This window comes from Saccharolobus shibatae B12, assembly GCF_019175345.1.
Classification (GTDB): Archaea; Thermoproteota; Thermoprotei_A; order Sulfolobales; family Sulfolobaceae; genus Saccharolobus; species Saccharolobus shibatae.
The window spans coordinates 287,870-518,555 of sequence record NZ_CP077717.1 but is presented as its reverse complement, the minus strand read 5'-3'; the positions used below and the strand labels follow the sequence as shown (position 1 = coordinate 518,555).

The window sequence follows — 230,686 nt, the reverse complement described above, 5'->3', positions numbered from 1 at the left end:
GAAAAAAGTTAACATTTTATATTTAAAAACTTAACTACAAAGGGGACTATCCATCTCCACCTTAAACGGTAGACCCAAAATCATTTTACAAAAATAATTCCGGTAAGGTACTATTAATTTTATAGAAAATAAATGGAATTTATAACTATATTAAGAGTTCAACAAATTGAAGAAAAGCTTAAGGTGAGGAAGACGGTATTATCACGAGGTGAACCAAGGTGATAACACCTTGTCTTCCCCACCAAAATAACATTCAACAAATAGGATATAAATTACTTTCCATGTTAGACTTCCAAGGGAAAAAGGCAGAGAACGTAGAAAAAACGCTAGTCTCCGCGTGTTTATGGAACGACTCCATAGAAAACAAGTCAAGCGCATACAACGTATCACCACAAACCGTGAGGAACTACGCGGAGGAGCAAGGTGTAGAAGTAGTTGAGAAACTCTTGGAACAAGTGAGGAAAATATCCTTGGAGACGCTAAAGGGAGAAAAGGAAATAGACATTTCAATAGACTGGACCACCAAAACCTGGTATGGGAAACCGGTGGAAGGACTCGGAAGCTCGGAAAAGGGAAACTCATGGAACTACACTGTGACGACTAAACATGATGGGAAAGTACTCCTACTGGCTTTCGTCACACAAGTGAACGGGATGACTAAGGATGATATCGTGAAGGTCCTCGTGGAGCAAGTTGTTGCAATGGGATTCAAGATAAGGTTAATAGTTCTTGATGCGGGTTTCTACACAGTTGATGTGCTCAACTTCATTTCGCAGTTCAATTATATAATTGGTGTCCCCGTTGGGGACGTGAAGGTCTATGAGGAGTTTGATGGGGAGTACATGACAAATAGTAAGAGGCATAAGAAGGACGAGCAGGTTAAGTTCAGGCTTCTGGTCTATAGTAGGGAGAAAATGAAGAGGAAAAAGGAGAAGGTTGTTTACTTCGCTAGGGCGACTAATCTTAACCTACCGAAGAAGGAGGTGTTGAAGTTGTATAATAAGGTAAGGAGTCCCATAGAGACCTCTTACAGGAACATCAAGGCTTTCCTTCCCTTCACCAGTTCCACTAAGTTCGTCTTCCGCATGTTGATCTTCGTATTGATGGTTTTTTACTCCTTGTACACCGTATTTAAGAGTGTGGTGGGAAGGGAAGAGTTCAGATCACTACTTGTCCTCTTGTTCCCTGAAGATTTACTAAATTTGGAAAATTCTCTAGTTAATTTGTTAAAAACACTTATTAATACTATAGATTTATTTTTAAGGAGGTGATTTTGGGTCTACCGTTCAGGAGGGAGTAGCTCACAATAAGCAGAATCCCTTTTTAGCTTTTCACGCGAATTAATTCCTTGATGATACTCTCTCACCAGTCAATTAAAAAGCTGTTAGGCAAAGTGATAATGAATTACGTTGAAGAGAATGTAAGGGAGAACGGTTATGATTTAAGAATATGCGGTGAAAAGTATTATGTAGTTGAGGAAGGTGCCCAATTGCCTAGTAAAAAGGCTAAAATTAGGGAGATTGAATTTAGAGAATCTGCTAAATTAGACCCCTTTAAGACTTATTTGTTTGAATCGTGTGAGGAATTTAGCGTTCCTGATGATTTGGCAATACTGATAACGTTAAAGAGCACTCTAGCTAGGAATGGTTTCCTAGCACCTCCAACTGTAATTGATGCAGGTTACAAGGGTAAGGTTGCATTAGCGATTACCCCAGTTTATAACTCATCTATGGCTAAAGGAATTGCAACGCATCACTTAATACTTATGAAACTGGACGAGAAAACTGAAAAACCCTATAACGGCAAGTATCAAGGTGGGGTGGTGATCTGAACATTAGAGTACAATAAACGTCTTTGTTGATATATTGGTGAGAACTTTTGTGGAATCTCAAGCGGAGTCGCTGAGAATACGCAAAACTCACTCAATGGACCCATGGCTAACTGTCTCCTCCATAAATTTCGTGAGAAAGGTTCAATCTCTATATAGAAATCCTCATACTTCATACCACTGGGCTTAGATATCCAATAGGCGTGGCTATAGGAGGGGGAAAGTATATCTCCTTTGATTATTCCATATAGACCTCCTTTTCCGTTTTTAGCCATCCTTGCAATCTTGTCATGAACAGCTTTTATATCTCCTTTTTCCAGTATAGTGTTATTGATTAGATCTAATGTTTTAGAACTCTGCATGAAGTACCAATCTTCATAAACGCCACTTTCAGCCCAAGGGACGTGGTTTACCCTAACTATCAATGAGCCTAAATAACCTTCAACTTTAGCGTTTTTATTGAAGTATTCATGAAACTCAACTAAGTTCCTTTCATATTCCTCTTCATTTGAGGTACCAATTTGATGCCAGAATACATAGGCTAGCATATATATTATATGTAGTCAAAAATTACCTAAAATAATTATCGGGCAAAACAATAGAATTTTGTTTAACCCATAATATCCCAGGGGTAAATTGGTGTCTTCTCGAACTTCATTTTTGTAACCTTTTCTAGAGCAATGAAGACAGCAGGTAGACCACCAGTAGTTCCAGCTTCACCGACTCCCCTACTCTTAGCTGGTAAGGCTGATGGAAATTCAACCTCATCAACTTTAACGTTATAGTTGGCCTCAACTGCAGTTGGAACTCCAGCATCAGCTATTGAAGAGAATAGTGGATTACCGTTATCATCATAAGGTGCATGCTCCAATAATACTTGCGACACTCCTTGCAATACTCCACCAATTATTTGACCCTCTACTTCTTCCTTTAGTAGAGCCCTACCGACATCGTCGACCGCGTAATAATCTAAGATCTTAACGAAACCAGTCTCCTTATCCACATCAACTACTGCCACATGTGCCCCTGGTGAAAATATATCGTCTGATCTGTAGAATACCTCTACCTCAACTCCATTTAACTCTTTTAATGCCTTATCAATTGGCATATTAATCTTATTCAACAACTGTCTACACGCTTCAATCACTGCAGAACCTCCAATAGTACCGCCCCTAGAACCAAAGCTACCAACTCCCTCCTTTAGGCCTTCAGTTGTATTTGTGATGACCTCAATTACATCTTGTGATATTCCCAAAACTTCAGACGCTAATTTAGAGAACGTATCAGAATAGGCTTGACCGTGAGGACCTGTTCCCACAATTATCTTTACCTTACCTTTCTCTATCCTAACCCTAGCACCCTCCCCCGGTGATAATCTCACAATGTCGGTAAACACTACTATTGAAATCCCTTTGTCCTTGTAAATCTCCTTAGCCTTCCTATAGTACTTCTCGGCAGTATCCAAAACCTCATTATAACCGGCAGGATCAATTCTAACGCCGAGAGGTGTAATATAACCATTATCACCGATCAGATTTTTCCTCCTAATCTCAACTGGATCCATTCCCAATTCCTCAGCCAAATCCTCAACAAGGGTCTCATGGATTAGTGCCGCCTCTGGTCTACCAGCACCCCTATAAGGTCCAGTTGGTGGTTGGTTTGTGAAAACTCCTAAAGCTCTAATGGAGGCGAACTTCATCTTATAAGGACCGGTTAATAAACTAGCTATAAAGCTTGGTGTTGTGGGGTTAATTGTGTAATTGTAAGCACCTAAATCTACTGCAACATAACCTTCTATTCCTAATATTTCACCTTGCCTTGTTGCGTATAACTTAATATCTGATAATACTCCCCTACCAATGGTTGGGTTTTTTAAATGCTCATACCTTGTTTCAATCCACTTCACTGGTCTGTTTAACTTCATAGACGCTATTGCGGCTAAGATGTATTCTGGATATGATGGTACCTTATTTCCAAACCCACCTCCAACATTAGGGGCAGAGATAACCTTTATCTTTTCTGGGGAGATATTCAAAGCTTCTCTAAGGTCATTCCTTATTCTAAAGGCAGATTGAAAGGAACCATAAACGTTCAGATATTCACCATCCCAGTGTGCAATAACTCCTTTAGGTTCCATGGGATTTGACACAATCCTATTCTGCTTGATCTTCCTACTTACAACGACATCAGCCCTACTCTTAGCTGATAACTCCCCACCTTCTAACAATAAATCCACTGAAATGTTCTTCTTTACACCGGGATGTATCTCTTCGTTACTGTTCATAGCCTTTTCCACGTCAACTACTGGTTCCAATTCCTCATAATCAATTGAGACCTCTTCAACAACGTCTTCAATCTCATACCTACCATTAACTACAAATGCTAGGACTGGTTGCCCTACAAAGTTAACCCTACCATCAGCTAAGACTGGCATTCTGATAATCTTGGATGATTTAGCGATGTTAGGTGGAACTGGAACCGGCATGTATGTTTTTACATCCTCCCACGTTAAGGATAAGAGGGCACTTTCCGGTCTTGACACGCTCTTTATTATTCCCCTTGCCACCTGTGATCTAACTACGCCAAGGTAAACTAAATTTTTCGGATTTATATCATCAATATAAGTACCTTTGCCCGTTATTTTAGGAAGATCCTCCTTTATCATCGTTATAAATTTTGGTTATCGACTTAATAGTTTTTCTTAAAACTTGTGCGATGAAACATGTTTGATGAAGTATATATTTAGCTTTATTGTGAGTGAAAAGTATGGCGAAATATGTTTCGTTTTATGTGGGAAACGTTAGAAAGCTTGGAGTAGTTGAGGGAGATCACGTATACGAGATAAGGGATTTCGGAAAGGAGGAGCCAAAGGGAAGTGCATATAAGTTAGGTGAGATAGTTTTTGATATACCTATACAGCCTTCAGCAATAATATGCACATTAGTTAACACTCCAAGAGTGGTCGGAGTTAGTACTAAGGAAGAGGCTAGGGAGATGATTAAGAGCCCAAAGTTCTTCTTGAAACTACCCACTGTTGCTATCGCTCATAAACAACCAATACTATCACCAGAGGATGCCATACGTCCAGAGGTCGAAATAGGAATAATAATAAAAACCAAGATGAAAGATGTGCCGAGGAGAAATATAAAGGATTACATTTTGGGTTATACAGTGTTTAACGACATTACTTACCCGCCCGGTACAAAAGAGGATTTCTTCTACGCAATGAGGAGAGATCCAGCTGATGGTGTAATAAAGAAGACGTTGTATAGGGGTACGCACTTTAGGAATAAGGTTAGGGACACTTTCGCACCAATGGGGCCATACATCGTTACAGAGGAAGAAATTGGTGATGTTAATTCCTTGAGGATGAGGAGTTACTATAACAACGAACTAATTCAAGATGGTTATTCTAGCGAATTCATATTCTCTATCGAGGAAATTTTAGAGGAGTTATCAAAAATAGTAACGATTCCACCTTTAAGCGTAGTTTCCACGGGAAGTGTTGGATACACTAAAGCTCAAGATGCATCTGAATTTCACTTAAAGCCAATAGAGAATGCCTTAATGGTTGCTGAAGTTGAGAAGATAGGTAGGTTGGAAAATCCAATAAAAATTTATAAATTTAGTTTGAAATGATTTCTATGCTCCTTTTTTAAAAACCATTATTAGGGGCTAATTCCTATGATTATCTTTAAATCAAAGTCAAGTTTTATCGCAGAAGTGTTCTCACCTCTTACATTCCGCGAGATCTAGACGGAAGCTTTCGTGAGCATTTATTTCTTTCAATTCATATCTTTATTGTTGCATCCTTATTTTATTAGTCCAATATATATATTAACGTTCTTCTTTATTCTTAAAACACATTTTAAAGAGCAGATACGATATTAACTCCTAATGTGTTCTTTTGAAGGAGATTCAGGTTTTCATTGCGAATTCAATTTGTTTCTATAGGATTAGATAAGAATAATTGATTCTACATTTTCGGTAACACTAATAAGAGACGAGCGTGAGGTAATATCATGGAACTCATAACTATCGACGAGAAAGCCCTCTACGGCACTCCACTAAGTGAGGCCGTGAAGGAGCTTGGATCGAACCTCACACTCGTCCCCAATATACTTCCGGAAAACGCATTATTAAACAAATCGGTCAAGGAGATCGAGAAAATGGCCATGGAGAAGGCTGAGAGGACTAGCCCAAAGCACCAAAGAGGTAATGAGATAAGGAGGAAGGGTTACGCGAGATACAAGTTCCTCAAGGGCTTTCATATAGTGATGGTTGGGAGGGAGGTTAAGTACAAGTTGGAGTGGATCTCGGTGAAGCTACTTGTACTTTACGGGGATAAGGGAAGGGTGAAGACTCAGGTGGAGGAAAGGCTGCTTAAGGAGGAGAGTAAGGTCTTCGCGGCTCTGATGTTAGTCTATTCCGTGCTGGGAGGTAAGTTGAACACCAAGCTCTGGATGCCCGAGATCCAACCGAGCGATGATTTCAAGTATGTAATAGTTGACGGGAAGTACGTGAAGCTCAAGGGAGGAAAGGGGAGTCCTTCTCTCGGCGATTGGCGTGACAGAGGAAGGCAAGAGGGCCGTTCTGGACATAATCTTAAGCGTAGAGGAGGACGCCATGGCTTATTGGAGGCTCTTGGTTGAGGTCTGGAAGAAGTCGAGCTTCATTCTTATAGTAGCTGATGGGATCAAGGCCTTGGATAGGGCGATCTCCCTTGCTGAGCTTCATGTGGCGAGGCAGGGCTGTCTGGTCCACCTCAAACGACGCAAGACCAAGGAGGAAAGGGAGGCCTTGAACGCGATCATCTCCTCAGCTGAAAACGGAGAGATCAAACCCGAGTCCTGCCCAACGCTTCTGAGCTACCTCAAAGCCAGCAAGAAGCTCTGGAAGTGGCTCAAGTCTAACAACTTAATCAAGTCCTTCAACTCCCTCTTGGAGAGGAGGCGATTTGGTGCGTTTCATTCTCCTTGGAGGGTGCTCCAGATCACCCGAGCCATAGTGATCTACTATAACCTATTGGCTTGTTTTCTCAATATTGTAATAATATTAAATAGTATCTTAGCTTTTCTCACTTTATCAGAAATATATCCAATAATTTTTTCATTGGATTATTATAATTCATACCAGGATATTTCAATTCGCAATGGAAACCTGAATTGCCCGAATTTCAACATTATCCTTGTTAATCCTAAAGGTACTACTAAATCTGAAGAACATGAGGGGATAATGAAGGAGAAAGGATTTGATAGACACACTGCATCAGCCTATTTAATAGCGTTAAAGAGACTTGGAATGATAAATGATATTAAATAACGTAAACTTTACAACTTATCAAAAACTGTTGGCAAAGGCGGTGAGGATTCAGTTAAAAGCCTCTTAAGTTAGATTTAAATTATTATAAGAGTAATTTAATATGTGAGTTTGGAAGAAGAAATTAAAAAAGTACTGCTTAATAATCCATCGATATTAGTGGACGTTCTAACTGCTAAACCAGAAATAGTTTATCAAGTTTTAGCTAGGATAACTCCGTGGCAAAACTTAGCTACTAAGCAAGATATTGAAAGACTAGATAGGACCATCAATGAAATTAAGAACACAATGGCTACTAAGCAAGATATTGAAAGACTAGATAAGGAGATTGAGGAAACCAAGAAAATAATGGCTACTAAGCAAGAGTTAGAGGAAATTAAGAATGTGATGGCTACAAAAGAAGACTTGAAGGGAATGGCTACTAAGGAGGATCTAAAGACGATGGCTACAAAAGAAGACTTGAAGAGATTAGAAACTATTATTACTGGTCTTGGGGCTAGATGGGGAATTATGAATGAGGATTCCTTTAGGCAAGGGGTTGGTGAGCTTTTGAGTAATAGTGGTTGGAAGGTTTCTAGGGAAGTCCTTTATGATAGGGATGGATATGTTTATGATGAGCCTTCTGATGTTGAATATGATATTGTAATTAAAGACGGTAGTGTTATATTGGTTGAAATCACTTCCTCTTTAAAAAGAGGGGACTTACCAACAATAAAGAGGAAGAAGGAGTTCTATGAAAAAGTTAAGAATATTAAGGTTAATTTAGTTTATGTTATAACACCATTTATTCATGATAGGTATCCTGAAAGAGTTAAGGCAATGGCTAAGGATATGGGGATAGAAATAATATACCCCTCAAGCTGATCAAGTAGTGTAGAGTACGCTCGATTTTCTATAGAAGGGTTTTTCATATCGGATGTTTTGTGGGGGTTTGAGCTTCATAGGATTTCATAATATTTCATATCAATCCTCAGCCCTTGGACTTCACCAAAGTCACGAGGCATTGCCCCGTTCATTCTTCTCTGTCCCTTTAGCGGGATAACCCCAAACCCACACCCATTCAATTTCATGGATGTGGGGAAACCTATATAGGTTTTATTAGCCAAGGAGAGTAATACTCTCCATGGCTGGGGAAACATGGTCGAGAGGGGAACTGAAGCAAAGTCTTCGAGTGCGGGCGTGACGCACCCCTACCGTCGGACTGAACATTGTGATAAAATTCACGCATATAGGTGTGATAAAGAGGTAGGGGTACTAGGAATAGAAATATCAAAAGATCATTTAATCACAAGTAGGGGGAGGGTGAGAAGATACGAGAACAACTTGAAGGGTTACGAAGAAATACTCGAGATGAGGCCTTGCCTAATAGTCCTAGAACCAACCGGGGTATACGCTAGTATTTCCGGAAAGTTCTTAGACCTCAATTTTATCTAACTCTAAGTATATTATTGCATTAAGATCAAATCTATACTTATTTTCTTCAAAGAACTGTTTAATACAGTTTTTAATGTCTTCTATCGTATAAAATATTTTATTGCTCATGTAGTTCTTGAGGGACTTGAAGACCGCCTCAGCCATATTAAGCTCAGGCGAGTAGGGAGGAGTAAACACGGGATGAATACCCTTCCTGCTACAAACCTCAAGCGTACCCTTAGTCTTGTGAGGAGAGTAATTATCCATGACCATGTAAACCCTACCACTACCCACACGCCTCCTAAAGTACCTCAAGAAATACTTAACAGATTCAGAGTTAGGCCTTTTAGCAGGAGAAACTATTACTTCACCGGTCCAAGCGTTTATAGAATAACATAGATTGAGGAAAAACCTATATTGACGCGCATTACGGGCTTACTGCCAACCTTGGCTAAAACCTTCTTAATTGACGTGCTAATTACTGCCCTACACTCGTCTAGAAAGAACAGTGCCTTTCCTTCCAATTTCTTTATTTTTTTAAAGACCTCCCACTTTTCCTTTTCTGCTTGGATGTTGGTAGGTCTGGGTTTTACTAGGTTGTATCCTAGTTCGTGGACTAGTTCGTATAGTCTGGATTTCTTGTAGTCTATTCCTTGTTCTTGTAGTGCTATCTTGAGTGTTTTCATTGTCCAATATTCTTGTTGTATTCCGTATTTTTGGGGCTTATCTTCAAGTATTTGTTTTATCTTTTCTTCTTCTACTTTTCTGGGTCTTCCCGATCTGGGCTTGTCCCTTAGTCCATCAAGACCTTCCTTCTTGTACTTACCAATCCACAATTTTATCGTGGAATAACTCTTGTTAAGCATTTTCGAAACTTCTTTCTCTGATTTACCATCAACTACGTGTAACTTCACTGCAAGAATCCTCTCCTTAATTCTCGCGTTCTTCTCTTCCTTATAAGCTTAAACCAAATCTTGCATAGTTCAATCTGGTAATATTAATCTATAAACTTTTCGGAAACACTAACGCTCTACTTGCCCCCTAGCTAACTTGAGAAAAGACACCACAAAAACTATTACTAGGTATCATATGCTCCGCCTCTCTACACTCTAAATAATTATCCTAACCGTTTAAACCATACTGTTATGTCTCTTAAGGTATCTATTCATCTCTACTATCGAGGCTTTGTCCTTTTATTACTTCTATTGTATGAAAAGGGTTAAACTTATTAGTTTAACTTATGAGTTAGAACTATGGAAGTTAGGGTAAAGGTTAATAAGAAGGGTATTATAATAATTCCTAAAGCCATAAGAGAAGAGGTCAGAATTAATGAGGGTGATATTGTAGAGATGAGAACAGAGGGGGGTAAGATAATTATTGAGAAAATAGATTTATGGAATAAGGTGTGGAAATGTTGTAAGGGGTCTGCTGAAGATGCTGAAAGGGAATTAGATGAGGAGGAAGAGGAATTTTGGAAAAGAGCGTAATAGTTGATACGTATACTATATTGGCAATGGCATATGGTGAGTTAACAAAGAGAGGAGAAGAGGTTATGTCTGGTATAAGGAGTGGTATATATGAGGGAGTAATCCCTTCTACTGTAGTTTTTGAATTTATTGTGCATTGGCTTAGGAGTAAAATTCCCTCCCTTAAGTCCATAGATGAAGCCAGAACATTTCTTTTCACTTATTTTAAGGTTAATGAGTTGACTTCTGACGATTTTATCGAAAGTGCTAAAATTAAGAAGGAGGGTGACGAAATCTTAGCAAAGGAAATGAATGGAAGAAGGTTAAGTATAGTTGACTCCACAATAATTCATTTGGCCAAGAAATTAGGCGTAGGAATAATAACTGGAGATAAAGATCTCACTCTAGTTGCGAGGAAGTTAGGGGTAGAAATTATTTGGTAATTTTTTAAAAGGTCAAGTGATTCTAGTATTCTATATAGGAATTAGACCGAAAGATCTATTACTGAACGCTATTGCTAATCGCATTTGTGAATAGTATAAATATAAAAAGGTGAACAAAACTATTGATAGTGGTTGCATATAGGTATAAATTATTAATTAATGAGTTCTCTATGTAGATTAAAACCTAATTTGGTTTTTCAAATGCCTTATTAAATTCAAGACCAATTTATAACTATAATCCCTTTTTTTCTTCCCACGATTTCACACTTAGGTTTGCTATAGGCGAAGCGTGTAGTGCCTAGTAGGAGCAAAAAGAGTATAACTTTTATACAAAATACATCCAATTGATTTCCTTTAAGCTCATCATCCGCAATATCGCTTAGATTAAACTTAGCCTTTTTTTCCCAACTATTATGAAAAATATTATAATCTAGGAACCTTAGCTCTCATTCTTTTCCATAAATAATGGTTTCAAAAAAATTATAATTGTTTAAGTATAACTTTTTAATTCGTGTTAGTACTTTGTTGAAAGTTTAAGGACTTAATAGTATATCTAAAGATTAGGACTAGGATTTAAAATATTCATTCCTAATATCATTATCTATTATAAATAACCAGAAATAATGCAAAAATTTTCCGACAATCATCTATGAGAAAGTTTATACATCGTAGATTTTAAAGGACAAGATTTATATTTTATAGGTAATACTAACTTATGCTAAAATCCAGCATACTAGAATTTTACGCAAAATACTATCCTATAATTGCACTCATTAACGCTTTCATTGCTTCATAGATTGCTTAAATTTTCATCAATTCTAATGTTGAATTTGCTTTCAATTAATGCTTGAATTTAAGGAAAATTTATTGGCCTAATATTTAAGAAAATTAAAGGATTCAACAAGGTATATAGGGGGCTATTCCTCATGGGAGAAGAGACTTTAGTTCTCTTAATCCTCATTAAGATAAAATTTTCCATATCCTAGAATTTTCCGTTAGGTGCTAATCATAAATTATAATTTGCGATGAAAGCTTGAATCATCTTAAGATTATATGAGCTTTAATTTATAACCTCGTCTCACTTCAATTCACTTATGGAAGAGTTAATAAAAAAGGCTAGAGAGAAAGGCATTGACGTAGAAGATCTACTGATTAGAGAAATATCTAAGGATGACCCACAAGAAGGAATTAGATTGAGGTTAGAAATTGCCGAAAAATATATGGCAGAAGCGTACGACTACCTAAAGAAAGGTGATCCCATTCAAGCTTCAGAAAAAGCTTACAAGGTCGCAGAAGAAATCGTGAAAGCTTTGGCTGAGAAATTTAAAACAGAAGAATATAGACAAGCTATTGTTGAAGGCAGATGGTATACGTATCTGCTTGCAAGCACCACTAATGACTTGTCAAAGAGAGTAGGTGATTGGATTTCCGATGGATGGAATGCAGGTTATGTCTTACATGTTTGGGGATTCCATGAAGGTAAATTGAGCGTTGATAAGATTATTGTAAACATCGAGAAAATTAAAAAAATGTTAGAAAATGCAAAGAATATATTAATGTCTTGATCTTTACGGAGGTTAGATCAATCTTTTAATAATAATATATATAGGTAGTTGCATACATCGCGCGGCTTCAAGTATAAAAACCTTTTTCATAAAAAAGGCTTTACTGAATCCTTCGATTTTCTTAGATGTTAAACTATACTAGAATTAATTTTCTCCAGATTCAATACTGATTTCATAATATCCTTAACGTTGTGCAGTGTATTTTTGTCCTAAATATTAATTCTATCTCTGCAGTCGCAACGCTGAATAGGATTAATCCCCATAATTGTGGGAACAGCAATCATAGATATACTCTTTTTCTTTAGTAAGTGCAATGTTACAATTTGATTAAACCAATGTTAAGATCTTTAGCAAACCTTATGTGATAGGATGTATCGCAACTCCTACGGTTGCAAACCCAAGTCTGTCAGAGGCGGAGCATGTGTTGCAACTATTATGAAAAGGACTCTAGGACATTATTCTTCTTTTAAGGAACTATTAACTTTATCACTACATTTTTCCTAAAGACATAGTTTTGATGGTATGCCATACTCATAGATATCGAATAAGGTGACTGCAAGAGAACACCCCTAGTAATAATATCAGAGATTGTTAAGTCAAGTGTATAAATGACAAGCTACCATGTGGTCGTTATCAATAGTTCTTAACTGTGGCTCTTTTACTTTACATATGTCTTTCGCAAATGGACATCTGGAAAAGTAAATACAACCTTTTGATTGGTTCTTCGAATCATCTGCCTCTGAAATTTCGAATTCCCTTATTTTAGCTTTATATCCGTTTGATGGTACTGCTTCAATAAGCTTTGTGGTGTATGGGTGGAGCGATTTCATAATCACACTTTTGCTTTTCCCTATTTCAACTAGTTTTCCGTGATATAGTATTGCTATTCTATCAGCCATATATTTAGCTACGGATATGTTGTGTGTGATAAATAGATAAGTTAGATTTTTCTGTATTTGCAAATCTAGTAATAGGTTTAAGATTTGTGCTTGTATTGATACATCTAAGTTGGACGTTGGCTCATCTAATACTATAAATTCTGGGTTGCTAATTAACGCCCTAGCTATTAGTACTCTTTGTCTTTGTCCTCCAGATAACTCATGTGGATATCTCTCCGTAATTGATGGATCTAATCCTACTTGTTCTAGGCTATTGCGGATTTTATTTATTACATTATCCGGATTAGTCAGTAAGGGTTCCCCAACTATATCCTTTATTCTCAATTTTGGGTTCATGCTAGAGTAAGGATCTTGGGGTACCAATTGCATTAGCTTCCTTATTTCCCTCATTTCCTTTTCCTTTAAGCTGGTTATGTCATTTCCCTTAAAGTAAATCTTCCCCTTATCAACTTTAACTAATTTAAGTATGGCTAATCCTAGTGTGGTTTTTCCACTTCCAGACTCACCTAATACTGCCAGAGTCTCTCCTTTACTAATACTCAATGTTACGTTATCTATTGCAATCTTCTTCCCTTCTTTTACCTTATAACTGACTCTTAGGTTTTCTATTTCAACTATAGAGGTGGCATGCGACACTGTGAGACTCACCTATGCTTTTCAATTTAGGTAATTGAGATTTACAAACTGACATTGCCAAATTACACCTCGGGTTAAATGGACAACCTTGAGGTAGTTCAAATATATTTGGAGGAAAGCCTGGTATTGAAGATATTTTACCCTCCCCTTTGAAGTAATTGGGTATTGATGCAACTAGTCCCTTAGTATATGGATTAAGGGGATTCTTAAGTATTTCCTCGGAACTAGCTTCCTCCATGACAATTCCTCCATACATAACAATTACCTTATCACTGATTTGGCTCACTAATGTAATGTCATGGCTTATAAAGATAATCGCCGTTTTATATTCTTCCTTTAGTTCTAATAGCATTTTCAATACTTGTGCTTGAGTTATTACATCTAAGGCTGTAGTAGGCTCATCAGCTATGAGTAGTTTAGGTTTTAATAGATAAGCCATCGCTATCATTATTCTCTGTCTTTCCCCTCCAGAAAGCTGGTACGGATACTTATCTAGAATCTCATTAGGGTTCCTAAAACCAACTTTCTTTAGGGATTCTATTAGTTGCTTCTCATCTCTAACTATCTCGCTTTTATTTACTTTACCGATAAACCAGTGGCTTAAGGTATCTACACTATTTTCATTGGACCTGTTCTTTATTATTTCTACCAATTGCTCCTTAACTTTTATTGTAGGATTTAAGCTTGTCATGGGGTCTTGAAATATCATAAAGATCCCCCTTTTGCCTCTGAATTTATAGAAATCACTTTTGTTTATCCTAGCTAGATCCATCTCTTCGAAAATGATTTTACCTTTTTCAACCCTCGCATTATTAGGCAGCAAACCTATTATGGAGTGGCCTAAGGTTGATTTTCCAGAACCGCTTTCACCAACAATGCCTACGACTTGATTGTAATTGACCTCTAAACTCACTCCTCTCACTGCATATGCAGATTTATTCCCCTTGTAGTAAGTTATCCACAAATTCTCCAATGATAGTAGTTTATTAGACATTTGTCCTCTCACCTAATCTTGGATCCAATATATCTCTTAACCCATCTCCTGCTAATGAGTAGCCTAAGGCCATTAGCGTTATGATTATTGCGGGAAATATTGATGACCACCAGTTTTGTGGAAGTGCTGAGAGGCCATCATAGACCATTCTGCCTAGTTCCGGAGTGGGCGGTGGAGCTCCTAATCCGAAGAACGCTAAAATGGAGTAATTTAATATTATTGTACCCACATCCAACGTAGTATAGACTAATAATAGAGAGACTAGGTGTGGAATTATATGCTTTTTTATTATCTGAAAATTATTTAGCCCGGCTACCTTAGCTAAGGTTATATACGGCATGTTCTTTACTTGCAAGATTTGTGCTCTTACTAACCTAGCGTAAATCGGCCAATTTACAATAGCCAAGGCCAACGCACTTAAATAAAGTCTTAGTGATAGATGGGTACTCCCTAGGATCTCACTTATTGCCAAGGCCAATAATATCCCTGGGAACGCTAAGAATATATCTGTAATTCTCATTAGAGCCTCATCCAATAGTCCACCGAAGAACCCGCTTAAAATCCCTATTATAGTACCTATGACCATGGAGATACCTACGATTAGGAAAGGTATTGAGAAGTCTATACGTAAAGCCGCCAAAGATCTAGTAAAAACATCTCTACCTTCTTGGTCCGTACCGAAGATGTGATTGGAAGAGGGAGGTAAGTTGGCTTGACTGAAATTGAGTTGATTCGGATTATATGGTGTTAGTATGTGCAAATCAGCTGTAGAAATTATTGTTAGGACTAAGAAGGAGAGAATTATAATCAGTCCTACGGTTAAGTTCATATTTTTGGTTATATCCTTTAGGTTCACAGCGCTTCCCTTATCCTAGGATCTAATAATGCATAGGAAATGTCTGCGACGAGATTCGATATTACAACTACAATTGTTATCACAACTGTAGCTGCTATTAACGTTGGTGTATCTAAGTTTAGTAAGCTTTCAGCTACTAAATAACCAATTCCGTAGTAGTTGAAGATGGTCTCCACTACTAGGCTTCCCTGCATTAGACCAGCAAAAATTACACTTATAAGTGTTATAGAGGGTAATAACGCATTCCTTAACGCATGTTTCGTTATTACTATTCTCTCTTTTAGACCTTTAGCTCTAGCAGTCTTTATATAGTCCGTATTTAAGACTTCAAGCATTGAGTTTCTGGTGAGCCTAACTATCCCTCCAAAGCCGAATAGTGTGAGGGCTAAGGCTGGTAATATGGAATGATCTAACGCAGATACGAAAGCTGGAATATCACCTACAAGTAATGAATTCAAAATTGGCATGTTATCTATGAACCAGAAATAATATTTATGCCCTCCTATTTGGATGTAAAACTTACTCTCATGTAAGGCTAGGATCGGATTCAAGTAATATGAAGATGGGAATACGTGAAAGTAATAGGAAAGGGTAAGGAGTAGTAATAATGCTACTATAAATGGGGGTGCACTTCTTGTTATAGTATATACTACTCTTATAGAATTATCTAATAGACCATTAGGACTCAAAGCAGATAAGATTCCTAGTAATATTTCAAGAATTATCTTTAGGATTAAGGCGATAATTGCTAGTTCTATTGTAACCGGTAAGTACTCCTCTATCAATGATATAACTGGGGTTTGATATAATGGTGATATTCCCCAATTTCCAGTAAAGAAATTGCCTAAATAATAGTAAAGCTGGATATACCAGGGTTGATTTAAATGATAAAGCTCAGTTACAATTTGGATTTGTTCTGGTGAGGCTTCCGGGCCCGCCCAAACTGATGCTGGATTAGGAGCTGCGATATTTGCTAAATAAAAAACTATAATAAGTTCAGCCATTATTACTAAGAAAGCCTCAATAACTCTCTTGATTAAGAATTTATAAAAAATCATGTTAAAATTTACACCCCACTATCCTTTCAGTATAAGTCAGCATAGAATAAACCATCTAATCCGGGGCTATACCAGAATCCATGAATACTTGACGATGCTACCGTATAGGCTAAAAAGTCATCTAACCATACGTACTGCGCTTGTGCTAAGGTTAGTAAAGTTATTTCATTATATATATGCTGTAATTGCTGGGGGTTACTGGTTCTTACAGCCTCTACGATTAATTGATTAATTGTACTATTATCTACGAAAGCCGGATTTCCGTGGTGTAATCTAGCTTGAGAGAGTAAGTATATTACTGGGTCTATTGGGCTGAGCACTGGAGGGAAGTTACCGGCTAATTGGAAGGCAGGATATGCTGATGAATTGGGCGGATTTAGATACGATTCTACTATTGTTACTGCGGATTCGGGATTTAGCTGAACTGTTATTCCTATTTGAGCTAGCTGTTGTTGAATCAGTAATGCTTCATCTTGTAGGGCTGTACTACCAGTTTGATAGGTTAAGGTAATTGTTGGGAAAGGTTTTCCATTTGGATTTACTATAGTCCCATTGGGTAGTGTCAATTTGAATCCTGCCTCTTCTAGTAGTTGTATTGAAAGGGAGGGATTGTACGTGTAGCCTATTATTGATGAGTTATAGTATGGTAATGACGGGTCTAAAGGTCCCACATAGTTTATTGCAAAGCCCTTATAGACCTGTTGTTGAATTTGTACAGGATTTATTGCATGTGCTATGGCTAATCTTACTGCTGTTATGTTAAATGGGTATTGATATGCATCTATTGCCAAGAAGTCTATTTGTGCAGAAGGCCCCCAAATATAAATTGTCACATTACCACTGGTATAGGTTGATGGAAACGTCTTTCCATTAATTAGATTCTGAAGTTGTTGCGCAGCAGAGCTACCTATTAGCTCTTGTAAGTTTATCACGTCAATCTGAGAAATTTGCGCTTTCCCTTGCTGTAAGTCTAATATTCTTACTGCCTCGTTAGTTTGATAATCTATAATTATCGTCTTAATCTTAGGTGTCTCCAACATCGGATTTAGATCTTTTGTAGGGACTTTACTTGCCCAATAGTTAGGACTAGCATTTAGCACTACGTAAGATCCTCCTATTGGAGTTTCCAGAACATATGGTCCAGAGCCTAAAGCATGAGTGGAAAGATAAGTGTTAGAAGTGTCAATTTGAACTCCGCCATTTTCGTCAACAAAAACTGGATCTACTATAGCCCCAGTACTTGTGGAAAGTGCAGCTAGAAATGCTGAATATGGGTAATCTAAATTAAACTCTACGGTATATGGATCGATAACTACTACTGCCTGATGAGGATATGACATTACCTTTTGAATTGTGGCATTGCTTACATTAAAATGGGATAAAATATATGCCAAATCATATGCAGCCTGTTCCATAGCGATAGTTTTATTCGATGAAAAATTATATCCAGCGTACTCTAATGCCTGTAGTACACCGTTAGGTAGCATTATTGTACCGTATTTCCCGTTAGGTAGTTTTCCTACAAAACCGAGACCATTATTAACAGCTAAAGCTTGACTAGTATAAATTGATATACCTAAATTAATAAGCATCGTCCTATATATTGAAAACCATACGTCTGTAGCGTTAAGAGGATTACCATTACTGAAAGTAATAAAGGGCCATAGATGGAAGATGTAAGTAGTACCATTGTTCTCTACAGTCCAATTTTCTGCCAAAACCCCAATAAAGGAAGATGTATTAGTCCCATTATAAAATACTAAAGTTTGATAAACATTCTGAATAATTTCCCCACCCGCTATATCATAACTACTTGCCGGATCCACACTTACTGGTGCTGCAGCTTCTTCCACGGTAATACCAGAAGGTGTTGAAACGCTAGTGAGAGGAGATGTTGAGGAAGATGTTGATGATGAGGTGGTTGTAGAGAGAATACTAGAAGAAGTTGTAGTAGTGCTTATGTTATTACTAGATGGGTGATTAGCTAATAATATTCCAACAGCTATTCCAATTACAACAATTACAACAACTATTATTGCAATTAAGGTTCTACTTAAGCCTGTGAATATCTTATGAGACCTCATAAGAGGTGTATCCCCAAAAGTAATAAAAAAACCTTATTTAGATCTTCTTAAAAAACTTTTTAATTATAAAGGACATTAATTAAATTATTTAAAATACTATTGTCGGAAACTTTCTATGTTCTTTCATAAATGTTCATCATGAATTTATATAGAGAAGAGTAAAACTCCTATAATAACAAACATAAGAAAGCCCAATTAGAGATGAAAACTCTTTAATTACTTTTAAGGTAGTACCAAAAGCTAAACAAACTTCTTAACACAATATTCAATGAAGTTAAATGGATAGAATTGCCGAGTAGATTGATAATAAAGGATTAAATTTAAAATATTTTACCGTTATGCTATCTTGTTTGAGGGAAAAAACAGCAGTACTAAATTAGGTATTATAAGGATATCCATTTCTAATATAACTACTCCTATTATTGACGAGTGTCATCACAATATTTAGTTCGATGGTAGTGGCTTACCACACCTTTATCAGAAGAATTCAAACCTAGTCGTCATTTGCTCCAAACAAAGAACGAAAATCCGTTCTCCTCTCCATACCAATCTAATTTGAACTTATGTTCCAAATCCTTCTTTATTTTGCCTTTAAATACTAAAGTATCGATAACTACAAACTTTCCTTTCTCTTTTAACACTCTATAAACCTCATCACTTATCTTAACTCTACCGTCTTTACCAATATTTGATAGAAACATTACACTATATACAGAGTCAAAATAAGTATCTTGATATGATAAAGTGAGTTGATCTTTAAACTCTCCTAACGTTATCCTAGCTTTATCAATCTCAATATTTCTAATTAAATCATTTCTAGAGACCTTTTTCCAATCATCGACTGCGTGAAATTCTGCATCACTCATCAACCTTGATAAGATCACTGTAATTAGACCATTTCCACAGGCTAAATCTAAAATCCTTTTTCCATCTCTTATTAATGGATACAATCTCCTTGCAAGGTAAATCATCTCGTCAATGGATATCCCCATTCTCATTAATGGCTTATATCTAGTGTCAACATTTTCTATTGTAATTCCAATTCTCATGAATTCTGGATGGGTATTGTTAAACATGCTCATTGGATAACTTCTTTCCGGGTATAAAATAAAGATGACTACTAATGATTTAGGAAAAAATTTTTTAGACATGCGTTAGTATTATCATTAATGAATAGAAGAAACTTAATTACAGCAATAATAGGAATTATTGTAATAATAACTGGGGTTATTGTATATGCTACTCATTTTGTAGTGTCTGCTCAACCAATTCCTGCTGGGAAGTTCATTAAGATAAGTAATGTTGACTTAGCCCCAAAGGGTAAGGTGATAATAGTGGAGCAATCTTGGTATGGCTGTCCGGTAGGTGCTGCGGCATCTTGGGCAATATATGATGTTTTGCAACATTATGGTAATTTAAGCTATAAACTATGGTACTCTGACCCATACCGTACCCCAGCTAATATTCCAGGGTTGTTATTCACTAATTTTACGAGTAATTCTATAGTAGATTTTTATATAGCATATGTTTATAATGAATATTTAAATGCCTCATATAATGGAACGCCAATACCTCAAAACGAATTAGTTCCGGTTGGTGAACAGATAATTAAAGAGGAATATACGCAAATGGGTCTACCATCTCAAGTAGCTCAGTACATTATCCAGTACGAAACGCAAGTACCAATACAGCAGTATGGAGAGCCTTCAGCGTTTTATGGTAAACCATCACACTTGAATTTTGCAATATTAATCTCTGGTCCAAATGGTACTTACATTGTGACTACACCAATAGTTAACCCCACAGTTCTTGAAGGATATACGCCGAGTTACGTTCTCAATAATTTAGATCAGTTTCCACAAATCATTCAAGCATCTCAAATGATACAAAATACCATACTAGAAGCTGCGGGACCATTGGCTGGAGAATGCCCAACAATTTAAAAAAGAACTTTTTATATTTAATTAGAAAAATTATTTTTAGTTGATTACCAGTTTTTCCCTTAAATTTCTTTTCTAAGTGCAAGTATACTATTTAATATTCTTCTGGTCTCTGTTTGCTCTTCGATTGACATTTTATCTATGTTTTCAACTACGTAATCTATTAATTCCTCCACTCTATCACAAGCTTCACAGTCTATACATCTTTTACATTCCTCTGAAAGAGATAAAATTTGAGAATATATTTTCTTCAAGTCAACAAGATTCATCAAATATATAATATTCTCTCGGTAGTAAATAAACTTTTAATTTCTCCTAAGGAGTTTGTTGTTTGATGGATTATGGATTATTGAGCTTAATGTTACTTTTTACCTTACTATTTGCATTCATCTTAACTAGGTTAAAGGTCTCACCAGTTATTGCTTACCTTTTAGGTGGGCTAATTGCTTTCAATTATTTTCATTTTGATTTTAACTCCTCGTATTTTGAAATACTGAACTTTCTAGCCTTAAACTTATTGGCATTTGAGATCGGTACGTCCTTCGATATTTCAAGAGCTAAGGAGCTATTTAGAAGGGCTATAGGAATTGCATTAACCGAGTTAATACTCATCTTGCTAATCTCTTATTTCATTGGCCTTTATTTACTCCATCTAGATCCCTTTGGTTCACTATTTCTCGTAATGGCCTCAATAGATACTAGTACTTCCATTCTATACAAGATAGCTGGAAATAAACTTGCCAAGAATGATAGGGATTTGTTAATAGCAGTTGCCTCAGTAGAGGATGTTGAAGTTTTCTTCTTATATTCTATTGCAATAGCCATTAACGGTTCCTTTAACTTTTTCAGAACATTTTTTGTAGTCCTAGAAGTTTTCATAGCTTCCCTAATTATTTACGCGTTTGCGAAGTATTTTCTAACCGGATTATCGATATTTAAACTCACTAGTTTGGAAGATGAGAGCATTTTGATATTATTGCCAATCGTTCTAGTATTTGTATTCGAGTACATTTCACAAGTTACTCAAGTTCCAACTACCTTAACCATGATCCTAGCTGGTATAGCTTTTTCATCAGTTAGTGGTAGTGAGAAGATAATAAAATATACTGCACCCATAAGGGAATTTGCTTTGATTTTCTTTTTCCTTTCAGTGGGGAGTTATTTGAAAATTACTACGGCCATAACTACGTTTATTCTAATATCCTTCATAATTCTTGTAATAAAGTATTTTTCATTCAGTACGGCATCTTGGGTTACAGGGACTACTTTCGTTAAGGCGTTTACTAATGGTCTATACATGTTGCCATTAAGCGAATTCGGAATAATAGTATCGTTACAAGCTATACAACAAGGTGTGGATATTGCCATAGTCTACTACATCTCGGTAGTAGTAGTATTAGTGTCCTCAATCATTGCATCAATTTTAGCTGTAAGAGTAAACGTTCTTCAAAGAGTTGTTGGTCTAGTTTATTCCCGTTCATACTTTTTAAGACAGCTTGATTCCACAATAGTATGGCTTAACAAGACGCTTAACTCAAGTCTCTCACCAATATTGAGATCAGTGGTGTTTAGGGGATTTGTGAAGATGTTTCTATATTTAATTCTACCTTATGTACTATTTCCTATCATAAACAGTCTAGTAACGAGTATAATAGATCCCATAAATAATTTAATTCTACAATATGTGCTTTACGCAGGAGAAATAGCCATTGCTCTTTTCCTTCTATATTTGTTTCTATCAGAGGGCTCACGATTATATTCTACAATCAATAATCAAATTTTAGTTAAAATAGCCAAGATAAGGAGCAGACTATTTAGGGAGTTCTGGTTTGGACTAACTTCATTCTCTTCAACCTTCTATAGTGTAATACTTACCATTGTCTATATTACTTTCGAAATAATTCCTCTACTATACAACTTCCCCATAAGACTTATGTTCATCCCTCTCCTAGTAAGCTTATACTTCATATATAGATATAGGGTTCCTCCCATAACCTTTACGCGTATAAGTAATAAAAATGGAGAGAAATTAGTAAAGCTTAGTGTGAAAGTTATCAAAAGAATGAGAAAAAAGAGGAGGCCCAAGGAAATATCAAGAATAATACATAGTTAATCTGACATAGGAAATTTTCATGATATTAGTGCAATCATAATAGATTAATGATTAATTACTATCAAGTAATCTCACACTATAACTTTCTTATTATTTAGTTATTCTCCCTGAAATATTAAATTGCTTTAAACCGCCATTGAGTTTATGGAGTGAGCTTGATAGATGTTTTAGGAATATTACTGTTATAATTGGAAGGGATACGTAAGCTATAAACACCGCTTGCCATGCCGATGTTGTTAAGAATACCAGATTGCTTACTTCTATAGACTCAGCTAGCAAGACTGGTATTGACACACAACAAGATGCTCCAGCTATAATACCAATTAGTGGAATGAAGGCAAGGTACCCTAATTTTTTATTTAAAGAGATAAGTGTAACTAAACTAGATGTTACTAAAATAGCTATATAGAGACCCATTGATATACTATATAGAGAAAGGTCAATAACTATGTTAGGCGGTATGAAGGCGGTTATGGTTGGGTTAAAAATCAATGATAAACCTAAGTTGGTTAAACTAGGTGAACTGCCAAAGGGAGTACTAAATAGGGAGACAAAGGCTGTTTGAGGATAGGACAGTGTGGGTTTGTAAATATAAGTTAGCAACTCGACTATAGCTATACTATAAACTATGTAATGAGTTATTAGATAAGAGAAGAAAATCCCCCATTTTGTACCTTTCCTTTTATATAATCTCATAACTTGAAGTTCTCCTCTTAATATTGTATTAAAGAGTAGATATGTTAAAAATGTCCAGAAAGTAACTATTGGGATTAGTTCATTAAATGGGAACATATAAGTTAATACTAGGCTCATGACTATTGGGATTATTGAAAGAAAATATAACTTCATAAATAAAAATAAGTGAGAAGGGATTAAAATTATTTTATCAAACTCAACAATTGACTTATGGATGGCATTGAAGTAGAGGCAGTTGCTACATAGCTGATATAATATACCTTACCTCCATTAAGGATATAAAGAGATTCCGAAAGTCCGTGAGAGTAATATGATATTATATTGCTCCCATATTGTTCAATATTTCCTAGAGAGTTAGCGTAAAAGAAGTTCTGTGCTAGAGAAGATGATGGGAAGGAGTATTGGGTGATAACCAATACATCTCCTTGAGAATCTATTAAAATTTCGGTCATTGTATTATTCCCAGTGTAATAATTCTGGACGCTCCAACTTCCACCTAGAGCCTTACTTACTGCACTAGTTGATATGAAGGGATTCCGTCCAGTGAGAACACCAGATGAGAACACTAATAACACTATCACTGCTATTATTGTTATTGGTACTATAATTTTACCTTTTTTCATTACTCTCTCCTAATACTATACTATCTAAAAGCTATTTAATAAACTTTTCTCCTTAATCATAAAAATTAGTATAACTTCCTTAATTATTAATGTTTATCGATTTTGAGAGAACATAAATGGAGTGGATCTAACTTGATAATTCATATTTATTAAAATAATTATATTAAATAGAAATAAAAAAGTGATTAACTTTAGTTTATTCTTGATAATACAATTTATAAACAAGGTAGATAATTGACGCGAAAAGTAACAAATCAGCTGAAGCTAGTACACCAGTTATAAATTGATAGGTTGACATGATAAACATTTCATATGTTACTATAATTGCAAATAATAAATCCAAAATTAATGCAACGTAGTAATAGTTTATTGTGTTTACTGCCCTTCTAGTAGTTTGAACTCCCGATGTAGCTCTAAATTTAACTGATAAGAACACTATACTCCCCATGAAAACTGCAAAAACACCACCGGCCGCTATATAAGTTACACTCCATAATGTTTGCACATATGTTGTTATTGGACTTTGTGTAAGATACGATAAATTTCCGAAATCTCCTATCCATAAAAAGAAAAAGAAGAATGCCAATATCGTAACAATCCACAGCGCATAATCTTTAGGAGTAAGTGTCTTATTAGAACTCATATTAGCCCACCACTATCAAGGTTCCTTTCATTAAGTAATGCCCGGGACCGCAAAATTCCGCACACCATATATCATACACTCCAGGCTTATTGACTACTATATAGAAATCATATACATATCCCGGTATTGCTTCAAACTTAAACCCTAATTGTGGTATATAAAATGCGTGAATTACATCCTTAGAAGTGATTTCGAGTAAGTAGGTCTGATTAGCCTTTAATACCAATTCATCGGTTGTAGTAGTACCATTAGGATATACGAACTCCCAGGCATATTGCATACCTATTACTTTAATTGGAATAGCATCTTGTCTTTGAGTAGTTGATAGATAAGCTCCAGTATTAATTGAATTTAGATAGATATCTGAAAAAACACCTAGGACTGTTAAAATTACAATTGCAAACACTATGGTTGATAATTCAAATATTCTGGCTTTTTCCAATCCCCATCACCATATTTATGAAAATCGAGATTGAAAACAAAACTAAAGAAACACCTAAAAATTGACCTATTAAAAATTGGTTAATTATTGGATTATTTGAGAGTACTGACACCTCATATAGAGAGTATATTAGCCCACCTAGTATCGAGGTATTTATTAACAGTACTGCTAGCCCACTTAATATCCTCCTCTCCTTATACTCAATTACTATACCTCCATCAGTTAATGGAGAACTCTGCCACCTAGCCAACACTCTAGGTTGAGCAACATATCTTAATAATGGCCAAATCACTGCAAAACAAACTAGGAAAATAATACCGTCAACCTCAGCTCCTATCGGTCCAATATCTCTTCCAGGTGTTAAAGCCGCCCAAACACTATTAACTATAAAGCTCACAATAAAACCACTACCTATTGCAATAGACGCTGGCCTTAATGCTGGGTGTGGAGCCTTATGCCTAAATATGTATTCCTCAATAAATGGAAATAGCACAGTAACTATAACCCAGCCTAGGAATATTAGAGAGGCATTAGTTGGACTTACTGCCTTGTAGAAGAAGTAAATGAATAGGAAGTACCAATCAGGGACTGGTGGAGTTTGCGCAGCTTCCACTGGGTTAAATGCAGGCATTATATATTTAGGAGTACCACCGGTAATAGCAATGTTAAATGGTATCGCTCCGGCTATCAGAAATATCGCACCAAAGGTTAGTAGGAATATCATTATCACCATCCCTATAGACCTCATTAATGGTTGAAGTTCCCATTTGGGATCAGACCTTATCTTATCCTGGTATTCGTCTATCAGCTCGGGGTAGCCGGGCTTAACTTGAGATACTGGTGGAGTTATGCCATGTTTTTCAAATATGTAAAGATGTAGTCCTATAAGCGCTAGTATTAATCCACCTACTATCCAGTGAAACACGAAGAATCTTTGCACTAGAGGATCCACACCAGACATTATACCGGGTTGATCGGGATTTACTACAGTAAATAGCGAAATTAGATAACCTAAGTTAAGTGGCATGTATGAGAATAAGTTCAGCCCAGTAGTTGTTGCAACCCATGAAATCAAGTTGTAAGGTAGTGAATATCCTAAATAAGCCTCAGTTAATGTTAAGCCAGCTAATCCAGCTCCAACCACCCACATTATTTCTCTTGGTTGTCTATAAGCTCCTACAAAGAAGTTTCTGGTCATGTGAACTAACAATAAGAAGACCATGGCGTAAGCTCCCCAGCTATGAAGACTAAATAATAAGGCACCGTAAGGTACTTTACTTATTAAATAAGTGGTTGACGTGTATGGATCGCTTGGCGTATAGTAAAGTGCAACTAAAGCACCAGTTATTACTTCGAGTATGAACGCTGATAATACCAGCCCTCCCAGCCAATAATCTATCGAGTAAGCATATCTAGGCGCAGGTCTTAAAGTATGCCCATAAATTCCTAACCTATCATCTAACCATTTCATAAATCTATCGAATAAACCAGCCTTTTGCTCATCTACCATGCTAACCACCCTTGCTGCAAGACGGATTAGAGGGTACGCTATAGTCATATCTAGGATCGTAAAGCAAGTTATCAGATGGGGTAGTTCTGGGTATTGATGCACTAAAATAAGGAGCATTAGTGCCTACTGCGTATATGTCACCAGAACTCTGATCATATTCTAATAGTATTATAGGGAGAGGCCTTGGAGCTGGTCCCCCAATAACTACACCACCCTTGGCTAGCAAGTACAAGGAACCGTGGCATGGGCAATGAAGGACTGAATTTTGAATATCCAAACCTGGATTATTTTCAGAAGTTACTAGAACTTGTGCAGGGAGTTGGCAACCCAGATGCACACAAACATCAGAGAACGCGTAAATGGAGTTATTTGGACCTACACCATTTATGGTCTTTATTTGCCCTAGTGGACCCGCATATTGCCCATAGTATGGATTTGGTATTTCTGGAACTGATTGACCTAAAAGCACTTGCAAGTCAACTAGGAAACAAGGTTCATTGGTTAATGGATAAGCGAAGAAGTAGACTGGACATCCAGAACTTAACTGTTGCTGTATATCTTTAATATTAGCTATCTTATATTTTGGAAATCCAGCTAATCCATCAGTATTATTTGCCACTAAGTATTGCTTTGACATGGTACCTAATTCATTGTAGAAGTATCCTACGTAATCCGCTAATGGCTTTATTAAAGGGGCTATTGCAACTGCAGCTCCTACTATTAAATATAGTCTCAAGAATGTCCTTCTGTTCATCACTCTAATATACCTTAATAAGGTATTTAAGTTTTATCATATAACATTATTAACTTATGTTTACATTCTTTAATATAGAATATGATTATGATACTCTACATAAGGTAATAAATTTATAAATCTTAGTTACAAGAATTTAGCATATGAAAGCACAGTCCTCTATTCTGCCCGTAATCGTTGGAATCCTAGTTGCAATAATAGCAGTAGGAGTTTCAGTGTATGCCTATTATGAATATCAAATACTCTCAGCGCCTACTCCTACAGCTACTAGTACCTCCACTTCAACTTCAAGCCAAATTCCACTAAAATATGACTCTACAAATAAAACAGTATTTTTAACAATTGCCGTTTTAACGAGTGGACCAACTTTCAATTTTAATGGTACTAGCAATGGACAACTGAAAATTTATATCCCTGCAGGATGGTCAGTTTACGTGAATTATATAAACGAACAATCTCTACCTCATAACCTGGCACTTTTACAAAACACTACCGCAACACCTAACAACGCGGATGTTGAGCAGTTCGGCAAAATATTATATATCGTTGGCGCCACTATCAGCAATTACGAAACTGCCGGAATTTCAAGTGGGCAAAAGGTTAGTGGATTGTGGGGACCATTAAATGCCGGCATGTACATGTTGGTTTGTGGTATCTTAGGACACGCTGAAAGTGGAATGTGGGCGGTAGTTATTGTTTCATCAAACGTGACTACTCCTTATGCTACAACAAGTTAGGTAGATAAGAAACATATGTTTTTTATTTAATAATCTAAGTAACTCTATATTGATTAGGTTAGTTGGCTTTTAATAGAAAGATTTAAAAAATAAAATTTTAACACTTATTATGATGAACATAAAAAGAGTTTTAAAAGTAGCATTATACACAACAAGTGCAAGTGATATTGGACAAATGTATATAACACTGGGTATAATTGCACTATTAGCAGGTGCGGTAAACGCAGCACTTATCAGATATCAACTAACTTATCAAACCTTAAGTGCTGTAGATTATTATAACGCTGTATCACTACATGGTATCTTCATGATATTCTTCATGGTAATGCCCATTTCAGTGGGATTCGCAAATTACCTAATACCTAGGATGATTGGCGCTCATGATTTATACTGGCCTAGAATTAATGCGCTATCCTTTTGGATTTTAGTTCCCGCAGTTTTCTTAGCGCTCATAGCCCCTTGGTTCGGGCCTGTCAATACAGGTTGGTATATGTACGCTCCTCTTTCTGTTGAGACATCAGTGAATTATGGGTTAGGTGTAACGTTAGTCGAGATTGCCCTTATATTATCAGGTATTTCATCAACGCTAACAGGAGTTAATTTCCTTATGACTATTATAAAACTGAAGAAAATACCGTACTTTAAGATGTCCTTATTTACGTGGTCATTCTTCGCCACTGCGATATTATTAGTGGTCGCAATGCCTCCATTAACTGCAGGATTAGTTTTCGCCTATCTGGAAAGATTGTGGAATTTACCGTTCTTTGATCAGGCTTTAGGTGGAAGTCCAGTATTATGGCAAAACTTGTTCTGGTTCTTTGGACATCCCGAGGTGTACATATTAATGTTACCTGCAATGGGGCTAGTTGGTGAGATCTTGCCTAGAATGGTCGGTAGGCAAATTTACGGTTACAAAGCATTGGCACTATCGTCAATGGCCATAGCATTTCTAAGCGTACTAGGAGTATGGATGCACCACATGTTCACAGCTATTGATAATACAGTAGCACAAATAGTGTCATCTGCAACAACAATGGCAATTGCAGTGCCTTCTGGAGTAAAGGTATTCAACTGGACTGCGACTTTATATGGTGGAGAGATAAAATATAAGGCACCCGCAATTTTAGTAATATCATTTATAGCCATATTTTTGGTTGGAGGAATCACTGGAGTGTTCTTTCCATTAGTACCACTAGATTATGCATTTAATGGTACCTATTTAGTAGTAGGACATTTCCATTATATGGTATTTGCAATACTATTTGCGTTATTAGCTGGTTTGATTTATTATTTCCCTTACTTTACTGGTAAGTGGTACCACGAGGATATAGTGAAAAGCGGAACTATAATGATAGTAGCTGGTGCATTCCTAATAGCTACTGGCATGGTTATTGATGGGGTCCTAGGAATGCCTAGAAGATACGCTGCAGTTCCATCACCAATATACATTCCATTTCAGCAAATGATTGATGTTGGAGGAGTGTTAATGGGGATAGGGTTAATAATGGCATTTGGGGATTTGTTATACTCATGGATAAAGGGTAAGGTTGTAGAGACAATAGATCCTTGGAACGCCGTACAGATAGGTTTACCAGATTTCTACATTAAACCAGTAAAATTACCATTAAGTTTTGGTAAGTCATTAGATGGTAGTTTTGATGAGGAATATCACGGGATTAGTTTCCCCTACTATAGTATTCTGGGAATTATGCTATCGTTTATACCTTTGGGTTTCATGTTTATGTTCATCAACTTAATACCAATTGGTATACTATTAGTACTAATATTTATGAGCACTGGAATATATTGGGCATATGATCAATGGTTTAAACAAATACCTCCATCAATGCAACTTGACGGAGGTTCACCAGTATCCGCTGGTAGTGTAAATAATGGAATCGCTTTAACACCATCATTAGGAACTATCATAATGAGGGATGCTAGGTCTGCAGTATTATGGTTTATATTAGCTGAGATATGCCTATTCGGATCCTTTATAGGAGGATATATGTTTGTGGCGAGTCCAATTACTAATCCGATAGCATACGCAAATGTACCGCCATTAAGAGTTGAGTACTTCCCGTTGCCAGTAATAATGACAGTTATACTGCTTTCAAGTTCCATACCAGCACATTTAGCATATGAAGAATTTAAGAAAGGAAATATGAAGATGTTTAAGGCTCTAGGGATACTAACTGCGGTAATGGGATTCACGTTCTTAATGGGACAAGTTTACGAGTTTACGCATGTAATACACTTTACCCCACAACAATCAGCGTTTACAGCGTTTTTCTTTAGCACAGTAAGTTTACACGGATTCCACGTAATCATGGGATTGGTAGTATGGGCATTTGTGCTATTAAGGGCTTATAAGGGAGTGACACCCTATGGTGGTTCAGTCGCGGCAACGTACTATTGGCACTTTGTAGATGCCATATGGGTCGTAGTATTCAGTACGTTCTACCTTCATCTCTTCGTATAAGGTGAAAAAGTGAATAATTATTTTTTTATAGCAGTTCTTATTTTCTGTACCTTTCTTATCGTGGTTTCTGTTAATCCATTTACAGAGGAGTACATGTTTGTTAATCCGATACCCTATATGTTAGCTCATTATTCACTTTTTGGGGCTGGTATTCTTCTTTCATATTTTATCATAAGGAGGAAAATTGTGGATAAAAGTATAGCTGTTACAGTTGGGGCTTCGACAGCTTTCCTATGGCATTATCCATATTTCTTTAATTTAGGAACTGAAATCTTATCCATACGAGTGATTGAGGAGATATCCTTATTAATTGGAGGTCTAATGATAGGTTCTTCTCTAAAGGAACTTAGCAGAAACTTTAAGGTTCTTCTTTTAGCCCTATGGATGATAGGAGATAGTATACTTTCATTAATATTAATGATAAGTCCATCGCTTTATACTGCTGTATATACTCCTCAAGAACTAGAGTATGTAGGTATAATAATGTTCCTAATGATGAACCTAATTGCAGTGTATATATTGTTAACCTACATAAATAATTTATTAAGAGATGAGAAGGATGTTGTTAATGAAGACTATCAGAGAAATACCTATCCCAAGAATGAGCACTAAATCGAGTTTAGCATATTTATAAAGAACGTATATTAAACCTAAAACACTAACCTTTATTAGAAGGAATACCACAATGAAAATCGGAAATGGTAGTGATGAATATAACGCGTTTATTATTGGATTACTTTCCATAAGTCCCCTAGATAATCCCAGTGCTGTAGTTATAACGTCAAGCATCATAAAAGTTGTTAGCGGTACTAAAAGGGTTTTCATAAGATAATATTTTAATTTTTACTTAAAAAGACTATATGTATTTTTATGTACTGTTATGTGCAACTGTGTGCAATTGTATTTTGAGAAATTATTTTTAATAAGGGGGAGTATGATATTATAGTATGAGCTTAGAAGATCAAGTACTAAAATTCCTTACTGATATTTCAAGAAAGGAGGAGGAGATTGAATATTTAATAGTTAATATGTTTAAACCGCAATTGGAGAGGAATGGCGTTAAATTAGCTAAAATAAAGAGAGAGTTTTTGATAGACGATGAGGGCATTTTAAGAATAGGATTCTCGTTACCAATCATGTATTATGAGGAGGGAGATGAGATTTACTTATTTTTAGCCAAAAACTATGCAGACTACTCCACTATAGAGCAGTTGTTAATTAGAGAAAAAATCCTAAAAAATAAATTTTCTAAAAAAGTGAGAAGTTTCTTGATAGCGTTTGCTATCCCTAAAAAATACTATGATCTAGCCTTAAAGTTGGGAATAGAGGTGATAAGTGAAAAAATTATTAGTTAGATAGAATTCAAATACCTTGTCAACTGAGATAAATACTCCTTAAATATTTGGAAATCATTTAGCCTATTTTCAATCCTAATTTTGAATGCTTCGTTATAGATATCGTACAGTTGAGGATTTCCAACCTTGTACGCAACTGATTTTATCACATTATCTTGATCCTCCTTTGTCAACGTAGGCATTCCCAATTTGTTCCCAACTGCAGTAATTAAGTAGAAAATAGCCTCCCAATAATATCTCATAGCCTCAGCTAAGTTACCTTGAGTTTCGTAATAGCTTGCAGTGTTCCAACTCTGGTTGTATCTAGTTATATAATCGGCGTATGTTGGTTGCTGAATTTGAATTACATTCTGTTGTTGAGTTACTGGTGTCTTCACTTTAATGTATCTATCAGCTCTTTTTTGTAAGAATTCATAAAGGAAGTACAAGAATACAAAGGCTGGTATTGAGTAAAGCCATAATATATACGGATTGCTTACGTAAAACTCACCTGATTCAACCAACGCAGCTAAGAATAACTCTATTGGGACAATTATAAGGGTTAGTAGTCCTCTCACCCACTCCCTTGGTCTAATTACAATGTATAACCCACTGGATGCAGCTACGGCATAAGAGGGCAGTTCAAGCCATGAGTGTGGTAATGTCATTAAGCCTAAGGCAGATAAAATTCCAGGGACATTGAGACTAGATGAAAACGCACTTAAAACTGCCCCAGTTGAGTATATACTTACGGCCAATATGACCATTCCAACAGCAGGTATGAAATCCAAGAACGCGACCCTCACGTTGTTACCAAAGATCATTAATACCTTACCGAAATAAGATTGGTTTAATACTTGATTTTCCGTACTGTTAAACGCTGATACTAATGAGGGGTTATTCTGAGGTATGCCTGAGGCTATTAAGAATAACACTACCTCAAATACGAAAACTATCAAGATAATCTTTGTTAAAACTCTCATTAAGGTAAATTCTGACTTGATATTTAAATTACTTTTCCTAAGAGTTACCTTTCAACGATTTTTCTAATATTCTCATGGAATGGAGGATATATTATTCCCTTTTCAGTTATAATACCAGTAATATATTTAGGCGGAGTAACATCAAATACTGGATTATACACATTTACGTTCTCTGGAGCTATTGGTATCCCCCTAATTGTCCTTACTTCATTGGGATCCCTCTCCTCAATCTTAATGTCGTTAACGTTACTCTTTAAGTCGAAACTGGAAGTTGGCGCTAGTGCGTAAAATGGTATACCCAATTCATGGGCTATAACCGCTTCCTTAAATGTCCCTATTTTATTGAAGACGTGCCCATCTCTCAATATCCTGTCAGCACCAACCATTACGTTATTCACCATGCCTCGATACATTACTAAACCAACTGCAGTATCTGTTATTAACGTGACCTTTATTCCTTCCTCCATTAATTCGTAAACGGTTAACCTACTTCCTTGTAACCAAGGCCTTGTCTCTGGAGCAATTACTGAAACGTTCATCCCTAAGGCCTTAGCCAATTTCACTGGAGCCAATGCAGTTCCTAACCCAGTACCAGTAGCCAAACCACCAGCATTGCACTGCGTTAGTACTGTATCACCATCGTTTAATTTCTCTAAACCGTAAAGCCCCATTTGTATTTCAGCATCATACTCCTCATCGAAAATCTTCTTAGCCTCAACTTTCATTAGTTCTATTAGTTCATTTACAGCCTTGGCGTTACCACTTTCCACTGCATTTTTAGCTAAAGTTAGCATTCTTGAGGTCGCCCAAACTAAATTAACAGCTGTAGGTCTAGCTGACTCTAATAGGGTCTTAGCCCTAGTTAATTCCCTAATAGCATCATCTAATGTCTTTACATTCTTGTTGTTGATCAACGCTAGTACCATTCCGTATCCGGCAGTGATTCCTATTGCTGGAGCACCTCTAACTTGCATATTCTTTATGGCTAACGCTGTGTTTTCAACATCCTTTAAATCCACGTAAACTTTTTGAAAAGGCAATAAGGATTGATCTAGGATTGTCAAGGTATTACTTTCATCTTTCCAAATTATTGGTAATAATTTTGGTTTAAAAAGCTCCTTAACTTCCTTTACTGTAAGCTTCATATGATATAATGGATAAAGGAAGATTTAAAGCTTAGGGAAGGAAAATGGATACGTGAACTTAACTATTATTGAATTTGAAAGTAATGTCTTGAGAGATAATCCCTTGAAAGACCCAAATAAGAGAAGAGTGGGATTAATTTACCCTGAAGAATATGAGGGAAGACCAATATTGATCTACCTTAGTGGCTACCTCTCTTCTTCTCTAACCCAAATCAATTACAATCCATTGGGAGAGGATATGAAGAGCAAGGTTGAGAGATTGAGTAATGAGGGGAAAATGAAAGGTTCAGTAATAGTCCTTCCAGATATGTTCACTAAGGTTGGTGGAAATCAGTATATAAATTCTTCAGCGGTGGGAATGTATGAGGACTTTCTCATAAAGGAATTAATACCTTTCTTAAAGGACAAGTTCAAGAGCGATAAGATAGGAATATTTGGACACTCGTCTGGAGGATATGGTGCACTTGTATTGGGAATGAAATATTCTAATGTTATCAAAGCCATAGCTGACCACGCTGGCGATGCCTATTTCGAATACGTCTACTTACCTACATTTCCTAAAGCAATTGAGCAGTTAAGGAGATTTAAGACTCCCGAGGAATGGTTAGAAAACTATTGGAAGAAGGAGAATAAACAACATAAGGAAGATTTGAATACGTTAAACGTAATTGGTATGGCAGCATTTTATTCTCCTAAGGATGAAAAAATAGAGTTACCATTCGATTTGGAGACTGGTGAAATACTGGAGGAGGTTTGGAGAAAATGGCTAGAGAAAGACCCGGTCAGGATGGTTGATAAATATGCTGATAGTTTGAAAATGCTTAAGTTCATATTTATAGATGTGGGTAAAAAGGACGAGTTCAACATACAGTATGGAAGTAGGACTTTACATAAGAAGTTGCAAAAATATGGGATAAATCACTATTACGAGGAGTTTAATGATGGCCATCTTCACACAACTTATAGATATGATATATCACTAAGCCTTCTTGAAAAGGCACTAATGTCCGAATAATCTTTCCTTAATTGCTAAGAAGCTAGAGTAGGTAACTTCCCACTTACTTACTGCGCGAAGGTTTTCTGTGTACATACTATCTCCAATATTTCCTACCAACATTTTGATATTAGCTTTATTTAAAATTGAATAGGATGGATAGCAAAGAGAACCATGCGCAGCAATTACCATTTCTGCCCTTAACCTTACACACTCCTTAGCAACTAATGGCCTTTTCGTTGAGGAGTTTAGGGCTGGATTCTCCTCTTTAAATAGAATCTCCCTATTTTTATTGTCAAATAATACTACGAATTTCCCTCTGGAGAATAAGTCCAATCTATTTGAATCATCTACAACAGTGCATATTATCATAAGAATTTTAATAACTTGCATAATAAAAAGGTTAATCCTAAACGCTCATATAATCTTATAGTATCTTGCCATTTCCTTAAACGTCTCAACCCTTACGTCCTCTGGGATGTAATCCAATTCCCTTTCGGCCTTCTTATAGGAATACACTAACTCCCTAGAAAGAACATCATAGGCCATTTTCAACATCTCATGTGAAGACTTGAAAGGCTCTATGAGTTTTACGCTAAATGGGAACCAAGACTTTATTTCTCCATTTATGGCCTTTGCTGCATCAGAGAAAAGACTTGTTAAGTTAGCTGGTTCCTTATCAGTTATGTAAAAATAATCGTTCTTCTTATATTTACAAGCTAATTCTATTGCCTTAGACGTATTTCTAGTTGAAACTACGCTAAATATACTATCGTTTTTTATACCAATACCATGAGAAGTTAACCACATGAAAATCCTCCACATGAGGATTCTGCTATAGGGGCCGTAAATTATTGGAAACCGAAGTATTACGTAATTGGGGAATTTCGATATACTCTTTTCCCCTTCAAGTTTTGTAATTCCGTGAAGTGTATTTGGCTTTAAGCCTTCTCCATGTGGACTTTCCTCAAGGATAGGTCTTTCTTTACTTTCGATATTTTCAGACACTCCTATACTGCTTATATATACGAACTTACCTGAGTTAACTTGAAAGAACTTGCTTCCTATTTCAGTAGGGAATTTTACTTGTAAGTATTCAAATTCTTTAGGATCTTTAGTCCACATCGCGCCTATAAAATAGACTAAACAATCAACGTCTTTCAAATGATCGTCATAAGAGAAAATTATATTTGCACCAACGTTTTGTAAGGTTTTTGCGTACTCGTTCATACTCCTTGCGTAAACTAGAACCTCGTGTCCCTTACTCAATGCGTATCTTACGAAATTGGTACCTACGAATCCAGTACCGCCAAATGTTAAAATTTTCATATTAACATTTTTGCAAAAAAGCATAAAAAGATGTCATTCGGCACTTTTGCTTAAAAAGTATCCTAATAAACTAACATGTTGTGAACTATTCAAAATTTTGGACAAGGTTTAAGGAATGGGCTTTAACAACAAATGATGAAGATATCTTACCTTATAAGTTAAGAAAAATAATTGAAATAATCAGACAAAATCCAGATATAACCTTGGTCAGACTAGCTGGTTATTTAGATACTGACGCCCTATACTTGGCTAGGTATTTGCGTAATAGTTATAAGAGTCTAGTTGAAACCTAATCTATAAGCTTTAGGTTTTTTAATTCAGTACTCGATTTTAGCTATATGAAGAAGAGTGAAATTAAGGAGATTGAACCATGGGGTGTTAACATTCCTTTTATATTCTTGGCAATAGCATATTGGGCTTTGGGTTCGTTATCACTTCCCCTCAATTGGTCATATCATCCCTATTTCATGATGTTGGGAGCTTACGCGTTATACTTTGGTATGATACAGCGACTATTCTTTCCAGCCAAAAATTACCTAGCATTACATATAGCCTCTCTAATCTTTTTGGTAATTCCAATACATTATTTTCAAATCATTGCATCAGTTGCACTAGCAATTACTGAAGTCAAGGCTTTAGTGGATCTGAGAAGTTATGGTTATAATGCTAGAAAATTACCAATTAACGCTTTGGTGCTTTCATCTCCATTTGCATCTATAATTGCATGGCTACTCTATCCAAATTATTGGCTTCTCATCACTCCTTTACTCTTATATATATTGGGAGTTAACATGGGAGTGTTCTCCGTTAATTTAAGAACGAGGCCAGTATTCGGATTATATCAGCTACCAATATTTCTAATTATAATATTGTCATACTTCTTCCCCATTCTATTTCCATTTATCGGAGTGGCGTATTTTCTAACAATATATAGAAAAACATTTACGTTTAAGAACACTAGTGCATTCTCATCTTTACTATCTCTCATAGTGATCCCCCTTTTATCACTCTATTTTGGAGATTTCGTCCACGCATTCACCTTAGGTATTATGTCGACCTTATTCTTCTCCTGCATTACGTACTCAACTAGTAGATATAATTATGACAAGATCGTAATCTCAGTAATTCTCTCAGATTTGGCTTATATATTGCGATTCTTTTACTTCGAAATCTCTGGGATTTTCTGGGTCATTGCAGTACTCTATTTCCTCTATTTAATTAGAGATAATTTCTATTTAACTTCCATAAAATTAGGATTATCAATGAGGTTTATAAGAATGCAGAAAGAAAATCGTGAGTCTCCTTAGCTACGTTTGCCCATGATGAGTGTAATTCTAAAAACTTCTTCACGTTCTCATCTTCATGCTCGCCTTCATATTCCTCATCTTTCATACTCAATATATTGTTTGCAATTCTTGCCATTTCCTTCACATCATACTCTCCCACTGTTCTAACTGGTTTTAAATTGGAAAACACGAACCTAATTGCTGGTATGTCATATGCTACAACAGAAGTACCTAAAGCTAAGGTATCTAAAACAACTAGGGAAAAACCATCTTGATGGGAAGGATATATTAAAACTTTGGCCTTAGCCACTGTACTATACACCTCTTCTATTGGCCTATAACCCATATATTCAATTTTAGGATGCGACATTAGAATCGCCCTATCGCTCTCGTTGAAAATTTTTCCAAATACAACTATTTTACTATTTAGCAAATCAGCAATTCTAGGCAATTCCCTAATACCCTTCTGTGGGACTAATCTAGCAAAGAACACCGCATAGTCTTCCTTATCCTTAGTCTTCCTATACTTATAAATAATATCCCTATTGAAAGCGTTGCCGACCTCATAAACCTTTAATCTCACGTCACGTGCAATCTCTTCAATCCCAGATAGGTAAAATGGTGCCTTTGACACACCAGCTATTCCCCTTAATACTCCATCATTTATTGAACGTAAAAACGCTCTCTTGTCAAATTTGTAGAACATCCACATTAAGATATCATAGGCTAAACCCTTGATTCCTAGAAATTTCCTGTATCCCCTTCCGAAAGAATTTCTAAATGGCTCATCATGTAGAAGTTTAACTAATGGCTTATGCAATTTTTTTGCAATATGATAAGATAATCGCAACGTTATTGAGTCCTCGTGCATATCATATATCACGTCAGGTTTAATTTCCTTTAGTTCATCAATGTATTTTCTATCCTCTCCCAAATCATTCCATCTCAAATAGACGGTATGAGATTTTATGAAATAGGGTAATGTGCCCACTTCTTCAGCTTCTTTAACTTCATACACGGAATGATGAACGTTAACATGTGCACTCTCTAAATCCTTTAGCACCTCATAGTTTCTTCTAACTAGAAATGATGGAACGTATAACGTCACTTCGTCTCCCATCTTTACTAGTTCTTTTAAGACGTTTTTTATGTGAACTGATACTCCAGACGGGTTAAACACGTTACCAATTGCTAGCACTCTCATTTCTCTCACTTTAGTTTAACACTATGAGTATGATAGTTTAAAGAAAGAAATTAATGGTTTTTCCTATCTGGAAGTTATAAAAGGTGATATAATCTCTACCTTAACAGTTTTCTGCTTTTAGTCTTACCTTAAAAATTCTAGATATAGTCTTGAATATGTAAGTAATTTATAATCCTCTTCATTAATTATCTTGCAAGGAATTACTACTATTTTTTGTCGCGAGTAGCAATTAGTTATATTACTGTAGTTATTTAAGGTGTAAACGTGGATCCTATAATCCTATCATTATTACTAGGTCTTTCCCATGGAATTGAGCCCGATCACGTAGCTACCGCCAGACTCTTAAGGAGTAGATGGAAAATTATCCAATTCGCTTTATCTCATTCAGTAGGGTTCATTATAATAGCAATACCACTTGTAATTCTTATAGGTGATAATAAATTTCTGGAAATAATCGCAGATATAGTAGGTATTATATTTTCAATTCTACTGTTGGTCCAAGCAATATTCGATAAGGAAATAGATATAGGGGCGAATAAGGCAGGATTACTACAAGGAGCTTTCGTTATAACTCCAACTAAAGTATTAGTTATAGTTATTGCTTCAACTGGTTATACTATTCTCTATTCCATAGAGATAGTTTCGTCGTTTATAATAGCCTCTGCAGCTTCAATAATATCCCTTTCGCTGTTCAATCTTATACCTAAGAGGATATATAAAATAGTAGATATGGGAATAGGTCTTCTAACTATGGCTTACTTGATCTTCCTTCTTGTTAGCTGATAGTTCTTTTCTTACCTCATATATTATAGTAGTTAGTTCTAACTCAATCTTTCTCATTTTTCTAAAATGTTCTAGAACCCTTCTCCCTTTTTCAGTTAATTTGTATTCACCATCAACCTCTTGAATAAGCCCGTTATCAGTTAGCATTGACAGATATTTTTTTGCTAGTGATGCGCTAAGATTAACATTTTTCATAATACTAGATATCCTATTAATGTTACTATCAATCGCCTCTAAGATATCACCTATTATATCATCTCTACTCCTTCTCATACATTTACTACTACTCTTTAATCATTTATATTTTTTATCGTGAAGTTCCTCAGTAGCGAATGGGACGGAAAGCCTTAAAAGTGAGAACGACAAATTTGAAACTAAATACAAGTTAAAATTATTTTCTTACATCTTCTCGAATATCAGATGTAGTTCTAAGTTTATGAGAAAGCTTCAAGATGGAAAAACTCTAACGTTGATTCTCAGTTCCTCCCTTTATTTTCTGTAATGTATTTTTAATTTCCTCAGCGTCTTTTTCTCCCCTATATTTACTTACCAAAGAGATAAACGTATTTATTTCATCCTCAGTCATGGATTCTTGTATCAGTGGAGATAGTTTTGACAAAAACTCCTTGTATAGATTTTCCAGAACCTCCATGTATTCTGGCAATGTTAGAGCTGGTAACTCATCTAGCAATGATACTATTGAAGATGAAATGGAGGAAAGTAGATCTTTTAGTATACCCTTGAAAGCTATAGCTTGTTGTTGTTTCTCCATTTTGCTAATATCCTCTACTTTTTTCTTCAATTCGGTTAGATTTTTAGCTAGTCTATACTTATGAAATTCCAAATTAATAATGGCATTTCTCACATTTTTTGACGCAATGTATCTTATCTCGTCTCCATCTTTCAGAACGTTAATATAACCTTGCAAGTAAAGGTTCTCAATGGTTTCTTGTATCGTGTTTTTTGACAAGATGTAACCTAATGCTGAAAGTTGAGAATAAGTGGTCCCACCTGGTCCCGATTGGGCTATCGCAACTAATACTAGCCTTTCCCTTTTACTTAGGAATTCCATTTGCCAAAGAATTGTAGTTAAAGATTAAAAAGCTAATAAGGAATATGGAATGTGATAAGGGTTAGCGCTCCTGGAAAAATACTTTGGATAGGAAGTTATAGCGTAGTATTTGGAGGTATATCACACGTAATTGCAGTTAATAAGAGAGTGAGTTGTAGGTTAAGAGAAATTCAAGAGAGGAGTTTGATTTTCCACACTAGTTATGGCGATTTTAAAAATTCAGGTAATGAGTTAATTAATTCAGTCCTAGATACTTTTAGAGAAAGATTTACCCAACTTCCTCAAGGCTATGAAATTGAACTTTATAACGATAAGGAATTCATATTAGATGGTAAAAAAACGGGATTAGGCAGTTCTTCAGCTGCTACAGTTTCCCTTACCGCCTGCCTATATTACGCTATCAATGGTAAATTGGATTTATTTGAAATACATAAATTGGCGCAAATTGCCAATTTCAAGAGACAAAAGGGAATTGGCAGTGGGTTTGATATAGCTTCAGGTGTTTTTGGAAGTATAGTTTACAAGAGATTTACTGATTTGGAGAAAATGGACTTCTATTACGAGAAGTTAAACTTGGGTAATTATGATATGGTACTTGGCTTTACGGGAAAGAGTTCTGAAACTGTGGGTTTAGTCAAGAAATTTGTAGAGAAGAGCAATTTGGAGGATTTTCGGGAAATTATGAGGCTTATAGATGAGGAGAATAATATGGCAATTAAACTCGTAAAATTAAATAAAATCGACGAAGCTGCAGAGCATGTAAGGTTAGGGAGGAAGTATCTAAACTATATAGCTGAACGTATAGTCGGTGTTAAACTAGTAAGTAAAGAAGAGGAGGAGTTGATAAAGATAGCTGAGGAAGAGGGTGCACTAATAGCCTTGTCTCCTGGAGCTGGTGGTGGGGATTCAATTTTCGCCTTGGGCAATGATTTGAGTAAGGTAAGGGAGATGTGGAAAAGAAGAGGTATTAAAACTATTGACGTGAAGGAGGACGAGGGCTTAAAGCTAGATTCTAATTAAAAGAATTTTGTTATTCTCTATTCAATATCTTAGGTCCATCTCCAACTTTAGACATTATTATTCTCTTTATTTCTAGAGATTTTAAGAATTCTAAGATGTCTTGTACATATCTTTCTGTAGTGAAAATGTGAGGATTTGGTCCAGCATCGAATGTGTAACCGGCCTTACCATACTCTTGTATCCATTCCATTATCCTTATTGAAGTATCGTTTAAGTAGAAGAATGACGGCCAACTATCCAATATTATTGCATGCATACTGTTGCTATGTCTCATGACGAGATAGTAGAATTTCCTCTCATCCCTATTCCTTATAGCCTCAACGACTTCATTAAAGGTCTTCTCAATGAATTTGAGCCTACACTCCATTAATTCTGAAGTCTCAGCTGATCTTATCATACCCTTTCTAGAAGATATTTTCTTTTCTTTCTCGCTTAATATCGGAATTATATCGACTAGTTCACTCCAATGTCCACGTTGGAAGATTTGATAGCAATAGGAATCCTCACCATCTTCTCTTCGACCCTTATTCCATACAACAAATCCTCCAAACATACTCCTACAAGCGCTCCCAGATCCTAGTCTGGCTATTTTGGAAAGCTCTTCAAGTTTAAGTTCTAATTCTAATAGTTCATTCAAGCCAAAGGTTAATGCAGCAATTCCTGCCGCAGATGACGCTAATCCCGCGTTAACGGGGAATTTTGCCTTTGACTCGACCTTAACGTGAAACTCCTTGCCAACGATTTTCTTAAAGGCTTCCAAGACTCTTCCAGCATATTCTTTCATTTCATCCTCTGGTAAGATCCTATCGTTAACTATTACAATGTTCTTATCGCTCAAGGTAACTTTGGTAATTACCGATAACTGGTCATCTAAGGTAATCGACAATGAGTTATTAAGTGGTAAATTTAATCTTTCATCTCCTCTTTTTCCCCAATACTTCACTACGGCTATATTTGAAGGTGCTGAAACTGTTACAGACTTTAGCACGATTCTAAGAATATGTTATTACTTATTAACTTTAACTAACTCATATAATTCCTTTTTAGATACTTCCTTGTCCTTTTTTAATATCCCATTCTCTCCAATTAAAATATCTCCAATTATAATCTCATTATCCTCAATTCTCAAATCTAAATCAATTAATTTCTCAATCAATTCTAAATCCCTTACTCCATAGTATTTAAGGAGAAGCAAGGCTCTCATATCCTTAACCTTTTTAATTCTACCCGCATTGAAGGGTTTTAAATTAACCTTATCGAAAATTAGGCTTAAATAGTATGTTGCCTCTAAATTCGTTTCATCAATGAATGTGAACCCATTTACTGTCCTTATCTTAACCTTATCCTTAAATACGTCAACCTTAGAGTAAGGAAGCTCAGTGGATTCTAGCTTATCTAGAATCTCCCTCTTAGAGGGTATATTATGGAATTCTATGTCAAATCTGGTAGTGTATAATTCCTCTGATTCTTTTAGAATATCTTCCAATTCCTTTATATATAGATTTGACAAGTTTAAAACAGCATTTCCTCTTATTATTCTAACACTAACCTTGTCACGTAGAAATTCAACCTTGTAATTATACGCTCTTACGTTGTATTTTCTTAGTGTCTGTACTAGATCATTTAGGATATTATCATCATTACAATCAGTACGAATGACGTATTTGTCAATGATAACCTTATTCATAATTGTTCTTAGACGATATTAATATATATTATTATAAGGCCACTTAATAGATATAATTACCTAGAACATAATATTTATTTACTCTATAGCATATTATAGTACAAGAATAATGAAAGAATAGGTGAAAATTTATGATTCCTAACATATTGTTTTTAGAGATTATATTAACGTCAGCATTCTTATTGATTATTTCGACTGGATTGCAGTTTTACCTCGAATCTAGATTACCGAGTTTATCTAAAGACTTGGATAAAATAACATTTTTAGCTAAACTGGAGGCATTACTATCCCTTGTTCAGCTTCTATCATCGGACAAGGTTTCAGATATGCTCGAAGGTACGATAATTGCTAGTCCACTTAACGTCAAAATTGAAGAATTAGAAAAATATGTCTCAGCCAACTGGGATAACCTTAAAGGTTTTATTGATATAGTGAACGAGAAGATTAAGAACGTAGATAGAATAATTTTTTTATCCGAGGAATTAAATGCAACAATATCACACATAATTAATGAGAACAAAATTTCACTGGTTCTCCTTATTTTGTCGTCGTTATTCTTATTGTTAAATTTTATGAGTGTTGCCTTTGTATTTTCTGGTTTAGCCTTTGGGATCTTAGTCATAGCAATTACATCTAGTTTAAATTGTGTAAAATACGCTAACGAGTTGAAGTCCTTTCACTCTAAATACACATTGCATCTTTGATAAAACGAACGACAAACCTCGTCTTTTTAAGGCGGAGTAAAGCTTTTTAACCAACTTAACAAACGCTCCCCTATGGCACCTCCTTCCGGTCAACTTACTGAGGATGAGGAGCGGGAGCCGACCATTACTCCCGCAATACCAGAAGGAGGTGTCTACGAAGTTAAGTTCGAGAATAGGAGGACAAACATAGTTCGTCTCCTACCAAACACTCACCAACACAAAAAACTACTAAAGTTAGCAAATGTTTCTGCCAAGTTGTTCAACGAGATAAACTACGAGAGGAGGCAACAATTCTTCAATGAAGGAAAAGTAGACTTCAAAGGAACTTGGGGCAAGTACTATGAGAACTATAAGAATACACTGGGTGTTAACACTCAAGCAGTAATGCAGAAGAACAACGAGGCGTGGTCCTCCTTCTTCTCCCTATTGAAGCTGAAGAAGGATGGAAAACTACCACCCCACATGGATCATGTCTCTCCTCCACGTTATTGGAAGGACAGGAAAAACAAGAAGAGAAAAAGGATTCTCATGGTTAGACAAGACCGTTATGAAGTAGATGAAGAAAGGAAGAAACTCATCCTCAAGGATTTTGACATGGAGATAGATTTTGAAGGTAGGCTTAAGTGGCACGGTAAGCAAGGTAGACTTGAAATCATTTACGATGAGGATATGAACAAGTGGTACGCTCACATACCAGTTGATGTTGGTGTTGAGACTACTAAGAGAGGTAAGCAATCTAAACACATAGTTCGTGGTGAAAGAAAATCAATTCAAGCAGCTTTACCACAGGGTAACAAGGTAGCTTCTATTGACCTAGGTATTAACGTTTTGGCAAGTGTTGTAGTTAGTGATGGCACCTGGTTACTGTACAAGGGAGTTAGGGCAAAGGAGGACTATTTTTACTTTGAGAAGAGGATTGCTAAAGTTCAATCACTTGCAGATAAATCGAAGAATATAGATGAGTACGAGGCTTATAAGGAGTTAACGAGAGAGAAGAGGAGGCTATTCGGGAAGTTACAAAGGAGGTTTCTTCACTTATACAGAACTCTAGCAAGTGGTCTTATTGAGGAACTTCATAAGCTGGGCGTATCCACAATCTACATCGGTTATACTTATAACATCTCTCAAAATAGGGGTAACAAATATACGGTGAACGGTTGGTCATACCGCAAGTTAATTTATGCTATTGAACTTAAAGCACAAGAATACGGTATGAAAGTGTATGAGGTAGTTGAGTATAACACGTCTAGGTTCTGTGCTTATCATAATGTGGAAGTTAAGAGAAAACCGAGGGGGGTAGTTTATTATCCTCTAGGTCATAAGCTGCATAGTGACTTGAACGGTGCATTGAACATTCTGAGGAAGGCTATTGGAAAGGTCGTCAATAGGGTGAAGAAACCTCTTTCCTTTATTGTGGGGCATAATCGAATAGCTCCCGTAAAGGGGAGTAACCCTTGAGACCTCGGGAACCATCGCCCTTTAGGGCTGTGAGTAGGTCAGAATTAGTATTTTAATATTTGATTATACTTTACTTTAAATGTGGTATATAGACAGTGTATAAGATGGAAAAAAGGGATAGTGAATACACAGTGTGAGATAGAGGCTCAAATTAGCGATGATGATGAAGTTTACATTATAAGAAACGGCATAGTTAAAAGAGTTAAGGGTGAAAACGATATCATACCATATATAAACGCAATATCTCCCGCATTTAGAGCATTAGTACTAAGTAAATTGCCCAATACGATGTCAGATAACCTTTACAGGTTAGTATACAAGACACAGCCATTTAACGAAATAAGGAAAGTCTCGGAGAGAACATTCTCCATATGGAGTGGATCTTATCCCAGCTTTATCACTTTCCTCAATTTACCCTCAGAAGTTATAAAATATTTACCGCCTTCTAGAATGATTGAGATAGATCCACAATATTATGTCCACATAGAACCTCTGTATAAATCTATTGAAAAACACTCTGAGTGGGCAAACGATACAGTATACTTCTATGGTCAACAGGTCTGTATGGCGTTGAGAGGTTGCACTTACTTCGGAGACGAAGCTTATAGCGTAAAGGACATAGATCAAAGTTTAAACGTTATAAAATTATGGTTATTTCACATTATATTAGGTTCTGGTACTGTTGTGGTTGATGGTAACGTAAAAAATCTAGAAAAGTTCTTAATGCTAAGATATGACAAAGGCTTTGAATTCTTGGAGAGTAAGGAGGAAGCTGGAAAATTGGAAATAGAGGTTAATGATAGGAAAATAAGGATGACATTGAACGATAATGAATTATTAAGTCTAGATTACACTTCCGCTCGCTATATTAAGTTTAGTTATCCATTAAGCTGGAAGAGTAGATATTCAATTTCAGATTTCGTATCCTCCTTAAAAATGTGGAAAGGAACCTAAATTATTGCAAGTATCCCACCAGTGAGTATCGTTGCAACGGTAATCCAATAAATGATTATCCTAGTTCTTCCATATGTGTAATTCATCATTAAGTTCTTATCGTTTATTAAAACTCCAATCAATGCCGCGGGGATTACAACTATAAATGGTGCTATTGACATTAAAGTTAGGGCGAAGTTCACCACATTATCGTAATTGTTGGTGAAAAGTAATGCGATCACGAGTGCAGGGATAGACTCGGAAATATATAATAGTAGAAAGTTGGTAAAAGTATTTTTGCCTAAAGCCTCTAGAGTTCCCCACGCACTACCTAAAGACTCCACAATCAATGCAAGAAAAGCTGCACTAATTAAGCCAATTCCAAATATATATGGTGAAATAGGACTTGAAAGTAAGGATAGTGAATACGACATTTCCTTATAATTTAAAGGATCTACTGATGGTGAAATTCCAGTAGTTGCCATTTCTATAGCCACCATTATAAGTTCTGACACTATTGCCCCAATAAACGTCTCTATGGACGACCACTTAACCTTAGTTTCAATTGTCGAATCCACATCTTGGTATTTATACGCAGTTGCCGAGGTTTGGTAAAATATCATAAATGGCATGACTACTGCGCCTATGTTAGCAGCAACTAGGAATGTAAAGGATTTGGAAAACGAGAAGTAAAATATGCTTTCTCCAGGTACTATACCCCTTAACATGGCTTGAAGAACAAATGCAATGACCAAGAGTAAAGATATTGGCATTAGAAATTTCTCTATCTTATCGTATTTTCTAGTTGATATTATAGTTAAATGGAATATGAAGAAAATTGGGAGGGTTATAAAAGGTGGAATTCCTAATACTAGTCCCCCGACCGCTATTCCAACGTATTCAACTACGTACGTGAACACGTCAACCATGAACATAGAAAGAGAGGCTAGTAGCGATATTTTAACTGAGTATCTCTCCCTAATAATCTCCCCAAGACCTTTACCATTATTTACTGCACCTAATCTTCCGGCAGCTTCTTGGATAACATATAAGGGAAAGGCTAAGAGTAGCAACAGCCAGATCAGTCTATATCCGTACTCTTGCCCATTGGCTACGCCAGTTAATACGCTTGCTGCGTCAACATCCGCCATCATTACTATCCATGCTGGACCGAAAAGTCTTACTATCTCTCTAATGCTCACATTATGATACACAATGTTCAGTATATATATGCTTTACGCCTAATCGTAAATGTATATATTTATTAATTATGGAATAAAGCTTCACTTTAAATTCTTAAAATTATTATATATCACTCATGACTATAAAAAAGATAGGTGTGGTTGGAGCGGGTACCATGGGTCATGGAATTGCTGAGGTTTCTGCACTTGCCAACTACAAGGTCAGCGTAGTGGATATATCTTGGGATTTCCTAAATAGGGCCAAGGAGAGAATAATCGAGTCATTAAACAGATTTTACGAAAAAGGGCAAATAAAGGAAAGACCAGAGGACGTAATGAAAAGAATAGAATTCTCGACGTCTTATGATGTAATGCGAGATGCTGATTTCGTTATAGAGGCAGTGCCAGAGATTATAGAGCTTAAAAGAAAGGTGTTTGAGACTTTAGATAATATAACTCCTTCCCACGCGTTTCTAGCCTCAAATACTTCATCAATCCCGATATCTACTATAGCTGAAGTCACTAAGAGGAAGGAGAAGGTTATCGGAATGCATTTCTTTAATCCCCCACCAATTATGAAGCTAGTAGAGGTAGTTCCTAGTAAGTACACCTCAGATGAGACCATTAACGTTACAATAGATTTGGCGAAGAAAATGAACAAAATCCCAGTTAGACTTAAGGTTGAAGTTCCCGGTTTTGTTAGCAATAGGATATTTTTGAGGCTAATGCAAGAGGCTTGTAGGGAAGTTGAGAGTGGTGAAGCGAGTATTGAGGAAGTTGACAGCACTGCTAGGAATAAGCTTAAATTACCAATGGGCATTTTCGAGCTATCGGATTATGTGGGATTGGATGTTGCAGTTGATTTATGGAATGTGATAGTAAATAGCGGAACTGCTGAAGATGTTAAGTGTGAGATGTATAAGAGGAAGTTCGAGGCTAAAGAATTGGGCGTTAAGACTGGAAAAGGATTCTATAATTATCCTACAGCTGGTAAGTATAAAAAAGTTGATTTACCAATTACTAGTAAGGTTGATCCGGCTAGATTAATATCTTTAGCAGTAAATGAGGGTGCATGGCTCATACAAAATGGTATAGTAAGTGCTAAGGATATTGATAGTGTAATGATTTATGGCTTTAATTTCCCCAAGGGTTTAATGCAAATGGCTGATGAACTAGGTATAAAAAACATTTACAACCATCTAGTCGATATCTACTCGAAAGGATATAGGGCGTACAGGCCAAATAGTTTAATAGAGGAATTAGCTAAAAGTAATAGAGGTTTCTACGACTAAAGAAACCCTTTATTCTTTCTTTATATAGAACTTTATCAGTAATTTATAATTACATTTTCAAAAAATAACTTGAAGTTATATCTAGGTTTATGAGTTAGGAAGTTCATACATATTTTATAAATTATAATCAGGCCAGTATTTCCTCATAACCTCATCATCTAAATTAACACCCAATCCTGGATCCTCGGTAAGCTTAATTACACCATCCTCTATAATCCTTCTCTTAGGTTTAACTATCTCATTCCAGAAAGGCACATCATGACCGTGAAATTCCACGAAACCGAAAGTGTTTGCAATCGACCCTACATGAGCGTGAGCCATAGTACCTATTGGTGACGCAATATTATGAGGAGAATATTCTATATCGTACATTGCAGCTAATTCAGCTATTCTTCTTCCCTCAGTTATCCCGCCAGCCTTAACTATATCTGGAGCCCATACTCTTATTCCAGTATTTAGTAAGTCCTTGAACTGATATACTGTATAGAGATTCTCGCCAGTTTCTATTGGAACTGAGCACTGGGATGTCAACAACTTCAATTCGTCGTAATTGGAAACAGCCATTATTGCAGGTGTTGGATCCTCTAGCCATCTTAGCCTATATGGTTCTAATGCCTTGCAAATCCTTATAGCAGTGTTTAAATTATATCTCCAATGCAAATCGAACATTATTTCGACTTCATTGCCAACTGATTCCCTAACAGCCTTAACTATTTCTGCCATGTAGTCGATGTCTTTAAGGGATAAATCCCCATTTCTCACTCTTCTTAAATCTATATAAGGCGTAGGGACGTCTAGGTCAAATTTCATGGCTTTATAACCCTCGTTCTTCATCTTCAAAGCTCTCTTAGCGTAAGCCTCAGGGGAGTAGTCCTCATTCCACTTTTCCATTGACAACCTACCATGAACTGGATTATTGGTTGTGATCAACCTACTTGTCTCCACTTCAGCTTCCTTTATCCAAGGTAAGTTAACTGGTAAGTGCAAAGCGTTAATTGCCTCTAATCCTTTCCCTCCATGAGCGTCAACATATACTGGTATTTCCGTCTTATCCCCTCCTAGTAATTTGTATATTGGTACATTTAGGAATTTTCCAATAAGATCGTATAATGCTATATTAATGGCTGAGATCAGATGATACACAGTAGTCCCGGAGTATAGTGCGGCATATCTCAGTTTCTCAGCTATCCTATTAATTTTAAACGCATCTTCACCAATTAGTAATTGTCTAAACTCGCTTTCCATTCCTTTTAAACCAGGTGCTGGACCAGCCTCACCAGTACCATACAAGTCCCTGGAGTAGATTCTCACGAAAGCCCATTCGAAATTGGCCTGAGCTACGAAAACTTTGAAATCAGTGATTTTTAGTTCCATAAAGTAATAAAGAAAACCTAAATAAAATAATCATATCTTAACCTTTTAACCTAAGTATGGATTTGGCTGTTGTGGTTGAGGTTGTTGCTTTGCAGGAGCTGCTGCTATCATGTCGTCGATCTTTAAAATCGCAGTAGCGGCTTCTGTGGCGCTCTTTAAAACTTGTTCCTTAACCTTTAGAGAATCGATTACTTTAAGCTCAAGCATGTTATCGTAAATTCTAGCCTTAACTATGTCAATCCCAGCATTCTTTAACCCGTTTGCATGTTTATGTCTTATTTCGGTTAACGCACTTATGGGATCCATGCCAGCAGTTTCTGATAGTATTGAAACGTACTCCTCCAAAGCATCCGCAAATGCATTAAATGCCAATTGCTCCTTTCCGGGAACTTTTCCAGCGTTCTCCCTTAACCTCTTAGCCAACTCCTCCTCTACAGCACCACCACCAGCCACAATATAGGGTTCTAGTAACAAGTTTCTTATGGAGTTAAAGGCGTCATTTAAACTCCTTTCTGCTTCATCAGTTACCATGTTATTCGAGCCCTTTATGATTACAGTCACCGCTTTAGCTTTATCAGATTGAATGAAGAGGTATTTGTTCTTTCCTAAATTTCTAACCTCCACTAATTTAGCTTCCCCTAAATCACTCTCATTAGCGTCTTTCATGCTACTTGCAATTTTCGCACCAGTAGCTCTACTCAGTAACTCTATGTCACTCCTCTTTACGTTCTTTAACGCTATTATCCCACTTTTTCCCATTAAATATGAAGCGACTTCATCAATGTCCTTTTGTGTAATAAACAATTTAACGCCCATAGCCTTTATCTTATCCACCATTTGCTTAACATATGCCGTTTGTTCATCCAAGTATCCCTTTATCTGAGTGGGGTCACTTATTCCCAGCTTCATGCTAATTTCCGTTTTTTCAAGTTTTAATGGGAAGTCAGCTAACATTACCTTAACGTTTTCCGCCCTTTTCGGCATATTCTCATTGGTGGGCTCCTTATCTACAACGATCCCATTTACAAGCTCACTATCATCAAATTCCCCACCATTGACTTTTACAATCTTTATATTCTTAATATCCAGATCATAGGTTCCATCTCTTTTATCCAATACCGCCAATGAAGCTTCAATAACTAGATTTATTATCTTCTCTAGAGTATGCTCTGTTGAGAAGAACTTACTCGATAGAGTAGTATATACTAGATCGTGAACTATCTTCCTATCTTCTGGACTAATCTTATCTGCAATACTTTTTAACAATTCTAATGATGAACTTAGAGCCTTCCTATAACCTTCTATTATGACAGTTGGATGGATCTTCTGATTCAGCAAATCCTCAGCTTTTTCTAATAGTAACCCGGCAAGAACGACTACTGAAGTTGTCCCATCTCCTACCTCGGTATCAACAGTTTTAGCGGTTTCAATGAGTAATTTTGCAGTAGGATGCTGCACTTCCATGTTTTTAACTATTGTCGCACCGTCATTAGTTATTGTAATGTCTTGCCCCTCAACTAACATCTTGTCTAAACCCTTAGGACCTAGGCTTGACTTTAGCATTTCCAGTAATATTTTGGCTACAGCTATGTTGTTTAGTATTACCTCGTTTCCAGTAGATCTCTGTGTTCCTTCTCTTAATAAATAGGCCATGTTTTCTTTCACTCCGACTCTACTATGTTTAGAAAAGTATAAAGTTTGTGTTTTATCTAGGATCTAAACAGTAGAATAAAAATAGTGTAGAGTTAAAATCTCAGCTACGACCAGACCACTTCTTTTGTCTCCATATTGTCATGAGGGCAAATATATCAGCGAAGAACATTAATGGAAATGCCAATAAACCTAAAGCAAATCCCCTTATTCTTCTTGTGTATAGCAGGATAGAAACAATCATTACAATGCTAACTATTGTTGACACTTCACCCACAAATGTGTGAAAAACATAGAAGTAGTGAAATAGAACCATTTCTGTACTCAGTTTATTACCGTAAATTAACATAATCCCACTTGGATTGAGGTGATGCGGGAGAAAATGGTTAAATTTATGGAAAATTGGAGTGGGATCTATATCAAACAAATTATCAATTCTGTATACTATTACATTCTTTATGAACCTAGCAGGGTTTGTTGTTATTGCCCTCGCAATGAAGTCCCAATGCTTAGCTACACGTGATAAAATTATTTCAGTATATAGACTATAACTTAGTAACGTAAGTAAAGGTAATGCGTACCAGTATAATACCGTAAACATGTAAAAGAACCCCTTTTTAAAGATAGTACCATCACCTATTTCCCTAATCAAGAAGAAATTATTTGATCTATACCATCTAACCATTTGCTTTAGTAAACCGCTAATCGTATCTGGAGCTTTAGTCTTGACTACTATATCCTTAGTTACAGTTGCTTTATATCCATTTGAATAGATGTAATTGGTTATCTGCCTATCATCACCCAAAATTGTGGAGAACTTCCATAATTTAACACTATTAAATTCCTCGGATTCAATTAGAGGCCTTATTACGTCAGTTCTTACTAGTACACATTGGCCGTTGAGTGATACTATACTGCCGAATCTACCTAACGCCCTATAACTTATTTCCCTCAACCTTTGCATCATCTCGGAGACATGATAAGCGATTATATTTTTACCTGGCAATACCGAAATCTCTGGGCTAACAGCAACTATATCCCCAGTTAATTTAGAGGATAAGATATCAACTGAATTATCTGGAAGTATCGTATCACTATCTAAAAGTAAGACATATGGGGTTTTAACGTATTTGAATCCTTCTCTTATTGCTCTCCTCTTACCCATATTCTTATCTAGTTTAATGAACAAACCTCCCTTTGTCCTTACTATACTTTTATATGGTTCATCACAGCCATCCCCTACAACAATAAATTTCAAATCTTGCTTTTTAACAGAATCTATAACTTCTTTAAACACATCCACGTCTTCCTTATAAACGGGAATCAATACGGTAATTTCACTTCTTTTTATACTGGCTTGAGATGACTTAGGCCTATACGTAAATGCCAGAGGTAAGGTAAAGGAAATGTACAAAATAGTAAGAATCGATATCAAGGTAGAGACTAAAAGATAAAATGTAATGTCAAGTCTCATATAAGTCCGAGTATAAACTATTAACCCATTAATATAAAAGATTTTCACTAATTTTTCGTTTCTACTCACTATAACTCTCTCTTATGTTATATCTTGCTTGAATATAAATACTGAATTTATATCGAACCAAGAACACCATAAAACTCCAAGATCTGATTCGAGTACTGCCATATTAAATATACCATAAGTGGAACCGATCCATACTTCAAAGTTGTGATATAAAAAACTTAGACTTTTATTGTATTATTCCCATAATATTCTTATCTTAATTTCTCCACGTTCCTTTTCCTTTAGCACCTTAAGTAATTCGTTTTCATCATTTATACTCACAGTCTTAGTGATTAACATTTTAGAAGTCTTAGGATACAAAGTCTTCCAAGATGCTAAATGAACTACAGCTTGCTGAAAATGGGGCTTCTGACCGTTTACCAAACCTATTATCGTCTTATTTGCATGTACTATTTCCTGTAATGTCTTATAGTCAAGTGGAACCGAACCGGAAGTTGAGAATCCAAAGAGACCTAAAACTCCATTCCTTCCTAACAATGGAATAACATTACTTAATATATTTACATCGGCCCCAGTAGCGTCTATAATTACATCGAACTTACCTATAGATTCTTTCAATTTATCGTATCCATTGGCTGAGTTATAGAAGTTAGTCTTGGTTTCCTCTATGACAGTTTGCTCAACTTCAGTTGGTTCTCTTCTATTTGATACCCAGACTTCTAATCCATAAGTTCTGAAAAGCAGTGTAAATAATATGCCAATTGGTCCCGTACCTACAACTAAAACCTTTCTACAATTCAAAGTCCCATCATCACACGTCCATACTGGAACCCTCTTCTGAACTTCCAATATTTCCTCAATGGATTTCTCGATGTCAGCTAATGGTTGAGCTAAAATTCCAATATCTTCTATTGACTTGGGAATTCTAACCAAATACTTAGGATCATCGTACCACCATTCCCTCATAAACCCATCCATTTTGTGTATTCCAGCCTCTCCAAATTCACCTGTTTCGCAAAAGTCTGGTCTTCCTACCAAACAATTTCTACAAATACCGCACCCTCTCCTATTAACTGGCATTACCAGATCTCCTTGAGAAAAGCCATAATAAGACTCTTCTACAACGCCTATTGCCTCATGACCCAACACTAGGAAATCCTTTCCCTTAGGTAGAGTTGATAATGTTAACTTGCCATTAACTATCTCTCTATCAGTACCGCAAATACCGTTATAGATAGTTCTTATCCTTAGTTTCCCGTAACTATCCAATTTCTTTTCATCGACGTCCTTGATCTGCACTCCTGCATTTGGGGGTTTCACTATTATAGCTTTCATTAAAAGCTATGTTAGGGTGGGAAAGATATAAACTTTATGCCCAATATAACTTAAAAATTTTAAACCTACGTAAATTTCTAAGACAGTATATCCCAAAATCATTACCTTTTTCCAGCTAGATAAGGACTCTCTTATTTATCGGAATTGGATTCATAAGAAGTAGAGAGGATTAGAGAACCTATCACGTATGAAGTATTTTTAATGGTCAAGAGAATTTATTTAGCTGTAAGGCATTTAGCCCCATTGTATGTTAAACATAGTTCACAATAGCTTTAAGAGCTCATCTAATTTACTTTTTATATTTTCCTTATTATCTGCTTTTTTAATTTTTTCAATTAATTTTCTAATCTGATATGAGAACTCTACGTCATTAAATAGCATAGTTAAGGAGTCTTGAATAACGTTCTCATCAATATATATCATTTTAACTGTCATCCCTCCATCTATTGTGAAATTCACACCGCTAATCCATGAAGCATCGTTAGACACTAAAAATGCAACTAATGAGGCTACATCTTCAGGCTTTCCAACTCTTTTACTCAGATGTTGTCCATGATCCAAACTAGATAGATATGACTCTCTAGGAGGGACTTGCCAACTACTAGTATCAATCCACCCCGGACTTATGGAAACCACCCTTATATTATACTTGCTTAAACTAACAGCCAAGGAGTGGGTTAATGCAATTATACCACCCTTAGAGGCAGAATAAGGCTCAGTGTTCGGTTCCGATTGGAAAGCCCTAGTTGATGCTACGTTTACGATAACCCCACCAGTATTCTTCATATATTTCACTACGTACTTGGAACAAAGCCAGACTCCGGTTAAATTTGTCTCAATCACTCTCCTCCATTCCTCCAAAGTTTGTTCTTCTATACTCTTTCCACTAAATCCTATACCAGCGTTATTAACAAGGACATCAATCCTCCCATATCTATCATAGACTCTTTCAACCATATTTAAGACGTCCATCTCCGACGAAACATCAGTCTTAATGAAAAAGGAATCTATTCCCTCACTCCTAAAATGGTTCTCCCTATACTTGCCAGCGTTTTCGTCTATGTCAGCAATAGCTACTGCATACCCTTGCTTCCCCAACCTATAACCTATTGCTGCACCTATTCCCTTAGCTCCTCCAGTAACTATACTAACCTTCTTCATTTAACCCCTCACACTTATTGTGAGGATATCCCTATTCTTATATTTTACCTTAATCCTATTACCCTCTGTTCTAATGTCCCTCGAAATCTCATTCAGCTCTAGCAAGTCAAGACTCCTAGCTTCAGTCACATTAAAAGGTAGTTCAACAACAGCTTCTCCTCTGGTATTCTCGTATTCATAAAACCTTAATATAATGCTATTGCTATCGTCCTCAGCAACCTTCACAGCCTCTAAAATCAACTTATCACTAACCCTAATGAAGCTCTCACTTTTAACCTCACTAATTCCCCTAACTACTCTCAATGGTACGTTTAGCTCATAAGCCCTCTTAACCACCTCAGCCCTCTTCCAATCACCAACGTGGGGATATAGCGAATAAACGAAAGTGATTTCCTCTAGATCAGTAGAGGGATCTGGATATATTGGAGTTTTAGTCAAACTCAAACCGACTGAAGAACCTCTTAACGTTGCCCCATACTTTCCGTTATTAAGCAATGCAACGCCATAATCGCTCTCAGAGAAGTCAACAAATTTTTGGATTGGAACTTCAAACCTAGCCTTATCCCAACTAGTATTAGTCCAAGTGAACCTCTCAACAACTCCAAAGGGAATATCGGAAACTGCCCTCTCCACGTTTAGGTCAAAGTTAAACCAACTTTTTATTAATAATTCCCTATCCTTCATCTTCAATGTAGTTATGAAGTCAATCCTTCTACTCTCAGCGTAAACACGGATGATTTGAATAATTTCTGATCTCCTAAATTTATAGGAAAATCTAATTGAAGCTACAATACCATCATTATTGACTATCTCTGATGAAGAGGCCTTAATTTCAAAATGAGTCTCCTCAAATCCCTTCTCAATATCCCACGCGTCTGCCCACCCTGGGATATTCTCATACGCGACTAGTAGGTTACCCCTATCCTTTAAAACCTCCCTATTAGCTTCCCTATCGAATATTGACAGAAGCTGTCCAATTTTACTTATCCTTATCCTATAGTATTTATTCTCAATAAGATAATCGTCTTTGTTTTCACTAACGGTGACTTTATCCCTAACTTCAAGAGGTTCCAACAAAGAGAAGCCTACTGATGGAACCTTAACCTTAACTAATTTGCCATTAACCTCCACGAACTCCTCCCTATCCCATGATAGTGAATTAAACACAAATGTCTTATCTCCATTACCGCCAACTAGCTTCTGCATTGCCTCATATGCAATATTATTAGCCCTATTTATCACATCTTCTAATTCTTGATAAGCTACCTTGTAAACGTCTTTTATAGCTGATCCCGGCAAAACATCATGAAATTGATCCTTTAATACTACCTTCCATAATTTGGTAAATACTTCTTTATCATAAGTCCTAGCCAAAGTGCTCCATAGCTCTGCTTCCCTTAACGCGATTTCTGCCATCCTATTAAGCAATTTCATTTTTGAATGTGATGTTAATACACCCCTGTGGGTTTCTAAATATAATTCCCCTCTCCATTCTTCTACTGGAACTATCCTTTGTATATAATTATTTACACCACTTAGTTCAACCTTAGGTAATATGGGTAAAAGGTTAATTGCCTCGGCTCTAATTAACATATCCTCGTTTGGTCCTCCTCCGCCATCACCGTATCCATAAGAATATAGTATTGGTTGATCCTTTTGAGCCCAGTTATTGTACTGTTCTAGTACGCTTGAAGCTGAAAAGTCCGAATTATATCCTCCCTTTCCATGACCAAAGGTAACTGCAGGTAATCGATCGCCATTTGGTCCTACCCATTGGAAAACATTGAATGGAAATGCGTTAGTATCGTTCCAAAAGACTTTATGAGTTGCGAAAGCCTTTACTCCACCCAATTTAGCTATCTGAGGCAATGATGCTGAAAATCCAAAGGTATCTGGCAACCACAAAATATTGGCAATTCTTCCGAAGTTCTCTAGATAGAACCTCTGAGAGTACAAGAACTGCCTAGCCAACGACTCACTTGAGACCATATTTGCATCCGATTCAACGTATAGTGCTGCTAACTCCCACTTCCCTTCCTTAACCTTTTCCTTTATCCTTTCAAATAGTTCTGGAGAATCTACCTTTATCCACTCATAATATATTGCAGCGCTTTGAATGAAGTGAAAGTCGTACTTGTCTAAGAGTGTTAAAATAGTTGAAAACGTTCTTAAAACTTTCCTTCTAGTCTCATCAAATGGCCACAGCCATGCAGTGTCGATATGGGCATGACCAGTACCCACTAGCTCCCCTCTTTTACCGTACTTATTAACTAATCTCGATAATTCACTCTTCAAAACGTTCAAAGCCCTTTCGTATTTACCCCTATTCTCATCTTCCTTGTATACGTCAAGGGGATCCTCAATCTCTTGAATCATTCTACTTACATCCAATGTCGTTCTTATCAGCTTTGATAGAACGAATAGTTGCTCTTTTGAGATTGACTCAAAATATGCCTCACCCAAAGCCTTACTTAAGGAATTACTCAAATCGTCCTTAACTTCATTGTCATTTATACTTCTTATCAAGTCTAGAATCTGAGATCCGTATATGTAAAGCCTATAGGCGTTAGAGTCTATCTCAGTATAAAACGGAATTCCAGGTGAAATATCTACTTTTTCACCAAAGTCCATGTAGTTGGAAAGTTCTAAACTAATCTTATGACTACCAAAGGGAATAGGTATCAACGTGTGATATCTATCTAACTCGAAATACGGTTTTCCATTTAGTCTAATAAGTCCACTTCCTTTGTGGTCAACTATTACCAAATAGGAATTTCCCTTACCCTCAACCTCTAGGTAAGCCTTATTGTGATTTTCGAGATTCCATCTTAATTGCCTTAAATTTCTAAAGGAGTTACCAAGTATTAAGATCAGTCTCGCTTCAAGCTCGTTAACGCTTCTCATAAATATACTTCTTGCATAGAAGTATATAAATATGAAATTATGATTCTTAAATATGAAAAAGTTCATCTTAGGCTTCAACTATTGGCCTAGAATATCAAATATAAAGATGTGGAGTAGGTTTGAAATTGAAGAAATTAAAAGAGATTTCGAATTAATGAGTGAACTGGGGATAAACACTATTAGGGCATTCGTATTGAATGAGGATTGCGCAGATCAACTAGGTAATCTAAAACATGATTGTAAAGATAAAATTGGGAGATTTCTTGAAGAGGCGGAAAGGCATTCCATAAAGGTTCTATTAACCTTAATTGTAGGTCATATGAGTGGAAAGAACTGGAATATACCATGGGATAGTGATAATACAATTTACGACAAGGTTGAACAAACGAAGAGGTTTGTAGGAGATATTGCGAATAGTTTTAAGCAAAGTAATGCAATAATGGGATGGATACTAACAAACGAGATATCATTAGTGAGAGTGCCACAAAATGACGATGTGTTCTTGGGATGGCTAAAGGAATTGTACAGTTACATTAAGGGAATTGATGATCAACACGTAGTCTCGGTTGGAGATAACGTTTCTCCATTTTCCCACAATTTCTTAAGACCAGAAAACGTTAAGGGAATTGTCGATTATGCCTCTCCACATATTTATTTGTACGATCAAGATCCAGTTAGACATTCATTTCAATACTTCATGACCTTGGAATACGATAAAAGTTCCGGATTGCCGGTAATTCTAGAGGAGTTCGGATTTCCCACTTCATTGTACTCTGAGGAAAGCCACGCTAAGTTTATAGGATTAATACTGAGGGGAGCGTTAGTTTACGGTGCAGATGGTGCATTGATATGGTGTTTTTCTGACTTCCCGAGGGAGGGTGATGAACCATATCTATGGGAACCTCACGAATTAACCTTTGGAGTGATAAGACAAGATGGAAGTGAGAAGATTGCTGCCAAAGTGGTAAACGATTTCAGTAGCAAAATAAAGGATATTGAGCTATCATCTTATAAAGTGCCTAAAAGGGATTCAGCAATACTAGTACCCTCGTGGTTTTATAGGAACTTCCAATTCGTTTACGAGCAAAACAAGAGATGGGATTTCGCTAGGGTGTTGAATCAAGCGTTTACGTTCGCTAGACTATCCAACATTCAAGTTACATTTGCAAGAGAGGAGGATGAAAATTTATCAAGTTATAAATTATTAATAATACCCTCCGTTACTAGACTACTTACAACGACGTGGAGGAAATTATTAAAGGTAGTTGAAAATGGTAGTACTATCTACTTCTCAACCTATACTCTAACGCATCTGTCTGCAACACACTTATGGGAGGAACTTTTTGGAGTAATCCCCAATAATTACGCAGGAAGTAAGGGAGTTAAGGTACCAGAAAGAATAAGATTAGATAATAATATACTCGAATTGGGACAATCTAATTTATACACCTATTCATTTAAAGAAAAGGATGCTAAAGTAATAGGAGTAGATGATAACAACAATGGTGTAATTTTCATCGCTAAAAGAGGAAAGGGCAACGCTATCCTCTCCACAATACCTCTAGAGTTAATATCCTCAAACAACGAGACAATGGATAAACGCCACTTCTTCCTTTATGATCATATTGGAAGAGTAGCCAATATAGAACAGAGCTTTCCAAAACAAGACTTTGGTGTTGAAATACAGTACCTCGAAGGAAAAGGAGAGAGCTTGATAGCGGTTTTAAATCACACATGGGAGGATAAGGAATATGAACTTAACGTGAAAGTTAAAGAGGATATGGACTCATGCCAAGGAGTAGTTAGGGCTAAGTCGGGCTGTCTAATGAGAGTTTAACCTATATATTTTTTAATTATTGTTACAAACTTATTTTATGGCTTTAGGTATCGCGTTTGTAGGAAGTGGGTTTTCAGCTAGGTTTCATCTAAGGGGATTAGTGGGAGTTAGGAATGTAGAAGTTAAGGGAGTTTATTCTAGAAATCTAAACTCTTCTAAAGAATTTGCTGGATTATCTGAACAACTGGGATTAGGGAAACCTAAAGTGTATGACGATATTAGTAAAATGCTATCAGATAAGGAGATTAATGCAGTATGGCTAACTGTCCCCAATGATGCACATTTAGAATACACGAAATTGATTAGCGAAGAGGTCTCGCAAGGGAGATCCAACGTATATGGAATAGCCGTAGAAAAACCCTTGGCTAGAAATGTGAAGGAAGCTAAGGAGATGATTAGATTAGTGGAGAAGGCTGGTCTACTGCACGGATACTTGGAGAATCAGATCTTCATGCCTTCTGTGGTAAGGGCTAAAGAGGCTATCTGGGAGATGGGGGCGAGGAATTCCGGAAGACCATACTTGGCAAGAGCAGCTGAAGAGCACTCTGGCCCTCATAATAGCTGGTTTTGGAAACCAACTATTTCTGGTGGAGGGGCACTAATAGATATGACTTGTCACAGTTTGGAGGCAACTAGATTTTTACTAACTGACCCTTCAAAGGATAAATCCTCACTTAAGCCGAAACACGTGTACGCTGAGATAAAAACGTTGAAGTGGAATAAGGAAGAGTATGCTAGGCATTTAAAAGAAAGGTATAACGTGGACTTCATGAAGGAACCAGCGGAGGATTACGCATTAACTGTTATAACTTATGAGGACGATATAGGAAATTTAATAATTGCTGAGACCAGGACTTCGTGGAACTTCGTTGGAGCTGGGCTTAGATTATCGGTTGAGGTTTTAGGGCCGGAATACAGTGTTAACATTAATACTCTACAATCGGAACTATCAACGTTCTTCAGTAGAAACGTTAAACTTCCACCATCTGAAACTTTTGTCGAAAAGCAAAATGCAGACCAAGGATTAATGCCAATTATACCCGATGAGGCAGTAACTTACGGGTATCAAGGGGAGGATAGACATATGATTGAGTCTTTCCTATCCCGTAAAATGCCTATCGAGAATTGGTATGACGGATTATTAATAGTCCAACTTATGATGCACGCCTACCTTTCAGCTGAGAATGGGAGGAAGATTAGTTTCAATCCACATCAAGTAGAGGATTTCATACCAAAGGTAGCTAGAGGATCATATTCCACCATTTAAAATAATACATTTAATAGTATAACTGATAAGTTTAGAGTTTCTATACTATAATTATAGAATATGTACGTTTTACTTAGCATGATGAAAGTAAAGTTTTTAAGCAGAGATTTTCAATATATAGTCATGGGATAGGGCCAGGGCAAATGGGGTAATAAAGGGGGTTATGGGGATTTAATGGGGAGTTGCCCTGGCCTCCCTTTCAAGAGATAAGGTTTAAACTCTTTTGAATAGGTTAATATAGTTATCCTTTACTTGTTAAGTTTACCAAGCCATGTATTACGAAAAGACTGTTGTAATAAAGTTTTTATTAACAAAGAACATATCTTAAACCATGCCAAGAGAAATAGGAAGACCCGTTAGGAGGATAATAGAAGATCCCTCCTTAATTGCTGGGAAAGGCAGATTTGTATACGACATTGACTTTAAGGGTACACTTTACGCGATATTTATAAGAAGCCAGTATGCACATGCAAAGATAAAGAGTATAAGATGCCCAGAAGGTGCATTATGTTACACTGCTAAAGATTTACCAGATCTCATCGGATTAGCTAAAGAAGAGGCAATTTATCAAGGACAACCATTAGCAGTTGTTTTAGCTGAAGATGAATACAAGGCTAGGGATTTGGCTGAACAAGTAGAAGTGGAATACGAACCATTACCTGCAGTTATTGACGTTGAGGAAGCGTTGAAAAACGTTAAGAAAGCTAAAAGTGATTTGGACTCAAATATTGTGTTAGAGGATAATGTGGAGATAGGAGATGTAAACTTAGCGTTTAAAAACGCTTATAAGGTTGTTGAAGCTGAGGTTGTGAACCAAAGAGTAATCCCATCAGCAATGGAACCTAGAGGTGCTGTAGCTTACTTTGATGGAAGAAGGCTAACGGTATGGAGTAGTACACAGAACGTATTTGGATTAAAGGACACTCTTTTACAATTATTACCAAAGTATGGAGTAAATGATGTTAGGGTAGTCCAGCCCTTTGTTGGAGGAGCATTTGGTAGTAAAATCTACATTTATCCGGAAGAAGTTCTAATATCCTATTTAGCTGTCCTTACTGGGAAGCCTATAAAGTGGTTTAATACTAGGACTGAGGAGTTCATGTCCACAAATCATGGAAGGGACATGAGGTTAAAGTTTAAGGCTGCCTTTGATAAGGAGGGAAAATTGTTGGGAATAGAAGGAACTCTGATCATGGATTTAGGTGCTCCAATAAGGGAGATTTATGAAGATTCCTTTGGAATGGCCACTACGGCAGCTAGATTATTGGTGGGTAGATATAAGGTTAATGCCCTAAAGGTTAAGGTACTAGGCGTTGCTACTAACAAGACGTTTATAGGTCCATATAGGGGTGCTGGTAGACCTGAGGCTACATACTTTATAGAGAGGATCCTCAACCTCGGAGCTAGGGCTTTAGGTATTGATCAATTTGAAATTAGGGAGGTTAATATAATCGATGAGGTAAGTCACTATAACACTCCGACTGGAATGTATTATGACAGTGGGAAATACAGGGAGACGTTAAAAATTGCTAAACCGGCTTATCATGAGCTTTTAAGAAAACGTGACGAGTTAAGGGCTAAGGGCAAGTTGACTGGAGTAGGAGTAGCTATAGTATCAGAGATAGCATCCTTCGGGACTGGTACTGCTAGAGTACAACTTACACCTAATGGTAGGATTCAAGTAGTGAGTGGATTTACTCCGCATGGGCAAGGGGATGCTACTGCATTTGCGCAAATAGCAGCTGAGATATTTGAGATTGATGTAAGTCAAGTTGATGTGCTATGGGGAGATACTGACTTAATATCTCATGGTGGTTTAACGGGTGGCAGTACAACTTTAACAGTTGGAGGTTCCGCAGTATATGAAGCCTCAATAAGATTAAAAGAGAAGTTGCTTAGAGTTGTAGGTGAAAAGTTAGGTGTAAGGCCAGAGGAAATAGAGTATAAGAATGGGAAGTTCCACCATAAAAAGGGCGAAATGAGCTTAGCCGATGCTGCTAGAGAAGCACTGCGTATGGGAGTATACCCAGAGGAGGAATACTCTTACACGATTAGACCCTATACCTCACCCTATGGAATACATATGGCGTTAGTAGAGGTAGATAAAGAGACTGGATCTGTAAAAGTATTAGATTACAAGGCATTTGACGATGTAGGAGTTGTGGTAAATCCGCTCTTAGCTGAGGGACAAGTTCATGGGGGTGCTCTTCAAGGTATATCTCAAGCACTATATGAGGAAACAGTTTACTCACCAGAGGGCTCATTAATAACTTCCAATTTCTCAGATTACGTTATTCCCACTGCTATGGAAGCTGTTAAGATTGAGTGGAAGTCTCTAGCGTTAGCTAAATCGGATACACCATTAGGATCTAAGGGAATAGGAGAACTACCAACCATTGCAGCAACTCCAACAATTCTTCACGCCGTGGAAGACGCTATTGGTAAAAACATTTATACAATGCCAACTAAATCAGAATTAATTTTGAAACTTTTAAATAGCTAATCACTATATGTTTTTTCCAAAAATTTTAAAGGGAATAACTTTAAAAGATTAAACCATTAATCTCCATTATGACCCCTATTGAAGCCATTGAGACTCTACTCACTTCTTAACAATTTGGCTATTAGTCTCGTAAATCCCTTCGTATCGTTCTTTACTGCATCCAATGGAATAACGGGTGCTTTATTGGCAATAGTATCCTCTGCTAATACTGCGTTCCCTGGAATAATCCAATATGTATTAGCAAATTTGTACATAAAAGCCAAAAAGCTAATCGCTATTGGCAGCTTGGTGGGAGGTTTACTGTGGATATTAGTAGGAGTTTACGCAATATACAATGAGTATTTCGTATTGGTTTACTCGATTATAACTGCTTGTCTGGGTGCAGCGAATTTTGGTTGGTTACTCATTTTGGATAAAATTAGTACAAGCCACAGGGGAAGGACGCTAGCGTATTATAATTTTTACGCTTCAATAGGTGGTCTAATAGCTACGTTAATAACTGGATTCATCGTAGGTAATAATTTAGACTTAATGCGGTACTTCTTCATCATCGCTGGGTTAATATACGCTTTTAACGCTTACGTAATCTACCACTCCGATGTTGATGCTGAGTTTGCAAAAGGTAATGGTATAAGACTGTTTTCATCGAATTCTGAGGTTAGAAAATTCATCATGACTAACTTCATCTTCACGTTTGTATGGTCAATGGCGTGGCCAATTTTCCCGTTGGCCCAAGTATATAAGTTCCATATGGACGAATTTCAAGTGGCTGTAATTAACTTTACGGGAGGAGCTTCCACACTAGCATTACAGAGGCTCGTGGGTAGATTAGTTGATAGGCATAGAAAATTCGTTATGTTCTTTGGAAGATTTGCCTTAGCAACTTTCCCACTAGCGTATGCATTTTCCACCGCACCCTATGAGATATACATTGCTAATCTAGTTTCTGGATTTACTAACTCCGCCTCAATCTCTTATACTGCGTTCCTATTTGACCACTCTGACTATTACGAAAAGAGGATTAATATAGCTCTATACAACATGTTTAACGGAATTGCCGCACTTTTAGGTTCAACAATTTCAAGTTTAATGTTCAATGTTATTTCAGATTGGTTCAGTTTAGGAGTTGCCATCAATATCATGCTAATTGGGATAGGAGTAATGAGAATACTAATGTCACTGTTGTATTTAAAAATAAAAGAGGTTTCCTAATCATAACTGGTCTTTGATTATAGAAAATACCGAATTCTCTTTATTCTATTTAGCAGTTGTTGTTCTACTTTAACGTAGCTTAAAGATTTTCAGCAAATTTAGTGCATCAACTAAACACATCTCAACTAACCTGAGGAGTTTATCCTCATATTTTTAATTAACTAAACAGTAAACTAAAAATTTTATCGGTAGTACCGGGAATTTTGTATTAACGAGGAAAATTAGAACAACTGCTATCTATTTATCAAATAACGGGTTTATTTAAGTACTGACTCTCATTAGCTCTGAGGGATAAAGTTCGTCTTAATCTTTCATCATACTAATAATACTAATAATAAGGGTTTTAGCTTTCACGCAACTAGCGTGGCTTTAATTTTGAGGTGAGATGAGATAGCAAGATATGAAAGCAGTCCTTTTTATTTTACATAACGCTTATCAAATAAAGTTTTTAAATCTAATAATTAAATGTTAGATATGAAATTAGGAATTATAGGATTAGGAGGATGGGTAACTACTGGCCATCTTCCAGCACTAACTGACCTAGGAATAAAAGTAGATTACTGTGCGGATATAGATGAAAAAAGGGTAAAAGATCTCTCTCAAAAAACAGGGTGTAAAGGTTATTTAGATTATAAGGAAATGTTAAGGAATGAAAATCCCGACCTCGTTTTAGTAGCAGTACCCCACAGCCTTCACGCAAGTATAGCATTAGATGCCATAAATAATGACGCTAATGTTTACGTGGAAAAACCAATGGCTACTTCATTTCAAGAGGCTTTAACACTGGTAGAAGCTTCGAGGAAAAGAAATAAGGTATTAGTTGTAGGCCATGAAAATAGGTTTAACCCAGCGATGTTAATTGCTAAGAAATTGATAAGAAGTGGTGAAGTAGGTAAAATATACCACATGAGAGGATTTTATATAAGACAGAGAGGAATACCTACCTCACCAACATTTATTAAAAAGGATTTAGCTAAAGGTGGAGCAGTATTTGATATAGGTACACACATCGTAGATTTATTACTTTTCCTCTCAGATTTCCCAATGCCTAAGAGTGTTACGGGTAAAACATATAGTGCTTTCTCTGATGACAAGACTAAGTTCTCCGTTTATCCCTCTCCTAACCTACCTAACTTTAAAGTTGAGGTTGAAGATTTCGGCTCAGCCTTCTTAAATTTAGGAGACGAAATAACAGCGTATATGGAAGTGAGCTGGGCTTCGTATATAAAGGAGAACAAAATGGAAGTAACAATTTTAGGCGATAAGGGTGGAGTACATATAGAAAACGGAATATTGAATTTCATGAGAAATATTGCAGACGAATACTTCATTAGTACCCCCTCAACTCAACCACAAAGAGGAAGCGTATATAGAGAAGTGTGGAGAACTGTGATGGACTCGATTTCTAAAGGATTTCCAGAATATCCGTTATGTTCAGCGGAACAAGGTGCCATAGGAGTAGCCATACTAGAAAGTATATACAAATCGGCTTTAGAAGGGAGAGAGGTGAAAATAGATATCCCTCAATGGCTTCTTAAACAGTCTCAACTAGTATCTTAAAGCTCTTCCTATCTATTTTATCCAGATCAATTTCGTAAAGATTATCGTTTTTATCAATTAAAACTACTTTAGAATCTAGGACAACTACGTTCCTCCTTCCAATCGTGTAGACCTTTATTGAACCTTTATTAGTTTCCACGTCCCATTCTAATTGATCACCCTTTATGTTAATCTCGTTTATTTTCCTCACTTGGAATATTAAATTATTATAAGCTAATGCATTCTCCAATACTTTACGAGATTTTTCGTCCAATTTAGTATATTCATCTATCAAGAATATCTCCTTACCACTCTCGTCATAAAGACCTATAAACGTTGGTTTAGTTATTGGAAATAACATTTTTGGCACTAAAGCCCGATAAACCTTCCCTTGATAAATAACATCCACGGTACTTCTCCTAACAGATTGATCTATCTTCACGTTATCAGCATCAATAAGGTTTACAATGATTTTCTCTTCTTTGCTATCGCGTTTCATTCTGGCGAAGATATTTTCCTCGTTAATCTGTTCCTTAAACATTTTATAGAATTCCCCTTTCTTATTTAGTAACTCAATTGGCTTTCCTTCCTCCACCACTTTACCATTACTTAAGACTATAACCTTATCTGAGTTCATAACCTCATGCACATTATGCGTTATCATTATTACCGTCTTACCCTTAGACACATCCATCATTGTTTCGTAAACCTCTCTTTCACTTGTAACGTCCAAATTGGAAGTTGCCTCATCGAATATTAACACGTCAGGGTTCTTTATGATTGCCCTAGCAATACTTAACCTCTGTCTCTGTCCTCCTGATAGATATGTTCCCCTTTCCCCTAAAATTGTATCATAAGCGAACGGTAATTTAACTATCTCATCGTGGATTTTGGCAATCTTACACGCTCTAATTATGTCAATCTCACTCACATTATCCGTACCATATGCCACGTTATATCCTACCGTAGTATCAAATAATACCACGTCCTGAGGTACATACGCAACTTTTTTTCTTAGATAATTTAAATCTATTTCTCTAATATCTATACCATCAATGAGAATTCTACCCTCATTAACGTCATAGAACCTCAGAAGCAGTTTAGCTATCGTACTCTTCCCTGAACCACTTTTGCCAACAATTGCTACTTTCTCCCCTGGCTTTATTTCAATATTAATATCCTTAACTACGGGGAAGTGCGGATCATAACCGAAGTAAACATGTTCGAAACGTATCTCAGCAGGCATATTAGGTCTTTTAGGGTTTTCCGGATTTGCTATTTGAGGTTTAACTTCTAACACTTCCCTAATCCTCTCTGCAGAAGTTAAGGACTGTTGTATAAATGGCAAAACGTTACTTAAGTTATTGATTGGTCCGTAAAACTGGGAAACGTAAGCTATAAACGCTGTTATCACACCTATTTCTATAATGCCAGAGATCACCTCATGTCCTCCTACCCACCATATTAATACAGTTGAGAGATTAACTATGAATCCCATTAAAGGCCAGTATACTGAGTTCATCTTATTAATCGCAATACTGGATTCGTAAAGCTTATTCAACATTTCCCTTAGCCTTTTGGACTCGTATTCCTCTTTGGAAAAAGATCTAACTACGAGGAAGTTAGGTATTGTATCATTTATTCTAGAGGTAATATCTGCACTTCTCCTCCAATTTCGATGGTAGAGCCTATGGGACTTTCTTCTATATGAGATGATCAAGTATATTATTGCGGGTACTGGGATTAATATGAAAGCTGCTAACGTAGGATTTAATGTAAATAAAATCACTCCTATTCCAATTATTGTAAATAGGTTGGTAACGAGTGTCGGCAATCCCCAAACCAATAGCCAATTTGTATTTCCCGCATCAGTCGTAAGTCTAGAGAGTATCCTACTAGGAGATATTCTCTCTATGAATGAATAATCGTGGTTAATCGCGTGTTTGTACAGTATTTCCCTTAAATCATTTATTATTCTGGAACCTAGATTGTTTAGTGTTCTATTCTGAATAGAAGATAATAAAGCAAGTGCTGAATATGATGCTATTAAATGCACTATAATGTTGATGAAGAGCGTGGAAGGGTGAGAGGGCGATAATAATACGCTATCAATTAGTATTTTAAGTAAGTATGGAGGAACTAGATTAAGGCCAGTTGTTATTAAGGAAAGAGTAGCGCCTAATATCATTGTCTTTCTATATCTAGAAGCAATGTTCCAAAGCCACCTTAGTGTGCCTACACCAACTCTTACACCCTCTTCTCTCTCCTCATCCTTTACTTCTATCTGCTCACCCTTATTAAACGCGTCAATAACCTTCTTGAATAATTCCTCTTTTCTCTTTGTAAAATAAGCAATCTCAATTTCCTTGCCGTCAGAAGTATAGCCTATTAACTTATCCACGCTTATACCTGTCTCCAATGAAAGTTTTACTACATTGTCTACACTGAATACCTCCTTATCGCCGTCAAAAACTGACACCCTATTACCATCAATTTTAACAAACTCTTCTCTCAAATTCAATTCCCTATCCAAATCGGTCTTAACTTCAGCCTTAAACTTCGAAGTCACTATAGATGCTTTCTTCACGAATAGCCTTATTTTTTGATTTAACTTAAAAAGATTTCTATTACCGCACGATAAAAGGTAATGTTTAAATATTTAAAAAACTAAAATATTAGGCTATGAAAATTGCTGTAGTGGGATGTGACGGTTTCGGAAAAGTACATTTAAGAGCCATGAAAAATATAAGCGGAATAGAGTACTACGTTTTCAGCAGAAATGAGGAAAAGGCAAAAGAGTGTGTAAAGGAGTTTAACGCCAAGGGTTATTTTACAAACTACGAAGATGTTATAAAATCAGATGTTGACATTATTGACTTATTAGTGAGTCATGACCAACACTACCCAATGGGCGCAATGGCCATGAAGGCTGGGAAACACTTAATGCTTGAGAAGCCAATAGCGAGGACAATAGAAGAGGCAATGGGACTGATAAATACTGCAAAAGAGACTAAAAGGAAATTCATGGTTTTGGAACAATTCTATTTCGAATCATCAGTTAGAAAGGCGAGGGAGCTTTTATCGAGATTAGGGAACTTATCCCTAATAATTGTGAGATCAACTCACTTATATCAGCCAAAGGGATGGAGAAGAGAAAAGGAGAAAATGGGAGGAGGAGCACTTATAGATGGGGGTGTTCATTTCATAGATACATTACTTAATTTAGGTGGAGAATACGAAAGCGTCAAGGGAATTTGTGGGAGGTACTTCTCGGGTATAGAAGGAGAAGATTTAACTTTAGCGACTTTTAAGTTTAGAAAAGGACATCTAGGGCTATTATTATATAGTTGGGCAACCCCAAATCCACCAAAAGTGCCAGCGTTTGAGGTTTATGGAGAGAAAGGGAGTTTAATAGAAGATTCAAATACGAGAGTTATGGGAAAGCCTTACGGAGATCTGATATTAAACGTTGATGGTAAAGAGGAAAGAATTGAGGTCGAAAAGGTGAATCCAATAGAGGAAGAAATAAGGGGATTTGTAAACGCTGTGAAAAACAATACTGAAGTACCTATGCCACCTGAAATTGCCTTGAGGGATTTAAGAGCAGCTCTTGACGTTTACAAGTCATGCGGATTTTCCTAATATTTCCTCTATTCTTTTCATATACTCATCTCTCAAGTTTACATTTAAGGCAGATAGGTTGTCCTCTAGATGCTCAACTTTACTGGCTCCAATAAGTGGGATTACTGTAACACCGAGCTGTTCACCTCTCTTGAGAAGCCAAGCGATAGCCAATTGTGATAAGGTTATCCCCAGTTCTGATGCAATATCCTTAAGCCCCAATAATATCTTTAAATTAACGTCGGTAAAGTATCTTTTCTTTAAGTCTTCACTTATAGTAGCTCTACTAAGTTCCTCAACCTTCCAACCATTTCTATCCGTATACTTTCCAGTGAGAAACCCTTGAGCTAACGGTGAATAAGCCATAATTGCTAATCCATACCTTTTTGCAATTTCAACCTTATCTTTCTCTATATCCCTTTCCAACATGTTGTATTTCTCTTGCATTACCACGAATTTCTCCAGGTTATACCTCTCACTTAAATGTAGGAATTCCATCACATCAATTGCAGAATGATTACTAACGCCCAAATAATAAACTAAGCCATTGTTCACTAAACTGTTCAACGTTTTTAGGGTTTCCAGCTTGGGAGTATCGGGATCTGGCCAATGGATAAAATAGAGATCTATATATGATGTGCCTAACCTTTTCAAACTTTCCTTAATTTGCCAGTGTATATGTTTCCTAGACAAACCTTCTCCATTAGCGAACTCACCCATCTTACCCCTAACCTTAGTCGAAATTACTACAGATTCCCTATTCACAGTTTTTAGAAATTCTCCAACAATGCGCTCGGCATTACCTACATGTGCCAAATCCACTGGTGCCATAGCACCGTGATATCTATTTGCCGTATCTATGAAGTTAACTCCCTCATCATACGCTCTTTTAAGGATCTTCAATGTAGTCTCTTTATCCACTTTATGGATACCTAGTTCGTCCTTCTCTTGTACTCTAGGAAGAAACCACGTACCTATAGCAACTTGAGATACCTTAACTCCAGAATCACCTAATTTAACATACTTCATATATATAAAACGAGAATACAGCTATTTATAGTTTCAAAAAACCCTATATCCTTTTACCTTTTGCAGATACTTCCAATCGTTTGGATATTCAAGTCTTAAATACTCCTCTGGTAGTTTATCAATTGATATTATTTCTTCTCTCTCCTTATCATCGTCTTTCTTTGGCTCTTCTTCCTTCTTCCTCAACTGTAGTAAAGCCATTTTCTTTCACTATTGTATAAATGTATATTCAAGTTTTTAAAGCTTACTGCCCTATACTTATATCAATCTAGGAATGTATAAATTACGTTTCCAAACGTTGAAAACTACGTTATCATTTAAAAGATTTTATTTAAAATATAAAGAATATGATAATTTTTTACTATTACAAGTCAGACAGCTAAGAATTTTTAACAAACTTAGGGGTAATATATTTCATCTTTTCAACTGTTATTTAAACTTTGCCTATGATAGTTTATAACCTTTTGTAGCATATAATACTTATGAAAATTAGATACGGAGTCATAGGAGTAGGTGGTCACGGAAGAAATAGGCATCTAATTCCATTGACTAAGCTGAACGACAAAGTAGAGATCATAGCTATAGCTGATGTAAACAAAGAAAGATGTGAGGAAGTGTCGTCACAGTTTAAGATTAAATGTTACTTGGACTACATGGAGATGATAGAAAAGGAGTCCCCCGATGCCGTAAGCATTGTAACGCCAACTGGATTACATTCCAAGATAGCTATTGACGTACTAAATAGGGGAATTAACGTTTTAGTTGATAAACCATTGGGGGCTAACCTGGATGAAGTTAAGGAGGTAGTTAATAAGGCTAGAAAGAAGGGATTAAAGTTAATGGTAGGATACTGGAGTAGATTCTCTCCAGCATTGCAATACGGCGAAGAGATCGTAGACAAGGGCTTATTGGGAGAGCCTTACGTAGCCTATGGGTATTTGGTTAGGAGGAGAGGCATACCGGGGATACCTACGTTCATTGATAAAACACTTTCTGGAGGAAGGGGTGCGCTATTAGATATTGGATGCTATTTAATAGATAATTTACTTACCTTGTTAAAGTTTAAGAAGCCAAAAAGCGTTGTGGGTAAGGTATATACGAAATTCGGAAATAAAAAGGAAGAAGTTAAGTTCAATTGGGGATCTTGGGATCCAGAGAATTTCAGTTTGGATGACTACGCTGTTGGATTGGTAAAGCTTGAAGGTGATGTAAGTTTAATAATAGAAGTTGGTTGGGCAGCTAATGTGTCTCATATGGAGGAGAAGAGTTACATAAGGATATTAGGGGATAGGGGAGGAATTGAGGGAACTGGGCATGAGGCGATCACGGATATATCTTTCCACAGCAGAACTGAGAACTTCCTTACCGATACTAAACCCGCACTAAGGAAAGTTGACATATACTTCGAAATGGTAAAGGCTTTTGTGGATAGCATTTTACAAGATAGGGAACCTCCAGTAACTGGTGAGGAGAGTGTAATCCTTCATTCTATTATTGATGGAATATATAGGTCATCAATTGAAGATAAGGATGTAAAAATATCGCTATAAGGGTTTATATAAAGCTCTGGGATTATTGCTAGCCATATCGAACTTTGCTTTTTCACTAATTTTTATAGACAGAAACTCCTTTAGGTTATAGGAGATACCTTTTATACCCGGCCCACCGTAATCACTTCCATAAATCGTCTTATAGCTTATTTCCTCAATTCTAGGCAAATATTCCAACAGTTTCTTGGGAGGAATGGAAGAGATTTCACCGTAGATGTTCTTCCTTATCCTAACCAGTTGGAAAGCTGTAGGGACGTAATTTGGTCTGCCCATGTGAGCTAATACAATCTTTAGCCTTGGAAAATCCACAGCTATGTCATCAACGAATATTGGATCGGCGTACTTATTCCTAGCCTTCAAGAACACACTAGTACCAGTATGAATAATAACTGGTAAGCTGTGATCTTGCGCGAACTCGTAAAGTAACTCAAGTTGTTTCAGTCCACCTTCTTCATCTCTATAAGCATTTGGCTTTACATGAGAGTGGACTGGATGCAACTTAAAGCCGGAAACCCCAGCCTCATATTGCTTTTCTAACCACTCCTTAGCCTCATTGAGGCTCAACTTGTTTGGCTCGATCCCACCAACAATGGAAAACCTATTTGCGTACTCCTTCACAACCCTTATCATGTTGATTGGGAAATCCTCCTTAGTAAGCCATATCTCTCTGCTGGGATATGCTATTATGACTATATAGTCGATATTAACACTGTCCATTTCCTTTATAATATCTTGAACGCTAGGTGGTGTATACTCATAGCCCGAATCGTTAAAGAAGAAATCCTTGGGTAGAGCTTCCTTAAACCAGACGTGTGTGTGAGCATCTACATAACCCATAAATACATTTCAATTTGATACCTTTTAAATTAATCCGTCTATAAATACAAAAATTAATCCTAACAAATTGACAAAATGTAAGAATTACACTACACATTTTAAAGCTTTCTATTATGAATAACCTTGTAGTATTACGTCCAAATTTAGAATTTTTAGGTTTGGTATTCATTCACTATTGTAAGTTAACTTTTAATTTCCTAATGGAAAATTACTAGTGAACCTGATTGAAATATCTAAAAATTTTTGCAATCTTATCAAATCTTGCAAATAATCTGGTAAATCCATTCATATCATTTGTATCGGCGTACTTCGGAATGAGCTCAGAGGAATTAGCCTTAATCACATCAGCAACTAATGCAGTACCTAACATTTCGCAATATTTCCTAAACTTCATTAAATCCAAAGCTAAACTCCTAATATTTATAGGCACATTAGTTAACGGGCTACTATGGGTTATAAGCTCGTTTATACCCTTTAACCTAACATTCCTTATTGTCTATTTTATTATAACGATAAGTATTGGTATTGCAAATTTTGGATGGAATTTGATAATGGATAAAATAAGTAAGAATAGTAGAGGATCCACATTATCCCTATATCTAGTTTACGGAACAACAGGAGCATTGGCAGCTACTTTAATAACGGGTTTAATTACGGGAAGTAACACGGAGCTAATAAGAGAGTTCTTCCTTATCTCTGGGTTGATGCTTGTTGGTTCTGCTTACTTGTCTAGAAAGATAGAGACAGATACGACATTCGAGGAAAGGGGAGTTAAAAGTACATCTTTGTTAAAAAGATTTTTAGCTACTGTGTTCCTCTTTAATCTAGTATTATCATTAGCGTGGCCAATTTTCCCGTTAGCACAAGTATATAAATTCCACATGAACGATGAAAATATAGCGATATTAAGTGTGGAAACTGGAGTTACCACAATTCTGTTTCAAAGGATTGTGGCTAAATTAACCGATACTAAGAGAAGATTAACGCTTTTCCTCGGTAGCGCACTTTTTACCATTTATCCATTATCTTATGCCCTATCTAATTCCATTTACATCATTTATGTTACTAACCTAGCCAGTGGGTTTACTAACGCTGTGGGATCAGTAACTTACATTGCTTATATATTTGATAACTCAGATGATTTCACAATAAGGAAAAATTTGGCAGTTTATAATTTAACAGTAGGCTGTGGAGTAATGACTGGATCAATATTAGGGGGAGTAGCGTATAGTTACGTCTCACAGTTTTATAATCCAATGTACTCAATAGATCTCATGCTTATCATTTCATCCATACTAAGATTCTCTGTATCTCCCCTATTCTTGACAATAAAAGATACTCGCTCAAAGCTTAAATAATACTGAACGTAAGTAAAGTCATGTATTCATTTCCAAAAAACTTTAGGTTCGGTTGGTCGCAAGCTGGATTTCAATCCGAAATGGGTACACCAGGATCAGAAGATCCAAATACGGACTGGTATAAATGGGTGCACGATCCAGAAAATATATCAGCAGGATTAGTAAGCGGAGATCTTCCAGAAAACGGACCAGGATACTGGGGAAACTACAAGACATTCCACGACAATGCACAAAAAATGGGATTAAAAATAGCTAGACTAAATGTTGAATGGTCCAGAATATTTCCAAACCAACTACCAAAACCACAAAACTTTGACGATTCAAAACAAGATGTTACAGAGGTTGAAATAAACCAAAACGAACTAAGAAGACTCGACGAACACGCAAATAAAGATGCATTAAACCACTATAGGGAAATATTCAAGGACTTGAAAAGTAGGGGAATTTATTTCATACTAAACATGTACCATTGGCCCTTGCCCTTGTGGCTACACGACCCAATTAGAGTAAGAAGAGGAGATTTAAGCGGACCAACGGGTTGGCTAAGCACTAGAACAGTTTACGAATTCGCCAGATTCTCAGCCTACATAGCGTGGAAATTTGACGACCTAGTAGACGAGTACTCGACAATGAACGAACCTAATGTAGTTGGAGGTTTAGGATATGTTGGTGTTAAGTCTGGTTTCCCTCCAGGATATCTAAGCTTTGAACTTTCCAGAAAGGCTATGTACAACATTATTCAAGCTCATGCTAGAGCATATGATGGAATAAAGAGCGTTTCTAAGAAGCCAATAGGTATAATTTACGCAAATTCTTCATTCCAACCGTTGACGGAGAAAGATGTGGAGGCTGTTGAAATGGCCGAATACGATAACAGATGGGCGTTCTTTGATGCCATAATAAGGGGTGAGATTATGAGAGGGAGTGAGAAGGTTGTGAGGGATGATTTAAGGGGTAGGTTAGACTGGATTGGTGTTAATTACTACACTAGGACTGTAGTTAAGAAGACTGAGAAGGGATACACTAGTCTAGGTGGTTATGGTCATGGATGTGAGAGGAATTCAGTAAGCTTAGCAGGCTTACCAACAAGTGACTTTGGGTGGGAGTTCTTCCCAGAGGGGTTATATGACGTTTTAACTAAATACTGGAATAGGTATCATCTATACATGTACGTTACAGAAAATGGTATTGCTGATGATGCAGATTATCAAAGACCTTATTATCTGGTCTCTCACGTTTATCAAGTTCATAGGGCAATAAATAGTGGTGCTGATGTTAGAGGATATTTGCACTGGTCCTTAGCCGATAATTACGAATGGGCTTCAGGTTTCTCCATGAGGTTTGGCTTGTTAAAGGTGGATTACGGTACTAAAAGACTGTACTGGAGACCTTCAGCCCTTGTATATAGGGAAATCGCTACAAATGGTGGAATAACTGACGAGATAGAGCACTTAAATACTGTACCACCTATAAGACCATTAAGACACTAGACATTTTCAAGTCTCAACACACCAAAAGAGTTTTCTTTTAACCTCACCCTAACCTCATTTTCATTAGATTGCAATAATTTCATGTCTTCAACACCCTTTATTTTGTACTTTTTAGAATCAACACTTAACGTTAATCTAATTGGGAAGTCATTTAGATTTAACACTGTCACAACTCCATCTCTTTTGACTATTAATGAGAACAAGAAGGGAGAAGTGGAAATAGCCTTTATACTGATATGCTCTCCAACGATATCCCTAATTATTTGTCTCGCAATACTAGGGTAAAACTCTGAAATCAGAAATGGTAAATAGGAAGTAAGGGATATAACGTAAACTTTAGCGTTGGAATAGGTATTCTGGAATACTACTGGATAAAGTTCCGTACCGTCATAGGCGTAAAGAATTGGTGTAGCGCCGTTTAAGGAAAATATAGGCCCAATTGGAAAGTTTCCTTGCCTCTTATAGTATGCCCAATAAAAAGTCTTTCCATCCTTAGTTAACGCATTTGCATTAACACTATCGAAGATTACGTTATTCACGCCAAGGATCTTCAGTGCAGTATCTCCCAGAACTTCGATGAGTTTTTTAGCTGCACTGGCCGTGAACAGTAAGTTAACTCCTCTATTTAGCAAGTCGACAATGTCAAAATGGTAAATATCTGACTCAGTCATGAGGACTATATCGTTTGAATCTACAACGTTAGAAACTTCTAATGGAATTCCTATTATTCCCAAGTGATCTTCTACATATTTATCCACCCTTTGAGGTACAAAATGTTGCACTGGTATTCTCTTCAAACCCATATTGCCGTATTCCTTAATGTCTACTCTCCACTTCTGTACCTTTTCCTTATTTTCCTTAATACTCTCAAATAAGTGCCACCTCTCAGGGTCTAAAATATCCCCAGCCTCAAACAAAGTTAACTCTTCAGTAAGGCCAAATGCACTCAAAATGAATTGCTGTAAATACGTTTTAAGACTACCGTAATCCCCGCCTTCTCCTCCTATGAAGGTGTCAAACCAAACTCCCTTTAACTTATCACCAACTATACCCCTTACGTAGTCCACTATGTAAAGTGAGCCATACCTAGCTGTGAATTCCCTAGCCTCAGTACCTACATAAATGTTATCAAAGATTTCAGCCAACTTATCTAACTTAAGACCTCTATGATAGAAGTCTTCTCTCCACTCAGCGACCTTTAGAGTTATCTTAATTTTGCCGTTTACTCTCTTAGCCGGTTCTACAACGTAATCCCTTGAAACGTTATAGATTAGAGAGGAAGAATACTCACACCATAAACGTGATACGACTGGATCTCTCAACATTTTAACTAGCGTATCTCTAGTGAAGTTTAGCCCATACATCGAGTTAAATAGTTTAACGTCAATCTCAGAGTGGCACCAATTAGCCCAAAAATCGTCAATTATTATCTCGTCAAAAACACTTGCCTGCTCTTCAACAACTCTTCTAACCAATTCCCTATTTCTCTCATCAGCTAAACAAGCAACTTTAAAACCGAAATTCTCCATTTCACCCCAACCTTCACCCCACGTACCAATAGCCATCCCTCCAGCAACTTCAAACTGTTTCCCAAAAACCTCTTTGAACTTAACCATTGTATTCGCATCCAGCGTTAGCCCATCCCTATAATTCTCCAAATAAACCTTAGATACTCCCAGTTCTTTAAGCTTTTCAATAAGATAATTGATCTTTTCTTCATTTAGACTCTTTAGAGTAGGGGCTGTAACGTAAACGGCTAACTTGAATTCCTTCATTGTTAAGACAAAAGAATAATAAAATAAAAATACTAATGTCTTTTAACCGTAATACTTTCCTTACCATCATATTCTACCTCCACGTCTGGCTTCGAGTACTCAATACCCTTACCTTTTTCAACCCAGGTTATCATGATTCTCTTCCTCATCTCTAGGTCTCCTCTTTTCTTCCCTATGGTGAGCTCTTGCTTATTATCATCCCATCTAATAGGTATGATAAAGTACTTTCCCCTTTCGTAATCATATGTAACACCATCGTCATCATATATTTCGAAGTAGCCATCCTTGCCGGGATATATCCTCAAGTGAAGCACATCCCAGTCCTCCATTGCATTACTCACATCTTTTCCCAATAATGGTAGAACAGCGCCACTTCTCACAAATAAGGGTATTGTACCTAATGAAACTTTAACGTTTGTTGTTCTCCCTCCTTCCAACTTCTCACCAGTCCAGAAGTCATACCAATACTCATCAGAGGGTAAGTAAACCTCTTTTTCTTTAATGCTCGGTAATGTTACTGGAGATACCATTATATAAGGACCAAACATGTATTGTTCATCAAGATCGTAAACGTTTTTGTCGTTACGAAAATCCATAACTAGTGGTCTCATAATTGTGTAGCTATTGCTATACGTCATCCATGCCAATGAGTAAATGTAAGGAAGTAATTCGTATCTAAGCCTTATATACTTAAGGATAACGTCTTGATATTCCTTTGGAAATCTCCACGGCTCCTTAGGGAAGTTCGTACCATGAACTCTAAGTATAGGGCAAAAAGTACTCCACTGGAACCACCTAACGAAAATCTCTGCATAGGCCTTAGTTTCCGGATTTCCAGAGAAGAAGCCACCAGTATCAGTAGTCCAGTAGGGTATGCCAGAAATTGAAAAGTTAAGACCAGCGGGGATCTGAGACCTCAATGTAGCCCAATCCCCTAATACATCACCAGACCAACTTATTGCTGAATGCCTCTGTTGACCAGCAAAAGCAGATCTAGTCAATATTGCAACTCTTTTATCACTAATTCTCCTTTGCCCCTCATAAACAGCCTTAGTTTCCATTAACGGGTAAGCGTTCAAATATTCATACCCTTTTCCAATCCCTAAATCCACATCGTGAATTGGGGAGAAGAAGACTAAGCCTAGTCCAGTTTCGGGCTCTGAGGCATCTAACCAATAGGCATCTATTCCTATATCGTAAAACCTCTTTACGTAACTCCAGAAAAGCTCTCTACATTCCTCCTTAAAGGGATTAAATGCTGTAGTCCCTGGAATTATACACCCTTTACTCTCCATATCCTTAAACACTTCAGTCTCCTTCCCAAAAGTGGGCCATATTGATATTGCCAACTTAGCTCCCATTTTATGAATTTCCTCGACCATACCTTTAGGTCTTGGGAAATCTATCTCATCAAATTTGAAAGCGTTCCATCCATATTTTCCCCAATACCTCCAATCTAGCACTATTACATCTAAGGGTATCTTCATTTCTCTAAACTCCTTAACTACGCTTACTAACTCATCTTGTGACTTATACCTTTCCTTACTCTGCCAATACCCATAGGCCCATTTAGGTAAGAGAGGGGCATCTCCAGTCAACTTCCTATAACCCTTTATTACATCGTCTATGGAGTCACCGAAAATTACGTAATAGTCTATCTTTTTACCAGCTTCAAACCAAACCCTCAATTCGTTCCCCTTAAGACTTATTGATCCTAGGGAATAGTTATCCCACAATATTCCATAACCTTTACTAGAAATTATGAATGGAATACCGATATCAGTATTTCTCTGAGACAACGTTACGGAAAGACCATTATAGTCTAACTTGTAGGCTGAGGATTGACCTAAACCATTTCCACCTGCATGTTGTCCCAAGCCATATAATCTCTCACCCTCACTCAATTCAAACACTTGATCAACGTTGTAAGTTGATAACTCCTCGTTAAATTTCAAATCCCTCCTCTTCTCCTTAACAACAATTCCCCCCTTGTTGTCCTTTATTATTAACTCTCCGTTAGAAGTTTTTATATTCACACTGAGAGATTTACTGGCAAAAGAGATTATTGAAGGACTCGTACTTCCCCCTTTAATGCCTAGCTTCTCTAGGTTCGGTAATACAACTAGACTATTATCTACTATGACTTCCCTTCCATAATAGTACAAAACTCTAACAATATTATCTGCGATAAATTCTATTTCCACATTTAAATTCCCTATTCTCATTATAGAGCGTCTTTATTATCTATTATATAAGCTTTGTGTTATTTACTTTCCCCTTCTATTATGAAAGAAGGATATGTTATTATAATACTTAAGGAGATTTGATAGTATGGTCCTAAGATTTTCACCCTTACTTAAAGGACGTAAATTGAATGACGTTTTTTATTGTTGGAGAAGAGTGAAAACTACTGATGGAGAACGCTTTGAGGGATGCAACCCCAATGAGTACTGGGAATTTAGTTGGGATGAGTATGAATATCTAAAATTCAAGAATGCTAAATATGGCAAACTAAAGAGCTTAGTAACAGTATCACTGAGATCAAAAGAAACGTTTACAAAAAATGGGGGTTAAGGGGGCGTAAAGCCTCGCCTCTCCGAGGCGGGGATGGATAGCCCCCTTATAAAGTTTAAATACCTCTTTGGTGGAATTTTTCTTAGCGGCGTTGATGATCCTCCTCTCCAGCTCGATCGAGGGTTTAATGAGACTGAGGGAGGAGCAACTATCATCTCCATTTTCTATTTCACGGGATCCAGACAACGTGAATGATGGACCCCCAATTTCCAAATGGGAGTGGATCTCTGATCCACTCGACTGCCCACCAAATGAGAGATGTAAACCCGAATCAATGGTGGGAACGATGAACCCTCTGGATGGGAACCCTCGTCCCTTCCGGTAGACCCAAAATCACCTCCTTAAAAATAAATCTATAGTATTAATAAGTGTTTTTAACAAATTAAATAGAGAATTTTCCAAATTTAGTAAATCTTCAGGGAACAAGAGGACAAGTAGTGATCTGAACTCTTCCCTTCCCACCACACTCTTAAATACGGTGTACAAGGAGTAAAAGGCCATGGCCAATACGAAGATCAACATGCGGAAGACGAACTTAGCGGAACTAGTGAAGGGAAGGAAAGCCTTGATGTTCCTGTAAGAGGTCTCTATGGGACTCCTTACCTTATTATACAACTTCAACACCTCCTTCTTCGGTAGGTCAAGATTAGTCGCCCTAGCGAAGTAAACAACCTTCTCCTTTTTCCTCTTGATTTTCTCCCTGCGATACACGATCAGCCTGAACTTAACCTGCTCGTCCTTCTTATGCCTCTTACTATTTGTCATGTACTCCCCATCAAACTCCTCATAGACCTTCACGTCCCCAACGGGGACACCAATTATATAATTGAACTGCGAAATGAAGTTGAGCACATCAACTGTGTAGAAACCCGCATCAAGAACTATTAACCTTATCTTGAATCCCATTGCAACAACTTGCTCCACGAGGATCTTCACGATATCATCCTTGGTCATCCCGTTCACATGTGTGACGAAAGCCAGTAGGAGTACTTTCCCATCATGTTTAGTCGTTGCTGTTGCGTAGTTCCACGAGTTTCCCTTTTCCGAGCTTCCGAGTCCTTCCACCGGTTTCCCGTACCAAGTTTTGGTGGTCCAGTCTATTGAAATGTCTATTTCCTTCTCTCCCTTTAGCGTCTCCAAGGATATTTTCCTCACTTGTTCCAAGAGTTTCTCAACTACTTCTACACCTTGCTCCTCCGCGTAATTCCTCACGGTTTGTGGTGATACGTTGTATGCGCTTGACTTGTTTTCTATGGAGTCGTTCCATAAACACGCGGAGACTAGCGTTTTTTCTACGTTCTCTGCCTTTTTCCCTTGGAAGTCTAACATGGAAAGTAATTTATATCCTATTTGTTGAATGTTATTTTGGTGGGGAAGACAAGGTGTTATCACCTTGGTTCACCTCGTGATAATACCGTCTTCCTCACCTTAAGCTTTTCTTCAATTTGTTGAACTCTTAATATAGTTATAAATTCCATTTATTTTCTATAAAATTAATAGTACCTTACCGGAATTATTTTTGTAAAATGATTTTGGGTCTACCGCTTCCAGGGCGGTGAGAAAGTCAGTTATGGCCTCTATCAACTTATAGCCAAATTGCCAGATGGATTTTCGATAAGGATTCACCAATGCTATGGTTTGGATTTGAGGCAGATGATCTGTTCGCTGGAGGAGTATGCCATTTCTCCGTCATAAAGGGTATCCTAAAAGCCAACGTTGGTAGATTTGGAAAAATGGTTGAGATTCCCCTTGATTTCGTTGATCTAAATAAATGCGTAGAGGAAAAACCTTGCGCATTCAGTATAAAATTATATGAAAGTGGAGCTGTATGGTACGTGGATGACATGCCAGTTGCATTTGCCGTATTCACGGATGAGGTAGATATTATTAGTTCTTCAAAACCTTATGCCATAGCTTATTCACCTCAACCATCGATTAACTTACCAGTACTACTAGATATAGATGGAGGAAATGTGGATAAGGAGTGGATTTGGGATGGAGTACATCCATGGGGATTAAGAGTGGAAAGTGGTTCTAAAAACGGAGTTATTGACATTAATTTAAGCTATACTTGGGATGAGAAATCATCATCAATGGAAGTACACCCGATACCGGTACCCAAGAAGACTTACCTATTAATAGAACCAGAGGAAGACGCAACTTTAGAATTATATTACTTGACAAAAGATCGTTCAAGTTTAATAGACGAAGTTAAGCTTAGGGGAAATAAACTTAACGTTGTTCCAATAAGCGTTAAGGGAACAATAATAAGACTAATCATAAGAGACTGTAAGGATGTAAATATCGCAAAAGCTAAGATATCATTTTGATAAGTAAATCTATAAAAATATTTTATCTTTTAAATGACAAGAATTAAAATTTTTAACAAGACAAAAAGGACTATCTGCCTTTAACACCTCTCACTTCGAAATCGTAGTTTCCAGAGCTAGCATCAACTATTATCCAATCAGACTCTTCCTTAATGGAGAGTATTCCGGGAGTTTTCTCACTGATAATAGATCCGCTCTCTAGCACTTCAACTTTCTCACTAATTTTAGGTAAGTGAATTTCAGCAAATGAGGGTATCGTAGCTTTAAGTCTGAATACGTTACTCCTAAGCTCCCATTCAACGGAAACTAATCCTCTAATACTTCTCACAGATGCTGAAGCATGACTAAGCCTCTTGTAAAGCCAGGGCTTTATCAAAACCTTCTTAAATCCTGGTTCTAAAACATCTAAGCCGGCAACATACTTGTAAAGCCAATTATCCACACTTCCAAACATATGATGATTATGAGAATTCATACCACTTCCAGTAAGTTTTTCCCACCTCTCCCAAAGTGTCGTAGCTCCTTCTTTGATCATATAACCGTAACTGGGATAACTTTCCTGTGTTAAAGTGTCATATGCAAGATCAACATATCCATACCTTGCCAATGCCTCTGGAACGTATTTAGCCCCAATTATTCCTACGTTTAGATGCTTATCCCAATCTACCTCAACACTCTTAACAAGGGATTTCACAACTTGTACTAAGGCCTCTTTGGGAACCATATCCTCAACTAGAGGTAATGCGTTACACACCTGAGACCCACCGAATTTCACCTTTGATCCATCTGGTGAAGTGTATGTAGAGTAATAACCCATAGTAGAATAGCGACCCATAGAAACCTCGCTCAAGAAATTCCTGTTAAAAGCATCAAGAATCTGCTTTGCTTTCTCCTCAAACGACTTAGCCTCAGTATCTTTCTTAAGTATCTTAGCTACCCTCGAGAGAAGTTTTGTATCTCTATAATGTATCCAAGTTGAGATAATCTCCGGTGGACAATGTTCAACTGACCTAACTCTTCCAGGAGGAACCCAGTCACCATACTTATTGAAATATAAGATTCCGTCCCTAGTCATCGAATTTAAGTAATTCCACCACTTCTTCATGACGTCATAGCTGTCTTCCAGAATCCTCCTATCGTTATAATATACGTAAAGTATCCAAGGTATGTATATGAGTGCAGTACCCCAGGCTGGATCAGCCGGGTAGATTTCCCAGTATGGAGGTGCAACATCTGATATCGACCCATCTTCTTTTTGGGAGTCAATGATATCCTTTATGAACTTCTCGTAGTACCTAATCATATTGAAGTTAAGTATTGCTGAATCTGAGGATAACCACGCATCTCCAAGCCAACCCATTCTCTCATCCCTCTGTGGACAATCAGTTTCAACTCCATTCACCAAGTTCCCCTTAAGACTCCAAAGTGTTATTCTATGAATGCTATTGAGCAGATTGTTTGAAGAGGCAAAGGAACCTATGGATTCTAGATCTGCGTGAATGACTTCTGCCTCAACATCATCCATTGACGGAGTACCCGGGTATCCAGTAATCTCCACATATCTAAAACCGTGAAATGTAAACCTAGGCTCCAAAATCTCAATCTCCCCACCCCTTAAAATAAATACATCTGTTGACTCAGCACCTCTAAGGTCAAGGGTGTTTAGCGTACCATCAGAGTTCAAAAGTTCTGCATACCTAACTCTTATTTCATTACCCTCAATACCTCCTTTAACCTTAACCCTCACCCATCCCGTAATGTTCTGACCGAAGTCAAAGACGTGAATACCGGTAGCGGGATTTAAGTGTTCTCTAGGTTTCAAAATAGCCATTACTTTCGTTGCTGGTATTGTTGCCGATGATCTAAGTTTACCTATAGGAGGAAGTTTAGAGCAAGACATCCAAGAAGAATCATTGAAGCCCGGTGAGTCCCATCCCTTTGGTTCAAGTCTGGCATCGTACCTATAACCAAGATATATATCATCACCTATTATTGGTCCACTCTGAAGGCACTTCCAGTTTTCATCAGTATCAATTTCCACTACACTTCCATCAATAAGATTAACCCTTAACATGACCGTGGCTCTGGGTTCACCGTAATACTTTACACTTCTAAATCGTTGACCGAACCTTCCCCTTCCCAATATTACACCCATGGCGTTAACTCCTTTCCTAATTAACTTAGTAACGTCATAAACGCTATAATACACTGTCTTAGTGTACTCACTCCATGGTGGGTCTAACGCTTTATCCCCTACTCTATTTCCGTTAATCCTCAACTCGTAGTATCCCAACCCACTTATATATACCCTAGCCTCTTCCACCTCTTTGTCAATGACGAACTCTTTTCTCAGTAATTGCCCTCCTCCTACCCATGTCCAATCCTTTGGCTCAATCACTCCAGTCTCAAACCACGCTATATCACTTGAATATTCCTTACCTTCCTTGTCCCATACCTTGACTTTCCAGTAGTATCTATTGTAGCTCTTTAGTGGAAGTCCTTTATATTCCACGATATTATCGTCAGATTCGACAATTCCAGAATCCCAAATGTCACCGCTATCTTTAGTGATGTTATTTAAACTTCCTACTACAATTCTATATGCCTTTTGTGAATTACCTCTGTTTGTTGGCATGAAGATCCAAGAAAATCTAGGTTTTGGTTCGTCTAGACCAAGGGGATTTATTGTGAACTCAACTCTAAGGTCTATTACTTTTGACATCTAGTAGCTATTCGTAATATTAAATTTAAGTATTATTCCTAGCTCGTACGTATTCATAGCTTAGCTTCAAATGGATGGATATTACAAGTTTAACGCAATAAACGTTTAATTAGAAGCTAATGCATAGGTTCACTATATCCTTAATACTTGTTGAAATCCTTAGGGGTTACGCAATCTCTTTGTAATAATCAGTTCTCTATATCGGGCATATTAAAACTATTTTTCATCACAATAGAGATACTAGTTATAGGATATGTTTTAATACTCTAACGAAAAAGAAGGAAAATCAGAGGTGATTAAAATCAGAATTAAAGACATTAAGGTCAGGAGTATAGCTGTCCCAATAAGGGGAAAATTGCTAAGGGTTGCTGGTGAACACCCTGGAAGAAATGTATTCACTTTAGTGGAAATAATTACCGATGAGGGAGTCACTGGATATGGTGAAACTGGAGGTGGTGGATTCTCATTAGCTCCACTCATTGAAAAGTTGAAAGATCAATTAATAGGTGAGGACGCGTTCAATATAAGGAAGTTAAAGTGGAAAGTTGCTTCTCCAATAACTGCAACCTATTATAATCAACTATTACCCCAAATTTGGTTTCCCATAGAGACTGCACTTCTCGATATAAAAGGGAAAGCTCTAGGAGTATCGATATCAAATCTCTTGGGAGGTCTGCTAAAGGATAGCATAGAGGTTTCAGCTTACATTTTCCCAACAGAGGATACAGAAACAGTGGAAGATCTAGTAACAAATGCCGAAATGATAGTTAGAAGATACGGGTTTACGTCAATAAAATTAAAGGCAGGAGTTTTCAAACCGGAGCACGAGATAGATGTTGTTAAGGCATTGGCAGAGAAATTCCCACAGGCTGTATTTAGAATTGATCCCAATGGTGGGTGGAATCTATCCCAAGCAATAAACGTAGCTAAGAGTTTAAACGGGATAAGGATTGAGTACTTTGAGGACCCGGTCTGGACAATGGAGGGATTAAGAGCGTTCAAACAAGCCACTGGGTATACTGTAGCTACTAATACAGTAGCGACGAGATTTGAGGATGTACCTAACGTTTTCCTCAGAAATGCCGTAGATGTAATATTAGGAGACCCACATTGGTGGTATGGGATATATGGCTATCTTGAGCTTTCAGCCACGCTTTGGAGTTTAGGTTTAGAATTAGGAATGCATAGTCCAAGTGAAACTGGAATAGCTTTAGCGGCAATGCTTCACTCAGCAGCAGTGACTCAAAACCTAGGCTACGCAATAGACACGCATTACATATATTTAGAAGATGATATAATAAAGAGGCCATTTAATATAGAGAATGGGAGAGTAAAGGTACCAACAGAGCCTGGGTTGGGAGTTGAAATCGCCGAATCCAAAGTAGAAAAATACGAGAACTTCTATCGGGAAACCGGAGATTATCCTTACCAAGGGCAAAAAGATATAGTAACAATACCTAAATTGAAGTTTAGAAACTGTAAATGTCACGTTTAACTAGTTACTCGATAACATTTTATAGCGAAGTCAAGTAATATCAAGTTAATGGTTAGTTGTAGGCAATATGACGACGTAGTAGATGAACTAAATGTAACCTTCAACATTCCAGAAAAAAGTGATAAGTTCTTTATTCTATTTCACGGATTTACTGGAAGCAGATTCCAGCCTCCTTACAATGAATTAGCAAACTCATTATGCGAAAAGGGAATAAACGTAATTAGAGTAGAATTTAGAGGACATGATAAAAGTAAATTTCCTTTCGAAAATTTTAGAATAGATCACGCTTACGAAGACGCTGAAAATATAATCAGTTTTGTTGAAAAAGAGTATAATCCTAAACAAATTGGACTAGCAGGCGTAAGTATGGGAGGTCACGTGGCGATTTACGCAGCTGCTAAATTCAGTGGAATAAATGCGTTAATACTCCTCGCTCCCGCAATAGACTTTACGGAAGTCTTTAGAAATCCACCTAAAAAGGTCGATAATTACTACCTTGTGGGGAGATACGGAAACTTAAAGCTTAAAGAAGATGGGTACAAGAGTGTAGCAAGGGCAAACGTGATGAACTTAGCAGAGAAAATTTCTTCTCCAATCTTGATAATTCATTGCAAAGACGATAGTGTTGTTCCTTACACGCAGTCCATTAGGTTCCTTGAAAGAATAAGAGTAGAGAAAAAGAAACTTGTTCTATTAGAGAAGGGAGATCACTTCTTCGAGCCAAATGAGGTAAAGAGTAAAGTAATTGAAGAAGCGAATAACTTTTTATCTATGATTAATTTCTAAAACTAAATATAAATAAATTTTCTTTAAAAAAGAAAATTTATTTGTAATTGTTATTTTTATCTTCTTCTTAGTTCTAGTACTACTCCTATTATTACTATGATTATGACTACTACTGCTATTATGACATATAGTGTAGTATTGGATGATGAACTGGTAACAGTACTAGTTACAGTACTAGTCGTAGTACTCACAGACGTTGAAACACTAGTAGTAGTCGAAACACTCGTAGTAGTAACAGTACTAGTCGTAGTAGTTACAGTACTAGTAGATGTGCTAGTACTTGTCGACGTAGTAGTACTAGTTGTACTAGTACTTGTAGGATACACGAATGGATCATTTGAAGTCAACCAACTGGAAGGAACTGTAATATTAAACTGACTTTCATAATACCACCAAGGCTCTGGAACAGACTGATTAACCAAATGCAAAGCCAAAATAACGGGTAGCGGTGGATTATACCATGGTGCTCCAATCCAATAGTTATTTTGCGGAGTTACCCAACCTGTAATTGTACTATTAATATACTCATAATTAACCCATCCATTTATTAGGACAATTGCCGGCATATATTTTAGCCAGAACATTCCAATCTCATTTAAGAGCTTCTCATATTCAGTTACATTACTAAAATTACCCATCGCTAGTGTTTCCGAAAAGTTTATAGATTAGCATTACCAGATTGAACTATGCAAGATTTGGTTCAAGCTTATAAGGAAGAGAAGAACGCGAGAATTAAGGAGAGGATTCTTGCAGTGAAGCTGCACGTAGTTGATGGTAAATCGGAGAAAGAAGTTTCGAAAATGCTTAACAAGGGCTATTCCACGATAAAATTGTGGATTGGTAAGTACAAGAAGGAAGGTCTTGATGGACTAAGGGACAAGCCCAGATCGGGAAGACCCAGAAAAGTAGAAGAAGAAAAGATAAAACAAATACTTGAAGATAAGCCCCAAAAATACGGAATACAAGAAGAGTACTGGACAATGAGAACATTAAAGATAGCACTACAAGAACAAGGAATAGAGTACAAGAAATCCAGACTATACGAACTAGTCCACGAACTAGGATACAACCTAGTAAAACCCAGACCTACCAACATCCAGGCAGAAAAGGACAAGTGGGAAGACTTTAAAAAAAATAAAGAAATTGGAAGGAAAGGCCTTATTCTTTCTAGACGAGTGTAGGGCAGTAATTAGCACGTCAATTAAGAAGGTTCTAGCTAAGATCGGCAGTAAGCCCGTAATGCGCGTCAATATAGGTTTTTCCTCAATCTATGTTATTCTCGCTATAAACGCTTGGACCGGTGAAGTAATAGTTTCTCTTGCTAAAAGGCCTAACTCTGAATCTGTTAAGTATTTCTTGAGGTACTTTAGGAGGCGTGTGGGTAGTGGTAGGGTTTACATGGTCATGGATAATTACTCTCCTCACAAGACTAAGGGTACGCTTGAGGTTTGTCGTAGGAAGGGTATTCATCCCGTGTTTACTCCTCCCTACTCGCCTGAGCTTAATATGGCTGAGGCGGTCTTCAAGTCCCTCAAGAACTACATGAGCAATAAAATATTTTATACGATAAAAGACGTTAAAAATTGTATTAAACAGTTCTTTGAAGAAAATAAGTATAGATTTGATCTTAATGCAATAACATACTTAGGGTTAGATAAAATTGAGGTCTAAGAACTTTCCGGAAATACTAGCGTATTGGTAAAGTTTTATTATCGGCGGAGAATTGGGAGATAAACGTAAAGATAAGTTTAGCCTTCCTACATTGTATGTTGTACTATTACCTATAGGAGTTATATTACCTGGTGTATTCACTGGATTATAGAGAAAGGCTTGGAAAAACATTATTGGTGTAGGACCAGTTGATAGCAGATATATTCTTTCTATCCAGAAATTCCCAGTCTGTAAATCATTTAACGCAGTGGAAAATGGAGGAGTTATCACTTGAACGTTTAATCCTATCTGTTTAAGTTGTTGAGCAATTATGTTTACTTCAGCATCCCACGTTGTCGAACCTGCAGGTGCTTCAATAGTCATAGTTGGAACTGGAGTACCATTAGGAGCAATCAACTGCCCATTGACAAGTTTATACCCATGAGATTCTAGCAATTGCAACGCTGCAGTAACATTACCTTGAGGTGGAGCTAATTGCTGAGCAAGCTGTGTTACAGTTGAGTTAAAGAATCCGAGCTGACCTACCGAAACTGGTAAATCTATAGCTGGGGTGGTATAGTTATAGTATACTAGGTAAGTTATAGCAGTTCTATTAATTGCCAGGCTAATAGCTTGCCTCAAAACTGGATCAGATAAAGGCCATCTCATATCATTGAGATATAAAACGCCAGGTGATGTAACGTGTTGGAAAAAGTAGTGATTGTATTGTGGATTTTTTGCTACAAAGACAGATTGAATATCTTGAATGGATAATCCTGCCCACTGTATTTTTCCAATGCAAGATCAGTAGTAGCTTGCGTACTGCTTGCATATGCTGGGAATAGTAGGTATTTTATTCTCGGTTCTCCCGGCATCCAATAGTGTGGGTTTGCTACTAATACTACTTGTTGTGGACTAAAACTATACAGCATGTATGGACCAGTACCTATGGGATTCGTAACTTGCCATATATATGGATTACCAGTCTTGTTTAAGGCTACATATGTACCATTTGGCAATTGTTGTACTGGGAATAATTTACCCCACTGTGCAGGATCGACAATAAAATGCCCAAGGATTGTATATAAAATAACTGGAGTAGCTCTTTGGTTAAACACTATTTCCAATTGGTAAGGGTTTATTATTGTCATGTTTGCTATGTCGTTTGCAGTATAGCCGAGTTGTGGGTACGCTTGTTCTAGGGCGAACGTGTACCATACTGCTGTTGCATTGAATGGTGTACCATCTGTGAAGTATACATCATGCCTCAACCACAAGATTAACGCCAACGTTTGAACCTTACTACCATTTGGCAAGTAAATATAACCAGTAGTAAATGTCCAATTAGTGGCTAGCCATGGAATAATCTGCGCTGTACCATAGTCTATTAACGCCAGGGGTTCATATATAAACCACATGCCTGCGTATCCTCCAGTAGGAGAGTTCCATGGGTTGAAGTTGTCTTGCCATGTGCCTACAGTATTTGCTACTACAACTAAACTCCCTTCGGGTTGTACAGATGTTGGCTGTGATGTTGCAACGTTAAATGTTATCCCTAAACTTATGATCATTAAAACAGCTACAATTATTGATATTAATTTTCTTAAGAACTCCATTATATCCTCAGATATTTTAATGCTTTATGCATATTTAATTTTTACAAGTTACTAGTTAGATTATAATTTAAATTATAGATTCTAGACATCTAACGGGTAATAACCTTATAAAAGGCCTTTCACAGATTCCTTTAGTGAACCTAAAGTAACTAAGATCGGGTACTCTTGCTGATATCTGGAAAACCTTAAGTTCGAAGATTTTATGAACCCTTTTATACTGCATTATCGAGAAAAATATGGGTGAATTAAGATCACTTGCAAGCCTATTTCTGGTACTATTGATCTTCAGAATAATGAATGGATTTTCTACATAATGAATAAACCACCCTCCATGAATGAAAGTACTTTATTAATCATGTTTCATGGATTTACGGGAAATCACATAGAGGCTGGAAGACTCTTCTCTGATCTAGCAATTAATTTATGTAATGCGGGGATTACTACTATAAGATTCGATTATAGAGGGCATGGGGATAGTTGCGGACTTTTCGATGAAGCATTCTCAATTAAAAACGCTTTAGAGGACTCAGAATACGTTGTCAATTACGCAATTAAGATGGGATTTAGTAAGATTGGTTTCTTGGGATTTAGTTTAGGAGGAGAAATGGCTTTGTTGACGTTTAAGAAATTCCGTAACGCCATAAAGGCTTTAGTGTTAGTTGCACCAGTGTTATCCGCTGAGGGGCCGCGTAGTAATTGGATACTAAACCAAGATCGATATAGATATTCACCTTTTGGTCCATTTAGGTTAAGGGACAAAATTATTGGTGAAATGAAAGTTAACCTAATGCATATAGCTGATGAAATTAACGTCCCAATACTCATTGCCCATTCGAAAGATGATGAGGTATTAGATTTCAGATTTTCAATGGAGTTTTACAACCAAGTAAAGTTTACTGATAAACAAATATTACTATTTGACAAGGGTGGACATATATTTTACGATTATGAAGTTAGACAGAGATTGTATAAAGAAGTAACTGAGTGGTTAATTAAGAGATTAAAATAAGACTTTCTTTTAACAATGGTATCAACTTGTTACCTCCCTTAATATTTTAATTAAGCCATTGAAGGACTCCTTAGTACTTGCCTCCGGGTCATTTGCGGCATTTCTATAATGAGTTTCTAAAGATATTACATATGGCTTACCCTTTAATGCTCTAAATTGACCCTTATAGTCTATCATCCCTTTTCCCACAGGCATCCAAATGAAGTGCCCATCTTTAACCATAGCGTCTTTGATGTGCAAGTGCATGATGTCATCTTTTATTAATTCGTATGCGTCTGGATATGGTGTTTCCCTAGCGAAAAATGCGTTACCAGGATCCCACAATACCTTAATCCATTTTGACTTTATTTTGTCTAAAAACGTTCTAAGTTCTTTACTAGTTCCCACGAGACAGCTGTACTCATTCTCTATCACTAATGTTACCCCTTCACTTTCAGCTATATCAATGGCACTGTTAAACCTTTCAGCTAGCTTATCAATATAATATTTTAATTCCCCCTCGTACCAAAAGGTGAATATTCTAGTATAGTTTATGTCCAATTTCTTACTTAACTCTATTACCTTCCTCAAGATTTGTAAGTGCTCTTTATAACCCTTCTCGTCATTAATGTATATTTTAAAGGTAAAGGAATCTAAATTCGAAATAGTTAACCCGTATTTTTCAACAATGTTCCTCATTTCTGAAAATTCGGAGTCTGATACTTGTGTTATATTCTTATTCCATAAATTTCTCACTTCAACGTGACTTGCACCTAGCTCTTTTATCACTTTTACTGCGTGCTCGAAATCGAGAGAGATCTCGTCTGATATGATTCCTACATTCCAATTCATGTAGTATAAGACTTTTTCTGAGCTTAAATTTTTTGACAATAGAAAATCTGGCTAAATAAACTCATATATATACTTTAGATAAGCCTAACGTACCTAAATTTATCAAAATAAGGATCAAAGCTTAGGTACATAATACAGTATAAACGTACATTTTTTAACTTGTTACCTATAAATATTAAATAATCAAGCGGCTAAATATGAATGAGGTAAGCAAGAAGTGTTAAGAAAGATAATTCCAACCATATTTTCTATTTTAATGTTGATGAGCATAGGTGTTTTTGTTATGCCAATATTAGCGCAGTCAACATCAGTTCAACCAGAAGGAAGTATGACAATTGTTGCTGCCAATGGGCCATGGCAAGATAATTTTAACCCGTGGAATGATCCAAATGGCCAAGCGGGTACTGGCTTATGGTATATTTACGAACCTTTAGCACTAGTAAATTATTTAAATGGCGAAACCATTCCATGGTTGGCTACTAATTGGACATTTACAAATGCTACTGCATATGTCAATGGTAAACCAGTACCGACATTTGGAATAGTCTTGTGGTTGAGGCATGATGTATACTTCACAGATGGTACACCATTCAATGCAACAGCAGTATGGTACACGTTCGCCCTAGAACAAGCGTACCCACAACTCGGCTATACTGCAAACGACATAGCAAACATGACAATAATAAACCCATATGAAATAGAACTAATATTTTATCCATGGGTTACACATTTTATAATATATACTGTTTTGGAGCAATGGATTGTTGATCCTGCACAGTGGGGTAAATTATTCCCAGTACAACAATTGCCAAATGGTACATATGTAGCCTTAAACAAGACTGGTAATCCATTCACTTATACCAATCCAAATCCCATAGGTACTGGTCCATACATGCTGTATAGTTTTAGTCCACAACAAGTAGTATTAGTAGCAAACCCACACTATTGGATGCCGGGAGAACCGAGAATAAAATACCTACTATTCCCAGCATATGCTGGTAATGTTCAAGAGAACGCAGCGTTGAATAATGGTCAGATAACATGGGCTGGGGCATTCGAACCCGGTATACAACAGAATTTCGTAGCTAAGGATCCAGCCCATCGTTATTACTATTTTGCACCAGGTTATCCACAAATGATTCTATTTAATAACATGAGATGGCCACTGACTGATCCAGTTTTGAGACAAGCAATATACATGGCTATAAACAGAACATCGTTGTATTATTTAGCTGAATATGGATATGAGCCAGCAACCTTAACACCTCTTCCACTTCCAGAGCAAATGTTGAATGTTTTGAATTCTAGTGTTTTGCAGATGGCTGAGTCTATGGCTCCACCCCAAGGTAATGTTACTGCAGCGTTACAATTGCTAGAATCTCATGGGTATAAACTTGTTAATGGGCAGTTGATTGCTCCTAATGGTACTCCAGTTCCAACCATGACCATTATGGCTCCAGCAGGTTGGACTGATTGGGATGCAGATTTAGCCCTAATTGCTCAAGACTTAAAACAAATAGGAATAACCGTAGAAGTACAAACACCACCATTCTCCACATGGTACAACTACATGCAAACAGGGAATTACTGGATGGGAATGATATGGAACTTAATCCAAGGCCCTGCTCCAATATTCTACTTTGAAGGATATTTATATAACTATTGGAATTCTCCTGGTAATGTCACGCCAATAGGTAATAGCACGTATTATAACATGGAGAGACTCAATCTATCATTAAGACTAACACCAAACTCACCACCAGTAAACCAGATGGTGTTCTATGCTTGGAACAATATTTCCAATCCACAAGTTGAGAATCAGCTTATAAATGATTTAGCACTCTTTTGGTTAAAATATATGCCAGCAGCAGGAGTTGTGTATAATGCACTGTGGTATGAATATGTTAATACTACCGTGGTTGGCTGGCCTACTGCACAAAACTATTATTGGCTAGCTCCACCATGGGTTAGTACTGGAACCACCACTTTACCCGTTATTTTGGCTTTGCATTTGGTTAATCAGTCTGTTCCAGAGCCTTGGTGGTATTATACTTCGCAAGTTCCTTCAAGTTGGTATACTTCCAATGACCCATTCGTGTACCAAACAACTTCAACGAGTACTACAACAACTAGCACTACCATAAGTACATCAACAACAACTACAACAACCACATCCACTACCACAAGCACTACCACTACAACTAGCGTTTCAACTACTACTAGTATATCTACTACAACTACCACGGTTACTTCTACTGTTACTTCATCTTCAAATAGCACATTATATATGATAATAGCAGTTATAGTGATCATATTAGTGATAATTGGAGTGGTTCTTGCGCTAAGAAGAAGATAAAGTAGATAAATAAAAAGATGAAAAATTTTTTTGAGATTTTCTCATAATTTTTTATATTATTAGAGCTGCGTCGAATGTGGCGAGGTGTTGTCAATAGGGTATGGCTACTGGTTGACATCTATAGTAGTTTTCATTTGAGTTAAAACGTAGACTTAGAATTAATTATTTTTTAATAGCTTAATTGAATAGCAGCATTGCAGTAGATATGAAATTATATTTGTTATTTAAAGTCTTTTATGTGAATTATAAAATGCAATTCTTTTACTTTTCTAAGTAGTTTTTCATCAGCAGTATATACTTTGTCCCCTAAAACCTTACCCAATGCTATATATGCAGCATCATATATCGTTATGCCATACTTAGAAGATAGGGGAATAATCTCGCTTAACATATCCTCGAATCCGTAAAGTGTTATTTGAAAATCTGTTAAAATTTTACCTACTTCTTCTAACTCCTTCTCTCCTAGATTATAAGTATACTTTAATCCGTTCAAAACTTCAAAGGGAAGAATACAAGGTGCAGATAAATCCTCTAAGCCTTTTACATATGCTTCCTTAAGAATTAGTGATTCTCTGCTATAATTTTCATTAGCGAACCACTTTATTACGACTGATGCATCTACGACTGCCAATTTTTTTCACGCCATTCCCTTATAACTTCTTCGGAATTCTTACCGCCGTAATTTAAGAAGAATTCATAAGATCTCACCGAGGCTAAGGAGATTCTCCTATAGTCCTTTCTTTCTTTTTTCCTTTTCCTCTCTTCCTCTTCAATTACTTCCTCTATCTTTCTCCTTATTACTTCACTCCAATTTATATAACTTAATTCATCCATTTTCTTCTTTAACCTGTCGTCAATTCTTATGCTAATCACTGGCATATATAAAAGTAGAATTCGTATATTATAAGATTTACGCTTACGTAATAAATGTATTTACATTATTACTTGTATTAGATGACTTTCACAAGACACATTTTCCCTTGTTTCTGATATGACTATAATCCACGTTGTCCAACATGGGAGTTAGGGCTATAGGGCTATTCTGGGAGCCATTGTGAATTGTAATTTGTAAATAGTATAAATATAAAAGTGTTAACACGATTAAGCATATATTCCCTTTATAAACCGTTTTCACCCAATTAAATTCGTCATAGTTTTTGAAATATAGTGAATTTGCAATGTAAACATGAGTGCCCATTTTGCTATAATATATAATGGAAATTTAGATAAAAAGATAATTTTTATCAAATGGAATTTTTGTAAAAACTTTCATGATGTTATCGGTATGCTTATATTACTAGACATTAATGCATACGCTATTACGAAAAGGGAAGTAGTTTCTCCATTCATTGAAGAAATGTTATAGCCATATTCTATTTTTCCGTTAACATACTTATAGCCAGTCCAAACTCCACCTTGAGAACTTTGTAGTAGAGACATCATGCTGGAAACTTCTCTAGCCATATTTACGTATTTAATTGCTAATAAGCAAGTATGAGGATTTAATTCTAAGGCTCTCCAGACTATCAAGAAAAGTGCGAGTTTGTATGACTGGTAAGTATCATTATAATAAGCTGAGTCATTAAACCCGATTCCGTTCCACATTTTCACTAGACTAATGAAGTTCTCCTCAGCCCCACTATAATTTCCCAGATGCAACCATAATAACACTCTATAAGCTAAAAGATCAGCATAGTCATAATAATTACTGATAGTGAGATTGAAAAGTGTTGCGTTCAATGTGTAATTATCAATATTACCAATAGTAATAGTTACTCCGCTTTGAGGAGTTATGGTACTGGGATATATTCCGAAAATTTCGAAAACTGAATTATAATATTTATATAAACCCCCGTAAGGCTTTATCGCAAACAATATCTGTTCAGCTAACGTTTTTGCAGTAACGTTATGAGTTATATTATAAATTAACATTAAAGCGTTGTAATCTAAGGCTTGATCATCTGCGAGCCATATTGTATGGGATCCGGGATATTCTCTTAAAAGCCCCAAGCTAGTATTTAATGACTCGTAAAAGTTTAAAGCCTTCTCCAAATTAAAACTGAAATATACCTTTTGTTGTTCACAAGTTTCTTGATGGTTCTCTACCCTATAATATAGGAAAGCAATTACACCAACCAATAGAACTATGAGAACTATTAAAACCTTATATCTTCCCGTCATAAGAATGTTTCTTTCGAAACATAATATAAGATTTATGATGAAGTATTATTATCTTAATCTATAAGGAAATTTATATGTTAAAATGATAGTAAAATAGCAAGATATTAGCTATTATATTTGTTGTATTTATCATTTAAAAAATCCATAAAGTACATCTAGCTTCTACTCTACTTTGGGCTCTGAGAAGAATACCCTTCTATCATATATAGGCCTCATACTTCCAGTCACTCTAAAACTATCTTTTAGAACCATATCTTCAGAAGATTTTCCTATTAATACCTCATATTCTCCAGGATCTATTATTAATCGCATGTACTGATCATAAAATGCTAGTGCCTCTAATGGTAAGCTAAATGTTATCTTTCTTTTCTCATTAGGCTTAAGATATACTTTAGCAAAGCCTTTTAGCTCTTTGATTGGTCTGCTTACGCCTGAATATTGTTTTGAAATGTACAATTGTACTGTTTCTTCCCCTTCTCTCTTTCCTACATTTTCCACTTCTAATGATACTTTAATTTTTCCTGAGGAATTTACTTCTTTTGGTGTAACTTCAAGATTTGAATATTTAAATTCAGTATAACTTAGTCCATATCCAAATGGAAATAGCGGTTTTGATTTCATCATGACATAAGGCCTTAATGATGACGGTTTCCTATTATAATATATTGGGATCTGACCGGTATCAATTGGGAATGATATGGGTAGTCTCCCACTGGGATTATAATCCCCAAATATTACATCAGCTATGGCATTTCCTCCTTTTTCTCCTGGGAACCATGCCTCAATTATGGCATTAACCTCATTGAAGATAGATGAGAGTGCTAATGGCCTTCCGTTAACTAGAACTAGTATTATAGGCTTTCCAATTTTATGTAACTCCTTTAATAGTTCTTCTTGTACACCCGGTAATCTTAAGCTAGTTCTATCATTACCTTCTCCCGTAACTGCTTGATACTTTTCGAACTCATCCTTGCCCGGTACGTCAGTCCATGATAACGGCAATCCAGATTTCTCCCCCATAACAGCTATTATTATATCAGCCTTTTTTGCAATTTCGATAGCCTCACTAAATCCTTCTTTTGATTCAGTTGCAATATCACAGCCTTTAGCATAAAGTACCTTAGTGGTATTGGATACCTTTCTCATTATCCCCTCTAATACCGTTACTACTTCTATACCTCCATCTGCGTTTAAGTGACCAGTATAAGTATAATCTCCTAATAAGTTTCTAGGCTCATTTGCATTGGGACCTATAACTGCTATGGTTCCTATATTTTTACTTAAGGGTAATATACTATCGTTCTTGAGGAGAACTATAGACTTTCTTGCTGCATCTAATGCTAGTTCCCTTGATTTCGAATTATCTAATTTTTCTGGTACGTTATTCTCATTAATGTAGGGGTTATTAAATAGTCCTAATTTTTCTTTGATTCTCAATACTCTTTCAACAGCCCTATCTATGATTGACTCTGAAATTAAGCCTTCTTTAACTGCTTCTAGTAATGGTTCCCCAAAACAGTCTATGTTGGGAAATTCCGTATCGACTCCCGCCTCTAAAGCTAGAATTGCAGCCTCTTTTTTATTCAACGACACTTTATGTATTGCCTCTAACTGCCTTATAGCATCGTAATCTGAAACTACTATTCCTTCAAAGCCCCACTCTTGTCTGAGGATTTTAGTTAGCAATTCGGCGTTACTGTGACATGGTACTCCGTCAATTTCATGATATGCAGGCATAACAGACATTGCTTTCCCTAATTTAATTGCAACTTCGAATGGGAACAAGAATACCTCTCTTAATTCCCTATTGCCTACATGAACTGGAGCAATATTTCTTCCACCTTCTGGAAAACCATGTGCTGCGAAATGTTTAACCGTAGCTATGAGTTCATTTTCTCCTTGTAAACCTTTAATATACGCTAATCCAATTGAAGCTACTAAATACTGATCTTCACCGTAAGTTTCCTCACATCTCCCCCATCTGGGATCTCTACATACATCTAGAACTGGTGACAAGCATTGATTTGTTCCAATTAACTTAGCTTGATATCTAATTGTAGATGATACTTCTCTGATTAAATCTGGATCCCATGTACTAGCTAAACCGATAGCTTGAGGAAAAGCGGTTGCAGTCTTAACCATTAACCCAGTTAGACACTCTTCATGTACTATCGCAGGTATTTTTAATCTAGTATTCTCCATGAGAAACTTCTGTATTTTATTTGTCAATCTAGCTACTTCTTTAGGTGATAATCCAAGTCTGGTTCCACCAACTCTAGTAATTTGCCCAATACCGTTCCTTAGTAACTTTTTAGCTTTATCTTCAGAAAATTCCTTTCCTTCAAGTAAATTCTCAACTGAAGTAGCTTGCAATTGAGCAATCTTTTCCTCTAAACTCATTTGGGTTAGGATTTTCTTTATATCTGACACATTATTATAAAATCCCTCACCTATTTAAGAATTGATGCTTACAAGTTACTTCTCCGAAATACCAAGAACCGATAATTAACTAAGATGAAGTTTAAACTTTTGAAAAGATTACCTATTTAATTTTTAGAGAGTATATTTCTGATAGATATTCGAATTACTATTAAAGCTAAATTTTAAACAAAACACTATCCACTCGAACGAAATTCCTCCGAAAATCGGAAAAGATAGAATCCCTTGTTATCTACTTATAATTTCGGTAATTGTGATAGGAAGCGTTCAAAATAATCACTTTTAGAGTCAGAATTTAAGAGAAATCAATGAGATTAGCATTCGAGGAAATTGAAGCATTCAGCAAGCATATCAAATTCAAATCACGATGAATAAATGCAAACATAAGATAATTATGAAATTAATAATAAAGTTCTATAGTTGGTAGCCTATTTGTTATATAGTACTCTTATACTTAGTAATTTAAGTTCAAAAAACTTTTTCTTTTATAATAATTGGTGAACATATATATGTTATCCGGTTTCAATCCTAAGTATTCTGTTCTCAATTATCTCTATCATCTTCCTTTTTATATTATCATTTACTATATCATCTAGATTTGATAATGGGGGTCTTGTAGCATAACTCGAGATCAATCCCCTTAACCAAGCACCTAACTTGGATAAATGCGACATAGTTAGCGGGAATTTTATGAAGGATCTATACTCTAATAGCAGATCATATAGTTTTGTAGCATTCTCGATATCATGTTTCTTATAATTTTCAAAAATTTTAAGAGGTAACACTGAAAAGGATCCCATCGACGTAGTGAAACCCTTAGCTCCTAATATAAGTCCTAATAACGCCCTTTCCTCTAATCCGTCTATAACGTCGACTCTATCTCCTATCAATCTATCAACTTCCTTAAATTCGACTACATTATATCTAGCCTCTTTCAAAGCCTTGAAATTAGATATTGATTCACTTAATGTCTTCAATAACTGCGGTGAAAGGTCTATTCCAACAGTTGAGGGGTTATTGTAGATCACTATTGTATCAAAGTCACAGAGTTGGCTTACCTTTATAAAATAGTCTAAGAGACCCTTTTCGCTTCCTTTAAGATAATAGGGTGGGGTTATCATTATCGTATTGATTCCTATTTCTTTATATTTTTTACAAAGTTCTCCAGTTTCTAAAAACGATGTGGACGAAGCTCCTGCTATTATTTCACCTTTATTTAGTGTTTTTCTTACAGTATCAACTACTAATACTTTCTCTTGAAAGGTAAGTGAAGAGAATTCTCCAGCTGTACCTAAAGGGACTATGTATTTATAGCCTACGCCTTCCGCAAATTGAATAATTTTTCTTAATCCATCCACATCTAGGTCTAAAGTTTTAGTAAAAGGAGTTATATTAGTTAGGAAAACTCCTTCCATGACATAAACTAAACAGCAAACAATTTTAAAGATTTGAGTAAACTTGTAAATATGAAAATATTTAGTAGTCTTGCTTATCTGGAGTTAAGTTTAAGAGAGGTAGTGAAAAGAGTAGATAGATTCGGGTTTAATGGCTTAGAGCTGAGAGTTTCCGATGACGGAAAGCATTTAAAGCCGGAACTACCTATAAGCAGAGAAGCTCTTGAAACTCTCTTATCGGTCAAGATTTCTGATTTAGCTGGCTATACAGGATTTTCCTCAGCCGACGAGAATGAAAGAAGAAATGAAAAATTATTGGAAATTCTGATAAAAATGGCCAATGCCTTAAACGCTTTAGGTGTAAGAGTGTATGGCGGGGAATCTACAGACAATAATGCAATATCTAGAATAGCTGAGTCCTTAAATAGAATGAGTAAGCTAGCTGAGGATTATTATGTTAAGGTATTAATAGAAACTCATGATAGTTTAGCTAAAAAGGATAATCTGATTAAGCTCATAAATCAACTTGACGAAAATGTAGGTTTCGTTTATGATACTGCAAATATTATCTTCGCCGGCAATTCACATGAGGAAGTTTATCCATTAATTTCAAAGAGGATACTGCAAGTCCATGTCAAGGATTTCATTAACAGAGATAATAAGAGAGAATTTGTAGAGCCCGGTAAAGGTATTGTTCCATTAGAGAAAATCATAGGAGATCTGAAAAACGACAATTACAGATATTATACTTAGGGAGAGAATTCAAGAGAAAACGAAAACTCCCGTAATCCCTATCACCGGTAGTGAAGAAGGGTGTACCATCAGCTAGTGCATTCCAAATTCAAATATCCTCCCTCTTGGGACCGTGTCTAACCCTAAGGTAGGTCCAACTCTCGTCAATCACCGTGGATTTTTTGCGGTAAAACTCCTTAGTTGTTCTTGTAATACTAATAGATTAACGTATGCCTCTATTCCTTTCCTCTTTATTAGACTATAAACTGTGGTTAGCTGTTTTCCTTCCACTTTAGCTATTCCCCTCATGCTCATCCTGTTCAAGTACTCTTTCAGGATTCTTTCTTTTTGTTCTTTACTCATCCTATGGCTTGTAACGTCGTAGAATGTTCTTTTACAAGCATTACACTTGTACTTTGTCTTTCCTCTTGATGAACCGTTTCTGACTATGCGGTCTGAGTTGCAGGAAGGGCATTAGGTCTGGTCTCCTTCTTCCTCTTTATCCCGAGTTTTTTGGTGTAGTAGTAGAGTGTTGATGGTGGTATCCCGAGTTTGGTAACTTGTACTCCCATTAAGTATGCTGATATTGCATAGGCAAGGTCTTCTGGCTTGTGTTTTCTCGGCTTAAAGTTTAAATTTCTTAGAATCAGAAGTTGTGCGAGGGTTACGAGGTCCATCTAGATGACCTCCACGATAATCTCGCAATCCTCGCACATAAACCTTTTTAAAATGTCTTACACGTTCTAGTTTCCATTTAATAAATCTATAACTTTGATATAATTTTACTAATAGATATCGAATAAGATGACTGCATTAGAACAACCCCCTTGTTCCAATCTCTCTTGTACTTAGTCTTTCCCATAGGTAATACTTAATAAATAATCTATAAACTTTTTGTATAATTCTGAAGATAACCCATAAAAGCAAATGTTGATGAAAAGCTTAAATGTTAGATCTCAAAATTAAAGCTATGTATAGCCTACCCAAGAATTTCAAATTCGGTTGGTCGCAAGCTGGATTTCAATCCGAAATGGGTACACCAGGATCAGAAGATCCAAATACGGACTGGTATAAATGGGTGCACGATCCAGAAATTATATCAGCAGGATTAGTAAGCGGAGATCTTCCAGAAAACGGACCAGGTTATTGGGGGAATTATAAAACGTTTCATATTAATGCGGAAAAAATGGGATTAAAGGTAGCTAGAATAAACGTGGAATGGAGTAGAATATTTCCAAAACCATTGCCTAAACCAGATAGTCTTGATGAGAGTAAGGAAGACGTAAATTACGTTGAAATTAATGAAAATACTTTAAGAAAGTTAGATGAGTACGCTAATAAAGATGCCTTGAATCATTATAGGGAAATGTTTAGAGATCTAAAAGATAGAGGAATGTACTTCGTTCTGAATATGTATCACTGGCCCTTACCTCTTTGGATTCATGATCCAATAAGAGTAAGAAGAGGGGACCTTTCCGGCCCAATAGGATGGCTCAGTACAAGGGCGGTTTACGAGTTTGCTAGATTTTCAGCATATATAGCATGGAAATTCGATGATTTAGCAGATGAGTATTCAACCATGAATGAACCGAACGTGGTTTGGGGAGCAGGATATGTAGGAGTAAAATCTGGTTTCCCTCCAGGATATCTAAGCTTTGAACTTTCCAGAAAGGCTATGTACAACATTATTCAAGCTCATGCTAGAGCATATGATGGAATAAAGAGCGTTTCTAAGAAGCCAATAGGTATAATTTACGCAAATTCTTCATTCCAACCGTTGACGGAGAAAGATGTGGAGGCTGTTGAAATGGCCGAATACGATAACAGATGGGCGTTCTTTGATGCCATAATAAGGGGTGAGATTATGAGAGGGAGTGAGAAGGTTGTGAGGGATGATTTAAGGGGTAGGTTAGACTGGATTGGTGTTAATTACTACACTAGGACTGTAGTTAAGAAGACTGAGAAGGGATACACTAGTCTAGGTGGTTATGGTCATGGATGTGAGAGGAATTCAGTAAGCTTAGCAGGCTTACCAACAAGCGACTTTGGGTGGGAGTTCTTCCCAGAGGGGTTATATGACGTTTTAACTAAATACTGGAATAGGTATCATCTATACATGTACGTTACAGAAAATGGTATTGCTGATGATGCAGATTATCAAAGACCTTATTATCTGGTCTCTCACGTTTATCAAGTTCATAGGGCAATAAATAGTGGTGCTGATGTTAGAGGATATTTGCACTGGTCCTTAGCCGATAATTACGAATGGGCTTCAGGTTTCTCCATGAGGTTTGGCTTGTTAAAGGTGGATTACGGTACTAAAAGACTGTACTGGAGACCTTCAGCCCTTGTATATAGGGAAATCGCTACAAATGGTGGAATAACTGACGAGATAGAGCACTTAAATACTGTACCACCTATAAGACCATTAAGACACTAGACATTTTCAAGTCTCAACACACCAAAAGAGTTTTCTTTTAACCTCACCCTAACCTCATTTTCATTAGATTGCAATAATTTCATGTCTTCAAGAGACTGTCTCGAGTGCAAATAATTCAATAAATCTATGTACAAGTTTATGGAAAATTATTCAAAAGAAAAGATAAACAACTGTGAAATTTTGAATTTTCACTTCACGTTAAAAGTGGAGTAACACTTAAAGGGAATCGGGACGATGTAGTACCGATGTTTATGGAACCTTGGATCGAGTACTACAACGGCCCGGTTCCCTATGAAGAATTATCTTCAAGGCATAAAACTCTTGTGAAAATGCACTACGTGCTGACCACGTCCCAAGTATTGTCATGTATAGACGACCTCTTCATATTGAGGGCTTTAATAGTCATGGTCGTGTGGACGTGTTCCTACAGAGACGTTTGGAGCTACTACAGGACCGACGTGGTGGTCAGATGGTTCTTGGGGGAATGCAAGTCTAAATCCGAAATCCACAGAAGGGCAAAGAAGTTTAGAGGAAAAATCAAGAAAGTATTCAAGGAGTTCACCAAGGAGCTGGAGCAGAAGCTTAGCGAACTCTCGGACTACTTACCAAGTAGTGCATTGTTCGGCAAAGTCGGGAAGCTCTAGGGCTGACTCCTTTCTGATCGAAGTCCCCTTCGGGAAGAGAAACAAGGAGGCTTCACATGCTTCGCCTCTAACACTCCTGGGGGAACCGTGAATCTGTATGTGTCAACCATGTATCCTCTATATAAATCTTGTGATTGTAATACATCGTTTTTCTTGCATAACACCAACTACCTTCAGCCCCTAGAAAAATTTACTTGCACACTCCTACACGGGGTTTTGTCCCCTCTTGTTAGATCGTTCTAGGGGCTTCACAGCCAGCCTATATGATGGGGTTTAATCCCCTTAGACCTTGTGGGCTTATGTTGTTTTTCTCCTTCCTTGCTTATTTCTTTTTCTCTTGTAATACTTGTTTTTACTCGTTCTCTAGTTTTGCGTGAATTCCCCGTAGGAGACCTTGTGGAAGAAGTTCCAACTGAGCCTAAGGCAGGGAAAGTACAAGGCAGCCAAACTACTCTACCAATATATTAACTGCAAGGTTAGGAGAAGGTTCAAGGGAGAGTTCACCAAGAAGAGGAATAGGAGTTACTTCGCTTCAAGGTCTTCAATCTAATGTCACCCACCATGATAATTCACGAAATTTAAGTGAAACTTGCCAATTTCCCCGACAACAAGGTCGGCTTCTCCCACAGCGGTTATAAGGTAGTTGACAAGGGTTTCGTGGGGAAAGCTTCAACATGGTTTTCCAAGTTTTAGGAGGTGCGTTGAGTTCTTTGGGGTCTTCATGAGGAGGTATTGGAGACCTTACGCGACTGAAAAGGATATGGTGGAGCTCTTCGTCTACGTTATTGCGTTGATCTACAACTCCTCGATCTACACCTCAGTCTTATCGCGTGTTCCCGAGAGTCAGTTAGCCCACTAACTTTGTACAGTGCGAGTTGATCGAGGTAGTGTGGGCTATGTGGAAAATTCTGTTTTTCCCTACTACTGGTTATTTTCTCCTACAGTATAAGTTTAATTTCACGTTATACTGAAAGATATAATTGTATTTCATTTCTTATGGTTCGTAATACAATATTTCTCTTTCTATATTTTTATTCAATTATTTGCGTTCGGGACAGTCTCTTGAAATACGTTTAGGGAATACACTAGGTTTGATGAAAATCTTTAGGCTACGTTAAAGTAGAACAACTGCTAACCTTCATATGAGTATAAAGTACAATGAAACATAAAAACGCCTTATTTTAAGGTAAAATATTAATACTAAAATCATGTTAATTTATTCCGCACTAAAAAACCAGATCACTTATATACCAGTTTGTACGTTCTTTTTTCTAAAACTTATATTCTCTTATACGGATCTGGTACAGCTTCTATCAGTTCTTGAGTGTATTGATGTTTAGGATCCTTAATAACACTCCTTACATCTCCTTTTTCGACAATTTTCCCATTATATATCACCATAATTTCTTCAGCAATATAAGCGACAGTTGCAATATCGTGAGTTATATATAGTATACTCATTCCTAATCGTTTTAACCCCTTTAATAAGTTTAAGATACCAGCTCTAAGCGAGGCATCTAGCATAGACACAGGCTCATCAGCTAAAAGTACGTCAGGCTCAACACTTATAGCTCTTGCTATTGCCACTCTCTGTCTTTCACCGCCTGAAAGTTCATGAGGATACTTACTCATATACTTCTCCGGTGGTTTAAGTCCTACCATTTTTAGTATTTGGGCTGTTTTCTCATTTAACTCCTTTTTGTCTTTAACTTTCTTATGTATTGTTAGAGATCTTTCAACATGCCAACGCACAGTATGCCTAGGATCTAAAGATGAATATGGGTCTTGAAATACCATTTGAACTTTAGATCTATAGTATAAACTTCTTCTCTTTGCCACAGATGAATAATCTTGACCTTCTAAGATTATCTTTCCACTAGTTTGATCCTCAATACCAGCTAAAATCCTCGCGATTGTAGACTTACCATGGCCACTCCCTCCAACTAGAGCCGTTATTACTCCTCTTTTAAGTTCAAATGAAACACCGTTAACTGCATACAATGGCTCTTTTGCTATTAATCCTTTACTAACATAGAATACCTTAACTAGGTTCTCAACCTTTAGAACTACATCACTATTAGTATTTGTACTTTTTGAAATTAACTCTTCCTCCTCAGCATAATAATCTTTTGGAACTGGCAAATTATTTAAGTCAGCTTTATTGTCTTGCTGCGGTATAAAGCATCTAACATAATGGCCTCCATTTACGTTAAGTAATTTAGGTTTCTCCATTTTGCATGTATCCATTCGGAATGGACATCTATCATAGAATACGCATATGTTAGGTGACTTATTTAGTAATACTGGTGGACTCCCAGGTATTGTTAATAGTTTTTCCCTTAAGTTTATCAGTGATGGAACACTTTTTAATAGTAGTAAAGAGTAAGGATGTTTAGGAGAATATAACACCGAATCTCTAGATCCCAATTCAACTAGTTCACCACCGTATAATATTCCTACCCTATCAGCTATCATCATCATTAGAGGTAGATCATGAGATATTATCATAACTGAAATTCCCAACTTACGTTGTATTTCTTTTATGTCCTTCAGAATTTTATATTGAACTATTACATCCAATCCAGTGGTCGGCTCATCCAATATTACCAACTTTGGATCTAATAATAAAGAAGTAGCAATAACGACTCTTTGTCTCATTCCTCCAGAAAGTTCATGAGGATACATATTCAAAACTTTTTCAGGAAGTCTAACAAGTTGAAGCTTTTCTTTTATCCTTTTTTCCGCTTCACTCCCACCTATTCCATGTTCTTCTAAAGCTCTCTTCATGAAATCTCCTATCTTTATTACTGGATTTAAAGCATCCATAGCATATTGCGGAACCATCGATATTTCTTTCATTCTTATATTTCTAAGTTCATCATAATCTATTTTCAGTAGATCTTTTCCGTTATACACAACTTCTCCGTGAAATACTTTACCAGGATATTTAAATATACCGTAAATTGCCGATGCTAAAGTACTTTTACCTGAACCAGATTCTCCCACTATAGCTAAGATCTCATCTTTATAGATATCAAAAGACACGCCAACTACTCCTAAGACCACTCCAGTAGACGTATAATAACCTGCAATTAAATTCTTGATTGAAAGAAGAGGAGTAGTACTATCACCCATTGCTTTCACCTACTACTTCTTGTTTCCTAACTACTATAGTTATGATCTTTTCATCAGTTTGTATAGGTATTTCTATCCTATCTATGGAGGGCTTTATCTTTCTTAATCGTGGATCTGCTATCTCATCAAATCCTACCATCATAAATCCAATCCCAATGGCTAATATAATTATAGGCAATACTGCTCCCAAGATCCACCACCAATTTCCGGAAAGATAGGCAGCTGACGATGTAATTAACGAAAGCATTGTACCTAAGTTTTCCGTAGTCACTGGAATTGCCCCGAAAAACTCCGCCGTAGCCAATGATAATATACCATATAACGTACCAAAAAGAAATTGCGATATAAATAGAGGTATAATAGGAGGCATAATCTGGGTAAACATTATCCTCCAAGATTTCTCTCCTACAAGCTTTGAAGCTATAATGTAATCCTTATTTGATAATGACATAACTTGTGGCCTAATATTCCTAGCACCCCACGCCCAACCCGTTAGTGTCAATGTAAGTATTATAGTAAAGTAACCCACTTTCAGGTTTGCAGATTCAAAATAAGCGCCAATGATTATTAATAACACTATTCCAGGGATAGATAAAACCACAATTAACAGAATATCTAATATTGTTCCAAAAACCTTAGAGGCATAATAACCCGCTAACAAACTTACTATCGCCGCAATTATCGTGGTAATAACTCCTATTGCATATCCTACCAAGAGTGTAGGTAGGGTAAATCTCAGCATCTGCGAAAAAACATCATAGCCATAAACGTCCGTACCTAATAAATGTTGAAGAGATGGAGGTAAACTAGGACTAAACGTAGCAAAGGGTGGATAAGGAGTCCAAAATTGACCAACTATTCCAAGTGCGGTAACAGCTAAAATAATAAAAAATCCAGCAGCAATTAGTTTATTGTATAGAATATATTTTTTTATGGATCCTATATTCAACTTTGGTCACCTCTTACTCTGGGATCTAATATACCGTAAGCTATCTCTACTACTGCAAGAGAAATTATAAGCATTATAACTATAATAAGAAATATTCCTTCAAGAAGAGGAAGATCTCTACTAGTTATGGCGTTTCCAAAATAGTAACCCGTGCCCGGTATAGCCAACAATCCTTCTATCGTTAATGCACTACTTATACCTAATCCTAAGGTAATAGCAAAATTAGTAATATTAGGCAACATTGAATTCCTATATACCATTTTCCTTATATTGTTTCTTCTAAAACCTAAAATTTCTGCATATGAAGCATAGTTATCTCTCAAAGTATGAATCATCGTATTTCTCATTCCAAACATAAAGCCTGGAATTAGAGAAACTATAAAACTTGCCATAGGTACTGCATAGAAGTTCAAAAGTCTGAGTAATGTACCCCAACTTAAGGCAGAAATACCCGGGAACGAAATCATAACTAACTTAAAATCTACAGAGAAGATTAATTCTAAATACATTATAAGGACAAATGTAGGAATTGTTATGAAGATTGCAAAAATAGTTGAAAGTATAATATCTGACTTATGACCTCTTCTCATAGCTGCTACTGAACCTATCCATGAACCTAAGAAATAAGCAATAACAGAGGCAACTATAATCTCCCCTAACGTGAGACCAATTGAGGAACTAATAATCTTAGTAACGGATAAGGGGTAATACTCAATAGAAACCCCTAATCGAAGTGTAAATATACCTAAGATATAATGGTAATACTCAATATACCAAGGTTGAGGTAAAAGACCAAACTCAGCTTGTAGATAATGTATGTTCTGCGCTATTAAGGCACCATTTCCTCCAGCTGCCGTAACTGACGCTATTCCTCCCGTCGCACCAGTGAGTGCAGCTATTAAGGTGCTTAATGCACTACCTGGCATGAGTCGTGGTATGAAAAAATTTATGGTAATAGCTATAAAAAATGCTACAAAATACGTAACTATTTTATAGACAACATACTTTACAGTTTTAAGATTCAATATAAATCAACCTCCCAATACATAAAAATTTTCCATTTTATTTTATTAAAAAACCATAACTTTTACCTTCTCCTTAGTGCTAATACTACTGCTAGAATCACTATTATTATTACTACAACTGCTATAACCACATATAATGTTATATTCGATGATGTAGAAGTAATAGAAGTAGAACTTGTACTACTACTAATAGTAGAAGTTGTACTACTAGTAGAAGTAGAACTTGTACTACTACTAATAGTAGAAGTTGTACTACTAGTAGAAGTAGAACTTGTACTACTACTAATAGTAGAAGTTGTACTACTAGTAGAAGTTTGTAGCATAGCTAGTAAGGAAGGTGGAGTCGCAGTGGGTAGAGTACCGTTTAAGAATGCTAGTAAACTATTCCATGCTTGGCTAGTAAATGCCACTTCTTGTTGGCTCGTCATTCCTGGTGGTCTAGGCGCAATATTTAGAAGTATAGGTAAGCTAGGTCCTCCAGCATTGCCTACATATACGTTATACCAATAGAAGTATTGTGGAGTTGAAAATCCTATATAGTATTGATCTTCCCATTCTTCGAAAGGCCATTCAAGATTAGCATATGGAACTGTAGGTAAATATTTAGCTAATATTAATGCCATCTCGCTATATATATGTGTTAATAGTGTTACGTTTGTTGTCTCACCAGCTTCTACATATAAGTTTATGAACTGTTGAGGTGGAACCCATCTTCCTTGATCGGTTAGTAGCAGATTACTATAATATATTGCGGTCAGATTAGCAACATATAATATAGTAGCGTTCCCTAGATTAGGAGTATAATTAAGCACGTATTGCTTTAATGCTGTTGCATTAGCTATAAGAGTTCCATTAGGAAGTCTAAATTCTGAGTTGAATTGTCCAGATGAATTAAACAAGATATTGTAATTCGCAGCATACTTCCCATCAGAAAGCTGATATATAGAAATTAGTGGAGGTATAAATACTGCGCCATACATTTGATACGGTGATGTATATGAAGCTGTTGTGGCATACCAATACATTATTTGATAATTCCCTGACTCAAGATAGGAAACTATAGTTGTCGGGGTAACTGAATCGAGGCTAGCTTGAATACCAAGAGCTTTCAGTGTTTGTACTAAATCATAATTTGCTGCCCATGTATCGCTCCAATCTGTATATCCGTACAAAGTTACTGAAGGAAGTGGAGTACCATTAGGATATGACAGCTCACCATTAATTAATTTTAGCCCATGGGATTCAAGAATCTGTAATGCTAGACTTATATTTCCAGAGCCTAAAGTTGTATTATAAATCATAGAATAAACTGATGAATTTAACCATGACTTAGCCATTATTAATGGTAAGTACGCTAAATTAGGATGCCCGGCACCACTTTCGTTAAGTGGTAATTCTCCAGTCATATCTAAGCTTGTTTTTGTATAATTTATTGCTATTGCGATAGCTAATCTAAACCATGTTTCATTCCATGGATAATAGTTCATTTTATTCCAGTTTATCCACAGATACCAGTTGTTTCCTCCCATTCCATTCGGTAATCCCATCATCGCATGATAATACGTTGGGTTCCTATTTATAAATAGTGAGTACATTGAAGTAGGACCATTACTCCCAGAAGAAGCCCATTGAAGTTGACCTTCAGCTAACATCGCATAAACTTGTGGATTATATAGTCCATAAAACCTTACTATGGGTAGGAAAGGCCTTCCCACTATCCAATATATTGGATTCCTATAAAGAACTACTAGATTTGTACTCTGACTTGCCATATAGTATGGACCTGTACCTATAGGTACTGATATAGGGACACTAGCAGGATTCGATGAGTTAAGCAATGGTGCATATTGCTCCCATGGAACAATTTCTTGTGGAAGTAAATTATATAATGCGTAGTAAATAGCAGGTGTTGTAAAATTTAAAACAACTTCATATGGATTAACCTCTTTAACACTAACTCCGTAAGGGTTACCGTAAACTTTTAAGTACAATTCATACGTAACTACAACATCTTTTGCTGTGAAAGGCCATTCTATAACTTGTTGTGTACCATTATATGTTCCATTATAATAGAAATATATACCATGTCTTAAATATATGATAAGTGTATGATAATTGTTCTCAAAAGTCCAGTTAGTTGCTAACCAAGGTATAACCTTACCGGTATATTGCTCGACCATCCCCAAAGGTTCTAATATAAAAGATAGTACATGGACATTATCACCAAGAGTTGGATTAAATGCGTTCCAATTATTAGGAGTAAAAGGACCAGCACCGTTAGCAACACTAAATATCGGATAATTAGCGGTATATGGGAAATTATATGCTATAGCTGGATTTTGTTGTGGTGATTGTGCTGAGACTATATAAATAGATATTGCTGATATTACCATCATGGATATAAGACCGAATAAGACTAGAGATTTTATATATTTTTCCAATTTTTTATCCATTTTTACGCTTGTCCACATACTTATCTGATACTATCTTTAACTTATAGTATATAAACTTTTCCCATATTTCGAGTCTGGGACAAATTAGTCTAATGGGTTCTAAATTTATATAGCATTTCAAGATTTTTAATCTAACGCTTTAGACCACAGTAGGTCGTGAATCGCGACCCTCGCTAAGACCGTCAAGTGAATCCTCTCTTCCCTAACCTTATTTATGATCCACCCTGTCCTCGTTTTAATAGAGGAGATCAGAGACTCCACCCTCTCACGCTTAAAACACTCCAGCGGGTTCCTCATGAACCTCAATACCATCTCCCTCCACCTCTTCCCTCCCTTAATCGTGGCATTAGACTTAGGTATCAAGTAAACCTCGGAATCAGGGAAGTCATCCAGCGTAGACTTACCGTAGTACTTATCAGCCCTCAAGGAGTCCACTTGCACACCAAGATCCTTCAGAACCTCGAGGGCCATCTCATAAGCCTCCCTCTCACTCTTAAGCGAATAACCGTAAGCCACAATCAAGTTACTGCCCAAGTCAAAGATGAAGAAGGAGTACACGAAATCCTTCCCCTCCTTCACCCCTTCCCCAGACTTCTCCCTTTCACTCCTATAATGCTTGGTCACTACTAGGGAATAGCCCGTCCATGACCGCGTCCACCTTAAGGCCACCAACGGTCTTTGAGAGCAGGTTGTAGAGGATGACGAAGACGTGAGGGTGGGAGTATAGTCTCTCTACGGTCTTGTAGCTTATCTCTTCCTTCGTTAGGTTCAGTAGTGATGCAAGTTCTGCGGTTTCCCTGTTGGATAATCCTAGGTATTCCTTGATTATCAGTATGTACGCCTTCTCTTGTGGGGTTAGCTTGCTCTTCCTCCCTTGTTCTTCCTTGATTTTCACGAACTTCGCTGCTTCATCTATGTCCTTTCTTAACTCTTGACCGAACCTCCTTAATCTAACCTCTCCTCTTCGCTCTCCTCAGCGTTCTCCATCTTACTGAGCCTACTTTCCTTGTAAAACTTGATCAAGTCCTCTATTGACTCCTTGAAATCGTCGAAGTCTTTCTGAGTTAACTTCTTATTCACGTGTTCATAATACAAAATAAGCGGTATCTAAGGTTTTTGTCCCAGAGTTTCATATTTCGCTCAAGTTCTGGGCTTATGCGTGGATTGTTAACTTAGTTAATTCCGTAGTCGGTAGGGCTCCAAGTATTAGAGTAAGCATAAGAAGAACGTTGAAATAAATATTAATTACTAAAAAATTCTTCTTGTATCATATCATGATTACGAAATAAATTGAGCAAATCAACAAAGCACTCGTTACACAAAAATAAATAGGTTAATGAATGTACTTTCTTCACACTAGCTGTTGGCTACGGCAATTTACTTTTAAATAATTCCTCAACTACTTTAGCTGCTAATTTAGGCTGTCTATCTCTAGTAAATATTCCTTTCCTATTGAGTATCGTTCTTCCTGGATTTTGAGGGGTTCTAAAGTCAGCAAAGTTCCAAACGTGAAAGCCTACTATGTAACTGTTCTTCCTTAAGGTTTCTATATACTTTCTTATCATTTCACTTTGATATTCCTCTGACCACATTTGGGGAGGATCACTATGAAGGCCATATATAGCATCGGCACCAAATTCGGTAATGATTATTGGCTTCTCTGGAAACTTCTTATGAATTTCCTCTAACTCCATTGCAACAATCTTTACACCGCTATCAATATCTCCCCACTCAGTATACCACCCATGATAATAGTTTAAGGAGATTATGTCAACGTATTCTAACGCTAGGTCTCGTACTGATCTATGAGAGGCGAAAGTTACTGGCCTAGAAGAATCCAAAGTCTTCAAGAATTCAATTTCCTTCTTTATAAATTCTGCAACTTCACGCATATCGCTAGGGGGTTCATTCATAACGCTATACGCTATTACTGAAGGTCTGTTCTTATGTTGTTTAATCATTTCCTTTATTGTATCCTTTACCTTTTCGAAGTACTTTATATCACTGAACATCCTAGCAATCTCCTCTTGGCTCATTACCCTACTAATATTGGAGTAACATAAAGGTGGTTCTAATATGACCAAAAATCCCATTTCATCAGCTAAGTCTAAATGTTCATTCGAATAAGGGTAGTGGGAAGTTCTAAACGAGTTAGCTCCAATTTTTCTCATAAGATAAAAATCCCTAACTAATACTGCCCCGTACATAAACTTGCCTAGTATTGGAAAATCCTCATGTCTTCCAAAGCCCTTCAAGAATATGGGCCTCCCGTTCAAGTATAGTCTGCCATTCATCACCTCTACATCTCTAAAACCTATACGTTCATAAACCGAGTCCTTCAGATTTTTATCAACGTATATTTCAACTATGAGAGTGTATAAGTAAGGATTGTCTGGAGACCACGGCGTAACATTACCTACATCTTTTTCGTATATTTCGTTACTACTCTCCTCATCTAATACCACTCTTCCCTCCTTATCAACCAATTTAAATCTTAGGCTGAACTTTTGGTTACATTCTGGCAGAATCTCTACCTTTAGATGTCCATTGGATTTAGTATATACTGTTATGTCTTCTAAATGACATTCATCTACAAACTCTATGTAAACTGGTCTCTGTATCCCCCCATAGTTGAAGAAGTCAAACGCTGCAATGTTTAGATCTTTAGCTGGGGGTAAGTTGTAGGGTGATGGTGTGTTATCTATCTTTACTACTATTTTATTAAATTCATTAATATTAAGTTTAATTGGAAATTTGAATTGTGTAAATGACCCCTCATGAGTTCCTACATATTCTCCATTAATCCAAAGTTTTGTGGTGTATCCTGCTCCCTCAAATACTATCCAAGCCTTCTTACTTTCATAACTACTAACAAACAAGTCCTTCTGATACCACGCTATACTAGAAAACTGATCCCATTGTGGGTTTTGCTCATTCCAAGAAGCAGGCACGTAAATAATATCTTCAGATTCTAAACCTTTACCCCACTCATTCTTTTCCCCAACATTCTCACTATCTATCTTGAATTTCCAGAAGCCTTGAAGATCTATTTTTGGCCTATAAAACGATCTCATATAGTATCTACAAACGAGAGAGTGTAATTAAAGCTTTATTAACATATTAGAAACTTGTAAATAGTAACGCTAAAGAATTAAATAGGCAATCTCATACTCCTATTTGGGGTAAATATTGGATAAGCCAAAGCTAGTCTTAAAAGAGTTTGTTCAACATAATGAAGTAGCGTTAGGTCATCATCAGTTTAGATCTCTATATATAGGTTTTCATCCGATTTCTAGAAACATGATAGTTCATGATGGACATGCAGCTAAAGTTTATTCTAACGGAGAAGTTATATACAGATATGAAAAGTTAGGCAGACCACCTAGAGTAGCAGGTGATACACATGCTGCATTAGCTTGGTCTAAAGATTTATTATTCATAGGTGGATGGCTTAAGGCGCCTCCAGGAATGATAGAGGTATCACAATATGAGAGGATTTTGAAATATCAAGATATGAGGATGAAGTATAGCCATATACATATGATATATGACGATGATAAAGTGGAAATCCTATGGAGTAGGAAGTGGGACGACAAAATCCCTCCAAACAATTGGTATGGTGAGGTAACCGACTTACTTTACGACGAGCATGAGGATGCAGTCTACTTCAGTAGAGCCGATGGACATGCTGAATTAGGCCTGTGGAAAGTAGGTGTATCTACTAGAGATGCAGAATTTCTGGTGAAGAATCGTACTGTATATAAGATGGAAATGAAAGACGATAAAATCTACGCCACAATATTTAATCCTATTCATACTGATGTTTCATCGATAATGGTATATAATACGCTTAATGGTGAATACAAGTTCGTAGAGTCATTTGACTTTCCATTAGAAAACAATAAGAAGATACAGATAAGACGTGTTGGAGGGCAAATAGTGCAAATCCAGAACAAGCTAATTGCGTTCTATGGTGGAGCACTCATACATATTGATCCACAAAAGGATGTATATAGGTTATATCCATTTCTAGATGTTCGCAACCCAGAATCGGAAAGGCCTACCTATATTCCAGGGTTTAGAGCTCAAAAAGCTTACATAATGGGTATACCTGTTATATCAGCAAATCCTGCAGAGGACTTAAGGGATATGTCATCAAAGACCACATTTGGTTTACTCTTAAGGATTGACCCTGTAGTACCTCAGATAATTACAGAAAGTGGAGCAATATTCGGCATGGCACATGATGGTGAATACTTATATGTTGGCACTTCATATGCAAATCACACTGGAGTATACACTTATAGGGCCGGTGATGGTGGAATATTCGCAATACCGGTAAGTGAACTGTTTAAGAAACCGTGGAACCCGATAAGGATATGGATTCATGATGGCTCATATACCCCAACCGCAGGAATAGATGGTTGGTTTGGTGGTATTCCATTGAAAGGGTTCACCGAAAAGAAGCTAAGAGTTTACACTACAAAGACAACTAAAATGAGGATTGCCGAGTACTCACTATTCTCAAAGGTTAGAGATGATACCGTTACACTAAATACTGGATGGAATATGATAGACTTGAACAACTATTACGATATAATTGCGTTTAAATTAGACGAGAGTATAGACCTGCTTCAAGCAGAGATAATTTTAGAATAAAAACTTTTTATATTTCTATCTCTTCGTTCTCTCTTAAGGTAACAAGAGTTCCATTTATTTTACCTTTAAACTCTCCATGAGAAATCTTTATCCTCATCTTTCCGTTATTAACTGTTAACAAGCCCCATGCTGTAGGAAGCAATAGTATCCACTTCAAATCCTTACTTTTGCCTATAATAACCTCTTTGTTTAACATATTAACCTTCATACCTTCAATAGCGTAAATCATGCTTAAAGCCACTAATGGTCTCATATATCTCGCGCCCCACTCAATATGGTTCCAGAAATTACCTGCAATCTCATACCTCTCATAAACATTCCTCAAAATCTTCTTTGCATATTCATCGAATCCACTGTAGAACATATGCGATGCTAGATAATACTCTACGCCACTCCAAGGAGCTTTTGATTGTATTGAAAGTTTAACTCCTAACGGTGTAATATCATCATTTGACGAGCCATTTCTAACTCCTTCTTCTTCAGTGTAGTTATACTTCATTATTGAGGAGAACACGGATTTCCTTCTCTCATGGTCTAAAAATTCTGGAAGGTCCAACATTTGAACATACCAATCACCAGTTATTTGGGATGCGTTTGAGGAATTATCTCTTAAATTTGAAATCGGGTCATACCAGTCTATGTAATACTCCCCATTCCACAAGTACTTATTAACTTTTTCTATTAGGTCTTTTACCTCGTAGTGCTCATGATTATTAAGTATTTTCGACGCTTCGTTTAGTGCTTCTAGTGCCGATATCCATAGGAACGATACGTATGGAGAAAAGCCTAACCATGACCAATCGTCTAATGTTTGCATTGATAACGCCAAAGAGTGATAGCCTAAAATCTTGTGAGCATCGTTAGCTCTTAGCATGTTATTTACATATCTTATCCACTCTATGCCAGATGGTAAAGTAAGGTATGGTAAACCATCCATAGTCTGTGTTCTCATAATACTCTCGATCGCGTTTCTTGCTACTTCATAGACACTCTTTAGTAACTCTCTATCGCCCGTATACTTTGCTATTAAATAATAGAGTAGCACAAATTCTGGGTTAATGTCTATTCTCTCATAAGTATCTACTGTTAATGAGTGGCGAATATAATGAGGCATTCTACCCTTGGGATCCTTACCAGTCTCCTTAACAATTCTCTTTATAGTTTCATATAATTTTTTGAGATCAGTACTTATAGTTGGATCCTTCTTAACCTCTTCCTTATACTTCATTAAATTCTCTGGGAACGCTAGTGAAAATATAACGTATTCTGGGGTATCCTCCTTTAATGCTCTATTGGAAAGATCCTTTATAATATTCTTTGCTAAATCCGGAAATAGTAGCATTACTCCCGGTAGTGCATATAAAAGTACGTCTATGGTGTTTAATGCAGTGTTTTCCGGCCCACCTGTATAGGGATACTTCCCAACTTTCCTCTGATCTGAGGTATCGAAATATCCCTCCCAGATTCCAAAGAATCCATCCTTAGTTAGCCAAGTAGTTTTCACAAGTGTAGCTATCTGTGCTCCAATTAAATCAACAATCCATGGTTCGACGCCTTTAGCGTTGTAAAATAAATCGTGGAATTGTGTAGTCTTTTCCTCTAGGTAGTTTAGGTTTTTCACAACGTAATCCATTACTTCTTCGCAGTTGTTGAAGAAGTTCTCGTAATAGTGCCCAACTCTTCTACCATCTTTAAGTACAAAATTAGGGAAGAACCAAGTAATTATGAAAGTTACATTGCTTCCTTTACTACTTATAATTGCTAGATTATCCCCTTTCTTCTTGACTAGATTTTTAGATCTATAATCGTCCCAGAAGTCAAAAATTTGATTATAAGCTACAGAGAAAGGTTCATCTCCAATTACCTTAACGCATAGGTTTCCTTGATATCTAGGATCATCTGAAGATGTTTCCCCTTTAAATATTATCATATCGTCTTTAACTTCTATTTTGCCTTTTTCAAAAGAATTGTTAATTGCGAAGAAGAACCTTGTATTCTTCTCACTATTGAATTGAAATATTGATACCGGTAGGGAAGAGTTCTTCACGTCTAGGGGGATAAATGGTGAAAAAGCCTTTAGTTTTATTTTATTATCGTAATTTAGATAAGCAATTGGCGGTTCTCCTATAAACTCAATTTCCCTTATTGGCCTTATCCAAGGTAGTGTGTATGGATTCGCTCCAAAGTAATAGTCAAATGCCTGGAGAATTCTTATAGTCTTTTCATCTTCATATGCGAAGAAGGAGTCGAACTCCGTTAAGAAATATTTATACCTATCCTCATTTTTTTCTGCGATTCCCCCATTGTTAAATATGGTCCACGAATATAATCTACCGTCTGCCCTTATTTCCACAGATCCAGCCCCTATCCCACCTAGAGGAATTCCAGAATCTAAGGCGTAGGAGTATTTGTATTTCATACACTTTCGTTTATTTTGTCTAGTAAATAAGCTTTCGTATCACATCAATCAAAGTAATTTTCTTTATATCTCTGAACTAATTCGTGATATAATCTAAATTTAAGGACGAGAATGTAGTGACATAGTAGTAATTAAACAACTTTATTACTATAAATTGCTAGATGCTTTATCGTCTTAGGATTCATTATTCCATGAAATGTCTAGTAATAAGTTTTAATTTTTGACCTTACCTAATGAGTGTAGAGATGAGATGACAATAGAATTAAAAACTTTTGGAAACTACAAAGCGGTTTTAGGGGAAAGCCCAGTTTACGATAGGGAGAAAAACAAACTATTCTGGGTTGATATAGATGGAAAGAAGATAATAGTAAATAATCTGGATACACATGAGGAGAATTATTATAATACTCCGGATGTAGTAACTTCCCTATGCCTAATTGATAATATTAGGATTATAGTAACTTTACGTCATGGTTTCCATATCTTAGACTTAACTACCGGAAAGATACTACCATTTTTAGAATTACAGAATGATAACGAGAATAGATTTAATGATGGAAAGTGCGATGTGATGGGTAGGTATTGGGCTGGTACAATGAATTTAGACATCGAGAACCCAAAACCCACTGCTAGTTTATATAAATTGGAAGGTAAGAAATTAACTAAGGTCTTGGAAAGACTTTACAGATCTAATGGACTCGGCTGGGATCCAGATGATGAATTATTTTACCTAATAGATACCCCACTAAGGAAAGTTTTCGAATTCGACTTCGATAAAAATAAGGGAGATATCTATAACAAAAGGGTTGTTATAGATTTTAAGGATGAACCAGGCAGACCAGACGGGATGACAGTCGACGAAGAGGGCCATTTATGGATAGCCCATTCTGCAGGCGGTAAGGTTAGTAGGTGGAATCCGAAGAACGGAGAGAAAGTATTTCAAATAAAACTTCCAGTACTTTATGTTTCATCAGTTACTTTTGGTAGTCCGGAAATGAATCGAATATTTATAACTACTATGAGTAGAGGAGGCGAGCCTCTTGCTGGAAGATTATTTACCACCAAGGTAAATATCAGAGGACTACAGAGCTACAAATTCTTAATTTAAACAGTTTATCCAAAAAGGTTATATACTCACTAAGAAAGGGAAAGTGCGAAATGAGGGCAATAGTTGTAAAACCTCCAAAACCAGGAGTTGAGATTAAAGATGTGAAAATTGATGAAGATAAATTAAGTACCATCGGGCTAGTTAAGGTAAAGGTTCTGGAAAACGGGATATGTGGTACTGATAGGGAAATAGTAAGTGGCAAGAGAACTAGTGTGAAACCTCCGGCTGGTAAAGACGAACTTATCTTAGGGCATGAAGCTATCGGTGTAATAGAAGTAGGTGGTTATGGCCTGAAAGAAGGTGAACTAGTAATGCCTATAAATAAGAGAGGATGTGGGAAATGCCTTAACTGTTTAGTAGGCAGACCAGATTTCTGTGAGACTGGAGAAGGTCTAGTGGCTGGCACTAAGGGATTAGATGGATTTATGAGGGAATATCTTTATGATGATCCCAAATATCTAGTGAAAATCCCTCCAGAAATTAAGGATATCGCTATTTTGGCCCAACCCTTAGCTGACATAGAGAAATCCATTGAGGCAATTCTTATAACACAAAAGAGAGTACCAATATGGACTTGCGATGATAGCACCTTTAACTGCAGAAAAGCGTTAGTAGTTGGTACAGGACCTACGGGAATCTTATTTTCACTAGTTTTAAGAACATATGGATTTCAAGTATGGATAGCAAATCGTAGAGAGTTATTGGAGAACGAGGTAGAAATACTTGAAGAGCCAGGAATTATTTTCTATAATTCAGCCGGCGGATATGAGAATTTAGTCAAAAATGTGGGTAAATTTGATTTAATAATTGATACGACCGGTGCTTCAGCGTCAATAATACAACATTTGGTTCCCCTACTCCAAATTAATGGAGTATTAGGTCTTTTTGGCTTTCCAAGATATGACGCCTTCTCTCTGGACTATAAAACCGTACAAGATTTCGTGATAAACAATAGGATAATTATAGGACTCGATAATGGTCAAAAGCCACATTTTCAACAAGCACTTATTCACCTAGCTTCATGGAAGTCATTATGGCCGAAGACTACTAGTAAGATGATAACGAAAATTATAAGTATAAATAATGAGAGGGAAGTTATAAGTAGTCTTAGGGAAAAACTTCCGGGAGAAATAAAAGTAAAAATAAAATGGGAATAAACAGATATATTTAAAAAAATTATTTTTTTAATTTTATCTTCTTCTTAGGCCTAGTACTATTGCTATTATTATGATTATGACTACTACTGCTATTATGGCGTATAGCGTGGTGTTGGATGATGAGCTTACGGTACTGGTTACGGTAGCTGTAGTGGTACTTACTGATGTGGAGACACTAGTAGTAGTTGAAACGCTAGTTGTAGTGGCAGTGCTTGTGGTAGTGGATGTGGTTGTTGTAGTAGTAGTTGATATACTTGTGGTAGTGCTAGTTGTTGTAGTACTCGTTGAAGTTGTTTGATACACGAATGGATCATTAGAAGTATACCAACTTGAAGGAACTTGCGAAGTGTAATACCACCAAGGCTCCGGAACGGATTGATTAACCAAATGTAAAGCTAAAACAACAGGTAAAGGAGTTGAGGGAAGACTGGTCCATGGGGGAGCCGGCCAATAATAGTTTTGTTGAGTTGGCCAACCAGTAACAGTATTATTAACATACTCATACCACTCTGCGCCGTATACTAGAGCAATGGAAGGCATATATTTTATCCATAGAGCAGCTAGCTCATTTACTATACTATAATAGGCATTATCGTTTATGCTGAAGTTACCATTTGCCCAATTCACAAGTTGTTCGAACGTTGGATGGATAATTGATAAATTAAACCTTTCTATGTTAAAATATGTACTATTTCCTATTGGTGTTATGTTGCCAGGAGAGTTCCAATAACCATACAAATACCCAGAAAGTGGTTGTATAGGTGTAGGACCGCTAATTAAATCCCACATTAGTCCCATCCAGTAATTGCCAGTTTGCATATAATTATACCACGTTGTAAACGGTGGTGTTTGTACTTCCACAGTTATGCCTATTTGCTTCAAATCCTGCGCAATTATAGTTAAATCAGCATCCCAATCAGTCCATCCGGCTACCGTAATTATGGTCATTGTTGGTACTGCAGTACCATTTGGCGCAATTAGTTGGCCATTAACTAATTTATAGCCATGGGATTCAAGTAACTGTAATGCAGCAGTAACATTACCTTGAGATGGAGCAAATTGCTCAGCAAGCTGCAACACCGAAGAATTTAGATATTGCATCTGTTGTGGAGGTAATGGAAGAGGCGTAGTTGCTGGCGGTTCGTATCCATATTCGCCCAAATAGTATATCGCTGTTCTATTGATCGCAAGGCTTATTGCTTGTCTTAAAACTGGATCGGATAAAGGCCATTTTAGGTTATTGAGTGTTAACATTGTTGGAAATCCCGGAGCAAAATAGTAATGATAGTGTAGAGGATCTTTTGCCACAAATTGCTGTTGTATATTTGGTTCGAATAGTCCACCCCAGGTTACTTGCCCATTATTCAATGCAGTATCTGCTTGAACATTACTAGGATATGATGGATAGAGTAAGTATTTTATTCTGGGTTCTCCTGGCATCCAATAGTGTGGGTTTGCTACTAATACTATTTCTTGCGGGCTGAAGCTATACAGCATATAGGGTCCAGTACCTATTGGATTTGTATTGGGGTATGTGAATGGATTACCAGTCTTGTTTAGTCCTACATATGTTCCATTTGGTAATTGCTCTACTGGGAATATTTTACCCCATTGTGCTGGGTCCACAGGCCATTGCTCCAAAATAGTATACAATACCATCGGCGTTACTCCAGGTTTAAATACCATTTCTAGCTCATATGGGTTTATTATTGTCATGTTAACTATTTGATTAGCTGAATATCCTAGTTGTGGGTATGCTTGCTCTAACGCTAATGTGTACCATACTGCAGTAGCGTTAAATGGTGTACCATCAGTGAAGTATACATCATGCCTTAAGTATAATATTAATGCCAATGTTTGTACCTTAGTACCATTTGGCAAGTAAACATAACCAGTAGTAAATGTCCAATTGGTGGCTAACCATGGAATAATTTGACCACTTAGCGAATTAACTAGGGCGAGTGGTTCGTAAATAAGCCAAATTAGACCACCAGGTAAAGCTGGAGCGTTCCATGGATTGAAATTATCTTGCCATACTATACCCGGAGAAGGCATAACTACCATACTTCCTTCTGGTTGTACTGATGTTGGCTGTGATAGTATTGGCATTGCAAATATTCCTATGCTTATTACCATTAATACTGTGATTATTGTAGAAATTATCTTGTACCTTTTCATATCTATCTACCACTTATCTATTCATCATATCATATTAAGCTATATTTAAACTTTTCTCAGAAATTAAAATCACAATTTCCTTGCAACCTAATTAGTGATACAATCTCTTAATAGATTTTCAAACAAACATCAATAAAAATTAAGAATATAAAAAATGTTATTCAATTCTTTTATATGGATCTGGTACCGCTTCTATTAATAGTCTGGTATACTCGTGTGTTGGATGTGAAATAATAGTTACCACATCACCCTCCTCCACTATCCTACCATTCTTCACGACATATACCCTATCAGCCACATATCCGATTGTAGCAATATCGTGAGTAATGTACATAATTGATATCCCTTTCTCATCTCTTAACCTCTTAAATAAGTCTAATAGTGATACCCTTATTGAGGCATCAACGTTTGATACTGGCTCATCAGCTATTAGCACCTTAGGATTTAGTGCCAACACTCTAGCCAAGTAGACTCTCTGTCTTTGTCCTCCAGAAAGTTGGAAAGGATACTTATTGAGAAAGTCTTCTGGAGGAGTTAATGCAACTTCTCTTAGTAACTCTTTTATTCTCTCTTCAATATCACCTTCGTATTTGTATATCTTTAGTGGCCTTTCTATATGCCATTTAACTGTATGAGCTGGGTCTAGTGAGGAATAGGGGTCTTGGAAAACTAATTGAACATCAGCTCTATACTGTTTTAGCTGTTTCTTATTTGCTTTGGTAACATCTAAACCCATGGGAGTATAAATTATTGAACCTTTTGTTGGTTTCAATAACCCTACTATCATCCATGCTATTACTGTTTTACCGCCTCCACTTCCTCCCACCATACCCACAATCTCATTCTTCCTTATATCCATATTCACATCCCATATCCCCGGTCTATGCTCTTTTCCAAAAACACCTTTTCTAACTATGAAGTCTTTATACACATGTATTAGCTCAATGAGCTTATCACTCATAAGCTTTCTTCACCTCATTTCTCCATTCTGGATACCTAATGCACTTATAAAATCCAAACTTATCATATACCACGGTTTGAGGTGGGGCTTCTTTACATGTGCTCGTAACAAAGGGACATCGTGAAGAAAAGATACAGCCTTTAGGATATCTTATAAAACCTTCAAAGTCACCAGGAATTCTTGGTAGTTTCTTCCCTCTTGTTCTAACGGTAGGTACACTACTAAGTAGAAGATAAGTGTAAGGATGGTAAGCTTCTTCTAGTAATGTATTATATTTACCATACTCTATTACTTGCCCACCGTACATTACAGCTATGTAATCTGATATTTGCAACAGCATTGCTATATCATGGCTAATGATTACTAACGTTAAATCTTTCTCTTTCTGAATTTTTTTCAACAACTTCAGTATTTCATATTGAACTACAACATCTAGCCCAGTAGTGGGTTCATCCATGACTAATATTTTTGGACTTAGAAGTAAGGAAATTGCTATTACTACTCTTTGTTTCATACCTCCAGAAAGTTGAAAGGGATACATATCTAATACTTGCCTATCAGTTAAACCAACATCTTCTAATGCCCTATGCACAATATCGGTATTAGCATAATAGTCCATTCCTTTTGACTTTAAAATATCAATAAAAGTTTCCCTGACTTTTCTAATAGGGTTCAAGGAATTTTGGGCAGCTTGAGGCACATAGGAGATTACTTTACCTCTAATCTTATTTAATTCATCTTTAGACATAGATAGAATATCATACTTACCATCTACTATCACAGTACCATCTTCCACAAACATCGGTGGATTTACAAATCCCATAACCGTGGTGGCTAATGTGGATTTTCCAGAGCCAGATTCTCCAGCGATTCCAGTTATTTTACTTTCCGGGATATCTATACTCACATTTCTTAATACCTTGATTATGCCATAATCTGATAAGTAACCTACGTTTAGATTTTTTACAACTATTGCAGCATCATCCATTTGTTACAACCTCCTTCTTCTCCTTGGCTTTTTGTAATTGTTTTTTATACTTCTTAATATCCCATACTCTTAGTCTAGGATTAGCAACTCTGTCAATCCCTATATTTATTAACGCGAACGAAAAGGCTACTAATCCTATCATAAAACCTGGGGGAATATACCACCACCATAATCCTCTCAGATAAGCCTCTCCTCCTAAAGACCAATAAAGCATAGTTCCCCAATTAACTTGGGTTAGACTACCCAATCCAAAATAATAAATGAATGTAAAGCCAGCGATACCATAAATTGCAGTAAAGAAGAAGTTTGACGCTATGAACGGTAAGTTATTAGGTATTATTTGATTAAAGATTATACTCAATTTAGACTCACCAATAAGATCGGAAGATAATATATACTCCCTTCTCCTTAACGATAATACTAAAGATCTCAAAACCCTAGCACCCCATGCCCAACCAGTTAATGAAAGGGTAAACAAAATTGTTATATACCCTAATTTAAACTGTAGTGCCCCTAGATAGGCTCCTATTAACTCGATAATCAAAATACCGGGTATTATTAAGAAAATCTGAGTTATTGCACTTAATACTCTATCAATCATTGTCTCTGCGTATAATCCTGCAGTTACTCCTATGAGGATAGCTATTAGCGTACCTATTAATCCTACAGCAAAACCTACTCCAATTACTGGAAATCCACCTACTAAAAGTTGAGAAAAAATATCATGGCCATAGTCATCCGTGCCTAATAGGTGTTGAGGTGATGGTGGTAGATCCCTAGGAAAGTTAGTTGCGCTTGGATTATATGGAGTATAAAATACGCCTATTAAGGAAAATACTATTATCCCTAGTAGTATATAGAACCCAACCCTTGATACTCTTTGTTCCCACACACCTCTTATTAGATTATAAATCGGACCGTACTTGTCTATTTTTAAATTAAAAGTATATAACTTTCTGCTAGCCATCTTATACACCCTCCGTCTCCTCTTGACTTGTCCTAGGATCTATAATTGTGTAAATTATATCAGCGACGAAATTACTTAATACCATCGCAGTGACTAGCATGAAAAATATTCCGCTTAGTAACGGGTAATCCAAACCGGTAATGGCTTGATTAAAGAAGTAGCCTAAACCTGCATAGTTAAATAAATACTCTATCGCAACAGCACCCAATACAGAGTATCCTAAGGAAATGGAGAAACTGGTAAAGTTAGGTAATAATGCTAGCCTATAGGCCTTACTTGCAACCATTTTTTCTGATACCCCCATTAACCTATAATAATTCATGTAATCCTCTTGCAAAATGGGTATCATATTATTCCTCATTCCCATTATCCAACCTGCTAGGGAAAAGAGAATTAATGTTAGTGTGGGTAATATTGCATGATATATTACGGACCAAATAAAGGGCAAACTCATAGTAGGTTTGAGAAATTGAAAGGTATTATATTGTCCACCTGTAGGGAATATGTGAAGATCAATTGCTAGTACTTCTATCAGAATCTCTCCGGTAACAAAAACCGGGAACGTGTATAAAAACATTATGACACCCAATATGGCGTAGTCACTTATTTTACCTCTTGACAAAGCAGCCACTCTACCAAGCAAATTACCTATGAAGAAAGAGGCGACAATAGCTGGTATTACTATACCAAAAGTCCAAGGAGCAGCTTCAGTTATTATTGTACTTACGGATACTGGAAATTCGGTAAGTGAAACACCGAAATTCAGTGTAACTATTTCTTTTAAATAATTAAAATACTGAATATAAAGAGGTTGTTGATACTGAGCTAAACCTAATTGCTGAACAAGAATTTGAATCTCTTGTTGAACATTTTGCCCATAATTGGCTCCAGCACCGCCAATTCTACTATAAATTATACTGGCCAAGGCACTACCAGGTATTAGCCTAGGAAGGACAAAATCTATTGTAATTCCAACAAACCAAACTATGATATAATATATACCCCTTTTGATCAAGAAATCTCGTCTCACTAGAGACCCACATTAGAATCTTTCATATGGAGGTATATAAATATTATCATGTAAAAGCTTAAACTACTAAAACAGTTCAAGATCTTTAAGTGCATTACTCCACGAGTGTGTAGGGATAAAAGAAGTGTTAGAACATTTTTAAAATTTAAAATAAGCCTTATATACTTAACTACGTTATAACTCTTTTTCTCAGCACATAACAAAATAACAACTCTTTACTCGATAAGACCTCTCCTCATCGTGCATTCGTCTTAGGTTTGTTGATTTTTATTGCTCTTTAGATCATTTTTACTGCATGAAATAGCTCCTTCCTAAGCGTGAAAACTATTTTTTATTTTTCATATCTGACTCTTAATACATGCCAAAGAGATTTGGCGTAGCCGTAGTAGGCCTAGGCTCAATAGGCAAAACTCACGTCAAAGCATTAAAGGAGTTAGAAAAGGAAACAGAATTCGTGAGATTGATTGCAGTGGTGGATCAGGTTAAGGCAGTAGCAGAGAAAGCAGGAAGCGAAAATGGCGTGTCATATTATACTACTATAGATGAGGCATTAAGAAATCCCGAGGTTAACGTCATTACTGTAGCAACTCCTTCCTATTTGCACGCACCTCAAGCTATTTTAGCAATGGAATATGGAAAACACGTAATAGTTGAAAAGCCAATGGCTACTACTCTAGCTGGAGCTAGAGAGATGGTAAGTAGGGCTGAGAGAAACGGGGTTAAACTAGGAGTAATATTCCAAGAGAGATATGCTCCAGACATTAAAAGGCTAAAGAACGACATCTTGAAGGAGCTTGGTAGGGTATACTTAGTAGAGTCAGAATTAAAGTGGTATCGCGATATAAAGGGGTATTACAAAAGGGATGAGATAGCTAAGAGTTGGAGAGGAATGTGGAATACTGAAGGAGGAGGAGTCCTGACAAATCAAGGGATACATACTATCGATTTAATGGTATGGTTAAATGGAGATGTGACAGAAGTATCTGGATTTATTGGCAATATAACTCATGATGGTATAGAGGTAGAAGATACTGCTGTTGCTACAATCAAATATAGAAATGGTGCATTGGGAACAATTTCTCAGACTGTATCAATGAAACCAACAAATTTTCAGTACAGAAAAATTAGAGTCCATGGAAGTGACGGCTTCGTAGAGGTAACTGATGATAAAATAACAACAGTAGCGATTGAAGGTAAAGAAGAACTAAAAAACGTGGCAAACTATAAAGAAGAGACTATTACTCAATGGGGAGATTCACATAAAGCGCTGTTCAAGGATTTTCTAAAATCTCTATTACAGGGTAACGATTTCCCAATTAATGGAAAAGAGGGTATGAAGAGCCTTGAATTAATAAAGGCTATTTATCTATCATCCTATAGTAGTCAAATAATAAAGCTTCCATTGGATGTTAATATCATAGTCTAAAATAAAATATAAAGTAATTTCCATTCCATCCGTTAATATTGTGAATTTGGAAATAAAAACGTTTAATACTATGATTTTCGTATACATAAGTCTTTTTTCCCTTACATTCAAATGTAGTAGAAAATCATAAGCAGTATGCACTACTCTAATAAAGTTTCTGTTAACTTGTTAACAGTAAAATATAAATATAGGCTAGGAATGTGCTTTGTGGGTTACTCTAGCATTATACGAAAATTTATAACTAATTATGGTATGGTAAGTATTACTTATGGGAAACAAGGAGTACAAGAGGGAATTGGAACAAGTACGACGAGAACGTCATAACTAGGTACAAGTTGATGTTCATCTTCTACGTATTTGACCATTAGCGGGATTTACTTGCCGAGGAGAATAGATATAACAAGACTAAGTATAAGGCACCGAAGGAGTTCAACTACTTCCTCCTACGGTTACAAGCTCCGGTCTGTTAGAGACAAAGCATGTAGTGCCTAGCATTCTTACACCTCTTCCTACCTTATAGAGCCATAGAAGGAGTATTGAGGGCTCTAGAACAATTGGAGATCATCCCGACCAGCCTCGATTATTCTACAATATGGGAGAGGGCGAGGAACATGAACATAACTTTTCCCGAAGCAAGTGACGAACTTGAAGTAATTGCAGATACAAGTATTAGTACAAATACGAGAGGACAATACATTGTTACAAAGTAGGGAAAACTAGGGATTCTAAATTCCTCAAGATCAAGATTGTAATGGATGTTCAACGTCGTTAACGGTGAGGTTACTAGTAACGAGTTGATACTGCAGTAAAAACAGCTAAGGATCTTCAAGATAAGGGTAAGAAGTTTTTATGGAGATAAGGCATATAACGCCAACGAGGTTTACAAGACTGGAGTTGAGGTTGTTGTCCCACCTAGGAAGAACGCCTCTACTAAGCGTGGTCATCCTTCTAGGCGGAAGGCTGTGCGGGAGTTCAAGAAGTTGGGTTATGATCGTTGGAGGGAGGATATGGCGTTAGGTGGTTGGTTGAGTCCTTGTTCCCTACTGTAAAGCATACTTTTGGGGAGTCTGTTAGGGCTATTAGCTTTGCCGGACAAGTAATTAAGGCTAAGCTTTAGGCTATGCGTGGAGGGTTCATTTAGATGATTCTGTAGTTGGTTGGGCTCCAGTTATTAGGGTGTGAGCTTGAGAAGTATGTTGAGATAAATACCAATTACTGAAAAATTCTCATTGTATTGTATTATCTTTATGAAATAAATTGAACAAGTCGACAAAACAGATAGTCCCATAACTTTTAAATATTTAAAGTATATAAATGAAGAGCAAGAATAAGATGATAAAAATCCTTGAAATTAAAGCTAGATTAAAGCATTATGATTGTTGGAGTAGCCTTTGTGAAGTGTATCCATGCAAAGGGAAAATTCATTATGCAGTTAAAATTAATAATAGTGAGATAATGGAATTTACTACACTTAAATTTGATAATATTAAGTTCTTTTCCGATTTTATGAATATTCCCAGAAAAAAGAATATTCTTAATGTATTATATTCGAAAAGGAAATCTAGTAATAGTGTAGATATAGCGTATATCCTAGATTATAATTTCACTATTAGAAAGATATTGGAAATATTAAACCCTTTTTTTGAAGACGTAACTACAGAAAATGGGATTGAATATTGGAAAATATATTCCCTAACGAGGATAAAGACCGGCTTATCGTCGATATTGAATACCTTGAAATATTCCCTAGAAGCTGAAAATAGTAAGATTCTTGATATAAATTTGAATTTATATAAATTTAATGATATTGTACCATATTTTATGCCCCCGTCGCTTACTGATCGTGAGAGTGAAATATTACTTAAGGCTTATAAGGAAGGCTATTTTGAAAGTCCTAGGAATGTCAGCTTAGCTAAGTTAGCTGATGAGACTGGAATAAGTAAAGTTGCACTCTTAAAAATTCTAAGAACTAGTATTAAAAAACTTATAATGAATTATTTGAATAACAAGGGACCTATGTAATTCTTCCTTCTTTTTTCTTATATATAAACGATTCTATTTTTTTCTTTACATCATGATTAAACAAGTTGATTGCCAACTCTATCTCAAATGATAATGAAGTTGAAATTGGACTTTCTATCCCTTCATTAATAGCCCTTTTAGCCTTATATATAGCGTTATATGAAAATTTACATATATCGCTAGCTAGTTTCTTAGCTTCCTCCAATAGTGCTTCATTATTTACAATTTTATTGACTATATTCAACATTTCAGCCTCTTCTGCTGTAATAAATCTACCACTAAGAATAATCTCTTTAGCCTTATTCCTTCCTACAATTCTCGTAAGTCTTTGAGTTCCACCACTGCCCGGTATTAATCCTAGTCTAATTTCTGGGAATCCAAATAAAGCATCTTTAGTAGCGATTATAAAATCGCCTGCTAATGCTAGCTCAAATCCTCCACCTAAACAATAACCATTTACTGCACTTATTACCAATTTATTCATGTTTTCTATGAAATCATATACCATTCTCGCAATTTTCAAGAATTCTGCAAACTTTTGCTGATCCATATTATAAAACTCATAAATATCAGCTCCAGCACTAAAGGCTTTTCCTCTTCCGGTAATAATTATTGCACAAACTTCTTTATTATTTTCAAGTTGACGTAGTATGTCATATAACTCAAGATATAGGTTAGTATTTAATGCATTCAATTTCTGCTCCCTATTCAAGATTATAGCTGCAATTGGCACTTCTACGTTTACTTCAACCATTGATATTTGGTCCATATGGCATCACCATGTAAACTTTCTAAACTGCCCGTTTAGCGTAAATTTCTTCCAAGATACGATGGCGTGTTTCTGGAACAGCAAATGATAAGGCAAGTGTGATCAGAGCTACTGCTATGCCTGTTATATATACTCCAGTTAACCCATAATTGTATGCTATAACAACTCCTATATATGGCGCCAGGGCGGCTCCTGCTCTTGCTGCAGCGTAATTAATACCAGTAGCCGTTGCTCTGATTTCATTATTGTATGTCTCTGGTCCCCATTGATGTACAACATCCGCCCAAATAGTGACCATTCCACTTATAATTGCTCCTGCAATAATTAGAACAAAATTTGTTGGAAATAATATATATGCCGCTGCAGAAACTATCATTATAATTATACTGTATATCATTGTTCCTCTTCTACCTATTTTCGTATCTATGGTAAAAACAGGTGGTAAAGCTAAAGCGGCAGCTCCTATACCTGAAGCTAAACCGAAGTATAATGAGTGTATTATTGTAAAGCCTCTAGCTACTAAAATCGATGGTAAAGCTGTTATAAAGAAATACCATCCAAAAAAGGATAAGAAATAAATGGGCAACCAGAAAGCAGTTAATCTACCATTTCTCCCCTTAAATACTTCGCTTACGTTTGATCGTGATATGTAGGGTTTAACGGTAACAGTGGGTGGAGGAGACAATTTTTTACCTATATTTGCTTCCACATGTTTCTCAATATTATTCATAACTCGTTTAGCGTCTTCAGTTTTTCCTTTTACTGCAAGCCATCTAGGTGATTCTGGTAAGATGGTCCTAGCAAGCCATAGAGGAATAGCAGTTATCCCGCCTATAATGAACATATATCTCCAAGCTTCAGGAGATAAGGGTATTATAATTAGACCTAAGGCAAATATTACTGGAACGTACCATTCGAATATAGCGAAAACTACTTGAAAATATTTTCCCCTCATCTTACTAGGCAAAATCTCATTTAGGTATGAGTCTAATGTAGGTATCTCTATACCTAGAAACAGTCCCGTTAAGAATCGAAGTATGAACATAATTACATAGTTAGGTGAAGCAGCTGTAATCAATGATAGAGATCCCCATCCTATTAATGTTATCATGAACATCCTTTTTCTACCATACTTATCTGCTAAATATCCTCCTATAGCAGCACCAACAAGCATACCTAATAACGTTATAGTTATTAATAATGCACCTTCAGCAGTAGACACTCTAAATGTTTTTGCAGCAGCTGGGGCAACTGCTCCCATCATAGATACCTCGAAAAAGTCGAAGAAATAACCAAATGCAGCTATTAAAAATGTTGCCCATATGTATCTAGTAATCGGTAATCTTTCAATTCTGGCTATTATTTCTTGTAATATTTCTTCCTTTTCACTCATATTTCTCACGTTGAATATCTCTCTTTTTTATGAACAGATAAAATGTTATGTTAACTTATTCGACTAAATCTCCCATTAAATAATAATCATTTTTTTCGAATTTTAGGACTTTTCTGGTTAATCTGTAAACCCATGTATTAATAATCTTATATTTAACACCTTTTTTCGGTAATAGAAATGAAGTTCTACGAGGATATAAGTTTAAATGAGAGGTTTGTAACTCCAGGTAGGACGATAACAGAGGCTGATGTGGTGTTATTTGCAGGTCTAACTGGTGATTATAACTCTATCCATACAGATGAAGTTTATAGTAAAAAATCGAGTATATATGGAAGGAGAGTTGTACATGGCTTGTTTACGTTTTCAATTGCAGAGGGACTTTTTCAACGATTAGGATGGTTTGAAGGAGTACCGGCGGTTTCAATAGGCTACGAAGATGTAAGGTTTATCAAACCAGTGTTTATTGGCGATACAATATATTTTATAGGCGAGGTAGTTGATAAAAGAATTAGTACGAAAAAAGAAACATGGGGTATAGTAAGAATAAGAATGGAAGGGAAAAAGGCAGATGATGAAAGTACAGTAATCTCTTTTATTCATGCTTATTTAGTTCCCTTAAAAAATGGGAAGGTGAGTACTAATGAAAAAGCTTAGATCAGACGCGGAACTATTTCTTAAATCAGTTTATGGAGAGAAGGAAGTAGAATATCTAGCAATAATAAATGGCATGATAAATTATGTTAGTGAAAAAATATTAAACAAGAGAAACGAATTAGATAAGAATGCAAGTATTTCAAGAGATTTTTTAAATGATGTTTTTAAATTTGGGTTTCAAACAATTCCCTATAGCAAAGAATATGGAGGATATGAATTGCCATATTTATTGTACATAATAGGTATGGAGGTTTTGGCTTATGGTTCACCTTCAGTAGCTAATGTAGTTTGGGCCTCAAATTCAGTAATAGATGGATTACATAATTTTGGATCGAATTTTCAGAAGGAACTATATCTTAAGCCACTATTAAAAGGCGATAAAATAGCGGCCATAGCCATGACAGAACCTAGTGGCGGTTCTTTAATAGAATATATTAAAACTAGAGCCGAAAGGAAAGGAAATCGATATATTTTAAATGGTAGCAAAATATTTATCACAAATGCTCCAATTGCTGATATATTTTTAGTTTTTGCGAATACAGATAAAGGAATATCAGCATTCATATTAGATAATAATACTGAAGGACTAAAAATAGGCAAGTCAATGCATAAATTAGGATTGCGGGGTGCGGTATTTTCAGAAGTTACCTTTGATAATTGCATAGTTCCAGAGGAAAACATATTGGGTGAAGAAGGAGATGGGCTTAATATAGCTAAACATATTTTTATAGGGGGAAGAGTCATTGCATCAGCACTAGCATTGGGCATAGGCGATGCGGTATTAGATCAAATATCTCAATACGTTACTTCTAGAGAACTAGGCAAATATAAATTAATTGACTTCCAGTTAATCAAGGGGAAAATTGCAGAAATGGAAACAATCTTGCAAGTAGGAAAAATTTATACATATTATACAGCGTTTCTGATGGATAAGATACCTAGACAAGAATTAAGTGAATCAGCTTCTATAAGTAAATTATTTACTACTGAGAGTGCACTTAAAATGGCAAATGATGCAATCTCCATATTTGGGGGATATGGATATACCGATGATCTGAATATACATATGTTCTGGAGAGATGCAAGAGGATTAACTATTGTAGAGGGTACTTCAGATATACAACGACTTATAATTCAACATGAACTTAAGAAGAGGATGCAGTAAAATGAAATTCAGAACCGCTCTAGAAGAGTTAAAATCAAATATTGTTAATTTAGCCTATGAGTACAGAGAGAAGAATGAGTTTCCTATATATACAGATGAGAAAAAAGGATCTTGGATTACATCGAATGGACAACATTGGATGGAAGGATTTTTAGTCGGTAGCTTATGGAACTTGTACAGCTTTTTTAGAGATGAAGAAATAAAAAAATTAGCGTTAGAATATAATTCAAAGTTGCTTGCGATAGAAGCACCTCTCTCACATGATATTGGATTTAGGGAATATTACTCTGCAGTAAAAAGCTGGGAAAATACATATTCAAATCAATTAAAGAAAAAAATAATAAATTATGCGGATAAGTTGGTATCATTGTTTAGAGAAGATCTTGGGTTTATCCCTGTAGGTGAAGAGTTTGTAACATATTTTCCAGGGGAAAGTAAAGAAATTGCAAAAAGTGAATTAATAATCGATACCATGATGGCCTCTTTACCTTTTTTAAGTTGGGTTTCAGCAAATTTTGATATAAATTATAAAAATATCATAATCATGCATGCCCACAAAACCTTCGATTTATTAGTTAGAAATGACGGAAGTACATATCAGGCTGCATTTATAGATGACAATCTAGAAATATTTAAGCATACTCACCAAGGATACAGTAATGAAAGTTGTTGGTCAAGAGGTCAAACATGGGGAATTTATGGTTATACTTTGATTTATTCGTATTTGAAAAAAGAAATTTTCTTGAGGATTGCCAGAAAACTAGCGTCATTCTTAGTGAAAAATATACCGGAAGATAGAATCATGTACTACGATTTTCAAGATACTACGGAGAAGGATTCATCATCAAATGTAATAGGCGCTTCTGCGCTAATTAATTTGTATAGAGAAACATATGAAATTGAATATTTAAAAAATGGACTTGAGCTTATAAGAGCAATTATTAACAATAAAGAATATTTCAGAGAAGGAGGACTAAAACACACTAGATATAGAAAAGATCAAGGAAGAGATTCCGAAACAATATTTGGAGATTATTATCTAAGTGAGGCATTGATTAACTTAGTAAAAATGGGGGTAGAAGAATGAGTGGAGTGTTAGAAGGAATAAGAATATTAGAGCTAACATTTGCGTTAAACGGACCCCTTGCTGGAAGGATCTTAGCTGAATTAGGTGCAGAAGTAATAAAGATTGAACCACCTTGGGGATCAGCAAGAGACTTTGCACCTGTAGTGAATGGGGAGTCAGCTAATTTCACTTTTATAAATGCAAATAAAAAATTTATTACGTTAAATCTTAAGACAGAGAAAGGTATAGAAATATTTAAGAGGCTAGTAAAAATTAGTGACGTGATTCTAACTAATTACAGACCAGGCGTACTAGACAAATTAGGTATTGGTTATGAAGATGTTAAAAAGATAAAGAATGATATAATCTTTGTAAGTAGTTCAGGTTTTGGATATAATAATCCATATTCTAGCCTTCCTGCCTATGATTACATAATTCAAGCAATGGTAGGGATGTATGGTGTTACTGGTCTAGAAGATCTTCCAATTAAGACTGGACCCGCAATTTTAGATGTGTTATCAGGAACATTTGCAGCGTTAGCTACTATAGCAGCATTATATTATAAATTATTAACTAGAAAGGGCCAATTCGTGGATATTGCCATGTTTGACGTCGGACTTTACGCAATGATAGAAAACATAGCAGGCGTTATGTTCGAGGGTAAAGGTTCAAGGTTTGACAAAAGATTAGGAAATAGACATCCCGTTACCGCTCCTTATGCACTATATAATGCAAAGGATGGATATGTGTTTATCGCTACGGCCAGTGATGAGCAATTTAATAAATTGTGTAAAGCAATGAATATGGAGTGGCTAGTTAATGATAGAAGATTTATAACTAATGAAGATAGAGTTAAACACGTAGAAGAATTAGACGCTATCATTAACGAATGGACATCTAGTAAATCAAGTAAAGAAGTAGTCGATATTCTAAGAAAATATGATATTGCAGTAGCAGAAGTTAAGCAACCATCCGATGCACTTAAAGAACCTTTAGTAGCTTTAAGAAATATGCTTGTTCAGGTAAAACATCCTAAATTAGGTAATATAAAAATTCTAGGAAGTCCGCTAAAACTGAGTGAAACACCAGGTATAGTTAAAGAGGCTGGTTATCCCATAGGTTATCACAATATTGAAATATATAAAGGACTTTTAAATATGCCCGAAAAGGAAATAGAGGAATTAAAGCTTAATAGGATTATTTAATTCTATCTCTTAGAACTCTTTTGTTGACCTTTCCAGTACTACGTAACGGTAAATCTTCTACTTCCGTTATCTCATCTGGTATACTCCATTTTGGTAACAAACCTTTATCTGCACTATCTTTAAGATGATTAATTATACTTCTCTCCAATTTGATCCCTTACCTTTAACTAGAGCTACAGATCTCTCTCCATTTTTCACCCTTCTAATATGAAAGTATATTATCTCTGGCAACATATGGATCTTGATAATAACTTTTTATAATTGGAAATAGGAACAATTCTTTATGAGATTGGGTATTCAAAGCTATTCGCTAAGGAAAATGAGCTATAAAAATGTATTAGAAACCATAAAACAGTTAGGGATATTTTACGTTGAAGCATATCCTAAACATTTTCCGCCTAACGATAGCATTAAGGAAGTTTTGAAGCTACATAAAGATCTAGGAATTAAGATAGTTGCTCATGGTGTGAATCACATGAAAAATAACGAGAAAGAACTAAGGAATCTTTTTGATTTTGCCAGCAACGCTGAACTCGAGGTACTAACTGCCGACCCAGATGAGGACGCTTTAAATTTAATTAATGATCTAGCTAAGGAATATAACGTTAAAGTTGCTATTCATAACCATGGTCCTAACCATAGGTGGGGATCCTTTAAGAGAATTAATGAGTTCGTAAATAAACTAGACTATAGAGTGGGAATGTGCCTTGATTTGGCTCATTTAGTCAGATACGGAGAAAATCCTATAGAGGCTATAGAGGCGCTTTCAAATAGAATTCATGATGTTCACTTAAAGGATGTTGATAAAAACGGGAATGACGTAATATTGGGAACTGGAGTAGTTGACGTGAAAGGTGTTTTGAGTAAAATTAAGCAAATGAAAATAGATATACCGATAATGATAGAATACGAACCAGATCCGGATAATCCAATACCTGGAATTAAAAAGTCACTTGAGTATCTTAAAAAACTGGGAATTAATGAGCCTTAAGTTAGTATTTTTATCTTACCTCTTATAGTGCCATTAACATTAACCCTATAGGTATTAGGTTTAACTTTTTCCACATCTAATTCCTTATTATTTACGAGCACTTTGTTTATTGTTTTTTCCGAAATTAAGGTGAGCGATGACACATAAACCTCACTAGAGAAACCTATTCCATCCTCTGAAGATATGATTTCTGTGCCATCATAACTCCTAAATGAGCCTTTTCCATATACTATGAATTCATTATTATCTAATGGAATTATCGAGTCTTCCCTTATGTAAATGGGCAAATCATTTGAGGACTTTATTACAGTCTTACCTTTGTAAATGTCTCCGCTCCAGTAGTCATACCATTTAGACTTAGGCAAGATTACCGTTCTGTTTTCGTCCTTAGTAATCACTGGCGTGTAGAGTAAATATTTCCCAACTATATACTCATCTTCAATCCTATACATATCATCATCTTCCATGAATTCATAAAATAAAGGCCTAACTATTGGATGCCCTTTTTCACTAGCTTCTACTGCTAAAGAGTAAAGATAAGGCAAAAACTTATATCTAAGATTGATAATATTCTTTACTTTCTCCTTATAATATTCTGGTAAAAATATGGGTTCAGTGTCTATACCATCAGTTGCTTTATGTGATCTGTAGAACGGGAAAAATAAGGCTAACGCATAATATCTAACCAATAGCTCTAGAGAGTTATCAATTTCTGAGAAACTCCTGCCTTGAAATCCGCCGATATCACAACCCACATAGGGAATACCAGATATTGATAAACCCAATACTAATTGTAGTTGAAGCCTTAGATCATCCCATGACGGAGTATTATCACCAGTCCAAATAAATGCATACTTCTGAATTCCAGCATACCCACTTCTACTTAGTATAAATATTTCGTTCTTACCACTTTTCCTAAAGCCCTCAAAGGTTGCCATTGCCTCATAAAATGGATAAGCGTTCCTAACTTTCTCGTGCTTAACTTTTCTTCCCTTTAAGCTATGAACCACGTTATCCGGAAAGGTTAAGAGAAACCTATCATCTCTAAACTCCACTGGTAATTTAGATAGTACATCTCTAATCTGAAAGACCCTAGTGAAATCGGTTGGTTCATTCATATCTAACCATACCCCATCAACACCTTGAGATAACCATTCTGAGATTAGCCCTGCCCACCATTCTCTAGTATCCTCCCTAAAGAAGTCTGGATAAACAGTGGTACCTGGCCACATTTTACCTACGAATAATTCACCGCTTTCAATCTCACAGAACTTTCCCATCCCGGAAAGAAATGGTGAATAGTTCTGGTCAACCCTTATTCCGTGGTCAACTATTGTAATTAACTTAACGTTCCTCTTGTGTAACTCATCTATCATCTTTTTAGGTTCTGGGAACCTCTTAGGATGCCACGTAAATAGTTTGTAAGAATCCATGTAGTGTATATCTAGGAATACTCCAGCTACTCTAAAACCCTCCTTTTGCATTATATCTACTAACTCAACAACCTTATCTTGAGGATAGTAAGAGTAGCGTGATATCATGTAACCGAAAGCCCACATTGGAGGTAGGAAAGGTCTTCCGGTTAATTCCGTGTATCTCTCTAGAACGTCCTCAATTCTCGGCCCTTCAATCACGTAAAACTCTAATGAGTCATCTGGAATTGTTACAATTACTTTATCATATTCCTCAAGTCCTATATCGAAAATCACTTTAGAAGCCGAGTTGAAGAGATAACCAGTTGCCATACCGTCTTTCACTGATATAAAGAAGGGTATACTGACGTAAAGTGGATCCTGATATTTCTTATAGGCACCAGCGTCAACGTTATACATTATATACCTTTTCCTTTTTCTATCCAATTCAAATGCCTTCTCTCCTAATCCTATAATGTGCTCTTTCAAATCCAACGATTTTTCCACAATGATCTTATTACCTTGTTGAATTATTGTTAAACCTAACTCTGATAAAGATTTATTCGATGATATCTTTTGCTCAAGTGGGAATTCTATGGGGGGAAATGGTTCTCCTATAACTACTTTGTAAATGCCTTTGTTCTCGTATATTTTTATTGTCTGCATCCCTTATCACCGTATACAATTCTCTTCGAAATATAAAGCTTTCTTTAACTAGCTTATCTAACAACTATATTGTTATCCTATTTTCGGATTACGACAATAACTAACTACATAACGTTAAGTTTAAACCAATAACATGCATCCGAGATACACTTTTAACTAACTACGCTAATCCTTAATTAAAGGAGGTTTTAGCAAAATAGATTTATATACTAACCCTATATCATACCATAAATGATCTATCTTGCGGTTAAGTAATGGAGACGTTATAGTGTTTGCTGGAGATAGTATAACCGATAGTGGGAAGACAAACAACGCTCCTTTAGGGTATGGGTATGTCAATCTCTTTTATAATCTTATGTTGGCTAAACATCCAGAGACGAAAATTACTGTTATAAATTCTGGTATAAGTGGAAATACTGTAATCGACCTCATAGATAGATGGGACGATGATGTGCTAAGTTATAAACCTAATTGGATATCGATTTTAATTGGTATAAATGACCTCCATAAGTTTCTAGGTGGCTTAACGACATTTAACCCTGAAAACTACTATGAAAACTTGAGACGTCTACTAACATATACTAGAAAGGTGCTTGACAACGTGAATTTTATTTTAATGACCCCATTTTATATCAGTAGGAATAAACTTGAGGGTAGATTTAGGGCTAAGGTACTGGAACTATTACCTCAATATATAGAGAAAGTTAGATTACTATCTAACGAGTTCTCTGTAGCTTATATTGACCTTCATGACACTTTTAAAAAACTGGTTAATATAAGGGAACCTAACGTCTACGCACCAGAACCAGTTCATCCAAATTTCACAGGACACATGGTAATTGCCTTAAAGCTGCTTGAGGTATTGGAAATATGATTCATTTATAATTACAAATCATTTAAGGTGATTCCAGAAAAGATTGTTATACTTGAGGAACAGGAAATAACAGAAGTATCAATGTTAGGAAATTATAAGAATAGAAAATGATTCTAAGTATTAAGAAGATATATTCAGATTTTTGCTATTTTTAAAAACTTTTACTAACCTCCTATACATTAAAACAAGTTAGATATTTTAGATATATTTAATACTAACAATTAAGAACATAGATAAAAGGAATCGCATAAAGATATGTGATACTCATAATTCATGATACTAAGAAGTATATAATTAAAATTAAAAAGGGAAACTTATCGATATGAAATAACTGAATTTTAACTTAAATTAAATTTAACTATATAAAGTACTCTGTCATGTTTAAATTTTACTAGATATTTTTATAGGTTAATACCGCTATTTAAACCCGAAAAATCAAATGAATAAATATTTTTAATCTCAAGCCCGTAACTATTAACAATAATGTATTTTCGTGTGATGATATGCTAATTCTTTTTCATAAGGAAGGGTATTCTTGTAGACTATTTTTACAAACATTATTCAACTTCTCTACGAATTCACTTAACACGATACAATTTGAATACATACTTTTAAAGTTCTCGCTATACCATGAATAGTTCTCTCTGGCAAAAAGATTTGAAGCCTATTAAATACTAAGCAATAGTAAATTGTAACCCAATAATATACTACTGAATAGAGCTACCTAATCTATAATCTAGGATAACCCTTATAACAAGAGGAGCCCTTGTAACTTCCTCTATTTTTATCTTTAAACCTTCATCACTTAAACCCCACTCTAGCTTACCTTTCCCATCCAGTCTGCTTACATCTACTATTACACCTTCTTCTGTTAGCTTTAGATTTTTCATAAACGACCTTAACGTAATTTCCTTAGGCTTTCCGAAGATAATAGCGTAAATATGCCTCTGTCGCGGATAATAGTCTTTCACAATGTATCTCACATCTTGATCACCTAAAACAATTTTCCTCTCTGTAAAGAATCCCCCGTCATTAATTTCCGAAGGGCCTTCTCCGTAAACTCTCCACGGTTTTGATCCGAAAATCGCCTCGCCATTTACATTTAGCCAATCCCCAACGTCTAGTAGAATTCTCTTAGCCTCTTCTGGTATCGTACCGTCAGCTTTAGGTCCTATATTCAAGAGAAAAACTCCATTTTTACTAGCAACATCACCTAAATGGGATAATATAAAACTAGGTGACTTGTATTCAGCATCCTTGATGTAACCCCAGGATTTGTAGTCTATAGAAGTGTCAGCTAGCCATGTGGAAGGATATACATTCTTTATTGTTCCCCTTTCAGCTAAATCCGGTATGGCTGTACCTTCCTCAAATGCACCTTGCTTGAAAATTATTACGGGTTCTATTCCCCATTTATATGACCTATTATAGTAATAAGACGCAAAAGCTTTCAAGTATGGTTGGAAAGAGGGATTGGCAATCCACCAATCGAAATAGACTAGCCATGGCCTATACTTCTCAACAGCCTCAATAATTCTAAGCAACCAATCCATTAGAAACTCATCATCTGGTGGTGCATTATCCTTTGATGGTGGATCTCTAGGATTTAGGGAAGCAGGCTGAGCCGGGCCGTATAAATCGAAATATTTTGGGTCCCTTACGTCAGACTCTATTTTCATCCCTTGATCGAAAAACCACCAGTGCTCAGCCCTATGATATGAAATGCCAAATATTAGTCCTTGACCTTCAACAGCTTCCCTAAGTTCTCTAACAATGTCCCTTTTAGGTCCAATCTTGGTTGCACACCACCTAGTGTAATTTGATTCCCACAGTGCAAATCCATCGTGATGTTCCGCGACGAGGACTACGAACTTAGCCCCACTTTTCTTAAAGAGCTTAGCCCACTCATATGGATCCCAATTCTCTGCAGAAAACATTGGTATGAAATCCTTATATCCGAAATCAGTTACTGGGCCGAAGTTTTTTAGGTGGTATTGGTGTTCTGACCTATCTGGCATGTACATATATCTGGGGTACCATTCGTTAGCATATGCTGGTACTGAGTACACTCCCCAATGGATGAAAATACCGAATTTAGAGTTAGCAAACCATGTTGGAATTCTATACTTTTTTAATGAACTCCAAGTAGGTTTAAAAGGACCTTTAGATGGTACTGGAAGTGATTTCAGAATTTCGTAAGAATTTCGTGGCATTTAACTGACCTACCTATTGATTAAAGGAGGTATACTTAAACTTTTCTTAAGTTGATTACCGTTTAGCTGATAATGTCTTTTATGGAAAAGCAGTTTTGGGAAAATGCTTTCACTAAGGTATAATTGGAAAGCTTTTAAACTTTTAAAAAAGTATGAACTTGTGAGCCATAAGTACATTAACGTGGTGGTTTCGCACCATGGGTGCTGGTCGGAGCTCACAAGTGGAAATTACATTGATACGTTGATTAACATTGAGTACTCCAGTTTTGATATACTTAAGGCAAGTAGGATAGCTATAATTAGAGGAAGTAAAGAAAATATTAAAGGGCAGATTAAGAACATTATGATTAAGGATAGGAGTATTATAGACTTTGATATATCAGAGATTGTCAGTGATAATAATAAGTATTCAATCTATTTAATATCGATGTTACAAGAGGCTGAGAATACGATAATAAGTAAACTGAGAGCTAAGGGTACTTCTATAATTGGGACTAGCATACGAGATGGTAAGGAGATCTACGACGTTATAGTACCAAGAGACGTTAAGACTTTAGTTGTAGACGCCATAATGAAGGATGACAGGGTAAAAATTATCAACTTTGTGGAGAAGGACGTTAATGAGGAAATAATATTCAAAGTAATAAGTAGGAACTCGTTGGAAATGCTTCTAACTGAAAAGGAGAGAATGCTATTGAGAAAGGCAAGGGAGTTAGGTTATTTTAAAGTGCCTAGAGATAGGAACTCTCAAGAGCTAGCAGATCAATTGGGAGTTAGTAAGATGAGTGTGTCCCTTTCTTTGAGAAATATACTCAAAAAGATTTCTGATTTGATATAAGTAATCAACTTAGGGCGTGTAGGAGCATCTTCATGAATTTATCGTAATGAATTTCATATACAATCGTCGCATTTGGCTTATTACTTCCTATGATATGCCCTGCTTCAGCATAATCTATAATTAGTAGGTGTTTCCCTCGACTAACCCCAATGAGTTAAGGGTGACTGTATATGATCCCCTAAGAGGAGTGCCGGTGGAATTAGAAGCAATTAAAGGTAAGCATAAGTTAAGCCACGGGTAAACACGCACTCGCCATCGCCCAGAAAATGAAGATTTTCGAGGGAGTCATATATCTGGCACTTTTGGGTATTGGCCTAACTCCTATTATTTCAAAACCGATACCCTTCATGTACACATCTTCTTCTCCTCTCTTACTCATAAGTAAAATTACATACTAAGAATTCTATAAACAGAATGCTTTACTTATAATAGTTAGATTTATCTTGGAAATTATGCATTATCTATGATTATTGTATACAGATAAAGGGGAAACTTAATTACCATAAGCTAATAAAAAACACTTAATGATAGCAAGTGGAGAAAAGAAAAGTTGGGAGCCAAAGACACAAGTTGAAGTATTAGAGGAGAGCGTAAATGAGTTTAAGGATAAGGTTGCCATTGATTATTTTGGCACTAAAGTAACGTTTGAACAACTGGGAATTATGGTCAACTCTGTAGCCTCTCAATTATCCGAATACGTTAAGAAAGGAGATGTGGTAATACTTTCAACACAAAACGTTCCTCAGTTCATCATAGTTGAATACGCCATTTGGAAATTAGGAGGAATAGTATTGCCGATAAATCCTTCTTATACTGAAAACGAACTAAGGTACCTAATATCTGATTCAAATACTAAGATTGCAATAGCCTCATGCGAGTCAAAGTTAAAGAACCTAATTCAAACTATAACCACTAACCCAAATACTTTTCACGAAATACCTTCAGAATATAGGGAAAAGTGGAGGATTATTGACGATTGTGAGGAGGAATTGAACTTAAAGAGTAGTAAAAGAATATATAGTGACGCTAGCCCTGGCGTTAACGATCTAGCCCTTTTAGTTTACACTTCTGGAACCACTGGAAGACCCAAGGGAGTTCCCATAACCCATTCCAACATATACGCATCCTCGTACATCTATAGAGAGTGGTTCAGATTTAATGAGAATGATAGGGTTTTAGGAATAGCCCCATTTTTCCATATAACGGGGCAAATATTCCACATTACCACTTCAATCCTCTCTGGTTCATCAATTCACACGTCATTTAGGTTTGATTCAGATCTTTCGCTTGGAACCGTTGAGGAGAGTAAAACAACTTTGACAATGGCTGTCGCAACTGCATATATGGCTATGCTTAACGCGTTAGATAAGCAAGATTTGTCAAGTATGAGACTGTGGTCATCTGGAGGAATGGCAATGCCAAAGGCTATAGAGGAAGAGTGGAGAAAGAGAGTTGGGGATTGGATTTATATGGCCTGGGGTTTAACGGAAACTACTTCCCCTGCTACATTATGGCCATATCCCTATGATGGTAATTTACCAGTTGAGCAAGAATACGGTATTGTGAGTTCTGGAGTTCCAGTGTATAATACTGAGGTGATGATAGGGGAGGATGGGGAGATATTAGTCAGGGGACCACAAGTAGTTAAGGGGTATTGGAAGATAGGGGAATTTAAGGATGGATGGTTACCAACTGGGGATATAGGGAAGATAGTAAATGGATGGGTTTACATCATCGATAGGAAGAAGGATATAATAAACGCCTCTGGCTTTAAAGTAATGCCTAGGGAGGTTGAGGAAGTGTTATATCAACATTACGCTGTGGATGAGGCAGTAGTAGTTGGAGTACCAGATGAGTATAGGGGAGAAAACGTTGTTGCTTACGTGAAGTTGAAGAGAGAATACTCACCTTCAGAAGCCTTGGCTGAGGATATAATAAAGTATTGTAGATTACATTTAGCCTCATATAAGGTTCCCAGACAGATTAGGTTTGTAAATGATATTCCTAAAACTCCCTCTGGGAAGATTATGAGAAGAGCGTTTAGAGGTGAAATGTAGATTCTGGAACAATCTAAATTTGACCTTTTTATAAATGCTAAACAAGTTAGGCATGGTATTTATAAAATACTTAAGGATCACAAAGATATTAGAGAGTATGTCAAAGCGTAAAATATATAAGGCAATCTCCAGAACTGCAATAATAATAATTGTAGTAGTTATTGTAATTGCTGCGATTGCTGGAGGTTTGGCTGCATACTACAGTTCTAGTAAGCCCACACCTACTAGTACCACTACAAGCTCACTAACTTCAGTGACAACTCCTTCTACAACCTCTACTTTATCTTCCTCTTCTACAACAACTACTGCTTTGTCAAATGTGGTAGACTTTATAAATCCATGGGGTGCTGAAGACCCTGTAGGACTAAAATGGATTGGAGGAAACTTCTCAATTTACTACCCTGGTTATTCAGTGCAATTCACATCATTACCGGGAGCTAGTGGTGTAGAGGAGAGATATGTTGTAATTAACGATATTGAAGCTGGTAAATTACAAGGTATATTTTGGGCTCATGGAGGTCCTGAAGTACTTTCATATGTGGAGCTACTACCTAATCCTCACGATTTATATAATATGACACCACTGTTGGCCCAAGAAGGACTATTCCAGAAGGGTGTTACGGAAGCGCTTATGGCTATATCCTATAATGGTACAATATTCGGCTCTCCAACCAACGTGCACAGAGCAGAGGAATTGTACTTCAATCCTCAAATCCTTAAGAAGTACAACTTACCAATACCCACCAATTTAAGTTTACTAATTTACGATACTCAACAATTAGAAGCACACGGAATTAATCCATGGGCAATGTCTGGTGCTGAAGGTGGATACGAACAATTACATTTGTGGTTTGCAATATTCCTATCTGTAGCTGCGCAATACTACGGAGCTGCTGGGGCTGCTAAATTATCAAATGAGTTGATGTATGGAGTGCTTAACTTGAATAACGTAACAGTCCAAAAGATCATTAATGAAACTGATAATGTATTCCTACAGTTTGTAGGTCAAAACGCTGTGATTCCAAGTTGGCAAAGTCAATCTATATGGTCTGCTTTAGCATTAGTAATAAAGGGACAGACTGTATTCGAGGCTGGTGGTAATTGGCTTGCTGAATATGCAGCCATATGGTACAATACTACTACTTATCCTGCAACACAGCCCTATCTAAACTGGTCCAATATTACATTAATGGCAATGCCATTCCCTGGTACACAAGGTATTTACGTTATAGATATGGACTCTGTTGCAATACCTACTGTTAATAATCCACAGGAACAAGCTGCTATAAACTTCGCAAAATTCTGGACTTCGTATGAAGGACAGAAAATATGGACATACTATAAGGGTGTATCAGTATGGGCTAATGCAACCGATTATTATTCTACTCCAATGCAGTGGTATGATTATCAGGCCTTGTTAAATACCCCTGCTCAGAACTTTACATGGGCATTTGCTGATGGGACACTATTTGATGATGTATTCTACTTCCTCATAGCACAAGAATTGAACTTACAAGAGCAAGGCTCATCATATGTTCCTACCTTTAACGCAGCACTCTTCAAAGCTGAAAATATGACGTTCCACGAATGGCAAATAGCTGCGAAAGACGGTTTCGGCTTTGTGGGACAAAGAGGAAATCCATTTGGTAATTATTTACCACCATGGGTTAATCCAAATACTTATGCATATAACTCAAGCTATACTCCATCATTCTTGCTGACACCACCTCACTACCTACTACCATACTTAAAGAAACTTGGGCAACAGCAAACTATCAACAGGGCTAGTAATGTAAACTATTACATTATCAACGGCATAAATTTGCTACCTTACCCATTGCTAGTTTTACTAATGATTTATCTAGATCAAACTAGATATAAACCTCTTGTAAATTCGTTTATAAATAAGATAAACTTTTTTTCCAATATATTTTTATCTAAATTTTTAACCTTGAATTCTGATTTATACTTAGGTGTGTGAATTATGAGAAAAGGAGCTATCCTAATGTCTATACCAGGCCTTATATTTGCCGCTTTTTTGATATACTTATTAGCTCTCAATGTTTACTTCTCACTTTTGAACTGGTCATTATTTAATTTACGTCCTACTTTTGCAGGGTTAAGTACTTATCAAACTTTGTTTTCAGAATATTTTTTTAATTTAGCCGTTACTCATACAATTGTATACACTATAGCAGCTGTTGCAATAGGTAATATATTAGGAATATTGGGAGCTGGAATTTTGTATTTTATAAAGAGTAATACAAGAAGGGCTATTTACTTATCTGTATTTCTATATCCCTTAGCAGTCCCTTCCTCTACTTATGCGATCGCTTGGCAGTGGTTATTTAATCCACAAACAGGCATTAACTTGATCTTAAAAGTATTTCATTTTCCAAATATAATTTGGCTAACTACCCAACCCACTATTTACGCTGGAATGATAATTATAGAGACGTGGGCATACACTGGTTTAGCGGTCCTATTCTTCCTTGCTTCGTTTATGAGCGTGGATAAATCAATTATAGAGGCAGCCAAAATTGATGGCGCAAATAACCTTTATTTATTATTTAGGATCATATTACCAAACTCAATGAACGGGTTTATAGTATCTACAGCCCTACTATTTTTATTTTCCTTTAGAATATTTACCGTACCGTTTACTATAGGAGGGCCCACAAACCCGAATATGATGAGTCTCGTAGAGTACATTTATATTTTGTTTAGTACTGAGTATTTCTCTTTATCCTCAGCATTATCTTCCCTAGTGGCATTAATTGCAGCAATAGTGATTATTCCCTACGCAATACTCGGATTGAAGAAATGGGTGTTTAGGAGGTGAGGTAAGATGGAAAGATCCGTGAGTAGGGGAAATTATATAATAAATTCAATTAAATATGCATTATTGGAAATAGTTGCTGGAATACTCGTTATCATGTGGTTAGTTCCGTTGTACGCTATGATTTTAGGAGGATTGAAGTCTAATTTGGAAGCGGCTAGTACTCCAATACTCCTTCCACCTTCTAAACCATCGCTCGACGCTTATGCATTTGCCTGGTTTGGATATGCAACTATTCCTGGACTGGAACCAACAATGTTGAGATACTTGCTTGTAGCCATACCATCCGTGCTACTATCAGTGATAATAGGGACAATGACTGCTTATTTCTTCTTCATACTTAGTGAGAAACACGAAATATTAAGCAATAGCTTATTTTCCATTATAGCTTTAGCGACATTCTTGCCTATAGAAACAGTTACATTTCCACTGATTGAGTTAGAGACCTCACTAAATGTTTACAATACTTACATAGGGTTAATATTCGCTATGCTAATATTCTATGTACCGACATCTGCACTATTAATGTCAATATTTATTCCAGTAGTTCCCAAGTACTTAATAGAATCCGCTAGGATGGATGGAGCCGGAGATTGGACAATCTTGTGGAGAGTAGTTTTTCCACTAATATTCCCTGGGTTTCTATCAACTCTAATATTCGTTTTCCTACAGATTTGGAATGAGTTCTTCATACCTTTAATACTTACAAATACGCCAAACATGTTAATGTTACCAGTAGCTGCCAGATTCTATACTGCGGCATACGCATTAATTTACAATAGGTCGTTTGCAGCTGGAGTTATTTCTTCCTTAATACCGTTGATAATATTTATATTTCTTGGAAGATATTTTATACGTGGATTAGCAGCATTAGGTGGAGGAGCTAAAGGGGTGTAAAGAAAATGACCACAATTAGAGTAGAAAATTTAACAAAAATATTTAAAAAAGGTAAAACAGAGGTAAAAGCAGTTGACAATATCTCAATACAAATAGAGTCAGGTATGTCTTTTGGCGTTTTAGGACCAAGCGGTCATGGAAAGACTACGTTTCTAAGGTTGATAGCAGGGTTAGAGGAACCGACCAGCGGTTATATATATTTTGATAATGATGTAGTATCGTCTCCACGTAGGGTCGTCATGAGCCCAGAGAAAAGAGGTATTGCAATGGTTTTTCAGAATTGGGCTCTGTACCCCAATATGACTGTTTTCGATAATATAGCATTTCCTTTAAAGCTAGCTAAGGTTCCTAAAGATAAGATAGAAAGCAAGGTTAAGGAAGTTGCTGAGGAATTAGGTTTATCTGGTGTTTTGAATAGGTACCCGAAGGAACTCTCTGGAGGTCAAATGCAGAGAACTGCAATAGCTAGAGCTTTAGTAAAAGACCCTAAGGTTCTTCTATTAGATGAGCCATTCAGCAATCTCGATGCACAGATTAGGGAAAGTGCTAGAGCTCTAGTGAGGAAGATACAAAGAGAAAGGAAGTTAACTACGTTAATAGTATCTCATGATCCAGCAGACATATTTGCAATAGCGAATAAGGCTGGAGTCATTGTTCATGGAAAATTCGCTCAAATAGGTAGTCCAACTGAGATATATGAATATCCTGCAACTGATCTAATAGCTAGACTAACCGGTGAAATTAACTTGCTACAAGCTAAGGTGATAGAAAATACTGCAATATTAGGTAACCTAAAAATACCTCTAAATAATGTGGAACTAAAAGGAATGAGCAATTTAGTTATAGGAATAAGACCAGATGATTTAACGCTTTCCGACACTTTACTAGATAAATATGTAGACGCTGGTATTGTAAAAGTAAAGTTGGTAAGCTACGGTGCGGGTATATTTAAGATAGTGGTATCTCCTGCCGCTGACGAAAACATAGATATAATAGTTGATGCGGAAGAACCATTGGAAACTGGAATTGAAACTCATCTATTAATTAAAGTAGGGAAAATGAAAATATTCGATCAAAATGGAAATAATCTGCTTACCAGTAAGACACAAATCATAAAGTGATTTTTCCTTTCATTTGTATATGATCCCTATTTGAATTATTATGTTCCCTTATAGTTTCTGTTAACAGATTAGCGAAAACGTTATTATAGTAATGGCTTACTTTCCAAATATGATTAAGGAGTTATTCGATCAAATGCTAAAGGGCGAGTTATTAGTAATAGATATGACTTACGACATGTTTAACGGGATGCAGACGTATATTGGGGATCCGCCATTTAAACACGAGTACTTTAGGAAAGGTAATAAATATGGTGAAGTTACACTTTCAACAGTCTACATGGGCCTACATTCTGGAACTCACATAGACCTTCCCTTACATTTCGTACCCAACGGGGATAGCATTGAAAAATTCGACTTGATTAAATTCACAGGATATGGTACTGTACTAGATTTAAGATATAAGAAGCTAGGAGAACCAATAACTAGCAATGATCTAAAGAAGTTTGACGAAAAGATAAAGGAGAATTTCGTTGTAATGCTTTACACTGGTTTCTCTTCAACGAGAGGTAAAGAGGATTTCTTATATAATTGGCCTTATCTGGATTCAAGTGGTGCTGATTACTTAGTGAGTAAGAAGATAAGGGCTGTGGGGATAGAAAGTATGAGCATTGCTGGTTGGGCTGGGAAGGAATATCCTCCTAGAACAAACTGGGATGAAGTAGTTTACGTACATCACAAGTTGCTTAGTAATGGAATAATAATAATGGAAAGCGTAAACAATATGAGGAAAGTGTTAGAAGAGTGTAAAAATGGTGAAGCGTTATTCTTCTATGCACCCCTAAAAATAGATGGTGCCGAGGGAGGACCAACTAGGTTATTTGCTATTTGTGAGAAAAAGTGAGAGGTCTTTTATTCTCTCCCGTATTTTGCTCTCTTCTTCACATATTGTTAAAGGTGGCCTTACTACGTTTTTTATCGGCATATTTAGTACTTTAAGTAGTAGTTTTATAGACGCAGTATACGAGTTGCAGTAGTCGTAGATGTCAGTTAGATTTAGTACATCAATCCAATATTTATTAGCGTCTGAGAGATTACCATTTTTCCAGCTTTCGTACACTCTCGAATGGAGCTTTGGTATGGCATTGGCTAGTCCCATCACTCCACCATTACCACCCATGTATAGAAGTGGTAACAAGTACTCATCAAACCCTGTAAGTATTGAAAAGTCCTTTCTAATTTCTCTTACTTCACTGATCAACCTCTTGAAGAAAATTAGGCTGTCTAGGGTTACTTTAGTTCCAATTATATTGGAGTGTTGAGATACTAACGTCTTGTACACTGAGATCGGTATGTCGATTCCGGTAAAGAGGGGTATATTGTATATAATGATAGGAAGATCAACTTTCTCAGCTATCATGGAAAAGTGGTTTAACAACTCTTTTTCTCTTACCTTAAAGAAATATGGGGCCATTACTACTATGGCGTCAACGCCCATATCCTTAAAATCCTTAGCCAACTTTATGGTTTCTTCAGTGAAGTTCGTAGAAGCTCCAGCGAAAATTAGGGTACTGTCACTTTTTCTAGAATCCAATACTATCTTTGCCACGAGTTTCATTTCGTCTATAGTTAAGCTTGCGAACTCACCTACACTTGAATTTACAAATATTCCATTAACTCCATTTTCACTTAAGTAAGATACTAACCATTTAAGACCTTCCTTATCTATTGAATAGTCCTCTAAAAAGGGTGTAATTAATGGAACTACTACACCTTCTAATCTCATAAATAAATACACGCTACATGGCTTTAATATTTTGATTAGAAAGTCGCTCCTCCTAATATGTCCAACAACACCTCAAGTCCGTAAGTGGTCGCTATACCTATGAATAACCAAGTCCAGAACCTAGCCTTAAATCCACCTAGTAGTGATGATGCGTTTATGTTAATCCTAATCATAACAAATACTAGGGAAGCGGAGGCAATTACGTTAAGAAATGCTAAGAATATTTCGTTTGAAATTCCAAGATAGTATATTGAGGCTCCTAATGTAGTAGGTAAACCAGCAAGTAGAGATAGTGGTATTAGAACCTTCAGCCCCATTACTCTTTTCGACATTACTGCTGGTGATGATATGGCAAATCCCTCAGTCGCGTTGTGAACAGCGAATCCTATCGTAAAAGCCCACGCTGCAGCTACTGATCCCGATAATAACGCTGCGGCTATGGCAAATCCTTCACCTATGTTGTGAAATCCTAGAGCGCTAGCCACAACAACCGGCAATCCTTCACCACTTGGGTTTTTCTCTAGAAGGCTTAAGAGCAACCATGTTCCTAGAAGTCCTACTGAAGTTAAGATTAACGCAATAGTGAAAGCTGAGTAATCTTTTGCCGATAAGAAATTGGTAACTATTTCTTCAGCTTCCGAACCAGTATCCAATGCTAAGTATGAAAGTATTCCTCCAGTAAACGCTCCTAGATATCCAATTGTCGTTTTGCTGAATTTCCCTTTGGATATTATTATTGCCCCTATGGCGACTGTACCTCCTGCTATTAGTCCTAGAAGGATTGGGAAGTAATTCATTTCTTTTCGCCATGTCGTAATTGGATAAAGAAACTTATAAGCTTATCTATCATATCAATTATATAGATTAAATAGACTATCAATCTCTGTATTTATCTTATAAAGAATTTAACATTCCAATAATATCTTAAATTATCTGACAAAAATCACTCTATAATCTTCTTAAACCTAATTGATGCTAAGAAGTACATTGATACATTAAATATTAAAATGGCTATAAGATCGCCTAATATGCTGTCCGTGTTACCAGTTATCATTAGCCTCCTACAAATATCTATAATATAAGTTAATGGATTACCTAAGGCAATATATTGGAGTATATTCGGCATTAGTTCTACGGGATACAGTCCATTACTAGCAAAGAATAAGGGCATAGTAATTGCTTGCCCTATTCCCATAAATCTCTCCCTGGTTTTCATGAAAGAGGCTATTACAACTGATAGCGAAGCAAAGCCACTGGACACGAAAAATATAATCAGTGAGGCTATAATGAAGTAAAACACGTTGTAGAATTTGACACCAAGAAGTAGTGCTATTATTGTTATGATTAGTATCTGGAATAGACTTCTTACCCCAGACGCGAAAGATCTGCCTATGACTATGGAATACCTAGGCAATGGAGTAGTTATTAGCTTTTTCAGTATTCCAGATTCCCTCTCCCAAACCAAGGTTAAACCATAAAATATTGAAATGAAGGTTGAAGACTGTATGATTATTGCAGGAGTTATGTAATCAATATAAGGTATTCCACCAGTTGGTATTGCCCTAATTCTGCTTATTACCGTACCATAAAGTGCTAACCACAGCATTGGTTGTATTGCTCTAGTATATAGCTCCATTCTATCGTTCTTTAATTTCCTTAATTCTAGCTCAAGCATTGTAGCCATATAACTTATTACGTTAACCAACTTTAAGCACCCCTAATTCTACTTCTCGTTTGTCTCACTTCGCTAGTTCTCCCTCTTACTTCTATGCTGCTCCCCACGTACTTTATGAAGACGTCATCTAGAGTTATCTCTCTTATCTCTATCCTCTTATACTTTACACCATTAGTTCTAATGAAATCTATCAGATTTGGCAAAACTGTATCGATATCCTTAACGATAACGCTAACCTGGTTATTTTTAACTATAACATCTTCAATGCTTGGTATGTATCTTATTTTGTTCAAAATTTCCGAGTTCGTATCCTCAACTTCAAACGAGATAATGACATTACCTATACTTCTCTTAAGTTCTTCAGAAGTCCCAATCTTAACTACCTTTCCCTTATCAATTAACGCTATCTTATCCGAATATATATCAGCTTCATCCATATAATGTGTGGTAAAAAATATTGTCATATCGTGTTCCTCCTTAAACTTCCTCAACTCCTCCCATACGGTTTTCCTAGCGACAGGATCTAACCCTATCGTAGGTTCATCTAGAAATAAAATCTTGGGCATAGTTAAAAGGGCACAAGCTATTTCCAACCTTCTTATCATCCCTCCAGAAAAGGTTTTTACTAGATCTTTTCTGACCTCGTATAATCCTAGCCTATCTAGAATGTATTCTATTTTTTCCTTCCTTTCAGAGGATGGTATACCGTAAATTTTACTGTAAATTAGTAAATTATCGTATGCAGTGAGATCGGTCCAAACACTTATCTCTTGAGGGACGTATCCTATTATTTTTCTAACTTTATTTGCATCATCAGTTACATTATATCCACCAACATAAGCCGAACCTCCACTTGGTGGTATTTGAGTTGTTAATATCCTGATTAAGGTTGTTTTTCCTGCGCCGTTAGGACCTAGAAGGGCAAACGCAGTGCCCCATTCAACCTCTAAGTCAATTCCATTAAGTGCCTTTACTTTGCCATTATATGTCTTAATCATGTCTTTTACGTAAACAGCAAAGTTATTAAAAAACACAAGATATCGTAATCGAAAGGAACTTTAAAGTTAACTGAAAGATTAAAGAAGATTCACCATCTTTATTTGAGAGAGTCAACTAGCTGGTAATAATTTACCATCCCTAACTGTTAAATATACTTGCTTATAGTCTAAAGGGCAACCACATTTCTAAAATTACACAAAAACCTTTCCTCATATTAGGGAGAAAGTCAAGCCCTTTAAAGTCTCAGGAAGTATAATGTTTTTCTAATCAAGAAGTTACTTAGAGCTTCCGTACGTACATAAGCTTCGTTTAAGAACTCACTCCCATTCACTTTTACTATAATAACTAATTTTAATAACCTTTTCCTCCTTTTATTTTTCCTCAACATTGTTCTTCAGCCTTTCAACACATTCATTGTTTTCCAAAAATAGTTTACCTATAGTCTTCCCGCTACAAGTATACTTAAATATCCTACTGATTATTTTTCACAATATGAGGGATAAAATAATTTTATTTTTAGGAGGTATAGCCTTTGGAACTGCGGCTATTTTCGTTAAGTTCTGTACAATAACTCCACCTCTCATCACTTTTATGAGGTTTTCAATAGCTGCTTTAGTTCTCTTACCATTTTCTCATAAAAGAAAAAGAAGGCTTAATATAAGATACTTCATTATACCTTCACTGTTCCTATCACTTCACATGTTATTTTTTGTTACTAGTGTATTTTATACGACAATAGCTGCCTCAACTATTCTAGTCTCAACAAGCTCAATTTTCGCAATGATATTAAGAAGGAGGATAGACCTATTTATACTTATCGCGATACTTGGTATAGTTGTAATGAACGTCAGCACTTCCTTTGGATATCTATTAGGGAATATTCTCGCTTTATTATCTGCAGTTTCCTTTGCCCTATACACCTTTTTTCTCTCTCGAATAGAGTACGATTTCATCTCGATAGTTCCCTATATTTATCTGTTATCTTCGTTATTCATGGTACCAATCTTACCATTTTATGGAATAGGTGACTTAAATTTAATTTCAATACTTTCAATCTTAGGCTTAGTCTTTATTCCCACATTGATTGGTCACGGTTCTGTTATATATACTGCCAACAAGTTACCGATAAGTTTAGTGACTTCAGCCGAGTTGATTGAGCCGGTTGTTGCAACGTTACTAGCAATACCAATCTTCCATCAAATACCTAATTTTCAAGAGATAATAGGCGGTGCAATAACCCTTATAGCAATTTATTTCGCATTTAGAAAATAAAAAACTTCCAATGGACTATTTTGTTACATTAAAAACTTATTAACTATTATTACCAAAAATTAACATATGAGTTATCGTTCTCTAATTGAAACATCTAGAAGTAAAAGATATGTTAGACTACTTCCTATTCTCTTTTTCTTATATATCGTGAACTTTCTCGATAGGGTGAATATTTCCTATGCAATAGATGCCGGAATGTTCCAATATCTCGGGGTTTCTGGTAAGGAAGTTGGTATAATTGCTTCCCTAGCTTCATCATTATTCTTTGTAGGTTATTTCATTCCCCAAATCTTCTCAAATCTCGGTATTAATAGATATGGCGTTAGGAAAATATTTCTTATAGCATTTGTAGTGTGGGGTATAATAACTATTGCAACTGGTTTCGTCACATCGGTTTCACAAATTTATGTATTAAGATTTCTACTTGGAATAGCTGAAGGTCCATTCTTTGCAGGGGTAATGTTTTATCTAAGTTTGTGGTTCTTGAAACCAGAGAGGGCCACTGCCAATAGTTTCTTCACTGCTGCAATTCCGATATCTGGAATATTTGGTAGTCTAATTGCTGGAGCAATATTTGCAACTTATGGTGACTATCCCGGATGGCGATATTTGTTCTGGTATGAAGGAATATTAGCGATATTTGGCGGGTTACTTGCATATTTTATTTTAACAGACTTTCCAAGAGATGCCAGGTGGTTAAGCAATGATGAAAAGAGTGCATTAGAACAAGCTTTTAAGGAAGAGGAGGTGGAGAAGATTAAGGTTAGTTGGACTAAGGCATTAGCGGACTTAAATGTGATATTGCTTGCCATAGTTTACTTTTTAGGAGTTACAAGTCTTTACGGCTATTCTATTTGGTTACCATCAATTATTAGCTTTATTGGTAAAGTTAACGCTACAATTGCCAGTTTTCTGTCAGTAATACCATATGTTATTGCCTCAATATCATTAATTCTAATAGCACGTTATGCTGATAAAAGACAAAATCACAAATTTGTAACCTTTGGAGTATTTATAGTGGCTGGAATTGGTTTATCACTAAGCGCAGCAACTCAGAGCATATTCGTCTTATCATTCATACTTTTCGCATTAGCCGCAATAGGGATTTATAGTTTTATCGCAACGTTTTGGGCTATACCTCAAGGGTATTTATCTGGTGACGCCGCTGCTGCTGCTATAGGTTTGATAAACGCTGTTGGAAATCTTGGAGGAATTTCTGGCCCTATAGTAGTAGGATTTCTAAAATCATATACTGGATCATTTGTAGATGGAGTTTATGCCATGGCAATATTCTCAATTTTAGCTGGTTTAGTAACGTTGATTGTGAAAAGAAGATGACTTATTCCTTGTTTTCTGCTTAGTTTTCGTCAAGACCATCTTTTTTTAGTTGAAAATTACCCAATTAAGAAATAAATAGAAACAAAAAGACATTTAACTACAGATTTAGAAGAGTATAATGTGATAAGAAGTTATAACGTGCTCTTATCCCATGACGACTGGACTTTGCAAACTGATAAGTACGAGGAAGATGAGTTAAAAGTATTAATGAAAATTCGTACACCATCATTTGAAAAGATGGAAGAGAATATAATAGCTGAAGCTTATGTCAGAGACCCTATGGTACTAAATGAACTAATTAACATAATTAAATCCAACAACAGGGTTATCAAACTAAAGATTATTGAGACTGTCAGAACTAAGAACGAATTAAGGGCTTTAATGTTATTATCAGCTAAATTGAAGGGGGGAATTAGTGAACTCTTAATGAATAAGGGAGCTTACTATATTTCAGAGCGAATATCAAACGGGTTAGAAAGATGGTCTCTAGTAATAGATGACAAGGTATTTAAGGAAATCATCTTGCCTGACTTGAAGGAATATACCTATAATTTAAAGGTTACCGAGAAAGATGATAGAAATTTACTATCTGTGAAGAATTTGCTTACAAGTAAGGAGTTTGAAATCATATATAAGGCGTATAGGATGGGGTATTTCGATTGGCCTAAAAAAGTGGATTTGAAGGAATTATCTGAGGAATTAGGGATTAGTAAGGCAGCAACTCTGCAAGCGTTAAGGAGGGCAATGGGTAAGTTAATTAGGAACTATGTAGATAATCTGACCTAAAAAAATTGTTGATCTCCTCTTCTCTTGAGTTTGAGTATCTCTACTACAACTCCAACTATTATGAGGAAAATTCCAACTACAATATAGGATTGATTGTAAAAAATCTTATACCCCTCTAGTAGTATACTGGCATTGCCAAGTCCATATAGTATTGAGGCTGGTTTAATAGTGATACTCCCTTTTACTAACAATATGTACGTGTAGTTACGATAAACTATGAGAAAACTTCCACTATTCACACTTACTTTCGCTCTTTCGTACCATGGGGGAATTACATACATACTGCTGTTGTTCACGTGTATTGTGGTGTTTAAAGGGAACGTAATCTCTCCTAGTACTAGTATTAAAATACCTAAGGATATCAAATATATGCCTACTCTCACTATATCTGCACCTTCCTAAAGGCGTAGTATGCTAGGTAACCCAAAATTAGATCTAGTGGTAAAAGGTAATTAAATATGGATATATTTCCAGTTACTTCTATCCCTAGAACTAGGAAGATTAAGCTTATACTTACGAAGAAGCTTCTAAAGGGTCTTTTAATTAGTATTGCAATCAAATAGGAGGAATTACAGAGGAGTAAATATTCGGACATGAAGACGTTTATCCATATTATGGGTGGAGTAAATGATGAGAGAAGAAATATCAATTCTGCAATCAAGAGAAATATTCCACCTATTAGCAGAACATCAATGAAATATGATAGAAGAAATACTGTCCTCCTATCCCTCATTTGCAAAAACGATATTATCGTCCCATCATAGAGATCTTGACCCATCCCTAGACTTATGTTCCTTATAACTAGTGTAGATAATATTATACCTATTGTAAACATAATTATATTGAATAGGAGTTGATCAACACTTGCATTTCTAGTTTGTGGATGAAAGAAATTAAATGACGCCACTACACTAACGCTTAAAGCTGCTTCTAAGTCAATATACGAAAGTAACCCATATTCACCATATCGATGCCTGATTAGAAAACTGACTACTCCCATCCCGTCTCCCCTTTGATACTTTTATCTATTATAGAATTTCTAACGTAAAATATCCTTACACCAGCAGTGGAAAGGATTTTCGAAATTTCAGCTAAGTTTCCAGAGATCCTTATCTGGTTACCTATAACTTCTATCTTCCTATCCTTTAACGCTTCTAGAGCCTTACCTATATTATCAACCACTATATAAAACTCTTCAAGAAAATTATTTCTTAATAGCTTATCTACTTTGCCGAAGAACTTCATAATCCCATTGTTTATTGCCAAGACGTGAGTTGAGAACGCTAAAATTTCAGCTGGTATATGGGATGATATGAGTACAGTTAAGCCCATTTTTTCTCTTAACACTGCAAAAGTATTGTAGACCTCATATCGTGATGTTATGTCCAAGTTGGCTGTAGGCTCATCTGCTATAATTATTTCTGGATTTTTTATCAAGGAAAAGACTATTTGTAATTTCTGTTTAGTACCAGCTGAAAGTTCCCTAACTTTATTTTTCAGAAAATGTAATAAATTAAAGTCTTCTAATAACCTTTTAGCGTCACTAAGAGGATAGTTAAATTCGCTGGAAACTTCCTTCACTATGTCAATTACAGTGAGGTATGGTGGTAAAAATGGCTTGTCCAATATTATCCCAACTTTTCTTGGTATTTTATTGCTATTCCAAGGATCCTCTCCTAAAACACTTATGTAGCCTGAGGTTCTGTTTATTAGCCCACCAATTATTTTAAGTAGTGTCGACTTCCCAGCACCATTAGGACCCATAACTAAGGTTATACTCCTATCCTCTATGGAGAATGTAAGGCCATGGAGTACTTCAATATCACCATACCTCTTTGTTAAATTGATAGCATCAATCACGCTCATATTACGAAATACGTTATTGACACTAAAAAACTTTTTAAAAGATTAATGTGGCTTTAGCCTCGGAACTCTTTAATGCGAATTCCGAAACACCGCTTACCTTAACCTTATCCAATAACCTTTCATGATCAACGTTTTTAACTTTCATTCCAAATTCACATGCTGTAAGTTCTATATCATCACCTCCTAATTCTATCAGATTTTCATAGTAATAGGATAATGGCTTTACGTTAGGAAGTTGTATTTTCTCTATTTCCTTTGTTACTCCCCTTAACCCATCCATGGTGAAGAACATGTACACTTTATTTCCAGAAGAGGCGTAGCCTATGGCAGTTATATAGGCCATATAGAGTTTTTCATCTTCTCCAGATATTACCATTATTGCATATAAATCACTCATTGTTTATTCGCCCCCTCAAATTCTCTAACCGTCTTAACTAGATTATACCAGAAGAATATGAGTCCCAAATAAACTACTATATAACAAATGTATCTGGTTGCCTCTATATATCCTTGCAATTGTGATGGGGATATATAAGCTGAAAATACGCCATTTTCTAATGCAACATTATTGTTGGGAACTATATATTGTACTGAGAATTCATACCAACCTAATGCAAATAAACTTACTACTAAGGGCGATAATAATCTCCTAATAATTGGTAGGGAAACCATCATAACCACCTCTCCTGGACTTTAACAGCTAAATAAACTCCTAATAACATTCCGAAGAGGAATATAATACCGTCATAACCTAATTGGGCAAAATTAGTCCACATTAACCCTACATTGCATCCAAGGGCCATTCTAACGCCTATACCAACTAACATTCCTCCTCCGAACCCTATCAGTAGTCTACTCTTATTTCTTGGTATTCGTATTTTGAAGTCACCACTTAGATATGATGCTGAGAAAGCTCCAATACATAACATTATTACCATTAGCGTACTTGGGTCGACAATTGGTAGCGAATCGTTAAACCAAGGTGTGTTTAGAAATAACTTGACGTTTCCCAACATTAGTAAGTATTCAAAGAATCTACCGCCGTCAGACGAAGTTATGACTAGGTAATTGAAGGTGTATCCAGCACCAACTATGAAAACTAAAAGTAAATCTAATGCCAATATTATCGTAGTTAAGTTAGTTCCATATGGTTTTCTTAATAGTATCAAATCTTTAATTTCCTTGGTTAACGATACCTTTTCCTCTCCAGATGTACTTATGTTTTGATTATAATAAGCTCTAGCTGCAGGTAAATTGATGCGTAAACTAGATGAGATTGCCCATTTTCTCTTAGTGTACTGTTGCAAGTAGATTCCAATGAATATTAGTGGTAGGCTAACTACTAACGTGGTTACATAGACTGACATATTTGAAATTGAGTGAAATATAAGGTAGGGCAAGTATTCAACATATCCTCCGTTAGTAGTGGATAAAATTCCATTAGCCATTGTGTATAGCTGAAAAGGCCATATGCCTATTGCAAATACATAAGTGCCTATCATCATTCCGAATAACTCTATCCAATTTTGAACATAGCCACTGGCAGCCCTATAAAGCATTGATAGATTACAACCACCTGCTAATGCTGCACCAAAGCCAAATATTATAGAGCCAACAAGAATATACCAACCTGCAAAATAGTTATAATAGTACTGATCAACTGCCGGGATAACCCCAAATGCAACTAGCAACCCACTTCCTAACGCGGACAATCCGAATAATATTAAAAGGGCTCCAAATCTCTCATAACTTTTGGCCGTAAATATTGAAGTCATGGCGTTTACAAAACAATAATTACCCCTTTGAGCTGCCCAACCCAAAATAAATCCAGAAAGAGCGAATAATCCGTAGATTAATGCCCAACTCTCTTGAAGTACTGGCTGTAGTACCATACTAGGCATTGATTATTTCACCTTTAGGATTCTCACCTTGTAAAGTCCGTTATCTCTTATCACTACAAACGGGTATCCTAAGGATTTACATAAAGAAGGTAAAGTAACATGTACTGCGGGTTCGTGATCTGTTAACACTTCTAACATTTGTCCAACTTTCATTTTCTTCAATTTTTTGCTCGCACTCATTTCTGGAACAGGACATTCCTCTCCTCTAACATCAAGAACCTCATCTGGTTGTCTTAAAGTTAGATCTTCCACTTTGATTCCCTCAAAATATTACGTATTTTTAGGTAATTATAAAAGTTGTGATATTATAAACCCTTATTAAAGTTAATATAATTAAATTGTAATAATCATATCTACAGTATCTAATACTTTTGCATAAAAGTCAGGGAAACAGCCTATCTTTGCTTCCTCTATTAGTTTATCAGCTAAATTTCTCATGTATATGCATTGATCACAGACTTGCAAATATATGCCCCTTTCTCTACTAAGTTTACCTAATCTTTCGGCTAAGGGATTATCTTTCATTAGAATATAGACATTATCGTGTATAAAGAACATTCCAATAACTTCAGCGTTGTGTCTGTTTTCCTCCAACTGCGGTACTACCATCTGCCCTAAAATATAAGAACCCAAATTGGATTCAACTATATAGGCAATTTTCTTAACCATTGCTGACACCATTTATAAACTTCTCAACAACTTCATTCACTATCTGGTTAATTGTAAATCCCTTGATTTGACGTAGTTTTTCCATGGAGTTATCTCTATTTATTTTTCCCTCATTTTCAATATATCTCTCACAAAGTGCTTCTAAGGTTATTATGAGTAGTGGACATTCAGAACTTTCATAATATATTTTCCCATCTTGAGCCCTATAGAGTGTGAACCACCTAAAATTATCTATTCTAAAATAGCCCAATTTTTCAGCATTTATCTTCTTATAGCTAAATAACCTTTTCATTAGAAAGTCTGAAGCGTATTTCCTATTAACTATGCAACCACATTCATCCTTAAGCTCCATAATGGGAAATACACGCTTAGTCAAATAAATTTTTGCAAATAGTCAATCTAACGATAAATACATGACATTTGTTTCTCCAGCTAACTTCTTTAAATATTCTAATGCCTCGTAATCTAATAAGGTTTCATTTTCAGTGTCAATCCTAGCACATACCATTTTGTTACTCTTAATTAGTCCAGTAAATAACCATCCCCTACCTAAAGGTGCTGATGAGACTAGGCAAATGTCTTTTTCACAATTAAATCTATAATTCTTAAAATCATTAACTTTTTCAACTTTATGGAATTTCACGAAATATGTGTATAAAAACGACATGAATTTCTTATCCCTAATTAGTTCTCTAATTCTAGACTCGTTGAATTCCTTAATGACCTTAACGTATTCATCAGTGTTAATCGTATTACTTAAAACTAAAATCCTAAAAGATACGTAATCTTCATATTTTAGGACCTCATATCTACAGTTAAATAACTTAATTATTTCTGGGATAGTGTGAGCTACTGCGGCTGGATTATCAGTCAAAGCTTCTATTATTTCTCCCCTATTAGCCTTCATCAATTCTCTCTTTAACGTTATTTCCGGAACTGGGCACTCTTCTCCTCTAAGATCTAATACTTTATCTGGCTTAAGAGTAGAAATTCTAAGATTATTTTCAACTTTTTGCTTCCTTATCAAATATTTTGAATATTCTTCTAAATTTTTCCTTATTGAATTTGCTATACTACTTAGGAGTTTTTCGAGAATTCCTCTGTAACTTATTTTTACGTTTATTCTCTCTTCGCTTTCCTTCTGGAATGTTATATTTATTATGAACCTTCCATTCTTTTCTATTATATCAAGGCCATCCTTTCTCGGCTTGCATATACATTCTACTTTTAGTCTGAATATGGTAAGGTAACAGATATATCCAAAATCTAGCTTTTTTATATTTGATAATTTATATAGCTTATACGAGTTTTCCAGGTCTAACAATGGCTTGAAATCTTCAGCGTAAATCAGTGTAGTTTCCTCTATCATTGTTTAAAATGGTGTTAATTCTATTTAAAAAACTTATCTTCAGCCATTTAGTGTATAACTGAATTTAATTTTAAGAATAAAAAGTCTATTCTTATGATATAACAATAAGAAAAACATTGATGAAGAATTTTCTTGGTCAACCAACTTATTTTGGTTCAAGGATTTTCTTAATTTTATGCAAAAGTATTAGATACTGTAGATATGATTATTACAATTTAATTATATTAACTTTAATAAGGGTTTATAATATCACAACTTTTATAATTACCTAAAAATACGTAATATTTTGAGGGAATCGAATGAATAAAAAACAGTTAATAAAGGCGTTATCTAGTTATCAATTATGGTTAATAGTAGGACTCATAGTAATTATATTGATAGGAGTAGGAGCAGCATACATTATGTTAAAGCAGTCTCAATCATCATCAATACCTAGTTCGACCCAAACTACCAGTAGTTCAGTCACTGCTACTCCTCAATACAGTTTCCTAGTATTCACACAGAAAGGAATTGCAGAAATAATAAACCCATCATCCACTACTCCTTTCCAAGGATATACGCATTCCATTAACATCTCTACAAACGTACCACAACAAGTATACTGGTGGGTTGAGTATCCATTTGAAAGTGCTGCACAATCAAGATATTACCTCATACCAGTAAATAATGGTACGGTTTACGCAATCGATCCTAATAGTTTAAAGATAGTAAAGGAATTCAATTTTGGAAACAGTATAGGATTTATAGGAGTAGCATACTCACCGAGTCAACAACTAGTTGCAGTAGCAGATGGCCCAAGCGGTATCTTAGCCCTAATTAACGTTTCATCTCTTAACGTATTATGGGAACAGCATTTCGTCTCTCCAGTTAACGGTAGAACGTATTATCCTTGTGACGTTAGATGGAGTCCAGATGGGAGCTATTTAATAGTTCCAATGAGATTTAACAACAGCGTCGATCTTATAGCGTTAAACAGTAGTGTAATTAAGGTTTTACCTGCTGCTGCTGGTTCGCAACCCTATATGGTAAGCCCTAATATGCAAGGCACAATGGTAGCGGTAGAGTACGTTGGAAATAACTCAGTTGGGTTTTACTCTCTACCATCATTGAAATTGCTAGGTATCTTACAAATGCCCAACGGTACAATACCACAGAGAGGCGTATTCACTCCAAATGGAGAGTACTACCTTGAGGCACCTTCAAATGCGAATCAAGTGTTTGTGATATCCACATCGACTTTTCAGATAGTCAAAACTATAGACTTGCCAACATTTAGTGTTAAAGGCTTGGCAGATATAGAACTTATGCCTGGAGGGCAGTACGCATATGTAGTGATTCACGGTAATGTGCAATCAGGTGGTATAATAGCTCTAATATCCCTAAGTAGTTTAACGGTAAGTAGCTATGTACCTTTGTCTACCGCACCAGCAGTGATAATTCCAGTTCAAAACCAAGTAGCAACTTACCTAGTTGATAACGTTTTGTTACCTCCAGTTAGTGGGCTTCACTGTTAGGGGAATAAGGATGAAAGTCCTACATCCATATTTCTATACTTTTTTGTTTTTTAATTTTACCGTATTTCTCCCAATTTTAATAAATGGGATTAGGATAGTTAGTTTGTGGTATTCTCCCTTATCAGATACTGGACAACAAACGTTTATACTCCCCTTCCTAACATTCACTATTATATATCTTGCTTGTTCTAGTATATTTGGGTACTTCCTTTATAGACATAAGGAGAACAAATTCATACTGGTGAAAGGAGACTTTACTGTATTAAATATTATGAAGAGTCTTCTAAACGATAAGGCGTTTAGAAAAATACTAATTTTCTATTCATTTTCCTATTTAGTATCCTTCCTAATAGTTAGCGGAGTCATCTTGATCCCAAACATCAACATTAGCCCCTATTTTTTAAAGCTAACAATTATAACATATGACGCATATGGAATTCAAACCTATTTCAATTTCTTCGTGCTTAACATTCCAATGATCGTATTTGCTCTATTAAACACGTTAATACTATCATTTGCATTCATGCTAAGCTACTATACCATTTCACTAATATACGTGTCATACAATTTAATGGAATGGAAAGTACCAAAGACCTTTAGGATAACTGCAATAAACATTGCAGGAGGATTTTTAACAGCCTCTGTCCCATCAATTGGAACAATAGCGGGGATTTGCTGCTTAACCCCTACTGCAATAAATTCACTATTGTATCTCGCTTCCTCCTCGTTCCCATTAATAAGTAAAAACCTAGTGTGGAAGTACACAATCTATATGGGAATGCCCTTACTCTCTACTATCTCCCAATTAATATTACTATCCTCTCCCGTATTTGCTGGAGTGGCAATTCTCTCTTTATCATTGTACTCTCTCATACAAATTAGCAAGAAATTAAGAGAGGGATTGTTATGGCAAAGATAATGATCTCCGATAATTTTACATTAATTTTAAGGATATCAATGGCTTCCATATGGCTCTATGCGGGTATTTTAGGAAAACTTCTCAATTCAGGATTTCTGAATCCATCTTCCGAACAATATGTAGGTTTTACGATACAGTACTTAGCCCAAGGATCTATTATAAGGCAATTTTTATATATAGTCGCGATGCCACATCCGGTTCTAGTTGGAACCTTAGTGATGATTGGAGAGATTTGCTTTGGGTTTCTAACTCTTATAGGATTAATGACTAGACTAAGTAGTGTGGTAGCATTTTGTACCAACTTAATTTACTTCTTGTCTGCTAGCTGGACTGGAGCTGAGGAATACGGGTTAAATCTTCTAATGATGACAATAAACGCGTACATGATAGCTTATGGTTCTGGTAATTTCTCAATAGATTCTTTAATATCACGAAAATTTAATATTATTGACAACAAGATACTATGGATAGTAGTAGGTAGTGTGATATACATTGCGGTCATTGTGTATCTAACGCTTGTCTAGGATCTTCTCAGTTTTACATACCCAACCATTAGGAGAAGAGTTGCAAATAGAGAATATAAGTATTTATCATATATTACTAAATTTACAATATAAAATCCTAATATTACAGAATAATATATCATGTTCTTACTTCCGAATGGTGCAAGACCGTAAACGCCTAAGGAGAAAGAGATTGAAGCTATTATATAAGGTAAAATCAAGGTAAAGTCATTACCTATTAAAATAAGTTCAAACAAATAAAACGGTAGACTGGATAACATAATTGTCAAAGGTATCTCAGCTAGTAACTTCCCAACATATACTTTACTTGTTCCCACTAACCTCATAATTTGGCTTAGTTCGCCTCTAGGAAAAGAGGATAATAAATAGTAGCTCATTAAAGCTATAAAGGATAGGATGAACAATAAAAGGATAATAAGAGGTATCTTTAGTGTGTTTGAAAAATTACTGTAGGTGAAATTGACATTTAGAGGTAGATTAACGTTATCCGAACTAACCTCAAAAATTGTATAATTTAAATTTTCTTGTTTAGGATCTGTTGCGATGAAAGTTTTACCCTTAACGCTTATAATCGAAAGATTTTGGCTGGAATAGTATTTTAAAAAGAGACTTGAAAAAGCGAAAGTAGTTGAAGAATTTTGTATAGATAATGTTAAATTTACATGTTTTTGAAATGAATTTATTATTACGTTAATCCTAGTACTATTCTGAACATATGCTACTGGAAGATACAAGTAAAATGACCCATTATTCGTCTTAACGCTCTCTGTGAAATTGTAATACGACACCTTTATTTCTGAACTTACACCTTTTCCTTGAAAGTCAAAGACGTAACCAGCTACTTTTATGCCATAAGAAGAGCCCTCAATGATACCTACGACGCTTATTGACATGGAAAGAATTTGCGCAGCTATTAGTGATAAACTCAAAGCTATGAGAATTAGGAAGACAAATGCAACTGATCTTTTAAATTCCTGCATAAAAATATAGGAAAGCCTCATCTGGTGTCACTCTAATAACCTCATACTTAACTCCACGTTTATCTAAATCACTCTCGATACTATTATCGTTTTCCCTTTCCCATACCTCACTGTTCTCAAATCTTATAACCTTATACAGCAATCTACTCTTGGGACCATCGAAAACGAGCCTACCCTTAGACATAATTACAACCCTATCTATTAGATCCCATATATCCTTAAGGTTATGGTGAGCAATTATTACACCCCCTTTAAATCTCCTTATCAAATCTCTAGTGAGAGAAGAAATTTGGGACATGTCATCGACTATGATGTAGTTAGGGGAAAAAGGTAATGAAAGAGCTAAGGACAACCTCTTTTTCTCATCTAGGGATAGATCTTTAACCTTCTTACTCCAATCTAAGCCAACGAGATCTAAATAATGATACTCCTTATTAACATAACCCATTACGTCTTTTACACTGATAGTTGGTATAAACTTAGGCACCTGAGGTATATAAGCGATCTTTCTCTTGTCTTCTAAATACACTTTACCTTTAGTCGGTTTCATATCCCCTGCTAGCATCTGAAGTAGTACAGTCTTACCTGAATTATGAACACCTATAACTCCTACCTTCTCGTTCTCGTAAATATCTAGATTAACGTCAACTACTGCAAAACTTCCGTGAAAAATTTTACTTACGTTTATTGCCCTTATCACGTTAAAGTTTACTCATTTTACAAATTAATATATCTTCTCGTGTCATAACAATTAAAATTTGCAGTCCATGTAGTGCTTAAATCAACTAGTTAGTTCAATTTATTTCTATAACTATCTAGCCAATTGTAAGGAACGGTATTAATAAATGCCCATTCCTCTAAATTTCATATATAAATATGACAAAGGAAATGTTTAAATGTGGATAAGAAGCAATCATCAAGAATATTAACTATCATATTAATAGCATTAATTTTATCAGAATTTTGCAATGGAATATTAGTTAAGGCAAGTAGTGTAACAAATGTGTACATTAGTTTAATTACCTTAGATGGAAAGCCTATAATGGCAATTCAGACTTCTAAAGGTGATATTCTGAATATAACACTAGAGGATTTTAACGGAAGGAGAATAACTTTACCCACCATTTCTCTTAATGCGTCTAATATTCTAACGTACTCCTACAATAAATATCTAGTAATTGAGATGCAAGCAGAAGGAAACTTAGCAGCATATGTTATAGACTCATCGTTGACCTTAATTAACCAAATAAAGCTAAATTACAATTATTCTGTACAGTATCCACTTTTAACCGGAAATTACTTAGTTCTAATTGGCAAGAAGCTATTGGGAGTAATAAGTAGAAATATTACCATTAATGGATCGCTTTTAGAGGAAAATATTCCCATTTATAATATTTCCATATCTAGTATAAATTTTATTAATAATAATGAAAAGAATATTAGCGTAACCGATGTTATTGGATTTCCCTTAAATCTTACACTAATTAAGGATCGTATTATAGCTGGGTCTTTCTTTCCTTTAAAAGGGGTATTACCCATTTTCTCATATGGAAATTGGATTTACATAGTAAGTCCTATATATTTCAATTCCACAATAGGCGGATATGAAGTGGAGGCAGTGAATTTAAATACAATGTCAGTAAGCGAAATCGTGATTAAATTTAGGGGATATATGAGTGAGTATATTCCCTCTAACTTAGAGGGTTCACGATTCCTAGTATTCTACAACGAAAGCAACATCTCGGTTTACTCTATTAATGGGAGTTATACGGAAAGCTTAGAGATAAACAGTTATACCGAACAACTAGAGAAGCCTTATGCAGTATATACACAGCTATTTCCCTCAGTAGTATTTTCAAGCAGCTTAGCTCTTGTTAATCCAATTATTGTTCCAATGTCCATTGAAATAGGATCCACTATCAATGTAGTTAATTATTCTGTTAACGTTATACCATCGATTGCAAATCGTTTTTCAGGCTATTATTTGTTAACCAACTTCAATCCCTTTCTTTACTTAGTTCTATTTAATACTACTTATGGACTAAATATTCATAATGTAGCGAATTTTTATATTTACAATAAATCCATTTTATTAATACTTTTTTACAATTCATCTATATCATATTATCAAATTGGTAAAAGCGCTTTAGATAGACTTCCCTCGGGTACAATGATTTCAACTGGGCTTATTGTGGAGAACAACTCTGTAGAGTATTACAATAATCCTATATTCTTATATCAGAACTTTCCTTTAATTCAAGGTTCTCCAGTAATATTGAAATACAATAATGGTACATATGAATTAATTATAAGCTTGCCAAATTCCACCATTTATATACCTAGGGGATATTTTGTCGTAGGGGTTTACAATAATACTATAGTGCTATATCATAAGGGTAAATTGTACTTATCACTGGGAGATAAACTCCATGAGATAAATTTCAGCATTCCTCGAGATAATGATAGCTTTACGAATTATATTATCGTCTACGTTATCATATTACTAGTATCAATTGCAATATATATTATGATTCGTGAGAAAGATAGAATTTCATAGTAAGATGTACCATCTAATCCTTTTAAATTCAAACATTACTATATTCTATAATGATAAAAAGTTACACCATAGTGCTCTCACACGACGATTGGAGTCGTTACACTGAGAGATTTGACGAAGAGGAATTATATGTAAAGGTTGTAAGGAGAATTCCATCATTGGATGGACTCACTGAAAATGTTATGGGTGTAATTTACGCTAAGAACAAGGAGTCTTATAAGCAAATAATTAGAATGTTGAGTAGAAATGAAACAACTATTGATTTCAGAATAATAGATGAGTACAAGAATAAATCTGGTATCAGAGCAATTTATGCGTCGATAGAGAGCCTAAGAGGAAGAATAGCTGAAAGGTTGTTAAGGGATTGTAGAATTTTTAGCATGTCAGAAACTATATATGAAGGAATGGAAAGATGGAACGTAATTGCTGACTCTGAAAACTTCATTAAGATTATACCAGAGGTGAAGGAGCTAACTTATGAGTTTAAAATTATTGAGGAATCTTCAAATCCATTCCTTTCAGTAAAGGAAGAGCTAACGCCTAAGGAATTATCAATTCTGAAGCTAGCCTTTGATAAGGGATACTTCGAAACACCTAAAAGAATAGGACTAGAGGAGTTAGCAAATGAGTTGGGTATTTCTAAACCAGCCATAATGCAAGTTTTAAGAAAGGCTATTGCGAAGTTGACCGAAAAGAGTATAAGAGATTCTTAACCAGTTAGAGAGCTTAAAATTCCCAATCCTATCATAAAAATTCCTAGGAATAGTAACGATAGCCTCCCTGCCTTAGCTAGAATTTGGAAATTCCCTTTCACTCCTTTGACCAAACCTTCGTATATTAATAGAACAACTATGGATTGGGCTATCCATGAGCCTATTCCAAATAATAGTCCAATTAAGAAGGTTACATTCACACTAATAAGTGTACTTAGGGCAATGGTTAATAACAATACTACAATGAAATCTCCTCCAAAAGCTGCAGCTAGGCCGTGAATCCATATTAATTTGTAATCTGGATTACCATCTTTATCTGCAACTTTATCCTTACCTTTAATGATGAAAATTAAGGCAACTCCTATCATTGTCAGCCCTACTATAACGTCTACTACTGGATCTAGGTTGTAATTCTGAAAGAATGAGAGAAGTTGTCCAGTCAGTGCACTTAAACTAGCCCAGACGAGTGTTAACGCCCCTGCGAAAACACTTGTAGAAACTATTGCACCTTTCATATTCCTCTGCATTATTCCATAGGATACGGTAATTGGCCATGTATGTTCGTCAGGTTTTAGTCCATGAACTATACCTATTATAAAAATTGCTAAAGGCCAATAAATGCCTAAGACTAATAATATTTTATGCGCTATGGGCTCTAGTATATCTGGCAATGATAATATGGCAATTGCAATTCCGAGAGATATGGAAAACGCGATTATAAGTTCTTTTCCTCTCATACTGTATTAGGGTAACCCTAAAATATATAAATTTTTCTAGCGATAACAAAGGAAAAGGACAAAAACATTAAAAAAGAACTTTTACCTTCTTCTAATTAACACCACAGCTATTACTATTATAACTATTAGTACAATTATTCCAATCGCCATATATGTCATAGTATTTGATGATGAAGTTGTTGTTATATTAGATGTGGCTGAAGGAGATGTCGTGGATGTTAAAGTAGCAGAGACACTTGCGGTAGTGGATGCACTAGATGTACCTGTGGATGTTAAAGTAGCAGAGGATGCCGTTGAAGTAGTTGGTTGTGCAGAGTAAACTACATAATATGTTGAAGATGGATCGTCAAATATTTCCAGTTTTCCATTTATGATGAAGTAATTGGAAGAGTTTAATTTAACTAATGTACCATTCTCTACCTTATAGACGCCAATTATAGAACCATTATTAAGCGTCGTAACGTTGAATAGGATGTATTGTGAAGTCACGTTGACTACGACCTTCTGTGCCACATGAACGTTACCGTTTAAATGCACATTGGTAACGTTTACCAATAGCGGAGGTGTTACACTAACATTATGAGTGGTATTGTCTTCTGTTAATACTACGAATTTTGACGTTGAATTTAACGTTATTTCCGCCAGCACGCCTTTATGATTATGCACTATGACTAAATGAGAAATGTTAACGATTGCAGTTGACGTTATATTACCTTCATCGTTTCCTACTATCATTACTGGGACTCCATTAATGTAAGTGTAACCCATAAAGTTCGCATGTACTTGTTTTACTCCACTTACCGTAACTATCTTAAGTTCAGTAAATGCGACGTTGTAATTAAGTCCAATCTTAACTGGCATCATCTCTAGATTTCCAACAATACTCGAAATGTGTACATATCCTAGAATTGTACCATTTACTCCATAAAATTCTATCGTCTCAAAATCTGCACGTATGTTTCCCTTACCTGACATTACTGGAACTAAGCCTTCTCCTTTCCAAACTAAGGCAGGAGTCAGTGTACCATTGAAGTACGCTGTAGTAACCTTATATCCATTAACAGTTGCGTTGCTTTCCGTCCCATTATAGTTAATACTGACCAGTAATGGAGAATATCTCCTTGGTATTTGCGCTGTCGCGGTTAGCTCTCCACTAACTGATACTTTAGCCTCTACAGATGTTACCGGGAATAAGTATAGGCTTATTTTATTGCTTATACTTGCATTTTCTTTATTAATTGTCAATGTTGCATTAGCTATTGTGGAACCGTTTGCAAATTGAAGCATAACTTCACCTGTTCCATTAATATATGCATAAGCGTTAATATCAGTAGCATTAAAACCAGCCCATATCAATTCTGTCTCATTTGCACTAATTATCACTATTCTTATTAAATTAGGTAAGTCAGTTTTTATCGTAATCGTGTTATTAGTATAGGCTGATATGTTAACATATCCCTCAAATTTTTCTGGAGAAGAAGCAAATAATAGAGTGTAAACTGTTCTGTTGTACGTTACCTTAAACGCTTTGCCATCACTTAGGGTTGTATTGTATGTAGCTGAACTTATAGTATAAGTTACTGTACTTCCACTTAATGGACCATTAATACCGGAGGCTCTGTATACACTATCATATCTTTGATAATACACATGGATTGTAGGAGTTGAACTGGCTGAAATTGGAATTGTTGCTAAAACCGTTAAGAGGAGAGGTAGGAGGACTAGCCATTTCATGTGGGATAGTAGGACGTTTCCCCTATATAAGGGTTAAGTTGTTCCGCTTCATGAAACGGGTTGAATTTCAAATAATTTCTTCATTAGGTTTATATCACGAACTAATATAAACTCCTCTGAGTTTTCATTACTGCTGCTGTTAGTGGAGTTTCCTATAAATTTAAAGTAAAGACCTATATCGTTAAGTATTTGTTGTGGCGTCAAATTCTCATAACTCTTACCATAAATATAAGCAGTTACCTTAACATCATCCTCCTTTATAGTTACATTTGCATAGGTTTGGTTAAGATTTAACGTTACGACTTGACCATCTTCAAAATAGAGAATAACATATAATTGAGAAAACGTTATATTAGGCTTGATACCAACAATGTATATTCCATGTTCTTTAACGTGTATCTTAAATTCAGCCTTAAATGAAAATGAATAGGTCTGAGGCTGTTTAGTAGTTGAAGATCCAGAATTAGTAGTAGAGGATTGAGTTGTAGTGATTGTTGAAGTTGCCCCAGATGTTGTGTTAGTTGTGGCTGAACTAGACGGAGAAATAATTTGCACTGTGGAGACATTTATTGGAATCCCGCCTACTGGCTGAGTAGGTCTATTGTGTAGTGTATAATAAAGTTCTACACCTAACATTACATTTACAATTAAGGTAATTATTACCAAACCTACCAAGAGTGTTTGTCTGTCCACGACTTGTAATTGGTTGAATATTCCATATAAACCTTAGTTCCATGAAACTGTGAAACAATGCATTTTAGAATGACGTATTTACGTCAAAGTATAGTGCATCAGGTGACCTACACGAGCTACATGAGTTACATAATATCATAAAACTTTTCATAAAATACGAATCGAATGATTAAAAGATGAAAACAAAAAGCTTCAGAAGCAAAATAATATTCTAATGAAGGCTATCAGTGTTACTCGAAATGTAGAATCAATTATTCTTATCTAATTCTATAGAAACAAATTGAAATCATGATGGATTCGTGAATCACCCTATTGAGATAGTTATCAAAATTAGAGATTACGATGCACGAACTAAATATTTGAAAATGGTTCTAGAAAAACTCAGAGAAACTAAAAAGTTTAATGTAGAGGGCTTTTTAAATAAATTAAACGAAATGTGAAGAAGAAAATTCTTCTTATATCATTTATTATTTTGAGTGTTTTGACAACCATAGCTGTGATATTAACGCATTCTTTTGTTGTAAGAGTTTGCTTAGTTATAGGAATACTTGATTCAATTCAAATACATATAGTAATTTATGTTTATCAGTGCATTACGTATGTATGTTGTATTATCTCACTTCTTACTTGTATTTATTGTACCTCATCAGCTAATATTGAAAAATTCTACAAAATAAAAGAAGAGGGAATTTTTATAAAGTAAACTTTATTTTTAAAATTTTTCTAACATAAAGAGAAGCTTGGATTCCAACATATGCACCTATACTGCTATAATATATTTTTAAAATTCGATGAGAGAAATTACCATATCCTTTTTTAATGCCTAATGACAAACATATAATTATGAAGACCGGAAAAGATGGGGAATACTATTATGTTGAATTGGACAAGGAGGAAATAATTAAGCTTAAGGAAATTGTTGAGAAAAAGGCTAAGGATCGTAAACCCTCTTATGAGATCCCATCTTCCAAATAAACACGATACAGTTTTTTGAATAAACACTATAAAGTATCCTTATATCCCCCGTAACTTCTATAGAGAACATGGGATTTCCGTACTTATCCTTTCCCAGCTTCTCTCTGGCGTATTTGAAGGGATTATCAAATATTAGTAATACCTTTTCCAGCATAAGCATAACCAATTTATCGCTTTCAAATTCATCTAGCAAATATTCCGCTAATTCTTCTAAACTGTTTATTTTCTTATTTAACATAAACCTTGCAATCCACTCCTCACAAACCACAATAAAATAAAAGAAAACACATTTAAAAATCTTTTTATTTTTTGTTTAATATCTCGCCAAAAATAATAATAGTAATTGAAGACTTTTATCATAATTGAATTCTAAGGGAGGTTTTATAACCTATACTTCGATAGATATAGAAGATAAGGTAAAGGCCCAACTCTTAATTATAAGGAGAAGTTAGACAACACAATATTTAGAAATCGCTAAACTAATAAACTGGTTAATATTTAGTTAAATTTGATGAAGATTTTGCTATTATTGCTCTTACCATTGATAACAGTTCCAGTCATTATTTCACACTCATCAATCTTAAATATTTATTATAACGGTACTGTAGAGGCTGAACTTACTGGTAAAGTTAATCAATTCGTCCTGATAGGGCATAATATAACGAACCTTAAGGTCATTGGAGCTAAATATAACTTGTCCGGAAATACATTATATCTCACTCCCAGTAATACTACTGTTTTCATTTACTACAATGCAATATTACCTAGAGGAGTTATCCAAATTAATGAGCCATATAACGCTACAATCAATATTTATATACCTCTTAACTCCTCTATTAATTATGTTTCTCCACAGCCCTACAGCTTTAATGTAATGAGCAATTATTATAACGTTACTTTTGCAAACGTAAATAGTGTCATATTGCTATATGCGCTTTCTTCCCATGTTACTACAGCACAAAATGAATTGGAGATTCCTATAATAATAGGTGGTTTAATAGGTAGCGATGCAGTACTAGTTTCACTGATCATATTCCTGGTAAGGAGAGGAAATGTTAGGGTTGTGAAAGAAGAGGAAGAGGAAAGTGTAGATTTCGTTCCAGAGGTGTTGGATGAAAGGGATACTATTGTGTTAGAGGCGATAAAAATGGGTACAAATACACTAGCTGATATTGTGAGACAGACTGGTTTACCTAAATCTACTGCATATAGGAGAGTTAAGAAGTTAGTTAAGTTGGGATATATAGAGGAGATAAGAGAGGAAGGTAAGATTAGGTACGTGGTAAAGAGCGATAAGAAATAGCTGTTTCACTGTTCCGGAACGCCTCCCTTAAAAGGATGAACTTACAAGAGAATATGTAGGTGAAAAGATGAATAAACTACTCCTGCTCGGTGTATTATTAAGCACTATATTAGTAGGCGGTGTAGTAATTGGGGAGGAAATAAGCGGAAGTTTAGGGACTATAAGTTACAATGTGACCTCGCCAACTATACAAACTACCTTAGCCTCATTCAATTTAGGGAATTTAACTGCGGGACAAAAAGGTACATTAACGGAAAACGCTACTCTTACCGTATCGGCTAATGGTACTTATACCATAAAATTAAAAGAAGATGTATTAGAAGACGTATTCTCTGAATTTAACGTTACAATTCACATTGCTAATTATACCTTTACGTTGTCACTTCACGGAACGGAGCACTATACATTATACCTTAGCAAGGGTACCTATACTGTAAACATTAAGATATCTTATGTGGTATCACAAAATCCTGAGGCAAAGTCAGTTAGTAATATTCCATTCTTAATAGTGAAATATGGAGGAGAACAACAAGCACAACAAACCCAGACTGCAGAGCATGGAAAGAAACATCATGATGACGATAACGAACAAGATGACTAAAAGTGAAATATAGATTAATAAAGTGAGATATAAGGTAAAAAATATTTTTTGTCAGAAAGGACCCAGTTCTTCACCATTCAGAGAGAGATTTCACATCACGCATTATATTTTTCTCTCATATAATCTAATAGCCTAGATGGGTTATATGCCTCACCAAATGACCTCATTTGTAACTCCTTTGGTGAATATATAGCTCCGTATTTATGAATTCTCTCTCTTAGCCAATTCTTTATTCCCTCTATATTACTAATATCGAAACCTCCCTCACTTTTCATGTGGTAGTATGCCATACCGGCTATCACATTTCCCAATGTATAAGTAGGGAAGTAACCAAAAGAGCCTTGACTCCAATGAACGTCTTGTAATACTCCCTCTCCATCATTCTTAGGCCTTATATTTAGATATTTGTCCATCAAATCATTAAATAGTGAGGGGAATTCGTTAGCTTCTAAACTACCCTCTATTGCCCTCTTCTCTACCTCGTATCTGATTGCAATATGAAAGTTATAAGTAACTTCATCAGCGTCAACCCTAATTGGTTGCCTCTTAACGCCATTAACATAGTAATATACATCATCAATGCTATCCTTAACGTTTAGCAAGGGATAAATGGTTTTAATAAAGCCATAACTCCTTCCTACTACGTTTTCCCAGAATCTCGATTGCGACTCGTGAAGGCCCATGGAAGGAGCATTTGCTAAAGGAGAGTATTCTAAACTCGGATCTATTTGTAACTCATATATTGCATGCCCACTCTCATGGACTAGAGAATAAAGGACTCTCTTGAAATCATATCCTTCATATCTTACTGTTATTCTAACATCATTTCTACTCATTGACACTGTGAAAGGATGAGGAGAGACGTCTATTCTAAATCTATCCTTAGGCATCTTTAGTATCTCATAAGCTATTGTCTCTATGGTTTTACTCATCTGAAAAACGTCATATTTTTCATCCTCAAAATGATATTTTCTAGTAAACTTATCATCGATCTTATTGAGAATCTTAGACAAACCGGGTAATAAATCGTTGAATACCCTTTCAGCATCGGTAACAGTAAATCCTTCCTCATACCTATCTAAAAGTGCACTATATGGATGATCCTTATACCCTAGCCTATGTGCTATCTCTCTCTTAATCTCAAGTATTTGCTCTAAATAAGGTTTGAATGCGTTAAAATCGCCTTTAGCTTTAGCGTTTCTCCAAACTACAGTAGCTTCAGATGTTATTCTATGAAGTTTCATATCCAACTCTTCTGGCACAGCGTCATAGTACTTATATTCTCTATCTAAAACTCTTTTTAAACCTTTTTCAATATCATTTTTTGGCTCTAACTTTTCTATTTCACCTCTAATGCCTAACAACAATTTCCTCCTTAAGTTACTTAGCCTCGCTAAAGCCTCTCCCCTAGTCTTAATCCCAGATTGGGGCATGTAAGTTTGGATATCCCAATCCAGTAAGCTTATTGCGTGTTCAATTGCCCAAATGTCTTCATACATAAAGGAGAATTAGGAGAATTAAATAAAAAATTAAGCTGGTCTAGTCACAGCCCCCATTGAGGCCTGGGAGACCAAGGAGGCGTATTTAGCCAATAGACCGGACTTGTATCTTGGAGATGGAGGAGACCATCTCTTCAACCTATTCTTTATCTCCTCCTCGGATAGCTTCAAGTCAAGTCTTTCGTTCTCCACATCAATTACTATAGTATCTCCATCTTCAACTATTGCGATAGGACCACCTACCATTGCCTCTGGAGCTACATGGCCTACCATAGGTCCCCTGGTGGCTCCGGAAAATCTACCATCAGTAACTAAGGCAACGTTATTTAAACCAGCACCCATGATTGCCGCTGTAACTCTCAACATTTCTGGCATACCCGGAGCTCCCTTAGGTCCTTCATATCTTATAATTACCACTTGACCCTCCTTAACTTCGCCACTTTGAACTCCCTTAAAAGCGTCGTCCTCGGAATTATACACCTTAGCCTTTCCTTCAAATTTAACAACACTAGTTGCGGCTACCTTAATTACGGCACCTTCTGGGGCTAACGATCCCTTCAATATAACTATTCCTCCTCTAGGCTTAATCGGATTCTTAACATCTCTAACTATATGACTGTGAGGTACATTAGGATACTTGTATTGCTCAAGGTTTTGCTTCATAGTCTTTCCAGTAACTGTTAAAACGTCACCATGAAGTAGACCAGCATCTAGTAGTTTCTTTAAGACTACCGGAACACCTCCAACTTCATCCAAATCAGCCATCACGTAATCTCCACCAGGTTTCATACTTGCGATATAGGGTGTTCTTCTTGAAATTCTATTGAAATCATCTAAGGTTAATTTCACTCCTGCTTCATAGGCTATTGCCAATAGGTGTAATACCGCGTTTGTTGAACCACCCATAGCCATTAGCGTTGTTATTCCATTCTCAAAGGCCTCAAAAGTTAATATGTCCCTTGACTTTATTCCGTTTTCAATTAAACTACCTAAAGCTTTTCCAGTTTCCCTCACATACATTACTCTCCTAGATGAGGTAGCTGTTGGTGATGCACTCCCTGGCAATGCCATTCCTAATGCCTCTGACATTGAGCCCATAGTATTGGCTGTAAATAATCCAGAGCAAGTTCCCAATGTCGGATGGGCCCTTTTCTCTATTTCGTATAACTCATCTTCTGTTATTCTCTTTGCTAAATAAGCACCTATTGCCTCATGTACGTCCTCTATCGTTAACCTTTTACCCATAAAGTATCCAGGCTCTGCTGATCCGCCATAAATGTAAATTGAAGGTACGTTTAACCTAGCCATTGCCATTAATATGCCTGGCGTTGTCTTATCACAACCCCCAATTCCGACTAACCCATCAAATGCGTGAGCATTAAATTGGGCCTCTACCATATCTGCTATTAAATCCCTGCTAACTAAACTATACCTCATTCCCTCAGATCCCATTCCAATGTTATCGTTAACTACCATAGTTGGGAATGCTAATGGGGATAAACCAGCTTCTTTTGCCCCCTCCTTGGCTACTCTTGCTAAAGCTAATGTGTGGAAATTACAAGGGCCTGCCTCACTCCATGCTGTGGCTATGGCAACTAATGGTTTACCTATCTCTTCATCCGTTAAACCTACAGATCTTAGAAACGCTCTGTGTGGAGCGTTATATACACCATGATATCTCGAGGGGCTATTTAATTTTGCTGGCATATAGAGAAATCCGAACTGAGACTAATAAGTGATCATGTTTACAAGTTAGGTTTAACAAGGGTGATTTTAACATGTCTTCCCTCCAAGTAGAACCATTTCGCCTCATTTTGCAATTAAAAACCTCAGAAAGAGAAGGGAGTCGTTTAGGAGTAGTACGTAGGAAAATTTATTAATTATGAATGATAAATATAAACATAAGGGTGGGCGGGAGGGTAAATTATGCTAGATAGCCCCACTGATGTAATTATACTCTTAGTGGTTATTGCTGTACTCTTCTTTGGATCATCTAAAATACCAGAGCTTTTCAGAGCTTTAGGAAGATCAATGGGAGAGTTCAAGAAGGGACAACTTGAAGCAGAAATGGAAATGCAACAAATGATGTCTAGCAATGTAGTTGAAAAGAGGGAGAGTAGTGAAAGCGTAGAAGAACTCGAGAAGAAAATAGCGGAATTGCAAAATCAATTGGAAGCACTGAAGCAAAGCAAGAAGGCTTGAGGTATTTAGAGTGGAAGAAAAGGTAAAGGAGAGAGGAAAAGAAGAAAAGAGTTTTTTGAAGAGAAGCAGTTATTAGATCATTTAAGAGAATTAGCAATAAGGCTAAGGAGGATTATAATAGCTTTAGCTATTTCGTTCTTCTTTTACTTTATGATAGGCTATGAGTGGATTAATATAGATCCATTACAAATACCATTACTTGGGATAAATATATCAAAAATTCCAATTCCCTATCCGTCATTTTATGACAGTATAGCAGTACAAGTAACTAGATTCTTTATTTATCATGAACTACCAGCCAATACTAAGATAATAATAAACTTATTCGATCCATTATATGCATCGCTATATGTTTCACTCTACCTTGCGTTATTGACCACCTCTCTTCCCATAATAATTAGAGAAACTTGGGCCTTTTTGGCTCCGGGATTGTATGAACATGAAAAGAAAATATTTAAGCTAACAATAATTCCAGCCTTTCTGCTTTTCTTCTCTGGGTCTCTATTTGCATTTTTCATATTAATCCCCTTAATGTTTGATATGATATCGTTGTATACCCAGTCTTTAGGGCCTGCCGTAGAACCTACCATAAGTTTAAGTTCGTTCATATCTACAACTTTCTTATTAATGGGCTGGAATCCTTTTTCACATTAACAGAAAACCTTTTTATATTTGATAATGTTAGAATTTTCCGATGAAGATGATCCCTTATGCCGATGTGGGCTATGCCCAAAAGGATGAGGGTGAAAATTGCAGAGATGTGAGCCCCGTGCCGTTGGGCTCAAAGGAGTCCCATGACCCACCTACCGTGAAGCTGGATAGGTGGTTGAGGGCTAAGTCCCTACACTTAATCATGATTGAAGATAAAATGATTGAAATGAAAGTGTAGGGACAAACGGTCGTTAGGATTGGCATTTGAGATGCCATTGGTAATGATTGGTTTAACTTACCTAAGAATCGTTAAGGCTAGCACTTGGAGGAATTATTGGAGATGGGGAGTTTTAGTTTCCTTCATTATTGCATGGATAATTTCACCGGGTACAACTGGAGGCGTTATGGAAACAATTATAGGATTATCACTATCAAGTCTATACTTTTTAGGAATGGGAATATCATTCTTACTAGAGAAGAAAAGGAAATCTTAAGTTATAAATAGTAGTTATCTTTATAATCAAGATTAAATAAATGTATCATCATGGGAAACTCGGAATCGATATCCAGCACCTTGAAGGAGATATTTAACGTGGATCTTAGTAAGTACTGGAATGAAGCTGAAGGAATAAACAATGAGATTAAGAGGACTTTAGGGAATAGTTTTAGGTATGCGCTTAGTGAAACTAAGAGGTATATTCTCTATTCGATAATAAAGTATTACAATCCAGATGTAGTGATTGAAACTGGTGTTGGTCCGGGTGTATCAAGTACAATAATACTCTCTGCCTTAGAGAAGGGTACACTACACTCCATTGATATTAGAGAAAGCTTAGAGAATGGAAAACCAGTAGGATTTTTAGTACCAGAACAGTTAAGGAGTAGGTGGAAGTTATACATAGGAAGGAGCAGAGATATCTTACCTGATCTATTAAAAAGGTTAAGTAAAGTTGATATTTTCCTTCACGATAGTGAACATACGTCTGAGAACGTAACTTTTGAACTTAATCTAGCGTGGGATTACTTGAGAAATGATGGAGTATTGCTTGTAGATAACCTAGATTTCACTGAAGCACCTTATCATTTCGCTAAACAGAAAGGGGTAAAACTATATGAATTGACAAACGAAGCTGGAGGTCTTGGAATTATAATTAAGAGTTGAAAATAGATAAATATTTAAGTTTAATAATGTACAAAAAATACTGATGATGCTAAATAGAACTAAGGCATCTGGTTACCTCATATTAGTAGGTGTATCACAATTTTTACTATTTTTTATAATATCGGAAATCTTATACCCAGGTTACTCGGTCAAATATAACTATATTAGTGACTTAGGAGTTGGAAGAACTGCAATTATATTCAACACATCCATAGTCATAATGGGAATACTAGTTATCATAGCATCAATACTGCTTAGGGCAAACTACTCACCGTTAGTCTTTTTAGTAGGGTTAGGAGCAGCATTAGTAGGTATATTTCCGGAAAATACTGGACTGCCCCATTTGATTGCATCACTAATAACTTTTCTTTTCGGAGGGATAGGGGCAATAGTTACTTCCATTAGGAGGAATTACTTTTGGACAATACTAGGTTTGGTAACGCTAGCTTCACTAATTCTATATATTCTTAAGGGTTATGGTCCTTTAGGACCAGGCGGATTGGAGAGGATGATAGTTTATCCAGAAATAATATGGGGAATAAGCTTCGCAACGTATTTGACACGTTAATTGTAGATACAGAAATCATCATTTAGACGACTATTAACTATTTTAAAGTAAAAATGTTAATAAGATAAGCTTTATATTCTCTTATAAGAAATGTAGAATTGAAATGAGTTTCAAATTTGAGGATATAAAAAGCATATTGCAAAATCCTTCAATTAAGGGATTTAAGGTTAGTGTAAGGAAAGCAGTGAATTTCTCTGAGAGCAATACTTTCCAATCAATATCTAAAACGACAGTGAAGGAGGGAACTAACTTTGAAGGTATGTGGATTAAGTGCATTAAGGAAAGATTAGAATGCGATGTGGTAACAGAAAAAGGAGACCTGTATATAATTAATTTTAAAGATAAAATAATAATAAAACTTGAATATATTTAGCTATAGTTTGTCTGCCAATACTTTATACTTACCGTCTTCTGACGACTTAATTTTAACCCTAACTTTATCACCTATCTCTACGTCACTTGCGAAATTGCAATATATCTTAAATCCCTCCTCTAATTCCACGATACCGTATATGGAAGTATCGTTTTTCCTAAATATCTTAGTCCACGAGAAAACCTTACCTATTCCACCGCTTCTTAGAACCTCTAAATCTCTTGATCCACATTTAGGACACAAATTCCTAACGTAGAAGAAAGTATTCATACACTTCCTGCATCTAATATATGGTAAATATCCACTCTGTACTATTTTATCATAAGTGGAATATATTTCTTCTAACCTCATTTCTTCTCACCTAATACTAAAGATACCGAATGAGACCTATTCCACCCACCAATTCCATTTAGGAATACAACGTCAGTACCCTTAACTTGATGGCCATCTGCCATATCGTTTAATTGAAGTAAAGCTTCTTCTAAAATAACACCACCACTCATGTAAGCGGGTTGACCAGTATTCAAACTACCACCCCCAGTATTAATGGGAACATCACCCTTGAATGTAGTATCGTGATTTTCAAAGAATGAGCCTCCCTTACCCTTCTCCGCTAAGCCAATATCCTCAACTTGTAGCATAACGGTAATGGTAAATGAATCGTAAAGCTCAAAAGCGTCTATCTTTCCATTTAATAATCCCTTAGAACTCTCAACAGCTGGAGTATATACTATCTCATCTAGCTCTGTAGGCATAAAAGGCCAATGAGCCTCTCCATATCCCAAGATGTCTATATTTCTAAGGACTGACTTGCTGCTTCTCTTACTTACCACAAAAACGTGAAAACCATCTATAGGGTAAACTATCTCAAGAAGATGCAAAGGATAGGATACTAGCGGAGATTTCAAAACTTGCTCTATAGTTAGCGGATCTCTAAACATGGCCTTACTGTTTTGCATTGCGTTAAACCTTTGCCTAACTGCTATTAAGGCCCTTTGTTCGTCCGTACTTTTAAAGAGGTACCTATGTCTATTGGCTACCAGTGCGTAATCTGATACTGGGTTTAGATCGTTAAGTCCTCTGAAAAGCCTATCAAATGGTGTTAGAGATACGTCAGGGTATGCCTTATCTATTGCATCCACAGTAACTCCCTTATTTCTCAGTTCTGTAGCTTTTCCACCTACTATACATAAGATTGTTTCGCCTTCTCCAGCCTTAATTGCCTTATATGCTCTGTGTATCATACTTAAGGCTGAAGCTCCTCCATAATCAAAGATTTGAGTGAATTTAGGTCTTATTCCAAGATATTGGGCCACTTGGTTTGTGAAAAAATGGGAATTAGCGTAACCGTCAAAGGTTCCCGGCAAATATGTAAGATATATTCCATCTACATAATTCTTATCTAAACCTGCCATTTCTAACGCAGAAAATACAGTATCCGCTAATAATTCAAAGGTTGACCCTTGATACTTTTTGTAGAGACTGCTGGTGAAACCAGTTATCACAACACCAAACCCCCGGTAACTCCTATTACCTCTCCCGTTATGTAGGATGCTTCTTCAGAGGATAGGAAAGCTATTAGATTAGCTACGTCTTCTGGACTACCAACTCTACCCATTGGTATTTTCTCTATAATTTTTTGTCTAACCTTCTCTGGAACTGCCCTCGTCATTGGAGTATCAATGAAACCTGGAGTTATGGCGTTTACGGTTATGTTATATTTAGCCAATTCCCTTGCTAGAGTTTTCGTGAAGCCTATAACCCCAGCCTTAGCTGCTGAGTAATTAGCTTGTCCAATATTTCCCAACCAACTCATTGATGACATGTTAATTATTCTTCCATAATTTCTCCTTATCATTCCATCAACAACTTGTTTAGTCATATTGAACATACTATATAGGTCGACCTTCATTACTTCATCCCACTGTTCAAAAGTCATCTTAACAAATAAGGCGTCCCTATTTATCCCCGCATTGTTTACTAAAATATCTACGTAATCTATTCCTAGGATCTCGGTAGCTTTCTGATAGAACTCCTTAGCTGAATTGAAATCCCCCACGTTTACATAAAGTGGAACGACTTTAGAACTTGTCTGTTGGGCGATTTCATTTGCGACGTTTTTAAGTTCCTCCAACTTTACATCGCCTAAAACTACGGTAGCTCCAAGACTCGCTAATTTGAACGCTATAGCTCTTCCTATTCCACTAGCGCCTCCAGTTATAATGGCTATTCTCCCGCTTAAATCACAGAATTTACGCATATAAGAAGAAAACGTGAGAAAGATATTAAAACATTAGACTTTACAAATAAACGTTTCACTATTTACCCTCGCCATAAGGAACAAGACTTTTAGTTAAAAATTTTCGTATTACTATGTATATATGGGAAGGTGTGCCTTTGAGCCTTCCAACCATTCCTTAAGTTCCGAATAGATGAGGAAAACCTTAGCAGTTTGGAGCAAAGAAGAGTTCGGCTTTCATCGTAACTAGTAGTCATTTTTAATCATTATCTAGTTACTCAGCCTCATCACTCCTTTTCTCTCCCCGTGCCTAGGTTAGGGAACCTACCTCCCAGCCACGACATGGGGAGTTTCGTTGATTACCTTCCTCCCCCTCGCAACTGCTCATAGAGTTCATAGTGAAACTCTCTGATTAATTAACTATAAAGATTTTAAGGTTTCGGTTTATGAACGTAGGGTAATCTGATAGGCATATGACATCAGTTTGCCTAATATTTAAGAGGATTAGAAGTTAATTAAAAATGACTAAAAGTTACGTAAATACATTACAGACATATTGTAATGTCTGCAAACATAGTTATAGCTCCTGGTTAATTGTTTCCCTTTTAATATATTGCACCAAGCGCTATTTTTAAAGGGTTACTTCAAGGATTTCAACGTATGTTTAAACATTTGTAATTAAGATTAAATATACCTAGGAAAGTATTAGAAGACCATACCTCATCAAAAATTAATTAAAATGACGTTTGAATTTCAGAACAAATTATTGAGAGTTTATAAATAACTGGCTCAAAATTTTCCTCAACCCATTTCTTATATGCCTATCTAAAGTTACCTTAGTTACTCCAAACATCTCAGCCAATTCTTCTAATCTGACTCTTTTAGGGTATTCGAAGAACCCTAGTCTAATTGCAGTTGTGAGTATCTCCCTTTCTGTAGGAGTTAAAGAGTTAATTATAACTAGATCATTTTTTATATCATTTACCTTAGTTTTTTCCATATCAACATTTTCCACCTTAACGTCTATTCTCTTCAGACCATGTGATATATTTGAGAGAATTTCCTCTTCTTCTCCAAAGAAATACGCATACCATTCCTCTATTCCATTACTTATGGATAAGTTCGTTATGACTGCGTTATTTTCTATCATGACTCTTGTAACCGAGTTGTCAAAATTTTTAAAATAATACAATAAGGCCACTTTGCTAGATCTTGGTCTGTCTATGTTAGCTACTTTTATATTATTGCCATATCTTCTATTAATTGCTGATATGAAATCTGAAAGTTCGTTTTTATCATCGGAGTAAATCTCAGCTATTTCGAAAATTGAATTCTTAGTTATCAGTGGAAAGAGATACTTTACCTCGGCATTTACTTTGAAATCAGACGTCTTATAAGTCCAACACGAATCATGCTTAAGATCAAGCTTGACTTTATAAACATGCATCAAGTCTTTATATATCCGCTGACCTTAATATACTTATATTATTATTGTGATAGTATCAATCATATAAACTCACTATTGGATTTTAACGAAAAACTTCATTAGTATTATAAAAAGGAATCACTTAACCATATTAAGTGAATATACTTGATCGATAAACCCCTTTATAACTTCAAGATACTTATCCTTTTCCTCCCACATGGCCATATGGGAGCTATTCTCGAAAATAACAAGTCTAGATCCCTTAATATTTTTATGAATAAGCTGAGCTACATTAACAGTTACTTCATCGTATTTTCCCACGGTTATTAGAGTAGGAACAGTTATTTTATATAATTGCTCAGTAACGTCCCAATCCTTTATTGTTCCAATGATAGTAAACTCGTTCGGACCATTCATTATTTCATACGTCCTCTTTTTCTCTATGTACTCGAAAGTCCTTTTAACTGGTTCCGGCATTTCCTTAAGTCTCAATAGATGTTGACTATAGAAGAAGTTTACGGCCTCTAAATATTCCGGGTTTTTGAAATCACCTAAACTTTCATATCTCTTTATAATTGTCTTGTACTTGTCTGGTAATTCCTCAATTAATCTCCTCATCTCTTTAACGGTATAGGGAACACTTGATAGTCCACTACTTACAATAAGACCTCTTAAAAACTGTTGATACTTAAGTGCATAAGCTATTGCCAACGCTCCACCGTAGGAGTGTCCCAATAATACAATCTTATCATTGCCGAAAACTTGCTTTCTAAGTTCCTCTAATTCCTCTACGCCATGATCTATGGTATAATCAGAAGTATCTTTAGGGTCATCGGACCTACCGCAACCAAATTGGTCATAAAATAAGACGTTAATTCCGTAATTTGACAAGTCTGCTAAAGGTATTAGGTAATCATGAGAACCTCCAGGACCGCCATGCAAAGTTACCAAGTTCCTATTACTATCCTTTACTCTATACAACTTATAGTATATGTTTATTCCAAAGATTCTCCCATAACCTTCCTCCACATTTATAGAATAACCTTTCATAGTGATAAAATAGTATGATAAGATAATAAAAAACCTTGACTTGTGACTTTGAATTAAGATGATATGAGGAAAAAGAATTAACTACCAGCCCTCGTATACTGTCTTCTCCTTAAGGTAGAACTCTAAAGCCTCTTCTCCCATCTCTTTCCACGTAGTGGCTCCAGAATTCTTAAAACCACCAAATGGTGCTTGCAATTCCAGTCCGACTGTTGGCTTATTAACCTTTATAACTCCTGCATCTACCCTACTAACGAACTCGTTAATCGCCTTGATATCGCTTGCCACTATTCCAGCTGTATGTCCATAGTCTACAGCATTGACTAGCCTTATAGCCTCATCTAAATCTTTTGCCTCAGTGACACTGAGTACTGGACCGAAAATCTCTTCTTTAAATAGTCTCATATCAGATGTGACTCCTTCGAAAATTGTAGGTTCTAGGAAATATCCCTTCCCCGGTATTGTATTTCCACCATAAATTAGTTTCGCTCCGGCATTCTTTCCGTATTCTATATACTCTAGGTCTTTCTTAAATTGACCTTCATCCACAACTGGACCCATATCCACATCTTCAGTACCCGGTCCTACTCTCCACTTCTTAACTCTTTCTAGTAGTCTTTGTTTAAATTGAGTATATACATCCTTGTGAACTATTAACCTACTAGTTGCAGTACATGATTGACCGGTTAGCCCAAATCCTCCTCTTACGGCTAACTCAGCAGCTAACGTTAAGTCAGCGCTCTTATCCACATATAACGCGTTTTTACCTCCTAGCTCTAGTTGAATTCTTGTCATTCTATTTTTATTTCCCACAAGTTTGTAAATTCTCTTGCCTACCTCGGTTGATCCAGTAAATGATACTGCAGCTATGTTATCATCACTTACTATGGTATCTCCGACTTCACTTCCCTTACCAACTACTAAATTCACAACACCCTCTGGCAATCCAGCTTTAGACAACACTTCTACCAATTTGGCTACCATTAACGGTGTTTTCGTCGCTGGTTTTATTATTGCAGTGTTACCCGCAGCCAAGGCTGGAGCCAATTTCCATACTGGTATTGATAATGGGAAATTCCATGGGGTAATTAAGGCCACTACACCTAAGGGTTCCTTTACTGTAAATATCCTAGTATTAGGATCTGCTGAAGGGAGCGTTTTCCCGGATATCTTAAATGCTAACGCTCCATAAAATTTCAGTAAATTATAACTTCTTGTCACTTCGAACATACTATCCTTTAGAGTTTTACCCTCCTCTAATGTCATCAATAACGCGAACTCTTGGGCTTCCTGTTCCATTAATTCCCCTGCTTTAAGTAATATTGCCCCTCTCTTAGGTGCTGGAGTCTTTGACCATTCTTCAAATTTGGCTACAGCCTTGTTTATGGTTTCCTTAACGTCATCTTTTGTATATAATCTTATTTTAGCTAGTACGTGATCCTTGTCAGCTGGGTTAATATCAAGGTATTCTTCCCCACTACCCTTAATCCACTTGTCAGCCAATTCTTGATAAGATTTCATACTAACTATATCGCCTTAATGGTTTTTATTTTGGTATGCTAACATGTTTACTACCAACTTTATTATATGCTAAATGCATTTTTATCATGATGAAATTATTTAGAGTTGTAAAAAGGGGATATTATATAAGTTACGCAATATTAGAGAACAATACAATAATAAGGTTAGATGAGGATCCAATCAGAGCCCTAATTAGGTATTCGGAAAATAAGGAAGTTTTAGGAGATAGAGTCACTGGAATAGATTATGACTCACTGCTAAAGAACTTTCAAGTTAACGATGTTAGAATAACTAAACCAATTGAACCTCCGGAAGTTTGGGGATCTGGAATATCGTACGAAATGGCCAGGGAGAGGTATTCTGAAGAAAACGTAGCCAAAATATTAGGTAAGACGATCTATGAAACAGTGTATGATGCTGTTAGACCAGAGATATTCTTCAAGGCTACTCCAAATAGGTGCGTAGGGCATGGTGAGGCAATAGCGGTAAGAAGCGATTCTGAGTGGACACTACCAGAACCGGAATTAGCTGTAGTATTAGACTCCAATGGTAAAATCTTAGGCTATACCATAATGGATGACGTTTCCGCCAGAGATTTAGAGGCTGAAAATCCTCTCTACTTGCCACAGTCTAAGATATACGCTGGTTGTTGTGCCTTTGGACCAGTTATTGTTACCCCAGATGAGATTAAGAACCCGTATAGCCTTGATATCACTTTAAGGATTATGAGAGATAATAAAGTGTTTTTTGAGGGATCAGTGAATACAAACAAGATGAGGAGGAAAATTGAGGAGCAAATACAATACTTAATTAGGGATAACCCAATACCGGACGGGACGATTCTAACTACAGGTACTGCGATCGTTCCAGGAAGAGATAAGGGGCTTAAAGATGGAGATATAGTGGAGATAAATATAAGCAATATAGGGACATTAATAACTCCAGTTATAAAGAGAGTAAAAAAATAAGATCTTTTAAAATATTTCTTTATTATTATGTTTATTTAACTGTTTTTTCTTCTAATTCCTCCACGTCCGCAACCTTATATGTCCTAGTATCATAGCCTATAATTAAACCTAATATACCGGTCAAAATACCATAAACGGCCAAACCTAATGTCAGATCTACTGGACTATAAGTTATACCAAGAATTCCTATTAGTAACCCTATAAATGCAGCTAACTTAACCCAGAAATATCCCCATCCCGCAGCAGTACCTCTTTCTTTGGCTCCAAAGAAAGCGTTTATGGACGTCATACCTTGACTGGCTGGACCTATGACATGGAAGAAATAAAATAGGAAAGAAAATACCACGAAGTATATTAATGGTAAGTGATAAATGTATGTAAGTGCGATTAGCCCTACTGAAATTCCCTCACCTATTGCTCCTATTACATATTGTGATTTGGTACCAATTCTAGGTGTTAACCATGCTGTCAAATAGCCACCTATTACGCCTCCAGCGTACAGAAATGCAGAAGCTGCTATTGAGGCAAGTGGTCCAGCCAGTTTTAGCGCTAGTAATATATAAGGTACATAAAAGCCAAATGTATAGAATATGAATCCTTGTTCAAAGTTGCCGTTAAAGGAATAGACCAACTCCCTCCATTTACTCGCCCTAAATATGCTAAAGGCACTCTTTAATCCTCTAGCTGGTGCCCTTAATTGCAAATCCACGTCTGGGACATCTGGCAAATCTATTCCGTAGGTCTGCTTCAATATTTTCTTGGCAGTAGCTAATTTACCTTGATATGCTAACCATAATACCGATTCTGGGATCCTACTTCTTAGTAATAATATTCCTAAAGCTAGAACACCTCCAACTATCATAATAATTCTCCATAATAAGGGAGATGTCAATGAGTGAACTGTAAAGAAGAATGGAACCACTATTAAAGCTATGGTAACCTCGTACATGATATACCATTGTATCTGCCATAGATTTGACCAAAATAGTCTCTGTTTTTTCTCTAAATACTCGAATATATAAGCAAAACCTGTTGCAGTATCAGCTCCTAAAGCAAAACCTAATAGACCTCTGAAGATTGTTAACTCTGTAATATCAGTAGATAATCCTCCCAAGATTGCCATACCGGTAAATAATATCATATTAAGTATGAACATATTTCTCCTACCAATACGATCGTTTAACCAACCGCCAACCACTGCACCTACAACAGCACCTAATTGTACTGCGCCTATAGCTAAGGAAATTAAAATAGGTGGTACAGAAGGGAAAGTGCTTTTGAGGGATGCAGTACCAAACGTCATACTTGCGAAATCATATGCATCTAGCCAGAGACTAGCTAGAGCTAAAATTACTATATATCTTGCGGTTATATTTTTTGTATTCAAGACTGTATCATATACTTTTTTGATACCCCTATCTATCTCTTCTTTAGAGTATTGTGACATACTCTTCTCAAAAGAAACTATCATTAAGGAAATATTTAAATAGATAACTTTACTGGTAAAGATTCTTAATATCCTTTATTTTTGGAGAAACATGACTCGTTTTTAATGGGAAATAGCTTTCCTCTTTAAATCCTTATTATGCCTTGGCTGATAAAATATTATTCCTACTTAAATCTACATTTATTTATTATAAATAAATTCTACTAGACTTATATCTTCCTATTTTTAACTATATTCTAAGACATTGATTTAAATATATCTTGTATAATTACATATTTATAGTAAATAGTAAACTTTATTAATAATGGAAAGAAAGAATCTTTTATGGGAGGAAGGGAAATAAGCACTGGGCAAGTAATTAAGGTAGCTGTAGGTACTTCCTTAGGTACTACAATAGAGTGGTACGATTTCTTCCTATACGGCTATGCAGCCTCACTAATATTTCCTAAACTGTTCTTCCCGCCATCATACAATCCGCTAGCAGCTCTGCTAGTATCCCTTTCCACGTATGCAGTGGGATTTGTGGCAAGACCAGTAGGCGCAATGATATTTGGACATTTAGGAGATAAATTAGGTAGAAGAACGGGATTGCTGTGGGACTTAATACTAATGGGTATAGGAACTGGGATTATAGGTTTCCTACCAGGGTATTCGCAAATAGGTTTTCTGGCCTTAACAATAGCTACAATCAGTAGAATCTTACAAGGTATTGGTGTTGGTGGTGAATGGGGAGGAGCGACTACTTGGTTGACTGAATACGCTGCAAAATCAAGATGGAGAGCATTTTGGGGAAGTTGGGTCCAACAAGGTGTTCCAATAGGATTATTATGGGCTTCCGCGATGCTAGGTCTTTTTGCAACATTTCCTAGCAGTTCACCTTTAGCTTTGTCAAATTATGGATGGAGAATAGCTTTTTGGATTGGAGCCATTGCAGCTATCATAGGTATAGTTATAAGGTTAGCATTACTGGAGAGTCCATTGTTTGAAAGAGTTATAGAAAAAGGTGAAGTTTCAAAAATACCATCCATAGAAGTTTGGAGGAAATACTGGAGTAAGATACTTCTACTGGCAGCTTCGTGGGCAGCTCAGAATGCAGGCTTCTATTTATATTCAGTTTATTCAGTAACCTTTCTTGCTGGAATAGGTTTCCCAAAGAGTCTAGGTCTCTTAAGCGTAACGGTCTCTGCGTTGATAGGCATATTCATAACGGTATTATTTGGAATTCTAAGCGATAAAATAGGGAGAAGATTAGGAATGATGATAGCGTTTGGATTTGGCTTAGCCTTTAGCTTCCCATACGTTTTACTGCTATTTTCAAAATCATTTTCAATAATATTGTTAGCGCAAATACTCATGGTAGTAGCAGTACTAGGATCTTACGCTATAATTCCGGCTTTCTTTGCTGAGAATTTCCCTACAAAATATAGGTATTCTGGTACAGGGTTATCTTACCACATGGCAGCACCATTTGCTGGTGGACTTGCTCCAATAATAGTTGCAGATCTAGTAGGAGAGAAATATTTAGTAAACTGGTGGGCATTTGGTGCAGTGTTCGCTGCTTATTTTATTATATCATTAATTGCGCTAGCTATACTTAAAGAAACTAAAGGGAAGGAGATGGATTAACACTGTAAAAATCCCTCTTTCAATTCATTATTTTTTGATAACCAGTCCAATACAAGTTCCCTATTTTTCTTACTCAAGTAAATGAAGTTTCTGCATAATATTTTACCTAGTTCTGATGTTAACTTACTATTTAAAGAGAGAAGTTTGAACAAGTCAAAGTCATTTATCCTTCTCCCAATCTGTTCTATAAATAATTTTAAATATTGTTCATGCTTAATCATCAACTCTAATACCTTCTCTTTATTGTCGAAAAAGAATATTGCATTGAAGGTAGTTAGAAGTCCATTAGCGAAGTTATCATTAGATAAGGCTAAATCCAAAACACTTTCTTGATCTTCCTTCTTTAATTCATAAACCTTACCTCTAATGAACCCAATGAAACTTCCTAGGGATTCGCTTATACCTTCCCCAAACCCACGTGCGAAGTCGGGATTTCCTTGAGCCGTATTAAAGGCAAGCCTCTTTAAATCCTCTGTCAAATAGGGTAAAGAATTTCCGAAATTTCTACCCAATACTCTAGATAGTTCCAACTCACTCTCTCCTACCTTAACTATTACATCAAGGAATTCGTCTTCTAATAATGAAAGATCAATCGATGACAGAAAGCCTTTAGCGAATTCCTTATCTTCTTTCATCTTTTCTATGACCTTCCTCTTCCAGTGGTAAGGTAAGTTTTGAAAGCCTTTTCCTACACCTATACTAATACTTGGGAAATTGAGTAACTTTTCCTTCATCTTATCATTAACTTCGTAAAGTCTATAACCTATTATCTCGTCAATATCTTTATTTTTATTCAAGAAATTTTCAATATTATCTACCTTGTTTAAATTGACAGATTGCAAAAACTCATAGAGGAACATCGAATTATCCTTAAATATATCTAATATCTGCCTTCTAATCTCAAAAGGTAATTTATCGAATTGCCTTGCAATATTACTCCCCACACTTGGGATATGCTTTAATTGAGCTACGTTAACAGCCAATATCTTCATGATATCTGGATATTTGTAAAGTTCAAGATTGGCTAATAATTCCATTGCCATTACTGGGCTTAAATTTCCAAGATAGAGTACCAAATCCCTCTCTAATTCAATCCCATCCATTCCTCTCGCTATTCCTCTACATAAACTTTGATAATAGTCACATGATTTGACAAGTGCTTTCAACGTCTCTCTGTCAATTCTACTTACAACCTTTCCTATACCTAAACCTAACTGATAGAAGTTGACGTCTCTATCCAGTCTATTCCAATTATCAGCAGTTAATATTTGAATTAGTGCCTTAGCGTAATCTGTAGGAAGGTTAGAAAGTAAATCTCCAATTCTCTCCATAATAGGAAGTTTTAGTTATTAGGATAAAAAAGAATTCACGACTTGCACTTGTACTCTTCAAACACTCCATCTCTAATTGTATAACCTAATCCCGGTCTATCCGGAACTACTAAATGGCCATTGTCAATTTCTATGCTCTCCTTGAATATTCTGTCTCTTAAGTCATTTTTCCTTAGATGCATCTCTATCCAAGGTGAATTTAATGCAGCTGCTACGTGTAAGTTGCCAATAAGCGATATACCTCCTGCTGAATAATGCGGAATTAACGGATATCCCATCACCTTGGCCATATTCCCTATTTTCATCATCTCAGATATTCCTCCTGTCCACATTACATCTGTTTGCACAATATCAACTGCCCTCTTTCTCATAATCTCGTAAAATTCCCACCTAGTATAGGCTGTCTCGTAACCAGCTATGGGAACTTCCAACTCCTCTGCTAGTCTGGCACTTAGGTCGAGGTAATCTGTTTGAATTGGCTCTTCAAAGAACCATATCCCCAATTTCTCTAACCTTCTTCCCATTTCCAACGCTTCTTCAAACGTGTAAACGTTATTAGCATCCACAGCTATTTTAACGTCCTCTCCAACCACTTCCCTTATGGCATTGAGTCTCTCTAGATCTTCATCCATGGTTTTAGCGCCGATCTTTACCTTAATTCCCTTAAATCCCATTTTAACGTAGTATGCTTCCTCATCTCTAAGTTTTTCAAGATCCTTCTTTTCAGAATAGTAACCCCCAGTTATATACGCTCTCACTTTCCTTTTGCTACCTCCAAGTAATTTATAAATTGGTTTCTTTGCCTTTTTCCCCATTATATCCCATAGGGCAGTATCTACACCACTAATACCAGCTATGGCTATTCCTCTTCTACCAAACCTCAAGGTAGCTTTATACATTTTATCCCATAAGTACTCAATTAGTTCCTCGTCTTCCTTGAGGAGCAATGGTTTCAATATTTTCTCTATTGTAACTTGAACTGCATCTGAACACCCGTAAGCCAATGACTCACCATAACCTACATAACCGTCAGAAGTCTCGATCTCAGTTACCACAATCTCCATTGGGTGCTCGGCTAACCCCTTAATTGCTAACGCATCCATTTCATCGTTTATTCCTTCGTAACACAACTTATACGTTCTAATATCTTTTATCATGATAGTAAGTAACCTATTATACTTATAAACCTGAATCCTAACAAGGTAAAGTTTGAGAGAAATTAATAAGTACTTTTGCGGATTTATTTTTCATGAAGATTATAAGAGATCCAATTCATGGCTACATTGAGGTTGAGGACATCATATTACAAATTGTTTCTACTGAAATATTTCAGAGGTTAAGGTACATTACACAAACTGGTTTAGCCTACTTAGTATATCCGGGAATGAGACATACCAGATTTGAACATAGTCTAGGAGTTATGCATTTAGCCAAGGAACTTACTAGATACATTAAGATAAATTCTGAGCAATATACCGATTTAGATTTCATTAATGAGGAGTATTTGAAATTAGTGGGTTTATCTGGATTACTTCACGATATAGGGCATCTCCCCTTTTCTCACACTTTTGAAAATGCCTTGTCCTTGGCTAAGGAGGTTTATGGGATTGATGTGGAATATTATGGTAAGAAAACTCATGTAATATTTGGAAATAGAGTTATAGACTATTACTTGGGTAACTACCTTGATAAGCTGTCTAAGAATTATGATGTTGTGAACTTCGTGCAAAGGGTAATATCCTCTACTCCTAGGACTAGAGAGGAAAGTTTAGCCTCACTAATAATTTCAAGCCCATTAGATGCGGATAGGGGAGATTACTTACTGAGAGACTCCTATTTCGCTGGTGTTGGGTATGGAAACTTCGACATTGAGAGAATTAAGAGATCCTTAATTTACGTTAATGGAAAGTTAGCAGTACTGAAAAAGGCCATACCAGTGGTTGAGCAATTCCTCTTGGCTAGAATGTACATGTATGAGACAATATACTTTCACAGTGTAGTAGGGTTATATAATGGGGTATTATCTCACGCGGTTGCTAGATTAATACAAGGAAATCTTATACCTAGTATAACTCCCGAAAACTACCTGAAGCTCAATGACGTTCTAATCATGTCAAAATTATATGAGGCTGGGAAGGAATTCTTCGACGCGATAATCTATAGAAAGGGCTTTAAGAGATACAAGAAGGACATAACCGGTAACTGTTATGAAACCCTAGAGAAGAAAAGAAAAGAAATAAACGAGATAATGAGAGAAAATAATGGATTAATATTATATCACGACTTTTACGATGTGCCATATAGTGAGGATGAAATATTCGTTTACGATGACGATGAAATAAGACCATTAAGTAACGAGTCTAGAATTGTCTCATCTTTAAGTATTATTAAAAAAGGTATTGTAGGGTACCACGAGAGTGTAGAGGATAAAATGAAAAAGATCCATGAAATTTTACGAGAATGTTCCCTTTAAGGGTTAACTCATTTCTCATTAGTATTCGAGAGAACCTATTCACGTAGAAATTATATTGTTGGAAAAAGGGAAAACCTCATTCTATGACAACTGGTATTCCTTCCCTCACCTTAACTTCGTTTAGTTTAGAGTCTTTAACATATAGTAATGTACCATCTGCCTTAGGAATCACTACGTTATCGCTAGCTATTACAGTAAACGGTGGTAAAATGTATTCTCTTAAACCTAAAACTTTGCTATTCTTCGGAGAAGTAACAACAACCTCAGTGTCAAGTTCTTTTAGCTTAACATTAAAGTTACCTACACCAAATTCCCCAGAAAATACCTTATAATAGTAATAGTCCTCCTTATTATTATAGTCTTCCTCTACCTCTTGATCGTTTAGGTTAAAGAAAGCAATGGCGTTATATCCTTTGACCTTACTCCTAATCTTCAACAAAACCCTTTCCCTTAATGGATCTTTGAACAATAAATCCTCAGTTACTAACCCTGGCTCATCCACTCTAACGACTTCACCATTTGGAAGAACTGCCATCTTTAACAACTCAACGTTCATCTTTTCTGGATGTCTATCCGTGATATAGAGTGGTCCTCCACTGAAAACCCTTGCAACTAGGTGAACCTTTGCATAAGGATCATAAGACATAAACATATCGTAATCTGGATAAACTATGTGAGATGTCAACAATGAATTATACGCATTGAACATAACGTGAAGTTTCGCTCCGTCTTTCCAGAAGGGTACGTAGTCGATTGAATTCCTCATTACATTACTATAAAAATAATTACAGTAATTTTCTGGATTCATCGACATACAATTTATAATATCTTTCCCTACTGCATATTGCAAAGCGAGTTGAACATTCCTACTGGCTAGACCTATTGGAAACCCATCATATATTGCGTGAATTACCCATTGATTATCAACTTTAACAAGATCGAAGTCCCTTAAGATATTTCCATCAAATGCCTTATAGAAATCTATTGTATCCTCAAGATTTGGAGGAGGCACATAACTGTTGAGGAAGGTATTAAAATGTCCCTTTACGTCAAGTGACTTCATTAACTCTTGAGTCATCCCTCCCCAATGGGCGTTTATCGCATGCCATAAACCAACGTACTTAACGCCAATTGACTTTAACGAGCTTACAGTCTTTCTGAAGCCGCTTGGGAACTTCTTATTATCTGGCTTTAAACTCCTTATTGCCCTATCGTTATTTTGGTCTTGCCATCCATCATCAATTATTACCCAACTCAATCTTACTCCTCTATCCATTATCCCCTTTACCGCTTTGGTTACATTCTCCTCATTAAGGTCCTTAGTTAAAAACGCGTTCCAACTACACCACCCTAGCCCACTCATGACCTTGTCTGGAAAGCCCTTTTCTTTTCTTAGCTTGAAGGTATGTGTTTCCTTAGAAGCAATACTAATTGCGTTCTCTATTGCCTTATATGGGTTATCTGAAGTACCTATAGAGAGGAAGTAACTCTTCCTAATTTCATCAGCATTAAAACCAGAGTAGATTTTAACTGAATCGTTAAAGAGATAAGCTGTAACGTAATTGTTGGAAAGTGTAAATAAAGCTTGATAGGAATTTCCACTCTTAACTAGTGCGAAGACGCTATAGTCTGGAATTGTGTTAAAGACTGGATAGAGCCAACATGGGTAAGTCCTTATGTATTTTTCATGATCCAGACTCTTAATCTCGTATTTAACCTCCTTTGGTGGTTCAGTTACGGGTTCCATATCAATTGCCAATTGGTTATAATATGCAAAAGCTTTCCCATAGACTTCTGAATAGATTTGTTGAGTAGTTAATGAGAGAATTTGATCAGCCTTTAAATCAAGCTTTAACGTAATGGGAAATTTAGATAGTTTCACAAACGACTTTGCCTCAACGCTGTATATCTTTCCTTCACTATTGTGCTCTTTCGTATGAATCTTAACTATTGCTAAGTTTTCGCAATTTCCGTTGCTTTCACATTGATATCTATTCCCATTCTCGTCTTCTATCCAAATCATCATAATAATAACCTATTTTGCCTATAAGTACTTTAACTTTACCAGTTAAAGGCAAAATAAACCTAATATTTAAGAGTATATGAAATAAAACTTATAAGTCCTCCAAAAAGATATATCTTAATGTCAGATAGTTACGATCTAAAATACGCTTATAAAGCATTGTTTATCTTAGCCCCCATAGCTATAGCGGTAATGTACACTGAAGCTATGTTGATACCCTCTTTGCCAACGATTGCAAACGACTTCAACGTAAATTCAGCAACTGTAAGTTGGATTTTAACTGCATATCTTGTTAGTGGGGTCATCTCAAATCCTATCGTAGGAAAACTAGGTGATATCTACGGAAAGAAACGTGTTTTGGTTTACGTAATGATGATTTACACAATTGCAGTCACATTCAATGGCTTTGCCCCAAACTTCACCTTGTTCATAATTTTCAGAACTATTCAAGGAATTGGGTTAGGAATGTTTCCACTAGCCTTTAGCCTAATAAGAGAGGAATTTCCACCGCACTTAGTACCTAGAGCCCAAGGTATTGTCAGTGCGATGTTCGGTATAGGCTCAGCAATAAGTTTACCAATAGCAGCAACAGTTGCTCAAGATTTAGGATGGCAATATAATTACCACTTCATAATACCATTTGTGATATTATTGACTTATTTAACATCTAGGGAAATTAGAGAAAGTAAGTACACAAATCCAAACACAAAGATCGATTACGTAGGTGCTTTAGTATTGGGACTCTCATTGGCCTTAATGACGATAGCCCTTTCAGAAGCACCAACGTGGGGTTGGCTATCATTTGACTTTTTAACAACAGTGTTTTTAGGGATATTCCTCTTCTTTGGATTTATATTGTACGAAATGAGAGCTCCATTTCCGTTAATTCCAATAAACTTGTTGAGGGAGAAAAATGTATTAGCTGCAAATATAGCTGCATTTGTAGCAGGATTTGGAATCTTCATGGCATATCAAGCAATAACTTATCTCCTTGAACTTCCAAATCCAGTAGGATTTAACCTAGATATTCTGACTACCGGACTGTTAATGTGGCCAGTTTCATTAATGCAGATGATAGGAGCCTTACTATCCTCAAGGCTAATACTGAGGACTGGTACTAAATCTATAGTTGTAATATCATCCATAATTTTATCATTCTTCTATTTCATCCTAGGTTTAATAGCAATAGGAGGTTCATCAAATAGTCTTGCAACAATAATAGTACTTTCCTCCTTGGCTACATTGGGCGCTGCAATGCTTAACGTTGTATTAATAAACATCTTAACATTTTCAGTGGAAAGGAGAGTTTTAGGAATTGCGACTGGAATGAATACAGTATTTAGACTCATTGGGGGAGCTTTCGGGCCATCAATAGCTGGGTCTCTATTATCAACTTACTATCAGTATTTGATATATCCAGTGACGTTGAATGGGCAAGAAACGTTCTTATCAGTTCAACTTCCATCCGATTACGCGTTCCAACTGACATTCTATATAGCGTCAATTGCCGGCTTACTGATGGCCATAATAGGGAGTATGACAAGAGATATAAAAATAAGAGGGACTATAGTATCACAAGAATAATCAGCAAGATAACCTATATTTCTCGTCATCCCTCCCTTGTCCCAGCCTTCATCATAAAGTACTTGCTTTTCAAATATTCCAACACTTTAGGAATATTTATTTTCATAGGACATACCTCCCTACAGTTACCAGCATGAGAACAAAGCAAAGCCGGCTTATAATCGTTATAAACTACACCACTCCACATTGCGCCCATTGGGCCAGAATAGGGAGGATCGCCCCATTTACCATCTAAAGCCCTATAAACTGGACAATGGAAATGACATCTACCACATCTTATACAGAGTAACGCTTCTCTCAATACCGGATCCTCATTAGCCTTTCTCCTACCATTATCTACTAAAATTAGGTGAAACTCCTTTGGACCGTGGGCCGGAGATACCCTTTTTTGCTCAACATCGCCAGTTGATGAAGGACCAGAAGTAACGTTTATATAAGTTGGAGGATATAAACCAGCATAGGCTGCTTGAACTAAAACCTCATACATTGCGTACTCCAAGTTAGGCAAAATCTTCTCTACGCCGGTAATGGAAATGTGAACTGGGGGAACTACGCTACTCATCCTTATATTGCCCTCATTCTCCACTAGTACGATAGACCCTGCATCTGCAGCTACAGCGTTAGCCCCAGTAATTCCTATATCAGCTGTTAAAAACTTCTGCCTCAAGAATTCCCTAGCAACTCTAACAATATCCTCATGTTTATCTCCCGGATCTATACCTAACTTCTCCTTTATCAACTCCCTTATTCTCTCCCTAGTCATGTGGACGGCGGGGGCAATTATATGTGATGGAGGCTCATCAGCGAATTGTATAAGTAGTTCACCTAAGTCAGTCTCCCAAACCTCATTTCCTATGGACTGCAAATACTTCCTAATTCCCGTCTCATATGCAACCATTGACTTCCCCATAACAACCCTCTTACCACTACCTACAATTTTACCAACAATCTCCCTGGCTTGCTCAGCGTTCTCCACGAAATACGCCTTACCACCAATCATCTCTACAGATTTCATGGTCATCTCTATGTAATGATCTAAATTACTAAGAACCTCCAATTTCCCCTCTCTAACTTTTCTCGCTAAATCCTCTAAATATGGATGTTCCCTTAATACCTTAAATACCCTAGGAACGTTATGCTCTACTCCCCTCTTTATTGCAATATCCCAATCACTCACCACTTATCACCTCCGCGAAATCGTAAGCTTCAACATAAGGAGAGAGATTAGCGTAACAAAATGGACAAACTAAGAGAACTTTATTGTGAACAGTCTTTAATGCCTCTGCTCTATTTCTCGCTATTTTATCGCTAGCATCCTTATTTATCGGAGCCAATGGACCTCCGCAACACATTGAAGTTTCCTTACCAGTTATCATCTCATCCTCCTTCAATACTATTCCAGCACTCTTAATAACTTCCCTAATGGAATCCCTCATCCCCAGAAACCTTGAATAAAGACAAGAGTCGTGAAATACGAAAGTTCCTTCACTCTTAATCTTAATGTTTTTAATAACTTCAAAATAGTTTACAATCTCCACATTCCATGATGAAGAAAACATCTCCTTTATTCTAAAGAGCGTATAATGAGTATGAGGATCTACCGTAATTATCCTCTTAACGCCATGAGAGTTGAAAAGCTCGATTAATTTCTTAGCGTATTCCCTAAATTCCTCTATCATTCCCATTTCCAGTAAGATTGTGCCACTATAGGGCTCATTCTCATATAAATAACCGAAATCAACACTGGATTTTAGAACTGAAGCAATATTCCTAAGTATCTTATATGAGCGTGTATCCCTAGGCTTATAGAAGACCTTTAAGATCGATGAAAATCTTTCTACACCCTTAAATTTGGATAATGTTGGCAAAATTTCGTCAAATCTCTTTCCTAATTCAGCCAATTGATAAGAACAACCAGTGTAAATTATTGTCTCCCCACCTTTCTTAAGATTTAAACCATTAGCCCATTCGTAACAAACACTCTTATTTACCGGAAATGGAAGGTAATCCTCCATTAAATACTTCAAAAGGTTCCTTCTAATGAAATTGATTTGATCTTCATCTATCATTAATGGAATTATCGACTCCTCATATAATAAGTTTTTATCCTAACGTGTGTAAGATTATATATAATGATTGTTAAAAATTTCATTGCTGGACCACTTGCAACAAACTCTTACCTAATAATTGCGGAAAAGGAAGGAGTAGTAGTAGATGCTGGAGGAGATATGAGTGAACTAATACAAACCGTAAGAAAGGAAAAAATTAACATAAGGTATATAATAGCAACTCACGGTCACTTTGACCACATCATGGGAGTAAACCAAATAAAGAGGGAATTCCCTTCATCAGTTTTCCTAATTAACGAAAAGGATTTAGGATTATTAAAGAAAGCGAGTAGTATGGCCCAGTCATTTCTTAACCTATCAATTTCAGATGTGGTAAAACCTGACGGTTTTGTAAAGGAAGGTGATGAAATAGAATTGGGAAGGGAAAAGTTAAAAATTATTGAAACCCCCGGTCATACAATGGGTAGTATTTGCATTATAGCAAATGGATACATATTCACTGGAGATACGTTATTTTACGGAACTGTTGGGAGGACTGACTTAGGTGGATCTGAAAAATTGCTGAGAGAGAGTTTAGAAAAATTGAAGAAATTACCAGATGAGATAATAGTTTATCCTGGCCACGGTCCATTTACAGTATTGGGATATGAGAAAGTAAAGAATCCATTCCTTACAATGGACATATTACCATAAGTTAACGCAACTTACTTTCCAACCTATTTTCTAAATCATCTAAAAATACGCCCAACCTCCTAGCAACCTTTTTATCTTGTATTGATTGAATCTTATATCTTATTTCATTCAAAAGCTCTTCTGCATCTTCACACTCATCGCAATCCTTAGATGAACAATTAACACATTCATCTACTAGTTTTTCCGCCTTATCCAGTAGTTTTCTAACCTCACTCTCCATAACTCTATATATTATGAGGTGTTATATAACTATTTAGTTAAGATAGATTAAGAAGTGCCTTGTTGATCCATTGGATATTTTTCTATTAATCTACAATCATACCCGTTCCCAACTAATGTATAAGTACGCAATTTACATTAGCGACAGTCCTTGAATACACTGGAAAATTCAATAAGTCCATAAAGCAGTTAAAGCTCCATGTTGCTACACCTCTTATATAAAACATATTAATCAGAGCTGAGTAACACAGACTTGACTGGGATACAAGTATCATACCTCTTGAGCGTAGAGCTAACAAACCTAATTTATTCACACTGTAGGATTCTCCCTCTCTATACATTAAAATGCTTAAAAGCTTAAATTGGTTCTTATAATTATGAGCCAAGAAGAGAGTGGACCATTCTTCGAGGATTTTAAAGTTGGTCAAAAGTTCAAAAGCAAAGTTGGGAGAACAATAACGGATGTTGATAATATTTGGTTTACACTTTTAACAAATAATTCTAATCAGATTCACTTCAATAAGGACTACACAGAAAAATATTTTCCAGGTGAACCGTTTAATGGTAGGCTAGTGGTTAATGGCTTCCTAACACTTACAATTGTAGCTGGACTATTAGTTGAGCAGACCAGTCAAAATGGGTTTATGCTGGGAATAGAAAACGTTAAGTTTTTACACCCGGTATTTTCTGGTGATACTATTTACGCTGAGGCTGAGGTCATTGAGGTTAGGGAATCTAAGAGTAGACCCGGTTTTGGAATAGTCAAGATAAGATCATATGGATATAACCAAAAAGGAGAGAAACTCATAGAGTTCGATAGAGTATTTATGGTGAGGAAAAGAGGTGCAAAATGGTCTAGCTAGTGAAGGCTGTCTCATTAGGGTAAGCTTGGGCAAACACTGTAACGTTATAACCACTAATTTGGAGGACAACAGAATAGTTCCATACGTAACCTGGTAATGAGAAATTATAAATAAGAGGCTGTGGAAGGTGCTTGCTATTAAGGGACTGTGCTTGCCCATTAGTTATTATAAATGGTATTACTTTAGAGGTAACATTATAAATTACACTACCTTTCATATAATAGACACCCGTTAGAGTGTAATTACTACTCCCCCTTAATACAATGAGAGTAGAATTAGCCCAAACTGAACCTGAGGAACTTTTTGGATAAGTAGAATTGAAAAATATTAGAATTCCACCACCATTTATCTGGTTCTTTAGAACTTGAACATAGTCTAGTTGTTTGACTGAAGGTACAGAGTAGTTGCTAAGTATATAAAACAAGGGAACTAGTATTAATACTATTATTATTATAGCAATAATGAAACCGATATATTCTGATTGAGCCTTCCTCATGGCTAATCACTACAATTGTTCCCAATTTTCTATTATATTGTAGCTAACCGTTATATTCATTGGTTGATTAATTATAACATAGGATGGAATATTAGGAAATGTGTAAGTAAAGGAAGTTCCATTAGAGTACTTGAATATTACCATCTGTGCACTATGGAATATTACCATTTGTCCATTATAGGAATATGTTCCATTGAGATTAAAAGTATAGCTACCTCCAATTATCCAATAACTATTATTATAGTTATATACTGTACTGTTAAGGATTAAACAAACTTGATTATTTAAATAATTATAATCTTTCATGTAGACCTTGTAATAGTTATAATCATTTTTATAGTTTAAATATACTGTAGGATTTGAGCTTCCGGGGGGTACAAATATTAAAAAAGATGTTCCTCTATACACATTCCCGTTGTATATTGAATATGAATACATATAATGTCGTATTATACCATTAGATTGTTGTGTAGTATCATTAGCCTGTAAAGTAAAAATAGTTATATTAACATATCCCGCTGGTACAGTAATCGTGCTAGTCCCTTGTAAATTATAATTCACGCCATTAACTGAAACCTCTATAGCAATATTACTATTTATATTATTATCACTGTTAACTTGTAAATTCAAGCTCACATTGCTGGTTAGTAAACTATAGTTGCCTATTAGTACTAAAGGTTGTCCTTCTAACGTAACCTTAATTCCTTGACTAATAGTTGAGTTGACTTGGGCCATTCCTAATACTATCCAATTATGAAATACACCAGTTATAATCTGCCCCTTAGAGCTCTGATAAAACACGTACTGAGGCAATCTAGCTACAAAAGTCCCAGACTGGTTCGAGAACGCAATTGGAGTAGCGAAATTCTTATAGGTACCATATATATTCGTAGTAACGTTAGTAGATACTGATAATGGTTTACTTGAGATATATATTTGAGTCAAAACCTCTACTCCTCCTTTACTCGCAGTCGCAAAGAGACCTATTGATGATCCAGGTTCCAAGAAGAATATATTACCTAATGATGTGACTATAATGATTGGTCTACCTTGAATATAGCTAGGTAAACTAATAACTTGGCCTTTTGATACTACTAGAGGATAATTAATTGAAGTTACATTTACCCATATTCCGTTTGTATTGAGATATAGAATACCTACTATTGTCAAATTTGAGGGGGGTACAAAAGTTCGATTAGAATACACTGCGTAAATTGAACTACCGTTATAGTATAAAGATGGATGGCCAGTAGTTACTTGTGAAATTTGAAGGTTTTTTAGATAGACGTAATTGTTAACTATAGAACTTGTAACAGTATTACTCTGCGAAGTACTGTTTAAATAATATAAAAATGGTATGAAGACTAATAGAATAACAAATATGAGGATAATAACGGATATTACGTTAGAGAGGGCCTTACTCTTAACCATTATTCCCACCGTATTTCCATTCCTCGTAATTAATTATGATAAGGGAAGAATTTATGTATATTATACCGTAATCCCCACTTTGACTTTGAGGAGAGTACGGATAACCATTAGGATACGTTACATTATAGATAATCACATTCTGCAGACTAGATAACAGACCAGTATAATTTGTACTACTATGACTTGTGACATTAAAAATTGTGAAGTTCCCGCTTAACTCTTGCAAATAGTCTAAAGTAATTTCCAATTTCGTTCCACTCTTGAAATATATCTTTTCTGGAACGTAGTTTTTAATGTTACCGAGTGTAATAACTTGATTTGTTCCCAAAACTTTAACTTTAAGTAGTTGTCCCGCTATACTTATATTAACTGGAGTAGAATTGTGTGAAGCCCAAATATCTGAAGGAAAGTAGAAGTAATTTTCCACAATCACTAAGTAATATGTTTGATTTAGTTGGTAATTACCAGTAATTTTGCCATTACCATTGACGAAGACTGTATAACTGTTGATTATACTTATACTACTAGTGTTTGTTGATAAACTTGCGAACTGATAACAATTTATTTGACCATCTTGTATCGTTACTTTTCCATTCTGATTAGACTGCATGGATATACCATTCTTAATTGGCATAACGTTATAAGCGCTTGTATAGGCGCTCGAGGTATAGTTGAAGGTTATATTATAATATAAGGGAAATTGTATTATATGATAACCGTAAGTTAATTGCAATTTTAATCCAGTAGAATTTATATAGTACTGTCTATTATCTATTAATACTGGTATTGTCTTGTTAAGTGAGGTTAAGGTAACTTGATTATTATTCTGATTTATAATATTTCCTAATGGTAAATTACTGGTATTTATCACTACTGTAAATCTCTGTAATTGTACCTTATATATCGCAGTTAAAACTAGAGGTCCGGTTGCAGTAAAAGTGGTTGAAAGTTTAGAAGGTGAATCTAAATTCCCATATCCTATTAGAGTCCAGTTCTGGAATGTAGCGGTCAAACCATAACCTTGTAAGAATATGGTAGAACCGTTCTTATCACTAATTGAATAAGTCCCGGGATTTAGATAATAGACTTGCGGAGTTAAAAATGATTGATTCGCCCCTAAAACCATCTGAATGCCTACTGGAATTACCTTGCTCCCATTTATCGCAAACGCATTAACATAAACTGGAACCTTACTTGCAGGCCCCGATATGGTAATTGTGGTAGCTGAAGTGTTTGGATTTAGAAAATAGAAATTAGCCTGAGAAGATACTATTAAGATGGGCTGATTAAATGCAACTCGTGGTAAATAAATGTTCTGATTTCCATCAACTATGATTGAGTTTTTAAGAGCTGGAACCCATGTACTGCCATTAAAATAATAAATTTGCGTTATATTAAATGGATACGGTATTGAGTTATATAAAAATTCGATATAAGGTATTAAGGAGGAATTGTAATAGATATTGGGATTTCCTCTGAATACTTGATTTTCTTCATTTTTCTGAAGTTGTTGATAACCAGTACCGGCAATCTGCCCTTGACTTGAATATATTGGAGTTGAGTTAAATATCAGTAAAGCTGGTATCAACACTGAGAGGAGAATTATGAACATGACTATTAAGAATATTGCCGAAGATAGTGCTTTCCTCATGTTGAAGGTACCCCCGTAAAGGTATATGCTATTCTAAACCAATAACCATTTGAGTTATATAATACCCAAACTACTAAAATATAGTTACTCCCGCTTACTCCATTCACCACTACCGTGACTGGAGTATTAAATGGCACTGTATATGCTGTTATTTGAGAATCGTAAGTTATTCTACCATTTACATCATATATTGGTAAACTTATTGTAAAACTTTTAGCTAAGTTACCATTTGATAAATAAACTGAAAACTGCGGAGGTGACTGAGGTGTTACTAATCCTACATCTTGCTGTAAATATGAAGGTTCTGGGAAGACTATTAAAGTAACGTTCCCAGATATTGCTGGATTATATGCCTCGATTACTGTGCTTGCACCTGATGAACCAATTATTAATGGTCCAACAGATATTGTCGTTGACGAGGATATAGAGTTGGCCTGTTGTTGAGCTAGACTAAATAGCTCGTGAGGTATGAAATAGGCGGTAGCAAAACCAAATAATACTAATCCTATTAGAACCACAGCAATAATTATAATGAACTCCTCTATAACTTCTGAAGGCATCTCTAATCTTCATTTAGAAAAACTTATATATAAATCCTTGTTTAATATTCTATATATGCCTAGTTCGGTTACGAATTTATTGATAATAATCGTTACTGTTATAATCGCTCTCTCTGCGTTTGCAATATACTCAGAATTCTTTTCAGTTCAAGGTCTTACATTCGTACAAGAGGAGAATGTGATAGGTATTTCTAAAATTGTTCAAGTGACAGTTTCACAAGTTTCGTTTAAAGGTTTACCACCTAGTTATAATTACTTTAATGTTAGTTACTTAATATGGATTAACTCACCTACTAAGTATGTGACTGTTATACCTTTCGTTGCTTCACCTCTAGTCAACCCGTTTTACATTATTCCTAACAACAATCAAAATGCAATTATTCTCTCTTCTACCCCTAACGGTTATACTACATTAAATACTAACTTTTTTATTTTTAGTAATAATGTATACTTGCCCCAACAGAGCCAATTAATTGCCAAAATTAATGGTTTTTATGCCTATAATTTGACCTCAAATCGGAGTTATATATTATCGGCTAAAGTCTCGAATGGCCAAATAATTATGTTATGGATATTGTACTATTATCAAGGTAAGTGGTATAGGTTAGATTACACTTACCTGAACCCATCAAATGCTGGAATAGGAGTTTATGTATTATCTGGGAGTGGAAAATATGTGGGAAATTCTAAAAACACTAATTTTAAACCTCCGCATCAAGTAACAAGCCAGACTGCATTGGGCTTTGGACTATGGTTCCAGCTTATGCCTAATGCGCCTACCACGACTTATCTTTTTAACTTAACTATTACACCTACTAATAATGAAAATTTCTCAATTTTAGCTTGGGTTATTGGGAATAAGTTATACGTTGGGACCTACGATCTTACCAGTAATAAATATATAGGTCAAACCTATCTGATAACGCTTTCTCCGAACTATTGGTATTTCATTAACTTTAGTCTCGGAAGTCAAGCAAAATTGTCACAAGAGGTTAACTTTACAATTTATAATTTGAGCAGCCAAAAACCGCTTAACAATAGTATATTAGGAATTACAGAATCTAATGGATACATATCAACAGTGAAGTTTGGCTCGTCATCAAAAACTGTTGTAATATCTCAAGCTTATTTTGTAACCTTGCAAAATGTGAATGGTTTAACTAACTTCTATAACGTTTCGAGTACAATATTCAAGAATGGTCCGCTATACAACAATACTTATAATTACAATTGGACTATAGTCCACTCTAATAATTTATTGTATGCAATAGGTTATTGGTATTTTGTGTATCCAAGCTATCCACCTTCTCCTACACTCCCTGGAATACTATGGTATTGGCCTAACGGAATTAGTAAAACCAACTATCCCCAAATATATTACATACCGGAACAAGGTTACAATACATACGTTTTTGTATAACAAAAATCATATACTCCTTTTATTTATTTTGATAATTCTTCAAGTTCAATCTTTGACGCCTTAGGTCCTAAAATTGCTACAACTAGAGTTACTATAAGAGCCATTATAAATACCACTGTGTACATTGCAACTGGTCCGTTACTATATAGTACTATTGGTAAGAGAGTTAACCAAATGTAGTTTCCTAACCTACTTAAGGAGTACTGTACACCATCTGCAAAAGCCCTTACTCTAGTTGGATATAACTCAGCACCGTATTGATGGAAAGCATTGGAAAATATGTTTGATAGGAAACCAAATGCGAAGCCAGTTACTACTGCCTCCAGAGGAGAGGAGGAGAATCCAAAAGCTAATCCGACTAATCCCATTAATAACATTACAATACTTACCTGCCATTTTCTATCAAACTTTTGACTATCTATGATGAATATTGATGCTAGAGAACTAATAAAGTACGAGGTATAGATTATCATGGTGTACTGTAGTGTATGCACTAACGTGAAACCTTTCGCAAATAGCACTGATGGTGCTAACGAGGCAAAGCCATAATATACTCCAGCTTGTAAGAATTCAAAAATCCATAGCATTACTGTCCTCTTTCTATACAGTGGCGAGAATAGTTCAGATATCTTAACCCTTTGTGAAGTTATAACTTGAACTTGTAATGGTTCTCCCAATTGCCCCTTTTCCTTAATCGCTATTTCCTCCATCCTTCTAACTATTTTTTCAGCCTCATCTAATCTTCCCTTACTTTCTAACCATCTGGGAGATTCTGGAATTAGGAATCTAAATGGTATTATTGTAAGTATACCTAAGCCTCCTATTATGAATAACCATTGCCAACCGTATAGAATGTATTTATGAGGCAGAAGAAGATAAGCTAGAACTGCAACGACTATAGGTGCAGTCCACGCTGCAGTATAACCTATTGCTAACGCCTTACCTCTGACAGTCGACGGAAAAAACTCCGTTATTAAAACGTCTAAAACTAATATTGCCTCTGGTCCAACTCCTACACCAGCTATAAATCTTAATATTCCAAAAGTCAGAATATTTGGAGAAAATGGTATCAACAGCAACGCAATTCCGGTTATTGCCATGTTGATTATTAGCGCAGTTCTCCTACCTACTGAATCTCCTATATAGTTGAAAATTATCGCTCCTACAAATGCTCCTAGAAAGAAGATTGCAACAGTATAGTAGATTCCAGTTGCCGATGATACTTTAAAAAACGATGCCACTTGTGACGCTACAAAGCCTCCAGTAAATAGATCGTAGAGTTCGAAGAACTCTCCCAGAGTTAAGAGGGCTAAGAGTCTCGTATGAAAAGAAGTCCAAGGCAGTCTTTCTATTCTCCCAGCGATACTCATATGTGTTTATAAATTAAATAAACTAATAAATTTTGCAAAGGGGAGATGGTTCGAAATTTTATGCAAATAATCTTATTTATCTTCTACTTTTTAACGTAAGATATGGAGAAAATTAGGGTTATCGAACTTGGAAGTAACATATCCGCACCGTTGGTTGGAGAAGTCTTAGCTGATTTAGGTATGGAAGTAATTAAGGTTGAGCCACCGCCTTATGGTGACGATAGGAGAAGGGTTAAGCCTGAAATTAATGGGATTAGTATTTACTTTGCTAGTACGAATAGGGGTAAGAAGAGCGTGGTAATTAATCTGAAAAGTGATGAGGGTTATGAGATCTTCCAAAGGCTAGTTAAAACTGCTAACGTTATAGTTACTAACTATAGACCCTCTGCATTAAAGAGGCTAAATGTTGATTACGAGAGTGTTAAAAAGATTAACCCCAAAATAATTTACTGTTCCATAACTGGTTTCGGTAATTTCACTGAGGAAGCTGATAGACCAGCTTACGACACCATAATTCTAGCCTTAAGTGGATTAATGGACATGACTGGGGAGGAAAATCCGGTAAAGTTTGCTACCTCAATTTCAGATATCACTACCGGACTACTTGCTAGTATAATGATATTATGGGCCTTAAATAGGGGAGGTCCATCTTTTATTGATGTTCCAATGATCTATACTCAATTTTATTTAACCCTAGAAGACGCTTACATGTATTTAAATACTGGGAAAGTTCCCAAGAGGATGGGATCTGCACATAGATATTTAGTACCTTATCAGGCGTTTAAGACTGCCGATGGTTACATATACGTTGCTGTATTTAATGATGAGCAATATTTGAGGCTTTGTAAGGCAATAAATAGGGAGGACTTAGCTAAGTTCGATACTCTCCAAAAGAGGATTGAGAATAGAAATTATATAATAATCGAGCTGAGTAGAATTTTTGAGAAAAATACTAGAGATTATTGGGTTGATTTATTAAGTAAGGCTGATGTGCCAGTTGCTCCAATATTAGACCTTGGAGAAGCATTTAAAAGATATGGTAATAGGTTGGTTTACGAGAATGAGGGCGTTAAGTACATCAATTTCCCCATAAACGTAACGCCAAATAAGAGTAAAGCACCTAAACTCGGTGAGAATACTAAAGAAGTTTTACTTGAGTTAGGATATTCGAAAGAGGACATAAACAAGCTTGCTGAAAAAGGAATAATAATGCTAATATGATTTAGGAAGTCCTAATATGTGATGAGCGATGTATGCTAATACTAAATTTTGTGACACTGGGGCTACCTTATATAATCTAGTCTCCCTTAGTTTCCTTTCTATTCCAGTTTCTACGGCATATCCGTAACCTCCATAAATGTCCATTGCTACATTTCCAGCCTCCCAAGCTATTTCAGCTGCCAGATATTTTGATACGTTTGCGTAATTTCCGATAGTTTTTGTATCCTTCCCTTCTTCTAGTGCTCTCAAACCTTCATTAAAGTAAGAGGAGAGGGATAGTAATTGAGCATATACTTTAGCTATTGGAAATTGTACACCTTGGAAGCTACCTATTTGCTTATCGAAAACTACTCTATTATTAGCGTATTCAACTGCCTTGTTTACGAACCACTCAGCGTTGCCTATCATTTCTGCAGCTATCATAAATCTTTCAGCATTTAATAGATCAAGCAAGTAATAGAATCCCTTTCCAACTTCCCCTAAAACGTTTTCTTCTGGCACTTTGAGACCGTCAATGAACATTTCATAAGCGTTAGTGTTTGACATGGTCCTTATTTCCCTCATTTCAATTCCTTCCCTTCCCTCTCTTAGATCAACTAAAAACAAGGTTATACCATCAGTCTTCTTTTCAACCTTTTCATAGGGTGTTGTTCTAGCTACCAATATCATAAAGTCAGTGTGTTTTACCCTAGAAATGAATATCTTATGCCCCTTTATAACGAAATTATTCCCAACTTTCTCTGCAATTGTCTTAATTTTCGTCGTATCCGAGCCGACTTCTGGTTCAGTTAACGCTAATGACAATACTTTAGCGCCATTTGCGATATCCTTGAAGTACTTTTCTCTTACCCTTTTTCCAGCGTGTTTTGAGAGTAACGCAGTGTTGTAGTAATGTCCGTGTACGAAATATGAGTTACCGCCTTTTAGATTAATGCTATATAGGATTAAGGAAGCGAGTCTAACTCCTTTCCCAACTCCACCATATTCTTCTGGTATTAAAATTGATCCTAATCCCAATCTCATGAAGTCATCGAGGAAATCTATTGGGAATTCCCTCTTTTGGTCCTTATCTAGCCAATACCTTTCGTTGTATTTTTCCATTAATTGGTCAACTGTTGAGAGAATGAGTTTTTCTTCTTCATCTTTTGGTTGCAATAACATACAAATAAAAGGTAATTAACTTGTTTATATAGATTTTCCATTAAATTTCAACCGGAATTGGTAATTTCGCAACATAACCGCCTATAAAACTCTGCAAAATGAAGGAAAATCCCACCAATACTCCCATATACGTTAATGGAATTAGGATGAAGGAGTAAAATAGAGCTGGAATTTGGGCATAGAACTCCTCGGTCTGTAACGCAATGTCTTGTAAGACAAAGTTTTGATTTTGGAGAGGTGAAGTGTTGGATATTAGTATTGGTAAGAGGGGGAGCCCCACGTAAAACACAACGGTAAAAGCTATTAACATGCTTCCAATTCCCTTCCCCATCTGAAATGGAAGAGCCATCAATAATATTCCAACTGCGATGAGTACCATATATGATGATTGAATGAAAAGACCCAGATCCATGTAGAAGTTTAGTAGAATGAGTATGTCTGTTAGGAATGAAATGTATTGTAAAAGTGGTGTTACTAAGGAGTAGAACTGGCTAGGTACTTTAAAGTGATAGAGTATTATTGCTATAATACCGTATAGGAATTTCCCCATATTGATTGCCACACCGGTTTGGATTTGAAGGAGACCTATGTCTAAGTAAAAGATACTCCAATTCACTCCTAATATGTTTTGCAATTGAGATAGTATGGAAAGGATGAGGCCAAAGATGTTAGCTAATACTGCTACGTAAATCGAGTTAACGATCATTTTATGACCCATCTCTTTGAATCCTCTCACTGGAATTGGTGAGCCGTAAAACAGTGCACCTATGGTGTAAGAGAGGGAGTCTATTACAATTGCTAAATAGAGTATTTCAAATGGTGAGTACACGAGAGCTTTTAAGAGATTATATTATCTGAGGGAAGACCGATATTATTTTTTAGTTAAACGTTAAATGTTAAACGAGATGAGCTCACTATCAAGCAGAGAAATTAAGTTAATATTCCTAAATTTCATGAGTTATACATTTCTGGTATATAACTATTCAATATTGTTAGTGTTTAACTCACCATACATCTCTCAAACGTTATTTAAAGGTTCATACGTACTCTCACTATTAGGAGTTTATGGCCTACTATTGATCGACGTAATAATGAGAGTTCCTGGAGCTTACGTATTGGGACCAATAAGCGATAGGTATGGTAGGAAATTTGTTACTAGAATATCCAGTTTAGGTTCAGCTTTGCCTTTAGTTGTAGTAGCGCTAATACCAGATCCCTCTCCCATATTGTTAATAATATTATATATGGTACAAGGTTTCTTTACTGGAGGATTATCCGCTGGAATTACTGTAGTAGGTGTTGAGGATCTGCCGGAAAGACATAGGGGTTGGTTTGGAGGATCTGGATTTGCTGTTGGCGGTTCAGCTTATCTTCTAGCGTCAATAGTGTTTTTCACAATAATTACTGTAATAGGTAGTTCTAACTATATTGAAATAGGATGGAGAATAATGTTCTTGACCTCTCTTCTCATATTACCCTTTGGATTCCTAATGCCGGAGTCCTTAAGGTTTAGGAGAAATAAGGAGAGAGTTAAATCTCCTGCTAAGGTGTTAATCTCGTCGTACAAGAGGCAATTTATATTGGCATCGACATTAACTGCCCTTTGGGCTTCGATGAACGCGTTGGTTAACGTCATGCTACCTAACTTTCTTTATGCCGTTGATCACTTATCAAAGATTGAAATAGGATATATGTCCTTGATATACAGTGTAGTAGCGATTATTTCGGCATTTATGGGAGGTGAATTGAGCGAAAGAATTGGTAGAAAGAAGATTTCAATGATAGGTGGTATTTTGGGAATATTGTTTTCACCCGTTTTCATGCTAATGCCCCTATCTTCAAGATCGTTAATTCCTATTTTTGTTTCAATTTTGGGCTTCGTTTCCGTATTTGGAGGTGGTGGAATAATGAGCTACGTAAACGAGAACTTCCCAACTAAAATCAGAAGCACCGGAGTATCTTTAAGCTGGAATATTGGATTCTTAGTTGGGAATTTCATTCCGTTACTCCTCACAACCATCCTTTATTTTACCTCAATAGCGTTATTTCCAGTGGTGGAAATGATAGCTATGCTTATTCTTGGTGCATTAATAATCTCGGTAAGCATTATCTCGCATGAGACAAAGGGCAATATAGAGAAGGAGTAATTCTTCCAATTATCCTCAATTTGTACCTCAATTCTTGAGATGTGTCTAACTTTTGCTCACACTCCTATTTTGGAAAACTTGAAGATTACGTTAAAATAACAACCTAAAGTTTCACCATTTAAGGTGATCAGATAGCTAGAACAAATTTGTTCACTTTCTTAACCTTACCTTCTAAAGAACTAATAGCGAAGGATTTAATGAGTGCTGCAATAGGACCACTTATCACGGTGTTCTTTACCAAACCAATATAATCGTCTCCGATCTTAAATACTATGGCCTTCTGTACTGGTTTAAACTCGACTTTCTCACCCTTTATTGCATTATTCATAGCAACCTCACCAGCTTGTAAGGAAACTTGTGCAGATTGTGGAATAAATCCATCCCTAAAGTTGGCACAATCACCAGCACCATAAACGAAATCGTAATCCACTGATCTGAGGAATTTATCAACTAGCATCCTATTGTTCTTATTTGACAATCCCATTTCCCTTACTATTTTAGGACCGGAAAAACCCGCAGAGAAGATCACGTAATCGCTCCTTATTCTCCCCTGTGTGGTAACTACCTCATTTTCCTTTACTTCCTCTACCTTAGCCCTTAGAATTACGTTAACGCCTTGCCTTTCCAAAACCTTTTGAACCTCCTTAGAGAAATCCGGGGTCAGATATGGTACTAATCTATTCTCCGCCTCAAGTAAATTCACAATATGGCCCCTCTTTCTTAATGCTCCAGCCAACTCAACGCCAAGTGCACCTCCTCCAAGAATTGTGACTATCGAACCCTCTTTAAAAGACTTAATCTTTTCCACGTTTTCCAGGGTAAATCCTTTACCGTAATTTTCAGCCCCCTTTATCCTACTCAAATCTTGCTCATAACCCAACGCAATTATTAACTTATCGAACTTGATTTCACCCTCAGTTGTTATTACCTTCTTCTCCTTAAAGTCAACCTTTAAAACCTTAGCCTTAACGTCAACTTTCCTATGAATTAAGGCGTATGATAAAGGAAGGTTCTTCTCTATAACCTCTACCAACCTTGGAGTAACCACCATGAAGTCCCTTTCGTCAACGAGTATTGCATTAGGATACACTAACTTAGCTGCAATACCAGCAAATCCTCCTCCTAATATTACTACTCTTTCATCTTGCATATGTTTATACTTTACACGTAGCTATTTAAATATTACAGCTAATCTCTTAACTAATGAGTCATTCTTTAGTATGTTTTGTTTTGATAGATGATGATACTTATATTTCTAACAACTTTTTAAGAACATAAGCGTTTATCATAGTATGAAAAGAGAGGATTTTTTATTAGTGTTAGCTTCCTCCGTAGGGGGAATAGTTTGGGGAGCTAACACGGTTATAATGGCGTTATATCTGAAATCACTTGGTCTAAATCCCTTAACAATAGGAGTAATATTGGGAAGCGCTATAATAGTTAATACGTTATTATCCTTATTCTGGGCAGTATTGGGAGACGCTTACGGGAGGAAGAAATTCGTATACATATCTAGAGGTGTTGGAGGACTCTCCTTTCTTCTACTCCTAATAACCCCTTATGCTTATCTTTTTACAAACCAAGGTTATGGTCTAATCTCCTCAATACTAGCTGAGAAAAGTGGAGATTTGGATAAGGCAATGGCTTATAGGTCATCCTTAAATACAATTTTTTCCGTAGTAGGTTCCTTACTGCCAATAGCGCTAAACTATAGAAGCATTATAGCACTTGACAGTATCGTAACGTTCTTATCGTTATTACTACTCATTCCAGTTAAGGAAAATTATAAGGGAACAAGGAAAGTGACGCTTAAGATCTCTTCCTTTAAGGTGTTAGGAAAACTCTCAACCGAGGCAATAATAGGATTGGGAGCAGGGGTCTTGTTACCTATGTTATCTTTATGGTTCAACTTAAGGTTTCACGCTACAGCTTCATCGCTTTCTCCAATATATGCAATATCAGAGATAACCTTAGCATTGGGTACCTTAACCTCGCCGTTTTTAGCTAAAACATTGGGTAGAATAAAAGCAATAGTAATAACGCATTTTGCCGCAATAGCCCTCCTATTTATAATGCCATTTTCCACTTCCTTATTTATTGCTGGAGTAATTTACATAATGAGAAACGTATTAATGAATTCGACTGGGCCATTGATGAATAGCTTAGTTTTCAAAGTTGTGAAAGAAGAGGAAAGGAGTAGGGTAAATAGTATGCTTCAGCTCCTTGATGCAATTCCCCGATCTTTAGGACCTAATCTGACAGGTTATTTATTTTATATTGGAAACTTAAATATGCCCTTCTTCATAACGGGATCGTTGTATCTGGTTGCAACAATTCTCTTCTATAACTTCTTTAAGGATATAAAAATATGAAATAATAAGAAATAATTACTTTAAAAAAGAAGAATGTATTTATACAAACGGAGTCCATTTGGCGAATCCAGTTAGGTGGCTAGGCACTGCCTCTAAACCTATATATCCTGCCACAAGTGCTGCTAGGATCAATAGTACTGCATCAATTATTAGGAATGCCTTGCTGACCTTAGCGTTATCAAGAAATACGGCAACTGGATAAAAGAAGATGGAAGATAAACCTGTTAATGCGTAAAGTGCTAATAACGCTATTGGTTCAAGGGTCATATTCTGTAAATAACCTGTCACTCCATAGTATATTGTAACTAGTCCGTACAATAATCCCATAAAACCTAAAACTTCCAGCTTATACTCATTTTTTATACTAACTGCAATGCTCATTAATCCAATTCCTAAAATTGGATATAAGTCGTAAAATAATATGTTGTAGCTACTAATCAATGGCCACACTAACAGTCCGTAAATTCCAGTAATTGTCATAAATGTTCCTAATGCTAGGAGTGGCATATACGCGCTCTTCATGGCGTTCCTATAGTCGACTACTGTACTATGGACTCTATAGGTCTTAAATAACGCATAAGCTAATACTAAGAAGCTAACTGCCATAGCTATGAGTTGACTTGTTAACGGATCTACGAATAAAGCCATTTTATCACCATTTATAATTATGGATATACTTGACTATAAGCAACACATGTTAAAGTATATACTTTTGTATCATAGTAAGATATAAGTATATTAGGATTTAGAACCCTTTGGATATACATTCTTTTTTAAATCTTTTAGATTTATTCAACATGTCCAACAAATTTAAAGAGAATAATTGAGTTAGCTTATAAATGTTATGTGTATAAATGTATTGAAATAAACGCTTATGTTATAGGCTTTTGTGAATACAATGTCAAATTATCTGAAAGATGATTAGACACTAAATGAGCTTGACAACTTGGCTTCCTCATTCTTTGGAGTAAGCTTTATATTTTTAAAAATCGAATATATTATTTTTAATATTTAGCACACAGTAGACGACATCTGTTATTACATAGAAAAATAGAGTAAAATTTTAAGCTATTAACAGTGTTATAGAAATATAGGTGATAAAAAATGATAGGAAGAATACTAAGTGGTATAGGTGGTATTATTGCTCTAATAGCTAGTTTAGTGAGTGTAACTACAAGAGAGCCACTAATTGATCATTTAGTAAAAATATTGCTCATAACTGGAGATGCAGTAGTAGGTATGGGAATAATAGGACTCATCGGCTCTCTAGCCACAATATATGGGGTATATAAGAACAACTGGAAGTACATGGTTAGCGGAGGTATACTAGGTCTGTTTGCTCCATGTATACTTTCGATATTAAGTATTATAGGCGGAGTTTTGGAGATTAAGGGGCAAAAGGTTTCTAAATAACTTTTTTGAGTAACTTTCTTTAAACCGATATTTTTTGTCCCTAGTTTAGTTGACTTTTTTAGTTGTCATGAAACTCTTACCTTATGGAATGCCCTAAAATCCTTGTCCTATTCTATGGATATGGTTCGATAGTTGATTTAGCTAAAAATGTGGCAGAAGGAGCTAAGGAAATAACAAAAGAAGTCAAATTGGCTAGAGTAAAGGAATATCTCCCAGAGGAAATGGTTAAGAAATTCAGAATTCCTATTGATACCGTTAAGGATATACCAGAAGCTACATTGTCCGACCTTGAATGGGCTGATGGAATTGTGATGGGATCTCCAACTAGATATGGGAATATGACTGGTCAATTAAAATTGTTTTTAGACCAAACTGCCGAATTGTGGATAAAAGGGGCATTGTACGGAAAACCAGTGGGATTCTTCACGGAGGCGTCAACAATACATGGAGGACATGAGAGTACAATATTAGCAATGGCGAATTACGCTTACCATCATGGAATGATAATAGTTCCAGTAGGATATGGAATAAGGGAAGTATCAAGCACTATGACTGGGGGAAGTCCATATGGAGCATCACACTTGGGAAATAAGAAGGAACTAGATGAAAACGAGATTGCTATTGCGAAGTTTCTAGGCAAAAGAGTTGCAGAAGTTGCAAAGAAGTTGAGATGTTAACGTTTATAAATGAACTCTTTTTTTGAGTACTTTTCATTAGCCAGCCTAGTTGCAAGCTTCAATTCCTCATCATTTATCCCATCGAGAAAATAATCGTCACTATGCAAAAGCGAAGAGAAACCTCTTATGAAAGCTTCAACTACTTCGTCATAGCTTATATTATCTTTTACTAAGTTTGAGAGATTGCTAACTTTATACTTTATCATGTTAATGTTGTCTTTTTTTCTGTAATTTTTAGGAGGTATGACCAATACCTTATGCAATATATCCAAATTAGATGAAACCAGAAGAGTTCCATGCAAAAGATACTTATCCTCATTTATATATCCGGCATTACCAGAAATCTTGTAACCCTTAAATGCAATGTCAGTTTCGTTATAAACCTCAACTCTTTCATTTACTAAACTCTCTATGGCACTGATTGTCCCTTTTAATAAATTGCCGTAAAGGTAATCTATACCACCTTGACCACTCGTTATGAAAGTATAGTTTATGTTCCCCATATCATGAAAGACTGACCCCCCACCACTAATCCTCCTAACCAATTTCACACCAAATCTCTCAATCATTTCTAAATTAACCTCATCATTCACGCTTGACAATATTCCTAAAATTACGCTCTTATCGTTTCTCCATATCCTTAAGGTAGGAAAGCCATTACTTTTTAATAAAAGTGCCTCATCCATTGCCACGTTCAAATAGGGGTCATTAGGATATTCCGTTAATAATACCCTAAGCTTCACTATGCTTTTATTTTCCATTATCAATTTATAGTTTGTGCAAGCTGAGTTAAAGATGCCTGAAGATATATGGCCTAGAAGAAGGGATTGGGGAGGGGAAATAGTCTCGTTATACATAAAAGAAGGAAGCGAAATTAAGGTAGGAGATGTTATAGCTGAGGTTGAAATTGAGAAGGCAATATTGAAGATTTTATCCCAGTACAATGGTAAGGTAGTTAAAGTTTTGGTGAAAGAAGGAGATAAGGTATCGCCTGGATCAGTTATAGCGTTAATAGAGGTTTAGGGGATGGAGAAAAAAGTTCAAATTACAGTTTACGAAAATGAAAACTTCAAAAGAGTTGCGGAGATTGTAAAGACAAAAAGTATTTCCACAGTATGTGAAGAGGCCTTATGTCCAAACATTATGGAATGTTGGGGGTCTGGAACTGCGACATTTATGATCATGGGAAGCATTTGTACTAGAGGTTGTAGATTTTGTTATGTGTTAAAGGGAAAGCCCTTGCAATTGGACGATGAAGAACCTAAAAGGGTTGCAGAAGCGGTAAAGGAGATGAAACTGGATTACGTTGTAATAACTAGCGTTGATAGAGACGATCTAGTTGATGGGGGAGCGCAACACTTCGCTAACGTAGTAAAAGCAGTAAAAGAACTTAACCCAGGTGTAGTAGTTGAAGTGTTAACCCCAGACTTTAGGGGAGATTTTAACGCAGTTAAAAAGGTAATTGATGCGGGGGTTGACGTATTTGCACATAACGTTGAGACTGTAAGAAGATTAACACCATTAGTAAGAGACCCTAGAGCCTCATATGAGCAAAGCCTTAATGTTTTAAAATACGCAAAAAACGTAATAAAAAAATCCTCGATCCTATTAGGTTTTGGTGAGACCTGGGATGAGATAATTGAGACCATGAGAGATTTGAGAAGTGTAGGAGTTAATATATTGGTACTTTCACAATACATGAGGCCTAGTCGTAAACAATTGGAGGTTAAGAAGCGTTATACTTTTGAGGAATTTAGGAAGCTTGAGGAAATAGCCTACTCTATGGGTTTTTCAGCCGTGGTCTCCCTACCATTAGCTAGAACCTCTTATAAGGCGAAAGAGACATATTTAAAGGCGATTGAAAATGCTAAGAGTAGTAGTTGATGGTCCTAGAGATCCATATTACAATATGGCAATTGATGAGTCAATAATGCTGAGTAGAAATAGTGTTAATTACGATACGTTAAGACTATATATGTGGTCTCCCTCTGGAGTAAGCCTAGGGAGGGGACAAAACGCTAACGCAGCGTATTTAGATAGGATTAAGGAGTTAGGCTTTAAGTTAGTGAGAAGACCCACTGGTGGTGGGGCATTATTACACCCTGAGGATAACGAGATTACATATAGTGTAGTATTGTCAACAAACAGTACAATAGCTAAGTTAAGTGTTGATGAATCTGCCATAGAGATCGCCAAGGGCGTCTTATACACTCTTCAAATCCTAGGGGAGAACGTTGAGATTAGAGGCTTAGGGGATATGAAAAAACATGATTTGTGCTATTTGAGGAGTGGTTCAAGCGATGTGGTAATAGCGGGGAGAAAAATATCTGGATCAGCTCAAGTAAGGGATGATAAAGCGTTGTTACAACATGGCACGTTGCTGCTTAAGTTTGAACCAGAAACTTGGCTAAAGGTTATTAGAACACCCGGAGTTACTGAAGAGTTCTTAAAAAGTAGGATAGCGGGCCTATTCGAGTTTATGGAAGTGGGAATAGATCAAATTTTTGACGCAATGATAAAAGGCTTCGCAAAGGCGTTAAATGAAAAAGACGTGTTTATGGGGAGCCTAACTCCAAGTGAAATAAAATTAGCTAATAGACTTTACAAGGAAAAATATTCTAACGAGAGATGGAATTTATTAGGTATCCAATAAGTCAGCAATGTGGTATACATCATAACCCATCGACCTTATGGCTAATGCACAAACGCTATTTGTTACAATAACTTTTTTAACACCGCTTTTAGCTATCTTTTCCTTCTTAACGTTTATCACCATGTCAGATAACTTAGGATGAGATATCCAATAATCTCCACCAGCACCACACTCGAAATGTGGATCCTCCATTTCACTTATTTTAACCCCCATTTTCTCGACAACGTTGCGAATATGCGTACTTAGCTTTTGTCTATATGCGTGACAAGGATAGTGAATAGTAAATGTATCGTTAACCTTAGGTAATTCTATGCCTTCTTTGATTAAAAACTCCGCAAAATCATATGCGTTGATTTCTATACCAAACCATTCCTTATACTCCTTCATAAATGCGGCACAATTAGACTGTAATGTTATGACCTTTTTACCCTTAACCTTTTCAGCAAGTTTCATTGCTAACTTTCTAGCGCCTTCATGATTTCCATTACTTATATGGGCTAAACCACAACATCCATTTATAATTTTTACCCTATACTTTTTGCTTAAGAATTTGTAAGCCTTTTCAACAGTTCTTCTAAATATAACGGATTCTATACAACCAGGAAATAATATTATATCCCCTTCATCATTAGTTTCCAATGGTTCTGAGATCTCATTGGGTTTAACGAATTTCATGAACCTTTCCATCTCTGGATAGCTATTTACCTTACCTAACAGTTTTAATGACTTGCTTAGTAATTTTGGGTTTTCCAACATCTTTTCCATTAAGGTTTTCTTTGTGGAGCTTTTCCTAACTGGTGTGATAATTTGAGCGTATTTAACACCTGCTGGACAAGCAGTTTCGCATAATCTACAATACATGCACGTCTCAAATCCAATACTGTTTATTCCAAGCCTCACTGCTTCTATTCTACCCCTAGGTGAATGAACTTCGTTTCTAGTTACAACATAAGTTGGGCAAGTTTCTAGACAAAATCCGCAATGGGTACACATTTCAGTTAATTTCAAAGATGAGATCATATATCTCCCTCCAATAAGTAAGTGTGAACCCTATTAACGGTATTACATATTTCATTCTTAGCCGGGGGGATTAACTTACATGGATTTAGAAGTCTCTTGGAATCAAATGCCGTCTTCAATCTTCGCATTAAGGTTAAATCGTCTTCCGAATAATAAAGCTTCATAAACTTTATCTTTTCTATTCCAATACCGTGTTCCCCACTAGGTACCCCACCTAATTTTATAGCCAATTTCGTTATCTCCTCAGCTGCCTTAATCGCCTTAATTGTCTCATCTACGTTTTTGGGATCGAATCCTATTAATGGATGTAAAGTCCCATCTCCAGCGTGAAAACTATTGGCAACTGGTAATGCATACTTCTTACTGATTTCATATGTGAATCTTAACATGGTGGGCAAGGTTGATCTAGGAACATTAGCGTCTAGTGTTAAGTAAGCTGGTGAATAGTAGGCAAATGAAGGAAAAGCCCCCTTTCTGCCCCACCACCATCTGTTTTTCTCTTCATCATCTTTAGGAAGGAAAACTTCACCATTATTCTCCCTTACTGCCTTTACTACCCTAGCTTCTTCCTCCTCCACATTGGCACCGTATCCATCAAGTTCTATTAAAAGGATAGCTTCAGCCATAGGGTAATTTGCCTTATATTGAGTATTCTCTATGGCAATTATGGAATTCTTATCCAGAAACTCCATTGCAGCCGGCGTTACTCCAGATTTATAAACACTTACAACGGCTTTTCCTGCATTGTCAATTGAATTGAACGATGCTAGAAGAGTCTTACTAACCTCAGGTTTTGGAAATAACTTTAACGTTGCTCTTAAAATGAGCCCTAAAGTGCCTTCTGCACCTACAAATATTGATGTGGGATCAAAGAAATTATTACCGCCAATTTCCTCAACCTTTCCGTCAGCCAGGAGAACTCTTAATTTTACTACACTATCGAAAGTAGTACCGTATTTTGGAGTGTGCATCCCCCCAGAGTCATGACTTATATTACCGCCAATTGATGATACTACATAACTTGAGGGATCTGGGGCATAAAAAAGGTTAGGATTACCTAGCGTTTTATTAATTAGAAAGTTTGCTAATCCTGGACCTACAGTGATTTCAAAATTATCCAGTGAATAAATTCTGTTTAGCCTTGTTAACGAAATTATGACCTCTCCTTGTGTCGGAGTTGTTGCCCCGCTTAAACTTGTCCCAGAACCCCTTACGAGGTACTTTATATTATTCTCGTTAAGAAAATTCACTAAGGAAATTACTTCCTCCTCACTTCCAGGTAAAACAACAACTGGTGGCTCTACTTTCAAAGGTATAAATGCAGGATAAGAATACAGCTTGACTTCATCACTTGTTATTACCCACTCCTCGCCTACTATCTCAGCTAATTTGTTAATCACAAGGTTAATGTCTTCAAGATGGTTTATAAAATACCCTTTCTATTTTCTCTTTGCCTTATATAAACTTCGCTATTAAAGTAATAACCCGGGTAGAAGAATATTATTGGGGTCAAATGCTTCCTTTAGCTTGTACAACGTTTCTTTATCGCTAATTCCCCAGTAATCTCCCTTATAATCTCCTCTTTCAACCACTACATGTCCGTTTATTTCTTGCCTTAGTACCTTAAGATTGTCAAATGAAGCTACTTCCAATCTACAATAACCAGTCCCAACTATTCCTATCGCCCTTTTAACCTTCATAATATTCTTAGCCTTCTTAATCTCCTCAACCTCTCTCCCTCTTACAGTATGGATTGAAATAATCCTTTCACTATCAACGTAGTTTATATTATAGAAACCATCTTGTCCTTTTACTCCAATTTCCTCCTCTATTTTGCTCATTGCCTTTTTAAATCCAATAAATGTGACGTAAGTCCTCTCGCCTTTCTCATCAACTTCGTGTATTATGGAAATTGGTCTATATTTACTGGTTAAGGTAACCTTATCTGTCTGAAATGTGGCAATCACTTCTGGAAATGGGTATACCTTTAGAGTTGCCTCCAGATAAATACCTAACCAGCCTAACATACCAGATAGAATTTTGTGTATTTTATAACCAGAAGAGAATTTAAGGGTTTTACCACCACCCTTGGCTATGATACCGTCTCCAGTTATTATTTTAGCCATTAATATTAGGTTTTTAGGATAACCGTAAAATGAAGAGAAAGGTGTAGGTAAGTTAGTTGCCATTAATCCTCCTAAGGATCCATCATAATACGCTGGAAGAAATAAGCCCTTAGCTTTTACCATTTCAAACAAATCTGAAACTTTTACTCCAACTTGTGATGTTACGTAAAGATCCTCGTCTGAAATCTCAATAACGTTGTTGAATTGGCTCAATTTAACTCCTATATCGGTATTAATGGGAGGACCTATATGATGCGCATTAAATGATAATGGATAAATAGATAACTTTCTCTCATTAGCAAACTTAATTACGTCCCTAAGTTCCTCATAAGTTTTTGGTATGGCTGTAATTTTCCATATGGTAGAACCCTCATTTTTTCCGTCTGATGTTTTGACGATTCTGGCTAACTCATCAATCCAATCCATTAATAGAAAAGTGGATAAATTATAAAAATAGTTTTTTATCGAGAGTACATTTATGCCAAAATACATTTACTGCGTAAATAAAGATAAATTGATACCTTGCGATGGTGGTGAATTTTATTACGTATTTGAATTTACGAGGAATAACGAGTTATTATTATCCAAATGTCAAAACGGTCACTGTGAACAAGTCTACGAAGCCATTTCGGAATTAGGGAAATATAGGTTTGCTTATGAGATAGACAACTTTGATGAGATAAGGGATAAAATAGATGATATAATTTCGTTTCTTATAAAATATAATCTAAAAATCTATTTTATTGGTGACAACTCCGTATTAGAGGCATTATATACACCATCACTATTTTACTACAAATATTTTGGACTAAAGGAAGCTAAGGATAAGGTAAATTTCGTAAAATCGTGGCTTAATAAACTCGTTTTAGCTAAAAGAGTTCTAGATGAAATAGGAATTATGGAATTCAAATCTCATATGGACACCTTAGATGGAAGGTATGCAATGTGGTTAAATACTGAAGATGAGTCTGCATCTTTTATCTCGCGCGAAGGAGATTTAGTTAAATTTTGGATTTCATATAATGGCTGCGATATATTTATCCAGAGGAAAGGAAAGAGTATTTGTATTAAGAGTGGATAGATTCTTTCCTGATTTCCTCAATCCCAATTTCTATTAATCTTCTAATTGCACTATACGCATCATTTATTATTTCATAACCATTCATCGTAAGAATTCTATTACCTTTAACCTTACCAATGCTAATGATATTTGTACCTTTAATTAGTTTTAGATCAAACTCTCCCTCAAAGTAATCAAAATTTATCTTTAGATTAATATCAGAAGCAATATCGTTAATAGCGTCTATAATATTCCTAATCAAAATAAACCTTTCCAAGAGAGTCCCAACGTTGTTTATTGTTAGCAACAAATAATTATCAGCCTCTTCCTCCTTACTCTCATCATAATTAATTATGTAATCAATTATTTTATTTATCCCGGTCTCGAAAATATCAATATTCTCAAATTT

General features: G+C 36.1%; 205 protein-coding genes and 13 pseudogenes (1 of these 218 only partly in view). 98 read left to right on the top strand and 120 right to left on the bottom strand.

From position 1 onward, the window contains the following. Positions 1-218: 218 nt before the first annotated feature. Complete coding sequence (locus J5U23_RS02990; RefSeq protein ID WP_218266914.1) at positions 219-1,271, top strand: ISH3 family transposase; 1,053 nt, start codon at positions 219-221, stop codon at positions 1,269-1,271. Positions 1,272-1,351: 80 nt separating this feature from the next. Beyond that, on the top strand, positions 1,352-1,831 hold the full coding sequence (locus J5U23_RS02985; RefSeq protein WP_218259393.1) for a dCTP deaminase: 480 nt from the start codon (positions 1,352-1,354) through the stop codon (positions 1,829-1,831). On the opposite strand, the gene J5U23_RS02980 is transcribed toward J5U23_RS02985, so the two are convergent. After that, the gene (locus tag J5U23_RS02980; protein WP_218259392.1) at positions 1,810-2,376 is read right to left on the bottom strand and encodes a hypothetical protein; all 567 of its coding nucleotides are present in this window, start codon (positions 2,374-2,376) and stop codon (positions 1,810-1,812) included. The genes J5U23_RS02985 and J5U23_RS02980 overlap by 22 nt on opposite strands. 62 nt (positions 2,377-2,438) lie before the next feature. Beyond that, a complete protein-coding gene (locus J5U23_RS02975) occupies positions 2,439-4,493 on the bottom strand; it encodes a xanthine dehydrogenase family protein molybdopterin-binding subunit (protein WP_218266913.1) in 2,055 nt (684 codons plus the stop codon). A gap of 101 nt (positions 4,494-4,594) precedes the next feature. Between J5U23_RS02975 and J5U23_RS02970 the strand changes: the two genes are divergently transcribed. From J5U23_RS02970 to J5U23_RS02960, 3 genes and pseudogenes are all read left to right on the top strand, one after another. Further along, the gene (locus J5U23_RS02970; RefSeq protein WP_218266912.1) at positions 4,595-5,467 is read left to right on the top strand and encodes a fumarylacetoacetate hydrolase family protein; all 873 of its coding nucleotides are present in this window, start codon (positions 4,595-4,597) and stop codon (positions 5,465-5,467) included. A gap of 383 nt (positions 5,468-5,850) precedes the next feature. Beyond that, positions 5,851-6,932, top strand: a pseudogene (locus J5U23_RS02965) (transposase). Positions 6,933-7,252: 320 nt separating this feature from the next. After that, positions 7,253-8,011, top strand: coding sequence for a PD-(D/E)XK nuclease family protein (locus J5U23_RS02960; protein ID WP_218266911.1), 759 nt, complete (start codon positions 7,253-7,255; stop codon positions 8,009-8,011). 74 nt (positions 8,012-8,085) lie between these two features. Here the strand turns inward: J5U23_RS02960 and J5U23_RS02955 are convergent, their stop codons facing one another. After that, positions 8,086-8,253 carry a hypothetical protein gene (locus J5U23_RS02955; RefSeq protein ID WP_218261609.1) on the bottom strand — a complete coding sequence of 56 codons (168 nt, stop codon included), beginning with the start codon at positions 8,251-8,253 and terminating at the stop codon, positions 8,086-8,088. A gap of 31 nt (positions 8,254-8,284) precedes the next feature. Between J5U23_RS02955 and J5U23_RS02950 the strand changes: the two are divergent. After that, positions 8,285-8,542, top strand: a pseudogene (locus J5U23_RS02950) (IS110 family transposase); the annotation flags it as partial. 18 nt (positions 8,543-8,560) lie between these two features. Here the strand turns inward: J5U23_RS02950 and J5U23_RS02945 are convergent. Beyond that, a pseudogene (locus J5U23_RS02945) lies at positions 8,561-9,474 on the bottom strand (IS630 family transposase). 339 nt (positions 9,475-9,813) lie between these two features. On the opposite strand from J5U23_RS02945, the gene J5U23_RS02940 reads away from it, so the two are divergent. The 3 genes from J5U23_RS02940 (at position 9,814) to J5U23_RS02930 (ending at position 12,034) form a co-directional block, all read left to right on the top strand. Beyond that, on the top strand, positions 9,814-10,047 hold the full coding sequence (locus tag J5U23_RS02940) for an AbrB/MazE/SpoVT family DNA-binding domain-containing protein (protein WP_218266910.1): 234 nt from the start codon (positions 9,814-9,816) through the stop codon (positions 10,045-10,047). Beyond that, positions 10,032-10,469, top strand: coding sequence for a PIN domain-containing protein (locus J5U23_RS02935; RefSeq protein ID WP_218259381.1), 438 nt, complete (start codon positions 10,032-10,034; stop codon positions 10,467-10,469). Before J5U23_RS02940 ends, J5U23_RS02935 begins: the two co-directional genes overlap by 16 nt. 1,094 nt (positions 10,470-11,563) lie before the next feature. Next, complete coding sequence (locus tag J5U23_RS02930) at positions 11,564-12,034, top strand: PaREP1 family protein (RefSeq protein WP_218266909.1); 471 nt, start codon at positions 11,564-11,566, stop codon at positions 12,032-12,034. Between the two features lie 596 nt (positions 12,035-12,630). Here the strand turns inward: J5U23_RS02930 and J5U23_RS02925 are convergent. The 6 genes from J5U23_RS02925 to J5U23_RS02900 all read right to left on the bottom strand — a co-directional run bounded on the left by J5U23_RS02925 (position 12,631) and on the right by J5U23_RS02900 (position 19,643). Next, positions 12,631-13,569, bottom strand: coding sequence for an ABC transporter ATP-binding protein (locus tag J5U23_RS02925; protein ID WP_218266908.1), 939 nt, complete (start codon positions 13,567-13,569; stop codon positions 12,631-12,633). Further along, a complete protein-coding gene (locus J5U23_RS02920) occupies positions 13,544-14,563 on the bottom strand; it encodes an ABC transporter ATP-binding protein (protein ID WP_218266907.1) in 1,020 nt (339 codons plus the stop codon). The genes J5U23_RS02925 and J5U23_RS02920 overlap by 26 nt, the downstream gene beginning before the upstream one ends. Next, positions 14,556-15,419 carry an ABC transporter permease gene (locus J5U23_RS02915; RefSeq protein ID WP_218266906.1) on the bottom strand — a complete coding sequence of 288 codons (864 nt, stop codon included), beginning with the start codon at positions 15,417-15,419 and terminating at the stop codon, positions 14,556-14,558. The genes J5U23_RS02920 and J5U23_RS02915 overlap by 8 nt, the downstream gene beginning before the upstream one ends. Then, the gene (locus tag J5U23_RS02910; protein ID WP_218266905.1) at positions 15,416-16,477 is read right to left on the bottom strand and encodes an ABC transporter permease; all 1,062 of its coding nucleotides are present in this window, start codon (positions 16,475-16,477) and stop codon (positions 15,416-15,418) included. Before J5U23_RS02910 ends, J5U23_RS02915 begins: the two co-directional genes overlap by 4 nt. 26 nt (positions 16,478-16,503) lie before the next feature. Further along, positions 16,504-18,561 (bottom strand): ABC transporter substrate-binding protein, encoded by a 2,058-nt coding sequence (locus tag J5U23_RS02905; RefSeq protein WP_218266904.1) that lies wholly within the window; start codon positions 18,559-18,561, stop codon positions 16,504-16,506. A gap of 500 nt (positions 18,562-19,061) precedes the next feature. Continuing rightward, positions 19,062-19,643 carry a class I SAM-dependent methyltransferase gene (locus tag J5U23_RS02900; protein WP_218266903.1) on the bottom strand — a complete coding sequence of 194 codons (582 nt, stop codon included), beginning with the start codon at positions 19,641-19,643 and terminating at the stop codon, positions 19,062-19,064. Between the two features lie 87 nt (positions 19,644-19,730). On the opposite strand from J5U23_RS02900, the gene J5U23_RS02895 reads away from it, so the two are divergent. Then, on the top strand, positions 19,731-20,504 hold the full coding sequence (locus J5U23_RS02895) for a DUF929 domain-containing protein (protein WP_218266902.1): 774 nt from the start codon (positions 19,731-19,733) through the stop codon (positions 20,502-20,504). 59 nt (positions 20,505-20,563) lie between these two features. On the opposite strand, the gene J5U23_RS02890 is transcribed toward J5U23_RS02895, so the two are convergent. Continuing rightward, positions 20,564-20,770 carry a hypothetical protein gene (locus tag J5U23_RS02890; protein ID WP_218259376.1) on the bottom strand — a complete coding sequence of 69 codons (207 nt, stop codon included), beginning with the start codon at positions 20,768-20,770 and terminating at the stop codon, positions 20,564-20,566. Positions 20,771-20,835: 65 nt separating this feature from the next. Between J5U23_RS02890 and J5U23_RS02885 the strand changes: the two genes are divergently transcribed. Then, the gene (locus tag J5U23_RS02885; RefSeq protein WP_218266901.1) at positions 20,836-22,614 is read left to right on the top strand and encodes a cation:proton antiporter; all 1,779 of its coding nucleotides are present in this window, start codon (positions 20,836-20,838) and stop codon (positions 22,612-22,614) included. A 90-nt stretch (positions 22,615-22,704) separates the two neighbouring features. Here J5U23_RS02885 and J5U23_RS02880 read toward each other — a convergent pair whose 3' ends face one another. The 6 genes from J5U23_RS02880 to J5U23_RS02855 all read right to left on the bottom strand — a co-directional run bounded on the left by J5U23_RS02880 (position 22,705) and on the right by J5U23_RS02855 (position 27,285). Continuing rightward, a complete protein-coding gene (locus tag J5U23_RS02880) occupies positions 22,705-23,463 on the bottom strand; it encodes a hypothetical protein (RefSeq protein ID WP_218266900.1) in 759 nt (252 codons plus the stop codon). A 29-nt stretch (positions 23,464-23,492) separates the two neighbouring features. Then, positions 23,493-23,933 (bottom strand): hypothetical protein, encoded by a 441-nt coding sequence (locus J5U23_RS02875; RefSeq protein WP_218266899.1) that lies wholly within the window; start codon positions 23,931-23,933, stop codon positions 23,493-23,495. Positions 23,934-24,129: 196 nt separating this feature from the next. Then, a complete protein-coding gene (locus J5U23_RS02870; RefSeq protein WP_218266898.1) occupies positions 24,130-24,576 on the bottom strand; it encodes a quinol oxidase subunit 2 in 447 nt (148 codons plus the stop codon). A gap of 1 nt (position 24,577) precedes the next feature. Beyond that, positions 24,578-25,018 (bottom strand): cytochrome c oxidase subunit II, encoded by a 441-nt coding sequence (locus J5U23_RS02865; protein ID WP_218266897.1) that lies wholly within the window; start codon positions 25,016-25,018, stop codon positions 24,578-24,580. After that, positions 24,996-26,528 carry a cytochrome b gene (locus tag J5U23_RS02860; protein WP_218266896.1) on the bottom strand — a complete coding sequence of 511 codons (1,533 nt, stop codon included), beginning with the start codon at positions 26,526-26,528 and terminating at the stop codon, positions 24,996-24,998. Before J5U23_RS02860 ends, J5U23_RS02865 begins: the two co-directional genes overlap by 23 nt. A 1-nt stretch (position 26,529) precedes the next feature. Further along, positions 26,530-27,285, bottom strand: coding sequence for a Rieske 2Fe-2S domain-containing protein (locus J5U23_RS02855; RefSeq protein WP_218266895.1), 756 nt, complete (start codon positions 27,283-27,285; stop codon positions 26,530-26,532). Between the two features lie 140 nt (positions 27,286-27,425). On the opposite strand from J5U23_RS02855, the gene J5U23_RS02850 reads away from it, so the two are divergent. From J5U23_RS02850 to J5U23_RS02840, 3 genes are all read left to right on the top strand, one after another. Further along, entirely contained in the window at positions 27,426-28,019 is a 594-nt protein-coding gene (locus J5U23_RS02850; protein ID WP_218266894.1) for a sulfocyanin, read from the top strand. A 112-nt stretch (positions 28,020-28,131) separates the two neighbouring features. Beyond that, positions 28,132-30,501 (top strand): cbb3-type cytochrome c oxidase subunit I, encoded by a 2,370-nt coding sequence (locus J5U23_RS02845; protein WP_218267482.1) that lies wholly within the window; start codon positions 28,132-28,134, stop codon positions 30,499-30,501. A gap of 9 nt (positions 30,502-30,510) precedes the next feature. Next, positions 30,511-31,113 (top strand): DUF1404 domain-containing protein, encoded by a 603-nt coding sequence (locus tag J5U23_RS02840; protein ID WP_218266893.1) that lies wholly within the window; start codon positions 30,511-30,513, stop codon positions 31,111-31,113. Here J5U23_RS02840 and J5U23_RS15615 read toward each other — a convergent pair. Beyond that, the gene (locus J5U23_RS15615) at positions 31,045-31,245 is read right to left on the bottom strand and encodes a hypothetical protein (RefSeq protein WP_240781186.1); all 201 of its coding nucleotides are present in this window, start codon (positions 31,243-31,245) and stop codon (positions 31,045-31,047) included. The genes J5U23_RS02840 and J5U23_RS15615 overlap by 69 nt on opposite strands. Between J5U23_RS15615 and J5U23_RS15645 the strand changes: the two genes are divergently transcribed. Next, positions 31,187-31,333: a hypothetical protein gene (locus J5U23_RS15645; protein WP_218266892.1), complete on the top strand. Its 147-nt coding sequence runs from the start codon at positions 31,187-31,189 to the stop codon at positions 31,331-31,333. The genes J5U23_RS15615 and J5U23_RS15645 overlap by 59 nt on opposite strands. A 115-nt stretch (positions 31,334-31,448) precedes the next feature. Beyond that, positions 31,449-31,856: a hypothetical protein gene (locus tag J5U23_RS02830; protein WP_218266891.1), complete on the top strand. Its 408-nt coding sequence runs from the start codon at positions 31,449-31,451 to the stop codon at positions 31,854-31,856. Here J5U23_RS02830 and J5U23_RS02825 read toward each other — a convergent pair. After that, positions 31,853-32,818, bottom strand: a complete 966-nt coding sequence (locus J5U23_RS02825; protein WP_218266890.1) for a stage II sporulation protein M — start codon at positions 32,816-32,818, stop codon at positions 31,853-31,855. The two genes, J5U23_RS02830 and J5U23_RS02825, sit on opposite strands and share 4 nt — an antisense overlap. A gap of 44 nt (positions 32,819-32,862) precedes the next feature. Further along, positions 32,863-33,963 (bottom strand): S-methyl-5-thioribose-1-phosphate isomerase, encoded by a 1,101-nt coding sequence (locus J5U23_RS02820; RefSeq protein ID WP_218266889.1) that lies wholly within the window; start codon positions 33,961-33,963, stop codon positions 32,863-32,865. Positions 33,964-34,015: 52 nt separating this feature from the next. Between J5U23_RS02820 and J5U23_RS02815 the strand changes: the two genes are divergently transcribed. Next, positions 34,016-34,978, top strand: a complete 963-nt coding sequence (locus J5U23_RS02815; protein ID WP_218266888.1) for an alpha/beta hydrolase — start codon at positions 34,016-34,018, stop codon at positions 34,976-34,978. Here the strand turns inward: J5U23_RS02815 and J5U23_RS02810 are convergent. Next, complete coding sequence (locus J5U23_RS02810; protein ID WP_218266887.1) at positions 34,964-35,350, bottom strand: NifB/NifX family molybdenum-iron cluster-binding protein; 387 nt, start codon at positions 35,348-35,350, stop codon at positions 34,964-34,966. The two genes, J5U23_RS02815 and J5U23_RS02810, sit on opposite strands and share 15 nt — an antisense overlap. Positions 35,351-35,374: 24 nt before the next feature. Next, positions 35,375-36,310, bottom strand: coding sequence for an NAD-dependent epimerase/dehydratase family protein (locus J5U23_RS02805; RefSeq protein ID WP_218266886.1), 936 nt, complete (start codon positions 36,308-36,310; stop codon positions 35,375-35,377). Between the two features lie 56 nt (positions 36,311-36,366). On the opposite strand from J5U23_RS02805, the gene J5U23_RS02800 reads away from it, so the two are divergent. Then, on the top strand, positions 36,367-36,579 hold the full coding sequence (locus J5U23_RS02800; RefSeq protein ID WP_218259359.1) for a hypothetical protein: 213 nt from the start codon (positions 36,367-36,369) through the stop codon (positions 36,577-36,579). A gap of 45 nt (positions 36,580-36,624) precedes the next feature. Continuing rightward, a complete protein-coding gene (locus J5U23_RS02795; RefSeq protein WP_218266885.1) occupies positions 36,625-37,593 on the top strand; it encodes a hypothetical protein in 969 nt (322 codons plus the stop codon). Here J5U23_RS02795 and J5U23_RS02790 read toward each other — a convergent pair. Continuing rightward, positions 37,556-38,776: a glycosyltransferase family 4 protein gene (locus tag J5U23_RS02790; protein ID WP_218266884.1), complete on the bottom strand. Its 1,221-nt coding sequence runs from the start codon at positions 38,774-38,776 to the stop codon at positions 37,556-37,558. The two genes, J5U23_RS02795 and J5U23_RS02790, sit on opposite strands and share 38 nt — an antisense overlap. 264 nt (positions 38,777-39,040) lie before the next feature. Between J5U23_RS02790 and J5U23_RS02785 the strand changes: the two genes are divergently transcribed. Then, the gene (locus J5U23_RS02785; RefSeq protein WP_218266883.1) at positions 39,041-39,559 is read left to right on the top strand and encodes a hypothetical protein; all 519 of its coding nucleotides are present in this window, start codon (positions 39,041-39,043) and stop codon (positions 39,557-39,559) included. On the opposite strand, the gene J5U23_RS02780 is transcribed toward J5U23_RS02785, so the two are convergent. Continuing rightward, entirely contained in the window at positions 39,521-39,832 is a 312-nt protein-coding gene (locus tag J5U23_RS02780) for a winged helix-turn-helix domain-containing protein (protein ID WP_218266882.1), read from the bottom strand. The two genes, J5U23_RS02785 and J5U23_RS02780, sit on opposite strands and share 39 nt — an antisense overlap. A 190-nt stretch (positions 39,833-40,022) precedes the next feature. Beyond that, positions 40,023-40,631, bottom strand: coding sequence for a hypothetical protein (locus J5U23_RS02775; protein ID WP_218259354.1), 609 nt, complete (start codon positions 40,629-40,631; stop codon positions 40,023-40,025). 51 nt (positions 40,632-40,682) lie between these two features. Between J5U23_RS02775 and J5U23_RS02770 the strand changes: the two genes are divergently transcribed. Further along, positions 40,683-41,651: a phosphomevalonate kinase gene (locus tag J5U23_RS02770; RefSeq protein WP_218266881.1), complete on the top strand. Its 969-nt coding sequence runs from the start codon at positions 40,683-40,685 to the stop codon at positions 41,649-41,651. A gap of 10 nt (positions 41,652-41,661) precedes the next feature. Here the strand turns inward: J5U23_RS02770 and mvaD are convergent, their stop codons facing one another. Together mvaD and J5U23_RS02760 are read right to left on the bottom strand one after the other, a co-directional pair. Beyond that, positions 41,662-42,639: a diphosphomevalonate decarboxylase gene (gene mvaD / locus J5U23_RS02765; protein WP_218266880.1), complete on the bottom strand. Its 978-nt coding sequence runs from the start codon at positions 42,637-42,639 to the stop codon at positions 41,662-41,664. A gap of 18 nt (positions 42,640-42,657) precedes the next feature. Next, positions 42,658-43,338, bottom strand: coding sequence for a hypothetical protein (locus J5U23_RS02760; RefSeq protein ID WP_218266879.1), 681 nt, complete (start codon positions 43,336-43,338; stop codon positions 42,658-42,660). A gap of 131 nt (positions 43,339-43,469) precedes the next feature. Here J5U23_RS02760 and J5U23_RS02755 point away from each other — a divergent pair, with 131 nt between their 5' ends. The 3 genes from J5U23_RS02755 (at position 43,470) to J5U23_RS02745 (ending at position 46,454) form a co-directional block, all read left to right on the top strand. Continuing rightward, positions 43,470-44,042, top strand: coding sequence for a hypothetical protein (locus J5U23_RS02755; RefSeq protein WP_218266878.1), 573 nt, complete (start codon positions 43,470-43,472; stop codon positions 44,040-44,042). A gap of 72 nt (positions 44,043-44,114) precedes the next feature. After that, positions 44,115-45,500 (top strand): RNA-guided endonuclease InsQ/TnpB family protein, encoded by a 1,386-nt coding sequence (locus J5U23_RS02750; RefSeq protein WP_218266877.1) that lies wholly within the window; start codon positions 44,115-44,117, stop codon positions 45,498-45,500. Positions 45,501-45,581: 81 nt separating this feature from the next. Next, complete coding sequence (locus J5U23_RS02745) at positions 45,582-46,454, top strand: hypothetical protein (protein ID WP_218266876.1); 873 nt, start codon at positions 45,582-45,584, stop codon at positions 46,452-46,454. Here the strand turns inward: J5U23_RS02745 and J5U23_RS02740 are convergent. Beyond that, entirely contained in the window at positions 46,451-47,635 is a 1,185-nt protein-coding gene (locus J5U23_RS02740; protein ID WP_218266875.1) for an NRAMP family divalent metal transporter, read from the bottom strand. The genes J5U23_RS02745 and J5U23_RS02740 overlap by 4 nt on opposite strands. Positions 47,636-47,751: 116 nt before the next feature. Here J5U23_RS02740 and J5U23_RS02735 point away from each other — a divergent pair, with 116 nt between their 5' ends. Further along, on the top strand, positions 47,752-48,906 hold the full coding sequence (locus tag J5U23_RS02735) for a 3-hydroxyacyl-CoA dehydrogenase (protein ID WP_218266874.1): 1,155 nt from the start codon (positions 47,752-47,754) through the stop codon (positions 48,904-48,906). A 114-nt stretch (positions 48,907-49,020) separates the two neighbouring features. On the opposite strand, the gene J5U23_RS02730 is transcribed toward J5U23_RS02735, so the two are convergent. From J5U23_RS02730 to J5U23_RS02705, 6 genes are all read right to left on the bottom strand, one after another. Then, positions 49,021-50,280 carry a mandelate racemase/muconate lactonizing enzyme family protein gene (locus tag J5U23_RS02730; protein ID WP_218266873.1) on the bottom strand — a complete coding sequence of 420 codons (1,260 nt, stop codon included), beginning with the start codon at positions 50,278-50,280 and terminating at the stop codon, positions 49,021-49,023. A gap of 45 nt (positions 50,281-50,325) precedes the next feature. Beyond that, the gene (gene thsA / locus J5U23_RS02725; RefSeq protein WP_218267481.1) at positions 50,326-51,933 is read right to left on the bottom strand and encodes a thermosome subunit alpha; all 1,608 of its coding nucleotides are present in this window, start codon (positions 51,931-51,933) and stop codon (positions 50,326-50,328) included. Between the two features lie 100 nt (positions 51,934-52,033). Further along, positions 52,034-53,473: a glycosyltransferase family 2 protein gene (locus J5U23_RS02720; protein WP_218266872.1), complete on the bottom strand. Its 1,440-nt coding sequence runs from the start codon at positions 53,471-53,473 to the stop codon at positions 52,034-52,036. Positions 53,474-53,647: 174 nt separating this feature from the next. After that, positions 53,648-54,748 (bottom strand): glucose 1-dehydrogenase, encoded by a 1,101-nt coding sequence (locus J5U23_RS02715; RefSeq protein WP_218266871.1) that lies wholly within the window; start codon positions 54,746-54,748, stop codon positions 53,648-53,650. Between the two features lie 261 nt (positions 54,749-55,009). Next, on the bottom strand, positions 55,010-55,909 hold the full coding sequence (locus J5U23_RS02710) for an SDR family oxidoreductase (RefSeq protein WP_218266870.1): 900 nt from the start codon (positions 55,907-55,909) through the stop codon (positions 55,010-55,012). Beyond that, complete coding sequence (locus J5U23_RS02705) at positions 55,910-58,879, bottom strand: alpha-mannosidase (RefSeq protein WP_218266869.1); 2,970 nt, start codon at positions 58,877-58,879, stop codon at positions 55,910-55,912. It abuts the gene before it with no gap. Here J5U23_RS02705 and J5U23_RS02700 point away from each other — a divergent pair. From J5U23_RS02700 to J5U23_RS02680, 5 genes are all read left to right on the top strand, one after another. Beyond that, entirely contained in the window at positions 58,866-60,650 is a 1,785-nt protein-coding gene (locus J5U23_RS02700) for a glycoside hydrolase 5 family protein (protein WP_218266868.1), read from the top strand. The genes J5U23_RS02705 and J5U23_RS02700 overlap by 14 nt on opposite strands. 37 nt (positions 60,651-60,687) lie before the next feature. Further along, a complete protein-coding gene (locus J5U23_RS02695; RefSeq protein ID WP_218259340.1) occupies positions 60,688-61,917 on the top strand; it encodes a Gfo/Idh/MocA family protein in 1,230 nt (409 codons plus the stop codon). 331 nt (positions 61,918-62,248) lie between these two features. Further along, entirely contained in the window at positions 62,249-64,420 is a 2,172-nt protein-coding gene (locus J5U23_RS02690; RefSeq protein ID WP_218266867.1) for a xanthine dehydrogenase family protein molybdopterin-binding subunit, read from the top strand. 78 nt (positions 64,421-64,498) lie between these two features. Next, positions 64,499-65,632, top strand: a complete 1,134-nt coding sequence (locus J5U23_RS02685; RefSeq protein ID WP_218266866.1) for an MFS transporter — start codon at positions 64,499-64,501, stop codon at positions 65,630-65,632. 465 nt (positions 65,633-66,097) lie between these two features. Further along, on the top strand, positions 66,098-67,192 hold the full coding sequence (locus J5U23_RS02680; RefSeq protein WP_218266865.1) for a Gfo/Idh/MocA family protein: 1,095 nt from the start codon (positions 66,098-66,100) through the stop codon (positions 67,190-67,192). On the opposite strand, the gene J5U23_RS02675 is transcribed toward J5U23_RS02680, so the two are convergent. Further along, a complete protein-coding gene (locus tag J5U23_RS02675) occupies positions 67,167-69,758 on the bottom strand; it encodes an ABC transporter transmembrane domain-containing protein (RefSeq protein ID WP_218266864.1) in 2,592 nt (863 codons plus the stop codon). The genes J5U23_RS02680 and J5U23_RS02675 overlap by 26 nt on opposite strands. 95 nt (positions 69,759-69,853) lie before the next feature. Between J5U23_RS02675 and J5U23_RS02670 the strand changes: the two genes are divergently transcribed. Beyond that, entirely contained in the window at positions 69,854-70,813 is a 960-nt protein-coding gene (locus J5U23_RS02670) for a Gfo/Idh/MocA family protein (RefSeq protein WP_218266863.1), read from the top strand. Here J5U23_RS02670 and J5U23_RS02665 read toward each other — a convergent pair. Together J5U23_RS02665 and J5U23_RS02660 are read right to left on the bottom strand one after the other, a co-directional pair. Next, positions 70,796-71,821, bottom strand: coding sequence for an aldo/keto reductase (locus J5U23_RS02665; protein WP_218266862.1), 1,026 nt, complete (start codon positions 71,819-71,821; stop codon positions 70,796-70,798). The two genes, J5U23_RS02670 and J5U23_RS02665, sit on opposite strands and share 18 nt — an antisense overlap. 33 nt (positions 71,822-71,854) lie before the next feature. Then, complete coding sequence (locus J5U23_RS02660; RefSeq protein WP_218266861.1) at positions 71,855-72,022, bottom strand: hypothetical protein; 168 nt, start codon at positions 72,020-72,022, stop codon at positions 71,855-71,857. A 281-nt stretch (positions 72,023-72,303) separates the two neighbouring features. Between J5U23_RS02660 and J5U23_RS02655 the strand changes: the two genes are divergently transcribed. Continuing rightward, positions 72,304-73,371, top strand: coding sequence for a Gfo/Idh/MocA family protein (locus J5U23_RS02655; protein ID WP_218266860.1), 1,068 nt, complete (start codon positions 72,304-72,306; stop codon positions 73,369-73,371). Here J5U23_RS02655 and J5U23_RS02650 read toward each other — a convergent pair. Next, positions 73,366-74,208 carry an amidohydrolase family protein gene (locus J5U23_RS02650; RefSeq protein WP_218266859.1) on the bottom strand — a complete coding sequence of 281 codons (843 nt, stop codon included), beginning with the start codon at positions 74,206-74,208 and terminating at the stop codon, positions 73,366-73,368. The genes J5U23_RS02655 and J5U23_RS02650 overlap by 6 nt on opposite strands. Before the next feature lie 224 nt (positions 74,209-74,432). Here J5U23_RS02650 and J5U23_RS02645 point away from each other — a divergent pair, with 224 nt between their 5' ends. Beyond that, positions 74,433-75,566, top strand: a complete 1,134-nt coding sequence (locus J5U23_RS02645) for an MFS transporter (RefSeq protein WP_218266858.1) — start codon at positions 74,433-74,435, stop codon at positions 75,564-75,566. A gap of 20 nt (positions 75,567-75,586) precedes the next feature. After that, positions 75,587-77,056 carry a beta-galactosidase BgaS gene (bgaS, locus tag J5U23_RS02640; RefSeq protein ID WP_218259329.1) on the top strand — a complete coding sequence of 490 codons (1,470 nt, stop codon included), beginning with the start codon at positions 75,587-75,589 and terminating at the stop codon, positions 77,054-77,056. Here bgaS (J5U23_RS02640) and J5U23_RS02635 read toward each other — a convergent pair. Beyond that, positions 77,053-78,831, bottom strand: a complete 1,779-nt coding sequence (locus tag J5U23_RS02635; protein WP_218266857.1) for a hypothetical protein — start codon at positions 78,829-78,831, stop codon at positions 77,053-77,055. The two genes, bgaS (J5U23_RS02640) and J5U23_RS02635, sit on opposite strands and share 4 nt — an antisense overlap. A gap of 32 nt (positions 78,832-78,863) precedes the next feature. Continuing rightward, positions 78,864-81,056, bottom strand: a complete 2,193-nt coding sequence (locus tag J5U23_RS02630; RefSeq protein ID WP_218266856.1) for a glycoside hydrolase family 31 protein — start codon at positions 81,054-81,056, stop codon at positions 78,864-78,866. Positions 81,057-81,162: 106 nt separating this feature from the next. Here J5U23_RS02630 and J5U23_RS02625 point away from each other — a divergent pair, with 106 nt between their 5' ends. Further along, positions 81,163-81,405 carry a hypothetical protein gene (locus J5U23_RS02625; RefSeq protein WP_218260321.1) on the top strand — a complete coding sequence of 81 codons (243 nt, stop codon included), beginning with the start codon at positions 81,163-81,165 and terminating at the stop codon, positions 81,403-81,405. A gap of 94 nt (positions 81,406-81,499) precedes the next feature. Then, entirely contained in the window at positions 81,500-81,730 is a 231-nt protein-coding gene (locus J5U23_RS15640) for a hypothetical protein (protein WP_244988850.1), read from the top strand. Positions 81,731-81,738: 8 nt separating this feature from the next. Here the strand turns inward: J5U23_RS15640 and J5U23_RS02620 are convergent, their stop codons facing one another. Then, a complete protein-coding gene (locus tag J5U23_RS02620; RefSeq protein WP_218266855.1) occupies positions 81,739-82,797 on the bottom strand; it encodes an ISH3 family transposase in 1,059 nt (352 codons plus the stop codon). 236 nt (positions 82,798-83,033) lie between these two features. On the opposite strand from J5U23_RS02620, the gene J5U23_RS15635 reads away from it, so the two are divergent. After that, positions 83,034-83,735: a hypothetical protein gene (locus J5U23_RS15635; RefSeq protein WP_244988807.1), complete on the top strand. Its 702-nt coding sequence runs from the start codon at positions 83,034-83,036 to the stop codon at positions 83,733-83,735. 70 nt (positions 83,736-83,805) lie between these two features. Here the strand turns inward: J5U23_RS15635 and J5U23_RS02600 are convergent, their stop codons facing one another. Continuing rightward, positions 83,806-86,457 (bottom strand): alpha-L-rhamnosidase, encoded by a 2,652-nt coding sequence (locus J5U23_RS02600; RefSeq protein WP_218259326.1) that lies wholly within the window; start codon positions 86,455-86,457, stop codon positions 83,806-83,808. Between the two features lie 292 nt (positions 86,458-86,749). Here J5U23_RS02600 and J5U23_RS02595 point away from each other — a divergent pair, with 292 nt between their 5' ends. Together J5U23_RS02595 and J5U23_RS02590 are read left to right on the top strand one after the other, a co-directional pair. After that, positions 86,750-87,952 (top strand): enolase C-terminal domain-like protein, encoded by a 1,203-nt coding sequence (locus tag J5U23_RS02595; RefSeq protein WP_218266854.1) that lies wholly within the window; start codon positions 86,750-86,752, stop codon positions 87,950-87,952. A 48-nt stretch (positions 87,953-88,000) separates the two neighbouring features. Next, positions 88,001-88,738: an alpha/beta hydrolase gene (locus J5U23_RS02590; RefSeq protein ID WP_218266853.1), complete on the top strand. Its 738-nt coding sequence runs from the start codon at positions 88,001-88,003 to the stop codon at positions 88,736-88,738. A gap of 56 nt (positions 88,739-88,794) precedes the next feature. Here J5U23_RS02590 and J5U23_RS02585 read toward each other — a convergent pair. Then, a pseudogene (locus tag J5U23_RS02585) lies at positions 88,795-89,379 on the bottom strand (ABC transporter substrate-binding protein); the annotation flags it as partial. A gap of 45 nt (positions 89,380-89,424) precedes the next feature. Here J5U23_RS02585 and J5U23_RS02580 point away from each other — a divergent pair. Next, positions 89,425-90,409 (top strand): annotated as a pseudogene (locus J5U23_RS02580) (IS630 family transposase). A gap of 18 nt (positions 90,410-90,427) precedes the next feature. Here J5U23_RS02580 and J5U23_RS02575 read toward each other — a convergent pair. Next, positions 90,428-92,004, bottom strand: a pseudogene (locus J5U23_RS02575) (ABC transporter substrate-binding protein); the annotation flags it as partial. A gap of 331 nt (positions 92,005-92,335) precedes the next feature. Between J5U23_RS02575 and J5U23_RS02570 the strand changes: the two are divergent. Then, complete coding sequence (locus tag J5U23_RS02570) at positions 92,336-93,013, top strand: alpha/beta hydrolase family protein (protein WP_218266852.1); 678 nt, start codon at positions 92,336-92,338, stop codon at positions 93,011-93,013. Positions 93,014-93,034: 21 nt separating this feature from the next. Here J5U23_RS02570 and J5U23_RS02565 read toward each other — a convergent pair whose 3' ends face one another. Beyond that, on the bottom strand, positions 93,035-93,844 hold the full coding sequence (locus J5U23_RS02565) for a sugar phosphate isomerase/epimerase family protein (protein WP_218266851.1): 810 nt from the start codon (positions 93,842-93,844) through the stop codon (positions 93,035-93,037). A 256-nt stretch (positions 93,845-94,100) separates the two neighbouring features. Between J5U23_RS02565 and J5U23_RS02560 the strand changes: the two genes are divergently transcribed. After that, positions 94,101-96,200, top strand: a complete 2,100-nt coding sequence (locus tag J5U23_RS02560) for an ABC transporter substrate-binding protein (RefSeq protein WP_276321741.1) — start codon at positions 94,101-94,103, stop codon at positions 96,198-96,200. 220 nt (positions 96,201-96,420) lie between these two features. Here J5U23_RS02560 and J5U23_RS02555 read toward each other — a convergent pair whose 3' ends face one another. The 5 genes from J5U23_RS02555 to J5U23_RS02535 all read right to left on the bottom strand — a co-directional run bounded on the left by J5U23_RS02555 (position 96,421) and on the right by J5U23_RS02535 (position 102,235). Beyond that, positions 96,421-96,831, bottom strand: coding sequence for a type II toxin-antitoxin system VapC family toxin (locus tag J5U23_RS02555; RefSeq protein WP_218259319.1), 411 nt, complete (start codon positions 96,829-96,831; stop codon positions 96,421-96,423). After that, on the bottom strand, positions 96,819-97,079 hold the full coding sequence (locus J5U23_RS02550; protein ID WP_218259318.1) for a hypothetical protein: 261 nt from the start codon (positions 97,077-97,079) through the stop codon (positions 96,819-96,821). The genes J5U23_RS02555 and J5U23_RS02550 overlap by 13 nt, the downstream gene beginning before the upstream one ends. A 390-nt stretch (positions 97,080-97,469) precedes the next feature. Beyond that, positions 97,470-98,381, bottom strand: coding sequence for a hypothetical protein (locus tag J5U23_RS02545; protein WP_218266849.1), 912 nt, complete (start codon positions 98,379-98,381; stop codon positions 97,470-97,472). A 162-nt stretch (positions 98,382-98,543) separates the two neighbouring features. Next, positions 98,544-100,811 (bottom strand): glycoside hydrolase family 3 N-terminal domain-containing protein, encoded by a 2,268-nt coding sequence (locus tag J5U23_RS02540; protein WP_218266848.1) that lies wholly within the window; start codon positions 100,809-100,811, stop codon positions 98,544-98,546. A gap of 521 nt (positions 100,812-101,332) precedes the next feature. Continuing rightward, the gene (locus J5U23_RS02535) at positions 101,333-102,235 is read right to left on the bottom strand and encodes a dihydrodipicolinate synthase family protein (RefSeq protein WP_218266847.1); all 903 of its coding nucleotides are present in this window, start codon (positions 102,233-102,235) and stop codon (positions 101,333-101,335) included. A gap of 51 nt (positions 102,236-102,286) precedes the next feature. On the opposite strand from J5U23_RS02535, the gene J5U23_RS02530 reads away from it, so the two are divergent. Then, positions 102,287-102,967, top strand: coding sequence for a sugar phosphate isomerase/epimerase family protein (locus tag J5U23_RS02530; RefSeq protein WP_218266846.1), 681 nt, complete (start codon positions 102,287-102,289; stop codon positions 102,965-102,967). Here the strand turns inward: J5U23_RS02530 and J5U23_RS02525 are convergent. After that, positions 102,954-103,660 (bottom strand): annotated as a pseudogene (locus J5U23_RS02525) (IS1/IS1595 family N-terminal zinc-binding domain-containing protein); the annotation flags it as partial. The gene J5U23_RS02530 and the pseudogene J5U23_RS02525 overlap by 14 nt on opposite strands. 256 nt (positions 103,661-103,916) lie before the next feature. Here J5U23_RS02525 and bgaS (J5U23_RS02520) point away from each other — a divergent pair. From bgaS (J5U23_RS02520) to J5U23_RS02510, 3 genes and pseudogenes are all read left to right on the top strand, one after another. Beyond that, positions 103,917-105,386 carry a beta-galactosidase BgaS gene (gene bgaS, locus J5U23_RS02520; protein ID WP_218266845.1) on the top strand — a complete coding sequence of 490 codons (1,470 nt, stop codon included), beginning with the start codon at positions 103,917-103,919 and terminating at the stop codon, positions 105,384-105,386. Between the two features lie 251 nt (positions 105,387-105,637). After that, a pseudogene (locus J5U23_RS02515) lies at positions 105,638-106,079 on the top strand (IS5/IS1182 family transposase); the annotation flags it as partial. 339 nt (positions 106,080-106,418) lie between these two features. After that, a pseudogene (locus J5U23_RS02510) lies at positions 106,419-106,889 on the top strand (IS5/IS1182 family transposase); the annotation flags it as partial. Between the two features lie 419 nt (positions 106,890-107,308). On the opposite strand, the gene J5U23_RS02505 reads toward J5U23_RS02510, so the two are convergent. The 8 genes from J5U23_RS02505 to J5U23_RS02475 form a co-directional block, all read right to left on the bottom strand. Continuing rightward, the gene (locus J5U23_RS02505) at positions 107,309-109,165 is read right to left on the bottom strand and encodes an ABC transporter ATP-binding protein (protein WP_218266844.1); all 1,857 of its coding nucleotides are present in this window, start codon (positions 109,163-109,165) and stop codon (positions 107,309-107,311) included. Beyond that, positions 109,158-110,114 (bottom strand): ABC transporter permease, encoded by a 957-nt coding sequence (locus J5U23_RS02500; RefSeq protein WP_218266843.1) that lies wholly within the window; start codon positions 110,112-110,114, stop codon positions 109,158-109,160. Before J5U23_RS02500 ends, J5U23_RS02505 begins: the two co-directional genes overlap by 8 nt. Continuing rightward, positions 110,111-111,139: an ABC transporter permease gene (locus J5U23_RS02495; RefSeq protein WP_218266842.1), complete on the bottom strand. Its 1,029-nt coding sequence runs from the start codon at positions 111,137-111,139 to the stop codon at positions 110,111-110,113. Before J5U23_RS02495 ends, J5U23_RS02500 begins: the two co-directional genes overlap by 4 nt. Positions 111,140-111,201: 62 nt before the next feature. Then, positions 111,202-113,610 (bottom strand): ABC transporter substrate-binding protein, encoded by a 2,409-nt coding sequence (locus J5U23_RS02490; RefSeq protein WP_218266841.1) that lies wholly within the window; start codon positions 113,608-113,610, stop codon positions 111,202-111,204. A 108-nt stretch (positions 113,611-113,718) separates the two neighbouring features. Beyond that, a complete protein-coding gene (locus J5U23_RS02485; protein WP_218266840.1) occupies positions 113,719-114,216 on the bottom strand; it encodes a hypothetical protein in 498 nt (165 codons plus the stop codon). Continuing rightward, on the bottom strand, positions 114,200-114,487 hold the full coding sequence (locus tag J5U23_RS15630) for a hypothetical protein (RefSeq protein ID WP_244988806.1): 288 nt from the start codon (positions 114,485-114,487) through the stop codon (positions 114,200-114,202). Before J5U23_RS15630 ends, J5U23_RS02485 begins: the two co-directional genes overlap by 17 nt. Before the next feature lie 50 nt (positions 114,488-114,537). Beyond that, a complete protein-coding gene (locus tag J5U23_RS15955; RefSeq protein ID WP_280638391.1) occupies positions 114,538-114,672 on the bottom strand; it encodes a hypothetical protein in 135 nt (44 codons plus the stop codon). A 287-nt stretch (positions 114,673-114,959) separates the two neighbouring features. Beyond that, on the bottom strand, positions 114,960-116,666 hold the full coding sequence (locus J5U23_RS02475) for a glycoside hydrolase family 2 TIM barrel-domain containing protein (protein ID WP_218266839.1): 1,707 nt from the start codon (positions 116,664-116,666) through the stop codon (positions 114,960-114,962). A gap of 115 nt (positions 116,667-116,781) precedes the next feature. Here J5U23_RS02475 and J5U23_RS02470 point away from each other — a divergent pair, with 115 nt between their 5' ends. Then, on the top strand, positions 116,782-118,251 hold the full coding sequence (locus J5U23_RS02470) for a DUF2139 domain-containing protein (protein WP_218266838.1): 1,470 nt from the start codon (positions 116,782-116,784) through the stop codon (positions 118,249-118,251). A gap of 7 nt (positions 118,252-118,258) precedes the next feature. Here the strand turns inward: J5U23_RS02470 and J5U23_RS02465 are convergent, their stop codons facing one another. Continuing rightward, positions 118,259-120,670: a GH116 family glycosyl hydrolase gene (locus tag J5U23_RS02465; protein WP_218266837.1), complete on the bottom strand. Its 2,412-nt coding sequence runs from the start codon at positions 120,668-120,670 to the stop codon at positions 118,259-118,261. A gap of 250 nt (positions 120,671-120,920) precedes the next feature. Here J5U23_RS02465 and J5U23_RS02460 point away from each other — a divergent pair, with 250 nt between their 5' ends. Both J5U23_RS02460 and J5U23_RS02455 read left to right on the top strand, forming a co-directional pair. After that, positions 120,921-121,778: an SMP-30/gluconolactonase/LRE family protein gene (locus J5U23_RS02460; protein ID WP_218266836.1), complete on the top strand. Its 858-nt coding sequence runs from the start codon at positions 120,921-120,923 to the stop codon at positions 121,776-121,778. Positions 121,779-121,828: 50 nt separating this feature from the next. Continuing rightward, complete coding sequence (locus J5U23_RS02455; protein ID WP_218266835.1) at positions 121,829-122,935, top strand: glucose 1-dehydrogenase; 1,107 nt, start codon at positions 121,829-121,831, stop codon at positions 122,933-122,935. A gap of 33 nt (positions 122,936-122,968) precedes the next feature. Here J5U23_RS02455 and J5U23_RS02450 read toward each other — a convergent pair whose 3' ends face one another. The 5 genes and pseudogenes from J5U23_RS02450 to J5U23_RS02430 form a co-directional block, all read right to left on the bottom strand. Beyond that, on the bottom strand, positions 122,969-125,113 hold the full coding sequence (locus J5U23_RS02450) for an ABC transporter substrate-binding protein (RefSeq protein WP_218266834.1): 2,145 nt from the start codon (positions 125,111-125,113) through the stop codon (positions 122,969-122,971). A 157-nt stretch (positions 125,114-125,270) separates the two neighbouring features. Beyond that, positions 125,271-126,074: an ABC transporter ATP-binding protein gene (locus tag J5U23_RS02445; RefSeq protein ID WP_218266833.1), complete on the bottom strand. Its 804-nt coding sequence runs from the start codon at positions 126,072-126,074 to the stop codon at positions 125,271-125,273. Next, complete coding sequence (locus J5U23_RS02440) at positions 126,067-127,062, bottom strand: ABC transporter ATP-binding protein (RefSeq protein ID WP_218266832.1); 996 nt, start codon at positions 127,060-127,062, stop codon at positions 126,067-126,069. Before J5U23_RS02440 ends, J5U23_RS02445 begins: the two co-directional genes overlap by 8 nt. Beyond that, a complete protein-coding gene (locus J5U23_RS02435) occupies positions 127,055-128,029 on the bottom strand; it encodes an ABC transporter permease (RefSeq protein WP_218266831.1) in 975 nt (324 codons plus the stop codon). The genes J5U23_RS02440 and J5U23_RS02435 overlap by 8 nt, the downstream gene beginning before the upstream one ends. Before the next feature lies 1 nt (position 128,030). Then, positions 128,031-129,109 (bottom strand): annotated as a pseudogene (locus J5U23_RS02430) (ABC transporter permease). A 308-nt stretch (positions 129,110-129,417) separates the two neighbouring features. Here J5U23_RS02430 and J5U23_RS02425 point away from each other — a divergent pair. The 3 genes and pseudogenes from J5U23_RS02425 to J5U23_RS02415 all read left to right on the top strand — a co-directional run bounded on the left by J5U23_RS02425 (position 129,418) and on the right by J5U23_RS02415 (position 132,507). Continuing rightward, positions 129,418-130,485 carry a Gfo/Idh/MocA family protein gene (locus J5U23_RS02425; RefSeq protein WP_218266829.1) on the top strand — a complete coding sequence of 356 codons (1,068 nt, stop codon included), beginning with the start codon at positions 129,418-129,420 and terminating at the stop codon, positions 130,483-130,485. A gap of 268 nt (positions 130,486-130,753) precedes the next feature. Further along, positions 130,754-131,667: pseudogene (locus tag J5U23_RS02420) on the top strand (transposase). Between the two features lie 132 nt (positions 131,668-131,799). After that, a complete protein-coding gene (locus J5U23_RS02415) occupies positions 131,800-132,507 on the top strand; it encodes a helix-turn-helix domain-containing protein (RefSeq protein WP_244988805.1) in 708 nt (235 codons plus the stop codon). On the opposite strand, the gene J5U23_RS02410 is transcribed toward J5U23_RS02415, so the two are convergent. Together J5U23_RS02410 and J5U23_RS02405 are read right to left on the bottom strand one after the other, a co-directional pair. After that, positions 132,500-133,276 carry an enoyl-CoA hydratase/isomerase family protein gene (locus J5U23_RS02410; RefSeq protein WP_218266828.1) on the bottom strand — a complete coding sequence of 259 codons (777 nt, stop codon included), beginning with the start codon at positions 133,274-133,276 and terminating at the stop codon, positions 132,500-132,502. The genes J5U23_RS02415 and J5U23_RS02410 overlap by 8 nt on opposite strands. A gap of 22 nt (positions 133,277-133,298) precedes the next feature. Next, complete coding sequence (locus tag J5U23_RS02405) at positions 133,299-134,669, bottom strand: MFS transporter (protein WP_218266827.1); 1,371 nt, start codon at positions 134,667-134,669, stop codon at positions 133,299-133,301. Between the two features lie 177 nt (positions 134,670-134,846). Here J5U23_RS02405 and J5U23_RS02400 point away from each other — a divergent pair, with 177 nt between their 5' ends. Genes J5U23_RS02400 through J5U23_RS02385 form a run of 4 tightly spaced genes read left to right on the top strand, consistent with a single transcriptional unit; the run spans position 134,847 to position 138,759 of the window. Then, the gene (locus tag J5U23_RS02400; RefSeq protein ID WP_218266826.1) at positions 134,847-135,323 is read left to right on the top strand and encodes a MaoC family dehydratase; all 477 of its coding nucleotides are present in this window, start codon (positions 134,847-134,849) and stop codon (positions 135,321-135,323) included. Next, positions 135,310-136,488, top strand: a complete 1,179-nt coding sequence (locus J5U23_RS02395; protein ID WP_218266825.1) for an acyl-CoA dehydrogenase family protein — start codon at positions 135,310-135,312, stop codon at positions 136,486-136,488. The genes J5U23_RS02400 and J5U23_RS02395 overlap by 14 nt, the downstream gene beginning before the upstream one ends. 1 nt (position 136,489) lies before the next feature. Then, positions 136,490-137,575, top strand: a complete 1,086-nt coding sequence (locus J5U23_RS02390) for a glycoside hydrolase family 88 protein (RefSeq protein ID WP_218266824.1) — start codon at positions 136,490-136,492, stop codon at positions 137,573-137,575. Continuing rightward, entirely contained in the window at positions 137,572-138,759 is a 1,188-nt protein-coding gene (locus J5U23_RS02385; protein ID WP_218266823.1) for a CaiB/BaiF CoA transferase family protein, read from the top strand. The genes J5U23_RS02390 and J5U23_RS02385 overlap by 4 nt, the downstream gene beginning before the upstream one ends. Here J5U23_RS02385 and J5U23_RS02380 read toward each other — a convergent pair. Further along, positions 138,752-138,907 carry a hypothetical protein gene (locus J5U23_RS02380; protein ID WP_218266822.1) on the bottom strand — a complete coding sequence of 52 codons (156 nt, stop codon included), beginning with the start codon at positions 138,905-138,907 and terminating at the stop codon, positions 138,752-138,754. The two genes, J5U23_RS02385 and J5U23_RS02380, sit on opposite strands and share 8 nt — an antisense overlap. Before the next feature lie 135 nt (positions 138,908-139,042). On the opposite strand from J5U23_RS02380, the gene J5U23_RS02375 reads away from it, so the two are divergent. After that, positions 139,043-139,750 (top strand): sugar phosphate isomerase/epimerase family protein, encoded by a 708-nt coding sequence (locus J5U23_RS02375; RefSeq protein ID WP_218266821.1) that lies wholly within the window; start codon positions 139,043-139,045, stop codon positions 139,748-139,750. Here J5U23_RS02375 and malA read toward each other — a convergent pair. Beyond that, positions 139,747-141,828 carry an alpha-glucosidase MalA gene (malA, locus tag J5U23_RS02370; protein WP_218266820.1) on the bottom strand — a complete coding sequence of 694 codons (2,082 nt, stop codon included), beginning with the start codon at positions 141,826-141,828 and terminating at the stop codon, positions 139,747-139,749. The genes J5U23_RS02375 and malA overlap by 4 nt on opposite strands. 268 nt (positions 141,829-142,096) lie before the next feature. Between malA and J5U23_RS02365 the strand changes: the two genes are divergently transcribed. Further along, a complete protein-coding gene (locus tag J5U23_RS02365; protein WP_218267478.1) occupies positions 142,097-142,702 on the top strand; it encodes an SGNH/GDSL hydrolase family protein in 606 nt (201 codons plus the stop codon). 707 nt (positions 142,703-143,409) lie between these two features. On the opposite strand, the gene J5U23_RS02360 is transcribed toward J5U23_RS02365, so the two are convergent. Beyond that, positions 143,410-144,915: an alpha-L-fucosidase gene (locus J5U23_RS02360; RefSeq protein WP_218266819.1), complete on the bottom strand. Its 1,506-nt coding sequence runs from the start codon at positions 144,913-144,915 to the stop codon at positions 143,410-143,412. A 103-nt stretch (positions 144,916-145,018) separates the two neighbouring features. Between J5U23_RS02360 and J5U23_RS02355 the strand changes: the two genes are divergently transcribed. After that, positions 145,019-145,753, top strand: a complete 735-nt coding sequence (locus J5U23_RS02355) for a helix-turn-helix domain-containing protein (RefSeq protein ID WP_218266818.1) — start codon at positions 145,019-145,021, stop codon at positions 145,751-145,753. A gap of 226 nt (positions 145,754-145,979) precedes the next feature. Here J5U23_RS02355 and J5U23_RS02350 read toward each other — a convergent pair whose 3' ends face one another. Next, positions 145,980-146,132: a hypothetical protein gene (locus J5U23_RS02350; RefSeq protein ID WP_218266817.1), complete on the bottom strand. Its 153-nt coding sequence runs from the start codon at positions 146,130-146,132 to the stop codon at positions 145,980-145,982. Positions 146,133-146,277: 145 nt separating this feature from the next. Between J5U23_RS02350 and J5U23_RS02345 the strand changes: the two genes are divergently transcribed. The 6 genes from J5U23_RS02345 (at position 146,278) to J5U23_RS02320 (ending at position 153,508) form a co-directional block, all read left to right on the top strand. Beyond that, positions 146,278-147,810 carry an AMP-binding protein gene (locus J5U23_RS02345; RefSeq protein WP_218266816.1) on the top strand — a complete coding sequence of 511 codons (1,533 nt, stop codon included), beginning with the start codon at positions 146,278-146,280 and terminating at the stop codon, positions 147,808-147,810. A 97-nt stretch (positions 147,811-147,907) separates the two neighbouring features. Beyond that, complete coding sequence (gene glcS, locus J5U23_RS02340; RefSeq protein WP_218266815.1) at positions 147,908-149,791, top strand: glucose ABC transporter substrate-binding protein GlcS; 1,884 nt, start codon at positions 147,908-147,910, stop codon at positions 149,789-149,791. A 3-nt stretch (positions 149,792-149,794) separates the two neighbouring features. Then, entirely contained in the window at positions 149,795-150,652 is an 858-nt protein-coding gene (gene glcT / locus J5U23_RS02335) for a glucose ABC transporter permease GlcT (protein WP_218266814.1), read from the top strand. 6 nt (positions 150,653-150,658) lie between these two features. Continuing rightward, on the top strand, positions 150,659-151,546 hold the full coding sequence (glcU, locus tag J5U23_RS02330; protein ID WP_218259292.1) for a glucose ABC transporter permease GlcU: 888 nt from the start codon (positions 150,659-150,661) through the stop codon (positions 151,544-151,546). Positions 151,547-151,551: 5 nt separating this feature from the next. Next, positions 151,552-152,667, top strand: coding sequence for a glucose ABC transporter ATP-binding protein GlcV (gene glcV / locus J5U23_RS02325; RefSeq protein ID WP_218266813.1), 1,116 nt, complete (start codon positions 151,552-151,554; stop codon positions 152,665-152,667). Between the two features lie 109 nt (positions 152,668-152,776). Beyond that, positions 152,777-153,508, top strand: a complete 732-nt coding sequence (locus J5U23_RS02320; RefSeq protein ID WP_218266812.1) for a cyclase family protein — start codon at positions 152,777-152,779, stop codon at positions 153,506-153,508. Here the strand turns inward: J5U23_RS02320 and J5U23_RS02315 are convergent. From J5U23_RS02315 to J5U23_RS02300, 4 genes are all read right to left on the bottom strand, one after another. Beyond that, entirely contained in the window at positions 153,482-154,390 is a 909-nt protein-coding gene (locus J5U23_RS02315; protein WP_218259289.1) for a dihydrodipicolinate synthase family protein, read from the bottom strand. The genes J5U23_RS02320 and J5U23_RS02315 overlap by 27 nt on opposite strands. A gap of 35 nt (positions 154,391-154,425) precedes the next feature. After that, the gene (locus tag J5U23_RS02310; RefSeq protein WP_218266811.1) at positions 154,426-155,187 is read right to left on the bottom strand and encodes a ZIP family metal transporter; all 762 of its coding nucleotides are present in this window, start codon (positions 155,185-155,187) and stop codon (positions 154,426-154,428) included. A 146-nt stretch (positions 155,188-155,333) separates the two neighbouring features. Next, positions 155,334-156,095, bottom strand: coding sequence for an ABC transporter permease (locus J5U23_RS02305; RefSeq protein ID WP_222149986.1), 762 nt, complete (start codon positions 156,093-156,095; stop codon positions 155,334-155,336). A 2-nt stretch (positions 156,096-156,097) separates the two neighbouring features. Beyond that, on the bottom strand, positions 156,098-157,099 hold the full coding sequence (locus J5U23_RS02300; protein WP_218266810.1) for an ATP-binding cassette domain-containing protein: 1,002 nt from the start codon (positions 157,097-157,099) through the stop codon (positions 156,098-156,100). Between the two features lie 457 nt (positions 157,100-157,556). Here J5U23_RS02300 and J5U23_RS02295 point away from each other — a divergent pair, with 457 nt between their 5' ends. The 3 genes from J5U23_RS02295 (at position 157,557) to J5U23_RS02285 (ending at position 160,460) form a co-directional block, all read left to right on the top strand. Further along, positions 157,557-158,336 carry a DMT family transporter gene (locus J5U23_RS02295; protein WP_218266809.1) on the top strand — a complete coding sequence of 260 codons (780 nt, stop codon included), beginning with the start codon at positions 157,557-157,559 and terminating at the stop codon, positions 158,334-158,336. Between the two features lie 66 nt (positions 158,337-158,402). Beyond that, a complete protein-coding gene (locus tag J5U23_RS02290) occupies positions 158,403-159,674 on the top strand; it encodes an MFS transporter (protein WP_218266808.1) in 1,272 nt (423 codons plus the stop codon). Positions 159,675-159,794: 120 nt separating this feature from the next. Beyond that, positions 159,795-160,460, top strand: a complete 666-nt coding sequence (locus J5U23_RS02285; RefSeq protein WP_218266807.1) for a helix-turn-helix domain-containing protein — start codon at positions 159,795-159,797, stop codon at positions 160,458-160,460. Here the strand turns inward: J5U23_RS02285 and J5U23_RS02280 are convergent. The 10 genes from J5U23_RS02280 to J5U23_RS02235 form a co-directional block, all read right to left on the bottom strand. Then, a complete protein-coding gene (locus J5U23_RS02280) occupies positions 160,457-160,846 on the bottom strand; it encodes a hypothetical protein (protein WP_218267476.1) in 390 nt (129 codons plus the stop codon). The genes J5U23_RS02285 and J5U23_RS02280 overlap by 4 nt on opposite strands. Continuing rightward, on the bottom strand, positions 160,843-161,460 hold the full coding sequence (locus tag J5U23_RS02275) for a hypothetical protein (RefSeq protein WP_218266806.1): 618 nt from the start codon (positions 161,458-161,460) through the stop codon (positions 160,843-160,845). The genes J5U23_RS02280 and J5U23_RS02275 overlap by 4 nt, the downstream gene beginning before the upstream one ends. Then, positions 161,451-162,326, bottom strand: coding sequence for an ABC transporter ATP-binding protein (locus tag J5U23_RS02270; protein WP_218266805.1), 876 nt, complete (start codon positions 162,324-162,326; stop codon positions 161,451-161,453). Before J5U23_RS02270 ends, J5U23_RS02275 begins: the two co-directional genes overlap by 10 nt. A 34-nt stretch (positions 162,327-162,360) precedes the next feature. Next, the gene (locus tag J5U23_RS02265; protein ID WP_218266804.1) at positions 162,361-162,723 is read right to left on the bottom strand and encodes a DsrE family protein; all 363 of its coding nucleotides are present in this window, start codon (positions 162,721-162,723) and stop codon (positions 162,361-162,363) included. Beyond that, the gene (locus J5U23_RS02260) at positions 162,720-162,998 is read right to left on the bottom strand and encodes a hypothetical protein (RefSeq protein WP_218267475.1); all 279 of its coding nucleotides are present in this window, start codon (positions 162,996-162,998) and stop codon (positions 162,720-162,722) included. The genes J5U23_RS02265 and J5U23_RS02260 overlap by 4 nt, the downstream gene beginning before the upstream one ends. Further along, complete coding sequence (locus J5U23_RS02255) at positions 162,998-164,227, bottom strand: YeeE/YedE family protein (RefSeq protein ID WP_218259276.1); 1,230 nt, start codon at positions 164,225-164,227, stop codon at positions 162,998-163,000. The genes J5U23_RS02260 and J5U23_RS02255 overlap by 1 nt, the downstream gene beginning before the upstream one ends. A 3-nt stretch (positions 164,228-164,230) precedes the next feature. After that, positions 164,231-164,479, bottom strand: coding sequence for a sulfurtransferase TusA family protein (locus tag J5U23_RS02250; protein WP_009989107.1), 249 nt, complete (start codon positions 164,477-164,479; stop codon positions 164,231-164,233). A gap of 81 nt (positions 164,480-164,560) precedes the next feature. After that, positions 164,561-164,896, bottom strand: a complete 336-nt coding sequence (locus J5U23_RS02245) for a DsrE family protein (protein ID WP_218261069.1) — start codon at positions 164,894-164,896, stop codon at positions 164,561-164,563. Then, positions 164,889-165,248: a hypothetical protein gene (locus tag J5U23_RS02240; protein ID WP_218266803.1), complete on the bottom strand. Its 360-nt coding sequence runs from the start codon at positions 165,246-165,248 to the stop codon at positions 164,889-164,891. Before J5U23_RS02240 ends, J5U23_RS02245 begins: the two co-directional genes overlap by 8 nt. 42 nt (positions 165,249-165,290) lie before the next feature. Further along, a complete protein-coding gene (locus J5U23_RS02235; protein ID WP_218266802.1) occupies positions 165,291-166,265 on the bottom strand; it encodes a sulfurtransferase TusA family protein in 975 nt (324 codons plus the stop codon). 299 nt (positions 166,266-166,564) lie between these two features. On the opposite strand from J5U23_RS02235, the gene J5U23_RS02230 reads away from it, so the two are divergent. From J5U23_RS02230 to J5U23_RS02220, 3 genes are read left to right on the top strand one after another with little or no spacing between them, the layout of a single operon-like run. After that, entirely contained in the window at positions 166,565-167,779 is a 1,215-nt protein-coding gene (locus tag J5U23_RS02230) for a YncE family protein (RefSeq protein ID WP_218266801.1), read from the top strand. Between the two features lie 10 nt (positions 167,780-167,789). After that, positions 167,790-168,698 (top strand): hypothetical protein, encoded by a 909-nt coding sequence (locus tag J5U23_RS02225; RefSeq protein ID WP_218266800.1) that lies wholly within the window; start codon positions 167,790-167,792, stop codon positions 168,696-168,698. Further along, entirely contained in the window at positions 168,686-169,222 is a 537-nt protein-coding gene (locus J5U23_RS02220) for a TQO small subunit DoxD (protein WP_218266799.1), read from the top strand. The genes J5U23_RS02225 and J5U23_RS02220 overlap by 13 nt, the downstream gene beginning before the upstream one ends. Here the strand turns inward: J5U23_RS02220 and J5U23_RS02215 are convergent. Continuing rightward, positions 169,219-170,223, bottom strand: coding sequence for a hypothetical protein (locus J5U23_RS02215; protein WP_218266798.1), 1,005 nt, complete (start codon positions 170,221-170,223; stop codon positions 169,219-169,221). The two genes, J5U23_RS02220 and J5U23_RS02215, sit on opposite strands and share 4 nt — an antisense overlap. Further along, the gene (locus J5U23_RS02210; RefSeq protein ID WP_218266797.1) at positions 170,189-170,902 is read right to left on the bottom strand and encodes an ATP-binding cassette domain-containing protein; all 714 of its coding nucleotides are present in this window, start codon (positions 170,900-170,902) and stop codon (positions 170,189-170,191) included. The genes J5U23_RS02215 and J5U23_RS02210 overlap by 35 nt, the downstream gene beginning before the upstream one ends. A gap of 342 nt (positions 170,903-171,244) precedes the next feature. Between J5U23_RS02210 and J5U23_RS02205 the strand changes: the two genes are divergently transcribed. Together J5U23_RS02205 and J5U23_RS02200 are read left to right on the top strand one after the other, a co-directional pair. Next, the gene (locus J5U23_RS02205) at positions 171,245-172,759 is read left to right on the top strand and encodes a hypothetical protein (protein WP_407690812.1); all 1,515 of its coding nucleotides are present in this window, start codon (positions 171,245-171,247) and stop codon (positions 172,757-172,759) included. Between the two features lie 50 nt (positions 172,760-172,809). After that, positions 172,810-173,472: a helix-turn-helix domain-containing protein gene (locus J5U23_RS02200; RefSeq protein WP_218261061.1), complete on the top strand. Its 663-nt coding sequence runs from the start codon at positions 172,810-172,812 to the stop codon at positions 173,470-173,472. On the opposite strand, the gene J5U23_RS02195 is transcribed toward J5U23_RS02200, so the two are convergent. The 4 genes from J5U23_RS02195 to J5U23_RS02180 form a co-directional block, all read right to left on the bottom strand. After that, entirely contained in the window at positions 173,469-174,209 is a 741-nt protein-coding gene (locus tag J5U23_RS02195) for a hypothetical protein (protein ID WP_218266795.1), read from the bottom strand. The genes J5U23_RS02200 and J5U23_RS02195 overlap by 4 nt on opposite strands. Positions 174,210-174,290: 81 nt before the next feature. Next, positions 174,291-175,943, bottom strand: coding sequence for a hypothetical protein (locus J5U23_RS02190; protein ID WP_218266794.1), 1,653 nt, complete (start codon positions 175,941-175,943; stop codon positions 174,291-174,293). 48 nt (positions 175,944-175,991) lie between these two features. After that, on the bottom strand, positions 175,992-176,657 hold the full coding sequence (locus J5U23_RS02185; protein WP_244988849.1) for a hypothetical protein: 666 nt from the start codon (positions 176,655-176,657) through the stop codon (positions 175,992-175,994). Between the two features lie 910 nt (positions 176,658-177,567). After that, on the bottom strand, positions 177,568-177,879 hold the full coding sequence (locus J5U23_RS02180; protein ID WP_218266793.1) for a type II toxin-antitoxin system RelE family toxin: 312 nt from the start codon (positions 177,877-177,879) through the stop codon (positions 177,568-177,570). A gap of 243 nt (positions 177,880-178,122) precedes the next feature. On the opposite strand from J5U23_RS02180, the gene J5U23_RS02175 reads away from it, so the two are divergent. After that, a complete protein-coding gene (locus J5U23_RS02175; RefSeq protein WP_218266792.1) occupies positions 178,123-178,914 on the top strand; it encodes a helix-turn-helix transcriptional regulator in 792 nt (263 codons plus the stop codon). A 67-nt stretch (positions 178,915-178,981) separates the two neighbouring features. After that, positions 178,982-179,515 (top strand): hypothetical protein, encoded by a 534-nt coding sequence (locus J5U23_RS02170; RefSeq protein WP_218266791.1) that lies wholly within the window; start codon positions 178,982-178,984, stop codon positions 179,513-179,515. A gap of 95 nt (positions 179,516-179,610) precedes the next feature. Here J5U23_RS02170 and J5U23_RS02165 read toward each other — a convergent pair whose 3' ends face one another. Both J5U23_RS02165 and ilvD read right to left on the bottom strand, forming a co-directional pair. After that, complete coding sequence (locus J5U23_RS02165; RefSeq protein ID WP_218266790.1) at positions 179,611-181,014, bottom strand: carboxypeptidase M32; 1,404 nt, start codon at positions 181,012-181,014, stop codon at positions 179,611-179,613. Between the two features lie 30 nt (positions 181,015-181,044). Continuing rightward, complete coding sequence (gene ilvD / locus J5U23_RS02160) at positions 181,045-182,721, bottom strand: dihydroxy-acid dehydratase (protein WP_218266789.1); 1,677 nt, start codon at positions 182,719-182,721, stop codon at positions 181,045-181,047. A gap of 219 nt (positions 182,722-182,940) precedes the next feature. Here ilvD and J5U23_RS02155 point away from each other — a divergent pair, with 219 nt between their 5' ends. The 7 genes and pseudogenes from J5U23_RS02155 (at position 182,941) to J5U23_RS02125 (ending at position 185,970) form a co-directional block, all read left to right on the top strand. Further along, positions 182,941-183,216, top strand: a complete 276-nt coding sequence (locus J5U23_RS02155) for a twin-arginine translocase TatA/TatE family subunit (protein WP_218266788.1) — start codon at positions 182,941-182,943, stop codon at positions 183,214-183,216. Between the two features lie 10 nt (positions 183,217-183,226). Next, positions 183,227-183,849, top strand: a pseudogene (locus tag J5U23_RS02150) (twin-arginine translocase subunit TatC); the annotation flags it as partial. Between the two features lie 67 nt (positions 183,850-183,916). Further along, positions 183,917-184,105: a hypothetical protein gene (locus J5U23_RS02145; protein WP_218267474.1), complete on the top strand. Its 189-nt coding sequence runs from the start codon at positions 183,917-183,919 to the stop codon at positions 184,103-184,105. Positions 184,106-184,121: 16 nt separating this feature from the next. Further along, positions 184,122-184,361, top strand: a pseudogene (locus J5U23_RS02140) (twin-arginine translocase subunit TatC); the annotation flags it as partial. 50 nt (positions 184,362-184,411) lie between these two features. Beyond that, the gene (locus tag J5U23_RS02135; RefSeq protein WP_218266787.1) at positions 184,412-185,029 is read left to right on the top strand and encodes a class I SAM-dependent methyltransferase; all 618 of its coding nucleotides are present in this window, start codon (positions 184,412-184,414) and stop codon (positions 185,027-185,029) included. Positions 185,030-185,072: 43 nt separating this feature from the next. Continuing rightward, positions 185,073-185,597, top strand: coding sequence for a DUF998 domain-containing protein (locus tag J5U23_RS02130; protein WP_218259259.1), 525 nt, complete (start codon positions 185,073-185,075; stop codon positions 185,595-185,597). A 103-nt stretch (positions 185,598-185,700) separates the two neighbouring features. After that, a complete protein-coding gene (locus J5U23_RS02125) occupies positions 185,701-185,970 on the top strand; it encodes a hypothetical protein (protein WP_218266786.1) in 270 nt (89 codons plus the stop codon). Here the strand turns inward: J5U23_RS02125 and J5U23_RS02120 are convergent, their stop codons facing one another. From J5U23_RS02120 to aldhT, 6 genes are all read right to left on the bottom strand, one after another. Then, complete coding sequence (locus J5U23_RS02120; RefSeq protein ID WP_218266785.1) at positions 185,971-186,321, bottom strand: Zn-ribbon domain-containing OB-fold protein; 351 nt, start codon at positions 186,319-186,321, stop codon at positions 185,971-185,973. Continuing rightward, positions 186,318-187,475, bottom strand: a complete 1,158-nt coding sequence (locus J5U23_RS02115) for a thiolase family protein (protein ID WP_218266784.1) — start codon at positions 187,473-187,475, stop codon at positions 186,318-186,320. Before J5U23_RS02115 ends, J5U23_RS02120 begins: the two co-directional genes overlap by 4 nt. Beyond that, positions 187,472-188,230: a 3-oxoacyl-ACP reductase FabG gene (fabG, locus tag J5U23_RS02110; RefSeq protein ID WP_218266783.1), complete on the bottom strand. Its 759-nt coding sequence runs from the start codon at positions 188,228-188,230 to the stop codon at positions 187,472-187,474. The genes J5U23_RS02115 and fabG overlap by 4 nt, the downstream gene beginning before the upstream one ends. 742 nt (positions 188,231-188,972) lie before the next feature. Beyond that, positions 188,973-189,656 carry a helix-turn-helix domain-containing protein gene (locus tag J5U23_RS02105; RefSeq protein ID WP_218266782.1) on the bottom strand — a complete coding sequence of 228 codons (684 nt, stop codon included), beginning with the start codon at positions 189,654-189,656 and terminating at the stop codon, positions 188,973-188,975. 117 nt (positions 189,657-189,773) lie between these two features. Beyond that, complete coding sequence (gene pip / locus J5U23_RS02100) at positions 189,774-190,685, bottom strand: proline iminopeptidase (protein WP_218266781.1); 912 nt, start codon at positions 190,683-190,685, stop codon at positions 189,774-189,776. Between the two features lie 81 nt (positions 190,686-190,766). Beyond that, the gene (gene aldhT, locus J5U23_RS02095) at positions 190,767-192,203 is read right to left on the bottom strand and encodes a 2,5-dioxopentanoate dehydrogenase (RefSeq protein WP_218259251.1); all 1,437 of its coding nucleotides are present in this window, start codon (positions 192,201-192,203) and stop codon (positions 190,767-190,769) included. Positions 192,204-192,289: 86 nt separating this feature from the next. Here aldhT and J5U23_RS02090 point away from each other — a divergent pair, with 86 nt between their 5' ends. Next, positions 192,290-193,171 carry a fumarylacetoacetate hydrolase family protein gene (locus J5U23_RS02090; protein WP_218266780.1) on the top strand — a complete coding sequence of 294 codons (882 nt, stop codon included), beginning with the start codon at positions 192,290-192,292 and terminating at the stop codon, positions 193,169-193,171. A gap of 31 nt (positions 193,172-193,202) precedes the next feature. On the opposite strand, the gene J5U23_RS02085 is transcribed toward J5U23_RS02090, so the two are convergent. Then, a complete protein-coding gene (locus tag J5U23_RS02085; protein ID WP_218267473.1) occupies positions 193,203-194,618 on the bottom strand; it encodes an MFS transporter in 1,416 nt (471 codons plus the stop codon). Positions 194,619-194,942: 324 nt separating this feature from the next. On the opposite strand from J5U23_RS02085, the gene J5U23_RS02080 reads away from it, so the two are divergent. Further along, the gene (locus J5U23_RS02080; RefSeq protein ID WP_218266779.1) at positions 194,943-196,244 is read left to right on the top strand and encodes an MFS transporter; all 1,302 of its coding nucleotides are present in this window, start codon (positions 194,943-194,945) and stop codon (positions 196,242-196,244) included. Here J5U23_RS02080 and J5U23_RS02075 read toward each other — a convergent pair. Both J5U23_RS02075 and araD read right to left on the bottom strand, forming a co-directional pair. Continuing rightward, the gene (locus J5U23_RS02075) at positions 196,241-197,575 is read right to left on the bottom strand and encodes a hypothetical protein (protein ID WP_218266778.1); all 1,335 of its coding nucleotides are present in this window, start codon (positions 197,573-197,575) and stop codon (positions 196,241-196,243) included. The genes J5U23_RS02080 and J5U23_RS02075 overlap by 4 nt on opposite strands. Positions 197,576-197,610: 35 nt before the next feature. After that, the gene (gene araD, locus J5U23_RS02070) at positions 197,611-198,732 is read right to left on the bottom strand and encodes an arabinonate dehydratase (RefSeq protein WP_218259247.1); all 1,122 of its coding nucleotides are present in this window, start codon (positions 198,730-198,732) and stop codon (positions 197,611-197,613) included. Positions 198,733-198,824: 92 nt separating this feature from the next. On the opposite strand from araD, the gene J5U23_RS02065 reads away from it, so the two are divergent. Further along, complete coding sequence (locus J5U23_RS02065; RefSeq protein ID WP_218266777.1) at positions 198,825-200,048, top strand: HD domain-containing protein; 1,224 nt, start codon at positions 198,825-198,827, stop codon at positions 200,046-200,048. A 76-nt stretch (positions 200,049-200,124) separates the two neighbouring features. Here the strand turns inward: J5U23_RS02065 and J5U23_RS02060 are convergent, their stop codons facing one another. Then, positions 200,125-202,074, bottom strand: coding sequence for a Sip1-related alpha-galactosidase (locus J5U23_RS02060; protein ID WP_218266776.1), 1,950 nt, complete (start codon positions 202,072-202,074; stop codon positions 200,125-200,127). Positions 202,075-202,191: 117 nt separating this feature from the next. On the opposite strand from J5U23_RS02060, the gene J5U23_RS02055 reads away from it, so the two are divergent. Beyond that, the gene (locus J5U23_RS02055) at positions 202,192-203,655 is read left to right on the top strand and encodes an MFS transporter (protein WP_218266775.1); all 1,464 of its coding nucleotides are present in this window, start codon (positions 202,192-202,194) and stop codon (positions 203,653-203,655) included. 25 nt (positions 203,656-203,680) lie between these two features. On the opposite strand, the gene J5U23_RS02050 is transcribed toward J5U23_RS02055, so the two are convergent. After that, positions 203,681-204,832 (bottom strand): LUD domain-containing protein, encoded by a 1,152-nt coding sequence (locus J5U23_RS02050; protein ID WP_218266774.1) that lies wholly within the window; start codon positions 204,830-204,832, stop codon positions 203,681-203,683. Beyond that, entirely contained in the window at positions 204,825-205,724 is a 900-nt protein-coding gene (locus tag J5U23_RS02045; RefSeq protein ID WP_218266773.1) for a (Fe-S)-binding protein, read from the bottom strand. Before J5U23_RS02045 ends, J5U23_RS02050 begins: the two co-directional genes overlap by 8 nt. 63 nt (positions 205,725-205,787) lie before the next feature. On the opposite strand from J5U23_RS02045, the gene J5U23_RS02040 reads away from it, so the two are divergent. After that, positions 205,788-206,417, top strand: a complete 630-nt coding sequence (locus tag J5U23_RS02040) for an MBL fold metallo-hydrolase (RefSeq protein WP_218266772.1) — start codon at positions 205,788-205,790, stop codon at positions 206,415-206,417. Position 206,418: 1 nt separating this feature from the next. On the opposite strand, the gene J5U23_RS02035 is transcribed toward J5U23_RS02040, so the two are convergent. Beyond that, positions 206,419-206,637: a hypothetical protein gene (locus J5U23_RS02035; RefSeq protein ID WP_218266771.1), complete on the bottom strand. Its 219-nt coding sequence runs from the start codon at positions 206,635-206,637 to the stop codon at positions 206,419-206,421. Positions 206,638-207,013: 376 nt separating this feature from the next. Here J5U23_RS02035 and J5U23_RS02030 point away from each other — a divergent pair, with 376 nt between their 5' ends. Further along, positions 207,014-207,499 (top strand): MaoC family dehydratase, encoded by a 486-nt coding sequence (locus tag J5U23_RS02030; RefSeq protein ID WP_218261048.1) that lies wholly within the window; start codon positions 207,014-207,016, stop codon positions 207,497-207,499. On the opposite strand, the gene J5U23_RS02025 is transcribed toward J5U23_RS02030, so the two are convergent. The 4 genes from J5U23_RS02025 to J5U23_RS02010 are packed head-to-tail and all read right to left on the bottom strand — an operon-like array spanning position 207,492 to position 211,637. Then, complete coding sequence (locus J5U23_RS02025) at positions 207,492-207,995, bottom strand: hypothetical protein (RefSeq protein ID WP_218266770.1); 504 nt, start codon at positions 207,993-207,995, stop codon at positions 207,492-207,494. The genes J5U23_RS02030 and J5U23_RS02025 overlap by 8 nt on opposite strands. 9 nt (positions 207,996-208,004) lie before the next feature. Continuing rightward, complete coding sequence (locus J5U23_RS02020; protein ID WP_218266769.1) at positions 208,005-209,426, bottom strand: hypothetical protein; 1,422 nt, start codon at positions 209,424-209,426, stop codon at positions 208,005-208,007. Beyond that, positions 209,419-211,077, bottom strand: coding sequence for a hypothetical protein (locus tag J5U23_RS02015; protein WP_218266768.1), 1,659 nt, complete (start codon positions 211,075-211,077; stop codon positions 209,419-209,421). The genes J5U23_RS02020 and J5U23_RS02015 overlap by 8 nt, the downstream gene beginning before the upstream one ends. Further along, the gene (locus tag J5U23_RS02010) at positions 211,074-211,637 is read right to left on the bottom strand and encodes a hypothetical protein (protein WP_218261044.1); all 564 of its coding nucleotides are present in this window, start codon (positions 211,635-211,637) and stop codon (positions 211,074-211,076) included. Before J5U23_RS02010 ends, J5U23_RS02015 begins: the two co-directional genes overlap by 4 nt. A 55-nt stretch (positions 211,638-211,692) precedes the next feature. Here J5U23_RS02010 and J5U23_RS02005 point away from each other — a divergent pair, with 55 nt between their 5' ends. Then, the gene (locus tag J5U23_RS02005) at positions 211,693-213,057 is read left to right on the top strand and encodes a hypothetical protein (RefSeq protein WP_218266767.1); all 1,365 of its coding nucleotides are present in this window, start codon (positions 211,693-211,695) and stop codon (positions 213,055-213,057) included. Between the two features lie 23 nt (positions 213,058-213,080). On the opposite strand, the gene J5U23_RS02000 is transcribed toward J5U23_RS02005, so the two are convergent. Next, the gene (locus J5U23_RS02000; RefSeq protein WP_218266766.1) at positions 213,081-214,427 is read right to left on the bottom strand and encodes an MFS transporter; all 1,347 of its coding nucleotides are present in this window, start codon (positions 214,425-214,427) and stop codon (positions 213,081-213,083) included. Between the two features lie 102 nt (positions 214,428-214,529). Between J5U23_RS02000 and J5U23_RS01995 the strand changes: the two genes are divergently transcribed. Continuing rightward, a complete protein-coding gene (locus J5U23_RS01995; protein ID WP_218266765.1) occupies positions 214,530-215,648 on the top strand; it encodes a CaiB/BaiF CoA transferase family protein in 1,119 nt (372 codons plus the stop codon). Here J5U23_RS01995 and J5U23_RS01990 read toward each other — a convergent pair. Together J5U23_RS01990 and cedA are read right to left on the bottom strand one after the other, a co-directional pair. After that, on the bottom strand, positions 215,640-216,809 hold the full coding sequence (locus J5U23_RS01990; protein ID WP_218266764.1) for an acyl-CoA dehydrogenase family protein: 1,170 nt from the start codon (positions 216,807-216,809) through the stop codon (positions 215,640-215,642). The genes J5U23_RS01995 and J5U23_RS01990 overlap by 9 nt on opposite strands. 40 nt (positions 216,810-216,849) lie before the next feature. Continuing rightward, complete coding sequence (gene cedA, locus J5U23_RS01985) at positions 216,850-217,638, bottom strand: DNA import protein CedA (protein WP_218266763.1); 789 nt, start codon at positions 217,636-217,638, stop codon at positions 216,850-216,852. Positions 217,639-217,702: 64 nt separating this feature from the next. On the opposite strand from cedA, the gene J5U23_RS01980 reads away from it, so the two are divergent. Beyond that, positions 217,703-218,956 (top strand): MFS transporter, encoded by a 1,254-nt coding sequence (locus J5U23_RS01980; protein WP_218266762.1) that lies wholly within the window; start codon positions 217,703-217,705, stop codon positions 218,954-218,956. Between the two features lie 127 nt (positions 218,957-219,083). Here J5U23_RS01980 and J5U23_RS01975 read toward each other — a convergent pair whose 3' ends face one another. After that, positions 219,084-220,106 carry an NAD(P)/FAD-dependent oxidoreductase gene (locus J5U23_RS01975; RefSeq protein ID WP_218266761.1) on the bottom strand — a complete coding sequence of 341 codons (1,023 nt, stop codon included), beginning with the start codon at positions 220,104-220,106 and terminating at the stop codon, positions 219,084-219,086. A gap of 142 nt (positions 220,107-220,248) precedes the next feature. Between J5U23_RS01975 and J5U23_RS01970 the strand changes: the two genes are divergently transcribed. After that, positions 220,249-221,328 carry an MFS transporter gene (locus J5U23_RS01970; RefSeq protein WP_218266760.1) on the top strand — a complete coding sequence of 360 codons (1,080 nt, stop codon included), beginning with the start codon at positions 220,249-220,251 and terminating at the stop codon, positions 221,326-221,328. Between the two features lie 39 nt (positions 221,329-221,367). Here J5U23_RS01970 and J5U23_RS01965 read toward each other — a convergent pair whose 3' ends face one another. Beyond that, positions 221,368-221,976 (bottom strand): DUF981 family protein, encoded by a 609-nt coding sequence (locus J5U23_RS01965; protein WP_218259223.1) that lies wholly within the window; start codon positions 221,974-221,976, stop codon positions 221,368-221,370. Positions 221,977-222,432: 456 nt separating this feature from the next. Here J5U23_RS01965 and J5U23_RS01960 point away from each other — a divergent pair, with 456 nt between their 5' ends. Together J5U23_RS01960 and wrbA are read left to right on the top strand one after the other, a co-directional pair. Further along, positions 222,433-222,741 carry a hypothetical protein gene (locus J5U23_RS01960; protein WP_218266759.1) on the top strand — a complete coding sequence of 103 codons (309 nt, stop codon included), beginning with the start codon at positions 222,433-222,435 and terminating at the stop codon, positions 222,739-222,741. 83 nt (positions 222,742-222,824) lie between these two features. Next, entirely contained in the window at positions 222,825-223,418 is a 594-nt protein-coding gene (wrbA, locus tag J5U23_RS01955) for an NAD(P)H:quinone oxidoreductase (RefSeq protein WP_218259221.1), read from the top strand. On the opposite strand, the gene J5U23_RS01950 is transcribed toward wrbA, so the two are convergent. Continuing rightward, entirely contained in the window at positions 223,415-224,179 is a 765-nt protein-coding gene (locus J5U23_RS01950; RefSeq protein WP_218259220.1) for a lipoate--protein ligase family protein, read from the bottom strand. The genes wrbA and J5U23_RS01950 overlap by 4 nt on opposite strands. 16 nt (positions 224,180-224,195) lie before the next feature. On the opposite strand from J5U23_RS01950, the gene J5U23_RS01945 reads away from it, so the two are divergent. The 3 genes from J5U23_RS01945 to J5U23_RS01935 are packed head-to-tail and all read left to right on the top strand — an operon-like array spanning position 224,196 to position 226,071. Then, positions 224,196-224,441 carry a biotin/lipoyl-containing protein gene (locus J5U23_RS01945; protein WP_218266758.1) on the top strand — a complete coding sequence of 82 codons (246 nt, stop codon included), beginning with the start codon at positions 224,196-224,198 and terminating at the stop codon, positions 224,439-224,441. Positions 224,442-224,444: 3 nt separating this feature from the next. After that, positions 224,445-225,302: a lipoyl synthase gene (gene lipA, locus J5U23_RS01940; RefSeq protein ID WP_218266757.1), complete on the top strand. Its 858-nt coding sequence runs from the start codon at positions 224,445-224,447 to the stop codon at positions 225,300-225,302. Further along, entirely contained in the window at positions 225,283-226,071 is a 789-nt protein-coding gene (locus J5U23_RS01935) for a lipoate--protein ligase family protein (protein WP_218266756.1), read from the top strand. Before lipA ends, J5U23_RS01935 begins: the two co-directional genes overlap by 20 nt. Here the strand turns inward: J5U23_RS01935 and J5U23_RS01930 are convergent. The 3 genes from J5U23_RS01930 to J5U23_RS01920 form a co-directional block, all read right to left on the bottom strand. Then, on the bottom strand, positions 226,057-227,091 hold the full coding sequence (locus tag J5U23_RS01930; RefSeq protein WP_218266755.1) for a (Fe-S)-binding protein: 1,035 nt from the start codon (positions 227,089-227,091) through the stop codon (positions 226,057-226,059). The genes J5U23_RS01935 and J5U23_RS01930 overlap by 15 nt on opposite strands. Then, the gene (locus J5U23_RS01925) at positions 227,088-228,491 is read right to left on the bottom strand and encodes an FAD-binding oxidoreductase (protein ID WP_218266754.1); all 1,404 of its coding nucleotides are present in this window, start codon (positions 228,489-228,491) and stop codon (positions 227,088-227,090) included. Before J5U23_RS01925 ends, J5U23_RS01930 begins: the two co-directional genes overlap by 4 nt. Before the next feature lie 72 nt (positions 228,492-228,563). Further along, complete coding sequence (locus J5U23_RS01920; RefSeq protein WP_218266753.1) at positions 228,564-229,643, bottom strand: FAD-binding oxidoreductase; 1,080 nt, start codon at positions 229,641-229,643, stop codon at positions 228,564-228,566. A gap of 472 nt (positions 229,644-230,115) precedes the next feature. On the opposite strand from J5U23_RS01920, the gene J5U23_RS16055 reads away from it, so the two are divergent. Continuing rightward, on the top strand, positions 230,116-230,298 hold the full coding sequence (locus J5U23_RS16055; RefSeq protein WP_218260195.1) for a hypothetical protein: 183 nt from the start codon (positions 230,116-230,118) through the stop codon (positions 230,296-230,298). Here J5U23_RS16055 and J5U23_RS01905 read toward each other — a convergent pair. After that, on the bottom strand, positions 230,285-230,686 hold the final stretch of the coding sequence (locus J5U23_RS01905; protein ID WP_218266752.1) for a hypothetical protein. The gene runs 588 nt beyond the window's last position; only the last 402 of its 990 coding nucleotides appear in the window; its start codon lies off the right edge, out of view; the stop codon is at positions 230,285-230,287. The two genes, J5U23_RS16055 and J5U23_RS01905, sit on opposite strands and share 14 nt — an antisense overlap.

Excerpts from the sequence above, each read along its gene's own strand:
- J5U23_RS02530 (WP_218266846.1), top strand. The coding sequence starts at position 102,287 with ATGAAAATATTTAGTAGTCTTGCTTATCTGGAGTTAAGTTTAAGAGAG.
- wrbA (WP_218259221.1), top strand. The coding sequence starts at position 222,825 with ATGGAATGCCCTAAAATCCTTGTCCTATTCTATGGATATGGTTCGATA.
- J5U23_RS02885 (WP_218266901.1), top strand. The coding sequence starts at position 20,836 with ATGGATTATGGATTATTGAGCTTAATGTTACTTTTTACCTTACTATTT.
- J5U23_RS02715 (WP_218266871.1), bottom strand. The coding sequence starts at position 54,748 with ATGAAAGCTATAATAGTGAAACCCCCAAATGCAGGAGTGCAGATCAAG.
- J5U23_RS02455 (WP_218266835.1), top strand. The coding sequence starts at position 121,829 with ATGAGGGCAATAGTTGTAAAACCTCCAAAACCAGGAGTTGAGATTAAA.
- J5U23_RS02755 (WP_218266878.1), top strand. The coding sequence starts at position 43,470 with ATGATTCCTAACATATTGTTTTTAGAGATTATATTAACGTCAGCATTC.
- J5U23_RS02505 (WP_218266844.1), bottom strand. The coding sequence starts at position 109,165 with ATGGGTGATAGTACTACTCCTCTTCTTTCAATCAAGAATTTAATTGCA.
- J5U23_RS02045 (WP_218266773.1), bottom strand. The coding sequence starts at position 205,724 with ATGATAGATGAAGATCAAATCAATTTCATTAGAAGGAACCTTTTGAAG.
- J5U23_RS02355 (WP_218266818.1), top strand. The coding sequence starts at position 145,019 with ATGCTTTCACTAAGGTATAATTGGAAAGCTTTTAAACTTTTAAAAAAG.
- J5U23_RS02980 (WP_218259392.1), bottom strand. The coding sequence starts at position 2,376 with ATGCTAGCCTATGTATTCTGGCATCAAATTGGTACCTCAAATGAAGAG.
- J5U23_RS02310 (WP_218266811.1), bottom strand. The coding sequence starts at position 155,187 with ATGAATTACTTCCCAATCCTTCTAGGACTAATAGCAGGAGGTACAGTC.
- J5U23_RS02465 (WP_218266837.1), bottom strand. The coding sequence starts at position 120,670 with ATGAAATACAAATACTCCTACGCCTTAGATTCTGGAATTCCTCTAGGT.
- J5U23_RS01990 (WP_218266764.1), bottom strand. The coding sequence starts at position 216,809 with ATGTTATTGCAACCAAAAGATGAAGAAGAAAAACTCATTCTCTCAACA.
- J5U23_RS02870 (WP_218266898.1), bottom strand. The coding sequence starts at position 24,576 with ATGAGTTCTAATAAGACACTTACTCCTAAAGATTATGCGCTGTGGATT.
- J5U23_RS02790 (WP_218266884.1), bottom strand. The coding sequence starts at position 38,776 with ATGAGAGTGCTAGCAATTGGTAACGTGTTTAACCCGTCTGGAGTATCA.
- J5U23_RS16055 (WP_218260195.1), top strand. The coding sequence starts at position 230,116 with ATGGAATTCAAATCTCATATGGACACCTTAGATGGAAGGTATGCAATG.
- J5U23_RS02435 (WP_218266831.1), bottom strand. The coding sequence starts at position 128,029 with ATGGCTAGCAGAAAGTTATATACTTTTAATTTAAAAATAGACAAGTAC.
- malA (WP_218266820.1), bottom strand. The coding sequence starts at position 141,828 with ATGCAGACAATAAAAATATACGAGAACAAAGGCATTTACAAAGTAGTT.
- J5U23_RS02075 (WP_218266778.1), bottom strand. The coding sequence starts at position 197,575 with ATGGAGAGAATTGGAGATTTACTTTCTAACCTTCCTACAGATTACGCT.
- J5U23_RS02760 (WP_218266879.1), bottom strand. The coding sequence starts at position 43,338 with ATGAATAAGGTTATCATTGACAAATACGTCATTCGTACTGATTGTAAT.
- J5U23_RS02025 (WP_218266770.1), bottom strand. The coding sequence starts at position 207,995 with ATGAGGAAGGCTCAATCAGAATATATCGGTTTCATTATTGCTATAATA.
- J5U23_RS02905 (WP_218266904.1), bottom strand. The coding sequence starts at position 18,561 with ATGAGGTCTCATAAGATATTCACAGGCTTAAGTAGAACCTTAATTGCA.
- J5U23_RS02170 (WP_218266791.1), top strand. The coding sequence starts at position 178,982 with ATGAATAAACTACTCCTGCTCGGTGTATTATTAAGCACTATATTAGTA.
- J5U23_RS02195 (WP_218266795.1), bottom strand. The coding sequence starts at position 174,209 with ATGAGAGGAAAAGAACTTATAATCGCGTTTTCCATATCTCTCGGAATT.
- J5U23_RS02265 (WP_218266804.1), bottom strand. The coding sequence starts at position 162,723 with ATGAGTGATTTATATGCAATAATGGTAATATCTGGAGAAGATGAAAAA.
- J5U23_RS02875 (WP_218266899.1), bottom strand. The coding sequence starts at position 23,933 with ATGAAAAAAGGTAAAATTATAGTACCAATAACAATAATAGCAGTGATA.
- J5U23_RS02975 (WP_218266913.1), bottom strand. The coding sequence starts at position 4,493 with ATGATAAAGGAGGATCTTCCTAAAATAACGGGCAAAGGTACTTATATT.
- J5U23_RS02125 (WP_218266786.1), top strand. The coding sequence starts at position 185,701 with ATGAGTTTCAAATTTGAGGATATAAAAAGCATATTGCAAAATCCTTCA.
- J5U23_RS01965 (WP_218259223.1), bottom strand. The coding sequence starts at position 221,976 with ATGGCTTTATTCGTAGATCCGTTAACAAGTCAACTCATAGCTATGGCA.
- J5U23_RS02635 (WP_218266857.1), bottom strand. The coding sequence starts at position 78,831 with ATGAAGGAATTCAAGTTAGCCGTTTACGTTACAGCCCCTACTCTAAAG.
- J5U23_RS02565 (WP_218266851.1), bottom strand. The coding sequence starts at position 93,844 with ATGAATTGGAATGTAGGAATCATATCAGACGAGATCTCTCTCGATTTC.
- lipA (WP_218266757.1), top strand. The coding sequence starts at position 224,445 with ATGGAGAAAAAAGTTCAAATTACAGTTTACGAAAATGAAAACTTCAAA.
- J5U23_RS02460 (WP_218266836.1), top strand. The coding sequence starts at position 120,921 with ATGACAATAGAATTAAAAACTTTTGGAAACTACAAAGCGGTTTTAGGG.
- J5U23_RS02390 (WP_218266824.1), top strand. The coding sequence starts at position 136,490 with ATGAAATTCAGAACCGCTCTAGAAGAGTTAAAATCAAATATTGTTAAT.
- J5U23_RS02680 (WP_218266865.1), top strand. The coding sequence starts at position 66,098 with ATGTTAGATATGAAATTAGGAATTATAGGATTAGGAGGATGGGTAACT.
- J5U23_RS02930 (WP_218266909.1), top strand. The coding sequence starts at position 11,564 with ATGGAAGAGTTAATAAAAAAGGCTAGAGAGAAAGGCATTGACGTAGAA.
- J5U23_RS02065 (WP_218266777.1), top strand. The coding sequence starts at position 198,825 with ATGAAGATTATAAGAGATCCAATTCATGGCTACATTGAGGTTGAGGAC.
- J5U23_RS01975 (WP_218266761.1), bottom strand. The coding sequence starts at position 220,106 with ATGCAAGATGAAAGAGTAGTAATATTAGGAGGAGGATTTGCTGGTATT.
- J5U23_RS02220 (WP_218266799.1), top strand. The coding sequence starts at position 168,686 with ATGGCAAAGATAATGATCTCCGATAATTTTACATTAATTTTAAGGATA.
- J5U23_RS02780 (WP_218266882.1), bottom strand. The coding sequence starts at position 39,832 with ATGAGAAGGAGTAGAGATGATATAATAGGTGATATCTTAGAGGCGATT.
- glcU (WP_218259292.1), top strand. The coding sequence starts at position 150,659 with ATGGAAAGATCCGTGAGTAGGGGAAATTATATAATAAATTCAATTAAA.
- J5U23_RS02415 (WP_244988805.1), top strand. The coding sequence starts at position 131,800 with ATGAAGAGCAAGAATAAGATGATAAAAATCCTTGAAATTAAAGCTAGA.
- pip (WP_218266781.1), bottom strand. The coding sequence starts at position 190,685 with ATGAAAGGTTATTCTATAAATGTGGAGGAAGGTTATGGGAGAATCTTT.
- J5U23_RS02105 (WP_218266782.1), bottom strand. The coding sequence starts at position 189,656 with ATGCATGTTTATAAAGTCAAGCTTGATCTTAAGCATGATTCGTGTTGG.
- J5U23_RS02000 (WP_218266766.1), bottom strand. The coding sequence starts at position 214,427 with ATGAGTATCGCTGGGAGAATAGAAAGACTGCCTTGGACTTCTTTTCAT.
- glcV (WP_218266813.1), top strand. The coding sequence starts at position 151,552 with ATGACCACAATTAGAGTAGAAAATTTAACAAAAATATTTAAAAAAGGT.
- J5U23_RS02260 (WP_218267475.1), bottom strand. The coding sequence starts at position 162,998 with ATGGTTTCCCTACCAATTATTAGGAGATTATTATCGCCCTTAGTAGTA.
- J5U23_RS02750 (WP_218266877.1), top strand. The coding sequence starts at position 44,115 with ATGGCACCTCCTTCCGGTCAACTTACTGAGGATGAGGAGCGGGAGCCG.
- J5U23_RS02695 (WP_218259340.1), top strand. The coding sequence starts at position 60,688 with ATGGCTTTAGGTATCGCGTTTGTAGGAAGTGGGTTTTCAGCTAGGTTT.
- glcS (WP_218266815.1), top strand. The coding sequence starts at position 147,908 with ATGTCAAAGCGTAAAATATATAAGGCAATCTCCAGAACTGCAATAATA.
- J5U23_RS02350 (WP_218266817.1), bottom strand. The coding sequence starts at position 146,132 with ATGAGTAAGAGAGGAGAAGAAGATGTGTACATGAAGGGTATCGGTTTT.
- J5U23_RS02135 (WP_218266787.1), top strand. The coding sequence starts at position 184,412 with ATGGGAAACTCGGAATCGATATCCAGCACCTTGAAGGAGATATTTAAC.
- J5U23_RS02450 (WP_218266834.1), bottom strand. The coding sequence starts at position 125,113 with ATGAAAAGGTACAAGATAATTTCTACAATAATCACAGTATTAATGGTA.
- J5U23_RS02270 (WP_218266805.1), bottom strand. The coding sequence starts at position 162,326 with ATGAGCGTGATTGATGCTATCAATTTAACAAAGAGGTATGGTGATATT.
- J5U23_RS02225 (WP_218266800.1), top strand. The coding sequence starts at position 167,790 with ATGAAAGTCCTACATCCATATTTCTATACTTTTTTGTTTTTTAATTTT.
- J5U23_RS02010 (WP_218261044.1), bottom strand. The coding sequence starts at position 211,637 with ATGCCTTCAGAAGTTATAGAGGAGTTCATTATAATTATTGCTGTGGTT.
- J5U23_RS02440 (WP_218266832.1), bottom strand. The coding sequence starts at position 127,062 with ATGGATGATGCTGCAATAGTTGTAAAAAATCTAAACGTAGGTTACTTA.
- J5U23_RS15645 (WP_218266892.1), top strand. The coding sequence starts at position 31,187 with ATGAAAATCGGAAATGGTAGTGATGAATATAACGCGTTTATTATTGGA.
- J5U23_RS02345 (WP_218266816.1), top strand. The coding sequence starts at position 146,278 with ATGATAGCAAGTGGAGAAAAGAAAAGTTGGGAGCCAAAGACACAAGTT.
- J5U23_RS02895 (WP_218266902.1), top strand. The coding sequence starts at position 19,731 with ATGAATAGAAGAAACTTAATTACAGCAATAATAGGAATTATTGTAATA.
- J5U23_RS02165 (WP_218266790.1), bottom strand. The coding sequence starts at position 181,014 with ATGTATGAAGACATTTGGGCAATTGAACACGCAATAAGCTTACTGGAT.
- J5U23_RS02475 (WP_218266839.1), bottom strand. The coding sequence starts at position 116,666 with ATGAGATCGTTTTATAGGCCAAAAATAGATCTTCAAGGCTTCTGGAAA.
- J5U23_RS02710 (WP_218266870.1), bottom strand. The coding sequence starts at position 55,909 with ATGAAGAAGGTTAGTATAGTTACTGGAGGAGCTAAGGGAATAGGTGCA.
- J5U23_RS02700 (WP_218266868.1), top strand. The coding sequence starts at position 58,866 with ATGAAAAAGTTCATCTTAGGCTTCAACTATTGGCCTAGAATATCAAAT.
- J5U23_RS01995 (WP_218266765.1), top strand. The coding sequence starts at position 214,530 with ATGGAGAAAATTAGGGTTATCGAACTTGGAAGTAACATATCCGCACCG.
- J5U23_RS02560 (WP_276321741.1), top strand. The coding sequence starts at position 94,101 with ATGTTGATGAGCATAGGTGTTTTTGTTATGCCAATATTAGCGCAGTCA.
- bgaS (WP_218259329.1), top strand. The coding sequence starts at position 75,587 with ATGTATTCATTTCCAAAAAACTTTAGGTTCGGTTGGTCGCAAGCTGGA.
- J5U23_RS02240 (WP_218266803.1), bottom strand. The coding sequence starts at position 165,248 with ATGGAGCTTAAGGATGAATGTGGTTGCATAGTTAATAGGAAATACGCT.
- J5U23_RS02830 (WP_218266891.1), top strand. The coding sequence starts at position 31,449 with ATGAGCTTAGAAGATCAAGTACTAAAATTCCTTACTGATATTTCAAGA.
- J5U23_RS02255 (WP_218259276.1), bottom strand. The coding sequence starts at position 164,227 with ATGCCTAGTATGGTACTACAGCCAGTACTTCAAGAGAGTTGGGCATTA.
- J5U23_RS15640 (WP_244988850.1), top strand. The coding sequence starts at position 81,500 with ATGATCCTCCTCTCCAGCTCGATCGAGGGTTTAATGAGACTGAGGGAG.
- J5U23_RS02730 (WP_218266873.1), bottom strand. The coding sequence starts at position 50,280 with ATGGAACTAAAAATCACTGATTTCAAAGTTTTCGTAGCTCAGGCCAAT.
- J5U23_RS02900 (WP_218266903.1), bottom strand. The coding sequence starts at position 19,643 with ATGAGCATGTTTAACAATACCCATCCAGAATTCATGAGAATTGGAATT.
- J5U23_RS02850 (WP_218266894.1), top strand. The coding sequence starts at position 27,426 with ATGAAAGCACAGTCCTCTATTCTGCCCGTAATCGTTGGAATCCTAGTT.
- fabG (WP_218266783.1), bottom strand. The coding sequence starts at position 188,230 with ATGCGTAAATTCTGTGATTTAAGCGGGAGAATAGCCATTATAACTGGA.
- J5U23_RS02275 (WP_218266806.1), bottom strand. The coding sequence starts at position 161,460 with ATGGGAGTAGTCAGTTTTCTAATCAGGCATCGATATGGTGAATATGGG.
- J5U23_RS02235 (WP_218266802.1), bottom strand. The coding sequence starts at position 166,265 with ATGATAGAGGAAACTACACTGATTTACGCTGAAGATTTCAAGCCATTG.
- J5U23_RS02200 (WP_218261061.1), top strand. The coding sequence starts at position 172,810 with ATGATAAAAAGTTACACCATAGTGCTCTCACACGACGATTGGAGTCGT.
- J5U23_RS02600 (WP_218259326.1), bottom strand. The coding sequence starts at position 86,457 with ATGTCAAAAGTAATAGACCTTAGAGTTGAGTTCACAATAAATCCCCTT.
- J5U23_RS02630 (WP_218266856.1), bottom strand. The coding sequence starts at position 81,056 with ATGAGAATAGGGAATTTAAATGTGGAAATAGAATTTATCGCAGATAAT.
- J5U23_RS02535 (WP_218266847.1), bottom strand. The coding sequence starts at position 102,235 with ATGGAAGGAGTTTTCCTAACTAATATAACTCCTTTTACTAAAACTTTA.
- J5U23_RS02080 (WP_218266779.1), top strand. The coding sequence starts at position 194,943 with ATGGGAGGAAGGGAAATAAGCACTGGGCAAGTAATTAAGGTAGCTGTA.
- J5U23_RS02400 (WP_218266826.1), top strand. The coding sequence starts at position 134,847 with ATGAAGTTCTACGAGGATATAAGTTTAAATGAGAGGTTTGTAACTCCA.
- J5U23_RS02880 (WP_218266900.1), bottom strand. The coding sequence starts at position 23,463 with ATGAAGTTATATTTTCTTTCAATAATCCCAATAGTCATGAGCCTAGTA.
- J5U23_RS02660 (WP_218266861.1), bottom strand. The coding sequence starts at position 72,022 with ATGGCTTTACTACAGTTGAGGAAGAAGGAAGAAGAGCCAAAGAAAGAC.
- J5U23_RS02175 (WP_218266792.1), top strand. The coding sequence starts at position 178,123 with ATGAAGATTTTGCTATTATTGCTCTTACCATTGATAACAGTTCCAGTC.
- J5U23_RS02030 (WP_218261048.1), top strand. The coding sequence starts at position 207,014 with ATGAGCCAAGAAGAGAGTGGACCATTCTTCGAGGATTTTAAAGTTGGT.
- J5U23_RS02910 (WP_218266905.1), bottom strand. The coding sequence starts at position 16,477 with ATGATTTTTTATAAATTCTTAATCAAGAGAGTTATTGAGGCTTTCTTA.
- J5U23_RS02410 (WP_218266828.1), bottom strand. The coding sequence starts at position 133,276 with ATGGACCAAATATCAATGGTTGAAGTAAACGTAGAAGTGCCAATTGCA.
- J5U23_RS02360 (WP_218266819.1), bottom strand. The coding sequence starts at position 144,915 with ATGCCACGAAATTCTTACGAAATTCTGAAATCACTTCCAGTACCATCT.
- J5U23_RS02735 (WP_218266874.1), top strand. The coding sequence starts at position 47,752 with ATGACTATAAAAAAGATAGGTGTGGTTGGAGCGGGTACCATGGGTCAT.
- J5U23_RS02920 (WP_218266907.1), bottom strand. The coding sequence starts at position 14,563 with ATGTCTAATAAACTACTATCATTGGAGAATTTGTGGATAACTTACTAC.
- J5U23_RS02670 (WP_218266863.1), top strand. The coding sequence starts at position 69,854 with ATGAAAATTGCTGTAGTGGGATGTGACGGTTTCGGAAAAGTACATTTA.
- J5U23_RS15635 (WP_244988807.1), top strand. The coding sequence starts at position 83,034 with ATGCTATGGTTTGGATTTGAGGCAGATGATCTGTTCGCTGGAGGAGTA.
- J5U23_RS02295 (WP_218266809.1), top strand. The coding sequence starts at position 157,557 with ATGAGGGATAAAATAATTTTATTTTTAGGAGGTATAGCCTTTGGAACT.
- J5U23_RS02625 (WP_218260321.1), top strand. The coding sequence starts at position 81,163 with ATGGTCCTAAGATTTTCACCCTTACTTAAAGGACGTAAATTGAATGAC.
- J5U23_RS02705 (WP_218266869.1), bottom strand. The coding sequence starts at position 58,879 with ATGAACTTTTTCATATTTAAGAATCATAATTTCATATTTATATACTTC.
- J5U23_RS01930 (WP_218266755.1), bottom strand. The coding sequence starts at position 227,091 with ATGATCTCATCTTTGAAATTAACTGAAATGTGTACCCATTGCGGATTT.
- J5U23_RS02145 (WP_218267474.1), top strand. The coding sequence starts at position 183,917 with ATGATCCCTTATGCCGATGTGGGCTATGCCCAAAAGGATGAGGGTGAA.
- J5U23_RS02015 (WP_218266768.1), bottom strand. The coding sequence starts at position 211,077 with ATGAGGAAAGCACTATCTTCGGCAATATTCTTAATAGTCATGTTCATA.
- J5U23_RS01950 (WP_218259220.1), bottom strand. The coding sequence starts at position 224,179 with ATGGAAAATAAAAGCATAGTGAAGCTTAGGGTATTATTAACGGAATAT.
- thsA (WP_218267481.1), bottom strand. The coding sequence starts at position 51,933 with ATGGCCTATTTATTAAGAGAAGGAACACAGAGATCTACTGGAAACGAG.
- J5U23_RS02690 (WP_218266867.1), top strand. The coding sequence starts at position 62,249 with ATGCCAAGAGAAATAGGAAGACCCGTTAGGAGGATAATAGAAGATCCC.
- J5U23_RS02245 (WP_218261069.1), bottom strand. The coding sequence starts at position 164,896 with ATGGTTAAGAAAATTGCCTATATAGTTGAATCCAATTTGGGTTCTTAT.
- J5U23_RS02655 (WP_218266860.1), top strand. The coding sequence starts at position 72,304 with ATGAAAATTAGATACGGAGTCATAGGAGTAGGTGGTCACGGAAGAAAT.
- J5U23_RS01920 (WP_218266753.1), bottom strand. The coding sequence starts at position 229,643 with ATGGATTGGATTGATGAGTTAGCCAGAATCGTCAAAACATCAGACGGA.
- J5U23_RS02860 (WP_218266896.1), bottom strand. The coding sequence starts at position 26,528 with ATGGTAGATGAGCAAAAGGCTGGTTTATTCGATAGATTTATGAAATGG.
- J5U23_RS02215 (WP_218266798.1), bottom strand. The coding sequence starts at position 170,223 with ATGAGGCTTTCCTATATTTTTATGCAGGAATTTAAAAGATCAGTTGCA.
- J5U23_RS02090 (WP_218266780.1), top strand. The coding sequence starts at position 192,290 with ATGATGAAATTATTTAGAGTTGTAAAAAGGGGATATTATATAAGTTAC.
- J5U23_RS02665 (WP_218266862.1), bottom strand. The coding sequence starts at position 71,821 with ATGAAGTATGTTAAATTAGGTGATTCTGGAGTTAAGGTATCTCAAGTT.
- J5U23_RS02490 (WP_218266841.1), bottom strand. The coding sequence starts at position 113,610 with ATGTGGACAAGCGTAAAAATGGATAAAAAATTGGAAAAATATATAAAA.
- J5U23_RS02550 (WP_218259318.1), bottom strand. The coding sequence starts at position 97,079 with ATGCCAGTGATTAGCATAAGAATTGACGACAGGTTAAAGAAGAAAATG.
- J5U23_RS02445 (WP_218266833.1), bottom strand. The coding sequence starts at position 126,074 with ATGAGTGATAAGCTCATTGAGCTAATACATGTGTATAAAGACTTCATA.
- J5U23_RS02820 (WP_218266889.1), bottom strand. The coding sequence starts at position 33,963 with ATGAAGCTTACAGTAAAGGAAGTTAAGGAGCTTTTTAAACCAAAATTA.
- J5U23_RS02425 (WP_218266829.1), top strand. The coding sequence starts at position 129,418 with ATGCCAAAGAGATTTGGCGTAGCCGTAGTAGGCCTAGGCTCAATAGGC.
- J5U23_RS02545 (WP_218266849.1), bottom strand. The coding sequence starts at position 98,381 with ATGACGGGAAGATATAAGGTTTTAATAGTTCTCATAGTTCTATTGGTT.
- J5U23_RS02055 (WP_218266775.1), top strand. The coding sequence starts at position 202,192 with ATGTCAGATAGTTACGATCTAAAATACGCTTATAAAGCATTGTTTATC.
- J5U23_RS02315 (WP_218259289.1), bottom strand. The coding sequence starts at position 154,390 with ATGAGATTAGAAGGTGTAGTAGTTCCATTAATTACACCCTTTTTAGAG.
- J5U23_RS02890 (WP_218259376.1), bottom strand. The coding sequence starts at position 20,770 with ATGAATCTTGTTGACTTGAAGAAAATATATTCTCAAATTTTATCTCTT.
- araD (WP_218259247.1), bottom strand. The coding sequence starts at position 198,732 with ATGATAAAAGATATTAGAACGTATAAGTTGTGTTACGAAGGAATAAAC.
- J5U23_RS02190 (WP_218266794.1), bottom strand. The coding sequence starts at position 175,943 with ATGAAATGGCTAGTCCTCCTACCTCTCCTCTTAACGGTTTTAGCAACA.
- J5U23_RS02405 (WP_218266827.1), bottom strand. The coding sequence starts at position 134,669 with ATGAGTGAAAAGGAAGAAATATTACAAGAAATAATAGCCAGAATTGAA.
- glcT (WP_218266814.1), top strand. The coding sequence starts at position 149,795 with ATGAGAAAAGGAGCTATCCTAATGTCTATACCAGGCCTTATATTTGCC.
- J5U23_RS02810 (WP_218266887.1), bottom strand. The coding sequence starts at position 35,350 with ATGCAAGTTATTAAAATTCTTATGATAATATGCACTGTTGTAGATGAT.
- bgaS (WP_218266845.1), top strand. The coding sequence starts at position 103,917 with ATGTATAGCCTACCCAAGAATTTCAAATTCGGTTGGTCGCAAGCTGGA.
- J5U23_RS02805 (WP_218266886.1), bottom strand. The coding sequence starts at position 36,310 with ATGCTTTTTTGCAAAAATGTTAATATGAAAATTTTAACATTTGGCGGT.
- J5U23_RS02970 (WP_218266912.1), top strand. The coding sequence starts at position 4,595 with ATGGCGAAATATGTTTCGTTTTATGTGGGAAACGTTAGAAAGCTTGGA.
- J5U23_RS02320 (WP_218266812.1), top strand. The coding sequence starts at position 152,777 with ATGATTAAGGAGTTATTCGATCAAATGCTAAAGGGCGAGTTATTAGTA.
- J5U23_RS02120 (WP_218266785.1), bottom strand. The coding sequence starts at position 186,321 with ATGAGGTTAGAAGAAATATATTCCACTTATGATAAAATAGTACAGAGT.
- J5U23_RS02650 (WP_218266859.1), bottom strand. The coding sequence starts at position 74,208 with ATGGGTTATGTAGATGCTCACACACACGTCTGGTTTAAGGAAGCTCTA.
- J5U23_RS02085 (WP_218267473.1), bottom strand. The coding sequence starts at position 194,618 with ATGTCACAATACTCTAAAGAAGAGATAGATAGGGGTATCAAAAAAGTA.
- J5U23_RS02155 (WP_218266788.1), top strand. The coding sequence starts at position 182,941 with ATGCTAGATAGCCCCACTGATGTAATTATACTCTTAGTGGTTATTGCT.
- J5U23_RS02570 (WP_218266852.1), top strand. The coding sequence starts at position 92,336 with ATGAATGAAAGTACTTTATTAATCATGTTTCATGGATTTACGGGAAAT.
- J5U23_RS02940 (WP_218266910.1), top strand. The coding sequence starts at position 9,814 with ATGGAAGTTAGGGTAAAGGTTAATAAGAAGGGTATTATAATAATTCCT.
- J5U23_RS01980 (WP_218266762.1), top strand. The coding sequence starts at position 217,703 with ATGTTAAACGAGATGAGCTCACTATCAAGCAGAGAAATTAAGTTAATA.
- J5U23_RS02845 (WP_218267482.1), top strand. The coding sequence starts at position 28,132 with ATGAACATAAAAAGAGTTTTAAAAGTAGCATTATACACAACAAGTGCA.
- J5U23_RS02775 (WP_218259354.1), bottom strand. The coding sequence starts at position 40,631 with ATGGAATTCCTAAGTAAAAGGGAAAGGCTAGTATTAGTTGCGATAGCC.
- J5U23_RS02035 (WP_218266771.1), bottom strand. The coding sequence starts at position 206,637 with ATGGAGAGTGAGGTTAGAAAACTACTGGATAAGGCGGAAAAACTAGTA.
- J5U23_RS02825 (WP_218266890.1), bottom strand. The coding sequence starts at position 32,818 with ATGAGAGTTTTAACAAAGATTATCTTGATAGTTTTCGTATTTGAGGTA.
- J5U23_RS01970 (WP_218266760.1), top strand. The coding sequence starts at position 220,249 with ATGAAAAGAGAGGATTTTTTATTAGTGTTAGCTTCCTCCGTAGGGGGA.
- J5U23_RS02130 (WP_218259259.1), top strand. The coding sequence starts at position 185,073 with ATGATGCTAAATAGAACTAAGGCATCTGGTTACCTCATATTAGTAGGT.
- J5U23_RS15615 (WP_240781186.1), bottom strand. The coding sequence starts at position 31,245 with ATGGAAAGTAATCCAATAATAAACGCGTTATATTCATCACTACCATTT.
- J5U23_RS02395 (WP_218266825.1), top strand. The coding sequence starts at position 135,310 with ATGAAAAAGCTTAGATCAGACGCGGAACTATTTCTTAAATCAGTTTAT.
- J5U23_RS02985 (WP_218259393.1), top strand. The coding sequence starts at position 1,352 with ATGATACTCTCTCACCAGTCAATTAAAAAGCTGTTAGGCAAAGTGATA.
- J5U23_RS01935 (WP_218266756.1), top strand. The coding sequence starts at position 225,283 with ATGCTAAGAGTAGTAGTTGATGGTCCTAGAGATCCATATTACAATATG.
- J5U23_RS01960 (WP_218266759.1), top strand. The coding sequence starts at position 222,433 with ATGATAGGAAGAATACTAAGTGGTATAGGTGGTATTATTGCTCTAATA.
- J5U23_RS02060 (WP_218266776.1), bottom strand. The coding sequence starts at position 202,074 with ATGATGATTTGGATAGAAGACGAGAATGGGAATAGATATCAATGTGAA.
- J5U23_RS02590 (WP_218266853.1), top strand. The coding sequence starts at position 88,001 with ATGGTTAGTTGTAGGCAATATGACGACGTAGTAGATGAACTAAATGTA.
- J5U23_RS02385 (WP_218266823.1), top strand. The coding sequence starts at position 137,572 with ATGAGTGGAGTGTTAGAAGGAATAAGAATATTAGAGCTAACATTTGCG.
- aldhT (WP_218259251.1), bottom strand. The coding sequence starts at position 192,203 with ATGAAATCTTATCAAGAATTGGCTGACAAGTGGATTAAGGGTAGTGGG.
- J5U23_RS02040 (WP_218266772.1), top strand. The coding sequence starts at position 205,788 with ATGATTGTTAAAAATTTCATTGCTGGACCACTTGCAACAAACTCTTAC.
- J5U23_RS02795 (WP_218266885.1), top strand. The coding sequence starts at position 36,625 with ATGAAGAAGAGTGAAATTAAGGAGATTGAACCATGGGGTGTTAACATT.
- J5U23_RS02005 (WP_218266767.1), top strand. The coding sequence starts at position 211,693 with ATGCCTAGTTCGGTTACGAATTTATTGATAATAATCGTTACTGTTATA.
- J5U23_RS02205 (WP_407690812.1), top strand. The coding sequence starts at position 171,245 with ATGGCAATTCAGACTTCTAAAGGTGATATTCTGAATATAACACTAGAG.
- J5U23_RS02020 (WP_218266769.1), bottom strand. The coding sequence starts at position 209,426 with ATGGTTAAGAGTAAGGCCCTCTCTAACGTAATATCCGTTATTATCCTC.
- J5U23_RS02230 (WP_218266801.1), top strand. The coding sequence starts at position 166,565 with ATGAATAAAAAACAGTTAATAAAGGCGTTATCTAGTTATCAATTATGG.
- J5U23_RS02290 (WP_218266808.1), top strand. The coding sequence starts at position 158,403 with ATGAGTTATCGTTCTCTAATTGAAACATCTAGAAGTAAAAGATATGTT.
- J5U23_RS02375 (WP_218266821.1), top strand. The coding sequence starts at position 139,043 with ATGAGATTGGGTATTCAAAGCTATTCGCTAAGGAAAATGAGCTATAAA.
- ilvD (WP_218266789.1), bottom strand. The coding sequence starts at position 182,721 with ATGCCAGCAAAATTAAATAGCCCCTCGAGATATCATGGTGTATATAAC.